Annotated in this window: 223 protein-coding genes, 4 tRNA genes, 1 other RNA gene and 1 pseudogene (2 of these 229 running past the window's edge); 104 read left to right on the top strand and 125 right to left on the bottom strand. The window is 58.1% G+C overall.

The genetic code is table 11. The annotated features are described in order from the left end of the window. Together ACR0DL_RS01685 and ACR0DL_RS01680 are read right to left on the bottom strand one after the other, a co-directional pair. Positions 1-324 carry the 5' portion of a GlcG/HbpS family heme-binding protein gene (locus ACR0DL_RS01685; protein ID WP_170348089.1) on the bottom strand. It extends 102 nt beyond the left edge of the window, so only the first 324 of its 426 coding nucleotides appear in the window; it begins with the start codon at positions 322-324; its stop codon lies beyond the left edge, outside the window. Between the two features lie 25 nt (positions 325-349). Beyond that, on the bottom strand, positions 350-2,482 hold the full coding sequence (locus ACR0DL_RS01680) for a malate synthase G (protein ID WP_480687293.1): 2,133 nt from the start codon (positions 2,480-2,482) through the stop codon (positions 350-352). A 206-nt stretch (positions 2,483-2,688) separates the two neighbouring features. On the opposite strand from ACR0DL_RS01680, the gene pepN reads away from it, so the two are divergent. The 5 genes from pepN (at position 2,689) to ACR0DL_RS01655 (ending at position 9,190) form a co-directional block, all read left to right on the top strand. Then, entirely contained in the window at positions 2,689-5,241 is a 2,553-nt protein-coding gene (pepN, locus tag ACR0DL_RS01675) for an aminopeptidase N (RefSeq protein WP_480687291.1), read from the top strand. Further along, positions 5,238-5,666: a hypothetical protein gene (locus ACR0DL_RS01670; RefSeq protein WP_170374568.1), complete on the top strand. Its 429-nt coding sequence runs from the start codon at positions 5,238-5,240 to the stop codon at positions 5,664-5,666. Before pepN ends, ACR0DL_RS01670 begins: the two co-directional genes overlap by 4 nt. 131 nt (positions 5,667-5,797) lie before the next feature. Next, positions 5,798-7,057, top strand: coding sequence for a hypothetical protein (locus ACR0DL_RS01665; RefSeq protein WP_480687289.1), 1,260 nt, complete (start codon positions 5,798-5,800; stop codon positions 7,055-7,057). Positions 7,058-7,127: 70 nt separating this feature from the next. Beyond that, positions 7,128-8,639 carry an Asp-tRNA(Asn)/Glu-tRNA(Gln) amidotransferase subunit GatB gene (gene gatB / locus ACR0DL_RS01660; RefSeq protein ID WP_170348081.1) on the top strand — a complete coding sequence of 504 codons (1,512 nt, stop codon included), beginning with the start codon at positions 7,128-7,130 and terminating at the stop codon, positions 8,637-8,639. Positions 8,640-8,779: 140 nt separating this feature from the next. Next, positions 8,780-9,190 carry a DUF4177 domain-containing protein gene (locus ACR0DL_RS01655; protein ID WP_170348079.1) on the top strand — a complete coding sequence of 137 codons (411 nt, stop codon included), beginning with the start codon at positions 8,780-8,782 and terminating at the stop codon, positions 9,188-9,190. A gap of 17 nt (positions 9,191-9,207) precedes the next feature. Here the strand turns inward: ACR0DL_RS01655 and ACR0DL_RS01650 are convergent, their stop codons facing one another. Together ACR0DL_RS01650 and ACR0DL_RS01645 are read right to left on the bottom strand one after the other, a co-directional pair. Further along, entirely contained in the window at positions 9,208-9,432 is a 225-nt protein-coding gene (locus ACR0DL_RS01650) for a GDCCVxC domain-containing (seleno)protein (RefSeq protein WP_254440166.1), read from the bottom strand. Between the two features lie 32 nt (positions 9,433-9,464). Next, on the bottom strand, positions 9,465-9,719 hold the full coding sequence (locus tag ACR0DL_RS01645) for a BolA family protein (protein WP_170348076.1): 255 nt from the start codon (positions 9,717-9,719) through the stop codon (positions 9,465-9,467). Positions 9,720-9,827: 108 nt separating this feature from the next. Between ACR0DL_RS01645 and ACR0DL_RS01640 the strand changes: the two genes are divergently transcribed. Then, positions 9,828-10,451 carry a J domain-containing protein gene (locus ACR0DL_RS01640; RefSeq protein WP_170348074.1) on the top strand — a complete coding sequence of 208 codons (624 nt, stop codon included), beginning with the start codon at positions 9,828-9,830 and terminating at the stop codon, positions 10,449-10,451. 6 nt (positions 10,452-10,457) lie between these two features. On the opposite strand, the gene ACR0DL_RS01635 is transcribed toward ACR0DL_RS01640, so the two are convergent. Beyond that, positions 10,458-11,300 (bottom strand): Hint domain-containing protein, encoded by an 843-nt coding sequence (locus ACR0DL_RS01635; RefSeq protein WP_170360234.1) that lies wholly within the window; start codon positions 11,298-11,300, stop codon positions 10,458-10,460. Between the two features lie 520 nt (positions 11,301-11,820). Between ACR0DL_RS01635 and cobS the strand changes: the two genes are divergently transcribed. From cobS to ACR0DL_RS01610, 5 genes are all read left to right on the top strand, one after another. Continuing rightward, entirely contained in the window at positions 11,821-12,807 is a 987-nt protein-coding gene (gene cobS / locus ACR0DL_RS01630; protein ID WP_170360236.1) for a cobaltochelatase subunit CobS, read from the top strand. Positions 12,808-12,811: 4 nt separating this feature from the next. Then, a complete protein-coding gene (locus ACR0DL_RS01625; protein ID WP_170548067.1) occupies positions 12,812-13,531 on the top strand; it encodes a sulfotransferase family 2 domain-containing protein in 720 nt (239 codons plus the stop codon). Positions 13,532-13,741: 210 nt separating this feature from the next. Continuing rightward, positions 13,742-15,619, top strand: a complete 1,878-nt coding sequence (cobT, locus tag ACR0DL_RS01620; RefSeq protein WP_480687287.1) for a cobaltochelatase subunit CobT — start codon at positions 13,742-13,744, stop codon at positions 15,617-15,619. Between the two features lie 73 nt (positions 15,620-15,692). Then, a complete protein-coding gene (locus ACR0DL_RS01615) occupies positions 15,693-17,474 on the top strand; it encodes an aminopeptidase P family protein (protein ID WP_480687285.1) in 1,782 nt (593 codons plus the stop codon). 60 nt (positions 17,475-17,534) lie between these two features. After that, on the top strand, positions 17,535-17,876 hold the full coding sequence (locus ACR0DL_RS01610; RefSeq protein ID WP_480662351.1) for a DUF427 domain-containing protein: 342 nt from the start codon (positions 17,535-17,537) through the stop codon (positions 17,874-17,876). Positions 17,877-17,932: 56 nt separating this feature from the next. Here ACR0DL_RS01610 and ACR0DL_RS01605 read toward each other — a convergent pair whose 3' ends face one another. Beyond that, a complete protein-coding gene (locus ACR0DL_RS01605) occupies positions 17,933-18,553 on the bottom strand; it encodes a hypothetical protein (RefSeq protein WP_480687283.1) in 621 nt (206 codons plus the stop codon). A 219-nt stretch (positions 18,554-18,772) separates the two neighbouring features. On the opposite strand from ACR0DL_RS01605, the gene ACR0DL_RS01600 reads away from it, so the two are divergent. Then, on the top strand, positions 18,773-20,137 hold the full coding sequence (locus ACR0DL_RS01600; protein ID WP_480687281.1) for a DUF3179 domain-containing protein: 1,365 nt from the start codon (positions 18,773-18,775) through the stop codon (positions 20,135-20,137). On the opposite strand, the gene ACR0DL_RS01595 is transcribed toward ACR0DL_RS01600, so the two are convergent. The 16 genes from ACR0DL_RS01595 to ACR0DL_RS01520 all read right to left on the bottom strand — a co-directional run bounded on the left by ACR0DL_RS01595 (position 20,134) and on the right by ACR0DL_RS01520 (position 37,936). Further along, positions 20,134-21,819 carry a chloride channel protein gene (locus ACR0DL_RS01595; protein ID WP_170360248.1) on the bottom strand — a complete coding sequence of 562 codons (1,686 nt, stop codon included), beginning with the start codon at positions 21,817-21,819 and terminating at the stop codon, positions 20,134-20,136. The genes ACR0DL_RS01600 and ACR0DL_RS01595 overlap by 4 nt on opposite strands. 100 nt (positions 21,820-21,919) lie before the next feature. Beyond that, positions 21,920-23,569 (bottom strand): DNA repair protein RecN, encoded by a 1,650-nt coding sequence (gene recN, locus ACR0DL_RS01590; RefSeq protein ID WP_480687279.1) that lies wholly within the window; start codon positions 23,567-23,569, stop codon positions 21,920-21,922. A 35-nt stretch (positions 23,570-23,604) separates the two neighbouring features. Continuing rightward, a complete protein-coding gene (locus ACR0DL_RS01585) occupies positions 23,605-24,447 on the bottom strand; it encodes an outer membrane protein assembly factor BamD (RefSeq protein ID WP_170360251.1) in 843 nt (280 codons plus the stop codon). Between the two features lie 127 nt (positions 24,448-24,574). After that, entirely contained in the window at positions 24,575-25,495 is a 921-nt protein-coding gene (gene lpxC, locus ACR0DL_RS01580) for a UDP-3-O-acyl-N-acetylglucosamine deacetylase (protein ID WP_170348052.1), read from the bottom strand. A 213-nt stretch (positions 25,496-25,708) separates the two neighbouring features. Further along, positions 25,709-27,319 carry a cell division protein FtsZ gene (gene ftsZ, locus ACR0DL_RS01575; RefSeq protein ID WP_170395664.1) on the bottom strand — a complete coding sequence of 537 codons (1,611 nt, stop codon included), beginning with the start codon at positions 27,317-27,319 and terminating at the stop codon, positions 25,709-25,711. A gap of 349 nt (positions 27,320-27,668) precedes the next feature. Beyond that, positions 27,669-28,085, bottom strand: coding sequence for a hypothetical protein (locus ACR0DL_RS01570; protein WP_480687277.1), 417 nt, complete (start codon positions 28,083-28,085; stop codon positions 27,669-27,671). Next, the gene (gene ftsA / locus ACR0DL_RS01565; protein ID WP_170360645.1) at positions 28,072-29,406 is read right to left on the bottom strand and encodes a cell division protein FtsA; all 1,335 of its coding nucleotides are present in this window, start codon (positions 29,404-29,406) and stop codon (positions 28,072-28,074) included. Before ftsA ends, ACR0DL_RS01570 begins: the two co-directional genes overlap by 14 nt. An 8-nt stretch (positions 29,407-29,414) precedes the next feature. Continuing rightward, positions 29,415-30,416 (bottom strand): cell division protein FtsQ/DivIB, encoded by a 1,002-nt coding sequence (locus tag ACR0DL_RS01560; RefSeq protein WP_480687275.1) that lies wholly within the window; start codon positions 30,414-30,416, stop codon positions 29,415-29,417. Next, positions 30,404-31,327, bottom strand: a complete 924-nt coding sequence (locus ACR0DL_RS01555; RefSeq protein WP_480687273.1) for a D-alanine--D-alanine ligase — start codon at positions 31,325-31,327, stop codon at positions 30,404-30,406. Before ACR0DL_RS01555 ends, ACR0DL_RS01560 begins: the two co-directional genes overlap by 13 nt. A 101-nt stretch (positions 31,328-31,428) precedes the next feature. Then, a complete protein-coding gene (gene murB, locus ACR0DL_RS01550) occupies positions 31,429-32,358 on the bottom strand; it encodes a UDP-N-acetylmuramate dehydrogenase (RefSeq protein WP_480687271.1) in 930 nt (309 codons plus the stop codon). A gap of 792 nt (positions 32,359-33,150) precedes the next feature. Then, positions 33,151-33,399, bottom strand: coding sequence for a DUF2484 family protein (locus ACR0DL_RS01545; RefSeq protein ID WP_170348045.1), 249 nt, complete (start codon positions 33,397-33,399; stop codon positions 33,151-33,153). Continuing rightward, positions 33,396-33,644 carry a DUF2484 family protein gene (locus ACR0DL_RS01540; protein WP_170548058.1) on the bottom strand — a complete coding sequence of 83 codons (249 nt, stop codon included), beginning with the start codon at positions 33,642-33,644 and terminating at the stop codon, positions 33,396-33,398. The genes ACR0DL_RS01545 and ACR0DL_RS01540 overlap by 4 nt, the downstream gene beginning before the upstream one ends. Before the next feature lie 75 nt (positions 33,645-33,719). After that, complete coding sequence (gene murC, locus ACR0DL_RS01535; protein ID WP_170548057.1) at positions 33,720-35,129, bottom strand: UDP-N-acetylmuramate--L-alanine ligase; 1,410 nt, start codon at positions 35,127-35,129, stop codon at positions 33,720-33,722. Further along, positions 35,126-36,223, bottom strand: coding sequence for a UDP-N-acetylglucosamine--N-acetylmuramyl-(pentapeptide) pyrophosphoryl-undecaprenol N-acetylglucosamine transferase (locus ACR0DL_RS01530; RefSeq protein ID WP_480687269.1), 1,098 nt, complete (start codon positions 36,221-36,223; stop codon positions 35,126-35,128). The genes murC and ACR0DL_RS01530 overlap by 4 nt, the downstream gene beginning before the upstream one ends. After that, positions 36,223-37,386: a putative lipid II flippase FtsW gene (gene ftsW / locus ACR0DL_RS01525; protein ID WP_170348041.1), complete on the bottom strand. Its 1,164-nt coding sequence runs from the start codon at positions 37,384-37,386 to the stop codon at positions 36,223-36,225. Before ftsW ends, ACR0DL_RS01530 begins: the two co-directional genes overlap by 1 nt. Positions 37,387-37,600: 214 nt before the next feature. Beyond that, positions 37,601-37,936 (bottom strand): cupin domain-containing protein, encoded by a 336-nt coding sequence (locus ACR0DL_RS01520; RefSeq protein WP_480687267.1) that lies wholly within the window; start codon positions 37,934-37,936, stop codon positions 37,601-37,603. Between the two features lie 181 nt (positions 37,937-38,117). Between ACR0DL_RS01520 and ACR0DL_RS01515 the strand changes: the two genes are divergently transcribed. After that, positions 38,118-39,296, top strand: a complete 1,179-nt coding sequence (locus ACR0DL_RS01515; RefSeq protein ID WP_480687265.1) for a BaiN/RdsA family NAD(P)/FAD-dependent oxidoreductase — start codon at positions 38,118-38,120, stop codon at positions 39,294-39,296. Here the strand turns inward: ACR0DL_RS01515 and ACR0DL_RS01510 are convergent. From ACR0DL_RS01510 to mraZ, 9 genes are all read right to left on the bottom strand, one after another. Further along, positions 39,293-39,667: a glycine zipper family protein gene (locus ACR0DL_RS01510; RefSeq protein ID WP_254428516.1), complete on the bottom strand. Its 375-nt coding sequence runs from the start codon at positions 39,665-39,667 to the stop codon at positions 39,293-39,295. The two genes, ACR0DL_RS01515 and ACR0DL_RS01510, sit on opposite strands and share 4 nt — an antisense overlap. A gap of 108 nt (positions 39,668-39,775) precedes the next feature. Further along, a complete protein-coding gene (gene murD / locus ACR0DL_RS01505; protein WP_480687263.1) occupies positions 39,776-41,173 on the bottom strand; it encodes a UDP-N-acetylmuramoyl-L-alanine--D-glutamate ligase in 1,398 nt (465 codons plus the stop codon). Between the two features lie 150 nt (positions 41,174-41,323). Next, positions 41,324-42,406 carry a phospho-N-acetylmuramoyl-pentapeptide-transferase gene (gene mraY, locus ACR0DL_RS01500; protein WP_170348033.1) on the bottom strand — a complete coding sequence of 361 codons (1,083 nt, stop codon included), beginning with the start codon at positions 42,404-42,406 and terminating at the stop codon, positions 41,324-41,326. A gap of 24 nt (positions 42,407-42,430) precedes the next feature. Then, a complete protein-coding gene (locus tag ACR0DL_RS01495; RefSeq protein WP_480687262.1) occupies positions 42,431-43,825 on the bottom strand; it encodes a UDP-N-acetylmuramoyl-tripeptide--D-alanyl-D-alanine ligase in 1,395 nt (464 codons plus the stop codon). Then, a complete protein-coding gene (locus tag ACR0DL_RS01490; protein ID WP_226688708.1) occupies positions 43,822-45,303 on the bottom strand; it encodes a UDP-N-acetylmuramoyl-L-alanyl-D-glutamate--2,6-diaminopimelate ligase in 1,482 nt (493 codons plus the stop codon). The genes ACR0DL_RS01495 and ACR0DL_RS01490 overlap by 4 nt, the downstream gene beginning before the upstream one ends. Before the next feature lie 21 nt (positions 45,304-45,324). Beyond that, positions 45,325-47,112: a peptidoglycan D,D-transpeptidase FtsI family protein gene (locus ACR0DL_RS01485; protein ID WP_170348030.1), complete on the bottom strand. Its 1,788-nt coding sequence runs from the start codon at positions 47,110-47,112 to the stop codon at positions 45,325-45,327. After that, positions 47,109-47,477: a cell division protein FtsL gene (gene ftsL / locus ACR0DL_RS01480; RefSeq protein ID WP_170348029.1), complete on the bottom strand. Its 369-nt coding sequence runs from the start codon at positions 47,475-47,477 to the stop codon at positions 47,109-47,111. The genes ACR0DL_RS01485 and ftsL overlap by 4 nt, the downstream gene beginning before the upstream one ends. Further along, positions 47,474-48,466, bottom strand: coding sequence for a 16S rRNA (cytosine(1402)-N(4))-methyltransferase RsmH (gene rsmH, locus ACR0DL_RS01475; protein ID WP_480688456.1), 993 nt, complete (start codon positions 48,464-48,466; stop codon positions 47,474-47,476). Before rsmH ends, ftsL begins: the two co-directional genes overlap by 4 nt. A gap of 4 nt (positions 48,467-48,470) precedes the next feature. Continuing rightward, the gene (mraZ, locus tag ACR0DL_RS01470; RefSeq protein WP_170348028.1) at positions 48,471-48,974 is read right to left on the bottom strand and encodes a division/cell wall cluster transcriptional repressor MraZ; all 504 of its coding nucleotides are present in this window, start codon (positions 48,972-48,974) and stop codon (positions 48,471-48,473) included. A 909-nt stretch (positions 48,975-49,883) separates the two neighbouring features. Here mraZ and ACR0DL_RS01465 point away from each other — a divergent pair. Then, complete coding sequence (locus ACR0DL_RS01465; protein ID WP_170374516.1) at positions 49,884-50,108, top strand: DUF1127 domain-containing protein; 225 nt, start codon at positions 49,884-49,886, stop codon at positions 50,106-50,108. 519 nt (positions 50,109-50,627) lie between these two features. On the opposite strand, the gene ACR0DL_RS01460 is transcribed toward ACR0DL_RS01465, so the two are convergent. Beyond that, a complete protein-coding gene (locus tag ACR0DL_RS01460) occupies positions 50,628-53,024 on the bottom strand; it encodes an ATP-dependent helicase (RefSeq protein ID WP_480687259.1) in 2,397 nt (798 codons plus the stop codon). Positions 53,025-53,214: 190 nt separating this feature from the next. Here ACR0DL_RS01460 and ACR0DL_RS01455 point away from each other — a divergent pair, with 190 nt between their 5' ends. From ACR0DL_RS01455 to ACR0DL_RS01440, 4 genes are all read left to right on the top strand, one after another. Next, complete coding sequence (locus ACR0DL_RS01455) at positions 53,215-55,002, top strand: sensor domain-containing diguanylate cyclase (RefSeq protein ID WP_480687257.1); 1,788 nt, start codon at positions 53,215-53,217, stop codon at positions 55,000-55,002. Positions 55,003-55,041: 39 nt separating this feature from the next. Then, on the top strand, positions 55,042-56,178 hold the full coding sequence (locus ACR0DL_RS01450; protein WP_480687255.1) for an alpha-hydroxy acid oxidase: 1,137 nt from the start codon (positions 55,042-55,044) through the stop codon (positions 56,176-56,178). A gap of 146 nt (positions 56,179-56,324) precedes the next feature. Continuing rightward, the gene (locus tag ACR0DL_RS01445) at positions 56,325-59,762 is read left to right on the top strand and encodes a pyruvate carboxylase (protein WP_480687253.1); all 3,438 of its coding nucleotides are present in this window, start codon (positions 56,325-56,327) and stop codon (positions 59,760-59,762) included. 74 nt (positions 59,763-59,836) lie between these two features. Next, a complete protein-coding gene (locus tag ACR0DL_RS01440; protein WP_170374503.1) occupies positions 59,837-60,220 on the top strand; it encodes an MAPEG family protein in 384 nt (127 codons plus the stop codon). Between the two features lie 16 nt (positions 60,221-60,236). Here the strand turns inward: ACR0DL_RS01440 and ACR0DL_RS01435 are convergent, their stop codons facing one another. Next, positions 60,237-60,389, bottom strand: a complete 153-nt coding sequence (locus tag ACR0DL_RS01435) for a hypothetical protein (RefSeq protein WP_170374500.1) — start codon at positions 60,387-60,389, stop codon at positions 60,237-60,239. A gap of 147 nt (positions 60,390-60,536) precedes the next feature. On the opposite strand from ACR0DL_RS01435, the gene ACR0DL_RS01430 reads away from it, so the two are divergent. From ACR0DL_RS01430 to ACR0DL_RS01420, 3 genes are all read left to right on the top strand, one after another. Continuing rightward, positions 60,537-60,611, top strand: a tRNA-Gly gene (locus tag ACR0DL_RS01430). A gap of 34 nt (positions 60,612-60,645) precedes the next feature. After that, a tRNA-Gly gene (locus ACR0DL_RS01425) sits at positions 60,646-60,720 on the top strand. Positions 60,721-60,805: 85 nt separating this feature from the next. Next, positions 60,806-61,672, top strand: a complete 867-nt coding sequence (locus ACR0DL_RS01420) for a GNAT family N-acetyltransferase (RefSeq protein WP_170374497.1) — start codon at positions 60,806-60,808, stop codon at positions 61,670-61,672. Here the strand turns inward: ACR0DL_RS01420 and ACR0DL_RS01415 are convergent. Beyond that, complete coding sequence (locus tag ACR0DL_RS01415) at positions 61,669-61,908, bottom strand: Lrp/AsnC ligand binding domain-containing protein (protein ID WP_058280212.1); 240 nt, start codon at positions 61,906-61,908, stop codon at positions 61,669-61,671. The genes ACR0DL_RS01420 and ACR0DL_RS01415 overlap by 4 nt on opposite strands. 154 nt (positions 61,909-62,062) lie before the next feature. Here ACR0DL_RS01415 and hisB point away from each other — a divergent pair, with 154 nt between their 5' ends. Together hisB and hisH are read left to right on the top strand one after the other, a co-directional pair. After that, positions 62,063-62,650, top strand: coding sequence for an imidazoleglycerol-phosphate dehydratase HisB (hisB, locus tag ACR0DL_RS01410; protein ID WP_480687251.1), 588 nt, complete (start codon positions 62,063-62,065; stop codon positions 62,648-62,650). Further along, positions 62,651-63,289 (top strand): imidazole glycerol phosphate synthase subunit HisH, encoded by a 639-nt coding sequence (hisH, locus tag ACR0DL_RS01405; RefSeq protein ID WP_480635967.1) that lies wholly within the window; start codon positions 62,651-62,653, stop codon positions 63,287-63,289. A gap of 4 nt (positions 63,290-63,293) precedes the next feature. Here the strand turns inward: hisH and ACR0DL_RS01400 are convergent, their stop codons facing one another. After that, the gene (locus ACR0DL_RS01400; RefSeq protein WP_170348016.1) at positions 63,294-63,695 is read right to left on the bottom strand and encodes a DUF2147 domain-containing protein; all 402 of its coding nucleotides are present in this window, start codon (positions 63,693-63,695) and stop codon (positions 63,294-63,296) included. Between the two features lie 134 nt (positions 63,696-63,829). Between ACR0DL_RS01400 and hisA the strand changes: the two genes are divergently transcribed. Then, positions 63,830-64,552 carry a 1-(5-phosphoribosyl)-5-[(5-phosphoribosylamino)methylideneamino]imidazole-4-carboxamide isomerase gene (hisA, locus tag ACR0DL_RS01395; protein WP_480687249.1) on the top strand — a complete coding sequence of 241 codons (723 nt, stop codon included), beginning with the start codon at positions 63,830-63,832 and terminating at the stop codon, positions 64,550-64,552. Between the two features lie 49 nt (positions 64,553-64,601). Here the strand turns inward: hisA and ACR0DL_RS01390 are convergent, their stop codons facing one another. Next, positions 64,602-65,048 carry a DUF302 domain-containing protein gene (locus ACR0DL_RS01390; protein WP_480687247.1) on the bottom strand — a complete coding sequence of 149 codons (447 nt, stop codon included), beginning with the start codon at positions 65,046-65,048 and terminating at the stop codon, positions 64,602-64,604. A gap of 416 nt (positions 65,049-65,464) precedes the next feature. Between ACR0DL_RS01390 and ACR0DL_RS01385 the strand changes: the two genes are divergently transcribed. From ACR0DL_RS01385 to ACR0DL_RS01370, 4 genes are all read left to right on the top strand, one after another. Next, positions 65,465-67,507: a fused MFS/spermidine synthase gene (locus ACR0DL_RS01385; protein ID WP_480687245.1), complete on the top strand. Its 2,043-nt coding sequence runs from the start codon at positions 65,465-65,467 to the stop codon at positions 67,505-67,507. 99 nt (positions 67,508-67,606) lie between these two features. Beyond that, the gene (hisF, locus tag ACR0DL_RS01380; RefSeq protein WP_170374487.1) at positions 67,607-68,368 is read left to right on the top strand and encodes an imidazole glycerol phosphate synthase subunit HisF; all 762 of its coding nucleotides are present in this window, start codon (positions 67,607-67,609) and stop codon (positions 68,366-68,368) included. Continuing rightward, complete coding sequence (locus ACR0DL_RS01375; protein ID WP_480687243.1) at positions 68,365-68,682, top strand: phosphoribosyl-ATP diphosphatase; 318 nt, start codon at positions 68,365-68,367, stop codon at positions 68,680-68,682. The genes hisF and ACR0DL_RS01375 overlap by 4 nt, the downstream gene beginning before the upstream one ends. A 73-nt stretch (positions 68,683-68,755) precedes the next feature. Further along, positions 68,756-69,322, top strand: a complete 567-nt coding sequence (locus ACR0DL_RS01370) for a hypothetical protein (protein ID WP_170348011.1) — start codon at positions 68,756-68,758, stop codon at positions 69,320-69,322. Here the strand turns inward: ACR0DL_RS01370 and ACR0DL_RS01365 are convergent. The 4 genes from ACR0DL_RS01365 to rlmB form a co-directional block, all read right to left on the bottom strand. Beyond that, positions 69,319-69,789, bottom strand: a complete 471-nt coding sequence (locus ACR0DL_RS01365; RefSeq protein WP_170409102.1) for a CoA-binding protein — start codon at positions 69,787-69,789, stop codon at positions 69,319-69,321. The two genes, ACR0DL_RS01370 and ACR0DL_RS01365, sit on opposite strands and share 4 nt — an antisense overlap. Before the next feature lie 198 nt (positions 69,790-69,987). Further along, the gene (locus ACR0DL_RS01360) at positions 69,988-70,440 is read right to left on the bottom strand and encodes a YHS domain-containing (seleno)protein (protein WP_170360318.1); all 453 of its coding nucleotides are present in this window, start codon (positions 70,438-70,440) and stop codon (positions 69,988-69,990) included. A gap of 106 nt (positions 70,441-70,546) precedes the next feature. Beyond that, complete coding sequence (locus tag ACR0DL_RS01355) at positions 70,547-70,861, bottom strand: hypothetical protein (RefSeq protein WP_217357177.1); 315 nt, start codon at positions 70,859-70,861, stop codon at positions 70,547-70,549. Further along, positions 70,842-71,615, bottom strand: coding sequence for a 23S rRNA (guanosine(2251)-2'-O)-methyltransferase RlmB (gene rlmB, locus ACR0DL_RS01350; RefSeq protein WP_170374477.1), 774 nt, complete (start codon positions 71,613-71,615; stop codon positions 70,842-70,844). The genes ACR0DL_RS01355 and rlmB overlap by 20 nt, the downstream gene beginning before the upstream one ends. A gap of 116 nt (positions 71,616-71,731) precedes the next feature. On the opposite strand from rlmB, the gene ACR0DL_RS01345 reads away from it, so the two are divergent. Next, positions 71,732-71,815 (top strand) — tRNA-Tyr (locus ACR0DL_RS01345). Between the two features lie 34 nt (positions 71,816-71,849). Here ACR0DL_RS01345 and ACR0DL_RS01340 read toward each other — a convergent pair. From ACR0DL_RS01340 to ACR0DL_RS01325, 4 genes are all read right to left on the bottom strand, one after another. After that, the gene (locus ACR0DL_RS01340; RefSeq protein WP_480687240.1) at positions 71,850-72,968 is read right to left on the bottom strand and encodes an alanine racemase; all 1,119 of its coding nucleotides are present in this window, start codon (positions 72,966-72,968) and stop codon (positions 71,850-71,852) included. Further along, positions 72,965-74,212 carry a D-arabinono-1,4-lactone oxidase gene (locus ACR0DL_RS01335; RefSeq protein ID WP_480687238.1) on the bottom strand — a complete coding sequence of 416 codons (1,248 nt, stop codon included), beginning with the start codon at positions 74,210-74,212 and terminating at the stop codon, positions 72,965-72,967. The genes ACR0DL_RS01340 and ACR0DL_RS01335 overlap by 4 nt, the downstream gene beginning before the upstream one ends. A gap of 87 nt (positions 74,213-74,299) precedes the next feature. Continuing rightward, complete coding sequence (locus ACR0DL_RS01330; RefSeq protein ID WP_170374471.1) at positions 74,300-74,821, bottom strand: DUF2478 domain-containing protein; 522 nt, start codon at positions 74,819-74,821, stop codon at positions 74,300-74,302. Positions 74,822-74,893: 72 nt separating this feature from the next. After that, complete coding sequence (locus ACR0DL_RS01325) at positions 74,894-75,559, bottom strand: NnrU family protein (protein WP_480687236.1); 666 nt, start codon at positions 75,557-75,559, stop codon at positions 74,894-74,896. A gap of 168 nt (positions 75,560-75,727) precedes the next feature. Here ACR0DL_RS01325 and ACR0DL_RS01320 point away from each other — a divergent pair, with 168 nt between their 5' ends. Both ACR0DL_RS01320 and ACR0DL_RS01315 read left to right on the top strand, forming a co-directional pair. Next, on the top strand, positions 75,728-76,390 hold the full coding sequence (locus ACR0DL_RS01320; protein WP_480687234.1) for a DNA-3-methyladenine glycosylase I: 663 nt from the start codon (positions 75,728-75,730) through the stop codon (positions 76,388-76,390). Positions 76,391-76,430: 40 nt separating this feature from the next. Beyond that, complete coding sequence (locus tag ACR0DL_RS01315; protein ID WP_170548032.1) at positions 76,431-77,117, top strand: hypothetical protein; 687 nt, start codon at positions 76,431-76,433, stop codon at positions 77,115-77,117. Positions 77,118-77,120: 3 nt separating this feature from the next. Here ACR0DL_RS01315 and ACR0DL_RS01310 read toward each other — a convergent pair whose 3' ends face one another. Next, positions 77,121-77,525, bottom strand: a complete 405-nt coding sequence (locus ACR0DL_RS01310) for a c-type cytochrome (protein WP_170348001.1) — start codon at positions 77,523-77,525, stop codon at positions 77,121-77,123. A 92-nt stretch (positions 77,526-77,617) separates the two neighbouring features. Here ACR0DL_RS01310 and ACR0DL_RS01305 point away from each other — a divergent pair, with 92 nt between their 5' ends. Beyond that, positions 77,618-78,055, top strand: a complete 438-nt coding sequence (locus ACR0DL_RS01305) for a DMT family transporter (protein ID WP_170360332.1) — start codon at positions 77,618-77,620, stop codon at positions 78,053-78,055. Here ACR0DL_RS01305 and ACR0DL_RS01300 read toward each other — a convergent pair. Both ACR0DL_RS01300 and ACR0DL_RS01295 read right to left on the bottom strand, forming a co-directional pair. Continuing rightward, on the bottom strand, positions 78,039-78,725 hold the full coding sequence (locus ACR0DL_RS01300) for an ABC transporter ATP-binding protein (protein ID WP_170374457.1): 687 nt from the start codon (positions 78,723-78,725) through the stop codon (positions 78,039-78,041). The genes ACR0DL_RS01305 and ACR0DL_RS01300 overlap by 17 nt on opposite strands. Continuing rightward, positions 78,718-80,013 carry a lipoprotein-releasing ABC transporter permease subunit gene (locus tag ACR0DL_RS01295; protein ID WP_480687232.1) on the bottom strand — a complete coding sequence of 432 codons (1,296 nt, stop codon included), beginning with the start codon at positions 80,011-80,013 and terminating at the stop codon, positions 78,718-78,720. Before ACR0DL_RS01295 ends, ACR0DL_RS01300 begins: the two co-directional genes overlap by 8 nt. A 377-nt stretch (positions 80,014-80,390) precedes the next feature. Here ACR0DL_RS01295 and ACR0DL_RS01290 point away from each other — a divergent pair, with 377 nt between their 5' ends. After that, the gene (locus ACR0DL_RS01290) at positions 80,391-80,744 is read left to right on the top strand and encodes a hypothetical protein (RefSeq protein ID WP_480687230.1); all 354 of its coding nucleotides are present in this window, start codon (positions 80,391-80,393) and stop codon (positions 80,742-80,744) included. 2 nt (positions 80,745-80,746) lie between these two features. On the opposite strand, the gene ACR0DL_RS01285 is transcribed toward ACR0DL_RS01290, so the two are convergent. Both ACR0DL_RS01285 and proS read right to left on the bottom strand, forming a co-directional pair. After that, entirely contained in the window at positions 80,747-81,658 is a 912-nt protein-coding gene (locus ACR0DL_RS01285; RefSeq protein ID WP_480687228.1) for a glycosyltransferase family 2 protein, read from the bottom strand. Then, positions 81,642-82,982, bottom strand: a complete 1,341-nt coding sequence (gene proS / locus ACR0DL_RS01280; RefSeq protein ID WP_170374449.1) for a proline--tRNA ligase — start codon at positions 82,980-82,982, stop codon at positions 81,642-81,644. Before proS ends, ACR0DL_RS01285 begins: the two co-directional genes overlap by 17 nt. 168 nt (positions 82,983-83,150) lie before the next feature. Here proS and ACR0DL_RS01275 point away from each other — a divergent pair, with 168 nt between their 5' ends. From ACR0DL_RS01275 to ACR0DL_RS01255, 5 genes are all read left to right on the top strand, one after another. After that, positions 83,151-84,515 carry an FAD-dependent oxidoreductase gene (locus ACR0DL_RS01275; RefSeq protein ID WP_170376077.1) on the top strand — a complete coding sequence of 455 codons (1,365 nt, stop codon included), beginning with the start codon at positions 83,151-83,153 and terminating at the stop codon, positions 84,513-84,515. After that, entirely contained in the window at positions 84,515-85,489 is a 975-nt protein-coding gene (locus ACR0DL_RS01270) for an isopenicillin N synthase family dioxygenase (RefSeq protein WP_480687226.1), read from the top strand. Before ACR0DL_RS01275 ends, ACR0DL_RS01270 begins: the two co-directional genes overlap by 1 nt. Before the next feature lie 91 nt (positions 85,490-85,580). After that, positions 85,581-86,654, top strand: a complete 1,074-nt coding sequence (locus ACR0DL_RS01265) for an AI-2E family transporter (protein ID WP_480687224.1) — start codon at positions 85,581-85,583, stop codon at positions 86,652-86,654. Then, positions 86,655-87,344, top strand: coding sequence for an HdaA/DnaA family protein (locus tag ACR0DL_RS01260; RefSeq protein WP_170374440.1), 690 nt, complete (start codon positions 86,655-86,657; stop codon positions 87,342-87,344). It begins immediately after the preceding gene. Between the two features lie 49 nt (positions 87,345-87,393). Further along, entirely contained in the window at positions 87,394-88,938 is a 1,545-nt protein-coding gene (locus tag ACR0DL_RS01255; protein ID WP_480687222.1) for a Ppx/GppA family phosphatase, read from the top strand. On the opposite strand, the gene ACR0DL_RS01250 is transcribed toward ACR0DL_RS01255, so the two are convergent. The 6 genes from ACR0DL_RS01250 to scpA all read right to left on the bottom strand — a co-directional run bounded on the left by ACR0DL_RS01250 (position 88,935) and on the right by scpA (position 94,375). Beyond that, a complete protein-coding gene (locus ACR0DL_RS01250; protein WP_480687220.1) occupies positions 88,935-89,306 on the bottom strand; it encodes a hypothetical protein in 372 nt (123 codons plus the stop codon). The two genes, ACR0DL_RS01255 and ACR0DL_RS01250, sit on opposite strands and share 4 nt — an antisense overlap. 38 nt (positions 89,307-89,344) lie before the next feature. After that, positions 89,345-90,322: an endonuclease/exonuclease/phosphatase family protein gene (locus tag ACR0DL_RS01245; protein ID WP_170360350.1), complete on the bottom strand. Its 978-nt coding sequence runs from the start codon at positions 90,320-90,322 to the stop codon at positions 89,345-89,347. Between the two features lie 4 nt (positions 90,323-90,326). After that, entirely contained in the window at positions 90,327-91,007 is a 681-nt protein-coding gene (locus tag ACR0DL_RS01240; protein WP_170347988.1) for a molecular chaperone DjiA, read from the bottom strand. A gap of 9 nt (positions 91,008-91,016) precedes the next feature. After that, entirely contained in the window at positions 91,017-91,541 is a 525-nt protein-coding gene (locus ACR0DL_RS01235; protein WP_480687218.1) for an N-acetyltransferase family protein, read from the bottom strand. Next, positions 91,538-92,140 carry a VOC family protein gene (locus ACR0DL_RS01230; protein WP_480687216.1) on the bottom strand — a complete coding sequence of 201 codons (603 nt, stop codon included), beginning with the start codon at positions 92,138-92,140 and terminating at the stop codon, positions 91,538-91,540. The genes ACR0DL_RS01235 and ACR0DL_RS01230 overlap by 4 nt, the downstream gene beginning before the upstream one ends. Before the next feature lie 108 nt (positions 92,141-92,248). Then, positions 92,249-94,375, bottom strand: coding sequence for a methylmalonyl-CoA mutase (gene scpA, locus ACR0DL_RS01225; protein ID WP_170360355.1), 2,127 nt, complete (start codon positions 94,373-94,375; stop codon positions 92,249-92,251). Positions 94,376-94,543: 168 nt separating this feature from the next. Between scpA and ACR0DL_RS01220 the strand changes: the two genes are divergently transcribed. Further along, positions 94,544-94,990, top strand: coding sequence for a DUF4174 domain-containing protein (locus ACR0DL_RS01220; protein ID WP_480687214.1), 447 nt, complete (start codon positions 94,544-94,546; stop codon positions 94,988-94,990). A gap of 76 nt (positions 94,991-95,066) precedes the next feature. Here ACR0DL_RS01220 and ACR0DL_RS01215 read toward each other — a convergent pair whose 3' ends face one another. Together ACR0DL_RS01215 and ACR0DL_RS01210 are read right to left on the bottom strand one after the other, a co-directional pair. Continuing rightward, entirely contained in the window at positions 95,067-97,112 is a 2,046-nt protein-coding gene (locus tag ACR0DL_RS01215) for an acetyl-CoA carboxylase biotin carboxylase subunit (protein ID WP_480687212.1), read from the bottom strand. Positions 97,113-97,226: 114 nt separating this feature from the next. After that, on the bottom strand, positions 97,227-97,430 hold the full coding sequence (locus tag ACR0DL_RS01210) for a hypothetical protein (RefSeq protein ID WP_170347982.1): 204 nt from the start codon (positions 97,428-97,430) through the stop codon (positions 97,227-97,229). A 650-nt stretch (positions 97,431-98,080) separates the two neighbouring features. On the opposite strand from ACR0DL_RS01210, the gene ACR0DL_RS01205 reads away from it, so the two are divergent. Continuing rightward, entirely contained in the window at positions 98,081-99,244 is a 1,164-nt protein-coding gene (locus ACR0DL_RS01205) for a DcaP family trimeric outer membrane transporter (protein ID WP_170577349.1), read from the top strand. Positions 99,245-99,331: 87 nt separating this feature from the next. Here ACR0DL_RS01205 and ACR0DL_RS01200 read toward each other — a convergent pair whose 3' ends face one another. The 3 genes from ACR0DL_RS01200 to ACR0DL_RS01190 form a co-directional block, all read right to left on the bottom strand. Next, the gene (locus ACR0DL_RS01200; RefSeq protein ID WP_170347980.1) at positions 99,332-99,685 is read right to left on the bottom strand and encodes an alpha-amylase family protein; all 354 of its coding nucleotides are present in this window, start codon (positions 99,683-99,685) and stop codon (positions 99,332-99,334) included. A 133-nt stretch (positions 99,686-99,818) separates the two neighbouring features. Beyond that, entirely contained in the window at positions 99,819-100,301 is a 483-nt protein-coding gene (locus ACR0DL_RS01195) for a DUF6497 family protein (RefSeq protein ID WP_480687210.1), read from the bottom strand. Positions 100,302-100,401: 100 nt separating this feature from the next. Beyond that, positions 100,402-101,934: an acyl-CoA carboxylase subunit beta gene (locus ACR0DL_RS01190; protein WP_366551476.1), complete on the bottom strand. Its 1,533-nt coding sequence runs from the start codon at positions 101,932-101,934 to the stop codon at positions 100,402-100,404. A gap of 183 nt (positions 101,935-102,117) precedes the next feature. Here ACR0DL_RS01190 and ACR0DL_RS01185 point away from each other — a divergent pair, with 183 nt between their 5' ends. Together ACR0DL_RS01185 and ACR0DL_RS01180 are read left to right on the top strand one after the other, a co-directional pair. Then, the gene (locus tag ACR0DL_RS01185) at positions 102,118-103,323 is read left to right on the top strand and encodes a multidrug effflux MFS transporter (RefSeq protein ID WP_170516496.1); all 1,206 of its coding nucleotides are present in this window, start codon (positions 102,118-102,120) and stop codon (positions 103,321-103,323) included. Positions 103,324-103,388: 65 nt separating this feature from the next. Further along, positions 103,389-104,789 carry a helix-turn-helix domain-containing protein gene (locus ACR0DL_RS01180; RefSeq protein ID WP_170347977.1) on the top strand — a complete coding sequence of 467 codons (1,401 nt, stop codon included), beginning with the start codon at positions 103,389-103,391 and terminating at the stop codon, positions 104,787-104,789. A 74-nt stretch (positions 104,790-104,863) separates the two neighbouring features. Here the strand turns inward: ACR0DL_RS01180 and ACR0DL_RS01175 are convergent, their stop codons facing one another. From ACR0DL_RS01175 to ACR0DL_RS01150, 6 genes are all read right to left on the bottom strand, one after another. After that, positions 104,864-105,103, bottom strand: a complete 240-nt coding sequence (locus ACR0DL_RS01175) for an HP1242/YdcH family protein (protein ID WP_170347976.1) — start codon at positions 105,101-105,103, stop codon at positions 104,864-104,866. 79 nt (positions 105,104-105,182) lie between these two features. Then, positions 105,183-106,841, bottom strand: coding sequence for a choline dehydrogenase (gene betA / locus ACR0DL_RS01170; protein ID WP_170347975.1), 1,659 nt, complete (start codon positions 106,839-106,841; stop codon positions 105,183-105,185). 72 nt (positions 106,842-106,913) lie between these two features. Next, positions 106,914-108,422: a choline-sulfatase gene (gene betC, locus ACR0DL_RS01165; protein ID WP_480687207.1), complete on the bottom strand. Its 1,509-nt coding sequence runs from the start codon at positions 108,420-108,422 to the stop codon at positions 106,914-106,916. Continuing rightward, positions 108,419-108,991: a choline-binding transcriptional repressor BetI gene (betI, locus tag ACR0DL_RS01160; protein ID WP_170347973.1), complete on the bottom strand. Its 573-nt coding sequence runs from the start codon at positions 108,989-108,991 to the stop codon at positions 108,419-108,421. Before betI ends, betC begins: the two co-directional genes overlap by 4 nt. 89 nt (positions 108,992-109,080) lie before the next feature. Continuing rightward, complete coding sequence (locus tag ACR0DL_RS01155; RefSeq protein ID WP_480687205.1) at positions 109,081-109,989, bottom strand: DMT family transporter; 909 nt, start codon at positions 109,987-109,989, stop codon at positions 109,081-109,083. A 40-nt stretch (positions 109,990-110,029) separates the two neighbouring features. Further along, positions 110,030-110,629: a LysE/ArgO family amino acid transporter gene (locus ACR0DL_RS01150; protein ID WP_170347971.1), complete on the bottom strand. Its 600-nt coding sequence runs from the start codon at positions 110,627-110,629 to the stop codon at positions 110,030-110,032. 88 nt (positions 110,630-110,717) lie between these two features. On the opposite strand from ACR0DL_RS01150, the gene ACR0DL_RS01145 reads away from it, so the two are divergent. After that, complete coding sequence (locus ACR0DL_RS01145) at positions 110,718-111,608, top strand: LysR family transcriptional regulator ArgP (RefSeq protein ID WP_170409070.1); 891 nt, start codon at positions 110,718-110,720, stop codon at positions 111,606-111,608. On the opposite strand, the gene ACR0DL_RS01140 is transcribed toward ACR0DL_RS01145, so the two are convergent. Continuing rightward, the gene (locus tag ACR0DL_RS01140) at positions 111,603-112,892 is read right to left on the bottom strand and encodes a permease (protein ID WP_480687203.1); all 1,290 of its coding nucleotides are present in this window, start codon (positions 112,890-112,892) and stop codon (positions 111,603-111,605) included. The genes ACR0DL_RS01145 and ACR0DL_RS01140 overlap by 6 nt on opposite strands. Before the next feature lie 135 nt (positions 112,893-113,027). After that, positions 113,028-113,768, bottom strand: coding sequence for a YebC/PmpR family DNA-binding transcriptional regulator (locus ACR0DL_RS01135; protein ID WP_170347968.1), 741 nt, complete (start codon positions 113,766-113,768; stop codon positions 113,028-113,030). Between the two features lie 110 nt (positions 113,769-113,878). Between ACR0DL_RS01135 and ACR0DL_RS01130 the strand changes: the two genes are divergently transcribed. From ACR0DL_RS01130 to ACR0DL_RS01115, 4 genes are all read left to right on the top strand, one after another. Next, the gene (locus ACR0DL_RS01130) at positions 113,879-115,651 is read left to right on the top strand and encodes an SLC13 family permease (protein WP_170347967.1); all 1,773 of its coding nucleotides are present in this window, start codon (positions 113,879-113,881) and stop codon (positions 115,649-115,651) included. A gap of 16 nt (positions 115,652-115,667) precedes the next feature. Continuing rightward, entirely contained in the window at positions 115,668-116,402 is a 735-nt protein-coding gene (locus tag ACR0DL_RS01125) for a glutamine amidotransferase (protein ID WP_480687201.1), read from the top strand. A gap of 72 nt (positions 116,403-116,474) precedes the next feature. Further along, complete coding sequence (locus tag ACR0DL_RS01120; protein ID WP_170374406.1) at positions 116,475-117,332, top strand: bile acid:sodium symporter family protein; 858 nt, start codon at positions 116,475-116,477, stop codon at positions 117,330-117,332. A gap of 11 nt (positions 117,333-117,343) precedes the next feature. Next, positions 117,344-119,005, top strand: a complete 1,662-nt coding sequence (locus ACR0DL_RS01115) for an FAD-binding dehydrogenase (RefSeq protein WP_480687199.1) — start codon at positions 117,344-117,346, stop codon at positions 119,003-119,005. Positions 119,006-119,014: 9 nt separating this feature from the next. Here ACR0DL_RS01115 and ACR0DL_RS01110 read toward each other — a convergent pair whose 3' ends face one another. The 3 genes from ACR0DL_RS01110 to ACR0DL_RS01100 all read right to left on the bottom strand — a co-directional run bounded on the left by ACR0DL_RS01110 (position 119,015) and on the right by ACR0DL_RS01100 (position 122,535). Continuing rightward, the gene (locus tag ACR0DL_RS01110) at positions 119,015-119,755 is read right to left on the bottom strand and encodes a YbaY family lipoprotein (RefSeq protein WP_170347963.1); all 741 of its coding nucleotides are present in this window, start codon (positions 119,753-119,755) and stop codon (positions 119,015-119,017) included. 95 nt (positions 119,756-119,850) lie between these two features. Further along, entirely contained in the window at positions 119,851-121,629 is a 1,779-nt protein-coding gene (locus ACR0DL_RS01105) for an SLC13 family permease (protein WP_480687197.1), read from the bottom strand. Between the two features lie 90 nt (positions 121,630-121,719). Beyond that, on the bottom strand, positions 121,720-122,535 hold the full coding sequence (locus tag ACR0DL_RS01100; protein ID WP_226688733.1) for a TIGR00282 family metallophosphoesterase: 816 nt from the start codon (positions 122,533-122,535) through the stop codon (positions 121,720-121,722). 89 nt (positions 122,536-122,624) lie between these two features. Here ACR0DL_RS01100 and ACR0DL_RS01095 point away from each other — a divergent pair, with 89 nt between their 5' ends. Continuing rightward, on the top strand, positions 122,625-122,858 hold the full coding sequence (locus tag ACR0DL_RS01095; RefSeq protein ID WP_170347960.1) for a putative hemolysin: 234 nt from the start codon (positions 122,625-122,627) through the stop codon (positions 122,856-122,858). 5 nt (positions 122,859-122,863) lie between these two features. On the opposite strand, the gene ACR0DL_RS01090 is transcribed toward ACR0DL_RS01095, so the two are convergent. Further along, positions 122,864-123,427: a 5-formyltetrahydrofolate cyclo-ligase gene (locus ACR0DL_RS01090; RefSeq protein ID WP_480687195.1), complete on the bottom strand. Its 564-nt coding sequence runs from the start codon at positions 123,425-123,427 to the stop codon at positions 122,864-122,866. After that, positions 123,424-124,818, bottom strand: coding sequence for a magnesium transporter (mgtE, locus tag ACR0DL_RS01085; protein ID WP_170360390.1), 1,395 nt, complete (start codon positions 124,816-124,818; stop codon positions 123,424-123,426). Before mgtE ends, ACR0DL_RS01090 begins: the two co-directional genes overlap by 4 nt. A gap of 140 nt (positions 124,819-124,958) precedes the next feature. Between mgtE and guaD the strand changes: the two genes are divergently transcribed. Continuing rightward, positions 124,959-126,248: a guanine deaminase gene (guaD, locus tag ACR0DL_RS01080; protein ID WP_480687192.1), complete on the top strand. Its 1,290-nt coding sequence runs from the start codon at positions 124,959-124,961 to the stop codon at positions 126,246-126,248. On the opposite strand, the gene ACR0DL_RS01075 is transcribed toward guaD, so the two are convergent. The 3 genes from ACR0DL_RS01075 to ACR0DL_RS01065 all read right to left on the bottom strand — a co-directional run bounded on the left by ACR0DL_RS01075 (position 126,245) and on the right by ACR0DL_RS01065 (position 128,903). Then, positions 126,245-127,579, bottom strand: a complete 1,335-nt coding sequence (locus ACR0DL_RS01075) for an 8-oxoguanine deaminase (protein WP_480687190.1) — start codon at positions 127,577-127,579, stop codon at positions 126,245-126,247. The genes guaD and ACR0DL_RS01075 overlap by 4 nt on opposite strands. Positions 127,580-127,693: 114 nt before the next feature. Then, complete coding sequence (hisN, locus tag ACR0DL_RS01070) at positions 127,694-128,485, bottom strand: histidinol-phosphatase (protein WP_480687188.1); 792 nt, start codon at positions 128,483-128,485, stop codon at positions 127,694-127,696. Positions 128,486-128,531: 46 nt separating this feature from the next. Continuing rightward, the gene (locus ACR0DL_RS01065; RefSeq protein ID WP_170347955.1) at positions 128,532-128,903 is read right to left on the bottom strand and encodes a helix-turn-helix domain-containing protein; all 372 of its coding nucleotides are present in this window, start codon (positions 128,901-128,903) and stop codon (positions 128,532-128,534) included. A gap of 338 nt (positions 128,904-129,241) precedes the next feature. On the opposite strand from ACR0DL_RS01065, the gene ACR0DL_RS01060 reads away from it, so the two are divergent. After that, positions 129,242-130,198 carry an NADPH:quinone oxidoreductase family protein gene (locus ACR0DL_RS01060; RefSeq protein WP_480687186.1) on the top strand — a complete coding sequence of 319 codons (957 nt, stop codon included), beginning with the start codon at positions 129,242-129,244 and terminating at the stop codon, positions 130,196-130,198. Here the strand turns inward: ACR0DL_RS01060 and ACR0DL_RS01055 are convergent. Then, positions 130,195-131,076, bottom strand: coding sequence for a LysR family transcriptional regulator (locus tag ACR0DL_RS01055; protein WP_170347953.1), 882 nt, complete (start codon positions 131,074-131,076; stop codon positions 130,195-130,197). The two genes, ACR0DL_RS01060 and ACR0DL_RS01055, sit on opposite strands and share 4 nt — an antisense overlap. 127 nt (positions 131,077-131,203) lie before the next feature. On the opposite strand from ACR0DL_RS01055, the gene ACR0DL_RS01050 reads away from it, so the two are divergent. After that, complete coding sequence (locus ACR0DL_RS01050) at positions 131,204-131,413, top strand: DUF1127 domain-containing protein (RefSeq protein WP_170347952.1); 210 nt, start codon at positions 131,204-131,206, stop codon at positions 131,411-131,413. Between the two features lie 182 nt (positions 131,414-131,595). Beyond that, the gene (locus ACR0DL_RS01045) at positions 131,596-132,375 is read left to right on the top strand and encodes a Bax inhibitor-1/YccA family protein (RefSeq protein WP_170347951.1); all 780 of its coding nucleotides are present in this window, start codon (positions 131,596-131,598) and stop codon (positions 132,373-132,375) included. Positions 132,376-132,553: 178 nt separating this feature from the next. On the opposite strand, the gene ACR0DL_RS01040 is transcribed toward ACR0DL_RS01045, so the two are convergent. Together ACR0DL_RS01040 and rpmG are read right to left on the bottom strand one after the other, a co-directional pair. Further along, entirely contained in the window at positions 132,554-133,189 is a 636-nt protein-coding gene (locus ACR0DL_RS01040) for a hypothetical protein (RefSeq protein ID WP_480687184.1), read from the bottom strand. A gap of 73 nt (positions 133,190-133,262) precedes the next feature. Beyond that, the gene (gene rpmG / locus ACR0DL_RS01035) at positions 133,263-133,430 is read right to left on the bottom strand and encodes a 50S ribosomal protein L33 (RefSeq protein ID WP_037309480.1); all 168 of its coding nucleotides are present in this window, start codon (positions 133,428-133,430) and stop codon (positions 133,263-133,265) included. A 280-nt stretch (positions 133,431-133,710) separates the two neighbouring features. On the opposite strand from rpmG, the gene ACR0DL_RS01030 reads away from it, so the two are divergent. The 3 genes from ACR0DL_RS01030 to ACR0DL_RS01020 all read left to right on the top strand — a co-directional run bounded on the left by ACR0DL_RS01030 (position 133,711) and on the right by ACR0DL_RS01020 (position 135,597). Further along, the gene (locus tag ACR0DL_RS01030) at positions 133,711-134,346 is read left to right on the top strand and encodes a DUF1326 domain-containing protein (RefSeq protein WP_170395555.1); all 636 of its coding nucleotides are present in this window, start codon (positions 133,711-133,713) and stop codon (positions 134,344-134,346) included. Between the two features lie 11 nt (positions 134,347-134,357). Continuing rightward, positions 134,358-135,179, top strand: coding sequence for a DUF2182 domain-containing protein (locus ACR0DL_RS01025; protein ID WP_170395553.1), 822 nt, complete (start codon positions 134,358-134,360; stop codon positions 135,177-135,179). 85 nt (positions 135,180-135,264) lie between these two features. Then, the gene (locus ACR0DL_RS01020) at positions 135,265-135,597 is read left to right on the top strand and encodes a GYD domain-containing protein (protein WP_480687182.1); all 333 of its coding nucleotides are present in this window, start codon (positions 135,265-135,267) and stop codon (positions 135,595-135,597) included. Between the two features lie 9 nt (positions 135,598-135,606). On the opposite strand, the gene rnpB is transcribed toward ACR0DL_RS01020, so the two are convergent. The 5 genes from rnpB to gatC all read right to left on the bottom strand — a co-directional run bounded on the left by rnpB (position 135,607) and on the right by gatC (position 139,257). Further along, an RNA gene (gene rnpB, locus ACR0DL_RS01015) (RNase P RNA component class A) lies at positions 135,607-136,022 on the bottom strand. A gap of 44 nt (positions 136,023-136,066) precedes the next feature. Then, positions 136,067-136,780, bottom strand: a complete 714-nt coding sequence (locus ACR0DL_RS01010; RefSeq protein WP_480688454.1) for an N-acetylmuramoyl-L-alanine amidase — start codon at positions 136,778-136,780, stop codon at positions 136,067-136,069. After that, positions 136,725-137,438 carry a hypothetical protein gene (locus ACR0DL_RS01005; protein WP_170395549.1) on the bottom strand — a complete coding sequence of 238 codons (714 nt, stop codon included), beginning with the start codon at positions 137,436-137,438 and terminating at the stop codon, positions 136,725-136,727. Before ACR0DL_RS01005 ends, ACR0DL_RS01010 begins: the two co-directional genes overlap by 56 nt. 40 nt (positions 137,439-137,478) lie before the next feature. Then, positions 137,479-138,966: an Asp-tRNA(Asn)/Glu-tRNA(Gln) amidotransferase subunit GatA gene (gatA, locus tag ACR0DL_RS01000; RefSeq protein ID WP_480687180.1), complete on the bottom strand. Its 1,488-nt coding sequence runs from the start codon at positions 138,964-138,966 to the stop codon at positions 137,479-137,481. Positions 138,967-138,969: 3 nt separating this feature from the next. Next, the gene (gene gatC / locus ACR0DL_RS00995) at positions 138,970-139,257 is read right to left on the bottom strand and encodes an Asp-tRNA(Asn)/Glu-tRNA(Gln) amidotransferase subunit GatC (RefSeq protein WP_058280141.1); all 288 of its coding nucleotides are present in this window, start codon (positions 139,255-139,257) and stop codon (positions 138,970-138,972) included. A 228-nt stretch (positions 139,258-139,485) separates the two neighbouring features. Between gatC and ACR0DL_RS00990 the strand changes: the two genes are divergently transcribed. After that, positions 139,486-139,644 carry a hypothetical protein gene (locus ACR0DL_RS00990; RefSeq protein ID WP_170360410.1) on the top strand — a complete coding sequence of 53 codons (159 nt, stop codon included), beginning with the start codon at positions 139,486-139,488 and terminating at the stop codon, positions 139,642-139,644. A gap of 148 nt (positions 139,645-139,792) precedes the next feature. Next, positions 139,793-140,356, top strand: coding sequence for a DUF4202 domain-containing protein (locus ACR0DL_RS00985; RefSeq protein WP_480687178.1), 564 nt, complete (start codon positions 139,793-139,795; stop codon positions 140,354-140,356). On the opposite strand, the gene ACR0DL_RS00980 is transcribed toward ACR0DL_RS00985, so the two are convergent. Beyond that, complete coding sequence (locus ACR0DL_RS00980; RefSeq protein ID WP_480687176.1) at positions 140,347-141,003, bottom strand: ceramidase domain-containing protein; 657 nt, start codon at positions 141,001-141,003, stop codon at positions 140,347-140,349. The two genes, ACR0DL_RS00985 and ACR0DL_RS00980, sit on opposite strands and share 10 nt — an antisense overlap. Positions 141,004-141,063: 60 nt before the next feature. On the opposite strand from ACR0DL_RS00980, the gene ACR0DL_RS00975 reads away from it, so the two are divergent. Continuing rightward, positions 141,064-141,756: a metal-dependent hydrolase gene (locus ACR0DL_RS00975; RefSeq protein WP_480687174.1), complete on the top strand. Its 693-nt coding sequence runs from the start codon at positions 141,064-141,066 to the stop codon at positions 141,754-141,756. Here ACR0DL_RS00975 and ACR0DL_RS00970 read toward each other — a convergent pair. Beyond that, positions 141,746-142,207: a nucleoside deaminase gene (locus ACR0DL_RS00970; protein ID WP_170347939.1), complete on the bottom strand. Its 462-nt coding sequence runs from the start codon at positions 142,205-142,207 to the stop codon at positions 141,746-141,748. The genes ACR0DL_RS00975 and ACR0DL_RS00970 overlap by 11 nt on opposite strands. A 61-nt stretch (positions 142,208-142,268) precedes the next feature. Between ACR0DL_RS00970 and ACR0DL_RS00965 the strand changes: the two are divergent. The 15 genes and pseudogenes from ACR0DL_RS00965 to ACR0DL_RS00895 all read left to right on the top strand — a co-directional run. Then, a pseudogene (locus ACR0DL_RS00965) lies at positions 142,269-143,075 on the top strand (pseudouridine synthase); the annotation flags it as partial. 177 nt (positions 143,076-143,252) lie between these two features. Next, entirely contained in the window at positions 143,253-144,167 is a 915-nt protein-coding gene (locus tag ACR0DL_RS00960; protein ID WP_480687172.1) for a 5-bromo-4-chloroindolyl phosphate hydrolysis family protein, read from the top strand. A 30-nt stretch (positions 144,168-144,197) separates the two neighbouring features. After that, positions 144,198-145,388 carry a toxic anion resistance protein gene (locus ACR0DL_RS00955; RefSeq protein WP_170409038.1) on the top strand — a complete coding sequence of 397 codons (1,191 nt, stop codon included), beginning with the start codon at positions 144,198-144,200 and terminating at the stop codon, positions 145,386-145,388. A gap of 43 nt (positions 145,389-145,431) precedes the next feature. After that, the gene (locus tag ACR0DL_RS00950; protein WP_480687170.1) at positions 145,432-146,358 is read left to right on the top strand and encodes a DUF2927 domain-containing protein; all 927 of its coding nucleotides are present in this window, start codon (positions 145,432-145,434) and stop codon (positions 146,356-146,358) included. 22 nt (positions 146,359-146,380) lie between these two features. Next, positions 146,381-147,529, top strand: coding sequence for an SPFH domain-containing protein (locus ACR0DL_RS00945; protein ID WP_480687168.1), 1,149 nt, complete (start codon positions 146,381-146,383; stop codon positions 147,527-147,529). Between the two features lie 35 nt (positions 147,530-147,564). Then, positions 147,565-148,653 (top strand): TFIIB-type zinc finger domain-containing protein, encoded by a 1,089-nt coding sequence (locus tag ACR0DL_RS00940; protein WP_170395536.1) that lies wholly within the window; start codon positions 147,565-147,567, stop codon positions 148,651-148,653. 103 nt (positions 148,654-148,756) lie between these two features. Further along, the gene (locus ACR0DL_RS00935) at positions 148,757-149,425 is read left to right on the top strand and encodes a nitroreductase (protein ID WP_480687166.1); all 669 of its coding nucleotides are present in this window, start codon (positions 148,757-148,759) and stop codon (positions 149,423-149,425) included. 25 nt (positions 149,426-149,450) lie between these two features. Next, positions 149,451-149,888, top strand: a complete 438-nt coding sequence (dtd, locus tag ACR0DL_RS00930; protein WP_480687164.1) for a D-aminoacyl-tRNA deacylase — start codon at positions 149,451-149,453, stop codon at positions 149,886-149,888. Further along, entirely contained in the window at positions 149,888-150,991 is a 1,104-nt protein-coding gene (locus ACR0DL_RS00925) for a glycerate kinase type-2 family protein (protein ID WP_480687163.1), read from the top strand. The genes dtd and ACR0DL_RS00925 overlap by 1 nt, the downstream gene beginning before the upstream one ends. Positions 150,992-151,042: 51 nt before the next feature. Next, on the top strand, positions 151,043-151,444 hold the full coding sequence (locus ACR0DL_RS00920) for a hypothetical protein (RefSeq protein ID WP_480687161.1): 402 nt from the start codon (positions 151,043-151,045) through the stop codon (positions 151,442-151,444). A gap of 259 nt (positions 151,445-151,703) precedes the next feature. After that, on the top strand, positions 151,704-153,290 hold the full coding sequence (locus tag ACR0DL_RS00915) for an ABC transporter substrate-binding protein (RefSeq protein WP_170360434.1): 1,587 nt from the start codon (positions 151,704-151,706) through the stop codon (positions 153,288-153,290). A 15-nt stretch (positions 153,291-153,305) separates the two neighbouring features. Beyond that, complete coding sequence (locus tag ACR0DL_RS00910) at positions 153,306-154,262, top strand: ABC transporter permease (RefSeq protein WP_170347928.1); 957 nt, start codon at positions 153,306-153,308, stop codon at positions 154,260-154,262. Then, complete coding sequence (locus ACR0DL_RS00905; RefSeq protein WP_170347927.1) at positions 154,259-155,074, top strand: ABC transporter permease; 816 nt, start codon at positions 154,259-154,261, stop codon at positions 155,072-155,074. The genes ACR0DL_RS00910 and ACR0DL_RS00905 overlap by 4 nt, the downstream gene beginning before the upstream one ends. Further along, positions 155,071-156,708: an ABC transporter ATP-binding protein gene (locus tag ACR0DL_RS00900; protein ID WP_170395522.1), complete on the top strand. Its 1,638-nt coding sequence runs from the start codon at positions 155,071-155,073 to the stop codon at positions 156,706-156,708. The genes ACR0DL_RS00905 and ACR0DL_RS00900 overlap by 4 nt, the downstream gene beginning before the upstream one ends. Positions 156,709-156,858: 150 nt before the next feature. Further along, positions 156,859-157,695: an alkaline phosphatase family protein gene (locus tag ACR0DL_RS00895; RefSeq protein WP_425081062.1), complete on the top strand. Its 837-nt coding sequence runs from the start codon at positions 156,859-156,861 to the stop codon at positions 157,693-157,695. Positions 157,696-157,699: 4 nt separating this feature from the next. Here ACR0DL_RS00895 and ACR0DL_RS00890 read toward each other — a convergent pair whose 3' ends face one another. From ACR0DL_RS00890 to ACR0DL_RS00855, 8 genes are all read right to left on the bottom strand, one after another. Next, entirely contained in the window at positions 157,700-158,623 is a 924-nt protein-coding gene (locus ACR0DL_RS00890) for an alpha/beta hydrolase (RefSeq protein ID WP_480687158.1), read from the bottom strand. 12 nt (positions 158,624-158,635) lie between these two features. Beyond that, positions 158,636-160,525: an acyl-CoA synthetase gene (locus tag ACR0DL_RS00885; protein WP_480687156.1), complete on the bottom strand. Its 1,890-nt coding sequence runs from the start codon at positions 160,523-160,525 to the stop codon at positions 158,636-158,638. A 157-nt stretch (positions 160,526-160,682) separates the two neighbouring features. Continuing rightward, positions 160,683-162,503, bottom strand: a complete 1,821-nt coding sequence (locus ACR0DL_RS00880) for an ABC transporter transmembrane domain-containing protein (RefSeq protein ID WP_480687154.1) — start codon at positions 162,501-162,503, stop codon at positions 160,683-160,685. Positions 162,504-162,631: 128 nt separating this feature from the next. Next, positions 162,632-162,706, bottom strand: a tRNA-Gly gene (locus ACR0DL_RS00875). A gap of 108 nt (positions 162,707-162,814) precedes the next feature. Further along, positions 162,815-163,951 (bottom strand): N-acetylglucosamine-6-phosphate deacetylase, encoded by a 1,137-nt coding sequence (gene nagA, locus ACR0DL_RS00870; protein WP_480687152.1) that lies wholly within the window; start codon positions 163,949-163,951, stop codon positions 162,815-162,817. Then, positions 163,948-164,976 (bottom strand): SIS domain-containing protein, encoded by a 1,029-nt coding sequence (locus ACR0DL_RS00865; protein ID WP_480687150.1) that lies wholly within the window; start codon positions 164,974-164,976, stop codon positions 163,948-163,950. The genes nagA and ACR0DL_RS00865 overlap by 4 nt, the downstream gene beginning before the upstream one ends. An 18-nt stretch (positions 164,977-164,994) precedes the next feature. Beyond that, positions 164,995-165,744: a GntR family transcriptional regulator gene (locus ACR0DL_RS00860; RefSeq protein ID WP_480687148.1), complete on the bottom strand. Its 750-nt coding sequence runs from the start codon at positions 165,742-165,744 to the stop codon at positions 164,995-164,997. Next, entirely contained in the window at positions 165,731-166,606 is an 876-nt protein-coding gene (locus tag ACR0DL_RS00855; protein ID WP_480687146.1) for a glucosamine kinase nucleotide-binding domain-containing protein, read from the bottom strand. Before ACR0DL_RS00855 ends, ACR0DL_RS00860 begins: the two co-directional genes overlap by 14 nt. Positions 166,607-166,776: 170 nt before the next feature. On the opposite strand from ACR0DL_RS00855, the gene ACR0DL_RS00850 reads away from it, so the two are divergent. From ACR0DL_RS00850 to ACR0DL_RS00820, 7 genes are all read left to right on the top strand, one after another. After that, on the top strand, positions 166,777-167,661 hold the full coding sequence (locus ACR0DL_RS00850) for an N-acetylmuramic acid 6-phosphate etherase (RefSeq protein ID WP_480687144.1): 885 nt from the start codon (positions 166,777-166,779) through the stop codon (positions 167,659-167,661). A gap of 23 nt (positions 167,662-167,684) precedes the next feature. Further along, a complete protein-coding gene (locus ACR0DL_RS00845; protein WP_480687142.1) occupies positions 167,685-168,938 on the top strand; it encodes an ABC transporter substrate-binding protein in 1,254 nt (417 codons plus the stop codon). A gap of 65 nt (positions 168,939-169,003) precedes the next feature. Then, entirely contained in the window at positions 169,004-169,918 is a 915-nt protein-coding gene (locus ACR0DL_RS00840; RefSeq protein WP_170347915.1) for a carbohydrate ABC transporter permease, read from the top strand. A 10-nt stretch (positions 169,919-169,928) separates the two neighbouring features. Further along, positions 169,929-170,768, top strand: coding sequence for a carbohydrate ABC transporter permease (locus ACR0DL_RS00835; RefSeq protein WP_170347914.1), 840 nt, complete (start codon positions 169,929-169,931; stop codon positions 170,766-170,768). Then, positions 170,765-171,799: a Gfo/Idh/MocA family protein gene (locus ACR0DL_RS00830; RefSeq protein WP_480687140.1), complete on the top strand. Its 1,035-nt coding sequence runs from the start codon at positions 170,765-170,767 to the stop codon at positions 171,797-171,799. Before ACR0DL_RS00835 ends, ACR0DL_RS00830 begins: the two co-directional genes overlap by 4 nt. Next, positions 171,796-172,791 (top strand): ABC transporter ATP-binding protein, encoded by a 996-nt coding sequence (locus ACR0DL_RS00825; protein WP_170347912.1) that lies wholly within the window; start codon positions 171,796-171,798, stop codon positions 172,789-172,791. Before ACR0DL_RS00830 ends, ACR0DL_RS00825 begins: the two co-directional genes overlap by 4 nt. 202 nt (positions 172,792-172,993) lie before the next feature. Continuing rightward, entirely contained in the window at positions 172,994-174,883 is a 1,890-nt protein-coding gene (locus tag ACR0DL_RS00820; protein WP_480687138.1) for a PhoX family protein, read from the top strand. A 39-nt stretch (positions 174,884-174,922) separates the two neighbouring features. On the opposite strand, the gene ACR0DL_RS00815 is transcribed toward ACR0DL_RS00820, so the two are convergent. Continuing rightward, the gene (locus ACR0DL_RS00815) at positions 174,923-175,486 is read right to left on the bottom strand and encodes a tetratricopeptide repeat protein (RefSeq protein ID WP_480687136.1); all 564 of its coding nucleotides are present in this window, start codon (positions 175,484-175,486) and stop codon (positions 174,923-174,925) included. A 30-nt stretch (positions 175,487-175,516) separates the two neighbouring features. Then, on the bottom strand, positions 175,517-176,005 hold the full coding sequence (locus tag ACR0DL_RS00810; protein ID WP_170347909.1) for an Lrp/AsnC family transcriptional regulator: 489 nt from the start codon (positions 176,003-176,005) through the stop codon (positions 175,517-175,519). A gap of 102 nt (positions 176,006-176,107) precedes the next feature. Between ACR0DL_RS00810 and putA the strand changes: the two genes are divergently transcribed. Together putA and ACR0DL_RS00800 are read left to right on the top strand one after the other, a co-directional pair. Next, positions 176,108-179,509, top strand: coding sequence for a bifunctional proline dehydrogenase/L-glutamate gamma-semialdehyde dehydrogenase PutA (gene putA / locus ACR0DL_RS00805; RefSeq protein WP_480687134.1), 3,402 nt, complete (start codon positions 176,108-176,110; stop codon positions 179,507-179,509). A 42-nt stretch (positions 179,510-179,551) separates the two neighbouring features. Further along, positions 179,552-180,295 carry a rhomboid family intramembrane serine protease gene (locus ACR0DL_RS00800; protein WP_480687132.1) on the top strand — a complete coding sequence of 248 codons (744 nt, stop codon included), beginning with the start codon at positions 179,552-179,554 and terminating at the stop codon, positions 180,293-180,295. A gap of 3 nt (positions 180,296-180,298) precedes the next feature. Here the strand turns inward: ACR0DL_RS00800 and ACR0DL_RS00795 are convergent, their stop codons facing one another. Then, complete coding sequence (locus tag ACR0DL_RS00795) at positions 180,299-181,129, bottom strand: IclR family transcriptional regulator (protein ID WP_480687130.1); 831 nt, start codon at positions 181,127-181,129, stop codon at positions 180,299-180,301. Positions 181,130-181,315: 186 nt separating this feature from the next. On the opposite strand from ACR0DL_RS00795, the gene bhcA reads away from it, so the two are divergent. The 4 genes from bhcA (at position 181,316) to bhcD (ending at position 185,735) form a co-directional block, all read left to right on the top strand. Continuing rightward, complete coding sequence (gene bhcA / locus ACR0DL_RS00790) at positions 181,316-182,506, top strand: L-aspartate--glyoxylate aminotransferase BhcA (protein WP_170547984.1); 1,191 nt, start codon at positions 181,316-181,318, stop codon at positions 182,504-182,506. 11 nt (positions 182,507-182,517) lie between these two features. After that, positions 182,518-183,492 (top strand): beta-hydroxyaspartate dehydratase BhcB, encoded by a 975-nt coding sequence (gene bhcB / locus ACR0DL_RS00785; protein WP_170547983.1) that lies wholly within the window; start codon positions 182,518-182,520, stop codon positions 183,490-183,492. Between the two features lie 12 nt (positions 183,493-183,504). Further along, positions 183,505-184,668: a 3-hydroxy-D-aspartate aldolase BhcC gene (gene bhcC / locus ACR0DL_RS00780; RefSeq protein ID WP_480687128.1), complete on the top strand. Its 1,164-nt coding sequence runs from the start codon at positions 183,505-183,507 to the stop codon at positions 184,666-184,668. Between the two features lie 77 nt (positions 184,669-184,745). Then, positions 184,746-185,735 carry an iminosuccinate reductase BhcD gene (bhcD, locus tag ACR0DL_RS00775; protein ID WP_226688753.1) on the top strand — a complete coding sequence of 330 codons (990 nt, stop codon included), beginning with the start codon at positions 184,746-184,748 and terminating at the stop codon, positions 185,733-185,735. 71 nt (positions 185,736-185,806) lie between these two features. Here bhcD and ACR0DL_RS00770 read toward each other — a convergent pair whose 3' ends face one another. Together ACR0DL_RS00770 and ACR0DL_RS00765 are read right to left on the bottom strand one after the other, a co-directional pair. Next, positions 185,807-186,592 (bottom strand): inositol monophosphatase family protein, encoded by a 786-nt coding sequence (locus ACR0DL_RS00770; protein WP_480687126.1) that lies wholly within the window; start codon positions 186,590-186,592, stop codon positions 185,807-185,809. 96 nt (positions 186,593-186,688) lie between these two features. Further along, complete coding sequence (locus ACR0DL_RS00765; protein ID WP_170395905.1) at positions 186,689-187,594, bottom strand: LysR family transcriptional regulator; 906 nt, start codon at positions 187,592-187,594, stop codon at positions 186,689-186,691. 94 nt (positions 187,595-187,688) lie between these two features. Between ACR0DL_RS00765 and metF the strand changes: the two genes are divergently transcribed. Then, positions 187,689-188,555, top strand: coding sequence for a methylenetetrahydrofolate reductase [NAD(P)H] (metF, locus tag ACR0DL_RS00760; RefSeq protein WP_170547980.1), 867 nt, complete (start codon positions 187,689-187,691; stop codon positions 188,553-188,555). Positions 188,556-188,744: 189 nt separating this feature from the next. Further along, positions 188,745-189,407, top strand: coding sequence for a DnaJ domain-containing protein (locus ACR0DL_RS00755; protein ID WP_226688754.1), 663 nt, complete (start codon positions 188,745-188,747; stop codon positions 189,405-189,407). A 52-nt stretch (positions 189,408-189,459) separates the two neighbouring features. Here ACR0DL_RS00755 and ACR0DL_RS00750 read toward each other — a convergent pair whose 3' ends face one another. After that, positions 189,460-189,978, bottom strand: coding sequence for a YHS domain-containing (seleno)protein (locus tag ACR0DL_RS00750; RefSeq protein WP_170504590.1), 519 nt, complete (start codon positions 189,976-189,978; stop codon positions 189,460-189,462). 231 nt (positions 189,979-190,209) lie between these two features. Between ACR0DL_RS00750 and yghU the strand changes: the two genes are divergently transcribed. Next, positions 190,210-191,088, top strand: a complete 879-nt coding sequence (gene yghU / locus ACR0DL_RS00745) for a glutathione-dependent disulfide-bond oxidoreductase (protein WP_170347897.1) — start codon at positions 190,210-190,212, stop codon at positions 191,086-191,088. A 46-nt stretch (positions 191,089-191,134) separates the two neighbouring features. Here the strand turns inward: yghU and ACR0DL_RS00740 are convergent, their stop codons facing one another. Further along, complete coding sequence (locus ACR0DL_RS00740; protein ID WP_480687123.1) at positions 191,135-191,923, bottom strand: SseB family protein; 789 nt, start codon at positions 191,921-191,923, stop codon at positions 191,135-191,137. Next, positions 191,916-192,503, bottom strand: a complete 588-nt coding sequence (locus ACR0DL_RS00735; protein WP_480687121.1) for a uracil-DNA glycosylase family protein — start codon at positions 192,501-192,503, stop codon at positions 191,916-191,918. Before ACR0DL_RS00735 ends, ACR0DL_RS00740 begins: the two co-directional genes overlap by 8 nt. A 233-nt stretch (positions 192,504-192,736) precedes the next feature. Here ACR0DL_RS00735 and ACR0DL_RS00730 point away from each other — a divergent pair, with 233 nt between their 5' ends. Genes ACR0DL_RS00730 through ACR0DL_RS00715 form a run of 4 tightly spaced genes read left to right on the top strand, consistent with a single transcriptional unit; the run spans position 192,737 to position 197,298 of the window. Next, a complete protein-coding gene (locus tag ACR0DL_RS00730) occupies positions 192,737-193,396 on the top strand; it encodes an ABC transporter ATP-binding protein (protein WP_170347894.1) in 660 nt (219 codons plus the stop codon). After that, complete coding sequence (locus ACR0DL_RS00725) at positions 193,374-194,948, top strand: KpsE/RkpR family capsule polysaccharide export protein (protein ID WP_480687119.1); 1,575 nt, start codon at positions 193,374-193,376, stop codon at positions 194,946-194,948. Before ACR0DL_RS00730 ends, ACR0DL_RS00725 begins: the two co-directional genes overlap by 23 nt. A gap of 5 nt (positions 194,949-194,953) precedes the next feature. Then, positions 194,954-195,787, top strand: coding sequence for a 3-deoxy-8-phosphooctulonate synthase (gene kdsA / locus ACR0DL_RS00720; protein ID WP_170360482.1), 834 nt, complete (start codon positions 194,954-194,956; stop codon positions 195,785-195,787). A 14-nt stretch (positions 195,788-195,801) separates the two neighbouring features. Further along, positions 195,802-197,298, top strand: coding sequence for a phosphomannomutase/phosphoglucomutase (locus ACR0DL_RS00715; RefSeq protein ID WP_480687117.1), 1,497 nt, complete (start codon positions 195,802-195,804; stop codon positions 197,296-197,298). A gap of 33 nt (positions 197,299-197,331) precedes the next feature. On the opposite strand, the gene ACR0DL_RS00710 is transcribed toward ACR0DL_RS00715, so the two are convergent. After that, positions 197,332-199,290 carry an AsmA family protein gene (locus ACR0DL_RS00710; RefSeq protein ID WP_480687115.1) on the bottom strand — a complete coding sequence of 653 codons (1,959 nt, stop codon included), beginning with the start codon at positions 199,288-199,290 and terminating at the stop codon, positions 197,332-197,334. A 96-nt stretch (positions 199,291-199,386) separates the two neighbouring features. Here ACR0DL_RS00710 and rimO point away from each other — a divergent pair, with 96 nt between their 5' ends. Beyond that, positions 199,387-200,775 (top strand): 30S ribosomal protein S12 methylthiotransferase RimO, encoded by a 1,389-nt coding sequence (gene rimO / locus ACR0DL_RS00705; protein ID WP_480687113.1) that lies wholly within the window; start codon positions 199,387-199,389, stop codon positions 200,773-200,775. A 508-nt stretch (positions 200,776-201,283) separates the two neighbouring features. On the opposite strand, the gene ACR0DL_RS00700 is transcribed toward rimO, so the two are convergent. Together ACR0DL_RS00700 and ACR0DL_RS00695 are read right to left on the bottom strand one after the other, a co-directional pair. Beyond that, positions 201,284-201,640, bottom strand: a complete 357-nt coding sequence (locus ACR0DL_RS00700; protein ID WP_170360490.1) for a diacylglycerol kinase — start codon at positions 201,638-201,640, stop codon at positions 201,284-201,286. 133 nt (positions 201,641-201,773) lie between these two features. Further along, on the bottom strand, positions 201,774-201,962 hold the full coding sequence (locus ACR0DL_RS00695) for a hypothetical protein (protein ID WP_170347886.1): 189 nt from the start codon (positions 201,960-201,962) through the stop codon (positions 201,774-201,776). Positions 201,963-202,191: 229 nt separating this feature from the next. Here ACR0DL_RS00695 and ACR0DL_RS00690 point away from each other — a divergent pair, with 229 nt between their 5' ends. Next, complete coding sequence (locus ACR0DL_RS00690; RefSeq protein WP_480687111.1) at positions 202,192-202,434, top strand: CDGSH iron-sulfur domain-containing protein; 243 nt, start codon at positions 202,192-202,194, stop codon at positions 202,432-202,434. Here ACR0DL_RS00690 and ACR0DL_RS00685 read toward each other — a convergent pair whose 3' ends face one another. The 4 genes from ACR0DL_RS00685 to ACR0DL_RS00670 all read right to left on the bottom strand — a co-directional run bounded on the left by ACR0DL_RS00685 (position 202,435) and on the right by ACR0DL_RS00670 (position 204,207). After that, complete coding sequence (locus ACR0DL_RS00685) at positions 202,435-202,695, bottom strand: DUF6455 family protein (RefSeq protein WP_170347884.1); 261 nt, start codon at positions 202,693-202,695, stop codon at positions 202,435-202,437. 118 nt (positions 202,696-202,813) lie between these two features. Then, positions 202,814-203,065 carry a DUF6455 family protein gene (locus ACR0DL_RS00680; protein ID WP_170347883.1) on the bottom strand — a complete coding sequence of 84 codons (252 nt, stop codon included), beginning with the start codon at positions 203,063-203,065 and terminating at the stop codon, positions 202,814-202,816. Positions 203,066-203,134: 69 nt separating this feature from the next. Next, the gene (locus ACR0DL_RS00675) at positions 203,135-203,503 is read right to left on the bottom strand and encodes a YigZ family protein (RefSeq protein WP_170360492.1); all 369 of its coding nucleotides are present in this window, start codon (positions 203,501-203,503) and stop codon (positions 203,135-203,137) included. Further along, complete coding sequence (locus ACR0DL_RS00670) at positions 203,500-204,207, bottom strand: M48 family metallopeptidase (protein ID WP_170360494.1); 708 nt, start codon at positions 204,205-204,207, stop codon at positions 203,500-203,502. The genes ACR0DL_RS00675 and ACR0DL_RS00670 overlap by 4 nt, the downstream gene beginning before the upstream one ends. Positions 204,208-204,329: 122 nt before the next feature. Between ACR0DL_RS00670 and ACR0DL_RS00665 the strand changes: the two genes are divergently transcribed. Beyond that, on the top strand, positions 204,330-204,578 hold the full coding sequence (locus ACR0DL_RS00665; RefSeq protein WP_170347880.1) for a hypothetical protein: 249 nt from the start codon (positions 204,330-204,332) through the stop codon (positions 204,576-204,578). Here the strand turns inward: ACR0DL_RS00665 and ACR0DL_RS00660 are convergent. Next, a complete protein-coding gene (locus ACR0DL_RS00660; RefSeq protein ID WP_480687108.1) occupies positions 204,566-204,841 on the bottom strand; it encodes a DUF167 domain-containing protein in 276 nt (91 codons plus the stop codon). The genes ACR0DL_RS00665 and ACR0DL_RS00660 overlap by 13 nt on opposite strands. A gap of 138 nt (positions 204,842-204,979) precedes the next feature. Between ACR0DL_RS00660 and ACR0DL_RS00655 the strand changes: the two genes are divergently transcribed. Beyond that, positions 204,980-205,558, top strand: coding sequence for a nitroreductase family protein (locus tag ACR0DL_RS00655; protein WP_170347878.1), 579 nt, complete (start codon positions 204,980-204,982; stop codon positions 205,556-205,558). Next, a complete protein-coding gene (locus tag ACR0DL_RS00650) occupies positions 205,558-206,253 on the top strand; it encodes an EI24 domain-containing protein (protein ID WP_480688452.1) in 696 nt (231 codons plus the stop codon). Before ACR0DL_RS00655 ends, ACR0DL_RS00650 begins: the two co-directional genes overlap by 1 nt. Positions 206,254-206,256: 3 nt before the next feature. Here the strand turns inward: ACR0DL_RS00650 and ACR0DL_RS00645 are convergent, their stop codons facing one another. Further along, the gene (locus ACR0DL_RS00645; protein WP_170347877.1) at positions 206,257-206,532 is read right to left on the bottom strand and encodes a DUF1467 family protein; all 276 of its coding nucleotides are present in this window, start codon (positions 206,530-206,532) and stop codon (positions 206,257-206,259) included. Between the two features lie 15 nt (positions 206,533-206,547). Beyond that, positions 206,548-206,952 (bottom strand): methylmalonyl-CoA epimerase, encoded by a 405-nt coding sequence (mce, locus tag ACR0DL_RS00640; RefSeq protein ID WP_170347876.1) that lies wholly within the window; start codon positions 206,950-206,952, stop codon positions 206,548-206,550. 135 nt (positions 206,953-207,087) lie between these two features. On the opposite strand from mce, the gene ACR0DL_RS00635 reads away from it, so the two are divergent. Both ACR0DL_RS00635 and ACR0DL_RS00630 read left to right on the top strand, forming a co-directional pair. After that, the gene (locus tag ACR0DL_RS00635; protein WP_480662458.1) at positions 207,088-207,804 is read left to right on the top strand and encodes a response regulator; all 717 of its coding nucleotides are present in this window, start codon (positions 207,088-207,090) and stop codon (positions 207,802-207,804) included. Between the two features lies 1 nt (position 207,805). Further along, positions 207,806-208,024, top strand: a complete 219-nt coding sequence (locus ACR0DL_RS00630; RefSeq protein ID WP_170532725.1) for a hypothetical protein — start codon at positions 207,806-207,808, stop codon at positions 208,022-208,024. Here ACR0DL_RS00630 and aspS read toward each other — a convergent pair whose 3' ends face one another. From aspS to ACR0DL_RS00610, 4 genes are all read right to left on the bottom strand, one after another. After that, on the bottom strand, positions 208,025-209,800 hold the full coding sequence (gene aspS, locus ACR0DL_RS00625; RefSeq protein WP_170547969.1) for an aspartate--tRNA ligase: 1,776 nt from the start codon (positions 209,798-209,800) through the stop codon (positions 208,025-208,027). 78 nt (positions 209,801-209,878) lie between these two features. After that, complete coding sequence (locus tag ACR0DL_RS00620; RefSeq protein ID WP_480646026.1) at positions 209,879-210,550, bottom strand: CPBP family intramembrane glutamic endopeptidase; 672 nt, start codon at positions 210,548-210,550, stop codon at positions 209,879-209,881. Beyond that, the gene (locus ACR0DL_RS00615; RefSeq protein ID WP_425081089.1) at positions 210,547-211,194 is read right to left on the bottom strand and encodes an aminotransferase class IV family protein; all 648 of its coding nucleotides are present in this window, start codon (positions 211,192-211,194) and stop codon (positions 210,547-210,549) included. The genes ACR0DL_RS00620 and ACR0DL_RS00615 overlap by 4 nt, the downstream gene beginning before the upstream one ends. Further along, a complete protein-coding gene (locus ACR0DL_RS00610; protein ID WP_425081090.1) occupies positions 211,149-212,276 on the bottom strand; it encodes an aminodeoxychorismate synthase component I in 1,128 nt (375 codons plus the stop codon). The genes ACR0DL_RS00615 and ACR0DL_RS00610 overlap by 46 nt, the downstream gene beginning before the upstream one ends. Before the next feature lie 176 nt (positions 212,277-212,452). On the opposite strand from ACR0DL_RS00610, the gene carB reads away from it, so the two are divergent. After that, positions 212,453-215,797 (top strand): carbamoyl-phosphate synthase large subunit, encoded by a 3,345-nt coding sequence (gene carB, locus ACR0DL_RS00605; protein WP_480662466.1) that lies wholly within the window; start codon positions 212,453-212,455, stop codon positions 215,795-215,797. 258 nt (positions 215,798-216,055) lie between these two features. Beyond that, positions 216,056-216,466, top strand: coding sequence for a VOC family protein (locus ACR0DL_RS00600; protein ID WP_170360501.1), 411 nt, complete (start codon positions 216,056-216,058; stop codon positions 216,464-216,466). 18 nt (positions 216,467-216,484) lie between these two features. On the opposite strand, the gene ACR0DL_RS00595 is transcribed toward ACR0DL_RS00600, so the two are convergent. From ACR0DL_RS00595 to ACR0DL_RS00585, 3 genes are read right to left on the bottom strand one after another with little or no spacing between them, the layout of a single operon-like run. Beyond that, positions 216,485-219,526, bottom strand: a complete 3,042-nt coding sequence (locus ACR0DL_RS00595; RefSeq protein WP_480687105.1) for an efflux RND transporter permease subunit — start codon at positions 219,524-219,526, stop codon at positions 216,485-216,487. A gap of 10 nt (positions 219,527-219,536) precedes the next feature. Next, positions 219,537-220,574, bottom strand: coding sequence for an efflux RND transporter periplasmic adaptor subunit (locus ACR0DL_RS00590; protein ID WP_170347867.1), 1,038 nt, complete (start codon positions 220,572-220,574; stop codon positions 219,537-219,539). Further along, complete coding sequence (locus ACR0DL_RS00585) at positions 220,571-221,038, bottom strand: MarR family winged helix-turn-helix transcriptional regulator (protein ID WP_480687103.1); 468 nt, start codon at positions 221,036-221,038, stop codon at positions 220,571-220,573. The genes ACR0DL_RS00590 and ACR0DL_RS00585 overlap by 4 nt, the downstream gene beginning before the upstream one ends. A gap of 165 nt (positions 221,039-221,203) precedes the next feature. On the opposite strand from ACR0DL_RS00585, the gene ACR0DL_RS00580 reads away from it, so the two are divergent. Next, positions 221,204-222,328, top strand: a complete 1,125-nt coding sequence (locus ACR0DL_RS00580) for a beta-ketoacyl-ACP synthase III (RefSeq protein ID WP_480687100.1) — start codon at positions 221,204-221,206, stop codon at positions 222,326-222,328. 92 nt (positions 222,329-222,420) lie between these two features. On the opposite strand, the gene ACR0DL_RS00575 is transcribed toward ACR0DL_RS00580, so the two are convergent. Together ACR0DL_RS00575 and ACR0DL_RS00570 are read right to left on the bottom strand one after the other, a co-directional pair. Continuing rightward, complete coding sequence (locus ACR0DL_RS00575) at positions 222,421-223,542, bottom strand: aminotransferase class V-fold PLP-dependent enzyme (protein WP_480687098.1); 1,122 nt, start codon at positions 223,540-223,542, stop codon at positions 222,421-222,423. Positions 223,543-223,684: 142 nt separating this feature from the next. Next, a complete protein-coding gene (locus ACR0DL_RS00570; protein WP_170347863.1) occupies positions 223,685-224,146 on the bottom strand; it encodes a hypothetical protein in 462 nt (153 codons plus the stop codon). Positions 224,147-224,502: 356 nt separating this feature from the next. Here ACR0DL_RS00570 and ACR0DL_RS00565 point away from each other — a divergent pair, with 356 nt between their 5' ends. Then, positions 224,503-225,081, top strand: a complete 579-nt coding sequence (locus ACR0DL_RS00565) for a thymidine kinase (protein ID WP_170360506.1) — start codon at positions 224,503-224,505, stop codon at positions 225,079-225,081. On the opposite strand, the gene ACR0DL_RS00560 is transcribed toward ACR0DL_RS00565, so the two are convergent. The 4 genes in view from ACR0DL_RS00560 to ACR0DL_RS00545 are tightly spaced (at most 36 nt apart) and all read right to left on the bottom strand, a layout consistent with a single transcriptional unit that may run on beyond the window. Beyond that, positions 225,078-226,028, bottom strand: a complete 951-nt coding sequence (locus ACR0DL_RS00560) for a 2-hydroxyacid dehydrogenase (RefSeq protein WP_170408993.1) — start codon at positions 226,026-226,028, stop codon at positions 225,078-225,080. The two genes, ACR0DL_RS00565 and ACR0DL_RS00560, sit on opposite strands and share 4 nt — an antisense overlap. After that, positions 226,028-226,366 carry a tRNA-binding protein gene (locus ACR0DL_RS00555; protein WP_170408992.1) on the bottom strand — a complete coding sequence of 113 codons (339 nt, stop codon included), beginning with the start codon at positions 226,364-226,366 and terminating at the stop codon, positions 226,028-226,030. The genes ACR0DL_RS00560 and ACR0DL_RS00555 overlap by 1 nt, the downstream gene beginning before the upstream one ends. Next, the gene (gene proC / locus ACR0DL_RS00550; protein WP_170408991.1) at positions 226,359-227,174 is read right to left on the bottom strand and encodes a pyrroline-5-carboxylate reductase; all 816 of its coding nucleotides are present in this window, start codon (positions 227,172-227,174) and stop codon (positions 226,359-226,361) included. The genes ACR0DL_RS00555 and proC overlap by 8 nt, the downstream gene beginning before the upstream one ends. 36 nt (positions 227,175-227,210) lie before the next feature. Further along, a protein-coding gene (locus ACR0DL_RS00545) for a type III secretion system chaperone family protein (RefSeq protein WP_170347858.1) crosses the window boundary here: on the bottom strand, positions 227,211-227,651 show its 3' portion. The gene runs 60 nt beyond the window's last position; the window shows 441 of its 501 coding nt (coding positions 61-501); its start codon lies off the right edge, out of view — the gene reads right to left on this strand; its stop codon occupies positions 227,211-227,213.

Here is a 227,651-nt window from a genome sequence, read left to right as displayed (position 1 = left end):
GCCCTTGCGATCACGCAGCAAAATTCCCCCCGGAACCGGCACAACCTGACCACCATAAACGCCGTTCACCGCATTCATGAAATAAGCCTGAGCTTCGGCACGTTGCATTTGCGCAGTGCCCGCCATGCCCAGCATGACCGACCCGTAAGCCTTACCATGCGCGATAGCGAAACGGCCGGGCGCTGCGCCATCTTCACGTTCAAACGCGATGACGTGCCCGCCCGCATCCAAGACCACGACCGAGAGCGGCTTCAGCTCCATCTCGCGGCCTTTCTCAAGAGTTTTGCGAATGATCGTGCGGGCTTTGCGCAGAGAAATGGTCATGGTGTGTCCTAACGTTTTTGCGAAGTTAAAGGCTGGCTTTCAGTTCAAGACGGCGCGCATGCAGAACCGGCTCGGTATACCCCGAAGGTTGAATACGTCCCTTGAATACCAGATCACACGCGGCCTGGAAGGCGATCCCGTCGAACCCCGGCGCCATCGGCGAGTATTCAGGATCATTTTCGTTCTGACGGTCCACCACGGCAGCCATTTTTTGCATCGCAGCCATCAATTGTTCTTTACTGACGACACCATGATGCAGCCAGTTGGCTAGTGCCTGCGAGGAAATCCGGCAGGTTGCCCGATCCTCCATCAGACCCACATCGTTGATATCCGGCACTTTCGAGCAGCCCACGCCCTGATCAATCCAGCGCACGACATATCCCAAAATGCCCTGCGCGCTGTTTTCGATCTCACGCGTGATCTCATCTTCGCTGAGGTTGCGGCCATCCAGCAGCGGTATCGTCAGCAAATCCCGCAACGTGCCACGGGCGCCACCAGCGGCCAGTTCGTCCTGACGGGCCAGAACGTCGACCTTGTGGTAATGCGTGGCGTGCAGGGTCGCAGCGGTCGGTGACGGCACCCAGGCGCAGGTCGCGCCGGATTGCGGATGGCCGATCTTGACCTCAAGCATCTCACCCATACGGTCGGGCATCGCCCACATGCCTTTACCGATCTGGGCTTTGCTCTTCAGGCCGCAAGCCAGACCGATATCGACGTTACGGTCTTCGTAAGACGCAATCCAGGGCGTGTTCTTGATGTCGCCTTTGGGCAGCACCGGACCTGCTTCCATCGAGGTATGAATCTCGTCCCCCGTCCGGTCCAAAAAGCCGGTATTGATGAAAGCCACGCGCGATTTCGCAGCTCGGATACATTCCTTGAGGTTGGCCGAAGTGCGGCGTTCCTCATCCATGATGCCCAGTTTTACGGTGTTGCGCGGCAGACCGAGAATGTCTTCGACCAAGTCAAAAATCTCGACCGAGAATGCCACCTCTTCCGGTCCGTGCATCTTGGGTTTCACCACGTAAACCGACCCGTTGACCGAATTGCCGCCTTCGCGCTGCAGATCGTGCATTGCGATCACAGTGGTGCAGAGCGCATCCATTAGACCTTCACCGGTCTCATTGCCGTCGGCATCCAGTACGGCGGGGTTGGTCATCAGGTGACCCACGTTACGCACCAGCATCAGCGAGCGGCCTTTCAGCGTTGCCTGCTCTCCATCTGCGGTGGTGTAATCGACATCCTCTGCCAGCTTGCGGGTGAAGGTATTTCCGCCTTTGGAAACCTCTTGCGTCAAGTCACCTTTCATCAGGCCCAGCCAGTTGCCATAGGCCACAACCTTGTCTTCGGCATCAACACAAGCAACCGAGTCTTCGCAGTCCATGATCGTTGACAAGGCCGCTTCGACGACCACATCGGCGATGCCTGCCGGGTCGGATGCGCCGATCGTGCTGGACGGATCGATCACGATTTTGACGTGCAGACCGTTGTTCTTCAGCAGTACGAATTCGGGGTTTTCAGCGGCGCCGCCATATCCAACAAAACGCGAGGAGTCCGCCAGCGCGGGCACCAGTGCTCCGTTTTCCACACGCAGTCCCGAGACATCCGCCCACGAACCGCTGGCCAGCGGTGCAGCGTCATCCAGAAAATCTTTGGCCCAGGCGATCACCCGTGCGCCGCGTTCAGTGTCATATCCTTTGCCAGTGGGAAGATCACCCATCGCATCAGTGCCATACAGCCCATCATACAAACTGCCCCAACGGGCGTTCGCAGCGTTCAGGGCAAAACGGGCATTGGTAATCGGAACAACTAACTGCGGCCCGGGGATTGCTGCGATTTCGGGATCGACATTTGCCGTTTCAATCTGGAAATCGGGGCCTTCTTCTACCAGATACCCGATTTCTCGCAGGAATGCCTCGTATGCGGCGGCATCATGGGCCTGCCCCTTGCGTTCCAGATGCCAACCATCAAGACGGCTTTGAATTTCCGACCGCTTAGCAAGCAGTTCCCGATTTTTTGGGCCAAGCTCATCAACCAAGCGGGCGAATCCGGACCAGAACACCTCGGGCGTGACACCTGTTCCAGGCAATGCCTGATTTTCGATGAAATCCGCCAGCTCCCAGGCAATCTGCAGCCCTTTCCGGGTTTCTCTGCCGCTCATAAGTCAATTCTCCCGCATTGTGTACGTTGGCATGCAGGCGTCAATTAGTGCGAAAGTTTCCGATAGGCAACAGACCCCTCAAGTTTCCGGTGGAATTTGAAGACCAAATTGACCTGCCTGGCGGCTCGGAATACCCAGCATCGGCTTGCGGCTGACAAGTGATCCCCATAACGTCACGCCAGAACTCAACCGATACGAGGCCCCCGATGCGTGACGCTGCCCCCACCACGATCTATCTGAAAGATTACACGCCTTTTGGCTATCTTGTGGACAGCGTGCATCTGACCTTTGATCTGGCAGATCATGCCACACGCGTTACGTCTCGTATTGCGTTCCGCCCCAACCCCGAGGCAACGGATCGTACGTTTTTTCTGCATGGCGAAGACCTGACCCTGATCCGGGCGGTTGTTGACGGGGTCGAAGTCACCCCCAATGTCACCGACAAGGGCCTGACTGTTGAAGTCCCCAATGCGCCCTTCATCTGGGAGGCCGTCGTCGAGATCGACCCCGGTAACAACACCGCGCTTGAGGGCCTGTATATGTCGAACGGCATGTATTGCACCCAGTGCGAGGCTGAAGGTTTCCGCAAGATCACCTATTACCCCGACCGGCCCGACGTGATGTCCGAGTTCACCGTACGCATCAACGGTGACTTGCCGATCTTGCTGTCCAACGGTAACCCCTCGGGCAAGGGAGAAGGCTGGGCTGAATGGACCGACCCGTGGCCCAAACCCGCCTATCTGTTCGCATTGGTCGCAGGCGACCTGATCGCCTATCCCGGTCAGTTCACCACCATGTCGGGCCGTGACGTGGAACTGAACCTCTGGGTGCGCCCCGGAGACGAAGGCAAATGCGCCTTTGGGATGGAGGCACTGAAAAAGTCGATGAAATGGGACGAAGACGTCTATGGCCGCGAATACGATCTGGACGTGTTCAACATCGTGGCCGTCGATGACTTCAACATGGGCGCGATGGAAAACAAGGGGCTGAACATCTTCAACTCCTCCGCCGTTCTGGCCAGCCCCGAAACCTCGACCGATGCCAATTTCGAGCGGATCGAGGCAATCATTGCCCATGAGTATTTTCATAACTGGACCGGCAACCGCATTACCTGCCGCGATTGGTTCCAGCTGTGTCTGAAAGAGGGCCTGACGGTGTTTCGCGATGCGCAGTTTACGTCCGATATGCGCTCGGCCCCGGTGAAACGCATCCATGATGCGATCGACCTGCGCGCACGGCAGTTCCCCGAGGATAACGGTCCGTTGTCACACCCGGTTCGCCCTGAAAGCTTTCAGGAAATCAACAACTTCTACACCGCGACTGTTTACGAAAAAGGCGCCGAAGTCATCGCCATGCTCAAGCGGTTGGTGGGGGATGAGGCCTATGCGCAGGCGCTGAACCTCTATTTCGACCGTCATGACGGGCAGGCCTGCACCATCGAAGACTGGATCAAGGTGTTCGAGGATACGACCGGTCGCGATCTGACCCAGTTCAAGCGTTGGTACAGCCAATCCGGCACGCCGCGCATCTCAGTTGCCGAAGACTGGCAGGATGGCACCTATACTCTGACCCTGTCACAAAGCACCAAGCCAACACCCGGCCAGCCCAAGAAACTGCCGCAGGTGATCCCCGTCGCCGTGGGCCTGCTGGGCCAGAACGGGGACGAAGTGCGGGCCACCGAAGTGTTGGAGCTGACCGAAGCCGAGCAAAGCTTTACTTTCACTGGACTGGCAGCAAAACCTGTGGCCTCGATCCTGCGCGATTTCTCGGCCCCGGTCATTCTGGAACATGACCATACGGATGCCGAACGCGCATTTTTGCTGGCCCACGACACCGATCCATTCAACCGTTGGCAGGCAGGGCGGTCGCTTGCGCAAGATACGCTGCTGCGCATGATCCGCGAAGATGCAGCGCCGGGAACGAACTATCTGGATGGTATGTTGGCCGTGCTGCGTGACGGCGATCTGGACCCAGCCTATCGCTCATTGATGTTGGGTCTGCCAACGCAATCCGAACTGGCTGCGGCCTTGTTTGAAAGTGGTAACACCCCTGATCCGATGGCAATATGGACCGCCGTCGAAACCCTGCGCCAAGCGACCGCACAGCATGTGCAGGACCTGCTGCCAAGGCTGCACAGCGAAACACTGATCGACGCGCCGTTCAGCCCCGATGCTGATCAGGCCGGCAAGCGGGCGCTTGGTGGCGCAGTACTGTACTTGACTTCGCGGCTGGATGGCGGTGCCAAAGCGGCCGAGGAATACGCAGCAGCCGACAACATGACCCGCCAACTGACCGCCCTGTCTTGCCTGTTGCGGGCGGGCGCGGGCCAAACCGAACTGGCGGACTTTTACAGGCAGTGGCAGCATGACCGGCTGGTGGTCGATAAGTGGTTCGGCCTGCAGGTGACAACGGCCTCTCCTGAAACTACGCCGGATGTTACGCGCACATTGACCGAGCACCCTGATTTCAATTGGAAGAACCCCAACAGGTTTCGGGCAGTCATGGGGGCGTTGGCGATGAACCACGCCGGGTTCCATCGTGCGGACGGGGCAGGATATGCGTTGTTGGCAGACTGGCTGATCAGGCTGGACCCGGTTAACCCCCAGACCACCGCCAGGATGTGTTCTGCCTTCCAGACCTGGAAACGCTATGACACCGACCGTCAGGACCTAATGAAAGCTCAGCTGACGCGTATCGCCGACACACCGAACCTGTCGCGGGATACAACGGAAATGGTGTCTCGCATCCTCGGCGTATGACCCCGTTTACTTTCCAACGCCACAACAGGACCCCACGCGCCGTCGTGATCCTGATGTGCGTCTACGCGGGGCTGATCGCGTTGGTTATTCTGTTCGATGCGGCGTGGTGGCTGGTTGGGTTGCTGAGCTTGCCCACCCTGCCCGCCCTTTGGGACATTGCGCATGGCACAAGTGCCGGACTAACCCTGGATCACCGCGCAATACGATGGTTTTCAGGCAATCGCGAGGCTGAGGTTGCCTTGGCCGATATCGACCATGTCCGGCTCGACACGCGCTGGGACTTTTCCGTGCGCACGTCACTGGTTCTGGCCTCGGGCAAGCGGATTCGGCTGCCGGATGAAGCCACACCACCCCACAAGACCCTTGAAACTGTCCTGCAAGACGCCGGATTACGGGTTGAACGGCACCATTTCACTGTTTTCTGAAACAATCAGTCGGAAAGGGACCTATTCTCCCGGCCTGTCACGCAACACCCCCCAAAAAGCTTGAATTTGAGGCGATTTTCGGTCAAAGTTTCAAGCTAACTTACCAGTTTGTTTCGGTTTCGAGTTTTACCATGTTTCGGTTTTTCAGGGCACGTGAGGCCCTTTCTTCTTTATCCAAGGGTCAATCCACGCAAAACGTGCGGGCAACCGACTGCGCGGTGACGGCATCACTGCCGGATAAAGGGCAATTGAACATTCCAGTGGCCGATATCAGGGCCGAAGACCTGACAGCCCGTAACACCATTGAAGAAGGGCGCACACTGGCCAGACAGGACCGCTGGGCCAAGCTGTCCAAAATGATGCATGCCGCCGACAAGGACCGCGCTATCGCATCGGACGCAACACCGATTGCCGATCTGTTGGCCTTTGGCGCGCGTTCCGACGTTGTATTGGCAGTGGAACATGCCCTGTCGGATGGCAGCGCGCTGTGCGAATATGACTTGCTGGGCGGTATCTCAGAGCTTGAAGACGAAATGCGTGAGCATCCGGGTGATCCGATGATTACGCTGGTGGTCGCCTTAGCACACATTGACCTGGCCTGGGCATGGCGCGGAACCGCAACGGATGCCACGTTGCCGCCCCTTCACCGGTCGCGTTGCGCGGCCCATTTCGACCGGGCCGCAGACCTTTTGCCGACATGCCGCGCTGCGTTGCCAGACAGCCCCATTGTCGCAGCCGCAAGCTGTGCCCTGTTGGCAGGTCAACGGAAGACCAACCAGCGTGTAGCCGAAGAATACGAACGCCTGATCTCCCTGGACCCACACAATCAGCGGCCTATGCGGGCGATGGGCACGCATCTGCTGCCGCGTTGGTTTGGCAGCTATGAAAAGCTTGAAGTTCAGGCACTGCGGAACGCCGCGCGGACTGGCGACATCTGGGGCGCTGGCGGCTATACTTGGGTCCAGTTTGACGCCATCGCATTGGACGAAGAGGCCTGCGCTCGTCTGGATGTCGAGTACTTCCTGGAAGGGTTGGATGACATTCTGCATCGCCGCCCCGATCAGCAGACCGTCAACATGCTTTCGGCCTATTGCGCCATCACGATACAGAACGGTCAGGGCCTGAACGAAAAGGCCGATCTTGTGCGCTCGCAAATTCACGAAGCTGCAAACAGGCTGATCCGCGACCACATGACTGAACTGCACCCGCTGATCTGGGCGCATGCCGCGAATGGGTTCAACAACTCGGTTCGCATCAATTCTGCCGAACGGTTTGCAGCCCGCGGCAAGCGCGATGCGTTGCGTGCCATCCGAGATCTGTTCCGCGAGGAACTGCGCAGCGGCACGGACGTGACCTTTACACCGTCTGGTCTGCGCCTGTCTCAACACTGATTCCCCCTTGCCCCTCGCCCCTGCCGGGCCTAATACGCAGGCTTAGACTTCTGCGGAAATGAGGCGCGCCATGCTCGACCTGACATATGAAATGCCCAAACCCAAAACCATTGCCGGGGCCAAGCACGATTGGGAACTGGTGATCGGGATGGAGGTGCATGCGCAGGTCTCGTCCAATGCCAAACTGTTCTCGGGAGCGTCGACCCAATTTGGGGCCGAACCGAACGCGAACGTGGCCTTTGTGGACGCGGCGATGCCGGGCATGCTGCCAGTGATCAACGAATACTGCGTCGAACAGGCCGTCCGCACCGGGCTGGGCCTGAAGGCGGATATCAACTTGAAATCGGCGTTTGACCGCAAGAACTATTTCTATCCTGACCTGCCGCAGGGATACCAGATTTCCCAACTTTATCACCCGATTGTGGGTGAAGGTGAAGTGCTGGTTGAAATGGGTGATGGAACCGCGCGCAACGTGCGGATCGAACGCATCCATATGGAGCAGGATGCGGGCAAATCGATCCACGACATGGACCCGCATATGTCCTTTGTCGATTTGAACCGGACCGGTGTCTGCCTGATGGAGATCGTCAGCCGGCCCGACATTCGCGGACCCGAAGAAGCGGCGGCCTATATCGTCAAGCTGCGTCAGATTCTGCGCTATCTGGGCACCTGTGATGGCAACATGCAAAACGGCAACCTGCGGGCTGATGTGAACGTCTCAATCTGTTTGCCGGGCGCATATGAGAAATACCAGGAAACGCAGGATTTCTCGCATCTGGGCACCCGCTGCGAAATCAAGAACATGAACTCGATGCGCTTTATCCAGCAAGCGATCGAGGTCGAAGCCCGCCGCCAGATTGCCATTGTCGAAGCTGGCGGCAAGGTCGATCAGGAAACCCGCTTGTACGACCCGGACAAGGGTGAGACCCGCTCGATGCGGTCCAAGGAAGAGGCGCATGACTATCGCTACTTCCCCGACCCCGACCTGCTACCGCTTGAGATCGAGCAGGCATGGGTGGACGACATCGCCGCCAAACTGCCAGAACTGCCCGACGACAAGAAAGCGCGCTTTATAAGCGAATTCGGCCTGACCGATTATGACGCGTCCGTGCTGACCGCCGAGGTGGAATCGGCCGCCTATTTCGAAGAAGTTGCCAAGGGCCGCAACGGTAAGCTGGCCGCAAACTGGGTCATCAACGAACTGTTCGGTCGTCTGAAGAAAGAAGACCACGACATAACGGAATCGCCCGTGTCTCCGACACAATTGGGTGGGATCATCGACCTTATCGCATCGGACGCGATCTCGGGCAAGATCGCCAAGGACTTGTTCGAGATCGTCTATACCGAAGGCGGCGATCCGGCGCAGATCGTCGAAGAGCGCGGCATGAAACAGGTGACCGACACCGGCGCGATTGAATCCGCACTGGATGAGATCATCGCAGCCAACCCGGCGCAGGTTGAAAAGGCCAAGGTGAACCCGAAACTGGCGGGCTGGTTCGTCGGCCAGGTGATGAAAGCCACGGGTGGCAAGGCCAACCCCAAGGCGGTGAACGAACTGGTCAGCAAGAAGCTGGGCTCGTAAAGCCTTCGAGATATCGAACAGTCGCGGCGGGGTTTGAACAAAACCCTGCCGTTTTTCTTTCCGCCACGTCCATGCGATGATGACTTTCCCAAAATCGCCAACATGTTAGATTGCCGGAACCCGGTAACCAGGAAAATCCGATGCAGCGCTACGAATACAAAGTTGTCCCAGCCCCGCAAAAAGGCACCAAGGCCAAGGGCGTCAAAACCGCCGAAGGACGGTTTGCAGCATCCGTGGAACAGCTGCTGAACGAGATGGGGCAAGACGGCTGGGAATATCAGCGGGCCGAATTGCTGCCCAGCGAGGAACGCACTGGCCTGACCGGTTCAGCCGTGAACTGGCGCAATGTGTTGGTCTTTCGGCGCGAGATCGAGGCGCCTTTTGTCTCGACCCGCAACCCAACCGAAACGCCGGACAGCGTGCCGCTGGCGCAACCCGTACCTGGACCCGAAACAGTTGTTGCCCCGGCTCCGATTGCCGAAGAGGTGAATGACCCGCCCCTGTCGCTGAAAGGGTCCGAGGCGAAATCCGAACCTCCGGAAAAGCCCTGATCGCGGCGAGCCTCAAGTCAAGCGCAGCACGTTTTTCCCTGTTGTATCGGAGGGCAAGGCACCGTTGCGTATGAGCAATAGACGCAGCAATCGCCCTCCAGAGGCTTCAGCACTTGGTGGCAGGATTTGCATTCATAGAACCACTGACACGCGTCCGTGGGCATGGTTTCCGTTTCGACGTGCCCACAGGATGGGCAGGTCAGGGTGGACTTGAGCGTAAAGGCCGTCTCCGTTCTGGACATCTGATCCCTCCCCTCAAAGCACTTTGGGCCAGCTACCCCCCAATATCCAGCGCCAGAGCATGGATGCGCGGCACGATATCGCCCAGCGCCTTGTGTACAGCGCGGTGGCTGGCGACGCGGGACTGGCCCTCGAACGCGCTGGCGCGGATGCGGACATTGAAATGGCTCTCGCCTCCGTCCTGATACCCGGCATGGCCGCGGTGGCTTTCGCTGTCGTCGATGACCTCCAGCTCACGCGGATTGAACGCGGCTTCAAGGCGCTGATAGATTTCGTCACTCACGCTCATTTTTTCGCTCAGCGGCAAAAAATTTACCGCTCCCCCTCTTCTACTTTCGGCTGCTTAGACTAAACTGCTGCCTCCGAGTCGAAAAGATGCCTTGTCGAGGATCAGAGCATGGTAAAATCAGACCCCTTCGGATTCGATATGTCCGTTTCCAGCGCAAAGAAAAAGAACCCGCGCGGGCGCCGGGGGATGTCGGGCGCATCTGAGACCTCGACGCGAATCTGCGATCACGAGGGTTGTGAGGAAGCCGGTAAGTTCCGTGCCCCCAAGGCGCCGGACGTGCTGGACGACTTCTACTGGTTTTGCCAGCAGCACGTCCGCGAATATAACAACAAGTGGAACTTCTTCGACGGCACCACCGAGGCCGAGTTGAACGCTCAGCGCTCAAAAGACAAAGTGTGGGAGCGTGAGACCAAGCCGATGGGCGACCCCGAAGCGCGTGCCTGGGCCCGTCTGGGCATCGAAGACCCGCATCAGGTTCTGGGCGAGAACGCTACTAAGAACCCCGGCCGCGCCAATTCCGGAGGACGCCGCCTGCCCCCCACCGAACGCCGCGCAATCGAGATTCTTGAAGCGCAGGACAGCTGGTCCAAGGCTGAGGTGCGCAAGGCCTACAAAAAGCTGATCAAGGTATTGCACCCGGACATGAACGGCGGCGACCGTTCCCAAGAGGAACAGCTGCAAGAGGTCGTCTGGGCCTGGGATCAGATCAAGGACAGTCGGAATTTTAAGTAAGCTCTACTACGCTGAAAACGTACCCCGCAGCGCCTGCGCTTCGGGGCGTTTCAAGCAACGAAGTTTGGTTTTTGGCACCTGCGCGCTGTCACTGAGTTCGGGAAATAGCGCGCGCAGTTCGTCAACATCTTCGCGGCTGAAAGAATTCAAAGACTGACCGCCGACATACAGGCTTTCACTTTGCAGGCCATGCGAGGACAGGATGGCATGCTGCTCGCAGGCAATGTGAAAGTAGGTGACGGGCTCATCCGTTCCTATCTGACGGATCGTATCATCGTTTACCAGATGAATCGCGGCCGAGAAGACCATCGGTTCCCCAAATAGCAACTCAGCCCGCCAGCCTTCAATCACAATCCGGTGTTGCGGGGATACGTACAGATCGCGGTTGGGCAGACCTGTGCCTAGCGCGTTGCGCTGAATTCTCACTGGGCGAAATCTTGGCTGGAGACGCAAGGTCTGAGCGCTGAGTGTTCGTTTCCCGATCCAAATAATAGGAAGGGTTTGACCATCAGATACGCAAACCCTGTCGCCAACCGACAGTTCTTCGACGGGGCAAGGGCCATTTTTAGTTTCTATCAGCGTCCCCTTCACAAAACACGGTACTGTTCCGGCAGGCAGGTCAACTGTCACACTGAGAGAGGCATTGTTACCATTTCCCGGATTCCCCGTCGTCGCCCGTATTAGAACCGTAAGTTGTGTATTCGGGGGAATGTCAGCGCCCGGCGTAAGTTCAACGGTCAAAACTCCGCTGGATGAAATCGATACAGTGTAGTCGGAAGGATTCAAGCCACCTGAGCCAGTTACGGTCACGCTCCAAGACACAGCTTTGGTCGTGGTATACTGCTGCATAACCGAGGTCGACCCGCTGGGGATCGCGATAGAAGAGGGACCTGAAATAACAAGCGACATCGCAAAACTTACTGTTTAACGCACAACGGAAACGATATCCGGAGCTTATCACGCGTCGATTAACCCAACATTAACTTCTGAATATTCTAATTCATTAGTTTGTTTTTTGGGACCCCGATTCATGAGCTTACCCTTTTGGTTACCGTTAATTTGGTCTTGTCCCCTAGCGCCTATCTCAAGCTGAACCTGCACTCTGCCTAATTAGCACTATCAGCCAGAGCGCCAAAAGTTGGAGGAAGAACGCGACCCTCGGCCTGTTTCGAATGGCACTTATTTGTGTCGCCCAAGGTTCGAATGAGCGACCACGATCGCTTGTCGCGCACTTCTATAAGGCCAGTTTCGAAGAAACATCCTCTCAGCTTCCGCGCGGCGCCTCTTTCCCTTGCCCTTCCCGGCAATATGTTGCACCACACACGGGTTCAAACCCGGCAAAACGGGCCAAAGGATAAGGACAAGGCGAATGGCTGACGGATCGATTGATATCAACGCAAAACCCACCGAGGAAATCTCGGTTCGGGACGTATTCGGCATTGATACCGACATGGCGGTCAAAGGCTTTGCAGAGCGCAGTGATCGGGTTCCAGCCATTGACCCGACCTATAAGTTTGATCCCGAAACCACACTGGCGATTCTGGCAGGGTTTTCACATAACCGCCGGGTTATGATTCAAGGCTATCACGGCACCGGTAAATCGACCCATATCGAACAGGTTGCCGCCCGTCTGAACTGGCCCGCTGTACGTGTGAACCTGGACAGCCACATCAGCCGGATCGACCTGATCGGTAAAGACGCGATTAAACTGCGCGACGGCAAGCAGGTCACAGAATTCCACGAGGGCATCCTGCCGTGGGCGCTGCGCAACCCCGTAGCCATCGTATTCGACGAATACGACGCAGGCCGCGCCGACGTGATGTTCGTGATCCAGCGCGTGCTGGAACATGACGGCAAACTGACTTTGCTGGACCAGAACGAAATCATCACGCCGAACCCGAATTTCCGCCTTTTCGCCACTGCAAACACCGTGGGTCTGGGTGACACAACTGGCCTCTATCACGGCACGCAGCAGATCAACCAGGCGCAGATGGACCGCTGGTCGCTGGTCTCAACCCTGAACTACCTGAGCCACGACGCCGAGACGATGATCGTCCTGTCGAAAGCGCCGCATTACAATACCGAGAAAGGCCGCAAAACCGTCAGCCAGATGGTGACCGTTGCTGATCTGACCCGGACCGCCTTTATGAATGGCGACCTGTCCACCGTGATGAGCCCGCGAACCGTGATCAACTGGGCCCAGAACGCCGAGATTTTCCGTGACGTAGGATACGCCTTCCGCCTGTCTTTCCTGAACAAATGTGACGAACTGGAACGCCAGACCGTTGCCGAGTTCTATCAGCGTTGCTTTGACGAGGAACTGCCGGAAAGCGCTGCCAGCACAAGCCTGGGATAAGTAGGTGCAATTTGCCGCGCAAAAATGCGTGTTCATCCACGTACCAAAAACCGGAGGAAACTTCTTTACGCGCTGTTTCCTTCGGTTCTCAGACGATGCCATCGTCACCAGCGGCCATCAAGACGGCACAGACCGGTTCGAATTAAGCGGTGACGCTACCAAATCCAAGCATCAGACACTTGCGGAATACAGCCAACTGATTGGCCCGGCCTTTGCCGAATATACCGCTTATGCCTTTGCCCGCCCCCCGGTCGAGCGGATGATCTCGCTATACTATTCGCCCCACCGCTGGATGCGCGCGCAAGAAGGGGGTGGTTTCGGCCTTGATCCCCGCAGCGAACCAATAAACCTTGAGGAATTTGAGACACTTGTGTCGGCTAACAAATCCATCTCGGACTTGTTGGATATCAAAAATGTTTCAGGTAGGTTAACCGTCAACAAAAGCGCCCGGCATGCGTCAGGGGCGCGCGTGTCGCTGTTGGATTTTGCCGATTTACGGCACGGGCTTGAGACATTTGGCCGGGAAAACGGCTTTGACCTAACCGACATGCCCGGCAAGAAAGTGAACTCCAGTGCTGTAAACGATCCCATGAAGCTCAACACCGGACAGATGCGTGACTTGACGAATATCGTTATGCGCTCGCACCACGGCAAAGATCAGAAATTGTTCCGGGAAAATGGGCTTAAGGGAGTGTTTGAGGGTTTTATAGGATGGTTCAGGTAGGAACCGCCAAGTCGTTCTGGGGCGCACAAGGCTGGGCAATCTCCTAGGCCTGTAGTTTATAGTTAGTTTGACACACGCCACCCTTCGAGACACCCCATGATTTTACCATAGGTCCCGCTCTGGTTTCATGCGAATTCAGGGTTGGCCCTATGGTCAAGGCTCTGAATTGGCACTAGGTTGCCGGGACAGAACAAGACCGGACTGCCGCCGATGAGCAAACCCAACGACAACCCCGCTGATCCGTTCAAGAAGGCTTTGGCCGAAGCCACCAAGGTTATGGCCGACGACCCTGAATTGAACGTGACCTACACAGTCGACCCTTCTGGTATATCGGGCGAGTCGATGCGTCTGCCGCAAGTCAGCCGCCGGATGACGCGCGAAGAGGTTTTGCTGGCACGCGGTACGGCGGATGCTCTGGCGCTGCAGCGGAAATACCATGACGACGCCACCCATGCGCGCTACGCGCCTCCGGGTGATATGGCGCGGGATTTGTACGAGGCGATGGAAGTCGCGCGATGCGAGGCGATGGGTGCGCGGGATATGCCCGGCACTGCCAGCAATATCGACGTCAAGATTGGGCATGAGGCCCTGCGGCGCGGATACGACCAGTGCAAGCAGCCAGCGGATGCACCGTTAGCGGTTGCTGCGGGCTATCTGATCCGGCACCTGGCCACGGGGCGGGACCTGCCCCCGGCGGCCTCTAACATCATGAACCTGTGGCGTGGATTTATCGAAGAACAGGCCGGTGGCACGCTGGAAAACCTAGACGAACTGCTCTCGGACCAGGCGGAATTCGCCAAGTTTGCCCGCCAGATGATCAAGGATCTGGGTTACGGCGACCAGCTGGGCGATGACCCTGATGAGTTGGACGACGAACAGGAAGATCAGGCTGAAGACGACGCCGAGGAACAGCCCGATCCCGACAGCACCGGCCAGGATGACCAAGAGGAGCAGGACGCCGACGCCACGCCCGAGCAAACGCAGGAAGAACAGCAGGACCAGTCTCAGGCGCAGGTCTCGATGGATGAGATGGCCGAAGAAGAGATGGGCGATGAGGCAGAGATGCCCGAAGGTGAGGCTCCTCTGGAACCCCCTGCCCCTCCGCCGGCATCCGAAGCTGATCCCGATTACAAGGTCTATCTGAACACCTACGACGAAGAGATCGCAGCCGAAGATCTGGCAGAACCGGCCGAACTGGAACGGCTGCGAGCCTATTTGGATCAGCAGTTGGAGCCCCTGAAGGGCGCTGTTAGCCGATTGGCCAACAAGTTGCAGCGTCGCCTGCAGGCACAACAGAACCGCAGCTGGGAATTCGACCGCGAAGAAGGCATTTTGGATGCGGGTCGTCTGGCGCGAGTTGTGGCAAACCCAACTACGCCGCTCAGCTTCAAGGTCGAGAAAGACACTGAATTCCGCGACACGGTGGTAACGCTGTTGCTGGACAACTCGGGCTCGATGCGCGGGCGTCCGATTTCCATTGCAGCGATCTGCGCGGATGTTCTGGCGCGCACGCTGGAACGCTGTAATGTGAAGGTTGAGATTTTGGGCTTTACCACCCGCGCGTGGAAAGGCGGATTGGCGCGCGAGGCGTGGCTGAACGATGGTCGCCCGCAACAGCCGGGGCGTCTGAATGATTTGCGCCACATCATCTACAAGGGCGCGGATGCCCCTTGGCGGCGCGCACGGCCCAATCTGGGCCTGATGATGAAAGAGGGGCTGCTGAAAGAGAATATCGACGGCGAGGCGTTAGAATGGGCGCATCGCCGAATGCTGGCCCGGCGCGAAGCACGCAAAATCCTGATGGTGATTTCGGATGGTGCGCCGGTCGACGATTCAACGCTCAGCGTCAACCCCGCGAATTATTTGGAAAAACACCTGCGCGACGTGATCGCCATGGTGGAAAAGCGCAAAATGGTGGAACTGCTGGCTATCGGCATCGGTCACGACGTCACCCGCTATTACGACCGCGCGGTGACGATCACTGACGTCGAACAACTGGCAGGCGCAATGACCGAGCAACTGGCAGCCCTGTTCGATAGTGATCCTCGCGCACGTGCGCGGGTGATGGGGATGAAAAGGGCCAGCTGAGGCTGGCCTTGCCCCGGGCCAAAGAATTTTCCAAAAGAATAAGGGGTGAACCCCCGCTTGGGAGAGGTATGTGATGTTTCAGTCCTTTGAGGTGACGGCGCGCCCGGAACAGGGGCCACCCCGGTTGGCGGCTCTGCGGGGTGAAATTGCGAACGAAGGGTTGGACGGATTTCTGATCCCGCGCGCAGACGCGCATCAGGGCGAATACGTGGCCGCTCGGGATGAAAGGTTGGCGTGGCTGACAGGATTCACGGGATCAGCAGGGTTTTGCGCCGTGTTGCCGGAAATAGCGGGCGTGTTTGTCGATGGCCGGTATCGAACCCAGGTCAAGGCGCAGGTCGCCGCCGAATTCACTCCGGTTCCGTGGCCCGAGGTCAACCTGAGCACCTGGTTGAAGGAACACCTTCCCGATGGCGGCAAGGTAGGTTTTGATCCGTGGCTGCACGCAGCAGGTCAGATCACAAGCGCAAAGAAAGAGCTGACCGACAGCGGCATCGAACTGGTGCGCTGTGACAATCTGGTGGACCGCGTGTGGTCCGACCAACCCACCGCCCCAATGAACCCGGTCAAGACCCATCCGATTGAGTTTGCAGGTGAAACCGCGGACAGCAAAATCACCCTTCTGGCCGAAGCCCTGCGCGAGGCAAATTGCACAGCTGCAGTAATCACGTTGCCGGATTCGATCATGTGGCTTCTGAACATTCGCGGCTCGGATATCGGGTACAACCCGGTGGCGCATGGCTTTGCTATTCTGCATGCCGGTGGCCGGGTGGATCTGTTCATGGATCAGGAAAAACTGTCCGAGCCGTTGACGGATCAGGTTTCCGTCCACGCGCCGGGGGCATTTCTGGACGCCGTTACAGCGCTTGAGGGGAAGATACAGGTCGATTTGGGAACGCTGCCTCAGGCTGTAGCCGATGTGTTGCAGGATCGGATGGTGGATGGCGGAGATCCCTGCGCCTTGCCCAAGGCCTGCAAGAATGCGGCCGAGATCGCGGGCAGCGCCGAAGCGCATCTGCGCGATGCAGCGGCGGTTATTGAAACCCTTTGCTGGTTGGATGCGCAGGCTCCGGGTACCCTGACCGAGACGCAGGTGGTGACCCGACTTGAAGAGAACCGGCGCAAGGACAATGCGCTGCAGGATATCTCGTTCGACACGATTGCCGGCACTGGTCCGAACGGCGCGATCATGCATTACCGCGTGACCGAAGAAACCGACAGCCGCCTTGAAGATGGTCATATTCTGGTTCTGGACAGTGGCGGGCAATATCTGGACGGCACCACTGACATCACGCGAACTATCGCCATCGGCAATGTCGGAGATGAGGAAAAGTCCTGCTTTACCCGCGTGTTGAAGGGCATGATTAACCTATCCATGCTGCGCTGGCCTGTCGGGCTGGCCGGGCGTGACATCGAATGTATCGCACGGGCCCCGCTTTGGGCCGCGGGTCAGGATTTCAATCACGGTGTCGGACACGGTGTCGGTGCCTACCTCAGCGTTCACGAAGGCCCCCAGCGCCTGTCCAAAGTCAGCCATGTGCCCTTGCAACCCGGCATGATCCTTTCCAATGAACCGGGCTATTACCGCGAGGGCGCCTTTGGTATCCGCATCGAAAACCTCGTAGTTGTTCAAGAAGCCCCACCCCTGCCCGGTGGTGACGCGGAACGCGCGATGCTGAACTGGCGGACCCTGACATACGTCCCAATTGACAGAAGGCTGATTGTGACGGACATGTTGACGTCGGCAGAGCGTGACTGGCTGAATACCTATCACTACGACGTTGCGGAAAAACTGCGCTCAAGGCTGGGCGACGACGCGCAACTGTGGTTGGATGCCGCAACTGCGCCGATCTGACACTGACCTGTTACATACACAGAGCAGAAGAGAGGCCGAAAATAAGACGAGGGAAGAAAAATGGTTGAGATCACAATCCGCAAAGCTCCGGGCAAATGGAGCGTTCGTTCCGGTGGTGCCGTACTGGGTGAAAGCACTGGCGCGCTGGAACTGATCGAAGGTGATCTGACTCCGGTGATCTATTTCCCCCGTACCGATATCGCGATGGCCTTTCTGGATTGCACAGACAAGGTCACCCACTGCCCACACAAGGGGGATGCCTCGCATTTCTCGATCGTCAACAAATCCTCGGTGACCGAAAACGCCGCGTGGAGCTATGAAACCCCCGTTCCCGCCATGGCCGAGATCAAAGGTTATGTGGCCTTTTACCCGGTTGAATCGGTGAAGGTAGAGCAGATCTAGCGAAAGACCTTTCAGAAGCTCTACCTACTGTTCAATCAGGTACTCTTCCCAAAAATTTATGGTCGGGCCTCATGAATAACTCGACAGGTTGTTTGCGATTTTGGAGTTTTGTCACGTACTTGTTTCTTTATGCTCACCAACCACTTGGCCACATCGGATTCGCACGCTAATATTGCGTTTTCCTGTGCTTCAATCGGGTCTGGAAACCCCCATGAATACCCAACGGAGCCGTTTTCTGCGATTACGAATGCACCCGACGAAGATGCAGAGTTTTTCTTTTGGTATTCCCGGAAACTGGAATTTCCGTACTGGCTAAGTGTTGTTCCTCCAAAATTCGGGTCATAGTCTTTTGGCACTGTCACAGCATAAACCGCGCACGTATCCGGGTATTCAGAAAGCAAACGGCAATCTCTTAGGCTTTGCTCTTTCGCGACAGCAAGCGAGTGACGGTTGGCAACCCAACCACTGCTGTTTTGTCCAGAAACAACAAATGCCGCAAAATACTCTTTGGTTTTAAATTCTCTGAACCTGGATTTTTGTCGTTTCGACAGTTTTAGATCCATCAAAACTGAAGTTTTCTTGGAAGATTTGTTAACCTTTATCTCAGCAGAAACAGCCGGGACTGTGACCGCATTAACCGCACCCAGCAAAGCAGCCAACCTAAAGTAAAATTTCACGCACAGGCCTTTCCGATTCTCACGTAGGAAATTCTACTATTGATGGTTTCGAAGCTTCTTTCCAGAAAGAATGCTTTGTTGCTCGCAAGGTAAGATGAAACGAGATTTTTCTTAAAACGTTGGCACCAATTTAGGTATGCTTCTTTCCCTCACGCACCTGTTGCATGCATGTGAACAGCGGCCGATGCACACTGGACATGGACACTATCGGAGGATGCCATGTCGATCACGCGCCGCAGTTTCACTGGTATGCTGGCCGCAGCCGCATTGCCCAACGCACTTTCAGCACAGCAAGACCCCGTGCTTGAGGCCGTGAGGTCCACCTTGTACGGCAGCAGTTCTGAATTCAAACAGGGCATGGCTTTTCTGGTGCAGCGTGGCAACCCGGATGTAGTCCCAGCCCTGCTGACCGGAATGCGTTACGGAGGGCGACGTACCGACGAAATCGCCGAAGTGATGCAGACCCTGACCGGTCAGAACCTTGGCACTGACTGGTTCGATTGGATGTTGTGGCAGGAAAAGAACCCGCAGGTGGTTCCGCACCCTTCGTTGATCCCGTTCAAGCGTGAGGTTCTTCTGGGGATTGACCCGAATTTTGACGACTTCTTGCGCCCAAAATACCTGCAGCGCGACAAAATGATGATCCGGCTAGAGGAAATCACCTGGGGCGGCGTCAGCAAGGACGGCATCCCGTCGCTCGACAATCCGACACTGATCTCGGCCTCAAAAGCCAGCTACATGAAAGACGACGATCTGGTCTTTGGCGTCTCGATCAATGGGGATGAACGCGCCTATCCGCTGCGGATCATGGGATGGCACGAGATGTTCAACGAGGTGATCGGTGGCGTCCCCGTAGCGCTGGCTTATTGCACGCTGTGCGGGTCGGGTATCTTGTTCGAAACACAAGTGGCGGGACGGCGGAAACCGTTTGTCTTTGGATCATCTGGTTTCCTGTACCGGTCCAACAAACTGATGTTTGACCGCGAGACACATTCGCTGTGGAACCAATACACGGGGAAGCCGGTTGTGGGCCCGCTGGTCGGCAGTGGAATCACGCTCCAGCAGCGACCGGTGGTGATCACCACATGGGAAAGCTGGAAGTCCTCACACCCTGGCACGCGCGTCCTGTCTCAGAATACCGGCCATCGACGCAACTATGGCTCCGGCGTGGTCTATCGTGAGTATTTCGCCTCGCCCGAACTGATGTTTCCAGCACTGGTTGACCAATCCGAACATCGGCAGAAAGACTATATCTTCGCTATCCGCCAGTTCGGTGCGGCGCGGGCCTGGCCTTTGGATGCGTTTAGCAAGACGCGCGTGATCAATGACGCGATTGCCAACCGGCCGTTGGTTCTGATCGGCAATCCCGACAAGCGCGCGGTACGGGCGTTTGAACGCGCCTCGCACCGGTTCACCGCGTCCAACGGCGGCCTGGTGGATCAGACCGGACAGAAATGGACCATGACCGAAGAGGCGTTGATCGGACCAGACGGAACTCGCTTGCCGCGTGTGGCTGGACATATCTCTTACTGGTTTGCATGGGACAATTACCTGGGCGACGCGGCAACGGTCTACGACGGTTAGGAATGTTCCTCGGCCGCCGTGGCGGCCAGCGCCCGGTTATAGGCCTTGAGCGCGTCGATATGAAAGAGCGCACCAACCGGGGATTCGTTACCCTCGTCGTCAATCACCACAACCGGGATGCAGGGGATGTCGTCGTGGTCGAAATAGGGCATCGCCGCCTCAAGCGTGGCACTGGCCTGTACGCATAGCCCCTGCTCTATCAACTCCTGTGCCTTTTCTTTGGTGATCGAGCGCGGATCCCCAATCGGGCGCATCACCGCCCCGGTGCGCAACATCGCCAACAAATAGGCCTGTGGTCCTGCGGCCAGATGAACATCGCGGCGCTCCAGCTGTGTCAGGAAGAACGACCGGTCCACAAGACGCGAGGCCAAGGCTGTCGACATCGAAACCGAGACCATCACCGCAATTCCGATCTGCCAATCTCCGGTCAGCTCAAAAACGATCATCGTGGTGGAAATCGGCGCACCCAGCACTGCGGCGGCCACGGCACCCATGCCTGCAAAGGCATAGAGCGTATGGGTCCCGGACACATCCGGCAGCAGCCCGGTGGCGATTAACCCAAAGGCCAATCCGGTCAGAGCGCCAACCATCAGCGAAGGAGAAAACACACCACCGCCCATACGCCCCCCCATAGTGATCGCCAAAGCAACTGTTTTTATCACGGCGAACAAGATCGCGACGGTCAGGGTCAGATCGCCAGTCAGGGCACGGATCGTCGTTTCATATCCGACCCCGATGATATGCGGAAACCAGATCGCCAGCAGTCCCAGCATCGCACCGGACACGGCGGGGCGCAGCCAACGTGGCAGCGACAGGCGATTTTGAACGTGAGTGCCGATGTCCTCGGCAAAGAAGATCGAGCGCATCAACAGCAACGACACCAGCCCGCAGATCAGCCCAAGGATCAAAAAGGCTGGCAGCTCCACATAGAATTGCAGCGAGCCCGGGGTTTCCAGAACGAACTCGGTCACATCTCCGTATTCCAGCCGGTTGATCACCGTACCCGCGACCGAGGCGATAACGATGGGCGCAAATGCATGCACGGCAAAGTGGCGCAGCACCACCTCAAGCGCGAATAGCGCCCCAGCGATGGGTGAGTTAAAACTGGCTGAAACCGCTGCCGCCACAGCGCAGCCCAACAGATCGCGGCCGGTGATGCCATCCGCGTGGATACGGTCACTGACCCAGGTCGAGATCACCCCGGCCATATGCACCACCGGGCCTTCCCGCCCGGTTGACCCGCCAGTGCTGAGCGTGATCAGCGAGGCAAAGAACGAGGCGATTCCCGCCTTGCCCTCGACCCGGCCATTGGTCAGCGCCGAACCCTCGATCACGTCCGCGACCGAGCGCACTCGCCCGTCATCGGTGAATCTGTGCAGGATGACACCAACAATCAGACCGCCGATGATCGGCGTAATCAGGATCAGGAACCACGGCAATTTCTCAGCATGGCTGTGCAGCAACAGGATATCGTCTGTGTCGTAGACATAGGCCTGCAGCGACCGGATCGCCTTGCGGAACCCAAGGGCCATAAACCCTGCCGCAATCCCAATTGCCAACGCAATGAACCAGAACTGAATCTGGCTAGGCCCACGTCGCAACATAACCCGCCATGCATCCTTCATCGCGGCCAGAGCCTGATTGAGCTGGTTGCGCAGAACGGTGCGGGTCGTTTGGGTCATTGGCACTCGGGGATCAAGGTATATTCCTTAGTAAGCCACGGAGCCCCCTTATAAAAGTAGGATCGCGACGGTTTGAAAACCGGAAAGCGGCAAATTTAACTCAGGCGTCCAACAATGCGCGGGCGGCGGCGCGCGCCTCGTCCGTGATGGTGTCCCCTGCGACCATCCGGGCGATTTCATCCACACGGTCTGGTTCGGCCAGCGGGATAACGGTGGACAATGTCTGCCCGCCAGTTACCTGTTTTTGAACCCGCCAATGATGCGCCGCGCGGGCGGCAACCTGCGGCGAGTGGGTCACGACCAGAACCTGCCCCCCCTGTGCCAAAGACGCCAGACGGCGACCCACCGCATCAGCAGTCGCCCCACCGACACCCCGGTCAATTTCATCAAAGATCATAGTGCGGGCGCTATCGTCGCCGGTCAGACACACCTTGAGCGCTAGCAAAAACCGGCTGAGTTCACCGCCCGAGGCAATCTTGTTCAACGGGCCAGACGGCGCGCCGGGATTGGTGGCAACGGTAAAGGCCACCGCATCCACCCCCTCAGGTCCGGGATCGGCGCCCGTGATTTCGGTTTGAAATACCGCACGCTCCATCTTCAACGGTGCAAGCTCGGTCATCACGGCCGCATCCAATTGCCCGGCCGCCTGTTGGCGCGCGGCGCTAAGTGCGGCGGCGGCGTTGTCGTAGGTTTCCTGTGCAGCCGCAACCGCAGCACGCCGATCCGCCAAGTCGGCGTCACCCGCATCCAAACGGGTCAGTCGATCACGCAGCGTTTCGGCAAAAACTACCAATTCGTCAGGCACCACATCATGCTTACGGGCCAACGCTCGGATGCCGAAAAGACGTTCTTCTGCGGCTTCAAGCTCAGCCGGGTTAAAATCCAAAGCTTGAAGGCAGGCGCTCACCCCGTCCTGCGCTTCACCCAATTCGATCAAGGCGCGCCCCAATGCGGCTATCGGGGCCTCAAGCTGCCCGCCCGCATTGTCGGACACGCCTTCCAACCAACGCACCGCGTCAGACATCGCCACCTCGGCCCCATCTGCGCCCAACAGGTCAAAAGCACGGGCAACGTCATCGCGAATGCGTTCAGCCCCTTGCATCATGCGCCGACGGGCATCCAATTCAGCATCCTCACCGGGCTGAGGGTCCAGCTTGTCCAACTCGGCAACGGCGTGGCGCAGAAACTCCTCCTCGGCGCGCATGGCGGCCAGCGTCGCCTCGGTCTCGGCCAAATCCTTACGCGCGCGGGACATATCCATCCACGCCGCACGCACAGCTGCCAGAAGGTCCTCTGCCCCCGCATAGTCATCCAGCATTGCCCTATGCCCGCGCGGGTTCAGCAACCCGCGATCATCATGCTGGCCGTGCAGTTCGATCAGCGTCTCGGACAGGGCGCGCAGTACCTCACCGGAACAGCGCCGGTCATTGACCCAAGCGGTCTTGCGCCCCTCGGCTGTATTAACCCGGCGCAGGATCAGTTCCTCACCACCAGGCAAGCCTGCCTCGGCCAGAATCGCATGGACGGGGTGGCCATCTGGCAGCTCAAACTCGGCTACAACCTCCCCCTGCGCAGCGCCTTGCCGAACCAATTCAGCCCGCCCTCGCCAGCCCAGCACGAAACCCAGCGAATCCAGCAAGATCGACTTGCCCGCCCCGGTTTCACCGGTCAATGCGTTCAAACCCGGCTGAAACGTCAATTCCAGCCGGTCAATGATCAGCATGTCGCGGATATCAAGGGCGCGCAGCATCGGGTCTTAGCGTCCCACGCCTTTAGCCATGACGATTACAACCACTCACCTTTGATGGTCTGACGGTAGATGGTGCTTAGCCAGTTGTTTCCACGGCTCTTCAATTCCAACCCACGCGAGGTCAGCAATGCATAGCCCGCATCGTACCATTCCGACGATTGATAGTTGTAACCCAAGATAGCACCGGCTGACTGCGCCTCATCCACCAAGCCCAGCGACAGATAGGCTTCGATCAGACGATACAGCGCCTCAGCTGTGTGGGTTGTGGTCTGGAAATCTTCGACCACGACACGGAATCGGTTGATTGCAGCGGTATAGTGATCCTGACGCAGATAATAGCGCCCGATCTCCATTTCCTTACCAGCAAGATGGTCGAAGGCCAGATCGAATTTCAGAACCGCCGACGTGGCATATTCGCTATCAGGATAAACCTCGATCACTGTACGCAATGACTGCAGCGCCTGAAAAGTCAGCCCTTGGTCGCGGCCAACCTCGTCAATCTGGTCATAGTAGCTCAGCGCCAAAAGATACTGCGCATAGGCCGCATCTTCGTCTGTCGGATAAAAGTCGATATAGCGCTGCGCCGCTGCCCGGCTTTCTTCATAGTTCTTGTCCGTGTGGAACGAGAACGCCTGCATGATCAGCGCGCGCTTGGCCCAATCCGAATAGGGATACAAACGCTCAACTTCCGAGAAGTACCACGCCGCATCATCCGAGCGATTCTGCGACAGCTCAAACTCGCCGCGTGTGTAAATCTGTTCTGGCGTAAAGCCTTCCAGGTTCTGATTGCGGTCTGCGCCTTTTCCGCCGCATGCCGTCAAAACTGCTGTCAGAAGAATCGCGCCTGCGAATCTGACTGCCGCTTTGGTGCCAACCATTCCGCCTATCCTCGTCGTATTGCTTATCGGGGCACGCCCCGGATTGGCCTTTGGTCTAGCATAGATAATTCCGGGGCAAAACGCCTTAGTACACTCACTAGCGGAATTGTCGGCAGAGTTGATCCAATCAGGCGACTTCGGGGATTTCGTCCCAAACAAGGCCCTGACCCGGCAGACGCGCGGCCTGTTCGGGGGTACACAGTACCGGACGCACCGCACCAGGCGTTTCAAACAGCTTGCGCAGCAGCGTGTTGGTCATCGCGTGGCCGGATTTGTCGCCAGTGAAGTGACCCAGAATCGGGCCTCCCGCCAGGTAAAGGTCGCCCAGAGCATCCAGCATCTTGTGGCGAACAGCCTCATCCGCATGGCGGAAACCGCCAGGGGTCAGAACTTCGTCACCCTGTACAACGACAGCGTTTTCCAGCGTCCCGCCCAAGGCCAGGCCGTTTTCGCGCATCGCTTCAACGTCTGTGCGGCGGCAGAATGTGCGGCAATCGCTAAGCTCACGCGCGAACGAGCCGTTACGCATGTCCAGCGTTTTGGTCTGATTGCCAATTGCGCCGTCTTCGAAATCAATGTGGAAATCGATGATCAACCCATCCGCAGGCGCGATTGAAGCGCTGGCGCCTTCGCGCGTAGCTGTGACGGGCTTGAGAACTTCGAACGCAAGAACGGGGCTGGCCTGACGACGTACACCCTTGGCCATGATACCGCGCACGAAATCAATCGACGACCCATCCATGATCGGAACTTCGGGTCCGTCAATCTCGATCAGCGCGTTATGCACGCCGCATCCGGCGAGCGCGGCCATGATATGTTCGACGGTCGACACCGAAACATTTGCATCGTTCACCAGACGGGTGCAAAGCGGCGTCCGCTCGACCACGTCATAGATCGCGGGGATCAGCGCATTGCCCAGCTCGATATCCGTCCGTTTGAACCAGATGCCGTGACCGGCGGCTGCCGGTTTCAGGACCATCGTCGCAGGCTTGCCGCTGTGCAGCCCGACGCCTGTAAACGTGATCGGAGATTTGAGCGTATGTTGCAAGGTGAACCTCGGTGAGTGGTGTCCGGCCTTTTCGGTCCGTGTTGGACACTCACCTAAGGAAGCAAGCGTCAAGGCTCAACTCACTCTTTGTAACTGAATGAAACATGAATGTAACAGATCGGCAAAAGCCTGCTTACATACAGTTAAAGCCGTGTATTTCAAAAGAAAAGGGTCGCCAAAAGGCGACCCTAAGTCGTTAATTTGTTACCGTGATCAGTTGGCCTGACGACGCAAGAAGGCGGGAATTTCGATCCGATCCTGATCGGGGTCGGCCTCATCATGCGCAGGTGCCGTAGCGTCAGCTTGGCGCATCGGGGGCTGCTGGCGCACCGGCTGTGCCGGCGTATCGGCGGCGTGGCCGGTCATCCGGTCGATCAGGCGGTTAAAGCCGAACCGGGAACGATCCTGCCCTTCAGCCTGCGGTGCGGGGGCCGGTTGCGGTGCCTGTGGGCGCGGCGCCGCATACCCACGTTCAGAGGCCGGGACATTTTGTACAGCGGCCTGCAAACGCTGCAGCGCTTCGGGCGACGGTGTGCCTGCGGAGTGCTGTGGCTGCGGTGCTACAAAGCTTTCCGCCGCGGGTTCAACCGGTTCAGGTGTCGGCTCGAACTCAGCCACACGGGGCTGATAGGCCGGGGGTGGCAGACCGTCATCGTCACGCTCCACCTGCGGCTGCGCCGGTTCCTCGGCGGTTTCGAACAGCGAAGGTTCACGGTTCACTTCTGGCTGGGGCGCGGGCTCCGCCACTTCGGCCACAGCAGCGGGGGTCTCATCCTGCTGCGCCTCTTCTGCGGAAACGGTGCGAGTCAGCGGCTCGGACATCGAGCGACGCGCAACCGGAACGTCGACGGGCTTTTCGCTGGCGTCGATACCAGTGGCCACAACTGACACACGCATACCGCCTTCCATCACGGTATCCAGGGTCGAACCGACGATGATGTTGGCCTCGGGGTCCACTTCCTCGCGGATGCGGTTGGCCGCTTCGTCCAACTCGAACAGGGTCAGGTCGTGCGAGCCGGTGATGTTGATCAGCACGCCCTTGGCACCCTTGAGGCTAATTTCGTCCAGCAGCGGGTTGGCAATCGCCTTCTCAGCCGCCTGAACCGCGCGATCTTCACCGGTGGCCTCGCCAGTGCCCATCATCGCCTTGCCCATCTCGTCCATCACGGCACGAACATCCGCAAAGTCGAGGTTGATCAGACCCGGACGGACCATCAGGTCAGTCACACCTTTAACGCCCTGATACAGAACGTCATCCGCCATCGAGAATGCCTCGGTGAACGTGGTCTTTTCGTTGGCCAGGCGGAACAGGTTCTGGTTCGGAATGATAATCAGCGTGTCGACAACCTTTTGCAGCGCCTCAACGCCGTCTTCGGCCTGACGCATCCGCTTGGCACCTTCAAACTGGAAGGGTTTTGTGACAACGCCAACAGTGAGAACGCCAAGCTCCCGCGCGGCCTGCGCGATGATCGGCGCCGCACCCGTACCGGTGCCACCGCCCATACCAGCTGTAATAAAGCACATATGTGCGCCAGCCAGATGGTCGACGATCTGCTCGATGCTTTCTTCGGCCGCCGCAGCGCCCACGGTCGGACGGGCCCCTGCCCCCAGACCTTCGGTCACTTTCACGCCCAATTGCACCCGCGCCGAAGACTGGCTTTGCTGCAGCGCCTGCGCATCAGTGTTGGCGACGACAAAATCAACGCCGTCCAGCTGTTTCTCAATCATGTTGTTGACAGCGTTGCCGCCCGCGCCACCAACGCCAAATACTGTAATCCGAGGCTTCAGTTCGTCGTGCCCGGGCATCGAAAGATTCAATGTCATGCTCTGTCCGCCTGTTTTATTGACCCGCCAAAGCGGTGTTTTTCTTACCTATCCGCTTACAATCCTACCGGTCCAAACGGCAAAGGTCACGCCAAAAATCGCCGAATCCCACAAAATATGGAGGAAATAAGGCAGTCGTCAGCGGTATTTTGCATTCATTGCCAGATGTTGCGGATTGAACTCAATCCACCACAAAGCAAGCGACACACGCGCCGCAGTCAACATGCACGCCACTCGAGGGATTCACTGATTTTTAAGATGCGGAAAACTGCTCAGGTCCTGCCGCAGGGCCTCTGACGGGCCTTGTGGATATCTTGCGGGATAAGGCCGCTGGCTGCAACCCATTTCTTTAGCCAATTGGGGTACTTGGGCAATTCAAACCGTCTTCGGTAATGCTGCGCACCTCTTGAATTTCGCGTCGGTTGAAGTTGGCAAGTCGCACCATAAGGCGGCCTTCGTGCTGAAAGGTCCACCAGCACACCGGCATGTCATCCGGGTCATCATCGTACAAAAAGCAGATCTGACCATTGGGTGTAGTGATCTGCCCATAGACACAACCCCGCCCCTCCATCCGCCAGACAGACAGTTTGGGGCTGAGAAATTCCTCGGTCCCCACCAGAAGGCCGCTGGGATAGTCGTGAAACGTAACGGTTTTACCCTGGACAGCAGCCAGAAATGCCTCAGGCGGTATCCGTGTCTGGGCGTGTGCGGCAAGCGGGGTTGCAACGACCAGCGCCGCAACGCCGACCGCTTTACCAATTGTCACGGAACCAGCGCATGGCGCGCTTGAAAGGTCGCGCGGCATAGGTATCGACCGGAATTTCGAAATCCCACCATTCGTCCTGCGGATGCGCAGCGAACAGGCTAAGCCCCACCGCTGACGAAAATCCCGGGCCTGTCGCCGATTGCGGCAGACCGTGAACACGCAAGGGTCGACCCAAACGCACTCGCTGGCCCAGAATGCGGGTCGCGAGGCCATCCAACCCCATGATCTGACTGCCGCCGCCTGTCAAAACGATCTGCTGGCTGGGCATATGTTCGAACCCGGCTGCATCCAGACGCACGCGCACTTCTTCCAGAATCTCTTCGACGCGCGGGCGCATGATACCGATCAACTCGGCCCGACTGACGGTGCGGCGGTCGTGTTCCCAATCACCGGTATCACCACCAATATCGATCAGGTCGCGGTCGTCAGCGCCAGTCGCGTGGACACCTCCGTTAAAGGTCTTGATCCGTTCGGCCACAGCCGCCGGAACACCCAGTCCCATCGAGATATCGGCAGTCACGTGGTCGCCGCCCATACGCACGCAATCGGCATAGATCATGTGTTTTTTCATGAAAATCGACACGCTGGTTGTACCGCCACCCATATCGATACAGGCGGCACCCAACTCTTGTTCGTCCTCGACCAGGGCCGAGACGCCAGACACGTAGGCCGAGTTCGCGATCCCCGCCAGTTCCAGATCGCAGCGTTTGATGCAGCGCACGATGTTCTGGATCGCGACGGCATCGACGGTCAACATGTGCATGTCGACCGCAAGGCTTTGGCCCATCTGCCCGCGCGGATCGATCAGCCCCGAGCGGTTATCTAAGGCAAAATTCACCGGCTGGGCATGCAACACTTCGCGCCCTGCCCCGTAATCGGGCACGTCGCAAGCGTTCAAAACACGGCCAACCTCGGCCTCGGACACAACCTGACCTTCCAGATCAACTTGAGCGTCCAGACCATAAGAACGCGGGTTCGCGCCCGAGAAACAGGCGATTACGTGATCCACCCGGATATCAGCCATCTTCTGCGCCGCCTGCAACGCGGTACGGATGGCGCGTTCGGTTTCCTGCATGGCAGTGACTTCACCAAACTGCACACCACGCGACCGCGTGGTCGCAGCGCCAATCACCCGAAATCCGGTCTGACCGGCCAGGGACCCGATGCTGTTATCTTCGCTCAAGCGGTTTGCGCCATCGAAGCGCAGCACAAGGCAGGCAATCTTGGAACTGCCGACATCCAGAATGGCGACAACACCGCGTTGCATCGCCTGCCTGCGCATCTGCCGCATGGCCCGTTGGGACTGATAAAGATCGGTCATCATATTCGTTACTGCCCGTTACCCACTGTCACTTTTGTATTCCACCAGTCTTCGCTGGCAGCTTTGGTCATTCTTATTGTCGGGCGCTGCCCAAGCCGCATGTCCACCACGGCCACGTCACGCTCCAACAGGTCCTGCACTTCGTTCACGGCAAGCACACGTTCCAACGCGCGCACCGGGCGTTCGGTTGGCAACATGATGCGTTGGCCGCGATCCAGAACCAGATCCCAACGTCGCTCGCCAATCCGCACCAGACCGCGAACCCGGCCACCCAAGCTGCGGGCAGTGGTCACCAGTTGCAACGCCTCGGCCACATGGGCATCCGCACCCTTGCCTGCGATCAGCGGCAGGTTGGTGTGTTCCTTACGCGAAGCGATGCGTTCCACATGCGCGCCGGTTTCATCCAACAGTTCGATCCCGCGGCGCGTGCGCCAGACGATGACGGGCTGACGCTCTTCAACATCCACTTGCAAGATACCACCAGGGCGCACCCGGACCGAGGCGGATTTGACCGGGTCCAGCCCGATGATCGTGTCGCGGATCTGTTCGACATCCAGATCCCAGGAGCTTATCGGGAAATCCAACGGCACCACTTCGCGGATGTCTTCAGACAGATTGGTACCCGCGCCATCAATCGCCATCAGATTGACCATGAATTCAGGCCGCTGCTGGATCGAGGTCTTGATGTCGGCCACATAGGCCACCACAGCCTCGCGCCGCTCGGCCGAGCCGAAATAGATCCCGGCCGCAGCGCAAAGCGCGAATATGGGCAAGCCAACCCGCAAACCCCGGCGCACACCCGGCGTCAGCATCCAACGCTGCAATCGGTAATTCAGCCGCGACGGAGCCGGATCAAACCGTTGCGATTTGCGACCGAAAAGCTTGACCCCACTCAACCGCAACTTTGGCTCCGACTCGGACCGCGCGCCCGAGCCAAAATCCGCATCCGGTCCGGCCAGCGGCTTTGATCGGTGGATCACCGGCGCACGAGTGGCCCTTAGCGGTCGCATGAGGCGTCCTCCACCATCCACGCGCAAAGCTGGCCAAAGCTCATGCCGAAATGCTCGGCCTGTTCTGGCACAAGCGACGTTGGCGTCATCCCGGGTTGCGTGTTGGTTTCCAGCAGGAACAGCCCATCAGCCCCCATGCCGTCATCCCAACGAAAATCAGTGCGGCTTACCCCCTTGCACCCCAACGCATCATGGGCGCGCAATGCGTAATTCAGACAACGGTCAAAGATGTCTTGCGGGATTTCGGCTGGCAGCACATGCCAGGACCCGCCTGGCTTGTATTTGGCGTCATAGTCGTACCAACCACCATCGGTCATGATCTCGGTCACGGTCAGCGCGCGGTCACCCATCACGGTCACTGTTAATTCACGACCTGCGATGTATTTCTCGACCATCACGAATTCAGGCATATCCTCGGACAGTTGCGGCGGGCCGTTTGACCCTTCATGCACGATATAGATGCCGACGCTGGAGCCTTCGTTATTGGGCTTGGCGACGTAAGGGGGTTCCATCACGTGAACCTCGGTCACCTCGACCTTGGGCACGATCACGCTGGGCACTACGGGCAGACCTACGGCCTGATACACCTCTTTGCTGCGTTGCTTGTCCATCGCCAGCGCCGAAGCCAGCACGCCGGAATGCGTGTACGGAATGCGCATCCACTCCAGCAGACCCTGCACGCAACCATCCTCACCCCAGCGGCCATGCAGGGCGTTGAAAACCACATCTGGTTTGATGTCTAAAAGGCGCGCGTAAAGGTCGGGACCTGCGTCCAGCTCTACTACTTCAAAGCCTTCTCCCCGCAGGGCGGCTGCGCATTCGCGCCCAGAGCTGAGAGACACCTCGCGTTCCGCCGAGGGGCCACCCATCAATACCGCCACTTTGGGGCTTGTCCTGCTCGACTTACCCACTTAGCGCCTCAATGTCCCAGGACCTTATGTAGTGGTCCGTACTGCGTTATGCCTTTGATCCGTCGCCTGAATTTGCCTGTTATGGTCTGACGGTTGGGGCTTTATTCTTTCAGCGGATCACCGACCCGCATGATTTCCCACTCTAGCGTGATGCCGCTTGTTTCGTAAACCTTTTTTCGCACCTCTTCGCCCAGACCTTCAAGGTCAGCAGCCGTGGCAGAGCCGGTATTGATCAGGAAATTCGAATGCTTTGGGCTCATTTGCGCCCCGCCCCGCGATGCCCCGCGCATACCGGCATCGTCGATGACTTTCCAAGCCTTGAGGTCATGCACGTCATCAGCGCGACCCGTGGACGAAAAGCCCGCCGGGTTGCGAAAGGTCGAACCGGCACTGCGGTCTTTGGTGGGTTGGGTCTCGTCGCGCTTTTGCAATTGTGCCGCCATGCGGGTGTGCAATTCCTCGGGATCACCAGCCGGACCTACGAAGGTAGCGGAAACCAATACCGCCCCGTCGGGCAGATCGGACTGACGGTAGCGAAAGTTCAGATCCTCTGGGCTCAGGTCCAGAACCTCACCCTGTCGCGTGACGATGGTGGCCTTGCGCAGCACATCCGCTGTGTAGCAGCCATAGCATCCCGCATTCATCCGTACCGCCCCCCCGATCGAGCCGGGAATGGTGCGCAGAAACGTCAGGTCCACACCCGTATCCGCCGCCTTGCGCGCCACATGCGCATCCAGCGCTGCCGCGCCAGCGGTGACGGTGTTGCCATCGACCGAAATACCGTTGAACCCGCGCCCAAGCCGGATCACAACCGCGCGCAACCCGCCATCCCGAACAATCAGGTTCGAACCAACACCCATTGGGAAGACGGGAACCTCAGCAGGCAAGTCGCGCAGGAAGTGTTGAAGGTCTTCGATATCTGCAGGCTGGAATAAATAATCCGCAGGCCCACCGACCCGAAGCCAGGTTAAATCATTCAACGGTCGGTTTTCAGTGAGTTTGCCACGAGGCGCAGGAAGTGTTTGAACCATGGAGCTCTGGTAGTTCGATTCTATTCGCTTGTCATCTATCTGGACTAAGTTTTGCATACGCTTTGACCGCTGTCGGCTACGCAAACCTGTACTGAATCCCAAAACCAAACCGGTTCCCAAAGGAAAGGCTGTGAACATAACGAAAAGATTATAGAAGTCTTCGGCCCGCCACCACATCGGCTCTAGCAATCCTACGTTGTCCGAAGTCAGAAACCCATAGGCACTGGACAAAACAAGAAACAACAAAAGATAGACGGGCCCACGAAAACGACCCCGTTTAACAAGATTGTGGGATGCCAGCCCGGACAAAAATACCGGAAGCGCCATCGCCAACACGACAGCGGCTACTACTTCAATTATCTCCAATCCGTGTCCTCATCTGAATGTTTGGTCAAAATGGTTCAGCTGTCCTCAACCAAGCGTTTCTTTGAAGCACAGCATTTTACCCTCTTGGGTTATTACACGGGCGCAATACTGGCATCAGACTTCAACTTCCTGAGCAAAATCCGGTGCAATCCACCAGTCAAAATTCCAAGGGTAAGACCTGGCACGAATTGGACGATCACGCTTGAGGTATAAGCGACTGTAAATAGCACAACGAACCCCTCGGCGCTCTGACTGGCGTACGCGCTAACAGGGGTCCAATACCACACGGCAAACGAAACAAACAAAAATAAAAGAAGATAGATCGGTCCTCTGAACTTCCCTTTAATAATAAGAATGTGTGAGGCTATCCAAATCAAAAACAGGGGCAGAAAGAATGCGAGAGTGTAAAATACGTATTCGACCATGTCAGTGTCCAACAAGCCGTCGCACCCAACGCCCCAGATAAATCACCGGCCAGCGCAGCACCGACATGCCTGCTGCCATTACAATCAACCCGATCCACGGTCCGTTCTGAAGCGTCACGTATCCCAAAATCGGAATCCCCACCGCAATCAGGATATAGGCGCGGGTCCAGTGATTGTCTTTGCTGGGGATCATCGCCAGCACATTTGCGGCAATTCCCCAAAGCGCGGCAAGGGCGATGGACAAGTTCATTTCTGAACCTCCGCACCGGTCCAACGGCGCCAGTAAAACCGGATGGGATTGCGGAACATGGATACAAAGGCAGCGCTAGCCAACAGCCCAAACACCCAGCCATAGTCATGGCCCAGCCAGACAATCAGAGCAGGCGCAGAGATGAATAACACAACTCCAGGCGGGAACTGCAGACGCATCGGCAACATGGCCACAATTGTCGAGGCCACGACCCACAAGGCTGCAAACATTACCGAATATGCCATATGCCCCTCCGAGGACATCCCGTCTGCGATTGCGACGTCACACTTTATAGTTGCAATAGGCGAGAGTCCATTGCCTCAGACCGCCTGTTTTTGCTGCAATCGAGCGGGCAATCCGTTGGCCCAAGCACTGATCGTACCTGCCCCCAGGCAGACGACCATATCTCCGGGACGCGCCTGTTCGCGAACCAGACGTTCAAGATCGCCTTCGTCCAGCAATGCGCGGGCGTGTCGATGGCCGTGGCGGATCAGGCCCTGCACAAGATCATCGCGGGATGCACCCTTGATCGGGTCCTCTCCGGCGGCAAATATGTCAGCGATGGCAACGACATCGGCGTCGTTGAAACACGTGCAGAAATCATCAAACAGGTTGGACAGGCGGGAATACCGGTGCGGCTGATGCACGGCGATGACCCGTCCCTCAGTGGCCTGACGGGCAGCTTTCAGCACAGCAGCAATTTCCACAGGGTGATGGCCGTAATCGTCAATGATGGTGACCCCATCAACCTCACCCACCTTGGTAAAGCGGCGGTTCACGCCACCGAAATTGGCCAGCGCATCACGAATTTCCGAGGTCTTCATGCCTAGGTGCCGGGCCACTGCCGCCGCAGACAAGGCGTTTGAGACGTTGTGATCACCGGGCATCGGCAAGGTACAGCCTTCGATCACCGTGTCTTCGTATTGCAGGTGGATGTCGAAATGCGCGATGCCGCCTTTGTAAGTCAGGTTAACTGCACGTACATCGGCCTGCGCATTGAAACCATAGGTCCGCACGCGCCGGTCAGTGATGCGGCCAACCAGCGTCTGCACCTCGGCATGATCGGTGCAGCACACGGCCAGACCGTAGAAAGGCAAGTTCGACACGAACTCGTAGAAACCGTCGCGCAATTTGTCGAAGTCGCCCCAGTGTTCCATATGCTCAGGGTCGATATTGGTAACAATGGCAATGGTCGCAGGTAGACGATTGAACGAGCCGTCGGATTCGTCGGCCTCGACCACCATCCATTCGCCCTGTCCCATCCGCGCGTTGGAGCCATAGGCGTGGATGATCCCGCCATTGATCACGGTCGGGTCGAAATCGCCCGCCACCATCAACTCGGCCATCATGGTGGTGGTGGTTGTTTTACCGTGGGTACCGGCGATCGCGATGTTGGACTTCAGGCGCATCAATTCGGCCAGCATGTCGGCCCGGCGTACAACCGGCAGTCCGCGCGCGCGGGCGCCGTCCAATTCCGGGTTGCCCGGTTTGATCGCGGTCGACACCACTACTACGGCGGCGTTTTCCAGGTTCTCGGCGCGTTGGCCGACAAAAATCTCGCCCCCCAAGCTGGCCAGACGGTCAGTGATTTTCGAGGCCTTCAGGTCCGACCCCTGCACCCGGTAGCCAAGGTTCAGCAGCACCTCGGCAATGCCCGACATCCCGATCCCGCCGATCCCTACGAAATGGATCGGCCCTACATCTTGCGGCAGTTTGGTTGCAGGATTCATGCGGTCTCCTTCTGCGCCAGTTGCTCGACAAGGGCCGTCAGACGCTCGGTTGCGTCCGGAGCTCCGGTCGAAAGGGCGGCATGGGCCATTTTTTGCGCGGCTTCAGGGTTAGTCAGAACTGCGGTGATTTGCTCGGTCATCGAGGAAACGTCAAGGGCGTTTTCAGGAATCATGATCGCCCCACCCGCCTGTACCAGCCCGCGTGCATTGGCGGTCTGGTGGTCGCCAGCGGCAGCCGCAAACGGGATCAGGATCGAGGGTCGCCCGATGACCGAAATATCGGCAACGCTTGAAGCCCCCGAGCGCGAGATAACCAACTGTGCATCCGACATGCGGCGGGGAACGTCGTAAAAAAAAGGTTTGACCTCGGCACGGATGCCATGGTCGGCGTAGAACGCCGCGACCCGTTCGCCATCTTCGTCACGTGCCTGATGGGCAACGCGAATATGGCCGCGCAGCAATTCGGGCAAAGCTGCAATCGCGCCGGGCACCACATCGCTGAGGATGCGCGCGCCCTGCGATCCCCCCATCACCAGGATCGACATCGGGTAATCTCCGGGCGGAATGTAACCCGCCGCCGCGCGTTCAAGAACGGCGGCCCGAACCGGATTGCCAGTATGGATGCCCTTTGCCCCCTCGGGCAGGTCCGTGGGCCAAATTCCGCAAGCTACCTGAGACACGCGGGTCGCAAACAGCTGGTTTACCCGTCCCAGAATACCGTTCTGTTCATGGATCATGCGCGGGATTTTCAACATCGTCGCCGCGCCGAGCGCCGGGATCGAAGGGTAACCGCCAAATCCCACAACCACATCCGGCCGGTCGCGCATCATCTGCAATGACATGCTGGTCACGCCACCCGCAATCTTGGGTCCGACCAGCGCCTTTGCGGCCAAACCACCACGCGCGAAAGTGGCCGAGGACGCCTCGACTATTTCGGTCGAGTGCGGGAAGCCACTGGTATACCGTGCGCCGCGCGTATCGGTAGACAGGCGCACGCGCCAACCTTTTTGCAGCATCGCCTCGGCCAGCGCTTGTGCCGGGAACATGTGCCCCCCGGTGCCGCCAGCTGCAATCAGAAGGTAGGGTTTGTTCATTAACCTCGTCCGCGCAGAATATCGCCAAGCTCGCCCTGTGGGCGGGTGCGGGTGAAGGCTAACAACATGCCAACTGCGATACCGCCCGCAATCAGGGATGAACCACCATAACTGACAAACGGCAGCGTCATGCCCTTGGCGGGCAACAGCCGCACCGCAACGCCCATATTGATCATCGCCTGCACGCCGAACATGCAGGCCAGACCGGTGCCTGCCAGACGGATGAACATGTCCCGCTCGCGCATCAACCGCAGCAGCGAGCGTACAACTATGATCGAATAGAGCGCGATGATGATCAGCACCAGGATCAGGCCGTATTCCTCAGCCGCGACAGCGATGATAAAATCGGTATGCGCATCGGGCAGCGACCATTTCACCTGCCCCTCGCCCACGCCAACACCGAACAATCCACCTTCGCGAATGGCGTTGGTGGCATAGCCCAGCTGCGTGGTCGGATCGACCTCTTGGTTCAGGAACCCGTCGATGCGGCGGGCAAAGTGTTCCGAGTTCGAATAGGCCAGCATACCGCCCAGCACGACCGCCCCGGCCATACCCAGCAGAAGCAGCATAGGTGCCCCTGCCACAAAATACATCACGCCCCAGCCAAACAGGATCAGACAGGCTTGACCGAAATCAGGTTGCAACACCAGCATTCCAACGATGGCCATGCACAGCGCAAACGACCACAACCGCCCCGGAGGACCGTTGATTTCCTGCGACGCGGCCAGCAACCATGCGGCCACGACAATAAAGCCGGGCTTTAGAAATTCGGATGGCTGCATCGAGGCAAAGCCCAGCGAATACCAACGCACCGCCCCCTTGCCGAAATCGGTGCCAAAGACCGGCAGAAACGCCAGCGCCACAAACGACGCAAGAAAGCCCAGCACTGCCAGACGCCGCACCAGTGTCGGGGACATCATCGAGGTCAGCAGCATCGCAACTAGGGCCAGCCCGCCAAAGATCGCCTGCCGTTCGACATAGTGGAACGGGTCAAACCCGTTGCGCCCGGCCAACGGCGGCGACGAGGCCAGCCCCAGCAGCAGCCCAATGACAAACAGGATCAGCACACAGGACATGGTCCAGCGATCAATCGTCCGCCACCACTTTGGTAGAATCGGTTCTCCGCGCTGGTCCTGGACCGCGCCATACACCATCTCAGTCATGAGATACCGCCACTTACTGCCTCGTTCATGTCCCTTTTTCGGGATCTGATTGAGAGTCTACAGACATTTTTGCGTTTGGGCTAGCGGAATGAGCGGATATGCGGAAAACGGCCCGTCAGTGGCGGTGACCTCAGCAATTGGACAAACAGCCCCAATCCCATCGCGGTGTCAAATGGGCTGAATAATGCCCGCGCAGGACAGCGCAGAATTTACTTCACTCTTTGATTGGATACCGATCCGGCTCTTCAAACACGTCGATCACACGGGTCCCGGCCTTGATCTGCCCGCCGTGTTCCACCCCGGCCGGAATCGAATAGCTGTCACCGGGACGATAGGTTTTGGCAACTCCTCCGATAGTCAGCTCGACCTCACCTTCGATGACCGTTCCCCATTGGGCCCCATGTGAATGCAATGGAAGCTCCATATCCTGAAGAAACGTAAAAAACGCTGCGAGGCCGGCGTCAGATCTTATGACCGCCGTCTGCACGACATCCTCGGGGAAAGGCACATCCAACTTTGGAAACGCAGTTATAAAGTCCGGAAATCGCATCCATTCATCCTTTTTCGAAAACGCGCGTCAAAAGGGCAGCATGTCAGCGCGTTGGGTAGCTGGCAATCTGTATTTCTACTGAACAAAGCGCCTCACGTGCAGTGACGCATGAAGGCTTTAGCAACGTGCCGAAACCGCGCTGGCTCTTGCCTTCCTTTCAATTCCACGCCATGCGCAGCCCATGACATATGACACGATCATCCTCGGTGCCGGTGCAGCCGGTATGATGTGCGCGATCCATTGCGGTGGGCGCGTTCTGGTGATCGATCATGCCAAAGCGGCCGGAGAGAAAATTCGCATCTCAGGTGGCGGGCGTTGCAATTTCACCAACATGTACGCCGGGCCGGGCAACTTCCTGTCGCAAAACCCGCATTTCTGCAAGTCGGCCTTGGCGCGATATACGCAGTGGGATTTCGTTGACCTGGTCGGGCGCCACGATATCGCGTGGCATGAAAAAACCCTTGGCCAATTGTTCTGCGACGGTTCCTCGAAACAGATCATTCAGATGCTGTTGACCGAGATGGAGCGCGCCGGGGCCGATCTGTGGGTGCGTACCGAGTTGAAAGACTTGCGCAAGACCGAGGCCGGTTTCGCGCTGGAAGTCGACCGCGAAGGGCAGCGCCTCAGCCTGACTTGCACCAATCTGGTTCTGGCAACGGGCGGTAAGTCGATCCCCAAGATGGGTGCAACCGGCTTGGCCTATGATATCGCCCGCCAGTTCGGTCTGCGGATCACCGACACACGCGCAGCATTGGTGCCGTTCACCTTCTCGGACGGGAAATTCAAGGACCTTTCCGGCGTGTCCTTGCCCGCACGCCTGTCAAACGAGCGCACCAGCTTTGACGAGGCGCTGCTGTTCACCCATCGCGGCCTCAGCGGGCCATCGGTGCTGCAATTGTCTTCTTATTGGCGCGAGGGTGAGGCGATCCGGGTCAACCTGATACCCGATCTTCCCCTTTTCGACCTGCTGCGCGATCAGCGGCAGAGCGGGGGCCGCAAGGCCCTGACCACCGAACTTGCCCGCCACTTGCCAACACGGCTGGTGGAGTACCTAAGCCAGCATATTCCGATGCAGGGCAACCTGGCCGACCAATCCGACGCGGCACTGACCGATTTGATTACGGCCCTGTCCAATTGGCCACTGACCCCTTCTGGCACCGAAGGTTATCGCACCGCCGAGGTCACCCTGGGCGGGATCGACACTGATGATCTGTTGTCAAAAACGATGGAGGCCAGGGATGTCCCCGGCCTCTATGCGATTGGCGAAGCGGTGGATGTCACCGGTTGGCTGGGCGGTTACAATTTCCAATGGGCGTGGTCCTCGGGCCACGCTGCTGGAGTTGCAATCGCAACCCGTTAGCCGACGACGTTATAGCCACGTCCGCGCATACAGTTGCGCACGATGACTTCTTTATTCTGGTTCTTGTTGATCACGTCCGCACCGGCACCGACCAGAGCGCCAGCGACCGCTGCACGACCCAGATTGTCGCTGCTGTCCTGAACGATCCCGGTAACCGCAGCCGCGCCTGCCGCGCCGATTGCGGCGTTCCCGGCGGTGGAGCCATCAACGCTGGCTTGCGATGCAGCCAGCTGTTGGCATTGCTGCAGATCCACGTTGTAGTTCGGGCCAATCGGACCATCGACAATAGGCTGATAATTGGCACCAACATTCGTGCAGGCACCAGCCACCAAAACGGCGGGCAAGATCAAAGAAAACTTACGGTATGGCATAGTCATTACCTCGTGTTGAATTTGCAGGCAGGCAAAACCAATAACAATGGCGCGTCAAGCTGATAGCACTGTAGCTTGGCCCAACCGGCGGTCTATTGCAAATGACTATCACGCCAGCCGTTGCCTAACCTGTTCGGCGAAGTCCTCTCCGCGCTGTTCAAAATTGTCATACTGATCGAAACTTGCCGCTGCAGGGGCCAGCAGCACCGTCTCTCCCGGTTGCGCATCTGACATAGCCTGCGCCACGGCTTCCGCCATTGTGGTGCAGACCTGCGCCTCGGCTTCAAGTTGAAGCGCGAAATTGGCAGCTTCGCGCCCGATCACATAAGCCTTGAGCACCTGATCCGCAGCGCCGTTCAACGCTGAAAGACCACCCTCTTTTTCCAGCCCCCCACAAATCCACCGGATCTTTTTAAACGCGCTCAACGCCTTCAGCGCGCTGTCTACATTGGTGGCCTTGGAATCGTTCACATAGGTCACGCCGTCCACTTCGGCGATAATCTGGCTGCGATGCGGCAAGCCGGGATAGCTGTGCAGCGCATCCTCAATCACCCGTGGCGCCAGCCCTAACGCGCGGCAGGCAGCATAGGCGGCACAAGCGTTCTGATGGTTATGAACGCCGGGCAGGCCCTTGATCTGACGCAGGTCGATTGACCCAGCCTGCCGCCCCTTGCGGTACTCCGACAAGAACCCCTTGCGTGCAAAGACCTGCCACCCCGGCCCGGTCAGTTTGCGCGCCACCGAGACACGGATGACCCGGTCGTCAGTCGGCCCTTCGGACAGCTGGCCCGCCAGAAACGCGCCTTCGTTTTCATCCACACCGATCACTGCGCGATCCGGTCCGCCCTCGGCAAATAACCGGCGTTTGGCTGCGAAATAGCCCCCCATCCCGCCATGCCGATCCAGATGATCAGGCGAGAGGTTGGTGAACACCGCCACATCCGGCGTCAATGCGCGGGCCAGATCGGTCTGATAGCTGGACAACTCCAACACAACCACCGACCCGTCTCCACCCGGATCAATATCCAGCACCCCGCGCCCAATATTCCCTGCCAGCTGTGCCTCGCGCCCGGCTTCGGTCAGGACGTGATGAATCAATGCTGCAGTGGTTGACTTCCCGTTTGACCCGGTCACCGCAATAACGCGAGGCGGGGTGTCATAGTTGTTCCATTCCGACCCGGCAAAGGATCGGAAGAACAGCCCAATATCGTTGTCCACCGGCACTCCGGCGTCCAGCGCAGCAGCCACAATCGGGTTCGGTTCGGGATAGAGATGCGGAATTCCCGGCGACACGATCAGCGACGCGATGTCGTCAAACGCCCCGTGGCGGTGCAAATCGGCGCAAGTGAAACCTTCTGCCTCGGCTGTTTCGCGAGCGGCGGGATTGTCATCCCAACAGACAGGCTCAGCCTTACCTGCCCGCAATGCACGGGCCGTGGCCAGACCCGATCGGCCAAGCCCCAGAACCGCAACCTTTTGCCCTGAAAACCCTTTGACCGGGATCATGCCGCCCACCTTCTTCTGACGTCCAATTGGCCGTCACACTGCACAGAAGAAAACTCTATTGGCAAGGGCAACAAAAGGCTCGCGCGTCAGCGCGAGCCGGGCTCAACAGGTGGCAGGTGGACCGCAGGTCCGCCGAACCTGGCGGGAGCGTTACCGGACTTTCAAAGTCGCCAGACCAATCATCGCCAGGATCAGCGAGATGATCCAGAACCGGATCACAATGGTCGGCTCGGCCCACCCCTTTTTCTCATAGTGGTGATGGATTGGTGCCATCAGAAACACGCGGCGACCGGTGCGTTTGAAGTACAAAACCTGTATAATCACACTCAGCGCTTCCACAACGAAAAGCCCACCGACAACGGCCAGTACCAGCTCGTGCTTAGTGGCCACCGCAATCGCGCCAAGCGCGCCGCCCAAAGCCAGCGATCCGGTATCGCCCATGAATACGGCCGCAGGCGGAGCGTTATACCACAGAAACCCAAGCCCCGCGCCAAACAGTGCCGAGGTAAAGATGAAAATCTCCCCCGTACCCGGCACATAATGCACGTCCAGATATTCGGTAAAGTCGACCCGCCCGACCGCATAAGCAATTACACCCAAGGTCGAGGCTGCAATCATCGCAGGCATGATTGCCAAGCCATCCAAGCCATCAGTCAGGTTCACAGCGTTGGCCGCCCCCACAATCACAACAATTGCAAAGGGGATGTAAAAAACTCCCAAATTGACCAGCGTATCCTTGAAGACCGGCACGGCCAGCTGGTTCTGCAGCGCCTCGGGATGATGCAGGGTGGCCCAAAGCGAAGCCAGAACCGCGATGATCACCCCCAGCGCCATTCTCATCTTTCCGGACACACCCTTAGTGTTCTGCTTGGACACCTTGGCATAGTCATCTGCAAAACCGATTGCCGCATAAGCCAGCGTCACAAACAACACCATCCAGACATAAGGATTGTCCCACCGCGCCCAGACCAGCGTTGAGGTCACCAGCGCACCAACGATCAGCAACCCGCCCATGGTTGGCGTGCCAGCCTTGGAAAAATGCCCCTCAGGACCGTCGTCTCGGATTGGCTGACCTTTACCCTGTTTCCTGCGCAATACGTTGATCAGCGGCTTGCCGAAGATAAAGCCAAAGATCAACGCGGTCAGAAAGGCTCCGCCCGCACGGAAGGTGATATAGCGGAAGAGGTTAAAGAAATCCCCCCCATCCGACAGGGCGGTCAACCAATAGAGCATGTCAAAACCTTTCTCATGCGGAGGTCATGGGTCAAGCGCGCTCCCTTGCCCCATTTTCCGCAAACCGTCAACAATCTGAGCCAGCGCCATGCTCAGCGACCCTTTGGCCAGAACCGTATCGCCTGCCCGGATCAAATCCGGCAGATGCGCGGCCATTTCGGTGCTTGTTTCACTCCACAACCCGCGCTTGCCCTCGGGCAGCGCTGCATGCAGAGCCTTCATCAACGGACCGATACAGTGAACCTGATCGACCTGCGCCATTGCCGCGACATCCGCCATTCCGGAATGCATGGCGATTTCCTGCGTGCCCAACTCTTTCATATCACCCAAAAAAGCGACCCGGCGTGTGCCCTCGGCCGCAGCCAGCACATCCAACGCTGCCTCCATCGAAGTAGGATTGGCATTATAACTGTCATCCAACAGCTCAATCTGCCCGCCCGCCGCCAGCGGCAGCACCTCGCGCACGCCCCGCCCTTTGACCGGAGACCATTGGCGCAGACCTGCGATGGCTTCATCAAGATCAACACCCATTTCAACACAGGCCGCCAATGCACCCAGCGCATTCATGGCAAAATGCGTACCCGCCGATTGCACGTCATAGGCGATGGTGGCATCCCCAACCGCAGCTTCCGCACGCACCGAGTCGCCTCCTTGCGAGACATCAGTCAAAGCGTAATCTGCAGCCTTACGGCCAAAATCAACGATACCGGCCCCGTAGTCCTGCGCGATCTGACGCAAAATTTCTGCGTGTTCGATATCAGCATTCACGATGGCCGCTCCACCTGGCTCGAGCCCTTCGAAGATCGCGGCTTTTTCCTGAGCGATACCCGCAACCGAATCGAACGCCTCAAGATGGACCGCCGCAACTGTCGTCACCAACGCCACATGCGGGCGTGCCTGACGCGCCAACGGGGCAATCTCTCCGGGGTGGTTCATGCCGATCTCGATCACGGCGAATTCAATGTCGCGCGGCATTCGAGCCAGCGTCAGAGGAACGCCCCAATGGTTGTTATAGCTGGCCACGCTGGCGTGGGTTTTTCCCTGCTTTTCCAATATGGTCGCCAGCATTTCCTTGGTCGAGGTCTTTCCGACGCTGCCGGTAACACCCACTACGCGCGCGTCAGTTCGGGCGCGGCCTGCTTGCCCCAATGCCTCTAACCCGGTCTGAACATCATCGACTATCAACAGCGGGGCGTCTTTCGGAACACCTTCGGGAATACGCGACACCAATGCAGCACCCGCACCTTTTTCCAACGCCTGCGCCACAAAATCATGCCCGTCACGCTCGGCTTTGAGAGCAACGAACAAGTCGCCCGGCTGAATGGTCCTGGTGTCGATTGATACGCCATTTACCATCCAATCGGTCGTGGCGCGCCCTCCGGTGGCCTCGGCCGCCTCGGCTGCTGTCCAAAGCGTCATGCCACCCTCCCGTCCAGCGCGGCCACACTGATACTGGCCTGTTCCACATCATCAAACGGCAACACCTGATCACCGACGATTTGCCCAGTCTCATGGCCTTTCCCGGCGATCAACAGCGCGTCACCGGGTTGCAGAGCGTCAATGCCGCGCAGGATGGCTTCGGCCCTATCGCCCACTTCGGTGGCCTCCGGCGCACCCAGCAGAACAGCGGCGCGGATCGTGGCCGGGTCCTCGCTGCGTGGGTTGTCGTCGGTGACAAAGACAAGATCCGCATGATCGGCGGCTGCCTTACCCATCAGCGGGCGCTTCGTGGCATCCCGATCCCCACCCGCGCCGACAATGGCGATCAGGCGCCCCATGACATGCGGCCGCATCGCCTTGAGCGCCGTTGCCACCGCGTCCGGCGTATGGGCGTAATCGACAAATACCGCCGCGCCGTTGTCACGTGTCGCAGCCAGCTGCATTCGGCCCCGAACGGTTGTCAGGTGCGGCAAGGTTTCGAACACACGCTCGGGCTCTTCTCCGGCGGCGATGACCAGCCCGCAGGCAAGCAGGATATTCTCGGCCTGAAACCCTCCAATCAGGTTCAGACGGGTTTGCAGCACCTTGCCCTGCCAGGAAAACCGCAAGTCTTGCCCGGTTGCGTCAAAACGCTGACCGATTAGGCACAGATCGGCATCGCCCAGCCCGACGGTCAATACACTTTGACCCCGCGCTTCGGCTATTTTGCGAACCTCGACACCCTTGGGGTCGCTCATGTTGATTACCACGGTGCCGTCCTGTGGCAACACACGATCGAACAATCCCGCCTTGGCGGCGAAGTAGGCCTCGAAGGTTTCGTGATAGTCCAGGTGATCCTGCGTGAAATTCGAAAAGCCCGCAGCGGCCAGATGCACGCCATCCAGACGCCGTTGTTCGAGCCCGTGCGAAGACGCCTCCATCGCGGCATGGGTCACGCCGTTTTCCGCAGCTTCGGCCAAACAGCGGTGCAAGGTAATCGGCTCGGGCGTGGTATGCGCCAGCGGTGCGGTCCACGCACCCTCAACCCCTGTTGTTCCAAGATTGACGGCGGCCAGTCCAAGCTCCATCCAAATCTGGCGTACAAAGGTGGCCACGGACGTTTTTCCGTTTGTCCCGGTGACAGCCACGATGTGCTGCGGCTGGGCCCCAAACCAAAGCGCGGCACATCCGGCCAGCGCTTGACGGGGGTCTTCAACCACGATCAAAGCAGCGTCCGATGCGGCCAGTTCCTCCGCCGCTATTTCAGCGCCTTCAGCATCCGTCAGGATCGCAGCGGCCCCCATACGCAGGGCGAATTGTATGAACTCTCCACCATGTACGCGGGTGCCGGGAAGCGCGGCGAACAGATAGCCATCCCTCACGTCACGGCTGTCAACGGCCAGTCCAGTGACGTCGGGATTCGCCCCGCCCCGCGCAGTCAGGGCCAGTTGGCTAAGTGTTTTCGTCCTTGTGCCCATGACCCACCTCTGCTGGACAGCCTAATTTGAGGTCAGGGTTATAGCAGCGCGCGCCTCAGGCTCAAGCCGGGGACGCAACCCAAGCAGCGGGGCTATCCGTCCGATCAGCTCGGCAGCCACGGGAACTGCCGTCCAACCCGCCGTCCGGCGCTTTTCGCCGTAGGCCACGATGGACGGTTCATCCAGAGTGACGATCAACACATATTTAGGATCATAGGCCGGGAAGATCGTCGCGAACGTCGCGATTACCTTTTCATCATAATACCCACCGCGCGGCTTGGGCTTATCCGCCGTGCCGGTCTTACCCGCCACGTCATAGCCTGCAACATCGCCAAAGCTGGCAGTGCCATCTGTCACCACACGGCGCAGCATGTTCTGCGCCTGTTTCGCGGCGCTTTCGGACATGACTCGCGGCCCGTATTGAGCACCATTTTTGCGCAGAATGGTCGGGCTGACATAATGCCCGCCATTGGCTATCGCTGCATATCCGGCTGCGAGATGCATCGGGCTGGTCGATAGGCCATGACCGTAAGAAATGGTCACCGTACTCAGCTCGCCCCATTTCTTGGGCTTGAGCGGTTCACCGCCTGCGGCCTCGACAATTTCAAAGGGGGTGGGTTCGAACATGCCCAGCGCCTCAAGGAAATCCTGCTGACGGCGCGACCCGATCTGCAAGGCCAATCGGCCCGTGCCACGGTTCGAGCTGTGGACGATCACATCCGCAACGCTGATCTTACCATAGTTCTTGCCGTTGAACTCACCAATCGGGAACCGCCCGATCCGCATCGGACCAGAGGTGTCGATGATTGTCTCAGAATTCACTAACCCCAACTGAACAGCCTGCGCGGCAGTAAAGATTTTGAATACCGAGCCCAGCTCATAAACGCCCTGCACATAGCGATTGAACAATGGGCTGTCCGACGGATCAAATCCCGAGGTTGGCGGGCGCGGACGGTCGTTCGGATCGAAGGACGGCAGCGACGCGGCCGAGATGACCTCGCCCGTGTGTGCGTTCATCAGCACCGCCGAGGCCCCTTTGGCGTTCATGATCTTCATGCCGCCATACAAAACCTGCTCAACCGCTGCTTGAATGGTCAGGTCCAGCGAAAGTTGCAGCGGCTTGTTGCCGTTGGCCGGGTCACGCAGATAATCGTCGAATTGCTTCTCGACCCCCGCCACGCCGATAACTTCGGCGGCGCTGACGCCTTCGCGGCCAAAGCCCGAACCACCCAGAATATGCGCGGCCAGACGCCCGTTCGGATATAACCGCATCTCGCGCGGGCCAAATAAGATGCCGGGATCGCCGATATCATGCACCGCCTGTTTCTGTTCCGGTGAGATACGTTTCTTGATCCACAGGAACTTGCGATTACCGGTGAAATCCTTGACCAGACGCTCTTTTTCCAGATCAGGGAAGATCGCCACCAGCTGATCTGCAGCGGCGACTGGGTCGATCATTGCAGGTGGCTGTGCATAGACAGAATAGGTGTCCAGATTGGTTGCCAGAATGCGCCCTTCGCGGTCAACGATATTGGCGCGCTGCATCGCAATCGCAGCACCGGGGGCGCTTGCCAGCGGCTCTTGTGCCTCGGACGTCGCAAGCATGCCCATTCGGACCCCTACCACCGAGAAAGCGCAGAAGAAGAACAGGCCCAGCACCAGCAAACGCCCTTCGGCGCGGGCGCGGGCGCGATCTTTCATGTCTTCGTGACGCTGACGGATATTTTCCCGCTCGATCGCCTTTGGGTTTTCCCCGCGAGCGCGGGCATCAAGAACGCGGGCCAGTGGGCGCAGAGGGGTACGGGTCATGGGATCTGCACCTCGCCCAGCGCCTGAGTACTGGTGATCGCCTGCAACTCGACCGGGTCGACGATAGGCAGGTCCGGGTCCTCGGCGTAAGAAATCTGATCAGCGCGTCCGAATTGTTCGGCGCGCAGCGGCAACAGGCCCAGACGTTCAAAGTTAAGGTCGGCCAATTCGCGCAGTCGGTCGGGACGGTTCAGGTAAGCCCATTCGGCGTTCAAAACGGCCAGCCGCACCTGCGCCATGCCAATCTCGCGCTGTAGCTTCTGTGTTTCCTTCACCACTTGCTGGGTGCGGTAATTCTCTTGATACGCCCAAAGCGCCAGTCCGAACACGGCCAGAGCAGTCAACACATACAAAACACTCTTCATTTTGCCCTTCCCCCCAGTTGCGGCATCCCAATGGCGCGGGCATCAATTTCCCCAGCCGGAGCCTCAGTTCGTACCGCCACACGCAGCTTGGCCGAGCGCGCACGCGGATTTTCCTGCAATTCCTGTTCATCCGGACCCACAGCTTTGCGGGTCTTAAGTGTGAACTGTGGCAGTTCTTGTTCCATTTCAGGTGCATAGCGATTGGCACGCCCGGTCTTGCCTGCGCGGGACTGAAAGAACCTTTTGACCATCCGATCCTCGATGGAATGGAAAGTCACAACAGCCAGTTGCCCGCCTGGCTTCAACGCGCGTTCGGCAGCCATAAGCCCATGAAACAGCTCTTCATATTCCGCGTTCACTGCAATCCGCAGCCCCTGAAAGCTGCGCGTTGCCGGGTGCGACTGCCCCGGTTTGGGGCGCGGCAAGCAAGATTCGATGATCTGAACCAGACGCAGGGTCGTCGTAATCGCCTCATCCGCCCGCGCTTTCACAATCGCCTTGGCGATCCGTCGGCTGGCGCGTTCTTCACCATAGTGGAACAGAATATCGGCCAGTTGGGCCTCGGTCGCCGTGTTCACCAGATCGGCGGCGCTCTCACCCTCCTGGCTCATTCGCATGTCCAGCGGGCCGTCCTTCATGAAGGAAAAGCCACGCTCGGCCTGATCCAACTGCATGGACGAGACGCCGAGGTCCAGCACCACGCCATCCAGATCTTGCGCGTATTCATCCATGCGGGAAAACACCCCGGGCTGCATAACCAGCCGGTCGCCATAGCCACCCGCCCAGTCTGCCGCCATCTCAAAGGCCAACGGATCACGGTCCACGCCAATGACTTTGTCAGCCCCGGCCTCCAGTAGGCCACGCGTATAACCACCCGCCCCAAACGTCCCATCAAGCCAAGCACCGGAAACCGGCGCCACAGCCGCCAGCAATGGGCGCAGCAGAACAGGGATATGAGGTTTGTCGGAAGGGGTGTCAGCGCCGGCCATGCCGTCACGCGTCCCCGACGCCATCTAGGAACTCCAGAGGATCGAAATCCTCGGGCTGTTCGTCCAGCCAATCTTCGGCGGCTGCCAGCTCTTCAGACTCATATGTCTCAGGCTTCCAGATCTGGAACGTATCACCCGCGGCAATAAAGAACGCCTCGTTTTCAAGGCCGATCTTGGTGCGCAACTTGGCCGGCAGCACAAGGCGACCCGTCTCATCCACGGTGGTTGGGAAGGACTGACCGTGGAACATGCGCTGCAACATCTTCCGCTGCATCGAACCACGCGGAAGCGCGTCAATCTTGTGATCGACCTCGTCAATCGCCTGCATGGTATAGCATTCAAGGAATTTGCGGCGGTGATCTCCATAGACGATCACCAGTTCGGGGGTATCACCGGGCTGCCAGTTCGGGTCCGAAGCCTCAAGCACACGGCGAAACGAGGCCGGGATCGACACCCTGCCCTTCGTATCCACCTTGTGGTGGCTTTCACCTCTAAACCTGCGCGCCAAGACGACTGTCCCTTTCGCTTGCGCCCCACCCAAAATTCACGTTCCCCCCGGATGAAAAACGGCGGGTTGATCTGCTGCCACTGATCAACCCGCCGCATTGACCCGCTTTGCGGGATGTCCAGCTGCGCGCGCCACCTGGGGGGATGTCTGCTCGCCCGCGCGCCGGATCTCTTGATTGATGAAAGCGAGATGCCTGTATGAAACCTGTTTTTATTGGTTCGGGGTCGTTTGGCGCCCCATGTGCCTCGTCCTCATCGGATAAACAAGGGATGCCATGGGAATTCATGGAAATCAATAGGAAACTTCAATGTACTTAAGCAAGAATCGCAATATAGACGCATGGCAATCAATTGAAAACCACCCGCATTACACCATAATTAGAATTGATATCGAGACCAAATACCATATATAGCTAAAAACTTGCACTGAACATTATGTCCCATGAATTCCCAAAAATTTTCCAAATTCTTGAAAATTCAATCACCCAGAGGTCAATCTCACAGCTTCCACCGTACGAATCACCTTCCATTTGCGGCTCCCCATGCAAATCGCGAAGGCATTCCCAGGCGTTGCCCATGATTTCCCATGCACACCGGAACACTCTTTTAGTGAGGCAAGAGGCGCACCTTAATTTAAAGATGCTCAACTTAGAAACATCGCGCTTAAAGAAGCGGCAATTTTTACTAACCAGTAAAATTCGGAAGATTGCCACCGTGGGCAAGGCACTCATAAAACTCCTGTTTTTAAGGCCCAAATGACAACAGCACACCAACACGTTGATATCTATGCATTTGCTGCATAGCAGCATTGACAAGTTCACCTATTGTGCATGTGCAGCATTTCCTTATCTTCATCCTCAAGCAAACGCCGAGACACAGCGGCAAAGACAAAACATATCGGGTAACACAGATGGCTGTAGCAACACATCAGACCGCGCTCAAAGGCGCACCGGCAACCGGCCTGGCATCACTGATTGAGGCTGCAAAAACCAGGTTCGTTCGGTACCGGGTCTACCGCCGGACCGTGAATGAACTGTCCGAACTGTCGAACCGAGAGCTGGCCGATCTGGGCCTGCACCGTTCGATGATCCGCCGCGTGGCAATGCAGGCGGCCGAAGAATACGTCGCGCACTAAGCGCGCACTGACATAACCGAGATCAGGTCCTTCCTCCTCCCTTTAGGATCTGTATTTCAGCGGCGATATCTCTCCTCCTCCCTGATATCGCCGCACCTTATACCGGCCCTGAAAGCCGGAAACTGACACACCGGGTACTTCTCCTCCCTTTCCCGGTGTTGAAAGCGCGCGGCGACGTCTTCCTCCTCCCTGACGTCGCCGCGACTTACACATACCGGGATCAAACCCGGATTCGGATACATCGGGGCTCTTCTCCTCCCTGCCTTGATGTTGAAAGCGCGCGGCGACACCTCTCCTCCTCCCTGGTGTCGCCGCGACTTACACATACCGGGATCAAACCCGGGTCGGATACATCGGGGCTCTTCTCCTCCCTGCCCTGGTGTTGAAAAGAACGGCGGTTCCCCTCCTCCTCCCTGGGAACCGCCGTTTTTCTTTTTTCACAAATGAAACAGGGCGCCGCAGCCATGGCCGGGCGCCCCAAAAAAACCGAGCATGTGCCGTCAGGAACATTCCTTTTGATTAAAAGGGTATGTCGTCCTTGGCCGACAGGAACCGCGAGACCACCTTTTTGGTGCCCGCCTTTTCGAAATCCACCTCGACCTTGTCGCCTTCGATGCCGACCACCGCGCCATAGCCGAATTTCTGGTGAAACACGCGCTCGCCCAGGGTGAAGCTGGCCACGGCGGTTGCATCGATCACCGTGTTGCGGGTTTCGCGCGGCTGAAACATCCCATACTGCCCCTGCCGCGCTTGCATCCGCTTCCAACCGGGCGAGTTATAGACATTTGCCTCAGCCGCGCGGGTTTCAATTCCCGCCGCAGGCTGACCGCCGCCATACAGGCCCGGAGGTGTCAGTACCTCGACATGATCCTCGGGCAGTTCGTCGATAAACCGGGACGGCATCGAATTTTGCCACTGGCCGAACACGCGTCGATTGGCTGCGAAGGATATCGTACAAACTTCTTCCGCGCGGGTGATGCCCACATAGGCCAGCCGCCGTTCTTCCTCGAGACCCTTAAGGCCGGATTCGTCCATCGACCTTTGCGACGGGAACAACCCGTCTTCCCACCCGGGCAGGAACACGGCGGGAAACTCCAGCCCCTTGGCCGCGTGTAGGGTCATGATCGAAACCTTGGCTCCGTCCCCTTCCTGCTCATTATCCATGACCAGGCTGACATGCTCCAAAAACCCCTGCAAATTCTCGAAATTGTCGAGTTGGTTGACCAGTTCCTTGAGGTTTTCCAGCCGCCCCGGCGCTTCGGGCGTCTTTTCGTTCTGCCAATGCGCGGTATAGCCGGATTCGTCCAGAATGATCTGTGCCAGTTCGATATGCGACACCTCCGGCTCGCCGAACCGCGCGGGCGTAGTACCGTCATCAATAACCGAATCGTCGTCGACCTCGATCCGCGGCCCGCGGGTCATCGCATTCCACCGTGCCAGCCCGTCGATCAACTCGCGCAGCGCCTTGCCGCCCTTGCCCTTGATCAACCCATGGTCGACTGCAATCCGCGCGCCATCGACCAGTGACACACCACGCTCGCGCGCTTTCATCTGAATCGTCTGCTGTGCCTTGTCCCCAAGGCCGCGTTTCGGAGTGTTCACAATCCGCTCAAACGCCAGATCATCGCCGGGGCTGACCACCAGCCGGAAATAAGCCATGGCATCGCGGATCTCCATCCGCTCATAGAAACGCGGGCCGCCAATCACCTTGTAGGGTAAACCGATGGTCAGGAACCGGTCTTCAAACGCGCGCATCTGATGCGAAGCACGGACCAGAATGGCAATCTCATCCAAATTGAAGGGCCGCGCACCCCGAGTTCCACCTTGCATCGCGTCGATCTCTTCGCCGATCCAACGGGCCTCCTCCTCGCCATCCCAGTGGCCGATCAGACGAACTTTTTCGCCCTCTTGCGCGTCGGTCCAAAGTTCCTTGCCCAGACGGTTTTCGTTTCCGCGGATGACATTCGACGCAGCGGCCAGAATATGCGGGGTCGAGCGATAGTTCTGTTCTAACCGTACCACGTAAGCGCCGGGAAAGTCTTTTTCGAACCGCAGGATGTTGCCTACTTCGGCCCCGCGCCAGCCATAGATCGACTGGTCATCATCGCCTACGCAGCAAATATTCTTATGCGCCCCGGCCAGCAGGCGCAGCCATAAATACTGGGCCACGTTGGTATCCTGATACTCGTCCACCAGAATATAGCGGAACCAACGCTGGTATTGCTCCAACACATCCTGATGGGTTTGAAAGATCGTGACCATATGCAACAGCAGGTCGCCGAAATCCACCGCGTTCAGCTCGCGCAGGCGGACTTGATACTGAGCGTAAAGCTCAATGCCCTTATTGTTATAGGCCCCGGCATCCGCTGCGGGCACCTTGTCTGGCGTCAGAGCGCGGTTTTTCCAATCGTCGATGATTCCGGCCAGCATTCGTGCGGGCCAGCGTTTGTCGTCGATATTGGCGGCCTGAATCAACTGCTTAAGCAAACGCAACTGATCGTCCGTATCCAGGATGGTGAAATTCGACTTCAACCCTGCAAGCTCAGCATGGCGCCGCAGTAGCTTGACGCAGATAGAATGAAAGGTGCCAAGCCAAGGCATCCCTTCGGCCGGTTGACCCAACAGGCGACCCACCCGGTCTTTCATTTCACGTGCGGCCTTGTTGGTGAAGGTCACCGACAGAATCTCATTCGGTCGCGCCCGCGCCGTGCTAAGCAAGTGGGCAATACGCGCGGTCAGGGCCTTGGTTTTACCCGTCCCCGCCCCGGCCAGCATCAGAACCGGACCGTCCAACCGCTCAACCGCGTCACGTTGCGCCGGGTTCAACTCATCCAGATAAGGTGCGGGCCGCGCTGCCATAGCGCGTGCCGAAAGCGATGCGCCCTCAAAGGCGTCCATTTCGTCGAAACTGCTCATGCCTCCAAACTACGCTGGTTCCGCGACAAGGGAAAGGGTTTGTTCACGGCTTGTTCGCCTAAAAAGCAACAAATCCTTAGCTACAGCTCTGAGCAATTCGAGCTTTTTTTGTCTGCTCCTATGCCGGTCTCGTTAACTCTCTCTCAAACTCTGGCCTCAATGCTGATGTCAGATTGCGGGAGGACAGGATATGAAACTCACGGCTCGGGGACGGCTTGCCCATCGGGTAAAATGGGCGGGGATCACCGTTATGTTGATAGCGCTGGCGGCGGTTGCAGGTTGGGGAGTCTATTCTCTTCCGGCACCGGTTGTGGACCGAATGCTGAAAACTGACATATTAAAACAGTCCGAACTGTGGAAACGCCGCGTTGTTCTGCATCTAATAGATCCCGAAACGGCGCTGCAAACCGGCAAGATCGACCCGCATGATGCCGAATTTCTTTCTTCGATGCCCGAAGCGTCGGATTTGTATCGGTTCAAAATGTTCGACACGGCCGGGCGCGTTGTCTGGTCAACACGTCCCGAGGAAATCGGATCCTACGAAACGCGTGCCTTTTTCCGCAGTGATGTTGCACGCGGAATGACACATTATATTCAGGAAGCGCTCCCACTGTCTGAGATCGACGGACTCGACCTGCATTCCGAAAGCACGCGTACCGCCCTGCAACATCAGGTGGCTGAGGTGTTCGTTCCGATCACAAAAAACGGACGCTTCATCGGCGCGATTGAGTTTTTCACCGATTTCACCGATCTGCGCACAACATTTATTACCCGACTGAGGGTTTCACTTTCGATCCTTTGCGGCATTGCTCTGGTTGCTTTGGCCAGCGTCTCATTGGTGACATATCGTACCAACCGTCTGCAGGTACGCGCGCTGCAACGGCAATCAGCCAAAGAACGCAACCTGATGGATGAACAACTTAGGTTGGCGCGTGAGGTACGCCTGTTGGGCGAATTGAATGAATGGCTACAGTCGAGCCGATCTCTGGATGAACTGTTCGACATGGTTTCACGGTTTATGACCCACATCCTGCCTGAGGCAGAGGGCAGCGTGTATGTCTACTCCAACTCGCGCGATGTTCTGGATTGCTGCGCAAGCTGGAACGGCGGCACTCACAAGGCGCATATCCACCCTGAAGGATGCTGGGGTCTGCGTCGCGGTCGCACATACCAATACGGCGCGTCTGAGATTGATTTTGTCTGCGAACATGCCGAACCCCATGATGGCCGCCCCTATTTCTGTTTTCCCATTCTGGCGCATGGCGAAACAGTTGGCCTGCTCCATCTGCGGGCGCATGAAGGCAGCCAAAAAGTGTTTCATTCCAATAGAAAACTGGCCCAACTGTGTGCAGAACAAATCAGCATGGCGATTGCAAACGTGCGGATGCGGGACCAATTGCATGACCAATCGGTCCGTGATCCGCTGACCGGCTTGTTCAATCGTCGGCATATGACCGACACGTTGCGCAAATCCATTAGCCGCAGCCAACAGACAGGCGCACCGCTTAGCTTGATCGCTGTGGATGTGGATCACTTCAAGAAATTCAACGACACCCATGGTCATGATGCGGGCGACATGGTGCTGCGCGCGGTGGGCTCGGCCTTGGAACAGGGCTGTGACCGGGACGAGGTTGCCTGCCGCATCGGAGGTGAGGAATTCATGCTGATCCTGCCCGACAACACCCCCGAAGACGCCATGACCCGGGCCGAACAATTGCGGCAGGCGGTCGAAGCTGTTTCGGTCCGCTATGGTGAGAAATCACTGCCGCGCATCACGATTTCCGTTGGCGTTGCCCATTATCCTGCGCACGGTTCTATGCCCCAGGATTTGATGCATGCATCGGATGACGCCCTGTATGTGGCCAAAGACAAGGGTCGAAATCAGGTGCATGTCGCCAATGGCGCTGATCCGGCACAGGGTAATAAAAGCAAGCCCGTGCAACCGACCAAATCCACAACTCAAGCATCAGCGGCCTGAAAACCTTGCAGAATCACTGTGTAGGTCGGATCAATTCGTATGGACCTGCACAGCTCATTCCCCAGCATTGGCGATCTGAAACGCCACGCACGGCGCAAGGTTCCGCATTTCGTCTGGGAATATCTGGATAGCGGTACAGGGTCCGAGGTCACGCTGCACAAAAACAGGGCCGCACTGGATGATGTGGAGTTTTTACCCTCAATCCTGCACGGTCCTATCGAATGTGACACCAGAACACAGTTTTTGGGCCAAGACTTTCCCTTGCCCTTCGGTATTGCGCCGATTGGAATGTCGGGGCTGATCTGGCCGGATGCTGAGAAACTGCTGGCCCTCGCCGGTGCCAAGGCAGGGTTGCCGTATACTTTGTCGACCGTCGCCAGCCAAAGCCCAGAAGATCTGGCTCCTCATCTTGGTCAAAACGCCTGGTTTCAACTTTACCCTCCAAAGGACCCGGATATTCGCGCGGACATGTTAGGTCGCATCAAATCCGCCGGGTTTTCAACGCTTGTGCTGACAGTTGACGTCCCGGTTGCATCGCGGCGCGAACGGCAGGTGCGATCTGGCCTGACCCATCCACCCAGACTGACGCCACGTTTGCTGGCGCAGATCGCCCAACGCCCGACTTGGGCCTTGGGCATGGCGCGAAATGGTATGCCGCGAATGAGGACGCTCGACAAATACATCGATGGCGATAGCGCGCTGTCCCCCACGGCACATATCGGATACCTGCTACGCACATCGCCGGATATGGACTATGTCAAATGGTTGCGCGATGCATGGGATGGTCCGTTCGTTGTGAAAGGAGTGATGCGCGCCGAAGACGCGGCTCGCCTGAAACAAGCCGGTATTGATGCGCTCTGGGTCTCGAATCACGGTGGGCGGCAGTTCGATGGCGCCCCGGCTAGCATTTGCGCGCTTCCCGCCATACGAGCGGCCACAGACTTGCCGCTGATCTTTGACAGTGGCGTTGAAGGCGGGCTTGATGTTCTGCGAGCTTTGGCGCTTGGGGCGGATTTCGTCATGCTGGGGCGGGGTTTTCTTTATGGGTTGGCTGCCCTTGGGTCACGCGGCCCGGCCCATGTCATCGACATTCTGCGACAGGACATGCTGGCGAATATGGGCCAGATGGGTTTGGCAAAGTTGGATCAACTTACGCCACGTCAATACAGCAATTGATGCTGCAGCGCAGAATTGCTAGTAAGTTTGCGCCACCAAGCGGCGTTTGCGAGCGTTAACATGCCGGTTCTACCCAGAACGACTGATATACGAGCGCGTATTGTCCGCCTATGAATACGGCCAAACCACCAAGACCGGGACCTGATATGACCAACTTCAACAAGATCCTGATCGCCAATCGCGGCGAGATAGCCATTCGCGTGATGCGCGCAGCAAACGAGATGGGCAAACGCACCGTCGCTGTCTTCGCCGAAGAAGATAAGCTGGGCCTGCACCGGTTCAAGGCGGATGAGGCCTATCGCATCGGCGAGGGGATGGGACCGGTTGCCGCCTATCTGAGCATCGACGAGATCATCCGCGTGGCCAAGGAATGCGGCGCGGACGCGATCCACCCGGGCTATGGCCTGCTGTCCGAGAACCCTGATTTCGTGGATGCCTGCGTTCAGAATGGCATCACCTTCATCGGTCCCAAAGCTGAAACCATGCGTGCGCTTGGTGACAAGGCCAGCGCACGACGTGTGGCTATCGCGGCGGGCGTACCCGTCATCCCGGCGACCGAGGTTCTGGGCGATGACATGGACGCGATCCGCAAGGAAGCTGCCGAGATCGGTTATCCGCTGATGCTCAAGGCCAGTTGGGGTGGCGGTGGACGCGGGATGCGCCCGATCGAATCCGAGGACGAGCTGGAAGAAAAAGTTCTGGAAGGCCGCCGTGAGGCCGAGGCTGCGTTCGGCAACGGCGAGGGGTATCTGGAAAAGATGATCACCCGCGCCCGCCATGTCGAGGTGCAAATTCTCGGCGACAAACATGGCGAGATCTATCACCTCTATGAACGCGACTGTTCGGTCCAGCGCCGGAACCAGAAGGTCGTGGAACGCGCCCCTGCCCCGTATCTGTCCGAAGAACAGCGCACGGAAATCTGCGAACTGGGCCGTAAAATCTGCGCCCATGTGAACTATGAATGCGCGGGCACTGTCGAATTCCTGATGGATATGGAAACCGGCAAGTTCTACTTCATCGAAGTGAACCCGCGCGTGCAGGTGGAACACACCGTCACCGAAGAAGTCACCGGCATCGACATCGTGCAGGCGCAGATCCTGATCGCCGAGGGCAAAACCCTGGCCGAGGCCACAGGTGCCGCCAGCCAGGCCGATGTGCATCTGAACGGTCACGCGCTGCAGACCCGGATCACCACCGAAGACCCGCAGAACAACTTCATCCCCGATTACGGCCGCATCACCGCCTATCGCTCGGCCACGGGCATGGGTATCCGTCTGGATGGCGGCACGGCTTATGCGGGTGGCGTGATTACGCGGTATTATGACTCGTTGCTGACCAAGGTAACCGCCAAGGCCCCAACGCCCGACGCGGCGATTGCCCGGATGGACCGGGCCCTGCGCGAGTTCCGTATTCGCGGCGTCAGCACCAATATCGACTTTGTCATCAACCTGCTGAAACACCCGACCTTCCTGTCGAATGAATACACCACCAAATTCATCGACACGACGCCGGACCTGTTCACCTTCAAGCGTCGTCGCGACCGCGGCACCAAGGTTCTGACCTATATCGCGGATATCACCGTGAACGGGCATCCCGAGACCGCAGATCGTCCCGCCCCGCGCGCTGATCTAAAGGAAGCCAAAGCCCCCGCGCCCAAGGCCGAGCCGCAAATGGGCACCCGCAATCTGCTGGAGCAAAAGGGCCCGCAGGCTGTGGCCGACTGGATGAAGGCGCAGCGTCAGCTGCTGATCACCGACACCACTATGCGTGATGGCCACCAGTCGCTGCTGGCCACCCGGATGCGCTCAATCGACATGATCAAGGTGGCACCGACCTATGCGGCCAACCTGCCACAACTGTTCAGCGTCGAATGCTGGGGCGGCGCAACTTTCGATGTGGCCTATCGCTTCTTGCAGGAATGCCCGTGGCAGCGCCTGCGTGACCTGCGCGAAACGATGCCGAACCTGATGACCCAAATGCTGCTGCGCGGGGCGAACGGGGTTGGCTACACCAACTATCCCGACAATGTGGTACAGGAATTCGTACGTCAGGCGTCCAAGAATATCGACGTGTTCCGCGTGTTCGACTCGCTAAACTGGGTCGAGAACATGCGCGTTGCGATGGATGCAGTGGTCGAGAATGGCAAAATCTGCGAAGGCACCGTCTGCTATACCGGTGACATTCTGGACCCGGATCGCTCCAAGTACGACCTGAAATACTATGTCGGCATGGCGAAAGAGTTGCGCGATGCAGGGGCACACGTTCTGGGCCTGAAGGACATGGCAGGTTTGCTGAAACCGGCCTCGGCCAAGATTCTGATCCGGGCGCTGAAAGAAGAGGTCGGGCTACCGATCCACTTCCACACGCACGACACCGCCGGCATCGCCAGCGCCACCATTCTGGCCGCATCCGAGGCCGGCGTGGACGCGGTGGATTGCGCGATGGACAGCTTCAGCGGCAACACCTCGCAGGCAACGCTGGGCACTGTGGTCGAAGCGCTGCGCCATACCGAGCGCGACACCGGGCTGGATATCAAGGCAATCCGGGAGATCAGCGATTACTTCGAGGCAGTGCGCGGCCAGTACGCGGCTTTTGAGTCCAGCCTTCAAGCCCCCGCGTCTGAGGTGTATCTGCACGAAATGCCAGGTGGTCAGTTCACCAATCTCAAGGCACAGGCGCGCAGCCTCGGCCTTGAAGAGCGTTGGCACGAAGTGGCGCAGATGTATGCGGACGTGAACCAGATGTTCGGTGATATCGTGAAAGTAACACCGTCATCCAAGGTCGTCGGTGACATGGCGCTGATGATGGTCAGTCAGAACATGACACGTGACGATGTGGAAAGCCCAGATTCTGACGTGGCCTTCCCCGACTCGGTCGTCGACATGATGCGTGGCAATCTGGGTCAGCCTCCTGGAGGGTTCCCGGACACCATCATCAAGAAGGTGCTAAAAGACGAGGCCCCGAACACCGACCGCCCGGGCAAGGACGTGCCGGCGGTTGATCTGGAAGCCACCCGCGCCGAGCTATCCAAGCAATTGGAAGGCAAAGAGGTCGATGACGAGGATCTGAACGGCTACCTGATGTATCCCAAGGTCTTCCTGGACTACATGGGCCGTCACCGCGTCTATGGTCCGGTCCGCACCCTACCCACGCGCACGTTCTTCTATGGCATGGAGCCAGGCGAAGAGATCACCGCCGAGATCGACCCGGGCAAGACACTGGAAATCCGCTGTCAGGCCATTGGTGAGACCGACGAAAAAGGCGAAGTCAAAGTCTTCTTCGAACTCAACGGCCAGCCCCGCGTGATCCGGGTGCCGAACCGAATGGTCACCTCGACCACGCAGGCGCGGCCCAAGGCCGAAGCAGGCAACCACGACCATGTCGGCGCGCCAATGCCTGGCGTGGTCGCCACTGTCACTGTGGCTGCCGGTCAACAGGTCAAAGAAGGCGACATGCTGCTGACCATCGAAGCGATGAAAATGGAAACCGGCATCCACGCCGAACGCGACGCGACGGTCAAGGCCGTTCACGTGCAGCCCGGAGGCCAGATTGACGCTAAGGACCTGCTGGTCGAACTGGAATAACCGGTTTAGCTTTCTAAATTAACAAGGGCCGCGCGGGGAACCGGGCGGCCTTTTTTACGCCGAGGAGGATCAAGATGCTGTCCGTCACCCCAATCTATGCCGCACTGCTGGCGATTTTGTACGTCGTGCTGAGTGCCAAGGTCATCAGCCAACGTCGCAGCGACAAGATTTCCTACGGCGACGGCGGGAATACGGCGATGCTCAAAGTGATGCGGACGCATTCCAACTTTGTCGAATACACACCCTTTGCCCTGCTGCTGATCGCGATGGTCGAACTGCAAGGCGCGGGTGGGCTGCTGCTGAACCTGCTGGGACTGGCGCTGCTGAGTGGGCGGGTGATGCATGCCTATGGCTTCGGTCGCAGTCCGCAGATCGTGATTCTGCGCCAGATCGGGATGCTGCTGACCTTCACGGCCATTCTGGTGGCCGCAATTGCAAATCTCGTGCTGGCGCTCTGATCCGGCTGGCGGGGGCTTATCCCGCCAATATCTGCGTCTCAATCAGTGGTGCTTTCATTAGGACCGGCTCAACCTCGACCAGTTTGTCCTCATCTTCCGCACAGAACACGGCCGTCAACACGATCAGTGCGGCCAGCAGTGCCATTTTCATATCTGCAACCCGTATCATTTCCTCTCCTCGAACCCTCTTGTTTTATAATGCTCTTTGGTTTGAACGTGCGGCGGCGGGGTTTCCGTCGAAAGATTTTTCCGCTTTTTGTCTTTTTCTGCTTGCAGGCCCGCGTGGGAATTTATACATCCCTCCTCACTCAACGGCGCGGGCGTAGCTCAGGGGTAGAGCATAACCTTGCCAAGGTTAGGGTCGGGCGTTCGAATCGCCTCGCCCGCTCCATTGAGAGGTCTTCGGACCAACATATGTATCTGATGCGGGCGTAGCTCAGGGGTAGAGCATAACCTTGCCAAGGTTAGGGTCGGGCGTTCGAATCGCCTCGCCCGCTCCAGATACAATCCCTTTCAAACACACTGGTTTCTTCGTAAGCGTTGCGCCATTCTGGCCGTGATTTCAATCATGCACGGAATTCGCCCATGTCGGACTATGTCATTCGCCCCCTTACTGCCGCCGAAGTCGAACACGCCGTGGATTGGGCCGGTCGCGAAGGGTGGAATCCGGGCAAACATGATGCCGAGTGCTTTCGCACGACAGACCCGGATGGGTTTCTGGGTGGGTTTCTGAATGGCGAGATGATCGCGTCGGTATCAGCGGTAAATTACGACGAAACCTTCGCATTCCTGGGGTTCTATATCGTCAAACCCGAGTTTCGCCACCATGGCCACGGGCTTGAGATCGCTCAGCATGCGTTGGCCCATTGTACCGGGCGCAATATGGGGCTGGATGGCGTGGTCGAGCAACAGGACAATTACCGCAAGTCCGGCTTTACCTTTGCCTATAACAACTATCGTTTTGCCGGCACGAAAAGTCGGATGTTGGCTAAGCTGGGAACCAGACAGAACGATCAAATCACCGATCTGACCCAAGCATCCGACGCCTTGAAAGACTATGATCGCGAACTGTTTCCCGCGCCACGCGACTTGTTTCTGGGCAACTGGCTGAGTGCCTATAGCCACGTATCGAAAGTCTTTACCGAGAACGGCAGAATCAGAGGGTACGCAACACTTCGCCCCTGCCTCACTGGGTATAAGGTTGGCCCCTTGTTTGCGGATAACTCCGACATCGCAAGGGCTTTGCTGGCCGCAATTCTGACTGCAATCCCTGAGGATCACAATGAGCATGAGGTCTTCGTGGACATGCCTCAACCCAACCCATCAGCGTTCGCGCTGGCCGATGAACTTGGGTTGGACAAGGTGTTCGAAACAGCCCGGATGTATTCAGACTACGAACCAGACATCGATCTGAGCCGCATCTTTGGCGTCACGACCTTTGAGCTTGGTTAAAACGCCTTGAACGTCATCGTGGTCAGCGACCGTTCGATATTGGGAATCACCAGCAGATTTTCATTGATGAAATGGCCTACATCTTCGGTCTCGGGGATGTAAAGCTTTAGCAGCAGGTCAAACTCACCGCTGGTCGAATACAGCTCAGAATGGATTTCGCGCAGGGCGATTTCCTCGGCCACCTTGTAGGTAGAGCCGGGTTTGCAGCGAATCTGGATGAAAACGCAAGTGGACATGGGCCGTGCCTTGTTGGTTCAGTTTCCCGCAGGCTGGCATGGGCCGCGACCGGGCGCAATCCCCTGCAACAGTTTGCGGTGAATGCCACGCTTGGTCTGGATAAGGCGGGCCATCCCCGTCTATAAGCGCGCCTGTAGCAAAAGGAATTCGCCCATGCGCAGCGCAAAGATCAGCCGTCAAACCGCCGAGACCGAAATATCGGTCGAGGTCAATCTGGACGGCACCGGCACCTATGACAACCAGACCGGCGTCGGTTTCTTCGATCATATGCTGGACCAGCTGGCGCGCCATTCGCTGATCGACATGACGATCCGTGCCAAGGGTGATTATCACATCGACGACCACCACACCGTCGAGGATACCGGCATCGCGCTGGGTCAGGCGTTGACCCAGGCCCTAGGCGACAAAAAAGGTATTCGCCGCTATGGCGAATGCCACCTGCCCATGGATGACGCCCAGGTGCGGTGTGCGCTGGATCTGTCGGGCCGTCCGTTCCTGATCTGGAACGTGGACCTGCCGACGCCCAAGATCGGCGCGTTCGCCACCGAACTGGTACGCGAGTTCTTTCAGGCGCTCAGCACCCATGGCGGCATCACGTTGCACATCGACCAGTTGCACGGCTTTAACAGCCACCACATTGCCGAGGCCGCGTTCAAAGCCGTCGCCCGCGCCCTGCGTCTGGCGGTTGAGACTGACCCGCGCAAGGCCGATGCGATTCCGTCGACAAAGGGCGCGCTGTAAATGCTCACGGCCATTATCGACTACGAAAGCGGCAACCTGCACTCGGCCGAAAAGGCGTTTCAGCGCATGGCGCGCGAAATGGATGCCGGTCAGGTCGTTGTGACCTCGGACGCGGATGTTGTGGCGCGGGCCGACCGTCTGGTTCTGCCCGGTGACGGCGCCTTTCCAGCCTGCGCGTCCGAACTGCGCGGCCACAAGGGCATCTATGACGCGATGGTCGAGGCGGTGGAACAAAAAGGCCGCCCGTTTCTTGGCATCTGCGTCGGGATGCAGCTGATGGCCTCAAAAGGTCATGAATACACCGAGACCGACGGCCTGGATTGGGTGGCCGGTGATGTGCTGCGGATCGAACCCTCGGACGATGCGCTGAAGGTGCCCCATATGGGTTGGAACGATCTGGTGCTGGAAAGCGATCACCCAGTGTTCAGTGGCGTCAAAACAGGTGATCATGTCTATTTCGTCCACTCCTACCATTTTCGGGTAACAGACCCGGCAGAGCGGTTGGCTTTTGTGGACTATGGCCAAGAGGTCACGGCCGTGATTGGCCGCGACACAATGGTTGGCATGCAGTTCCACCCCGAGAAAAGCCAGGACGTGGGCCTACGCATGATCGGAAACTTCCTGACCTGGATGCCCTGAACGGTTACTGAACCCGCGTCCAGGTCTGGCCACGGCAGACCAGACCACCAGCAACACAGCCTTTGACAGTCAGCTCATTCTGACTGTCCAGTGTCATTTTCGAGTTGTAGGTCTTGTCGCGGTCTGGCGCCCAGATTTTTCCGCTGTCGTACTGACCATCTCCCTCGGGCACCATATCCCAGATGATCTGTTTGCCTAGGTTTTCATATTCCAACTGCTGGTTGCCATCACCGTCGAAGGCGCTGTCAATTGTGCCGCAAATCGCACTGCCACATTCCGCAATGGTTACATGCAGATAGCCGCCCGTATCCCCCGGCTGGGTCTTCCACAGCCCATCAACCGGGTCAGCCGCAAAAGCGGTGGTCGCCATGGTGGCAAAACCTGCTGTAAGTAGAAATTTCTTCATAATGCTCTCCCTGTGTTGCGATCACTCTGGCCCGGTGACCGGCTTCGGGCAAGAATGACTTTGCGTCGCGTTGCATCCCCTGCCCTGACTGTGCGATATCCCGCGCGACTGACCAAGATATAGGGCCGCCCGACATGATCCTCTACCCCGCCATCGACCTCAAAGACGGCCAGGCCGTGCGCCTGCTGCGCGGTGAAATGGACAAGGCCACCGTGTTCAACGACGATCCGGCCGCGCAAGCCCGCGCCTTTGTCGAGGCCGGGTGCGAGTGGCTGCATCTTGTCGATCTGAACGGCGCTTTTGCGGGTGAGCCGATCAATGCCGCGCCGGTCGAGGCCATTCTGAAAGCCTGCAACGTACCCGCGCAGTTGGGTGGCGGCATTCGCGACATGACCACAATCGAAACCTGGATCGAAAAAGGCCTCGCTCGCGTAATTCTGGGTACGGTTGCAGTGGAAGACCCCGATCTGGTGCGTGAGGCAGCAAAGGCATTCCCCGGCAAGGTCGCTGTGGGCATTGACGCGCGGAACGGTATGGTCGCCACCAAGGGCTGGGCCGAAGAGACCGACGTTCAGGTCACCGATCTGGCCCGCAGTTTCGAGGATGCAGGCGTCGCAGCCATCATCTACACAGACATCAACCGCGATGGCGCGATGCAGGGCCCGAATATTGAAGCAACCGCTGATCTGGCCCGCGCCGTCTCAATCCCGGTCATTGCCTCGGGAGGTGTCAGTTCGCTGGATGATCTCATCGCCCTGCGCGATTGCGGCGTCGAATTGAACGGGGCGATTTCTGGTCGGGCGCTCTATGACGGAGCCCTCGATCTGAAAGAGGCCTTGGCCACCCTGAGCAACTAGAGCGGGCCCAAATGCGCCAGCAAGAAGTGCAGCTGGCGCATTCCCGATGTTATTGAGCCGCGACCGAAGTCAGTTTGGCCAACGCACCGCGCATCTTTTCGATGATCGGAGATTTCTCGACGTCGTCAAGCTCATCCATGGTCTCTTTCGGGTCTTCATAAGCCAGCCAAACCTGACCGTTTTCATCCTCATAGGCTTGAACTTTCAGTGGCAGGAACAATCCCGCCCTCGGGTCGATCTGCATCGCGGGCGTTCCCAGCGCCGGGTTGCCGAAGATCAGCACCTGATTGGCTGGGATACTCAGCCCGACCTTTTCCGCACCAGCCGCGTGATCGACGCGCGCAAATACGGTCGCGCCTGCATTGCCAACGGCGGCTTCAAGTGCATCCATTACCTCGGGCACGGATTTAGCTGTGTTTACCTTGATGATATCGTCTGCCATCGCTGCGACGGTCCCCCCAAATACAAAAGCGGCTGTCAAAAAAAGTTTAAGCATCTCTTTGATCTCCTGATGAATTTGGGCGCAGTGTTCACAGTTTTGAACCGGGTGGCAATCACATCTCCGGCATCGGCGAGGCTTTGCCGGTTGCGAATTAAATGGGTTTCAATGGGTCCGCCGCGACCGATGACAAATCGTGAACAATTCCACGTTTCCGGTAAGAGTTTGCACATATCAGCCGCAAAATAGTCTTATTCCGTCGCTAGGGCTGAACCGCAATCTAATGCCGGAGTTTCATTGTGTCCGTTTCAAACGTATCTCAACCGACTGAAAATTGGCGCTATTATGCTCCGGTCATCAGTTTTTGCGCGACAATTTTTGTCAGCGCCAGCCTTCTGTTTTTTGTTCAACCGCTTTTCGCAAAACTCGTCTTGCCCAAAATCGGCGGTGCACCGGCGGTTTGGACAACAGCTATGCTGTTTTTCCAACTTATGTTGATCATGGGATATCTGTACGCCCACATCCTGACCCGGTGGTTTAGTCTGCGTTGGCAACTTGTTACACATCTGGCCCTTTGGCTGATCGCCCTCAGCTTTTTGCCCTTGGCCACGCAAGAAGGCTGGAGATTCGATTCTTCGCAATCTATTGCCCTTCAAACGCTGATTCTGTTTGCGGCAGGGGTCGGTGTTCCATTTGCAGTGCTGTCCGCAAATGCCCCGCTTCTTCAGGCATGGTATTCGCGCTCTGGCGGTCCATCAGCCAACGATCCATATTTTCTGTACGCAGCCAGCAATGTTGGATCGCTGCTGGCCCTGTTGGCGTTCCCACTGATGGCCGATCCATTCTTTGGTGCGCAAGACATCAGCCTGTTCTGGTCCGTCGGATTTGTCGTGTTTGGTATTCTTATGGCCGTCAGTGGTGTGTTTGCCCTTCGTGGTGGAACCGAACCTATCGCCGTACATGAACCGCAAACGACAGGCAGCGCCCTGAGCATCAAGACAATTTCCACTTGGGTGTTCATTGCATTCATTCCGTCATCCCTGATGTTGGCCACAACAACCAAGCTCAGCATCGATCTTGGAGCCATCCCGCTAATCTGGGTTCTGCCACTGGCGACATATATCCTGACCTTCATTCTCGCTTTTACCAAATGGCGACGCGTCACCCTGGATAGTCTGAAAGTTCCGGTTTTGATTGCGCTGGCAATCGCCGTGGTCCTGCTGTCCAAGGTTGCACCGACGCACAAGGCCTTGGCGTTGATGATGCTGTATGTTCCGATCCTCTTTCTGGTCGCCCTGTTTGCGCATAGGCTTCTGTATGAACTTCGGCCACCAGCCGAGCATCTGACCATCTTCTATCTGGCGCTTTCGGTTGGAGGGGCTTTTGGAGGTCTGTTCAACTCGATCATTGCGCCGGTCTTCTTTGACCGCGAGATCGAATTCGCCCTGACACTCATTACGACCGGTGGACTGTTTCTGCTGCACGCAGGTACTTTCAGTATCCGTCACGTTGCCATGGGAATCATTGCGTCGATTCCGCTGTTGTTCGTGACAGGCGCACTGCGCTTCAGCCTCGTGTTCGACTCTCGCACACTTGGTATCTTGGTGGCGTCCTCACTTGTTGCCGCAGTGCTACTGGCCTTTAGAAATGCCCCGACCCGATTGGCGACAGTTCTGCTGATCGTTTTGGCACCGAACCTGATCTCGAAGACTCAGGTCTATTTCCGCGATCGCAGCTTTTTCGGAACCCACGCCGTCTATGATTTCAAAGAGTTCCGGGTCTACAAGAACGGAACCACCGTACACGGCTGGCAAAGGCAAACACCGCCTGGTACGCGGCCGGTCGGGTCCTCGTATTATCATCCGAACGGGCCAATGGCCGAAATCCTGACATCGGAATACGGCCAGAACTCGGACAATATCGCAATTGTCGGCCTTGGGACCGGTGCGTTGGCTTGCTATGGGCAACCGCATCAGACGTGGGATTTCTTTGAGATCGACCAAACCGTTGATCGCATTGCACGCGACCCTGAACTGTTCACGTATATGTCCACATGTGCACCGGACACGACCACCCATCTGGGCGACGCCCGGATCGTTCTGGAATATCAAAATTTCGACTTTGATATCATGGTGCTGGACGCCTACAGTTCAGACGCGATACCGCTCCACCTGATCACGCAGGAGGCAATCGAGGTCTATCTGAACCATCTGGATCAGGATGGCACGTTGGTCTTCCATATCTCGAACCAGTATTACGATCTTTCACCGCAACTGGCGCGAGCCGCAGCAACGCTGAACCTGCACGCGGCACTTCAAATGGACGATGCCACCGAGGAAGAAGAAAAAACCGGCGCGTCTGACACGCATGTCGTCATCCTGAGCCGAGACAAAAATCGCATCGAATCGTTCATCGATACCGCCAAGTGGGAGCCTTTGGTCACCGACGGTCAGGTTCCGTGGACGGATGACAAGGCGAACCTTCTGTCTGCCCTCAAGATACTGCACACAAACTGATTGCACATAACGCAACCTGTGCCCCGCCACAGTCAGGCTGTTCAGCACTGGCATCGGCGGGGCTTTGTAGGTAGAGGTGCGGCAACAAAGGATGCCGACATGCTGAAAACCCGCATCATTCCCTGTCTGGATGTCGCTGATGGCCGTGTGGTCAAGGGCGTGAATTTCGTTGGCCTGCGTGATGCCGGTGACCCGGTTGAATCGGCCAAGGCCTACGACGCCGCCGGCGCAGATGAGATCTGCTTTCTGGACATCCACGCCACCCATGAAAACCGCGGTACAATGTTTGACGTGGTACAACGTACCGCCGAGCAGTGCTTTGTGCCCCTGACCGTGGGTGGCGGCGTGCGTACTAAAGATGACGTGCGCGCTCTGTTGCTGGCTGGTGCGGACAAGGTCAGTTTCAACTCGGCCGCCGTGGCAAACCCCGATGTGATTGCGGAATCGGCTGATCAGTTCGGCAGCCAGTGCATTGTCTGTGCCATCGACGCCAAGACCGTCAGCCCCGGCAAGTGGGAGATTTTCACCCACGGCGGCCGCAAACCCACCGGCATTGACGCGGTGGAATTCGCCAAAACCGTCGTCGCCAAAGGTGCTGGGGAAATCCTGCTGACGTCAATGGACCGCGACGGCACCAAAGCCGGGTTCAATCTGCCCCTGACCCGCGCGATTTCCGACGCGGTGGACGTACCAGTGATCGCTTCGGGCGGGGTTGGCAACCTTGACCACCTGGTCGAAGGCGTCACTGAGGGCGGGGCAAGCGCGGTTCTTGCCGCCTCGATCTTTCATTTCGGCGAATACACCATCCGCGAAGCCAAGGAACACATGACCGCCGCAGGTATCCCGATGAGGCTGACATGAGTATTCTACACGATCTGGCCGCCACAATTGAGGCCCGCAAATACGCTGATCCTGACTCCAGTTGGACCGCCAAGCTTCTGGCAAAAGGGCCCGAGAAATGCGCCGAAAAATTCGGCGAAGAGGCTGTCGAAGCCATTATCGAGGCCGTCAAGGACAACAAGGCCGCGCTTACGGCAGAGGCGGCGGATGTGCTCTATCATCTGCTTGTCATGCTGGCTGCGCGGGAGGTGGCACTGGATGATGTGCTGGCGGAATTGGAACGTCGTCAGGGCACCAGCGGCATCGCCGAAAAAGCCGCGCGCCCCAAGGGGTAATCGGCAGGGTTTCGTCATACCGCTCAACCCTTTATCATCGTGTTTCATGCTTTGCAGATCGAAGGGCACGCAGATGATCAAAGCTTTGGCCTTGGTGCTGGCCCTTCTGACGTTGGGGGCATGCGCGTCCCCTCCCCCTTCGACCGGAGATGAAGTTCAACGGCTGGCCAGCGAAATACGCAGCCTCGGCCCCGATATCGACCCCGAAGAAGCCGACCGCGCCGCGCGCATTGCCTATTCCTATACGGCGCAATTGGTGCAGGAATACGAAATCACCGACCCTCCGTTGATCCACAACGCCAAGGTCAACAAGGGTCTGCGCCCGCGCGGGCTGTGCTGGCACTGGGCCGAAGATATCGAGCGCCGCCTGAAGCAGGAAAACTTCCAGACGCTTGACCTGCACCGCGCCATCGCCAACGCCGACAACCCGTTCAGAATCGATCACAGCACGGCCATCATCAGCCGCAGAGGGGAAACGATGTATGACGGTGTGGTGTTGGATCCGTGGCGCTATGGCGGCGTGCTGTTTTGGTCGCCGCTGATCGAAGACACAAAATACGAATGGGTGCCACGCGACGTCGTTTTGGAGAAGCGCCGCGTGGAACAATACGGCGATCTCTTGCCCTATACCGGCGGCTAGATTTTAGACGAGATGACACCAGTGGCAAATCCGCCCATGCGCAACTCACCAAACAGGCGCTGATATTCGATCTTGGGGCAACGGTTCATCACCACATCCACCCCGCGCGCCTGTGCCTTGGCGGCAGCATCAGCGTTTTCGACACCGATCTGCATCCAAATGGTGCGCAGGTTCGGGAATGCGTCCAATGCCTCATCCACAATCGGCGGCACGGATTCGGAGCGGCGGAAGATATCGACCATATCTACGGGTTCAGAAATCTCGGACAACGACGCCCTGACGGTCTGACCAAACAGCTCTTTGCCTGCGTGGCCCGGGTTGACCGGAATGACCGTAAAACCCTTCAACGACAGATATCGCGCCACATAATAACTGGGGCGTACCGGGTTCATTGACACACCCACAACAGCGACAACTTTGGTGCGCTGCAGAATCTCTCTAAGGTGCTTATCGGAATAGTCGGCCATCTGCGCACCCTATGCCGTCCTTAACAAAGAAAAAAGCGCCCAGGTCGAACCTGAGCGCCAGTTGTTGGAACGAGGGACAGTGAAATGACCCGCGGCAGTTCCGTTCCGCGGTCACTGTGACATTTAGGCATAAATTGAGAGAAAAAAAGAGGGGATGCGCATTTTTGTGATGACAGATCACGAAAAGCGAAAACCCGCCTATTGCTCGTAAAGAATTACAGGCCAATGCGCTTCGGCCATACGGATATATTCCGTCCTGGCTTCACGCCACATCGCTTCGATTTCGGGTGAGTGGGTCAGATACAGCCGACCGTCCACGACCTGCCATGCCTTGGGATCGGTGCTAACAAGCGATCCATGCGCCATGGCATAGGCGCAATATCCACCGAATTGAGGGGCAAAGGCACGTGGATCACGTTCAAACGCGTCACGGTTCTCAGCGGTTGCAAAGTGCCACTGGGCCCCTTTCCAGACAACGGCGTATTTCGGCTGACCATGAACCGGAGCATCGCCATTGAAATACGACACCACGTCATACCCGGACATCGCGGTGCCATCGGTCACGTAGAAGACAGGTATCTCCTGCGCTGTCGCGGCAGGAGTGATCAAAGCGGCGGCAATCGCGCCCAGAAGAAAACGTCGGGTCAACATCACAGAAATCGGAACAAGGTCATCAGGGTCTCAAGATGCAAGTTTTATGACCAAGTGACACCCCACTTAACGGGCTTGTGATCACCTGTGTCGCCCAGGCGCCACATCAATCAAAGATGTCTTCGATGACATCCCATGCCTCATCCAACACGTGTGAGAAGACACTCTTTTTCTTTTTCTGCTTCTTTTTCTTGTGGCTTGCAGTCGGCTTTGCCGCACCACGCTTTGATTGGCTTTCGGACAATTTACGCTTGGGCATCATCTTGAGGTTATGCAATGGCGCCCCGCAGCTGGAACAGCTCAGCTCATGACGGTCCTGCCCTTTCAGAACCAGCGCAGCGCGGGTCCCGCAATAACAACAGGTGGCGATTTTAGACGGGCTGGGAATGGCACTCTCCTGTCTATCTGTGCCTTGAGGCATATAGGGCAATTGCGGCAGCATTTGAGACGTTAAGTGACCCAAACCCGCCCGCTGCGTCGATTTTCACCAGTTGATCAACTGTTTCTTTGGTTTTTTGCCGCAAGCCCGGTCCCTCGGCCCCCAATACCAACGCAACCGGCTGATCAAGTTTGCCACCCAACGCTGTCTCGATGGTTTCTTCGGCCTCACCATCCAGACCAAGAACCAGAAATCCCATGTTCTGAAGCTCGACGATGGCGTCGGCCAGATTGCGAACCCGCAAATACGGCTGACGTTCCAACGCGCCGCTAGCGGTTTTGGCCAGCGCCCCGGTTTCCGGCGCCGAATGGTGCCGCGTGCCGATCACCGCACTGGCCCCCAAAACCTCGGCTGAGCGCAGAATCGCCCCGACGTTATGCGGGTCGGTCACCCGGTCCAGCAGAATCACGCGAGGATGCTCGCGCCCGATGCAATTCTCGGCCAGCCCACCCCAATCCAGCGGTTTAACCTCAAGCGCTGCGCCTTGATGGACAGACCCCGGATCAATCGGCGCGGTGAATTTGCGCGGATCGACCATTTCGGCCTCAATCCCTGCAAAATCAATGGCCTCTGTCAGCTTGTCCTGCGCATTTCGCGTCACGATCAAACGCAGTTTTTGCCGCTTCGGATTCATCAACGCATCGCGTACAGCGTGAAGGCCAAACAGCCAGACAGTTTCGGACGCAGCCGCTTTACGGGCTTGTTCTTTCTCAACGACCCACTTGGGTTTCTTCATTTCTTGGGCCTCCGGGCCGGGAAATCGGTTTCCTGCGTCAAAGCGGTATTTTCCTGTTGACGCTCCTTTAAGGCGCTAGTAATCACGCCTCCACGTCAGGTGCAACGCCTGACAGTGGGCGACAGGCCGCAAGGTGTGGCAGGGGACTGTAACTCCCTCGCGGAGACGCACGCCTGGTTCGATTCCAGGGTCGCCCACCATCTTCTTCTGATGGTGACAAAGTGCAAGGGGCCGTTAATTCGGCAGACATTCCCATTCGTCTACCACCTGACCACCCCTAACCGCCAATACGATCCCGAACTGATTCAGCACAGCTTCGCTCTGACTTGGGTGTAGCAGGGCGATGTCGCCGGGTTTGACGGGCGCATCTGGTGGGCCTGTCCAGACCTCCTGATTGGTTGAACGTCCGAAAATGGAGGAATAGCCAAAGCCGTTGGGAAACACCGGTTTAGCGCGGAAATACCCCCCGAAAATCGCAAGATCGGTTTTGCGCCGGGCCAGAAAATCCAATCCCGGCAGCGAATTACCGGGCAAGGTTTTCAAAACCGGAGTCGCGATGAACGCTGCGGGTTGAAATCCCTGTGTCGTTTTGTGGTCGAAATCTGTGGGTTTCACGAGGACCGACCCAAAAGCGATCTCGGTGGTCTTACCTGTTGTGCGGTAGGACTGAAAAGTCAGACTGCCACCCGTGTTCAGGCACAGCCCCTTGGCCTCATTCGGCAGGCTGGAAACGGCGTGATCGAACGCATTCGCGCTGGCCCGAAAGGCACGTTTGCGCAAGAAATGCGGCAGTTTGGCCAGATGCGCCTCGTACCCCATAACACCGGACAACCGCGCATTAGGGTTTGTCTCAATTTCTTGCGCAATGCGCGCAACTTGATCTGGTTGAAAGCCACCGCGATGCAGGCCGATATCAACCTCAAGCGACAGGCGCAGGGCAAGCTGACGATCCGCTGCAAGGGTCAGATAGGATTGCAGCCGTTCCGACGAGTCGATCAGCCATTGAACCCGCGCAGCAGCGTCTGGACATTCGCTCAGAACGCGCGCAGCTGACCGGACCGGCAACGGTTTGCCGATCAAATGGTCGGCTTTCGGCTCGGCCTTCAAAAGCGCCAGCAGCATGGGCTCGGAAAACGTCATCAGGCCCGAGGTCTGGATCAGGCCCCGAATATGATCCAGCAGCGGCAAACAAGGCAGGGATTTGGCGACCAATCGACGGCCCAACCCATCATCCGACCTGTCCACCGCCAAGGCACAATTTGCATCGAGCCTGTCCAGATCAACCACCGCGACCGGCTTGTCCACGCCATACGCACGCAGCGTCTCAGAGAGGGATTGCAGATAGTTCGTCATGGTCGAAACAGCCTGGCAAGCGCGGGCGTAAGGAGCTTGCCCGACGGGTCCAATTGTTCCCGCAGCCCGCAGAAACGGTCGAAATCAGGATACATGGTGGATAGTTCTGCGTAGGCGAGGCTGTGCATTTTGCCCCAATGCGGTCGTCCGCCCGCTTCGACAAATAATGGCTCAATCGCGTCAAAGTATCGCCGGTGATCCTCGTCCGCATCTGTGTGGATTGCTATTGAAATGCGCGGCCCGCCCTGAAATGGGGATAGGCAGGCCGAGTCGCCCGCAGTTTGGCGGACTTCAATTGGGAAATAGATATCCTTGTGGTCGCGATGCAGCCGGGTAATGACCTCTTGCAGAACATCTTGGGCGACGTCGGGCGGCAGGTGGTATTCCATTTCTTTGAACCGAATATGCCTGTCACTGCACAGCACCCGCCAGCTTTCGCCCACATAGTCTTCGTCCGATTGCGCCATGGTCAGTAGTCGCAACAGCAAATCGCGTAGCCCACTGCTGAGCCGACCAACATTGCGCGCCAGCTTCAACACTTTGACGGCAATCATGTCTAGATCACGTGGTGCCCTGCTTTCGGCTGCGTCTGAAATTTCATGGCGCAGCTCGACGGCCTTACCGGTGAAAGGGATATAGAAGAACTCGAAATTTCGGTTCCGGACCCAGTTCTGGTGCATGTTGGCGATGCAGTCCTGCAGATCAGCCAATCGTACCCTTCGACGCAGGTTGTATTTCGGCACGACCGAGATCTGGGCCTCGGTCAAAATGCCCAACATGCCCAAAGTGACTTGCGCCATCTCAAGCGGAATGTCGTCGGTTGTCAGAATATCCCCACCCGCGCTGACCAGTTTTGCGGCGGTGATTTCCGCTGCCAGACAGGGCAGCGAGCGTCCGGTGCCGTGTGTGGCGGTTGATACTGCACCGGCCAAAGACTGTGTGTTGATGTCACCGAGATTGCGAAAGGCCATTCCCTGCCCTGCCAAGGCCGGAGACAAGTCGCGCAGCCGGGCATTTGCGTTCACCCAAACCTTGTCTTCCCCGACTTCTCCGACCACTGGCAAGTCGATATCCGACAAGTCCAGTATCCGATCCCCACCGGCAACAATGGGTGTGAACGAATGACCCGCGCCTACAACCCGCAGCGTGCCTGACTGCGCCACGGCTTGCTGCAACTCGGAAATCGAGGTTGGACGTTTGATCGGCGTCTGCGTACGCTGGTTTCCGGCCCAGTTGGTCCACATGTGCAATCTCCTCCGAAATCGAAGATTGCAGCACAGGTGGAACGAAACAAGTCAGGATTACAGAGGTTTACCCAACGAGAGGTTAACTCAGGCCGCAGCCGCGCGTTGCGCGTTGACCCGGTCGAACCAAGCAGAGATGGCTTCGAGGTTCGGCTCCAGCTGCTCGGCCGCGCCACCGGTGAACTCTTGAAACTTTTCCTTGTTCAAACCGTTCACGCCAACCAGCACGGGGATATCCAGTGTCAACGCTTCGGCGATCACCGGGCGAAAACCGCGCCCGTCAGCCTCATGCTTGCCGAACTTGTTGATGATCAGCAACTGCGGCGCATCCTCAAGCGAGTTGGTGACATACCCCACAGCCCGCTCCAACGCAGCCGGGTCCAGCCGACAACCGCGCGAATGCTCGCCCAGAGATTGCGAGATGCGGATGGTCTCGCCATCTGGCAGCACACGGACATCCATGTCGCATTTGCTGCTGTCGGCACATTCGGTGTTAGTTTGAACCACGCCGACCAGACGGGCATCGTTGGCCAGAAGATGTTCGGCAACGGCGCTCAGCAGGCGGTCGGTCGCGCCGCGATCGGTGGTGGTAACATAGGCCAGATACATTGAAAGACCCTCATAGTCCTAAAGTGTGACTTTCCAGATAGCACGCATGACCCGGTCCGGCCACTCCTTGCGTTATGGCAGGGGCGAAAGGCCGATCACAGGCGCGTGCAGGTGAAGCAGAACCACAAATGCGGCCAAGGAAATCAGCGCGATCCCCAAGCCAAGCCAGGGTTGCGGCGCGCGCAGGGAAAACCGCGCCGTATTGCGGGATAGGCGTACCCATTCGATCCCCATATCGCGCGCCTTGCGCTGATCGATCAGCGCCATGCCCCACGCCGCAAAACCTGCAAAAAGACCGAATAAGATGACATGCGATAGGCTGCCATTCGCCAGAAGATGCGCCAAGGCCCACAGCATCATGGCTGCAAGAAGCGGGTGACGCGTGGTGCGCAGGATACCGGGGTTTTCGGGGTCGAACCGACGGTGGCCCAGGCCGCCAAAAGAAAACGGATTTTGGATTGTCAAACCTGCCACGGCCAACCAGCACACCACTGGCATGGTCAACAGCGGCACCCAACGCAGGATGGGAAGCGGTGGAATTACTTCAACATAGGGCGCTTGCGCTGCGGCGACAATCAGCCAGCCCAAAACTAGCAGGGACAACGCGGAATAGGCTGTAAAATACCCCCTGCGTCCCATCACGTCGATCAACCGCCCGCGCACGACGGGTCGGGCGGGGATGGCGTGGGTCAGCAGAAAGGTGATCAGTGCGGCAAGGAAAAGAGCCCAACCCAGCATGGTATTCTCCGTCAATGTTGGCCCCTATTTAGGTCCGTGACGCGGCATGATCCTTGTCCGAAATCAAGTCGGGTGCGGCGCATGGGCTTTCCGCGCATGTTCTGGGCATATTGTTTCAACGCTTGCAACCCGACAATGAACAGGCAACCCTGCCTGCGGAGGACACCGATGCACCATTTCGATGAGATCTACACCATGGCTGCCAACCGCCACGGTGGGCCCGACGCTTTGCGGGCCAAGCTGAGCAAACCTAAAAGCGTGGCTGAGTTGACCGCCCTGCCCGATGATCGCTGGCTGTCGATCATCACGAAATGCGTCTTTCAGGCCGGGTTCAACTGGAAGGTTATCGAAAACAAATGGGTTGGGTTTGAAGCTGCCTTTGATGGTTTTGACGTCGGTCGCTGTGCCTTTATGGATGATGAGAAGTTGGACGCCCTGCTGCAAGACACCCGCATTGTCCGCAACGGCACCAAGATCGCCACGGTCCGCGACAACGCCGCGTTTCTGTTGGAACTGCGTCAGGAAGGTGGCGTGGGAAAGGTGCTGGGCGGCTGGCCCTCGTCTGATTACGTCGGTTTGCTGGCGATGCTAGGCAAGCGCGGGTCGCGTCTGGGTGGGGCCTCGGCGCAATACGCCATGCGATTTGCCGGGCGCGACAGTTTCATCCTGTCGCGGGATGTCACCGCCCGATTGATTGCTGAAGGCGTGATCGACAAAGCGCCAAGCTCCAAGAAGGCGATGGCTGCCGTTCAAGACGCATTCAACACCTGGATGGACCAATCCGGGCGGTCGTTGACGGAAATCAGCCGGGTTTTGGCGATGAGCCTGTAAAACCGGTTGCAGTGCGGGTGCTTCACACTAGGCTCACTTCATGACCTGCCGCATTTTGATGATGGTTCTCCTTCTGCTTGCATCCTGCGGTCGCCCGCTGACCGAGCAGGAACGTGCTTTTGCCACCGCTGTTCAGGGCGAGTCGCTGAATCTGGATCGGGTGCGCCTGGTCGAGGGGGCTCCGGTCGCGCCAATCACGTTTTACCGCAAGGAACGGCCCCGTCTGGCCTGCCGTGAACGCATATTGCCAGCCCCGACCGAAGGGGTCGTCACAGCAAAGCCCGCCGCCGTAGCCCTGTTCAACAAGGTCTATTTCACGCGTGAGTGGTATCTTGAGGACTATATGTCCGACTTCCCCGAGCAGATGAACCTAATCGCCGGAATGCTGCTGGCGCATGAGCTGACACATGTGTGGCAATGGCAGAACCGGAAAACCACAGGCTATCACCCTTTGCGTGCAGCGGCCGAGCATGGTGGCAACAAGGACCCCTATCTGTTTGATATCGAAACCTCGTCCGACTTCCTATCCTACGGGTTTGAACAACAAGGCGCGATTGTCGAGGAATATGTCTGCTGCCGGGCGCTGGACCCTCAAGCCCCCCGCACCCAACGCTTGCACGACATGCTGGGCGCGCATTTCGACATTTCACCCCTGCCGAACCAACCGCGTGAGCGCGATATCGTCATCCCCTGGAGCGGCGCAAAGACCGAAGGCATTTGCCGCTAGACGTTACCCGCCTTGCAATGTTTCAAGATAGGCGATCAGATCCACGATCGGCTGGCTGGTCAGAATCGGCTGCCCCTCGGGTGTTTTCATCGAGGTGTCCTGCCCGTCGAAATAAGGACCATAGACTGGCATCGGGCTGCCGTGGCTGACCAACGGATCGCGCCCGTCAATCCGCGCAACGACGCGCGCAGTTGGGAAAACACCGTCTTCTCCGGCCAGCTTGGTCAGATCAACCGGCTGAATGACCAATATCCCCGCCATCGGCCCATGCCCGGTCGCATCGATTCCGTGGCAGGTTGCACAATAGTGCTGATACAGCTCGGCCCCGGTATCCACATCCTGTGCCGCGACCTGCGCAGCGGTCACAAGCACTCCGAACGAAACGGCAGTCATTAGGGGTCTGGGCATCGCATCCTCCTGTCACGATTGACATATACAGGCTTGCCCGAGGGCCGGCTTGGCGCAATGATCCAGATCAACGAAGCAGATGGGTACGGGCAATGACACAATATGCAGTTATCATGCTGGCCGCCGGGATTGGCGTTCCAATCCTTGCCGCTCTGAACGCGGCGCTTGGAAAGCTGATCGGATCACCGACCACCGCCGCCGTCATCCTGTTCGCCATCGCGTTCGCAGCATCCGCGCTGGTGATGGTTTTATTTACCGGCACGGGCGCGCTGCCCAAAGTCACGCAGGCCCCGAAACACCTGCTATTGGCCGGTGTCCTGATCGCCTTTTACGTCCTATCCATCACCCATGTCGCACCGCATTTCGGTGTCGGTAATGCGGTGTTCTTCGTTTTACTCGGGCAACTGATCAGCACGGCAGCCATCGACCACTTCGGGCTTTTCGGCGCGCAAGTCACGCCGCTGACATGGATACGCGCAGGTGGGATCGCCGTGATGGCCGCGGGCGTTGCGATCACTCAACTGGCCTGAGTATACCGCCCTCAAGCCGCAACTTGCGGTCCATCCGCGCCGCAAGTTCCATGTTATGCGTGGCGATCAGCGCTGACAGCCCCTCGTCCCGCACCAGCGCCATTAATGCATCAAACACCTGATCCGAGGTTTCGGGGTCCAGATTGCCTGTCGGCTCATCCGCCAGCAACACGCGCGGCTTGTTGGCCAGCGCCCGGCAAAACGCGACCCGCTGTTGTTCTCCACCTGACAGCGCCGCCGGACGGTGATCAGCGCGAGGCGCAACACCGACGCGTTCCAGCAACGACATCGCCCGCGCCTGTGCTGCCGTCTCGGACACCCCGTTGGCCAGTTGCGGCAAGGTGATATTCTCCAGCGCCGTGAATTCGGGCAGCAGATGGTGGAACTGATAGACGAACCCCACGTCCTGACGCCGTAATGCGGTGCGGGTCCGGTCGCCCTTACCTTTGACATTCTGACCCGCAATCTCGACCGAGCCGTCATCCGGCGTGTCCAGCAAACCGGCAATGTGCAAAAGGGTCGACTTGCCCGCACCGGATGGTGCAACCAGCGCCACCGCTTCGCCCGCGCGCAGTTCCAGATCGGCCCCACGCAGCACCTGAACCTCGCCCGGTGTGCCCTTCAGATAGGTCTTGGTCAGACCGCTCAATCGCAATGTCACATCATTCATAGCGCAGCGCCTCAACCGGATTCAGCCGCGCCGCGCGGCGGGCGGGGAAATAGGTGACGAAAAAGGACAGGCCCAGCGACAAGCCGATTGCCTTCAACACGTCCGACAGGTGCAGTTCGGCGGGCAGGGCATAGATGCCGCGAATGGAAGGGTCCCATACACCGCCACCCATGACGTAGTTCGCGAACGAAAAGATCGGGTCGATATAAATCGCGAATAAGCAACCCAGAACAACACCCATCACGGTGCCTATGATGCCGGTGAATGCACCGCAGATGAAGAACACCCGCAGTACGGACCCCTCGCTCAGACCGATGGTGCGCAGGATGCCGATATCGCGCCCCTTGTTCTTCACCAGCATGATTAACCCCGAGACGATATTCATCGCCGCAATCAACACGAGGATCGACAGGATGATAAACATCACGTTGTCCTCGACCTCTAACGCGCGCAGGAACCCGCCCGAGGCGTCCTGCCAGGTCCAGATCTGACTTCGTTCGCCGGCGGCCTCAAGAATAGGGATCAGGATCGGTGTCAGTTCTTCAGGGCGGTCAACCATCACCTCGATCTCATCCGCAACGCCCTCGCGGTTGAAGAAGCCCTGCGCCTGTTCGAACGGCATATAAACGCGGGTGCGGTCGATATCATAGCGCCCGGCCGAGAAGACATAGACCACCCGATAGGCATTCACACGAGGTGAGGTACCAAAGGCCGTCTTCACCCCGTTAGGGGACGTCAGTTTGACCGTATCCCCCACAGTTGCCCCAATACTGCGCGCCACGCCCGAACCGATGGCGATAACGTCCTCTCCATTCTGGAACTCGGAGAGATCCCCCACCGCCTGTTCGCTTTCGGCGACGCCGGGCAGGTCCAGCAGGTCGTCAGGCTGAATGCCAAAGACCTCAACCCCACTGCTGCGCTCGCGATTGGTAATCAGCACCTGCCCTTTGACCAAGGGCGCGGCGCGTTCAACGCCGGGCACCTGCGCAACGCGCTCAGCCACTCCGTCATAATCCGCGATGGTGCGGTCCAGGTTACCCTGCGCATCAAAATTACCCGCTGAGTAGACAGTAACATGCGCATTGGCCCCCAGAATGGTACCCACGAACTCGGATCGGAAGCCGGACCGAACGGCCAGCGTCGCGATCAGGGCAAACACCGCTAGTGTAATTCCGATCAGTGAAATCCAGGTCATCACGCTGACACCGCCCTCGGCACGGCGTGCGCGCAGGTATCGCCAGGCGATCTTCCATTCGAATGGGGCAAAGGGCGGGGGCGTCTTGGCCATGTCTGCTCCGGGGCTTTTTGGTTTGCGCGACCCTTTCGGCATTTGCCGGGATGGTCAAGGTGGTTATGCGCGTCCCGCCCGGTGATAGGCAATCCTGCGACTCTTATTGGCATGGCCCAATACGAATCACCCTAGGTGTCGGGAAGTTCGCTCTGGCAAAAGGAGAGAGAAAAGATCCAGATTATACCCTTGGTTGTGACCCCCTTCACAGACAACCCCCAATTGTTTCAGCTATGAAGTTAATAGGGCCGTTGTGTGAGTTACTGAACTCAAAATGCAACATTGTTTAAGCAATATTCTTTCGCCTTTTGCTTATTTTTTAAAACTTTGTCACCCTAGATGTAAGGGGGATACCATTTTAAGAGCGGGGGTCGCTCATGTTTGTAAAGAGTAATAAGGAATTGTTGGACCCGATTTTGGTCCGAAACGCATCTTCAGAACTGGATTGTGAAACAGCAGCATTGTTGCGCGCAGTCATTCGCCCTGTTTTCGATACAGCGGCAAGCTGGGCAAGTTTGACCGATATCCTGAAAGACAAAGGATACCGATTGGCGTTCCGTCAGGGTCGGCTGTGCATTACGGACCGCACGACCGATCAACGGGTTTGTGGGATACGCTTTCTAGGGTTCGAATACAAAGATCTGGTCAGACGTCTGGGCCGTCCGATTGTCGTTGCACGCGGAAACGGTGCGGATGGTGAAATTCTGACGGAACGACCGGAACCGCAGTGAACCTAGAAAGACCGCCAGAACTGAGCCTTGCGACGTAACGTCTTTGTCAGGCTGTAAAGCGCGGCACGCGCGATAGCGGGCTGCGATAGCGATTTCAGCAAAATGGCGCCTGAAACCCGAACTGGCAAATGGCCTTGCTTGTACCAACCAAAGCGCTGCGCGTCCGAGTACCCGGACAGATCGCAGAACTGACTGTAGTTTTTCAGCCAACATGCGGCCATTTCGGCCCCGGCAGCGTCTGTGTCTGCTGATACTCCACCGATCCGAAACAGTGATATTGGGGCCTGCAACCGCTGGCCGGAATGGCCAGACAGGATCATTCGCAAAACCATGTCATAGTCCGCGGCGATACGGAATTGCAGGTCGTGACCGCCCAATTCCTGAAACAGCGCCCGTTTCAGGACCATCGCATTGTGACCGAATGGTAAGCGCTGCAAGATGGATTTCGGGGTTAGCCGACGGGCATGACGGCGGTTGCCCTCATCATCGAAAAAGACGGTTTCACCATACACAAAATCGGGCTTATCGGGCTCGATAGCTTTTTGCACCCTCAACAGGCTGTCAGGGTCAGCAATCAGATCGTCCGAGTTGAGAAACAAAACATACTCGCCGCGACACCGATCAACCGCCTGGTTCATCGCGTCATACAGGCTTTTGTCTGCCTCACAGAAATACCGCACCGGAATGGGGTCGCCCGACTCCGAGAATTTCTGAATCGTGTCTTTCAGCAGGTCTTGTGTTCCGTCATCGGATTGGCCGTCCCAGATCACATGCTCGATGTCACGGAGCTTTTGCGACTGCACGCTGTCCAGGGCGGTGAGGACTTGCGCCTCGCGCCCTGCTTCGATCAGGTTCCGCGTAACGGTGACGACCGAGATCAGCGGCCGATGATCCTGTTCAGGCGATTTGCTCATAGATTTCGGCAACTTTCGTGACGGCAGCTTCGGGGCTCAACTCCTCGCTTTCACCGGTACGGCGGCAGGTCAGCTCAACGACGCCGTTTTTCAGACCCCGCGGCCCGACGGTGATACGCCACGGCAAGCCGATCAGGTCCATGGTGGCAAACTTGCCCCCTGCCCGTTCGTTGCGGTCATCATACAGCGGCTCAAGACCCAGTGCGGTCAGCGCGCCATAGAGTTTGTCGCAGGCGGCGTCAGCCTCATCATCACCCTGCTTGAGGTTTACGATACCGCAATGGAACGGTGTTACGCCCTCGGGCCAGATGATGCCCTTATCGTCATGGCTGGCTTCGATGATCGCACCGATCAGACGACTGACACCGATGCCATGGCTGCCCATATGGACCGGCGTTGGTTTGCCATCGGGGCCCTGAACGGTAGCGCCCATCGCCTCGGAATACTTGGTACCGAAATAGAAAATCTGCCCCACTTCGATCCCGCGCGCCACACGGCGGCGATCTTCGGGCACCTGATTGAACAGCGCCTCGTCATGGGTTTCATCGGTACGGGCGTATTTCGAGGTGAACTCTTCCAGAATGGCCTGACACTGCTCTCGGCTGTCATAGTCGATCTGACGGTCGCCAAACGTCAGGTCGGTGACGGCGCTGTCATAGAACACTTCGGATTCACCGGTTTCGGCCAGTACGAGGAATTCATGGGTGTTGTCTCCCCCGATCGGGCCGCTGTCCGCACGCATCGGGATCGCCTGCAGGCCCATGCGTTCATAGGTGCGCAGGTAGGTAACCAGATGACGGTTATATGCGTGCAGCGCGTCTTCCTTGGTCAGGTCGAAATTATACCCGTCCTTCATGTAGAACTCGCGCCCCCGCATCACGCCAAAGCGCGGGCGGATCTCGTCACGGAACTTCCACTGGATTTGGTACAACGTCAGCGGCAGGTCCTTGTAGCTGCTGACGTGGCCGCGGAAGATATCGGTGACCAGCTCTTCGGCCGTGGGCGTGAACAGCATATCCCGGTCATGCCGGTCCTTCATACGCAGCATTTCCTGACCGTAGTCATCATAGCGCCCGGATTCACGCCACAGGTCTGCCGATTGGATAATCGGCATCTGGATCGCGATATGGCCTGCGCGCGCCTGCTCTTCATGGATGATGTTTTCCAACTTACGCAGAACTTTGAAACCCAGCGGCAGCCAGGAATAAATCCCGGCCGATGCTTGCTTGATCATCCCGGCGCGCAGCATCAGCCGGTGGCTGACGATCTGGGCCTCGGACGGGTTTTCCTTGAGAACGGGCAGAAAGTAACGGCTGAGGCGCATTGTATGACCTTCACGGGTGAGAATTCGACTTCAAAGGTCCATATTCCAAAGCCCCGCCGGGGGCAATCGGCCATTGGTTATTTTGCGACCTCGGGACGGTCGGAATTTTGATTGACCCGCCAGCCAAGGTTTTCAATGGTGGCTAAAATGCAAACCCATGAGGCGCCGATGCAAACCATTCAGGAACCCGCCCGTCAAATTCCCGTCGTTCACAAAACCGACGTTCTAGTCGTGGGCTCCGGCCCCGCGGGGCTGGCCGCTGCCTTGGCGGCAGCGCGCGCAGGGGCCGAAGTGTCTCTGGTCGACCGCTTTGGCTGCATGGGTGGCAATATCACCGCCGTGGGAGTCGAAGGATTTGCTTGGTACCGCCATGAACAAACCGTCGAAGCAGGCGGCATTGGTCTGGAATTTGAAACCCGCGCCCGGGACATGGGGGCAGCGGTGCCAGAGAGCCAGTCGCTCAGCTATGAGTTGGACAGCGAAGGGTTCAAACTGGTTGCTGACAAGCTGGTCGAAGAGGCCGGGGTGCATCCGATGTTGCACCGTCAATTCGTTGCCCCAATCATGGATGGTGACCGGATCACCGGCGTCATCACCGAATCCAAAGCCGGACGTGAGGCGATTTTGGCCAAGGTAGTGATCGACGCCACCGGGGACGCGGATGTAGCCCATCGCGCAGGCGCGCCCACCTACAAGACCGCGCGCGAGGATATGATGGCCGCTTCGGTCATGTTCCATCTGGCAGGCGTCGACAAGCGCGCCTTCATGGAGGGCGTCAAGGCCGACCCGCAGACCTATAAGGACTGGGGCGGCGGTGGCGAGTGGAACATTGAAACCAGTGGCAAAGAGGACGACATGTTCTCACCCTTCGTCAAGAAACCGTTCCAGCAAGCCATCGAACAGGGTCTGATCCCGCCGCATCTGAACACCATCGCCGGCACTTGGGGCGCGGTCCACGATACGGGTGAGCTGACTTATATGAACCTGATCCATATGGACGGGATAGACGGCACCGATCCCGATAGCCTGACCCGTGGTGAGATCGAGGGCCGTCGACAGTCAATGCTAGCCATCGAGGCACTGCGCCGTTTCATGCCCGGCTGCGAAAACGCGCGTCTGCGGAATTTCGGCATGACCATCGGCATTCGCGACACCCGCAAGATCGATGCGATCTACAATATGACCGAGGACGACGCCCGGCATCAGGGTCGGTTCGAGGATACGATCGGCATCTATCCCGAATTCATCGACGGCTATGGCATCCTGATCCTGCCGACCACGGGCCGGTATATGCATGTGCCCTACCGTTCAATGTTGCCGAAAGGCGTTAAGGGTCTGCTGGTTGCAGGCCGGTCGCACGGGGCGGACAAGGTGGCCCATGCCGCCACCCGCAATATGTCCTGCTGTGCGGTCATGGGTCAGGGGGCCGGGATTGCAGCCGCCCTGTCGCTGAAAAGCAATCAGGACTTGCATGGGCTGAACCTAGCCCCGGTTCATGCTGAACTTGACCGCCAAGGCGTCAGGGTTCACTGATGGGTCGCATTCCCACTATAGACATCACCCCGCTGTTTAATGCGTCCCATGCGGATTATGAGCAGACCGTTCAGCAGGTCATCAGCGCCTGCACTGATATCGGTTTTTTGTCGATCACCGGAACCGACATACCCACTGACACGGTTCAAAACATGCGCGCCTGTGTGCAGGCCATCTTTGACGTTGAAGAAGGTGCCAAGTGGGATCAGGCCATCACTCGCGACAATTATCGCGGGTTCATCCCGCTGGGGTTCTTCACCCCAAATGACGGGTCTGGCAAGGCGGACAAATACGAAGGCTACAAGTTGCACCATGAGGTCGCCAGCGATGCGCCGATCCGCAACGATTGTGCCTTGTACGGCCCGAATGTCTGGCCGTCGCAGGTGCCAGACGCTCGCGGAATGATCCTTGACTACTGGTCCCAACTCGACCGCGTTGCAGATGCCTTGCTGGGTGCGTTGGAAACAGGTCTGGGCCTGCCCGCGCGCCGATTGCGGGACGCTTTCCGCGATCCCATGACCAACATGACTCTGCTGCACTATCCGCCTCAAGCCCCCGATGAGGGCGGCTATGGTATTCATCCCCACAAGGACACCGACGCCTTGACCATCATCGCCCCTGACCCCGTTGGTGGGCTTGAAGTGCAAACCATGGACGATAGTTGGGTCAGCCCTGACTGCCCGCCGGGCGGGTTTGTCGTCAATATCGGGGATATGCTGGAGCTGTGGTCCGGCGGGCGGCTGAAATCTACGCCGCATCGGGTGGTGAATCGCTCGGGACAGGAACGCTACTCGTTTCCTTATTTTGCCGTGCCCCGCCATGACGTGGTGGTTTTACCTCTGGTCGACCCCCTGCCCGGCTTTGATCGGCCCGCGGTACATTGCGGCCATTGGTCTGCGGAAATCTGGCGCACCAACTGGCCGGACGAGGCCGCCCATGACGCCACGCCTGAACTGGGCACGCTCAGCGATTAGCGCCCGGGAAATGTACGGGCGATGAAGCGCTTGCATCATGGGGCTGCATGCGCCAAGAACACTGGCAAGAGCCGAAAACAAGGGGACAGCCATGGCTTTGCCGGTGAAGGATCAGCTCAGGTACTGGGGCATAGCCGCTGTAGTTTTTGTGCTTCTATTGTGGGCACTTGGCGACGTTCTTTTGCCCTTTGTGATTGGCGGAGCAATCGCTTACTTCCTTGATCCAATTGCAGACCGGTTGGAAAACTTGGGGCTGTCGCGAATGGCCGCGACAGGGATCATCACCATTGTCGGCGTTCTGGGATTTGTGCTCATGGTGCTGATGGTGGTGCCCGCGCTGATTACCCAGTTGATCGATCTGGTCGAAGTTATGCCCAGTCTGCTTAAAGAACTGCGCGGCTTCATCGAAAAACAATTCCCATCCCTGCTGGATACCGAATCCAGCTCTCACCAATTCCTTGTGTCGCTGAGCGAGACGTTGCAATCCAAAACTGGAGACGTTCTGCAATCCGTCGCCGCTTCGCTGGGGTCAGCCATCAACGTGGTGGTTCTGCTTGTCATCGTGCCGGTGGTCGCCGTGTATCTGTTATTAGATTGGGATCGTATGATAGCCCGCATAGGAGAGCTGCTACCTCGTGACCACGCCCCAACGATCAAGCGGCTGGCGGGTGAGATTGACGATGTTCTTGCCTCATTCGTCCGCGGCATGGGAACCGTCTGTCTGATCCTGGGCACTTATTACGCCGTTGCGCTGATGATTGTTGGTCTGCAATTCGGCCTGATCGTGGGCTTCATCGCGGGGCTCGTGACATTCATCCCCTATCTGGGTGCCCTGATTGGCGGCACGTTGGCTATCGGTCTTGCGCTGTTTCAGTTCTGGGGCGATTGGCTTCATATCGGCCTGGTGGCAGGCATCTTCGCGCTGGGACAGGTGACCGAGGGCAATTTCCTGACGCCCAAGCTGGTTGGCAGCTCGGTCGGGTTGCACCCTGTCTGGCTGCTGCTGGCCCTGTCCGTCTTTGGCGCGCTGTTCGGCTTTGTGGGTATGCTGGTTGCTGTTCCGGTTGCCGCAGCGCTGGGCGTGGTCGCCCGGTTCCTGACCTCAATCTATCTGGACAGCCGCCTGTATACCGGCCTCGACGGGTTGAAGCAGGAAGACGAATAAATGGCCCAACAACTCAGCTTTGATCTACCGGCCAAAACCGCACTGGGCCGCGAAGATTTTTTTGTCTCGCCCGCCAATGCGCTGGCCGTTGCGATGATCTCGGCGACGTCGTGGCCCGGTAACAAGCTGGTCCTCAGCGGCCCTGCCGGGTCTGGCAAAACGCATCTGGCCCATGTCTGGGCTGCCGAAACCGGCGGGCGGATCATTCAGGCCCGTGATGTGCGGTACGAAGACGTGCCCGCCTTGGCCAGCACTCCGATAGCGGTCGAAGATATTCCGATGGTCGCAGGCGACCTCGATCAGCAAAAAACCCTGTTTCACCTGCACAATCTGGTGTTGGCAGAAGGCCATGCGCTGTTAATGACCGGGCGGTTGGCGCCAAAGCTGTGGGAACTGCCACTGCCCGATCTGCAAAGCCGGATCGAAGGGGCGCATCACGTGGCGCTGGACCCACCGGACGATGCCCTTTTGGGGGCCGTTCTGGCCAAGCTGTTTGTCGACCGCCAACTGAATCCCGGACCAGACGTGATTGCCTATCTCGTCAAGCACATGGATCGGCGGTTCAAGACCGCAGCCGAGGTCGTAGCCCGGTTGGATCATCTGGCCTTGTCGGAAAAGCGGGAAATCACCCGCGCTCTTGCGATCCGGGTGCTAAACGCGGACATGACAGATGTCGCATCCGACAATTGACCCGCACACTGCGATTTCGCATTCTGCCACCGGAATATCTGGAAAAGACATGGATCAGATCGCAGAAGCCAAAATCCCGGACTGGGGATCGTTCGGCAAGCCCTTGTTCGACAACCCCGAGGCCCGCGCCCTGTCGCGGGTGGGCGTGGTCGACGTTGGATCGAACTCGGTCCGGATGGTAATCTTTGACGGGGCCGCGCGATCCCCGGCTTATTTCTACAATGAAAAGATAATGTGCGAGCTGGGTGCGGGCCTGTCGGAATCCGGGTGCCTTAACCCGCGCGGGCGCAAGCGTGCGCTGTCCGCATTGCGCCGGTTTCAGCAATTGGCCAATGATCTGGACCTACCGGGCCTGCATGTTGTTGCCACTGCGGCGGTGCGCGAAGCCAAGGATGGGCCGGATTTTTGCAATCAAGTTCATTCAGAAACCGGTCTGACCGTTCAGGTCATAGACGGCGGCGAAGAGGCGCGCTTGTCCGCGCAGGGTGTGTTGCTGGGCTGGCCCGGGGCTTATGGCCTGATCTGCGACATTGGCGGTTCATCCATGGAACTGGCCGAGATTGGCGACGGTCAGGTCGGGCGCCGTCTGACCTCGGCCCTGGGGCCATTGAAACTACGCGATATCAAGGGCGGGCGGCGCGCGCGCAAGGCCCATATCAAGGCCACCATGGAAGAGTTACGGGATCAGCTGGGGCCGCAGCGGGATCGCCTGTTTCTGGTGGGCGGCAGCTGGCGCGCCTTTGCACGTCTGGACATGCTGCGCCGGGGCTATCCGCTGAACGTGCTGCATGAATACCGGATGACCACAAAACAGGTCCGTGAGACCATAAAGTTCATCGAAAAAGGTGATCCGGATCAGCTGCGCAGTCAGGCGGGCGTGTCTAGTTCCCGTATGGCGCTAATCCCCTACGCGATGGACGTTCTGGCGCGGCTGATCCGCACTTTCAAACCAAAGGACATCGCGATCTCAAGCTATGGCATCCGCGAAGGATTGCTGTACGAACAAATGCCGCAGATTCTGCGCGACCGTGACCCGTTGATCGAAGCCAGCTACTTCTCCGAAGCCAAAGATGCCCGTCTGCCCGGATTTGGCAAACACCTGTTTGATTTCGTCATGCCGTTGTTCAAATCCGCTCCAGAGGCACGCGTGCGCCTGATCAAGGCTGCCTGCCTGCTGCACGACGTCAGCTGGCGCGCTCATCCTGATTACCGGGCCGAGATCTGTTTCGACAATGTCACCCGCGCCAATCTGGGCGGGCTGAAACATTCTGAACGGGTTTTTATCGGCCTCGCCCTGCAACACCGTTATCGCAACAAGCGCGAGGGCAACCGGTTCGAGCCGCTTTACAAACTGCTGGACGAGAAAGGTCAGAAACAGGCTGAAATTCTGGGCAAGGCCATGCGCTTTGGCGCCATGCTGTGGATGCACCACGATGTCAAAATGGGCACGCTGCGATTCTATCCCAAAAAGCGTCAGCTTGAACTGCGGCTGCCCAAAGCCGCAGAACCACTGTTCAGTGAGGTGGCCGAAGCGCGCCTGAATTCCTTGGCGAATGCCCTAAAGTCAGAGGTTCACGTCACTATCCGAGGTTAGATTTCCGTCGCTCCGTCGGCTTCTTCTTCGATTTGCTCGGGCTCTTCTGGTTGATCCTCAGGCTTTTTGCGGATGATGATATCCCCATTAGGCAATATCTCAGGCGCTTCATAGGCGCTCCAGTCCTCGATCTCACCCGCCAGTTCGGCCAGGGCTGGGCCCATCTCTTCAAAGAATGACTGCATAGCCGGGCCAAATTGGCTGACCAGCCCCTGCAAGTCTTCCAGCGCGGGTTCCATTTCCTTGCGCAAACCTTCAAAGAACAGCTCGGCCCCCTGCTCCATCAAGGATTTGCCAGTATCTTCCTCGGCCTGTGAGGGCAAGGCCAGCGCGACCGATAACGCGCAGATCGCAATGAGATGTTTCATGTCAAAGAATATAAGCAGAGCCTTCCGTCGAAAAAAGGTCACAACGCGATATCCAGAGTAACGGGGAAGTGGTCGGACGCGGTCAACAAGGCCTGATGCAAGTCCTCTGACGCACGAAGGCCTGCGTCTTTGAAAGGGTGCCAGATACGCCACGCCGGACGTTTGGCGCGCAGGTTTTCACTGACCATGATGTAGTCCAGCAGCGCCTCAAGATACCGCCCACCCTCGCGGGCAAACCGGGCGGTTGACGGCTCTGCGTCCGTCCCTGCGGCATGCGGGTCAAACAATCCGGCCTGCAGCAGAATTTCGACCGAGGACCGGCCAAACAGGTGTTCAAACTCATCCAGCCCCGGCCCATCGTTCAAATCGCCTAGCAGGATGACCTGTTCCTCGGCCTCGACATGCGCTTTGACACGCCGAGACAGCCACACGGCCTGCGCCAGTTGCTTGCGGCGATTCGCGATCGAGATGCGGATCGCCTCATCCCGCGATCCCGCCCCGTGCGGGGCCTTGGATTTCAGATGCGCCCCGATCAGGCGAAGCTGCGCGCCGGATCGGATCTGCACCGCCAGTTCCATCGGGGGTTTGGAAAAACGCACAAGATCCTCGGTCGCATCGATATCGAGGTCGATATGGAACACGTCGTCGAACCTGGGGGCCGCATCGTTGCCCGCAACCGGGTCGTGCCGCGCTTGCAGCACATTCGGATCGTAAAGCAGCGCCAGCTCTTGATGGGTATCGTTGGGAAACCCCATCACTGCGTGTGAGGTGCGCAAATCAAACGCCTCGGCAAAATTCTGCAAAGCACGGATGGTGTCCTGCGACTTCCCGGAATTGGGGGCTTCGACAATCAAAACTGCATCCGCGTCAATTGCCGTCAGAACCTTGGCGATGGCCTCGACCTGCTGCGCTTTGGTGACGTTGTGACGACCGGACCAGCGATCATTGACGACCAAATTATCATTGCGGTCAAACAGGTTGGCGAACCATTCAATATTGTAGGTCGCTAACCGCATTCGCCTACGCCTGTGCGCCGTTGATCTCGTCCCAGGCGCGGTTGATGTCGATCATCTTTTTCTCGGCCAGACGGATGGCTTCCTCGGGCACACCGCGGGCCATCATCGCGTCGGGATGGGTATCACGAACAAGTTGCCGCCAAATCTTGCGGATTTCAGGCAGCGGCATGTCGTGCGGCACTCCCAACACGGTATAAGGGTCATTGGGTGCGTCAGGCACAAACCGCGCGCGCAAGGCCATGAACTGCGCGTCGGTCTGACCGAAAATGCGGCTGACCTGTTCCAGAAATTCGTTCTCGTTTGGGTGATAGAACCCGTCGGCCATGGCGATGTGAAACAGCCCCTCCATCAGGTCGCACAGCGTGGTGCTGTCATCGGCAAACATGCGGGCAATCTTGCGGGCATAGTCCTGATAACCGGCAACGTCCGTCCGGGCCATGTCGAAAACACGTGCGGCACCGGCCTCATCATCGCGGGCAATCTGGAAGACATCGCGAAAGGCGGTGACCTCATCCCGCGTCACCTGCCCGTCAGCCTTTGCCATCTTCGCACCCAGCGCGATCACGGCAATTGCAAACGCAACCGAGCGTTCCGGCGGCGTGCGCAGTTTTTCAAATACGTCCGTAAGGCTTTCACCCTGGGCAAGCGCACTTAGCGCATCGGATATGCGGGTCCAGATCGACATGGGCGCACCCTAGCGTCCGAAATCGCGACTGTCAGGTACGACAGGTGGGTCAGAGGAAATAATTTTCTGCATCAGCACAAGATCCAACCGTTTGCCCCATTTGAATCCAACCTCTGGCATGTGCCCCACTTGCTTAAACCCCAGCGCCGCGTGGAATGCGACCGCCCCAGGATTCGCCGAGGAGATCGCGGCCACCAGCACATGCACACCTTCCACCCGGGCGGCGGTCTCAAGCGCCGCCATCAATGCCCTCCCAACCCCCTGCCCCCGCGCATCAGGGTCCAATTGGATCGTGAGCTCGCGGCACTGCGCGTAACCTGGCCCAAAGCGGTATGGGCCGTAGGTGGCAAAACCCACAACTTGCTTGCCTTTTCCCGCAACCCAATAGCCGTCCCCACGAGAAACGATATCCTTGGCGATGCTTTCGACGCTGCGCTCATCCGTGGTGAAGGTCACAAGCGTATCGCGGATGATCGTGTTGGTGATTTCCGCGATTGCGGCGGCGTCCGCGACCTTTGCGCGTCGTATTTTCATTCCAGCACGCGGGGGCCATGCGGCGTTTCGAACTCGGCCCGCAAAGCGGCCGGGCCGGTATCGAACACCACGGTTTCCAAATTACCCAGCAACCGCGCCAGATCCAAAGCGTCAGGATGAAAGACCACCAAACGTCTCAGGCGGCATCCACTGTCTTGCAACATCCGCGCCGGGCGCAGATCGCCGTGCCATTGAATGAGTGCAGGAAACAGATTGTCGAAGGGCAACCGCCCGTTGGGCGGGACCGCCATTTGCCACCTCAGCGCGCCTCGGGTCAGGTCAATTGGTTGGCCTACGCCATCTGGGAATATGGACAGTGCGGCCTGCATGTCTGAGACCCGGCATATCCAGTTTGTTAGGCGCGGCTGGCCAGAAAATCGATCCAGATCGAACCACCGTGTGCGCTCTAGTTTTGGTGCCTGCGGATCAATCGCGATGGCCTCGAGATAAAGCTCATCCCGCAAACCCAGTAACCGGTTGTGCGTGCCGAAAGCATCATGTTTACCGCCCGCCTGCAGTGACACTCCCAATGCCTGTTCGATATGGGCCGAGGCTTCTTCCAATGTCTCGCCCGCAACGGCCAAATGATCCAGTAACACGTGCGCTGCCTCCAACAAAAAACCGACCAGATCCCGATGGATCTGGTCGCATGTTTTCGCCAACGGCGGTGATTCACAAGATTTTTCAGCGAAAAATCTTGGCTGGCCTCAACCTTTTGCTTCTCGGATCAGACGCAGGATATCCTGCGCGGCCTCGGGGATATTGGTTCCCGGACCAAAGATCGCCTTCACGCCATGGTCATAAAGGAACTGATAATCCTGCTGCGGGATCACGCCGCCACAGATCACAATGATGTCCTCTGCCCCGGCTTTCTTGAGTTCCTCAACCAGTTGCGGTGCCAGTGTCTTGTGCCCCGCGGCTTGCGAGGAAATGCCAACCACATGCACATCGTTATCAACTGCGTCTTGCGCAGCTTCTGCAGGTGTTTGGAACAACGGGCCAACGTCCACGTCAAACCCGATATCGGCAAAGGCTGTGGCGATGACTTTGGCACCCCTGTCATGCCCGTCCTGCCCCATCTTGACCACCAGCAAACGAGGGCGACGGCCTTCGGCTTCGGCGAACTCCTCAATGGATTTCTGGATCGCAGCAAAGCCCTCATCACCTTCGTAAGCCGCGCCGTAAACACCGGCCAAAGTCTTCACCTCGGCGCGGTGGCGGCCGAATTCTTTCTCCATTGCCATGCTGATCTCTCCTACGGATGCGCGGGCGCGGGCGGCCTCGACCGCAGCAGCCAGCAGGTTGCCACCCTCGCGGGCAGTCTTGGTCAGTGCGTCCAGCGCTTGTTGGCACGCAGCTTCGTCGCGGGTGGCGCGAATGCGTTCCAGACGTGCCACCTGAGCCTCACGCACGGCGACATTGTCGACGTCCAGGATGTCGATCGGATCTTCCTGTTCCTTGCGGTATTTGTTGACCCCGACGATAACCTCGTCACCCCGGTCGATCATCGCCTGACGACGGGCGGCGCTTTCTTCGATCCGCAGTTTCGGCATGCCCGAGGCCACGGCCTTTGTCATGCCGCCCATCTCTTCGACTTCTTCCATCAACGCCCAGGCCTTTTCGACCAGTTCATTGGTCAGGCTTTCGATGTAGTACGACCCGGCAAGCGGATCGACCACATCGGTCACGCCGGTTTCTTCCTGCAGTACCAACTGAGTATTCCGCGCGATACGTGCCGAGAAATCGGTGGGCAGCGCAATCGCCTCGTCCAGCGCGTTGGTATGCAGCGATTGGGTACCGCCCAGAACCGCACTCATCGCCTCATAGGCGGTGCGGATCACGTTGTTGTAAGGGTCCTGCTCTTGAAGCGACACACCAGAAGTCTGGCAGTGGGTGCGCAGCATCTTCGACCGCTCGGATTTTGCTCCGAACTCGGTCATAACCCGGTGCCACAAGGTGCGTGCGGCACGCAGTTTGGCAATCTCCATGAAGAAGTTCATGCCTATGGCAAAGAAAAATGACAGGCGTCCTGCGAATTTGTCCACGTCCATCCCGGCCTGCGTTGCGGCGCGTACGTATTCACGCCCGTCCGCCAAAGTATAGGCCAGCTCCTGCACCAAGTTCGCTCCGGCTTCCTGCATGTGATAGCCGGAGATCGAGATCGAATTGAATTTGGGCATTTCATTCGACGTGAATTCAATAATATCCGAGATGATCTTCATCGAAGGATCGGGCGGATAAATATATGTGTTGCGCACCATGAACTCTTTCAGAATGTCGTTCTGAATGGTGCCCGACAGGACGGATTTGTCGTGCCCCTGCTCTTCGCCCGCCACGATAAAACTGGCAAGGATGGGGATCACCGCACCGTTCATCGTCATCGATACCGAGACCTTGTCCAACGGGATGCCATCGAACAGGATTTTCATATCTTCAACGCTGTCGATGGCCACACCAGCCTTGCCGACATCGCCAACCACGCGCGGGTGGTCACTGTCATAGCCCCGGTGCGTCGCCAGATCGAAAGCAACCGAGACGCCCTGTTGGCCCGCAGCCAGATTGCGGCGGTAAAAAGCGTTCGATTCCTCGGCCGTCGAGAACCCGGCATACTGGCGAATTGTCCACGGCCGCCCCGCATACATCGTCGCCTTCACTCCGCGCGTAAACGGACCGAAACCGGGCAACGATCCCATATGCGGAAGATTGGCAGTGTCCTCCTGCGTATAGAGCGGTTTGACGTCGATGCCTTCCAACGTCTCTTTCGTCAGATCCTCCAACGGACGCCCGCGCAGCTCTTTTTCGGCTAGCGCGCGCCAGTCTTTCGTATCGGTCATAGCGATATCCTTTTTTCAATTCGGGTCGCGCTGGGGCCTGGCCTGCGCGTTGTGGTGTTCGGACGGGTTGGTTCAGACAGCGCTTTACGCAAAATTTTGAACCTTTGATGCAATTCGCCGGTCGCATTCACCGACGCAGGGGCTATATTCAATTCAACAGGAGGCCCCATGATACGAACGCTTGCCCTTGTTTTCTCGGCACTATTCCCGCTGGCCGCCTTGGCTGCCGACGGGTCCGCACCGGTGGAAGACGAATTTGTTCGCCCTACTGGTGACAGCGATCTCAGTGAATTTCTCTGGGTCAACCGGCCCATTGTTGTCTTTGCCGACACGCCAGCCGACCCGCGGTTCCAGCAACAGATCGATATGCTGATCGAAGGCGAGGCAGCGATGCGCGACCGTGATGTGGTCGTGCTGACCGACACCGATCCTTCGGCGCGGTCTCCAATCCGGTCGCAGTTGCGGCCTCGCGGGTTCCAAATGGTATTCGTCGACAAGGACGGCGTGGTCAAACTGCGCAAACCGTCCCCATGGAGCGTGCGTGAAATCGGCCGGTCCATCGACAAAACCCCCCTGCGCGAACGCGAGATTCGCGAGCGGCGCCAGGGCGGCTGAACGCATTCGCCACGCCCAAAGCACCCGGCGAAAAACGCCGGGACTGTTTGGATATATGACGATCGCGCGGACATGATCACTCGAACTCGATGATCACGTCGTCCACGGCCAGACTGTCGCCGGGGCCTGCGTTGATCTTGGCCACCACGCCTTTCTTCTCGGCGCGCAGGATGTTTTCCATCTTCATCGCCTCGACCGTACAAAGCGCCTGACCTTCCTGAACCTCCTGACCTATTTCGACGTCGATCTTCACGATCAGGCCGGGCATCGGGCACAGCAACATTTTCGAGGTATCAGGTGGCAACTTCTCGGGCATCAGCTTGGCCAGTTCTGCCTGACGCGGTGTACGGACATGAACTTTCAGGTCAGCACCTCGATTGCGAATACGGAAGCCGCCAGAGATTTTGCCGACCTTCAGAACAAGCGGAGCGCCGTCTACATCTAGCAACGCAAGCTGATCGCCCGGTGTCCAATCTGATGCAACACGCATCACCGGACCGTCAGTGAACGTAACCGTTGACCCGTCATGATCCGCCTCGATGGCAAGTTCGAAATCCTGACCTTGCAGGGTGACGGTCCAATCGGTTCCGACCTTACGCTCGTGATTATCCATGCGGCCCGAAACACGGGTGCGGCGAATCTCAGCAACACGATGCATCGCCGCGCATGAGGCCGCGATGCGACGCAAGTCGGCCTCGGGCAAGGTTACACCTTCAAACCCGTCGGGATATTCTTCGGCGATGAAGGCCGTTGTCATATCGCCGCTGACGAATTTCGGGTGATCCATCACTGCGGACAGGAACGGCAGGTTGTGACCGATGCCTTCGACCTCGAAACTATCCAGCGCGACACGCATCGCCTCAATCGCGGCTTCACGGGTCGGGGCCCAGGTACACAGCTTGGCGATCATGGGGTCGTAATACATGCTGATCTCGCCGCCCTCATAGACGCCGGTATCATTGCGCACGGCGGCCTCACCATTGGGCGCGTCACCCTGCCACTTGCCGTTGTCCAACATCGGGCCAGCTGCGGTTTCCTGTGGCGGGCGATAGCGGGTCAGACGGCCAATCGACGGCAGGAAGTTGCGATACGGGTCTTCAGCATACAGACGGTTTTCGATGGCCCAGCCGGTCAGGGTCACGTCGTCCTGCGTGATGGATAACGGCTCACCCGCAGCAACGCGGATCATCTGTTCAACCAGATCGACACCGGTGATCAACTCGGTCACTGGGTGTTCCACCTGCAGGCGTGTGTTCATTTCAAGGAAGTAGAAGTTCTTGTCGCCATCCACGATGAATTCCACCGTACCCGCGCTGGCGTAGTTCACAGCCTTGGCCAGAGCGACAGCTTGTTCGCCCATCGCCTTGCGGGTTTCGGGGTCAAGGAAGGGCGACGGGGCTTCTTCCACCACTTTCTGGTTCCGGCGCTGGATCGAACATTCACGCTCGCCCAGATAAATCCCGTTACCGTGGCTGTCGCACAGCACCTGAATTTCGATATGGCGCGGCTGGGTCACGAATTTCTCGATGAAAATCCGGTCATCGCCAAACGAATTCGCGGCCTCGTTCTTGGAGGACTGGAACCCTTCGCGCGCTTCTTCGTCGTTCCACGCGATCCGCATGCCTTTGCCGCCGCCACCGGCGCTGGCCTTGATCATGACCGGATAACCGATTTCGTTCGAAATCTTCACCGCCTCATCGGCGTCTTCGATCAGGCCCATATAACCGGGAACAGTCGAAACACCCGCATCCTGCGCGATTTTCTTCGAGGTGATCTTGTCACCCATGCTTTCAATCGCACCAACCGGGGGACCCACAAAAGCCACGCCTTCGGCATCCAATGCCTCGGCGAATTTGGCGTTTTCAGACAGAAAACCGTAACCCGGATGCACCGCCTGCGCACCGCTTTGGCGGATTGCATCCATCACCTTGTCGATCACAATATAGGACTGGTTCGCGGGCGGCGGGCCAATGTGTACGGCCTCATCCGCCATCGATACATGCAACGCTTGTCTGTCCGCGTCCGAGTATATGGCAACTGTGCCGATACCCATCTTGCGTGCAGTCTTGATGACCCGGCAGGCGATCTCACCCCGGTTGGCGATCAGGATCTTGTTGAACATGGAACGTCCTTTGTCTTGATGTTCTGGAAACGCAAAACGCCGCCGCAGGGCGTAAACCCTGCGACGGCGTGATGCGCAATGGCAACCGGAGCGGCGGGCGCCCCGAATTCTTGGTTAGTAACAGTTCTTCTGTGTTTTGCAGTACAGCACGTTGCCCGCAGCCCCGACTGCTGCGCCGACAAACGGATCCGCTCCGATGACCGCCGAACCCAGTGCCCCTGCGCCGCCGCCAAGCAACGCCTGTTCACCGAATGAGTCGCCGCAGGCAGCAAGGCCCGCGCAGGTCGCAACGGCCAGGAAGAATTTTGAGATTCGCATGTGTTCTGCCCCTTTAGCTTTCTTGATGCATTGGGGCGCAGATGCCGGAACCAAGCGCTGTTATTCAATAACAAGCGCTGGAAATGGATGTTTTGCGCAGATTTATGCCGCATTAAGCCTGCATTGTGCGCAAAGAAAAACGCGGGCAGGATTTTGTGGGTTTCACAAACCTGCCCGCGGAAGGAAGGGGTACGGAATAGTAGGTGCTTGTGCGGCGCAGGCAAAGTAGAGCCGCACGGCCCGATCACATTGCACGGCACAAATGAGGCCGCAAACAAAGTATTGTTTCCACCCAAATTTCCGGCCAGAATTCGCCCATAAGGCGAATTCCCGCGCAAAATCGTGCCGACACCGGGTCGTCCCGACTGGAAAACGCCATCCTCTGAATCAGTCACACTTCCGTTACAATTCGCGCTTCCGAGGCAGTTTTCTGCATGTGCAACATCACGTCTCAGTTCGCTGATCCCATTTGAAAAAGTCTTTGCGAACGTATGGTTGACAGATCTGTTCACTTTGCTGTGAAAAATATCGACTCTTTGCACAATTTTGCTTGAGGAAAACGGCGCTTTCTTTGCCGTTCTCGTGATTTCCCCCACTGACGTTTGCGTGAAACTTTGCGTGGGCACACTCGCACACAAGGAATCAACTGCATGATTACAAATAGAAAAAAGGCACTCTTGCTTGCTGCCTCTGCGCTTAGCGTCACGGGCACGCTCGCGCTCGCTCAAGATGCCGGAACCCAGGCTGAACTGGATGCGCTGCGCGCCCGCGTCGAGGCGCTGGAGACCGCAAATACCGGCTCTGGGGGCGGAGACGGAGACCTGAGGATCGGAAACACCACCTTGGATCTCTATGGCTACGTCAAGGCCGACTTTTTCTACGATACGGATTTTGAACTTGGCGACTTGGCCGATACGTCGCGGATTGGTGAGCCCCAATTTGCCACGGATGGAACCTTTGGCGCCACGGTTCGCCAATCTCGGGTCGGATTGCGCACGACGACGCCAAGTGCGTTGGGCGATATCGGTGGTCAACTGGAACTGGATCTTTTCTCCGGCGGTACGGACGGTCCGGCCGAATTGCGTCTGAGACACGCCAACATCACAATCGGTGACCACTGGTTGATCGGTCAGTACTGGACCAACTTCCAGCCGCTGGATACCTACCCGACCTCTGTGGAATTCAACGGCCCCGTTGGTATCCCCTTCGCGCGTGTCCCTCAGGTGCGCTTTACGAATAAGATTGGCGGCAACGCAACCTTTGCCCTTTCGGTTGAAGAAAATGTCGGCGCTTCGAATTCCGATGATCCGGTTCTGACGGCGTCGGCGGAATATAATGACGGGAAATACATCGCCCGAGCCTCGGCCTTGTACGGCAGGGCACAATCCGGTGATGTCGAAGTTGATCAAACCGGCTTTACTCTGTCGGCTGGTATCCGTCCCTGGGAAGGTGGTCTGTTTCAGGTCAACTACGTCGACGGCGAAGCGCTTGGCCCATATCTGATCGGCTTCGGGGACGCCATCGTCGGTGGCGAGGCCAACGACGTTGACGGCTTTACCGTCGAACTCCGGCAGCAAATTAGCGAAAAGTGGAATGTCGGCATTGCCTATGGCGAAGAAGATTACGACCTGCCCACCTCGACCGGAACTCTGGCTTTTACCGAGCTTGAGACAATCCACGTCAATGCCTTTTACAAGGCAACCGACGATCTGACGTTCAGCGCCGAATATTTCTTTGGCGAGCGCAACGACGCGTCTACAGGCCGGACATTTGACTCGGACCGTGTTCAATTCGCGGCCCAGCTGAATTTCTAGGCACACAAATCCACCCTGCCCGATCCTGGGCAGGGTTTTTTCCGAAGTTTCCCCCGAATGGATATGCGCGACAGCGGGTTGCACGGATCAGCGTATCCCGTCGAAGATATCGGGGAACGACATGCGCGCCGCGTCCACATCAATCACCAGCAGCGCATCATAGCTGGCCGGATCGAACGGATCTTCGGCCGCGATCACCTCACGCTCGAACAACCAACTTAGGCGACCGGCGTCCAGGTTGCCGCGCTCGAACGGCTGGTCTCCGAAATTCTGCCACAGCGCTTCCATAAACGCCGCATCCGCACGGCGATCGGCGGGTTTGCGGTCACGGAACCGCTCGCGCCGGGCGATCGGGGTTACGCCCTTGGGATTGGCGCGGCGAATGGTGAACTGAAAATCAGTTCCGGCCAGACGTCCGGGGAATCCGCGGTGCTTCAGCATGCCAGCACCTCGTTGTTCGATATATTCCGGGAAACAAACTTGTACCCGAGTGCAGACGGGATCATTTCGCGCACCTCCAAAGCCGCTATGGTGATCAGGAACGCTCGGACGTGGTGAAAACGGGGTTTCATGGTCAGAGCCCCTCCCAGATACATTGGGATTGCTCCAGCCGGTAGGCTTCAAAGTACTGAGTTGCATCAGGTGAAGATCGCCCGAATTCAAGGGGTCGATCAGAAAGCGATATCACGACCCGCGCCGGATCAAGCTCGTATTTCGCGACATAGGCGACCGCAAGGGTTTGGCACAGATGCTCCATGTCCACCGAGGCCACATCATACCCGATCCGTCCAACGTCCGATCCGATCTTGGGCGCGATAAAACGGAACCTGACCCACAGCTCGCCCGGGTTGTTGTCCAGCAGCACATCACTCAGATGCACCGGCTGACCAGAGGGGACAGGCAACAGGTTTTCGGATTGAGCGATTGCAGGGGAAGTCCATGCCAGAAACGCCATTACAAAAGCGCGATCCCAGACCCACAAGTGGGCTCCTCTCTCCGGGATCGCGCGCGCATGGCTTTCGGCCCGCGCGTGTTTGTATCTGGTAAGACGTCTCATCTAACAGCTTTGGCCTCAAAGTCAAACGTACCGACAGTTACCCTTGCCACGACCCGCCCAAGGAGCATTCTGCAAAGGGCAGGTCATTCAGCGCAGTCCGTTACAGCGGAATGTTGTCGTGCTTTTTCCACGGGTTTTTCAGCTGCTTGTTGCGCAAGCTTGCAAACGCGCGCGACACTCGACGGCGGGTGGATTGCGGCATGATCACCTCGTCGATGAAACCGCGCTCAGCCGCAACAAAGGGGTTGGCAAAGCGATCTTCGTAGTCCTGCGTGTGCTGCGCGATCTTCTCGGCATCGCCCAGATCGGCACGGTGGATGATCTCAGTCGCGCCCTTGGCACCCATCACCGCGATTTCAGCTGTGGGCCAAGCATAGTTGAAATCGCCGCGCAGGTGCTTGGAGGCCATAACGTCATAGGCGCCACCATAGGCTTTGCGAGTAATCACGGTGACCTTTGGAACCGTCGCCTCACCATAGGCAAACAGCAGTTTGGCGCCGTGCTTGATCACCCCGCCATATTCCTGCGACGTCCCCGGCAGAAATCCGGGCACGTCCACCAGCGTCAGGATCGGGATTTCGAAACAGTCGCAGAACCGCACGAACCGTGCTGCCTTGCGCGAGCTGTCGATATCCAGACATCCGGCCAGAACCATCGGCTGGTTCGCCACGACACCCACAGTCTGTCCTTCCAACCGGATGAAACCAGTGATGATGTTCTTGGCGTAATCTTCCTGAATTTCGTAGAAGTCGCCCTCATCCGCCACCTTGGTGATCAGCTCTTTCATGTCGTAGGGCGTGTTGGGATTGTCTGGGATCAGAGTATCCAGCGAGCTTTCAACCCGTTCGGGGCTGTCAAAGAACGGACGAACGGGGGGTTTCTCTTGGTTGTTCAGCGGCAGGAAATCGACCAGACGGCGCACCTCGGCCAGTGCTTCGACGTCGTTTTCAAACGCGCCATCAGCGACCGAGGACTTCTTGGTGTGGGTCGACGCACCACCCAGTTCCTCTGCCGTGACAACTTCGTTTGTCACGGTTTTCACCACATCGGGGCCGGTCACAAACATGTACGACGTGTCTTTGACCATAAAGATAAAGTCGGTCATCGCCGGGCTGTAAACCGCACCGCCCGCACATGGCCCCATGATCACGCTGATCTGAGGAACGACGCCCGAAGCCATGATGTTGCGCTGAAACACTTCGGCATAACCGGCCAGCGAAGCCACGCCTTCTTGGATTCGCGCACCCCCCGAGTCGTTGATTCCAATTACAGGCGCGCCGTTTTGGATCGCCATATCCATGATCTTGCAAATCTTCTGCGCATGGGTTTCCGACAGCGAACCACCAAACACGGTGAAGTCCTGACTAAACACATAGACCATGCGGCCATTGACTGTGCCCCAGCCGGTGACCACACCATCACCAGCAGGCTTTTGATTTTCCATCCCAAAGTCAGTGCAACGATGGTTGACGAACATGTCGAACTCTTCGAAACTGCCCTCATCCAACAACAGTTCGATCCGCTCGCGTGCTGTCAACTTACCGCGGCCGTGCTGCGCGTCGATACGCTTTTGCCCACCCCCAAGACGGGCGTCGTTGCGGCGGTCTTCAAGCTCAGTCAGGATGTCTTTCATGGCGCTAATTCCCTGTGAAATTTGGGCGGACACTATACGCACAGGCGCCGCAGCCAAAGCATATTTCGGCAAATTTGCAAACTACTGGAAACAAAGTTACGGAAAACTGTAAAATTGCTAAGTTTCATACTGAAACACGGTCTTGGATAGCATTCCCTGAAACGGTCACTATACATGTGAACCATGCAGTTTAGTTCCCCTATGGCGCGTCGGTCGCCACCCACCATTTTTACGCTGGTTTTGCTGTCGGGGCTGTCCGCCCTCAGCCTGAACCTGTTCTTGCCCAGCCTCCCAAATATGGCGCTGCATTTTCAGACCGACTATAAGGTCATGCAACTGTCCATCGCGCTGTACTTGCTCGTCAATGCGGTGCTTCAGATACTGATCGGCCCGATTGCGGATAAAGCGGGGCGTCGCCCGGTTTTGCTGTGGGGGTTGGCGCTGTTTCTGATCGCCACACTGGGCTGCATCTATGCGCCCACGGCCGAGGTTTTTCTAGCCTTTCGAATGTGCCAGGCCGTTGTAGTGGTCGGCATGGTGCTGAGCCGCGCAGCCGTCCGGGACCTGTATGATCAGGATCAGGCGGCCTCGATGATCGGCTACGTGACGATGGGCATGGCCATCGTGCCAATGATCGGCCCTGCCATCGGCGGCCTGCTTGAGGAAAGCTTTGGGTGGAAAGCCAATTTCTGGCTGCCTTTCGGCCTGGGCGCTTTGACGCTGGCCTTGACCTTTGTCGACTTTGGGGAAACCTCCGCCAAAAGCGGTAAAACGCTGGTACAGCAATTCCGGGAATATCCAGAGCTGCTGCGCTCACCTCGGTTCTGGGGCTATTCCTTGTCCTCTGCCCTGTCTTCGGGTGCGTTTTTTGCCTATCTGGGCGGCGCGCCCTTCATCGGTACGGAATTGTTCGGCCTCAGTGCCGCGCAGGTCGGCATCTATTTCGGCGCTCCTGCTGTCGGGTATTTTGTCGGCAATTTTCTCAGCGGTCGATACTCGGTCAGATTTGGCGTGAACCGAATGGTATACTGGGGATGTTGGCTGAACGCGATGGGTGTTGCCTTGTCGGCCATCCTGTTTCTGGCAGGTTTTGGCACCGCGCTCAGCTTCTTTGGCCTCATGACCTTTGTGGGCCTTGGCAACGGCATGACGATCCCCAACGCCACCTCGGGCGCCCTGTCGGTTCGTCCGCATCTGGCCGCCACCGCCTCGGGCCTCAGCGGCGCGATCATGCTGGGCGGTGGTGCGGGCCTCAGCGCACTGGCCGGGACGTTGCTGACCCATGAAACCGGCGCCATGCCCCTGCTTTGGCTGATGCTGGCAACATCGGCGCTGGCGATCTGCGCGATTGCGTCCGTCATCCGACGCGAGAGGCAACTGGGCTTGTAACACAGCTTGCACCGCATGGTTTGCAAAGTTAGCTTGCCACAACCGAAAAGTTGCAAAGAAACGCCATGGCCACTCAAAAGCTATATGCCGGTGCGAAACTGCGCGAAATGCGCACGCGCCTGACCCTGACACAAAAGGAATTCGCCACCAAATTGGGCGTCTCTTTGCCCTACTTAAACCAAATGGAGAATAATAACCGGCCGATCTCGACCACAGTTGTTCTGGCTCTGGCACAGGAATTCGGTATGGATGTGACCGAGCTGAGCACCGGCGACAGCGAGCGTCTGGTCTCGGACATGCGCGAGGCTTTGGCCGACCCGGTTTTCGATGACGCCATACCACCACTGGCCGATCTGCGCCTGACGGCCTCGAACGCCCCTGCGCTGGCGCGCGCGTTCATCGCACTGCACCGCACCTATCGCCAAACCCATGAACGGCTCGCTTCGCTGGACGAAGCTTTGGGTCGCGAGGACGCGCAGATTCAGGCCAGCCCCTGGGAAGAGGTGCGTGACTTTTTCCATTATTGCGACAACTACATCGACGCGGTCGACCGCGCGGCCGAACATTTTTCGACCCGCGCTGGTAAGGCCGATGGCATAAGGGCGGAAGCGATCAACAGTCTTAATGAGCGCGACATTCGGGTGCAATTTGTCGATATCCCCGAAACACGGAAATACGACGCTGACAGCAAGACACTGCAACTCTCGTCCCGTATCGCTCCGCAAACACAAGTGTTTCAACTGCTGCTGCAGTTGGCGCTTATCAGCCAGGACAAACTGCTCGAAGCCACCCTGGACTTCGCAAAGTTCCAAAGCGAGGAAGCCCGCGCCATCGCCAAGATCGGTTTGGCCAACTATTTCGCCGGGGCGTCCTTGATGCCTTACGACGCCTTTCTGACCGCAGCGCAGGATTATCGCCACGATCTGGAACTGCTCAGCAACCGGTTCGGCGCGTCAATCGAACAAGTGGCACACCGGCTTTCCACACTGCAACGCCCCGGTGCCAAAGGCATCCCGTTCTTCTTTGTCCGCGTTGATCAGGCTGGTACGATTACCAAACGCCATTCGGCCACTCGCCTGCAATTTGCACGTTTCGGCGGTGCCTGCCCCCTGTGGAACGTCCACCGTGCTTTTGAAACGCCCGGCCATTTCCTGCGGCAACTGGCGGAAACACCCGACGGCGTGCGCTATATCTCTCTGGCTCGGGATGTTTCGAAATCGGGCGGTTCCTATGGCGCGCCGGTGCGTCGCTATGCCATCGCGCTTGGTTGCGAAATCCGCCACGCCGAAGCGCTGGTCTATGCCGATAATCTCGACATCAATAACGCCAGCGCCTATGAGCCCATCGGCATCTCGTGCCGTATCTGCGAACGGCAAACCTGCCACCAACGCTCGGTCCCGCCGCTGGAACGCCGCCTGTCGATCGACGCCCACACCCGTGGAACCCTGCCATATAAGGTCACCTGATCTTCACCTGGCCTGAAAATACTTCGGGGGAGTCGCGGCCTGCGGCGACGGGGGCATCGCCCCCGCCTTAAGGTTTAGGCTTTCGACAAGATCGCCCAGATCTCATCCTTGAGCGCCGCGCGCTTCTTGCGCATTTCACCCTCGGTCAGATCTTCGACTGGTTCGATGTTGGTCTCGGCCCGATGCACGATGCGGTTGATCTCGTGATACTCATCCGCCAGCCGGGCAAAATGTGCATCCGATTGCTTGAGCTGGCTCATCAGCTCGACCTTGTCCGGAAACTCTTCGGCCAGTTCATGCGGGGTGTGGGACATTCCTGTTCGCTCCTCAAAATATGTCGTTGCGATTCAGGTCTATACGTCTTTTCCACACCCTGCTTTGACGCGGATCAAATCACCGCTGCGCTGTTGCCCATGCCGGATGAATCCACGGACGGTCATTGGCTTTCGGCAGGGCTTCTTTACCCAACAGATGATCCGACATTTTCTCACCCACCATGATCGACGGCGCGTTGAGGTTGCCGTTGGTGATCTGCGGAAAGATCGAGCTGTCGGCGACGCGCAGGCCGTCCACACCAATTACACGACCCTCAGGATCGACCACCGCATTCTTGTCATCGGCCCGACCCATGCGACAGGTGCCGCAGGGGTGATAGGCGCTTTCGGCATGTTCGGCGATGAAGCCATTCAGCTCTTCGTCTGTCTGCACGTCGGCACCCGGCTGGATTTCCTTGCCCGCATAGGGTTTGAACGCATCTTGCCCGAAAATCTCGCGGGTCAGGCGGATACATTTGCGGAAGTCCTCCCAATCCGTTTCGTGGCTCATGTAGTTGAACCGGATCACCGGCGCGTCCTCGGGCTTGTTCGAACGCAGCGTGACAGCCCCGCGCGAAGGCGAACGCATCGGCCCTACATGCGCCTGAAAGCCATGCCCCTCGGCCGCCGCCTGCCCGTCATACCGGACAGCAATCGGCAGGAAGTGATACTGGATGTCCGGGTATTCGACACCGGGGTTCGACCGGATGAAGGCCGCGCTTTCGAACTGGTTCGACGCGCCAAGGCCGGTTTTGGTAAACAGCCACTGCGCCCCGATCAAGCCCTTGCTGATCAGGTTCCAGTGCTTATACAGCGTGATCGGCTGCAGCGAAGCCTGTTGGATATAAAGCTCCAGATGGTCCTGCAAATTCGCCCCCACACCGGGGCGATCAGCGACAACTTCGATCCCATGTTCGGCCAGATGTGCCGCCGGACCAATGCCCGACAACATCAGCAGCTTGGGCGAGTTGATCGAGGATGCGGCCAACACCACCTCGCGCCGCGCACGGATAATTTCCTTTTTACCACCACGCACCAGCTCAACACCCGTCGCACGGCCGTTCTCTATCACCACGCGCGCGGCCAGCCCGCGCACGATATCGCAGTTTTCACGATTGAGCGAAGGCTTCAGGTAAGCATTCGCAGCCGACCAGCGCCGCCCTTTCCAGACGGTCTGCTCCATCGGGCCAAAGCCTTCCTGTTTTTCGCCGTTATAATCTCCAGTAACTTCATAGCCAGCTTGCTGACCAGCATCGACAAAGGCCTGAAACAGCGGATTTTCACGGGGACCGCGCGAAACATGCAGCGGCCCATCAGTGCCGCGCCATTCAGGATCACCACCATGGCCACCATCATGCCAGGTCTCCATACGCTTGTAGTAGGGCAGCACATCCGAATAGGACCAGCCATCAGCCCCCATCTCGGCCCAGGTATCAAAGTCACGCGCATGACCTCGCACATAAACCATGCCGTTGATCGAGGATGACCCACCGATCACCTTGCCACGCGGACAGGCCAGACGGCGGTTATTCAGGTGCGGCTCGGGTTCAGAATGATAGCCCCAGTCATAGCGCGACATATTCATCGGATAGCTCAGCGCCGCGGGCATCTGGATGAACGGACCGGCATCGGTGCCACCATGTTCGATCACCAGAACCGAGGCCCCAGCCTCGCTGAGGCGATAAGCCATCGCGCATCCTGCGGATCCTGCGCCAACGATGACGAAATCTGCTTCCATTATTTGGTCTCCATGCCCCGCCGAACCAAGTTGCGAATTTTCGGCGAGGAATCTTCGATTAGGTTGATAAGTCTATTCGCCACGCGGAAAACGAGCGTTTTCCTCGACGACATTCAGATCCATGTGATTGCGCATGTAGCGTTCCGATGCCTTCTGCAGCGGCTGGTAATCCCACGGGTAATACCCACCCTGCCGCAGCGCCTCGTACACCACCCAGCGGCGGGCCTGGCTGGCGCGGACATCCGCGTCGAACTGATCCAGATCCCAACGGGCCTCGGACTTGGCGCGCAGCGTTTCCAGCGTTCCGGCATGCGACGGGTCTTCGGCCAGGTTGGCCTGTTCGTGCGGGTCGGTCTCAAGATCGAACAACTGATCCGGGTCCAGCGCGCAGCGGTTGTATTTCCACTTGCCATAGCGCAGCGAAACCAGCGGGGCATAAGATGCCTCGGCCGCATATTCCATTGCTACGGGCGCGGTGCGCTCAACTCCCTTTGCCAGCGGCACGAGGTCTTCCCCATCGGTCCAAGGTTCGATCTCGGCCATGTCGACACCTGCCAACGCACCCAATGTCGGTGTCACGTCGATTGTCGAAACTGGCGTGCCGATCCGACCGGCAGGCAAGTCAGGGGCCGAAATCATCAGCGGAACACGGGACGAGCCCTCGAAGAAGGTCATCTTGAACCACAATCCACGCTCACCCAGCATATCGCCGTGATCCGAGACAAAGAGGATGATCGCCTCTTGCCGTGTACTTTCCAGCACTTCAAGAATCTCGCCTATCTTGTCGTCCAGATACGAAATATTGGCAAAATATGCGCGGCGGGATTTGCGGATATCTTCTTCGGTGATGTCGAAGCTGCGCCAGTCATTGGCGTCAAAAATCCGCTTGGAGTGCGGGTCTTGGTTGTCATAGCCAAGGTCTGCGACCTCGGGCAGCAGATGTTCGCAATCCTCGTACAGGTCCCAATACTTGCGGCGCGCCACATAGGGATCATGCGGATGGGTAAAGCTGACGGTTACGCACCAGGGTCGATCATCCTTACCGCGTGCCAGATCATACAGCTTGGTTTTGGCGTTATAGGCGACCTCGTCGTCGTATTCCATCTGGTTGGAAATCTCGGCCACGCCTGCGCCCGTCACCGAGCCCATGTTGTGATACCACCAATCAATCCGTTCACCCGGTTTGCGGTAGTCGGGCGTCCAGCCGAAATCGGCCGGATAGATATCGGTGGTCAGGCGATCCTCGAACCCGTGCAACTGATCGGGGCCGACGAAATGCATCTTGCCGGACAGGCAAGTGTAATACCCCGCACGGCGCAGATGGTGCGCATAGGTGGGGATGTCGCTGCGGAACTCAGCGGCGTTGTCGTAGACGCCGGTCCGCGACGGCAACTGGCCGGACATAAAGCTGGCCCGCCCCGGCGCGCATAGCGGCGAGGCCGTATATGCATTGGCGAACCGTGTCGACCTTTCCGCCAATTTCTTCAGATTGGGTGCATGCAGCCAGTCTGCGGGACCATCTGGAAAGAGTGTCCCGTTGAGCTGATCCACCATCAGGATCAGAATGTTCGGTTTTGTCATTTTTCAGCCTCGAGCAGAGTGTTGAGGACACGCAATGCGTGATTAACCGCCAGTTGCGGCTTTTTCGGCGCGCTCAGCGCGGCGCGGATATACAGCCCGTCAATCAGAGCAATCATATTCTCGGCCGCTTCGACCGGGTCGCTCATCAACGGGCGCAAGGCATCAATCAGATTGGAACGGATACGCGCCTGATAGATCTGCCACAGGCGCAGCGCGTCATCGTTGGTTTGGGCCAGAACGTAAAACGTCATCCATGCGGCAATGACATCGGGCGTAAAGCACGAGGGCGCAAAACAGGCCCGGATGATGGCCTGCGCCCGCTCCTGCGGTGCGGCTGCCTTAAGCTCGCTGCGCGCCTCGGCACCGAAATCGGACAGGATGCGTTGCATCGCCGCCAGAAAAATCTGGTCTTTGCCACCGAAATAGTGATGCGCAAGGGCGCTGGACATGCCGGCCCGCTTGGCGATTTGGCTGACGGTCACATCTAGGGACTTCTTCGACCCAAGCTCGGCAATCGTCGCCCGGACGATTGCGTCACGACGGATCGGCTCCATTCCGAGTTTCGGCATAGCTGTCCCCTCCCTATGACTGGTAGGAAAACGCTACGGTGTTTTTATTGACTCGTCAATCAATAACCATTTCCGCACGCTGAAACCTGCTAGAGTTTTGAAGCTATACTGGGCGTGGTTAGGTTGCTGCGGTTCAGAACCGCTTCGCGCCAGGCGATGAAGCTGACGGCAGACAGGATCAACGTACCCCCAGCAACAACCCAGATGTCAACACTTTCGTGAAAAACCAACGCACCCAGCAGCGTGGCCCAGATCAATTGCAGGAAGGTCACCGGCTGCGTGACCGCCACCGGAGCCGCCTGCAAGGCCAGCGTCATGAAATAGTGCCCCGCGGTGGCAAAGCAGGCGACCAGAAACAAAACCCAGATGTCACGCAAGCTGGGCGGCTGCCAAACGGCGATGGCAAAGGGGATCAACGCCAGTGTCACCCAAATCGACAAATGCGCCACGACCACCGATGGTGGAATATCGCGCACCAGCAGTTTGGCCAGCAGGTAGGACCCTCCAAGCAGCAGAGCAGTTCCTAACATGGCCAGGTGACCGGTCGAAACCTCTCTGAACCCCGGGCGCAGGATGATCACCACACCGACCAACGCCACCATTATCGCCGCAATCCGGCGAAAGGCCAGCGGCTCACCCAAGAACAGCGCCGCACCCAACGTGACATATACCGGCGTCATATAGTTCATCGCCGTGACCTCGGCCAAGGGGATCTGGGTCATTGCATAGAACCACAGCATCACAGCAAAGGCGTGAATGATCCCACGCAGCCCGAACAGGGTCAGATGACGCTTTGTGAGATGGGTCGACAGGATCAAACGCAGGGCCGGCAACAGAAATACCAACCCCAGAGCATAGCGTATGAATGCCGCCTGGATCGGACTCATTGTTGTGCCCAGCGATTTGACCAAGGCCGTCATCACCACAAAGGACAGCCCGGCGGCAAACATCCAGAACATGCCCGCAAGGGGCCGGTATGAGGTGGCAGACTTTTTCATGCCGAAACCTGAACACTGAAAGCTGCGCAGGTACAACCCTTCACATGGCAACAAGTTTCAGTGCGATCCCCAGCATGACAATACCGATGACCACATCCAGAATCTGCCAGGCACGCGGTCTTACAAAGACCGGGGACAGCACCCTGGCCCCATAACCGAGGGAAAAGAAGAACACGAAGCTGGACAGCATCGCACCGCTCGCAAAGGCCAGACGGTCATCATACTGGGCCGAGATCGATCCGATCAACACTACCGTATCCAGATAGACATGCGGGTTGAGCCAGGTAAAAGCCAGCACCGTCAGCAGCACCGACCGAAGGCTGGCGCGTTGGCCTTTGGTCACGTCCATCGCCGCCCCGCCCTGCCACGCAGATTGCAGGCTGCGCAGCCCGTACCACGTCAGAAAGATCGCCCCTCCGTATCGCATGACTGTCTCAAACCAAGGTGCCGCTTCGGCCAGCGCACCAAACCCCGCGACACCTGCGGCAATCAGGATGGCATCCGACACTGCGCAGGTCAGACACAGGGGAAAAACGTGTTCGCGCCGCAATCCCTGACGCAACACAAAGGCGTTTTGTGCTCCGATGGCTAGGATGAGACTGAAGCCCAGTAAAAAACCGGCGAAAAGGGATGCGGACATGATGCCTCCTGTGCGTTCAGGGGCATTGACTATGTGCATTTTTGCATCCTATCAAATTAAAGATGTTGATCCTAATTAAGCTTGGCTAATGATACTCGACCCCAACCACTTGTCCGCTTTGTCGTCGATTTTGCGGCACGGCAGTTTTGAGGCAGCTGCGACGGAACTTACTGTGACGCCTTCAGCCATATCCCAACGGATCAAGGCACTGGAAGATCGCGTGGGGGCAGCATTGATCAATCGCGGACCGCCTTGCACCGGAACACCGGCTGGGCTGCGTATTGCCCAGCATGCTGAGGATATCGGTTTGCTCGAAGCGAAGCTGGCCCGCGAACTGACATTGGATCAAGGCACCGGCCCGGCCCGTGTCCGCGTGGCAGTGCCTGCCGACGTTCTGGCCACGTGGTTCATTGATGCCATGGCACAGGTGGATGGGTTGTTGTTTGATCTGGTGGTGGATGATCAGGATCACTCGGCCGAGTGGTTGCGGCGCGGCGAGGTCAGCGCTGCAATCACGGTAGGCGGTCAGCCGGTTTCGGGGTGCGACTCCTATGCCTTGGGCGCGCTGCGCTACATCGCGACCGCCAGCCCGGCCTATATGCAACAATGGTTTGCCGAGGGTGTAAACGAACGCTCGCTGGCCCTTGCCCCTTGCTTGACCTTCAACCGCAAGGACAACCTTCAACGAACGTGGATCATCGAACAGATGGGGTGCCGGATTTCCCCACCCTCGCATTTTCTGCCGTCTCCGCAAGGGTTTGTGGATGCGGCCATAGCTGGGTTGGGTTGGGGCATGAACCCTGTCGGGCTGGCGAAGAGCGCACTAAATGATGGACGACTACGTCCGCTGCTGCCTGAGGCCCCTCTTGACGTGGGTCTGACTTGGCAGGTGGGGCGCGTTCTGTCCTCTGCGCTGATTCCGCTGACCCGTGCGGTCAGACAAACCGCGGCAAAGGAGCTTCTTCCGTCGCAATCATGACTGTCCTGGTTGCGCGCCCTTGGCCTGTTCCGCGTTGGGAAGGACCACGCGGTAACAGGTGAGGGCAGCAAACAGACTGACCATAGTGATGAACACAATGGCCCACGCAACCTCATGCATATGGGCGACCCCGGCCAAGGCCGCCGACAGGATCACCGCCGTGATCCGGCAAATACTTTTGATCGCCGCCGCGCCTTTGACACGTTGATCCTTTGGGGCCACGTCCAAATAATACAACTGCCGCGCACCGCTTATGCCAGTTACGGCCACGGTCACAACGAACAGCGCGATAGCATGCAGATGGACTGCGTGATCAATACCCAGAAAGTGGACAGTGACCAACGTGGCACCTGTCGCGGCAACCATCAGGTTTCCGGCCACCATGACGGCGCGGTGGGATTTCATGTTCACCAGCTGCCACAGCGGTGCCGAGACCAAATATCCCGACGCGGATGAGATGATCATGGCCGTCAGTCCCTTGGCTGAGGCATGATGTGCCTCGGCCGCGATCAGGGCAAAAAATGGCACCGACAGGGAGACCACGACCAAGGGCAGCCGCATGACCAGATACCGACGGAACCAAGCCTGGTCGAACATGGCGGCAATATCGGTAAAGTTCTCTGAAAATTTCCGTTTCCGCACCCTTTGCGGTGTCTCCTTGACCTCATCCCCTCGTGCGATTTCCGAGATCGCAAGAATGGACAGGCCAGACAGAACGAAAAAGGCCACCGAAACCGCAATCACGGTGGAATGGCGGGAAAACGGTGGGTTTTCCTTTGTGATCTCATGCACCAGCAGCGCCAATCCGATGGCTCCCAACCCGCCTATACCTAATTGAAGATAGTGCATGATCATCCGCGATTTGGATTGCACTTGATCCCCTATCAGATCCGTTAACATCAACGATTGAATTTCTTCGATCAGGCCGATCACGAAGAACGCCGCGACAAAGGCCAGTGCAATTGCAGGAACAAACCCTGTCGCGGCCACCAAAACAGCCATGACAAGGCAGGCGCCTATACAAACCTCGGTCAGGGCAATCCCGCGTTTCTTCTGCTGTCGCGCCGAAATCGGCTGTGCCAGAAAGATATCCGAAATCATGCTGCCGACCATCCGAATGGACACCAATGCGCCTGCGATGAACATGGGCAATTCAAAAGAAACGGCCAGAAACGGCAGCACGATAGAAGGGCTGCCAAGCGTCCACGCGACCTGAGACAGGATGCTCTGACCGGTCAGAACAGGAATGTTGCGTTTGGGTTGGCTGGCTGGGCTGTCCGTCATTCGCTCAATCAGATTATGTGCCGTTTGGGCACAGATATTCTGGTCAAGCCTATCGGGTTCTGTCCAACCGGCCAAGAACCCGCAATGCAAAAAACCCGACCAGAGGCCGGGTTTTCCAACAGAAATTCACAACGCTTAAAGCTGCGCCATGACCTCGTCTGTGGCCTCGAAGTTCGTGGTCACGCGCTGTACGTCATCGTCATCTTCCAGCGCATCGACCAGCTTCATCAGCTTTTGCATGTCTTCCAGCCCCAGCTCGGTTGTGGTGGTGGGTTTCCAGATCAGCTTGGTAGATTCGGATTCGCCCAGCGCGCCCTCCAGTGCGTTCGACACATCATTCAGGTCGGTGTCAGCACACCAGATGATGTGACCGTCTTCCGAGCTTTCGACGTCTTCGGCGCCGGCATCGATGGCGGCCTCAAAAACGGTGTCCGCATCGCCTGCAGTGGCCGGATACACCACCTCGCCCTTGCGGTCGAACATGAACCCGACCGAGCCGGTTTCACCCAGATTGCCGCCATTCTTGGAAAAGGTTGAACGCACGGTCGAGGCGGTGCGATTGCGGTTGTCAGTCATCGTCTCGACGATCACAGCCACACCGTTCGGGCCGTAACCCTCATACCGGATTTCTTCGTAATCATCGCCTTCACCCGCAACCGACTTTTTGATCGCCCGGTCGATCACGTCCTTGGGGACTGAGTTCGACTTGGCCTCTTTAACTGCCAAACGCAGGCGTGGGTTCTTTTCGGGATCGGGGTCGCCCATCTTGGCGGCGACGGTGATTTCTTTCGACAGTTTGGAAAACAGCTTGGACCGCGCGGCGTCCTGACGTCCCTTGCGGTGCTGGATGTTGGCCCATTTGGAGTGGCCTGCCATGGTGCGTCCTCGTGATAGTGATTGCGTATTCGGCGCTCATATAGACGTTTGCAGGGCATGGGATCAAGAGAGCGGCTTGCGAGACGCCTCCTTGCGGGTATGTTGGCGGGATGACGACAGATCAGATTATTCTTTTCACCCTTTTTGCCACTGTATTCGGAATGCTTTTGTGGGGGCGGTTTCGCTATGATCTTGTGGCGTTTTCTGCGCTGTTAATCGGGGTCGTTCTTGGCGTCGTGCCGGTGGACAACGCCTTTGCCGGGTTTGGACATCCGGCAACCATTATTGTGGCGTTAGTTCTGGTTGTCTCAGCAGGGCTGGTTCGGTCGGGGGCGGTGTTTCTGATCACGCGCACGCTGGTTGATGCCTCGCGCGGGCTTGGCGCGCATATCGCACTGATGGGCGGGATCGGAGCTGTTCTGTCGGCTTTCATGAACAACGTGGCCGCACTGGCCTTGTTGATGCCGGTCGACATTCAAACCGCGCGCAAGGCGGGGCGGTCGGTAGGCCTGACCCTGATGCCGCTGAGCTTTGCCACCATTCTGGGCGGTATGGCCACCCTGATCGGGACGCCGCCAAATATCATAATCGCCTCGATCCGTGCCGAAACATTGGGCGAGCCGTTCCGGATGTTCGATTTCGCCCCTGTCGGCGGGTTAGCGGCCATTGCCGGGCTGGCCTTTGTGTCTTTGATCGGATGGCGCCTGATCCCGAACCGCGGCCCGCAAGAGGAAACGTCCGAGGCGCTGGCGGAATACATCGCCGAACTGACCATCCCTCCGGAATCAGCGCATATCGGCAAGCGGGTCAGCGAATTGTATGAGGCCGCCGAGAAATCCGACGTCGCCATCATCGGTTTGATCCGCGATGGCAAGCGGCGCTATGGACGATCGGCCCATGCTACCTTGAAACCGGGTGACGCGCTGGTGCTTGAGGCGCGGCCCGAGGCACTGGATGAATTCCGTGCGGCGCTGAACCTCGATTTTTCGGATACGCGGCGGCAGGAGTTGCTGACGGCCGAGGGCGACGGGCTGGAAGTGATCGAGGTTGTTGCCACCGAAAGCGCCCGCATTACCGGACGCACCGCGCAAGGGTTAGGGCTTGCCTGGCGGCAAAGCACTGTGCTGATGGGCATCTCGCGCCAGGGTCGCCGTATCACTGAACAGGTCCGCAAGACCGAAGTCGAGGCAGGCGATATTCTGCTGCTGCTCTGCCCTCGTGACCGCAGTGCCGACGTGACCGAATGGCTGGGCTGCCTGCCGCTGGCCACGCGTGGCCTGAACGTCACCGCCAATGACAAGGCCTGGCTGGCCATCGGGCTGTTTGTCGCTGCGGTATTGGCCGCAAGTGTCGGGCTGATCTACCTACCGATTGCTCTGGGGTTTGTCGTAGTCGCCTATGTGCTGACCAAAATCTTGCCGATTGCCGATCTCTATAACCATATCGAATGGCCGGTCGTTGTGCTGCTGGGATCGATGATCCCGCTGGGCAGTGCTCTGGAGACATCAGGCGGCACCGAATTGATCGCCAATGCGCTAGTGCAACTGACGGATGGCCTGCCCGCATGGGCGATCCTGACAGTATTGATGGTTGTTACAATGACCCTGTCGGATGTGCTGAACAACACCGCCACGGCCATCGTCGCCGCCCCCGTTGGCATCCAAATGGCGCGCACGCTTGAAGTCTCTCCCGATCCGTTTCTGATGACGGTTGCTGTGGCAGCCTCGGCCGCGTTCCTTACCCCGATCGGGCACAAGAACAACACGCTGGTGCTGGGGCCTGGCGGATATCGGTTCGGTGACTACTGGCGCATGGGGCTGCCGCTGGAAATCCTCATCGTTGCAGTTTCCGTTCCTGCCATCCTTGTCTTCTGGCCGCTTTGACGGGTAAGGGCACTGCATGAAACGATTTCTGATCCTGCAACTGCGTCCCGAGACCGAAGCTTCGGACGCCGAATACGCCTCGATACTGGACAAGACTGGCCTGTCGCCGGACCAGACCCATCGTATCCGTCTGGATTGTCAGGACCTGCCTGCGGGTCTGGATGTGACAGATTATGCCGGCGTTATCGTAGGTGGAGGCCCCGGTTGCGTCAGTGATGATCCGGCGACGAAATCTGAGATGGATGCAGGTATCGAAGCGGCCATCATGGGTTTGATGCCGCAGATCACCGCGAATGATCACCCTTTCATGGGCTGCTGTTACGGATTGGGCATTCTCGCGGCGCATCTGGGCGGCGATGTCAGCAAGAAACAGTTCGGAGAACCCGTCGGCCCCTCGACCTGCCAACTGACAGATGAAGGCGCGCTTGACCCGCTGACCGCCGGGCTGGGCGACAGTTTCGAGGCTTTCGTCGGCCACAAAGAGGCTGTGCAGTCCCTGCCCGACGGATGTGTCCACTTGCTGGCCTCGGACCCCTGTCCGTTTCAGATGATCCGCTGGGGTCAAAATGTGTATGCCACGCAGTTCCACCCCGAGGCCAACGCGCAAGATTTCGAACAGCGCATCAATATCTACAAGGATTTCGGCTACTTCCCGCCCGAAGACGCCCAGCGCCTGATCGATATCTGTCACGCCGCCGAGGTCACCAAGCCCGGCGAAATCCTGCACCGTTTCGCCCAACGCTACATGTGACCTAACGGCGCGGTTGCCTGCGCCTTGAACACTCGCTTAGGCTGATCCGAACGGCTGAGGGAGGAGTTGTTCTTGGATTTGCTAATAAATGTCGGGCTGCCGTTGTCGCTGGCCATTATCATGCTGTCCCTTGGTGTTGGGCTTCAGGTATCTGACTTCCAACGGGTGCTGCGCCGGGGTTATCCTTTTGCCATAGGCGCGCTAAGCCAAGTTGTTTTGCTGCCCGTCGCCGCCTTCATCATAGTCAAACTCTTCGCTTTGCCGCCCGAGATCGCGGTGGGGTTCATGCTGCTTAGCTTTTGCCCCGGAGGGGTCACCAGCAACATCCTGTCCAAACTGGCCAAGGCCGATGTCGCGCTGTCGGTTAGCCTGACTGCCGTGATCAGCCTGTTGTCCATGATTACCGTTCCCGTTTTGGCGGCTTGGACCATCGCTCACTTCATGGGCGAAGACGCGCCCGACGTGTCGATCACCGGGCTGGCAATTGCAATGTTCCTGATCACCACACTGCCCGTCGCCATCGGTGTCAGCCTGCGCCATTTCGCAGCCGGATTTGCCGAACGGATCGACGCGCCGCTGTCCAAGACGGCCACCGTTCTTTTCGTTCTGATCGTGATCGCCGCGCTTGCCGGGAACTGGCAGTTGTTCGTCGACAACCTTGGGATCATGGGCGCGAGTCTGATCACGCTGAACGTTGCGCTGTTGGCGATTGGATTGGGAATTGCCCGTGCCGCGAAGCTGTCGTGGACGGAAAGCAAAACGGTCTCAATTGAAACCGGCATTCAGAATTCGACACTGGGGATCACGTTGGCGGCGCTGATCACCGGGACAGACAGCGGGTTCAGCCCGCTGGCTCTGCCCTCAGCCGTCTACGGGATCATGATGTATGTCGTGGCCCTGCCCTATATCGCCTGGCTCCGCAGCCGCTGAAAGGACAAGACATGACCAACACTACTGCTGACGCCATTGTCGTGGGCGCCGGACTGGCCGGGCTGGCCGCTGCGGCTGAGTTGGGGGATCGTGGCAAGAAGGTGATCGTGCTGGATCAGGAGCCTGAGCATTTTCTGGGCGGGCAAGCGCATTGGAGTTTGGGCGGTCTTTTCATGGTCGACACGCCAGAACAGCGCCGGATGGGCATCAAAGACAGTCAGGACCTTGCGCTGCGCGACTGGATGGGCAGCGCGCAGTTTGACCGCGAAGAAGACGCATGGCCCCGCAAATGGGCCGAGGCCTATGTGGAATTCGCCGCAGGTGAAATGCGTCCGTGGCTGTATGAGATGGGCCTGCGCTGGTTCCCCATCGTTGGTTGGGCTGAACGCGGTGGGTCCTATGCGGATGGTCATGGAAATTCAGTGCCGCGGTTTCACATCACATGGGGCACCGGACCGGGCGTTCTGAAGAACTTTGTCCGACGCGTGCGCGAACATGTCAGCGCCGGTCTGATCGAGTTAAAATTCCGCCATCAGGTCAGCCACATCATTATGCAGAACGGTTGCGCCAAAGGGGTCTCGGGCGAGGTTCTAGCCGATGACACGGCACCCCACGGTGCCAAAACCAACCGCGATGAAGTGGGTGAGTTCGAGGTCTATGCGCCCTCGGTCATCGTTACCTCGGGTGGGATCGGCGGCAATTTTGAAATGGTACGCAAAAGCTGGCCCCGCGATCGGCTGGGTGAGCCGCCCAAAGATATGGTGGCGGGCGTTCCGTTTCACGTGGATGGTCGTATGATTCCCATAAGCGAAAAGGCCGGCGGGCACGTCATCAACGGCGACCGGATGTGGCACTATACTGAGGGTGTGCGGAACTGGAATCCGATCTGGCCCGCGCATGGCATCCGTATCCTGCCCGGCCCCAGCTCATTGTGGTTTGACGCGCGTGGCAATCGGTTGAAACCGCCCTTCATGCCGGGGTTCGACACGCTGGGCACGCTGCAGGAGATCCTTAAAACAGGATATGAATACAGCTGGTTTGTGCTGACCCAAAAGGTGATCAAAAAGGAATTCGCCCTGTCGGGTTCGGAACAGAACCCAGACATGACAGATGGCGGCTGGCGCGAGGTGCTGTTCCAGCGCGTCCTGACCGGCTCAAAAGCCACCGCGCCTGTCGAGGCATTCAAGGAACATGGTGAAGATTTCATTGTTGCCAACACTCTGACCGAACTGGTCAGCGGTATGAACCAGATGGGCGGTGGTCTGATCGACGAGACCCATTTGCGGGCGCAGATCGAGGCGCGGGATTCACAGGTCGACAACCCCTTTACCAAAGACGCGCAGATGGCCGCCATTCTGGCTGCTCGCAACTATCGTGGCGACAAGCTGATCCGCACCGCCAAGCCGCACAAGTTTCTTGATCCCGCAAACGGCCCGCTGATCGCCGTGAAACTGCACGTGCTGACACGCAAAACGCTGGGTGGATTGCAGACCAATCTCGACAGCCAGATGATCGGCGCGGATGGTCAGGTTGTGCCCGGCCTGTTTGCCGCAGGCGAAGTCGCCGGGTTTGGCGGCGGCGGTTATCACGGCTACAACGCGCTGGAAGGCTCGTTTCTGGGCGGCTGCATATTTTCGGGCCGCAATGCCGGGCGATCAAGGGCCGTCGCCTGACGGCCCCGCCTACCGGGTGCGCACGAATTTGATAACCGGTTCGCCTGCGGCATCCAGAAAGGCCAGCGCATCGCCTTCAACCGCGTAAGTGGTGACGCTTTGCAAGGCTTGAAAGAATTGCCGCTCAACCTCTTCCAAGGCCGGAGGACACGCCATCAGCGTGGCAGCCATATTGTCAGGGAATGTGATAGTCGCACCGGAAATGTCGGCCTGCCCGTTGAATCGGTTGCAGCCACCGCTGCCTGAAAAGGCACCATCTTGGGCAAAGTTAATCTCTGGGCGGCGCTCTGCTTCAATCGGTGCACCGTTCAGGGCGGCGGCCGTCCACTGCGTGTTGTCCAGCATGTTTCCCCCCTGCACTTGCACCAGCATAAGGTCTGCGGAATTTCCTGCCCCATCGGTCAGAACCGGATAGGCCGTATCGGTGGTGAACAGCAGGTCTTGCCCCTGGCTGATCGAGGCCCGCACCACATAGCGGTGCCCGTCCTTGATCAGCGCGTCATCGAATGTCAGCTCGAACTGCGCGGGAACGCTGTCCATTGCATAGCGTTTTGCAGCAAGGGACACTGCCGGTGCATCGGCCAGAGAGACATCCTGAAGCTCGACATATAGCGTCGCATCGGGCGGCACGGCAATCCGCTCGCGATAGGCAGCGGTTCCCGTTACGGTTCCAGCATGGCTTTGGCTGCCCAAAATAGTCAGGACAAGAGCGCAGACAACGATGGCCTGGCCGAGCTTTGGAAATGGCATGACACAATCCTTTCACTTCCACTTTGGAGAAAAGATCGTGGCCAGATCAGTATTTACAAGACCTAGTGATCCAAATCGGCGATTCCACGCCTGATTTACAGGGGCCAGATCAGCGGGATCAACAACGACGCCAGCAGCCCAACAGTCAGGTTCAGCGGAATGCCGACCTTCATGAAATCGACAAACCTGTACCCGCCCGGACCATAAACCATCATGTTGGTCTGATACCCGATCGGCGTCGCGAACGAGGCTGAGGCCGCCACCATCACCGCCACCACCAGCGGGCGCGGGTCAATCCCGACCGCCTGAGCCAACCCGATGGCAATCGGTGTCACCACCACGGCCACCGCGTTGTTTGATACCAGTTCGGTCAGCACCGAGGTCAGCAGGTATACGGCCCAGATGATCAGGAAGGGCGGCAATGAGCTGAGGCCCGGAGCAATCGCCTCGACAATCAGCGATACAGCACCGGATTTATCCAGCGCGGCCCCTATGGCCAGCATCGAGAAGATCAACGCCAGCAAGCGGCCCTCGACAAAAGAAAATGCCTCATCCGCGTCGATGCAGCGCGTGATCAGGACCACCGCAACTGCCAGAACCGACAGCAACAGGATCGGCGCGACACCCAACGCGGCCAAGGCGACGATACCGACCAGCGCGCCAATCGCAATGGGGGCATGGCTTCGCCGGAACGCACGTGCCGACGGTTGCGAAACGTCGACCATGTCCATGTCGGCGGCGAGTTTCTGAATGTCAGCGGGCGATCCTTCCAGCAGCAGCGTGTCGCCGACCCGCACCACAAGATCATCCAGTTGACGCCCGATATTCTGGTTCCGTCGGTGTACAGCCAGCACATAGACACCATACCGACGCCGCAAACGCAGCGTACCCAGCGTCCGACCCACCATGCGGCAACCTGGGGTGATCAGAACCTCGACCGTCTTGGTCTCAACGGCCGAGACCTGATCGACGCGCTTTAGTTCCTTGTTGCTTTGCAAGCTCAGCAATTCGGTCATTTCAGTTCGCAGAACGACACGGTCGCCAAGTTTCAGCTCAACACCTTTCAGATTACGCCGCAGCGACTCATCCCCGCGGATTACGTCGATCAGCCGCACACCGGGGCGCTTGAACAGCTGAACCCCTGTGACCTCTCGACCGATCAGGTTGCTTTCAGGCGGAATGACAGCCTCGGTGAAAAACTTCATTTTGGATCGGTCAGACAACAACGTCGCCATGCTGTCCCGATCCGGCAGCAGGCGCGGCGCGATGAAGCGCAGGTAGACCATACCGTAGATCACCAGAGCGATGCCCAACGGGGTCACCTCGAAAATGGTGAAGGCGGGCATCCCCTGCGCACGGGCCACACCATCCACCAACAGGTTGGTCGAGGTTCCGATCAACGTCAGCGTGCCGCCTAAAATCGCTGCATAGCTCAGCGGGATCAGCAGTTTCGAGGCCGGAACATTCAGCGTGCGCGCGATCTGTACAAATACCGGGATCATCACGACAACCACCGGCGTATTCGACACCACGGCCGACGCCAGCACAACAAACGCCATCAGCAGCCCGATGGCGAAACGCGGGTTTACCTGTGCCTGCTTTTGCGCGGTCGAGGTAAATGCGTCCAGCGCACCAGTGCGCACCAGAGCCCCCATGATGATGAACATCGCCGCAATCGTCCACGGCGCCGGGTTGGATAGAACCGCCAGCGCGCTTTGATACGGCAAGATACCCGTCACCAGCATGATGGCGACACCGCCGATGGCAACGACCTCGGTCGGGTAGACCTCACGCAGGAACATGACGAACATGCCCGCGACGACCAAAAGCGCCAGTATTGCGCTGCCTGTTTCTGTCAGTTGAAGGAATTGCATTCTTGGTATTCTGTCCGAACCCTAGCCTGGCTTGCGCGCCCGGCAGCCAGTTTCACGCATTGCGCGCGGCAGAGCAAGCCTGACATCGCCTTATTGCGGCCCGGCCTGCTGCAAACGCCCACCGACGCGCACCATTTGCACAGATTTTGCCCGTCCGTCGCGGTCATCGGTTTCAACGAACACACCGCTCAGCGTTGCTTCGCCATTGGCCGGGGTGAACCGCGCCTTGGGCATGCCGGTGATAAAGCGGCGCATCGGCTCGACCTTGTCCATCCCGATCACTGAGTCATAGTCGCCACACATCCCCGCATCGGTCAGATACGCCGTGCCACCCGGCAGGATCTGTGCATCCGCAGTTGGAACATGCGTATGAGTGCCGACCACAAGGCTTGCACGTTTGTCACAATAATGGCCCATCGCCATCTTCTCAGACGTGGCCTCGCAATGCATATCGACGATGATCGCCTGGGCCTGCCCGCCACGCGGGTGGGACTTCAGAATGGGCTCAACCGCCGAGAACGGATCGTCAAAGGGCCGTTTCATAAAGACCTGCCCCAGAACCTGCACCACCAGAACCTTGCGCCCACCCGGCGCGGTGTACAGCCGATGCCCCCGCCCCGGCGCACCCTTCGCAAAATTCACCGGGCGCACGATACGCGGTTCGCTCTCGATGAATTGCAGCATATCTTTCTGATCGAACGCGTGATCGCCCAGCGTTAGACAGTCCGCGCCCGCGTCCAGCAGCAGCTTGGCATGATCGCCGGTCAGACCCATCCCGTTCGAGGCATTCTCGCCATTGACCACAACGAAATCCAGCCGCCATTCGTCGCGCAAACGCGGCAAATGTTGCTGAATGGCCGTGCGTCCCGCACGGCCCATGACGTCACCCAGAAAAAGTATCCTCATCCAACCTGTCCTAAGTGTGGCAATGACCAAGCACAAGTGATTAAGCTGCCTGCATAATCTGCCAAAGCCTTTAAAACAGGAGAATCTTGATGACTCGCATCCTTTTGGCCGTTGCTGGCCTGTTCGCACTTGCCGCCTGCGACGAAACTCCAGCAACCGATTCCACCACGCAACTGGCGAACCCCGCGGCGACCTATTGCATCGACAGCGGCGCACAGTACGAGATACGCGACGGTGACAACGGCCAAACTGGCGTTTGCATTCTGCCGGATGGGCGCGAGGTGGATGCCTGGGAGTTCTTCCGTGAGAACCACCCGAGCTAAGGCGATCAGCCCGAGAACGTCAGAACCCGGCTCTCGGTAATCACCATATCCAGCGGCTGATCCGTGGGCTCTAACGGCAGCTCTTTGGCCTCTTGCGCGTCAAAGGCAAAGCCAATGGCCAGTGTCGGGCGCTTGGCGCGCAGACCCTGCAACGTGCGGTCGTAAAAACCGCCGCCATAGCCCAGCCGCCCGCCCAGCGCATCGAAAGCAACCAATGGGACGATCAGAATTTCGGGGTCGAAGTAATCGTCGACCTCGGGCACCTTGGCCCCAAACGGGCCCTCCTTCAGCGTGCCTTCAGGCGTCCAGCGCGAAAACTTTAGTGGCTGACCGGCAGCCTGAATGACCGGCACACCAACCGGACCATAGGCCGAGGCTTCTGCCATCGCCGCCACTGGATCAATCTCGGTACGGATCGGCATATAACCGGACAGAGGCACGCCACGGTGTCCGGCCAGAACCTCGGACAAGCGCCCCGCAGCACCGGGCAGGCGGGTGTCAAAAGCAACCTTGCGGCGTGCAAAAGCCACCTTGCGCGCAGCGGCTTTGATTTCGGTCAGATCGGTCACAGTAGCACCACGCTGGCAAGCCCCAGGAACAGGAAGAACCCCATGACATCCGTTGTAGTCGTCACGAAGGTGCCGGAGGCAAGCGCCGGGTCAGCGCCCAATCGGTCCAGCACCACAGGTACTACCGTACCGACGAACCCAGCGATGATCATGTTTACGACCAAGGCAGCGCCGATCACGACACCCAGCATTGCAGAATCGAACCACATCATCCCCACGGTTCCCAAAACGATGGCGAAACACAGGCCGTTCAGCATCCCCACCAGCAGTTCCCGCCGGATCACGCGCAATACGTTCGAACCCGTAAGGTCGCGCGTCGCCAAAGCCCGCACTGCAACTGTCAGCGATTGAGTGCCCGCATTGCCGCCCATCGACGCCACGATCGGCATCAGAATGGCCAGCGCCACCAACTGATCAATCGCCGCCTCGAACTGGGAAATCACCAGCGAGGCGCAAATCGCCGTACACAGGTTCACCGCCAGCCAAGGCAGACGCCGCTTACTGGTCGCGGCAACGCTGTCGGACAGCGAACTTTCGTTGCTGACACCCGCAAGGTGCAGCATGTCCTCTTCGTATTCCTCATCCAGAACAACCATCGCGTCGTCGATGGTGATCACACCGACCAGCCGCCCGTCTGCATCGACCACGGGCGACGAGATCAGGTGATACTGGTTGAACGCATATGCCACGTCCTCTTCGTCCTGATCGACAGGAATAGTGTGGAACTCTTCTTCGGCGATGTCGTGCAGCGGCACCTCACGCCGAGCGGCCATCAGCTTGCCTAGCATGACCTGCGCTACCGGCTTCAACCGGGGATCGACCAAAACAACGTGATAGAACTGTTCCGGCAAGTCGTCATTGGCCCGCATAAAGTCGATGGCCTGCCCAACGGTCCAATGTTCGGGGGCCATGACAACCTCGCGCTGCATAAGGCGGCCGGCCGAGTTTTCGGGGTAGGACAGCGCCTGCTCGGCCGCGATCCGTTCGGAATCCTCCAGTGCGTCAAGGATGGCCTCTTGCTGCGGTTCTTCGAGGTCTTCCAGAAGGTCGACAACATCGTCGCTTTCCATGTCCCGTACAGCGTCGGCCAGAACGTCCGGGCGCAGAACCTCGATAACCTCTTCACGAACGGCCTCATCCAGTTCCGACAAGATATCGCCGTCGAATTCCTTGTCGTACAGACGGATCAGTTGGGCGCGTTCCTGAGGGCTGATCTGTTCCAGAAGGTCGGCGATGTCCGCAGCGTGCAGCGGATCCATCAGCTCGATCAGTTTGTCGCGATCATCCACTTCGACCGCATACAGGATATCCGCCACAGTCTTGCGATCCAGCGCATAGACGTCTTCGTCACTTGTGGACTCGGTTACGGGTTCATCAAAGCCTGTTGTCATGTCTGCCCCCGTTTCGCGCGCTCATTGCCCCCTAATTAGAAGAAGCAGCTACCGGAAAACAATGACAATGCGCCGATTTACCGGCAAGTTTCGCCCGCCTATGCTGTTTCACAGTCCTAATCAGGCGGAGATGGATGAAAATGGCGCAAAAAACGCTGCTGAAAGGTCGTGTTCTGAGCTTTACGGGTTCCCCTTTTGAAGGAGAACCGACCGAGGCCGTGAAAATCAGCGGGGCCGTTCTGGTTGAAGACGACCGAATATCCGCTGTTGGGGATGCCGAAAGCCTGCGCGCCAACAACCCCGAGGCCAACGTGGTGGATCACGGCCAGAACGTGATCATGGCAGGTTTCGTCGATGCGCATGTCCACTATCCCCAAACCGCGATGATCGCCAGCTGGGGCAAACGTCTGATCGACTGGTTGAACACCTATACCTTCCCCGAAGAGATGAAGTTCGGCGATCCGGCCTATGCCGGTGAAATCGCCAACCGGTATCTGGACCTGACAGCTGCGCATGGAACGACGACCATGTGCAGTTTCTGCACCATTCACCCCGAAAGCGTTGATGCATTTTTTACCGCCGCGCAAAAGCGCAACCAACGGGTTGTGGCGGGCAAAACCTGCATGGACCGCAATGCGCCCGAGGGGCTGCGGGACACGGCGCAAACGGGTTTTGATCAGTCCCAGAAGCTGCTTGAGAATTGGCACGGCATAGATCGCCTGTCTTATGCCATCACCCCACGTTTTTCGCCCACGTCCACACCGGAACAACTGGAAGCCATGGGCGCGCTCTGGGCCGATTACCCGCATTGCCTGATGCAAACCCACCTGAGCGAACAAACCGATGAGATCGCCTGGGTCCGCGAGCTATTCCCCGAGGCACGCGATTATTTGGATACCTATGAAAAATTTGGCCTATTAGGGTCGAACGGCCTGTATGGCCACGTTATCCATCTTGAAGCACGCGAACGCGATCGCCTGCGCGAGGTCGACGCGGCGCTAATCCACTGCCCGACCTCGAACACATTCATCGGCTCTGGCTTGTTCGATATGGCGGGGTTGATGCGTGACGGCCATCGCGTCGGGTTGGCGACGGACACCGGCGGCGGGTCCAGTTTTTCGATGCTGCGAACGATGGCAGCAGCTTATGAAATCGGACAACTGCGCGGGGCGCCGCTGCACGCCGCGCAACTTTTGTGGCTAAGCACGGTTGGCTCAGCACGCACGCTGCGGATGGACGATTGCATCGGCAACGTTGCACCGGGGATGGAGGCTGATCTGATCGTGCTCGACCTCGCCTCGACCCCCGCCATTGCCCAGCGCGAAGCCTGCGCCGAGAACCTGTGGGAGGCTATCTTTCCCACCATCATGATGGGCGATGACCGGGCGATCGCAGAGGTCTGGATCGCCGGTCAACGCGTTTCCAACTAGACTTGCAGGGCGCGGGCCAGCTGGTTCTGCCGCTCGATCACGCGGGGCATGTCCAAACTGGTGACATGCCCGTCACACACGATCTGGCGGCCCTCGACGAACAGGTGCTTGACCTTCACTGGCCCGGCCAACAACAGAGCCGCCGGGTCCCAACTGCCGGCGCTTTCGATACAGCTTGTGTCCCAAATCGCGATGTCAGCGCGTTTTCCGGGTTCCAGACGTCCGCAATCAGGACGGTTCAGCACATCTGCACCACCGCGTGTCGCAATCTCTAGCACTTCGCGCGACGACATGGCATCCGCGCCGTTGGCTACCCGTTGCAACAGCATGGCCTGACGCGCCTCGAGGATCAGGTTGCCGCTGTCATTGCTGGCTGAACCATCCACGCCCAGACCAACAGGCACGCCGTGATCCCGCATCTCGCGCACCGGCGCGATTCCCGAACCCAGCCGACAATTGGAACAGGGGCAATGCGCGACGCCGGTTTGTGTTTTGGCGAACAGGTCTATTTCCACCCCATCCAGTTTGACGCAATGGGCGTGCCAGACGTCCGTGCCGGTCCAGCCCAAATCCTCGGCATATTGGCCCGGACGGCAGCCAAACTGGGCCTGCGAATAGGCGATGTCCTCGTCATTTTCCGCTAGATGAGTATGCAGCATAACGCCCTTGTTCCTAGCGAGAAGCGCAGCATCGCGCATCAGGTCACGGCTGACGGAAAATGGCGAACACGGTGCAAGCCCTACACGGCACATTGCGCCTTCGGACGGGTCATGAAACGCGTCGACCACACGGATCATGTCGTCCAGAATCGCTTGCTCTTTTTCGACCAAGGCGTCGGGCGGCAGACCTCCGTCGCTTTCTCCGATACTCATCGCACCGCGCGTCGGATGGAATCGCATTCCGATGTCGGCGGCGGCAGCAATCGTGTCATCCAGCCGGGCACCGTTGGGGTACAGGTAAAGGTGGTCGGAACTGAGTGTACACCCTGACAGCGCCAGCTCGGCCAACCCGATCTGGGCCGAGACAAACATTTCTTCGGGCCCAAAGCGGGACCAGATGGGATAAAGCGTCTTAAGCCAACCAAACAACAGCGCATCCTGCCCACCGGGCACCGCACGGGTAAGGCTTTGGTAAAGGTGGTGATGGGTATTCACCAGACCCGGCGTGACGACACATCCTGTGGCGTCATGCACCTCTCCGGTTGTTTGCAGTCCGTGGCCGATCTGGTCGATCTGTCCACCGCGGATCAGGATATCCGCGCCGGAAAGCTCGCGGCGTGTGTCATCCATCGTCAGGATGGTGTCTGCGTTCTTGATCAGGATTTCGGTCATGTCGCCCTCCTTGCATCCGCCCGTTTCGTGCAAGAAGGTATGGGCTGGCGGAAAACGGGCATAAGAACCAGCCGGGCAGAGATTACCTGACCAGCCTTAACCCGACAAGCTGTTTCAGTAGTTGCGCAGAAGCTTTAGCGCCGCCGCATGTAATTCGGCATTTGCCGCAGCCAACACCCGTCCGCCCTCATGGGCTGGACCACCTTGCCAATCTGTCACGATACCACTTGCGGCCTCGATCACCGCAATGGGGGCTTGAACATCATAAGCATTCAGGCCCGCTTCGATCACCAGATCGACCTGCCCCGCCGCCAGCAAAGCGTAAGCGTAGCAATCCATGCCATACCGGGTCAGTTGCACCTGTTGGGCCACAGCCTCGAACCCGGCGCGTTCTTCAGGGGTGCCGACCTCGGGGAAGGTCGTGAACAGAATGGCCTGATCCAGGCTGGAGGTTTTGCGAGTTTTCAGCGGCATAGTTCCGGTCGGCCCAGTCGCCTGTGCAACATCCACTGATCCAAGGAAACGTTCGCCGATATAGGGCTGATCAATGACGCCCAAGAACGGCCCGTTCTGGTTGCTCAGCGCGATCAGCACGCCCCATGTCGGTGTGCCGCTGATAAAACCGCGGGTGCCATCGATCGGGTCCAACACCCACGTCCGGCCGGAACTGCCCTGAGTCTGGCCGAACTCCTCGCCGAAAATGCTGTCATCGGGGCGGTGCTTGGCCAGAACCTCGCGCATGGCCTTTTCCGCGTTCCGATCCGCGGCCGTGACCGGATCAAAGCCGTCGACCAGCTTGTTCGAAGTCTCAATATTTGATTGTCTAAAAAACGGAAGAATGGCCGCACGCGCCGCGTCGGCCATTTCTTCGGCTACATCCAGATCACTTAAAGTTGTCTCTTGCATGCGCTACCCGTGCGGATCACACGTGCCAGAGTCAACCCCGGTTCTCTCAGGCGACGTCGCTCAGGACGCGGGCAAGTTCGAACAAGCGGCGGCGCTGGTTTTCCGGAATCGCATAGTAAGAGCGCACCAGATCCAGAGCTTCCTTGTCCCCCATCAGATCGGCCGGAACCGATTTTTTGCCGGCTGTTTCCTTTTCAGATTCTTCCAGACCCTCAAAGAAAAAGCTGACGGGAACATCCAATGCCTCGGCAATGTCCCAAAGGCGCGACGCGCTGATCCGGTTGGCCCCGGTCTCGTATTTCTGAATCTGTTGAAACTTAATACCAACCTGCTGCGCCAACTGCTGTTGGGTCATGCCAATCAGCCAGCGGCGATGCCTGACGCGTTTGCCCACATGGACATCGACGTGATGGGTCATTGGTATTCTCCTCTTAACTACACACACAACTAATTCGGGTGTGCGACATGCATGTACTACCGCAACACTAGCGAGCCGCCCTTAACCACTCCCTAATCAGGAACATGCCCCCCAAATCAGCACCTGGGACAATATTGCTCTTTTTGGGCTTTTTTTCAAGAAGGTTGAATCTGTTTCGCCATGCACAGGACTAAGGTTGTGCCCTTTCGATCCCGCACACGCAGTTACCGTAGGGAAGCCTGAGACGTCATCCACACAGTCCTTTCCGCCGCGCCGGGTAAGCGATTGACATTCCCCGGTCAGCACGAACCTATGCGCCAAACCACAGGAGCCCGACCATGCTGGCCTATAGAATTTCATCTACGGACGCCGCCGCCCAGCTTTGCGACATTGACGTGCCGACCCCACAAGAAGGCCAGGTCCGTGTCGCGATCAAGGCATGCGGTCTGAACTTTGCCGATCTGCTGATGCAGAAGGGAACGTACCAGGACACGCCGCCCGCGCCGTTCACTCAAGGAATGGAAATCGCCGGCGTGGTCGAAACAACAGGTCCCGGCGTTTCGCATCTGAGCGCCGGTGATCGCATTGCGTTCTATTCAGGTCAGGGCGGCCTGGCAGAATTCGGTGTGTTTGACGCTGAACGCGCAATTCCCCTGCCCGATTCGGTCAGCTTTGAGGACGCCGCCGCGATTCAGATCGCTTATGGCACCAGTCACATCGCCCTGGATCACCGCGCCCAATTACAACCCGGAGAAACCCTGCTGGTCACTGGCGCGGCTGGCGGTGTTGGGCTGACCGCCGTCGAGATCGGCAAGCTGATGGGGGCAACCGTAATTGCGCAGGCGCGCGGCGCAGACAAACTGGCGGTCGCTCAGGCAGCGGGGGCGGATCACCTGATTGATGCGTCCGAGGATTTACGCGCGCGTGTCAAGGAACTGGGCGGAGCGGACGTGGTGTATGACGCCGTTGGCGGCGACGTGTTCAAAGCCGCCTTTCGCGCCACCAACCCCGAAGGCCGCCTGCTGCCTATCGGTTTTGCAGGCGGAGATGTGCCGCAGATTCCGGCCAATCATCTGCTGGTTAAGAACCTGACGGTGATCGGCTTTTACATCGGTGGTTATCTGACCTTTCGGCCGCAGATCGTTCAGGACAGTTTTGACACGTTGTTTCGGTGGTGTGCCGAAGGGCGGATCAAGCCGCATATCAGCCACGTGCTGCCCCTGTCGGATATCGAGAAAGGCTTGCAATTGTTGCGCGACCGTGCGGCAACCGGCAAGGTCGTGATTACGCCCTAACCGACCACAGCCTTCAGGGGCGCACTGCCGAGCATGCGGAAATTCTGTCGAACCAAAGCTGCAAGTGCCTCAACCAACGGCCCGCGTCCGGTATCGCCTCCGTACAGGTTGATCATATGTTCGGGCAGCTCAGGCAATACACCGCCATCATCGATTTGAACCAAATGCGCAGCCTCGGTTCCGTCGAGCATGGCGTGGACGGCCAAGTCAGCGGCAACGGTCGCCTCGATGGTGCGATCATTTTCGGTTTCAACCGACAGCTCCCACGGGATGCCAGCCTCATCCAATGCCGCGATGACCTGTGGCCGGAACATGCAGCGACGGCCAAGCGCTATTGGGATCGGCCGCTTGCGCCACGCCGACCCACCCGGCGCCCCGATCCAGCGCAACGGCAATTCGGCGATGATTTCGCCCCCCTCGCCGGCACTTGCCTCAGTTGTGAGGATCAAATCGCATTCGCCGCGTTTGAACATTTCCTTCAACTGCATCGTGTACGAAGAAATCAACTGCACCCGCACCCGCGGGAAATCCACGTTGAAACGCTGCAGGACACGCGGAATAGCCGGGTAAACGATGTCATGCGGCACACCCAGAACGACTTCGCCCTCAAAGGCTTGGTCAGTGAGTTTCGAGATCACCTCATCGTTCAACGCAATCATCCGGCGGGCATAAGCCAACAGTTGTTCTCCGGAAGCTGTCAGCGCGATGGTTCGGCCACTGCGATCCAGCAGTTCCAGTCCCAGCAGCTCTTCCAGACGCTTCAACTGCATTGAAACGGCTGATTGCGTCAGGTGCAGGAACCCGGCGGCACGTGTCACTCCACCCTGATCCGCCACCGCCACAAACGATCGCAATGTCGTAATGTCCAAATTCCGCATGTTCACGAATCCTTATGCATCACTTCAAAAACATTCATTTTTAAAATGTCTCATAGTGCGCCATATAAATCAAGGAACTTGATGAGAAAGCAAAAACTCATCGAGGATCAATGAAAGGACATATATTATGACCCAAATTGCAATTCACAGACCTTGCCCGCCCCGTCGTCGTTTTGGCCTGACCATGTTGTTGGATGCGTTCTCGCTGCGTCGCCAGCGTTGCACGCTGGCCAGATTGGATGCACGAGCACTAGAAGATATCGGAATCACCCGCGAACAGGCCGATGCCGAAGCCGCTCGCCCCTTCTGGGATGCACCGGAATTCTGGCAAAAATGACCCTGACACTCATGTTTTCCGACTGAATGGCGGCCCGCTGACGCAGGTCGCCATTTTGTTGCATGTTTTAACCGGTTTCCCACTCTAAACTCTTGAAACACGGGCCGCAGTTGCCGATATTTGCTGGGAACGGGGTCCGGGTTTCGGACCGCGAAAAGAATTATGTGAAGGGAGACCCTTTAATGGCACAATTTGACACGATCCGGACGGCTGCCGGTACGCGCGCTGCCCAGATTGACGAGGGCCTGCGCGCCCATATGAACAAAGTCTACGGCACGATGTCTGTGGGCATGCTGATCACGGCGCTCGCCGCATGGGCGATTGCCGGTCTTGCTGTGACGTCTGATCCGACCAACGCAGTGGCCCAGATCGGCGCTGACCGTTACCTGACCAGCCTGGGTGGGGCACTATTCATGTCGCCGCTGAAATGGGTTGTGATCTTCTCGCCTCTGGCCTTCCTAATCTTCGGATGGGGCGCACTTATGCGGCGCGGGTCGGCTGCAGCCGTACAGCTGGGCTTTTTCGTCTTCGCCGCCGTAATGGGCGTGTCGATGAGCTCGGTGTTCATGATCTACACCCCCTACTCGATCGCACAGACGTTCATCGTGACCTCGATTGCCTTTGCTGGCCTGAGCCTCTTTGGCTACACCACCAAGCGCAACCTGAGCGGCATGGGCACGTTCCTGATGATGGGCTTGATCGGCCTGCTGGTGGCGATGGTCATCAACATCTTCCTGCAATCGCCTGCAATGATGTTCGCAATCTCGGCAATCGGTGTGCTGATCTTTGCTGGTCTGACCGCGTTCTACACGCAGGACATCAAGAACACCTACATTGCGCACGCGACCCATGGTGATCAGGAGTGGTTGAACAAAGCCGCAATTGACGGAGCGCTGAGCCTGTACATCTCGTTCCTGAACATGTTCCAGTTCCTGCTGATGTTCATGGGGCAGCAAGAATAACGCGCTTCAACACTGCACCAATCAATCAGGGCGGGTCCAAAACGACCCGCCTTTTCATTTGGCCGCCACTTGGCCGCTTGTGCGACCCCAGAAGTAGGGTGGCTCTCGAGTTGGCGACCGAACAAGAAAAAGCCCCGTCCTGATGGCGGGGCTTCAAAAACTGAATTGTGCAGGTGTCTTAGCTGCAGTTCAAAGGAACGGCAAAGCCCGAACTGCGCTTGGAATTGCCCTTGCGATACACATTACCCGCCGGCAGACAACCAGTGAACTGCTCGACGTTCTGTCCAAAGCCTCCACCGTAGGTGTTGTTCACCTTACCGCTGGAAGTGCGCAATACACCAAACAGGGTGCCATTCACGTCAACTGTGCTCAGATACAGATTGGCTCCGCTCGCGCTCAGATGAACGGCATCGTCGGTGTTCTGCCCGGCATTGTCGATCGCGACCCGAGCCACTTTATCGATTTCAGTTGCGTCCGTTGTCACATTGATTGTGGGCAACAATGCCAGTTCAGCCGGGACGTTCGTCGCGGGCGGCAGGAAGGCTGCCGTGCCCGGCACATCCGAAAGGGTACGCGGTTCGCCGTCGATTCCCGTGAATCCGACGCCTTGACGGTTGAATGGATCCTCACAGGCTGCAAGGGCCAGAACGGTTATTGTGGATAACAAGATTTTTTTCATGGCGGCCAACATTTTGGAACGAGTTGTTGAAGCGTATGAGTAAGACGTCAAAAAAAGCAACCCGTCGACGATCCGATTGCCCCAATCGCTGATGCTTCGTTGCAACGGCGCGAAACGCCACAAGCGCGATCCCATCGGGATATGCGCAAAGAAAAAGGGTCCTGCCGCGGCAGAACCCTTTAAAAAACTGTCCAAGCTGGACGGCAGATTACTTAATCTTGCCTTCCTTATACTCGACATGCTTCCGAACGACCGGATCGTATTTACGAATGGTCATTTTCTCGGTCATGGTGCGCGCGTTTTTCTTGGTCACGTAGAAGTGGCCCGTGCCCGCGGTCGAGTTCAGACGGATCTTGATTGTCGTCGGCTTCGCCATGGTTATCTCCTGCGTCCGGAAAGGCAGGGGCCTTTCGGTTGAATTCCTATGAGCGTGCGCTTTTACTCGGTCGCGCAGCCGAGTCAACCAGATTCCGCGCACAACGCGCACAATTCCTGCAGTCGCACCCTGCCCCGGTTTGGCGCGATCACGGTTCTGTGATAAGGTCCCGCCGTTCTATCCCACAAAGAAGCCGACGACAGGCTCGTATTTCGAAACGGCAGCAACAGGCGAAACCCTCTGCGAGCAGAGGTTTTAAGCATGTTTTTGGGGGGCTATCATGACGGAATGGAAACTTCAGGGTGAAGAATTGGCCAATTGCAACTGCAACTTTGGTTGCCCGTGTCAGTTCAGCGTCCTTCCAAGCCATGGCAATTGCGAGGCTGTTGTCGTGTTCGATATCGAGTCCGGGAACTATGGCGACACCGATCTTGCTGGAGTACGCGCGGCTGGCGTGTACCACTGGCCTGGCCCCATTCACGAAGGCAACGGCCAGATGCAGCTGATCATTGACGAAGCCGCCAGCGCCGACCAGCGCGCCGCTATTGAGGCCATCATGAAAGGTGAAGACACCGACGAAATGGCGACCATGTGGTACGTCTATAGCGCCATGGCCCCGACAAAACATGAAACACTGTACGCCCCGATCGAACTGAAATGGGATCGGAATGAGCGTGCTGGATACGCCAAAGTTTCGGGTATCTTCGATGTAGAGGTCAGCCCGATCCCGCATATCGTCTCGGGCATGCCGCATCGTGCCTCGATACAATTGCCCAACGGGTTCGAGTATCGCCACGCCGAGGCGGCCTCGGGGACCGCCAAGACAACAGGCGGCGCGATCAGCCTAACCTTTGACGCAACACACGCGCATTTGGCGCATCTCAACATCTCAGGCCACGGAGTCCTCGGCGCATAGCGGAGGCTAACATGAGCACGTCCCCTCCCCGTCCCGGAGTCGTAGATCGGGTGCTGCGGCGCGACAGCGGCATCGTTGTGTTCTGCGTTCTGCTGATCATTCTGGGCGCGTCCTGGTACACGGTTGCGGGCATCGGTATGAACATGTCCGCCATCGACATGACCCGAATGGCTGGCCCGATTGGCGAGCCGATGAGTATGGCGACTGAAACACGCTGGACACCGATCTACGCCGTTCTGGTTTTCCTAATGTGGTGGGTCATGATGATTGCCATGATGACCCCCAGCGCTGCCCCCACCGTTCTGTTGTATACGGCGATCAAACGAATGGGGCCTGACAAGTTGCGGGCGTCGCGTCTCAGCCTGCTTTTTTTGACGGGCTATCTGGTTGCCTGGGCGGTGTTCAGCATCATTGCAACCGGGGCGCAATGGGCGATGGAAAGCGTCGGACTGTCCGATGGGCCGATGATGACGATCCATTCAAAATTTTTTGCAGGATGCGTGCTGACCGCTGCCGGTTTGTACCAGTTGTCCAGCCTGAAAAACGCCTGTCTGCGCCACTGCCGCAGCCCCGCCCAATTCCTGGCCGACCATAACAGGCCCGGTGCCTATGGCGCGTTTCGTACCGGCGCGCTGCATGGTGCGTTTTGCCTGGGATGTTGCTGGGCGTTGATGTTGCTGCTGTTCGTGGGCGGAGTGATGAACCTTTATTGGATTGTGGGCATTGCCGTTTATGTCGCGTTGGAAAAGCTGATGCCGCGGGTGCGGTGGTTCGTTCCGCTCACTGGTGTTGCGTTGATCGTCGTGGGCGTTTGGCTGATCGCAATCTCATAGATCGCGACAGGCTGAAACGTTCATAAGGGCTGAAGGACCGGCCAAATTTCGGGTTCTGCATTAACTTTTTTGACAGGAGGTAGTCATGCCTATTTTTATCACCTACGCGTCCTATTCGCCGGAAGGCGTTAAGGGAATGCTTAAGAAACCCGTGGACCGTTCGGGCGCAATCAGGGCATTGCTGAAAAAAGCCGGCGGTAAGCTGGTGGCGTTTTACATGACCTCTGGCGACAATGACGTGGTGGTTGTCAGCGAATTGCCGGAAAGCACGGATGCAGTTGCTATAGGCATGGCCGTTGCAGCATCAGGCGCGGTGTCAAAAGTTGAAACCGTGCGCGCATGGAAGGCAAAGGACTTTGTCGCTGTGACCAAAAAAGCCGCAAAACTGACCGGAGCCTACAAGGCGCCGGGCCGTTAATCGGGATCTAAGCGCGGAGGGCCTGTAAGCCGGATCTTGTTCCAGGGTTACCCCCTTCGATGACCATTCCTCTAGGCCGTGCATTGCTGCGCGGCTCAAGCTGCCAACCCGGTCCCTCTCGGCCAAGACGCGCTTAGCGGCGGTATCGGCTGACGCCGACCGGCCCGCGCGAGGACCCTATTTGGCATTGCTCCCGGTGGGGCTTGCCGTGCCGCCGCTGTTGCCAGCGGCGCGGTGGGCTCTTACCCCACCGTTTCACCCTTACCGCGTTTTGCCAAAGGCGAACCTCTGCAATGGTGCGGCGGTCTGATTTCTGTGGCGCTTTCCGTCGGGTTGCCCCGCCCGGGCGTTACCCGGCACCGTTGTCTTGTGGAGTCCGGACTTTCCTCTCGGGCATACGCCCCAGCGGCCATCCGGCCCTCCGCGCGGGGTGTGGGTATGCTTTGGGTACGGCGGCGTCAAGGGTGGATCAGGTTTTCTTGATCAAGGGTATAAGGTCAGCCGGTTCCAACGGGCCGTCACCCCATGGACGATATCTGAGGCGCACCGCGGCCAGAAGCGTGTCATGGTCCGTCTCCGCCGAGTAGCCTGCGGCGCGCGCCAACGCATTGAACGTATTTAAAGGAGTTTTGCCGGGGGCGTGTTGAGAGCGCTTTCCGGCAAGGGCCATGTGTTCCAGCCGCTGCCAAGGGAAGCGCGGACCGGGATCGGACTTACGGCCCGGTGCCATGTCGGAATGGCCAATTACATGTTCAGGGGGGATAGCCCACCGGTTCATGATCTGGTGTAACAGGGTTTCCAAAACGTCCAACTGCAGCTCGGAAAAAGGGTGCGCGCCGGTGTTGTCCAGTTCAATTCCGATCGAACGGGAATTGATATCGCTCTGGCCATGCCACTCACCCGCCCCAGCATGCCAGGCCCGATCCTCCTCGCGCACCATCTGCCAGAGTGTACCATCCCCACCGATCAGGTAATGCGCGGATACTTCATGGGCAGGGTCGCACAGCCGGTCCAGCGCCTCGGTTGCGCTGTCCATCGCGGTATAGTGCAGCACGATCAGCGACGGGGTCAGCCCATCCCTGCGTTCACCAAAGTTAGGGGACGGGTGCCAGATAGGCTTCAGCGGCTCAGTTGTTGACGGCACTGCGGAACGGGCTGGGGTCCCAGCCACAGGCATAGCCATCGCCATCCGGGTCAAGTCCCTTGCGGTCGCGTTGCGGGCCACCGTTGGACAGGAACTCAATCTGAGCTTGATCCGGGGATGGAAAGCGGGCGCAATTGCGCTGCGCCTTGGCCTGAAGGTTCAGACCTGCACGGCTGTATAGTTGGGTCCCGACCGGGTTCGATGTGTTCAGCGCGTATTGCACGATATTGGGCTGACCATCCGTTCCACGTTCCGGAACGGCGGTGGGCGCGACCACCTCATAGGTCTGGCGGTTCTGTTCGATCAATGCGGCGTCGGATTCGATGGTGCGACGGTCAGAGACCGCTCCAAAATCCTGCTCATCGGAAATCGCGTTGTTGATGGGGTCTTCGACGGGCGACGGTGCCGGAGTGATCGCGCCTTGCCCTGAGGTGCCAGCCAGCGCAGCCGCGGTCGCCGAAGCGATGTCGGCATTTTCGCCGGTTGGCAACGGGGCTACTGTGCCCGGCGCGCCCAGCTGCTGTTCTGACACGTCGGGCGGGCCAAGCAGCGGGTTACCAGTATATCCCTGCCCCGCCAACTGGGCCTCACGCTGTGCCTGATAGGTGGGGGTGTTGAAATCCGTGCCACCTATCGGGGCCACCGAATTACAGGCGGCCACGAACCCGATTGCGGGGATCAGAAGCGTAAAGCGCATCCAGCTGCTCCGTCTTGCGTTGTCTTGCCTGACTTGAGGATTACCACCATTTGCCAGGCTTGGCCACAAACCCGGCGGCGTTTTCCAGCGCATAGGCCGTGTTGAGCAGATCGCCCTCTTCCCACGGGCGACCAATCAGCTGCAGACCCAGCGGCAGGCCCTGTTTGTCCAGACCGGCAGGCACAGAGATGCCCGGCAGACCGGCCAGGTTCACTGTCACCGTAAAGACGTCGTTCAGATACATCTGAACCGGGTCCGCCTCGGTCATTTCACCCAGGCCGAAAGCGGCCGACGGCGTTGCCGGGGTCAGGATCGCGTCGACACCTGCGGCGAAGACATCTTCGAAGTCTTTCTTGATCAGGGTGCGGACGCGACGCGCGCGATTATAGTAAGCGTCGTAGAAACCTGCGGACAGCACATATGTACCGACCATGACGCGGCGCTGCACTTCGTGACCAAAACCTTCGGCGCGGGTCTTTTCGTACATCTCGGTGATGCCGTCGCCCTGTGCCAACTGCGCGCGGCGGCCATAGCGGACACCGTCATAGCGCGCGAGGTTCGACGAGGCCTCAGCCGGTGCGATCACGTAGTACGCAGGCAGCGCGTATTTGGTGTGCGGCAGCGAGATATCGACGATCTCGGCCCCTGCCGCTTTCAGCATTTCGGCCCCTTCAGACCACAGCTTTTCGATCTCGGCGGGCATGCCATCCATGCGGTACTCTTTTGGGATACCGATTTTCTTGCCTTTGATGTCACCCGTCAGCATCGCCTCGAAATTCGGAACGGCCAATTCGGCGCTTGTCGAATCCTTGGCGTCGTGACCGCACATGGTTTCCAACATGATCGCCGCATCACGTACGTTCTTGGTCATCGGACCGGCCTGATCCAGCGAGGATGCAAAGGCCACGATACCCCAGCGCGAACAACGACCATAAGTCGGCTTGATACCGGTGATGCCAACAAAGGCAGCAGGCTGACGAATCGAACCGCCGGTATCGGTGCCGGTTGCGGCCAGACACAGGTCGGCAGCAACGGCCGAAGCGGAGCCGCCCGACGAGCCACCTGGTGTCAGCTGCGCGTCATCATTACCACGGCGCCAGGGGCTTACCGCGTTGCCATAGACGGATGTCTCGTTGGACGAGCCCATGGCGAATTCGTCCATGTTCAGCTTGCCCAGCATCACGGCACCCGCATCGGCCAGTTGCTGCGACACGGTGGATTCGTATTCAGGCTTGAAGCCATCCAGAATCTTTGACGCGGCCTGCGAAGGCACGCCCTTGGTGCAGAACAGGTCCTTGATACCAATCGGCAGACCACACATTGACGGCGCGTCGCCACCCTTGATCCGCTCATCCGCCGCTTTGGCGCGTTCCAACGCAATCTCGGGCGTTTTATGGACAAAAGCGTTCAGCGCGTCCGCGTCATCAATAGCCTTAAGGCAGGTTTCGGTCAGCTCGACCGAGGTCACATCACCCTTACGCAGCGCGTCGCGGGCCTCGGCCAGGCCAAGTTTGTTCAGATCGCTCATGTCTTACTCCACCACTTTGGGGACTGCAAAAAAGCCTTCGCGTGCGTCGGGGGCATTGGCCAGAACCTTGGCCTGCTGATTGCCGTCGGTGACCACATCCTCGCGACGTTTAAGGCGCATCGGCTCGACCGAGACCATCGGCTCGACGCCTTCGACATCGACCTCATTCAGTTGCTCGATGAACCCAAGAATGGTGTTGAACTCGGATGCCAGCGCGGGCAGCGCGTCATCCTCGACCTTGATCCGGGCCAGTTTGGCCACCTTGGCGGCGGTGCTTTGGTCAATCGACATCGGAAAACCTCATATGCGTTAGGGGGCATTTACCCGTCTGATGCCCGGGTCGCAAGTCCGCCGAAGAGTGGATGTGACGCTGTTTCCGTCGTCGGCGCGTCCAGCCATTCAAAACTGAATAACCAGTATACGCAAAAGTAAACCAATTAGTTCAGTTTTCGCCTTGAAAAAGTGAACCAAACTGTTCACCTCATGATCCATGGCACAGCCAGAAACCGGAGAAAGAAAATGAAAACCTTCATTACCGCAGCCCTTTTGACCGCAACCATTCTGAGCACCCCCGCCATGGCCTTCGGCCCTACGACGCAAACCCTGATCCCCGACGTCTCGTTCCCGACCCCCTCGCCCGAGACGGTGACACAGGATAGCGCCAAAGTCGGCAAATAAGGTGCCTTTTGCCGCCGGGCCAGAATCCCCCGACTGGCCCGGCCAGGATGCAATTGACTGCTGCATCCGATGAAACCAACCGCTACGATGGTGCGAACTAACCGGTCGGATTGCATCGTAAATCCGGCGAAACCCAACGGAGCGGAAGATGAGCGCACGCAAGCAAGCGGTTCTGGACGCAATAGATGCGGCCAACAGGCAAGACCCCACAATCGAAGATGGCCAACCCGCTGCCCTGCTATACGGCCAGAGGATGAGCACCGAGTTGGACCGGCTGTTTCCAGACGCGTCGGACCCATTGCAGATCGCGGCACGCGGTCAGCATGTGGAACGCTGGAAGCTGGCTCGCAGCGAATACCCCGAAGGCCGAACCGGATACTTGACCTGGCGCAAGGCACAGGCTGAACATCACGCCGAGATTGTCATGGGGCTGATGGAGCAAGCTGGATACAGCAAAGACGAGGCCGAATCCGCCGGTCGCATGCTGCGCAAACAGGGCATCAAGCGCGATGACGAGGTTCAGGCGCTAGAAGATGTCATCTGTTTCGTTTTCCTCAAGTGGTATTTCGCGCCTTTCGCGGAAAAACACTCGGCCGAGAAAATTCAACGCATTGTGGAGAAAACCGCGCGCAAGATGTCAGGCGACGGACGGGCGCGGGTGCTGTCCGAATTTAACCTCCCGGAACATCTGGCCGCCGCGTTTCAGGTCTGAGACACGCGCGCCAGATGCCTACGATAGACCTCGATCATCCATCCCAGCATGGTGGCGTTCAGGATGTGCCACATGAAATGCGTGCCCAGCGGCACCTGCGCACAAATGGGGTCATCGAGCGCACGAAATGCAATCGAGACGATAAGGATCACCGCCCCGATGGCCAGTCCCTGCGCTGTATCCGGCGCCCGATTGCGCAGCAGGAATGCATAAATCAGGATCAGCAGCGGAACCGGAGCGTAAGCCGCTGATCCGCCCAGCCCCGGAACAAGCTGAAACACGGGCACGGTCAGCGCCGCGTAAGGTATGAACAGGGCCGTCAAGATTGCCGCGATCATCGGTCTAAACCGCCAGACATCCCGGTTGATGGCAAAGATATAGACCAGAATGTACAGAAGGATCGGCATGACATCCGCCATGGCCGCCCAGATCTGCGCATGGGTATGGAACAGAAAACTGCCAACACCGATGGTGGCCAGAACTACCACAAGCGCCATTGCCAGCGGCATCCCCCGCCCCCGAACGCGCCGCCACATAACAAACGCCGCGATCAGAAACGCCGCGTTTGTTACAGCGTTGATCGGCTCGGCCCAATAGGCGGGCGACAGACGCTCACAATAGCCGTCAATTTCCTGAAACCAGTCCATGCACTTTTACATAGCCGATGCTAGGTTGATGCCAACAGTATGATCAGGAGGATTTTTTCAATGAATATCATCTGGCTGGGCCACGGCAGTTTCCGTATTGAAACCGGCGGGCAGGTGCTGTTGATCGACCCGTGGCTGACCGGTAACCCGGTGTTGTCCGAGGACCACCATGACAATGCGCTGGATGGTGCGACGCACATTCTGCTGACGCACACACATTTCGATCACGTCGCTGACGTGGTGTCGCTGGCCAAGCATCTGAAGGTTCCCGTGGTCGGCCAATACGACCTGATGGGGTATTGGAGCGAGACCGAAGGGCTGGAAACCGTCGGCTTCAACAAAGGCGGTGCAGTGGATTTGAACGGGGTCAAGGTATCCATGGTGCCTGCCTCGCACAGCTCGACCTTTTCAACGCCGGACGGCCTGCGGACCGGAGGCAGCGAGGTCGGCTTCATGATAGCCTCGGAAGATCACATGCTTTACGTGTCAGGGGACACCGACATCATGGCGGATATGGAGTGGATGGGCGATTACTACAAGCCCGACATCGGCATCCTGTCAGCAGGCGGACATTTCACCATGGACATGAAGGGCACGGCCTATGCGGCCAGACGGTATTTCAACTTCAAGACGGTGATTCCCTGTCACTACAAAACTTTCCCAATTCTGGAACAGTCTGCTCAGGCGCTGATTGATGGGTTGCCGGGGGTGGACGTGATCGAACCTGAGTTGATGAAACCTATCACTCTTTAATATCACGGCGTGCAGCGAAGAAGGCTCTCAGAAGATCGGCGGCTTCTTGAGCTGCGATGCCGTCGTAAATCTCGGGGACATGGTGCGCCTGTGTGTGGGTGAAAACCCGCGCGCCATGTGCCACACCGCCAGATTTCGGATCGGCAGCCCCATAATAAATGCGCCGGATACGCGCCGCGGCCAAAGCTGCCGCGCACATGGCGCAGGGTTCCAGCGTGACGTAAAGGTCATGATCCGGCAGCCGTTCGGACCCGGCCTCGGCGCAGGCTGTGCGCAGGGCCAGAATCTCGGCATGGGCAGTGGGGTCGTTCATTTCGCGTGTTCGGTTGCCCGCCGCAGCCACGATCCGGCCGTCAGGCGCGACAATTACAGCCCCAACCGGAACCTCTCCGCGATCTGCCGCAGCGCGCGCCTCGACCAACGCCTTATCCATATGTGATTTGAACGTCATGCCTCTGACTGCATCAGAAACCTGTCTTTCGCAAGCGGGCGGGATGCGCTATGGGCTGCGGATGACAAAAACCCCTCCTCCCGGCGACCGGATCGCCAAAGTGCTGGCCCGCGCGGGCGTTGCCTCGCGCCGTGAAGCGGAACGCATGATCGAAGCTGGCCGCGTGGCAGTGAATGGCAAGCTTATTGATAGCCCAGCCCTAAACGTGACCGCCAAAGACAAGATCGTCGTCGACGGCAAACCTGTGTCGGAACCTGAACCCTCGCGTCTGTGGCTGTATCACAAGCCGTCCGGTCTGGTGACAACGACCCGCGACGAAAAAGGCCGCGCCACCATTTTCGACAACCTGCCCGAGGACATGCCCCGCGTCATGAGCGTGGGGCGGCTGGACCTGAATTCCGAAGGGTTGCTGCTGCTGACCAATGACGGCGGCATCAAACGCAAGCTTGAGCTGCCTTCGACCGGTTGGCTGCGCAAATACCGCGTTCGTGTGAATGGCCGCCCCAAGGACGAAGACTTTGCACCGCTGCGCAGGGGGCTTGTGATCGACGGAGAACGCTTTCTGCCGATGGACGTGTCTCTGGACCGCCAGCAAGGCGCAAACGCATGGCTGACCATCGGCCTGCGCGAAGGCAAGAACCGTGAGATTCGCCGCGCAATGGAGGATATCGGCTATGCCGTGAACCGCCTGCTACGGGTATCTTACGGACCGTTCCAGCTGGGCAGTCTGAAACCCGGCGAGGTTGAAGAGATCCGCCGCCGCGTTATGCGCGACCAACTGGGGCTGGACGCTGAGCCCGAAACCAAACCCAAACGCCCTGCTCGTCCGCAACGAAAACGACCGCCGGTCGGCAAGAAATCTCGCAAGTGACGCGGGTTTAGCAACCTTCCCCCTAGCGCCAAGCCCACGTATCGCCTAAATTTTCCGTAAGTTATTCCACGGGGGAACGCCATGTCAGGGACCGGAGTGCAAAAACTGGCCTATGCGGCCCTTCTTGTGCTGATGTTTGGTGTTTGCACCGGCGTGCTGGGGGGCCTGTAGCGCATGGCTAAGCGGTATGGCGGAAAATTCAGCCCCGAAGGCGGCAGCTCTGACGACGACCAACCGCAGCGCGGGCAATTTCATGGCGCGCGTGTCGAACCGGCGGGCGCACGGGCCAATATCCTGTTTCTGCCTGCCATTCCTCTGGTGTTTCTGTCGCTAAACGACGGTGCAGTCGGGATGACGATCGGGCTGATCGCCGCTGGCCTGCTGACCGCCGCTGCCTTTCTGTTGCGCGAAGGGTTGCGCGCCGAGGCCGAATTTAACACACGTCGCACCGCGCGACGCCCGGCCTTTCCACGCAAGATTTTCGCTAGCGTGTTGACCGGTATTGGTGTCGCTGTGGCCGCGTACCGGACGGAATACCTGGATGCCGAAACTGCTGCTCAGGTCGGCCTGCTGGCCCCGATCCTGTTCGGGGTGGTAGCAACGGTCCTGCATTCCGTGTCCTTCGGTCTGGACCCGATGAAAGACAAGGGCATGGAAGGGATCGATACCTTTCAGCAAGACCGCGTGGCCCGTGTGGTTGAAGATGCCGAAACCCATCTGACAGAGATGACCGATGCCATCAAACGTGCGGGCGACCGCCGGATCGAGGCGCGTGTCGAACGGTTTCAGGACACCGCCCGCGATCTGTTTCGCACGGTCGAAGAAGACCCACGCGATCTGGCCGGTGCCCGCAAATACCTGACCGTCTACCTACAGGGTGCCCGTGATGCGACGGTGAAATTTGCCGATGTTTATGCCCGCACGCGGGATGCTCAGGCATTGGCTGATTATTCGTCCCTGCTGGACGATCTGGAACAGAATTTCGCGGCCCGCACCCGCAAGATGTTGTTGGATGACCGTAGTGATCTGACGGTCGAAATTGACGTGTTGCGCGAACGGCTGCAGCGCGAAGGCGTCCGGTTGGACTAACCGGCCCATTTTTTGAGAAAGGATTACCCCATGTCCGATGAGATCAAGAACAAGGCGGTCGAAGCGGAAACGCTGGTACAGGAAGTAACCGCCGTTGCGTTGCCTGAACCCACGACCGAAGTCATCTCGCTGGAAGATGCAGACGACCCTGTCGGCGCTGAAATCCGCAAACGCATGGACGAGCTGGATATGAGCAACACGAATTCGATCGTATCATTCGGTTCGTCCGCTCAGGCAGAATTGCAGGAAATCAGCCAGGCCATGCTGGCAGATGTGCGCAACAAGGATGTGGGGCCCGCTGGTGACAGCCTGCGCGATATCGTCACCTCGATCCGGGGCTTTTCGGTCAGTGAACTGGATGTGCGCCGTGAACGCAGCTGGTGGGAAAAGCTGATCGGCAAAGCTGCGCCCTTCGCCAAGTTTACCGCACAATACGAAGAAGTTCAGAGCCAGATCGACAGGATCACTGACGACTTGCTGGGTCATGAACACACGCTGTTGAAAGATATCAAGTCACTGGACTTGCTGTATGAAAAGACCCTTGGTTTCTACGATGAGCTGGCGCTTTATATCGCGGCGGGCGAGGAAAAGCTGACTGAACTGGACAGCCAGGATATCCCTGAAAAAGAGGCTGAGGTTCAGGCTGCACCCGAGGATCAACAAGTGATGAAAGCGCAGGAGTTGCGCGACATGCGCGCCGCGCGGGACGATCTGGAACGCCGCGTGCATGACTTGAAACTGACGCGGCAGGTGACAATGCAATCGTTGCCCTCGATCCGGTTGGTTCAGGAGAACGACAAGTCGTTGGTGACCAAGATCAACTCGACGCTGGTTAATACTGTACCACTGTGGGAAACCCAGCTGGCCCAAGCCGTGACCATCCAACGCAGCGCCGAGGCCGCCTCGGCCGTGCGCGATGCAAATGACCTGACCAACGAATTGCTGACTTCGAATGCTGCGAACCTGCGTGAATCGAACAAGATGATCCGCGAGGAAATGGAACGCGGCGTGTTCGATATCGAAGCGGTCAAACAAGCCAATGCCGACCTGATCGGCACCATCAATGAAAGTCTGGCCATTGCCGACGAGGGCAAGGCCAAGCGTGCCGCCGCCGAGCAAGAGCTTCAGAAGATGGAGGCCGAACTGCGCGATACGCTGGCCGCGGCCAAAGCCCGCAAGGATGGTATTGGCGACAATGCCGGTACGGCAGTACCGGGTTGACGGCGGGCGAAGGGTGCGGTTTTCGGGATATCTGAAGCCGGTCATGGGCTTTCTATTGCTATTGGCTCTGGCCAATTGCGATGAAACGCTGACATCCTCTGTCGTTCCGCAACCGCGCCCAGAGGCACTGGCGCCTGCCGCCAATGCCTATGTCCCCCCATCCGCTGCCAGTCAGGACCTGGCCCGGTTCTATCAGCGGGTCGAGAGGGATCTGCTAACCCGCGGTTTGCTGCGAACGGACGGAGGAGGCCCTGACACACCGTATGACGCTGATGATTTAGCCCGCAATTTTGGCAAAATTGCTTTCATCAACGAACACTCCGGCAAATCCGCCGCATTTGTCAGCGGCCCGAGCGAGATTAAGTTAAATCGCTGGAAGAGCCCGATCCGCATCAGGACTGAGTTTGGTCCGAGCGTTTCTATGGAAAGCCGCGAAGCTGATCGGCAAACCATTCAAAACTATGCCAAACGGCTGCAAAAAGCGACCGGGCACAACGTTCGAAGTGTAAATGGTGACGGGAACTTTCTTGTTTTCATAGCAGGTCAGGACGACGTGGCTTACGCTCAGGATAGATTAAAATCACTTGTTCCGGGTATCCCTGACGACAGGTTGAATTTGCTGAGGACGCTGGACCAGCCGTTTTATTGTTTTGTCTTTACGTTTTCCGGCCAAGAGGACACCAATACCGTAATCCGTGCCGTAGCTTACATACGTGCAGAACTACCCAATCTGCTGCGGTTGAGTTGCATCCACGAAGAAATTGCGCAGGGACTTGGCCTTCCAAACGACAGCCCCGCAGCGCGGCCTTCGATTTTCAACGACGATGATGAGTTTGCGCTGCTGACCAGCCATGACGAAAAACTACTGACCATGCTTTACGACCCGCGCCTTCAGCCCGGGGTGACGGCGGATGACGCCCGCCCCGTGGTGCGGATCATTGCACGCGAATTGATGGGCCAGCAGCTCTGAGCCCAAGGAAAGGAGACCCCAAATGGGTATTTTCGATTTTCTGACCGGAGAATTTATTGATGTCATTCACTGGGTCGACGACACCCGAGATACGATGGTCTGGCGGTTCGAGCGTGAGGGCCATGAAATCAAGTACGGCGCTAAGCTGACGGTGCGCGAAGGTCAAGCCGCCGTGTTCGTGCATGAAGGGCAGTTGGCGGATGTGTTCACGCCGGGTCTCTATATGCTTGAGACCAACAATATGCCGATCATGACGACCTTGCAGCACTGGGATCATGGCTTTCAGTCGCCCTTCAAGTCCGAGATCTATTTCGTCAATACGACCCGGTTCAATGACCTGAAATGGGGCACCAAGAACCCGATCATGCTGCGGGATCCCGAATTCGGCCCGACGCGCATCCGGGCTTTTGGTACTTATACAGTACGGGTAAAGGATGCCGCGAAGTTCCTGATCGAGATCGTTGGCACCGACGGTGAATTCACGATGGATGAGATCAGCTTTCAGATCCGCAACATCATCGTGCAGGAATTCAGCCGAGTGATCGCCGGATCAGGCATTCCGGTTCTGGACATGGCCGCAAACACTGCCGATCTGGGCAAGCTGATTGCAGCCGAGGTTTCCCCAGTGCTGGATGGCTACGGTCTGGAGATGCCGGAATTCTACATCGAAAACATCTCACTTCCGCCTGCAGTTGAGGCGGCCCTGGACAAACGGACCTCAATGGGGTTGGCGGGCGATCTTGGCAAATTCACTCAGTATTCCGCCGCCGAGGCGATGACAGCCGCGGCCAACAACCCCGGTCAAGGCGGCGGCATGGGCGCCGGGCTTGGCATGGGTATGGGAATGGCGATGGCCCAACAAATGTCGAACATGGCAGCGGGTCAACCCAGCGGCCCGTGGGGCAGTTCCGCCCCCGCTGCACCGCAACCGGCAGCACATGCCGCGCCGCCGCCTCCGCCCCCGGTCGAACATGTGTGGCACATCGCGGTGGACGGGCAGACCAGTGGGCCGTTCTCGAAAGCCAAGATGGGACGTATGGCAACGGACGGAGAGATCACCCGCGACACCCATGTCTGGACCGCCGGTCAGGACGGTTGGAAAACGGCCGGAGACGTGCAGGAACTGGCGCAGCTGTTCACCATCCTGCCGCCGCCACCGCCTGGAGCCTAATGCGCCAGTCACCGGCGTAAGAATAAGGCTACACGATGAACGAAGAACACAGATTTCCCTGCGAGCAATGCGGCTCAGACTACCGATTCAACCCCGGCGATGGCAGCCTGACCTGTGACCATTGCGGGCATTCCGAAGCGATTGGCGCAGGCCCCTGGGGCGGTGCCAGTTTGAAAGAACTGGATTTCAACGCCGCCATCGCGGAACAGCTTCCGGACAGCGAGATCGAGGAAACGCGTGTTCTGTCCTGCCCCAATTGCGCGGCTCAGGTCGAGTTCGACCCCGCCACCCATGCCGCCGAATGCCCGTTCTGCGCGACGCCCGTAGTAACGGATACCGGCGTCAACCGGCATATCAAACCGCGCGGTGTGCTGCCCTTTGCGCTGGATGAACGCACGGCGCACAAGGCGATGGGGGATTGGCTGGGACGGCTCTGGTTCGCGCCCAACGGGTTGAAAGAATATGCCCGCAAAGGTCGCAAAATGCAGGGCATCTATGTGCCGTATTGGACTTTTGATGCGGACACTACGTCCAATTATCGCGGTGAGCGGGGCGTTGTTTATTACGAGACCCGCACCGTCATGCGCGACGGCAAGCGCGTGCAACAGCAAGTGCCCAAGGTGCGGTGGTCTCCGAAATCCGGGCGGGTCGCGCGATTCTTTGACGACGTGTTGGTGTTGGCATCACAGTCTTTGCCCAAAAGCTATACCGACGCATTGGAGCCCTGGGACCTGCCGGCGTTGGAACCTTATCAGCCAGAATATCTGGCCGGCTTCCGGGCCGAGGCCTACACCGTGGAACTGCAGGAGGGTTACACCGAGGCCCGCGGATACATGGCGCGGGTGATCGAACGCGACGTGCGCTTTGATATCGGTGGCGACCGTCAGCGGATACACGCAATTGACACCGATGTGCGAAACGTGACCTTCAAGCATATTCTGCTGCCGGTCTGGATGGCGGCCTACAAATACCGTGGGCAGACCTATCGGTTCGTCGTGAACGGACGCACGGGCCGCGTTCAGGGAGAGCGCCCCTGGTCCGCCATCAAGATCACCCTTGCCGTTATTCTGGGTCTGCTTGTGGCGGCAGGCGTCGGGTATCTGATGGCAACCGGCCAACAATGATAGAACTGTCGGCAAGCCAAGAAATCAGTCGATGTTAGCGCTTGAACTTCCCGCTGCGTGACGCCATCCTCCACGGCGTCGACGCCTAAGGGGAGAGGCCAGAGTGACACTATCCAATCTGAACCGGTTGCTGGCCTCCCGGTATTCCTGCCGGGCCTTTCGCCCCGATCCGGTGCCCAAGGATCAGATCAAACAAATCCTGAACAGCGCCGCGCGTGTGCCTAGCTGGTGCAACGCTCAACCCTGGCACGTCACTATCACCAGCGGCGCAGAAACAGACCGGTTTCGCACGGCAATACAGGCCGAGGCCGCAACGGGCACCCCCTGCCCCGACATTCCCTTTCCAACCTCTTATTCCGGTGTATACCAAGATCGCCGTCGAACCTGTGGTTGGACTTTGTACGAGGCTGTCGGGGTTGAGCGCGGTGACCGCGATGCTTCGGCCCGGCAGATGATGCAGAATTTCTCTCTGTTCGGGGCACCCCATTGCGCCATCGTCACAAGCCCGGCTGAGCTTGGTACCTATGGCGCGCTGGATTGCGGCGGGTTCATCACCGCATTTTCACTGGCCGCGCAGGCGCTTGGCATCGCCACAATCCCGCAGGCCGCACTTGCCACCTACAGCCCGTTCCTGCGCAGGTATTTCGATATCCCGGAAGACCGGTTGATTTTATGCGCGATTTCCTTTGGCTATGCGGATACAGATCATCCCGCCAACGGCTTTCGCACCGACCGCGCCGATCTGAGTGAGATCGTAAACTGGGTCGGATGACAAGCACACCAAGCGGAGAACGATTTTGCGCGCTGTTCTACAACGAGTTTCACGTGCCAACGTCTCGGTCGACGGTCAGGTGATCGGTCAGACCGGACCGGGGTTGATGATTTTGATCTGTGCCATGCAGGACGATGACGAAGCCAAGGCAGATCAGTTTGCCGCCAAGGTCTCCAAGCTGCGTATCTTCAAAGATGATGCCGGTAAAATGAACCGATCGGTGAAAGATATCGAAGGGTCCGCGCTGGTGATCAGCCAGTTCACACTTGCAGCCGATACGTCTCGCGGCAACAGGCCCGGTTTTTCCGAAGCCGCCGCACCGGATGTCGGCAAACATTTGTATGAGGTCTTTGCCCAGCGGTTGCAGGCCCATGGTGTGCCGGTAGAGACCGGACAATTCGGTGCCGATATGGCCGTGGAACTGGTCAATGACGGGCCCGTCACGATTTGGATGGAAAGCTGATGGACAGGAAAGAACAGGCAATTCGCGTCTGGCAAGCCGGGGTCGACGCTGTGGGCGGCCACGTAGCAACCAGCAAGGTTTTGCAGGACATCCCCGAACCCGATCAGATACTGGCTGTCGGCAAACCCGCCGCGTCCATGGCGCGCGCGGCGCTGGAACATTTCGGCCCGCGCCCGACGCTGGTTGTCACCAAGGACGACCACGGACTTGATCTGCCGGATTATGTGACTGTGATCGAAGCCTCGCACCCCGTTCCGGACGCGCGCAGCCTTCAGGGAGGTCAGGCATTGCGCGAGGCGGTTGAGGTAATGAAGCCGGGCTCGCATTTGTTGTTGCTGGTTTCGGGCGGGGCATCCTCGCTGGCCGAGGATTTGCTGCCGGGTAAGACACTGGATGATCTGGAACAGCTGAACAAAAAGCTGTTGTCCGAAGGGCTGGACATCACCACGATGAATGCGGAACGGCGCAAACTGTCGCGGATCAAGGGGGGCGGATTGCTGTCCCATTTCCAGGGCGACAGGGCGACCGTTCTGGCGATTTCGGATGTACCGGGCGATGATCTGAATGTTGTCGGGTCGGGCATCGGAGCGCTGCCGGGTAAGGTTGATTTTGCGGCGATGACTCAAATCGTGGCTTCAAACGCCCACGCCCGCGCAGCCGCTGCTGAATTGGCAAAAGACGACGGCATCCCGGTACACGCCAACGAAGAATGCCTGCACGATGATTTCCTGAAAATTGCCGAAGCGCTTGGCGAACGTATCCGCACCATGCCTAAAGGGGCATTGATCTTCGGCGGTGAACCAACCGTCGTACTACCTGACAATCCGGGGCGCGGCGGGCGCAATCAGGCGCTGGCACTGGCACTCGCGCGCGAGATTGCAGGGTGCGACGGATTCACGGTGGTAGTCGGCGGCACCGACGGCACAGACGGGCCGACGCAAGCCGCCGGAGCTGTCGTCGACGGCACCACTTGGGGCGACAGCGCCGAGTTGGCGTTACAACAGGCAGACAGCGGCAGCTATCTGGATCGCGTGGGCGCCTTGCTGGTGACGGGTCCGACCGGAACAAACGTGATGGACTTGCTTGTCGCGATCCGCACATGATTTGACGGTTTTCGAACTGCCCGGGTTATAAAACACCCGGACAATATCTGAATGACGCCGCCCTCAAACGCGCTACACATCATGCAAGACCTTTCCAACGTAGGCACTAGTATGCGCGATGATTGTCGCCGGTCGGCCCGCGTGTCCCGCCCCTCGGATGCTCTGAAAACCTCTGCCCCCGCCATTTTTGGCATTCTGCTTTTTGAGAAACGCGACGGCGTCTCGATATGGGATACGCTGGCCCCTTTGCGGTTCGCGGAACACGGCTGTGGTCGCATTCGTTTGGATATGCGCGGCAATTACAGCAGCGAAGACCTGATAAGAGAAGTTTACACCCGCCAAGCGCTAGACAACAATTGGTGGCGCTGCTCGGTCTGGGAAATGTTCGGGGCAATCAAAGCCATGAATAATGCCGCCGCAGGCAGGAAATCAGTCGGATTGGTATCGATTTGAGAACAGGGACGTCATGCGAAATGCAGGAAGAAGAACCGACATTCTACCCCTTGGCAGAAATGAATGCCTTTGATGGTGAATGCTTGCTATCAACAAAGCAGGTGGAAGATACCATTTCACGCGATCAAATATAAATCATTCGCCGGATTGAGTCAGACATTTACCCTTGCTCGGCTGACCGAAATGCGCCTACTTTGACTCATGCGTCAATAAAAAGCCCGCAAAGGGCTAATAATCCAATCAACTGGGAGATCTTTGAATGAACGAACAACTCACTCACATGACCAAGCAGGTCACAGCGGGCAAGCTGACCCGCCGCGAATTCATGGGGAAAGCGGCGGCTCTGGGTGTCACCGCAGCGATGGCAAGCACCATGTTTGCAGATGCCGCGCGTGCGGCAGGCCCGAAAAAAGGCGGTGATCTGAAGTTCGGTCTTCAGGGCGGTGAATCCACCAACTCGCTTGACCCAGCAACCTATGCAAGCTCGGTGCCATTCCAGAACGGCAAGCAATTTGGTGACCAGCTGGTAGAGGTTGCACCCGACGGTTCGATCGAACCTCGTCTGGCAGAAAGCGTAGAAGGCAGCGCGGATGCCAAAGTCTGGACCTTCAAACTGCGTCAGGGCGTCGAATTCCACAACGGCAAGACCATGACCAGTGAAGACGTACTGAAGACCATGGAGCGCCACTCAAACGAAGATTCGAAGTCCGGTGCTCTGGGCATCATGAAAGGCATCGAGTCGATGAAGGCCGATGGCGATAACTTCCAAGTCACCCTGACAGAACCAAACGCCGACCTTCCCTATCTAATGGCCGACTATCACCTGATCATTCAGCCAGACGGCGGTATGGAGAACCCAGGTGCGGGTATCGGCACTGGACCATACAAGGTAGAAGTGGATGAGCCCGGTGTACGTCACCTGTACACGAAGTTTGAAAACCACTGGAATCCCGACTTCGGAAATTTCGACAGCGTCGAAGTAATTGTCATCAACGATGCGACTGCCAGAACGGCGGCTCTTCAGGGTGGGCAGGTTCACGCGATCAACCGCGTTGAGCCGAAGGTTGCTGACTTGCTGGGTCGCGCACCGAATTTGACCGTGCATTCGACGGCGGGACGCGGGCACTATGTGTTCATCATGCACTGCGACACCGCGCCGTTCGACAACAACGAACTACGTCTGGCACTGAAACACGCCATTGACCGTCAGGACTTGGTCGACAAGGTTCTGCGCGGGTACGGCACAGTTGGCAACGATATGCCTGTTAACGCAGCATACCCGCTGTTTGATGGGTCAATTCCTCAGCGCGAGTTCAGCCTTGAGAAAGCGGCTGAGCATTACAAGAAGTCGGGCCATGACGGTTCGCCGATCGTCCTGCGCGTTGCAGATGGCGCCTTCCCAGGTGCCGTGGATGCTGCGGCCCTGTTCCAGCAAACAGCAGCACAGGCCGGTATCCCACTGGAAATCAAGCGCGAGCCCAACGATGGCTACTGGTCCGAAGTCTGGAACGTGCAGCCCTTCTGTGCTTCCTACTGGGGCGGTCGTCCGGTGCAGGATCAGATGTACTCAACCGCTTATCTGTCTAGTGCTGATTGGAACGATACCCGTTTCAAGGTTCCAGAATTCGACGAGATGTTGTTTGCAGCGCGCGCTGAGTTGGACAACGACAAACGCAAGGACATCTACAGCAAGATGGGCATGATGGTCCGTGACCAAGGCGGCCTGATCTGCCCAATGTTCAATGACTTTGTCGAAGGCGTCACTAATCAGCTGGAAGGTTGGGAAAACGATCCGACCCAAGAGATGATGAATGGCAACATGTCGCGCAAGATGTGGTTCTCCTGATAGGGCCCACGGATAATGCATCCTATCATTAAATTGGTTTCCCAGCGCCTTGCGCTGGGATTCCTGCTTCTCTTCGGTGCATCGGCTCTGATATTCGGCCTCACCGAAGCCCTTCCTGGGGACGCTGCGCAAGCGGTCCTAGGCCAAGCTGCAACCCCCGAGGCGCTGGCAAACCTGCGCGAGGAAATGGGCCTCAACCGGCCCGCCCTGACCCGTTATTTCGAATGGCTGGGCGGCATTGTTCAGGGTGATCTTGGTCAATCCCTGACCAATAAACTGGATATTGCTGACTCTATTGGCAGTCGTCTGGGCAACACGCTGTTTCTGGCCTTCTGGGCCGCCGTTGTATCGGTTCCGCTGGCCATCTTTCTGGGCCTGCTGGCCGTGCGTTACCGCAACCGCTGGCCGGACAAGCTGATTTCAGCGGTTACACTCACAACCATCTCGATCCCCGAGTTTCTGATCGGTTACGTGCTGGTCTATTTCGTTGCCGTTAAGCTGGGCATGTTCTCGCCGCTGGCGATGATCAATGACAGCATGTCCTTTTGGCAAAAGCTGAATTCGATCGCTCTGCCCGTTATCGTTCTGACGCTCGTTGTTCTGGCGCATATGATGCGCATGACCCGCGCCGCGATCCTGAACGTGATGCAGTCTGCATACGTCGAAACCGCAGAGCTGAAGGGTCTGAGCAATTTTCAAGTTATCTATCGCCACGCCTTCCCGAACGCCGTCGCGCCCATCGTCAACGTGGTGATGCTGAACCTGGCCTATCTGGTCGTCGGCGTCGTCGTGGTTGAGGTGGTGTTCGTCTATCCCGGAATGGGGCAGTACCTTGTGGACCACGTGACCAAGCGTGACGTTCCGGTGGTTCTGGCCTGCGGCGTCATCTTTGCCGCGATCTATATCGGACTGAACATGATTGCAGACATTGTTGCCATTCTGGCCAACCCAAGGCTGAGGCATCCGAAATGAAGAACATCCCTATCTCTGCAATGATCGGGCTGGCCTTTACAGCCCTGTACTTCATCATCGCCCTCCTCGCCCCTCTGCTGGCCCCTTATGGCATGGCTGAGGTCGTGGGAGATGTATGGGAGCCGTCCAGCTCGCAATTCTGGCTGGGTACCGACAACATTGGCCGCGATCTTCTTAGCCGGATGATCTATGGCGGGCGCACGACGATCTTTATCGCCACGGCGGCCACGATCCTTAGCTTCGTGACCGGGTCCATCCTTGGCTTCCTGGCCGCGGTGCTGGGTGGTTGGGCCGATCAGGTCATGTCGCGCGCGGTGGATTTGATCATGTCGATCCCGACACTGATCTTTGCGCTGGTTGTTCTGGCCATGGTGCCGGTGACAATCCCGGTTCTGATCCTTGTCATGGGCCTGTTGGACGCCACCCGTGTCTATCGTCTGGCCCGCGCCGTTGCCGTGGATATTGCGGTCATGGACTATGTCGAGGCCGCGCGCCTACGTGGTGAGGGCCAGGTCTGGGTCATCTTCCGTGAAATCCTGCCCAACGCCCTGTCGCCGCTGGTTGCGGAACTGGGCCTGCGGTTCATCTTCATGGTTCTGTTTGTCTCGACCCTGTCGTTCCTGGGTCTGGGCGTTCAGCCGCCGCTGGCGGACTGGGGCGGCATCGTGAAGGAAAACAAGGATGGCATCGTCTATGGCATCGGCGCAGCGCTTTATCCAGCTGTCGCTATCGCAACGCTGGCGATCTCGGTCAATCTTGTGGCTGACTGGGTCCTGAACCGTACCACATCGCTGAAAGGAGGCCGGGGATGACAGAAGCCCTTCTCAAGGTCCGCGACCTCAAAATCGGCGCGACCGTCTACCCGCCGGGTGAAAAACCCCATGACATCGAAATCGTGCACGGGGTCAGCTTTGACCTCGCGCCTGGCAAGGTGCTGGGGCTAATTGGCGAATCCGGTGCCGGTAAATCGACCATCGGCCTGGCCTCGATGGCTTATGGCCGGGGTGGCGTGGAAATCACCGGTGGTGAAGTTTGGGTCAACGGGCGCGATATCCTCAAGACATCGCATGGCGATATCCGCAAGCTGCGCGGGGGTGAAGTCACATATGTGTCCCAATCCGCGGCAGCCTCCTTCAATCCCGCTAAAAAGATCATGGATCAGGTGGTTGAGGCCGCGGTCGAACAGAAAAAGTTCAGCCGTAAAGAGGCCGAAGGCCGTGCCCGGGAGCTGTTTGCCAAGCTGGGCCTGCCCGATCCTGACAATATCGGTGAGCGCTATCCGCACCAGGTTTCAGGCGGTCAGCTACAGCGATGCATGACGGCGTTGGCGCTATGCCCCGAACCCGATCTGGTGGTTTTCGACGAACCCACCACCGCGCTGGACGTGACGACTCAGATCGACGTTCTGATGGCCATTAAAGAGGCCATTGCAGACACCGGCGTTGCCGCGCTTTACATCACCCATGACCTTGCGGTCGTGGCGCAGGTAAGTGACGACATCATGGTGCTGCGGATGGGCAATACGGTCGAGTATGGCAATACCGACCAGATCATCAACAACCCGCAGGAAGAGTATACGCAGGCTCTGGTCTCGGTCCGCTCGATCGAGCACGAAGAAAAGAAACCCACACCAGATCCCGTGCTGAGCGTTGACGGTATCACCGCGCGCTACAAAGGGTTGAATTTCGATGTGCTGCACAACGTAAATGTCGAGCTTCATCCGGGGCAAACGCTGGCTGTTGTGGGCGAATCCGGTTCGGGCAAGTCCACGCTGGCGCGAGTAATCACCGGCCTGCTGCCGCCGCGCGATGGTGAGATCACCTTTGCCGGTCGCAAGCTTAGTGGCGATCTGAAAGGCCGCACCCGCGAAGACCTGCGCGAGTTGCAGATGATCTATCAGATGGCTGACGTGGCGATGAACCCGCGCCAGACCGTCGGCACGATCATCGGGCGTCCGTTGGAGTTCTACTTCAACATGCGCGGCGCGGAAAAGCGCAAGCGGATCATCGAACTGCTGGATGAGATCGAGCTGGGCGAAAAGTTCATGGATCGCTATCCGGCCGAGCTGTCCGGTGGTCAGAAACAGCGTGTCTGTATCGCGCGGTCGCTGGCGGCCAAGCCTAAGATGATCATCTGTGATGAGGTCACCTCGGCGCTTGATCCACTTGTGGCGGACGGCATCCTCAAGCTGTTGCTTGACCTGCAAAAGATCGAGGACGTGGCCTATCTGTTCATCACCCACGATCTGGCGACGGTTCGAGCGATCAGCGACAGCATCGCGGTGATGTATCAGGGCCGCGTGGTCCGCTATGGTCCCAAAAGCCAGGTGCTGAGCCCACCGTTCGACGATTATACCGACCTGCTGCTCAGTTCGGTGCCCGAGATGCATCTGGGTTGGCTGGAAGAGGTTGTCGCCCATCGCAAGATGGAGAGTGCCGGGAACTGACCCGGTTCGCGACAGGTTGAAAAAACTGAAAATCCCGGCGCTTTGTCTGATGACAGGTGTCGGGATTTTGCTATTGGGGGCGGGAACAGGCAGCCCATATGCAACGAATCCCCTAGGGTCGCCTGAGGGACTTTAAGAAAGGGTCAGGGAATGGACCGAAAACTCCTCCTCATCATTCTAGACGGTGTTCCGTGGCGCAATTTTCGCCGCCTGTTCGGCAATCTGGAAGGGTGGGTCGACAGTGGCGAGGCGCAGGTTTGGAAGCATCGCGCGGTGCTGCCATCGATCTCGGCCAGTTGCTATGCCTCGATCCACACCGGCGTCACGCCGCAGGAACATGGCTGTACCGGCAACGGCAACGTCTTCCGCCTAAGCCACAAGGACGTCTTCAGCCAAGTCCGCGAAGCGAGCGGCGTGACCGGGGCGGTGACCCACAGCTTTTGGTCGCAATTCTTCAACCGTCACCCGTTCGATTATGTCCGTGACGTCGAATATGACGAGCCCGAGAGCAAAACGATCAACCATGGCCGGTTCCACTCGATGACCGGCTACAGCAAAGTGAACCAGATGACGCCGTCGGACGTTGATCTGTTTGGCACTCTGACCAATCTGTGCCTGCGCTTTGGGCTGGATTACGGCGTCCTGCACACTTGCACGCTGGACAGTATGGGCCACCGGTTTCATCACGACTGCGAGGAAATGGACCACGCCTGTTTTGTCATGGACGAAATGCTGGCCCCTTTCATCCCGCGCTGGCGGCAACTGGGGTATGAGGTCATCGTGACCGCCGATCACGGTCAGGACGAACGTGGCCATCATGGCGGGCGCAGCCCGCTTCAGCAGGAAACTGCATTGTATTATTTCGGCGATGCCGAAGGCCCCAAGGCTGATGCGGTGATCGACCAGCTGCAACTGGCACCCACGATCCTGAACCGCATGGGCGCACCGATCGCCGAGACGATGAAAGCCAAGCCTTTCCTGAAGTAACGGATCAATCGTAGGGCCAGATCTGCTGGCCCAGCGCCTCGATCGCAACTGATATCCGTTCAAAACTGTCTGCAGCGCGTTTCACTGAGGTGCGCGCCCGCAGGTACCCGTGCACAAGGCCGGGCTCATTCACCCAATGCGCCCTCCCGCCCGCTTCGGTGATCTTAGTGCAATAGGCCAGGCCATCGTCGCGCAACGGATCGCAATCGGCGGTGACCACCACAGTAGGCGGCAGGCCCGAGAAATCTTTATCCTGCAGCGGCGCAAACGTGGGATCGTTCTGCGGCGCAGGTCCGCCACAGCGCACTTTCTCGTAGAACCGAATTTCTTCCAGCGTCAAAAGCGGTGCCTGGGCGTGCTCGATATATGACCCTGTGGATGTGTCCCCGCCCAGACCGGGATAAATTAGGACCTGCCCCAGCACTCCATCAAGCCGCCCCCGTGCATGCTGCGCCACCGCGGCGGCCAGATTGCCACCCGCGCTGTCACCGGCCAAAATCAACGGGTCGCCGTATTCCTGCACCACCCAATTCGTTGCGGTCCAGCTGTCCTGAAACTGTGCCGGGTGCACATGTTCGGGGCACAGGCGATAGTCTACGGCAACAACCCGATACCCGGTCTGAACGCAAATCTCAGCACAAACGTCATCATGGCTATCCAGCCCACCAACGACGAAACCGCCGCCATGAAAATAGACGACGGTTCGGGTCGGATCTCCGGCGGTGTAAACCCGGACAGGCACGCCATTGGCGGACCTGTCCTGCACATCCAGACCTACAGGCCGGGGTTGGCGAAAGTCCTGACACATCCGGTTGTAGACGCGGCGCTGATCTTCGATCGAAAGGTCGACAGCGTCATCAGGATAGCTTTCAGCCGTTCGTCTAATGAACGCCCAAGTCTCTTCATCAATCAGACGTTCATAATCCATTGTCCCTCCCGGTCAGGCAGCCCATTCCCATGGCCGGGTAAACGTTCCCAGCACCTTACCGACATCGTCGTCCGAGCAGCCGTTCGCGTCAAGCTGCGCGACAAGCCCGCGCTTTTTGTCGTCAAGCACGGATACGACGCGCGCGTCCAGCCCGGCCTCTTCCAGCGCGCCATTATAGATGCGGGTGATTGCCTGCTTGCGTAGTTCGGGTTTAAAGACCTTACCCACGGCGGTTTTCGGCAATTCGTCCAGAATGGTCATGTGCTTGGGTCTTGCCGCACGTTCGTGAACATGCACGCCGCAATACTCCATCAATTCCTTCTCGGTCACACTGGCCCCGTCGACCAGTTCGACAAAGGCGCAGGGCACCTCGCCCGAGTGCGCGTCGGGCTGACCAATAGCGCCGGCAAAGGCAACGGCATCGTGGCCCAGCAAAGCCTCTTCGATTTCGGCTGGGTCGATATTGTGGCCGCCGCGAATAATCAGGTCCTTGGCGCGGCCCGTGATCCACAGATACCCATCGTCGTCAAACCGACCCAGATCGCCTGTGCGCAGGTACTTGTCGAAATGGTACAGATCAACGTTCTTGTCCGCCTCGGTATAGGTGTTGCCCGCATAGACGCCGGGATTCGAGATACAGATTTCACCGATCTCATCCGCGCCGCATTCCTTGGGGCCGTCCGGCCCGTCCTGCAGGATTTTCACATCCGTATAGGGGAATGGAATCCCGATCGATCCGATTTTCTTTTCGCCATCCACCGGGTTGCACGACACCAGACAGGTTGCCTCGGTCAGTCCATAGCCTTCGACGATGGTCACACCCGTCGCTTCTTCGAACCGGCGGAACAGTTCGACCGGCAGCGGGGCCGAACCCGAGAAGGCTGTTTTCACGCTTGAGATATCGGCATCCACCGGGCGTTGCATCTTGGCGGCAATCGCGGTGGGGACGGTGATGATGAAACTGACCTTCCAGCGCTCGATCAACTTCCAGAAGTTATCAAACACGCCATCGCCCCGATACCCGGCAGGGGTTGGGAAGACCACATGCGCGCCCGACGACACCGCGGCCATCACGATCACATGCACAGCGAAAACGTGGAACATCGGCAACGGGCACATGATCACGTCTTCGTCCGAGAACAACAGCGTGTTTCCAAGCCAGCCGTTGTAGATCAGGCCCGAGTATTTATGCTGCGCCACCTTGGGCATACCGGTGGTTCCGCCGGTGTGGAAATAGCAGGCGACACGATCTTCGGTGCTGTCCTCGAAGGTCAGCGTAGTAGGCTGTTTGGCCAGTTCCTTGTTGAAGCTCTTATAATCCGCATGCGCAAGATGTTCCTTGTCGCCCATCTTGGGACGCAGGAGCGGAACCAGCCAGGATTTCGGTGGCGTCAAATAGCGGTTGAGGTCGATCTCAAGAATGGTTTTGACGTTGGGCGCATGGCGCACGGCCTCTTCGACCTTTTGCGCCACATCGGCCTTGGGGAAGGATTTCAGCGTAACCACGACCTTGGCGCCGGTTTCGCGCAGGATCGCGGCTATCTGCTCGGGCTCCAGCAACGGGTTTATAGGGTTCACGATCCCTGCAACCGCGCCACCCATCATGGTGATCAGCGTCTCGTTACTGTTGGGCAGCACGTAGGCCACCACATCCTTTTCACCGATCCCGAGCGAGCGGAACAGGTTAGCGGCCTGGTTGACCTTACCCAGCAGCTCGGACCAGGTCAGCGTTTCGGCCTTGTCGGTCGGCCCGGACAAAAGCTGAAAACTGATCGCATTGCTGTTGGGGAACTTGCTTGCCGTGCGCGACAACAACTGATGGAAGGTGACCGGAACATCGCGGTCCTCCCACGGCATTTCCTGCTCCATCCTTGCCTTGTCTTCCAAACCCACAAAGGCCATATGACTCCTCCCTTATCTCTCCCGTGTCCGGCACGGGTTTTGTATCCACCGCCAAGATGGAAGCAAAACCGTGCATGATCAAGAAAGGGCTTAGCTGTGAAGCCCGGAAAGAGGTAGAATTACGCTGCGGAGCGAATTGCCCTGCCCCCGCGTCACTTTATTCTGCCGCCATGCCGTCGGTGAACTGCAGACGCGCCAATCTGGCATACAGGCCGTCCTGTGCCACCAGATCGTCATGGGTGCCCTGCGCCACGATACGGCCGGCCTCCATCACCACGATCCGGTCAGCCTTTTTCACCGTCGCCAGCCGGTGCGCCACGATCAACGTGGTGCGCCCGGCGCGCATCTGATCGACAGCGCCTTGAACCGCACGCTCGCTTTCGGCATCCAGCGCCGAGGTCGCCTCGTCCAACAGCAGTACCGGCGCGTCCCGCAGGATCGCACGAGCGATGGCGATACGTTGCTTTTGCCCGCCAGACAGCATCACACCCCGTTCACCAACGAAACTGTCGTAACCTTCGGGCAAGGCCGAAATGAAATCGTGTGCGGCGGCGGCCCGGGCGGCGGCCTCAACCTCGGCATTGGTGGCGTCCAGACGACCAAACCGGATGTTTTCACGCGCTGAAGAGGCAAAGATGATCGGGTCCTGAGGCACCAGCGCCATGTGGCGGCGGAACTCGGCCCGGTCGATGTCACGTAGATCGACGCCATCAAGACTGACCTGCCCCGAGACCGGATCATAAAACCGCTGGATCATCTGGATGACGGTTGTCTTCCCCGCTCCCGAGGGGCCGACAAATGCAACCGTCTCGCCGGGGTTAACCTGCAATGACAGATGTTCCAGCGTGACAACATCGGGGCGTGACGGATAGCGGAAGGTCACATCGTCAAAGCGGATCTCACCCCGAACCGGTAATGGCAGCGTCTTGGGATTGGACGGATCGGTGACGGTGTCCTGTGCATTCAGCAATTCCACCAGTCGTTCAGTTGCGCCTGCGGCGCGCTGCAATTCACTCCAGATTTCAGACAAGGCCGCCACAGAACCCGCCATGATAATCGAATAGATCACGAACTGGATCAGTACGCCTTCGGTCATCACGCCGTTGCGGACATCATTTGCGCCCATCCACAACACACCGACAATGCCCGAAAAAACCAAAAAGATGACGATAACGGTCAGAACCGCGCGCGTCTGAATACGCCGCAGCGAAACGACATAGGACGTTTCCGTCATATCCGCGAATTGCTTGCGGCTGGCCTGTTCATGAGTAAAGGCTTGCACGGTTTGCACCGCGCTCAGTGCCTCACCTGCATTACCGGACGAGGCTGCGATCCAGTCCTGATTTTCGCGGCTGATCACCCGCAGGCGGCGCCCCAGCACCAAAATCGGCACCACCACCACCGGGATCAACAACAAAACCAAACCTGTCAGCTTGGCCGATGTCAGCAGCATCAACACCAGCCCGCCGAAGAACAACAACATGTTGCGCAGCGCGATGGACACAGACGAGCCAAGCACTGACTGGATCAGCGTCGTGTCGGTGGTTATCCGGCTCAGGACCTCGCCGGTCATGATACGTTCGTAGAATTCGGGGCTCATTCCGATGACGCGGTCGAACACGGCCTCGCGGATATCGGCGACCACCCGTTCGCCCAGCCGGGTCACCAGCGCATAGCGCAGGCCGGTGCCCACGGCCAGAACCCCGGCGATGCCCAGCGCGGCCAGAAAGTACCACTCTAACAACTCGCCATCTTCGATGCGGAAATTGTCAACCACACGGCGCACGGCCAGTGGCAGCGCAAGGGTCATGCTTGCCGTCAGCACCAACGCCAGTGTCGCCCCGGCCATCAACATCCGATAGGGGCGCATGAAGGGCCACAACGACGCCAGAACGCCAATTTTCTTGGACCGGGCGCGCTCTTCACTGGCGCCGGGTGCGGGTTGTTGTGCTGGACTGGCTGGGGCGGTTCTTGCCATGCGTGGCCCTTAGTTCAAATTCGCAATCAGGTGGTCGCTTCTTGGCGGCAGCAGACGGCGGGGTCAAGCAGCGCGTCACCAATTCACGGCCTGTAAGGGCCATTTGACGCAGAATTTCGGGGCTGATTTGGAGCGGGCGGCGGGAATCGAACCCGCTTCATCAGCTTGGAAGGCTGAGGTAATAGCCAGTATACGACGCCCGCTCAGCGCAGGTCGGTTTAAGGGATGCGTCTGGTGTCGTCAAGCGCCGTTCGGCGCAGGAAATCAATTTCTGTAATCGCGTTCTAATGCAGGAGACAGACGCCCTTCCCTCAACCCTGTGAACATATCCAAGAACAGGATTCGAGGTCCGAGGAAATCCGGATCATCGACTCGGCACGCAGCGGTTGCGTAACCGGCTGGCCGATCAGAGACGCCGGATAGGTCGTGGCTGCAGCCAGCGCCTCCTTAAGCGGCACGTCAGCATGTATGACCAGAATGCGGATCGCAGTGGTCAAGTCCAAATCGGCCCCGGCCAGCGTTCCATCCTCAAGTGTCAGGCGTCCGTCCGTCCGCGTGATCCGGCGACCCTCCAGCTCGAACGCGGCCTGATCCGTACCCGCAACAGCCATTGCATCGCTGACGAGAAATATCTGGCCGGGCGCTTTCTTGGCAGCCCAGGCCGAGCGGATAACCTCGGGGTGGACATGGATACCGTCGGCGATCAACCCCGCCGACAGCCCTCCCGTCGCCAGTGCCGCACCCACCAGACCAGGTTCGCGGCTGCCCAGTTGGCTCATGGCGTTGAAAAGGTGTGTGACGCAGCGCGCGCCCACCGCGGCATAACGCTGACACGTCTCGAAATCTGCATTGCTATGCCCTAGCGACACCAGAATCCCGGCGTCCGACAAAGCTTGCACTTGCTGCAGGGACACGGATTCGGGCGCAAGGGTCACCTTCAGGCACGGCAATTGCTCTGCTGCCGCAATCAGCATGGTCAGGTCCGCGCCCTCCATCGGGCGAATTAGCGCCCCGTCATGCGCCCCCTTTCGCGCCACCGACAGGTGTGGCCCTTCAAGATGCAGCCCAGCCACACCCGGAACCCCCGCGCGAACCGCCTCTATCGCGGCTGCAACGGCGGCTTCGGTTTTTTCGGGCGTGTCGGTGATTAGTGTCGGCAGCAAGGACGCCACACCTAGACGGCGATGCGCTTCGGCGATCTGCCGGATCGAATCAACCGAGGGGTCGTCGTTGAACATCGCGCCGCCACCGCCGTTCACCTGCAGGTCGACGAAGCCGGGGCACAAGATATCCCCGTTCAGGTCGATGACTTGCCCTTCGATCTGTGCGGTCTCCTCAGCCGCAAGCGCGGCAAGGACGCCGTTGCGAAAGGTCATGACCTGATCAAAATGCAGGCGCTCTCCATCGAACAGGGCACCATTGCGAAATGTCATGGAGTCTGAGGTCATACCGTCTCTGTCACCTTTCTCAGATGGCGCGGAGTGTCTGGGTCGATCCCGCGCGCCTGCGCCACGGCTTCGACCATGCTGTAAAAAGACGTGATCGTGGCAATGGGATCAGTCAACCAGTGATCGGTTCGGGTTGCCGGTAGGCTATGCGCTTTGGTGACCTTATCAGTGGCCGCGAAAACAGCCGCACCTTTGCCTGCCAACGCATCAGCCGCCTCGGCTGTCGTTTGCTCGGCGGCATCTGCGGCGGCAAAAACGATGGCGGGAAACCCCTGTTCAACGATTGAGACCGGACCATGCAGAACCTCGGCCGCCGAATAGCTTTCGGCGTGAATCTGGCAGGTTTCCTTGATTTTCAGAGCAGCTTCATTGGACATCGCAAAGGACGGACCGCGGCCCAGCGTAAACAGTGACCGGCCGGTGATTGCATCAGCCGCCGCCGACCAATCGCATTGCGCGGCCTGCCCCAAATGACCGGGCAAGGATCGGATCGCGGCCGTCAAATCACCATCCCCCTTGATTTCAGCCAACAACCACAACCCCGCCACAAGCGAGGTGACAAAAGTTTTGGTCGCAGCGACACTCAGTTCCGGCCCTGCGTGCAGGGGCAAGACCGCATCCGTCACTTCAGCAAGGCGCGAGGCCGTGTTGTTGGTGATCGCAACCGTCACCCCGCCCGAAGATTTCAGCGTTCGGGTCATCCCTACAATGTCTGGACTTTGGCCCGATTGCGACACCGAAAGGCACACCGCCCCAGCCGCACGCAGATCAGACCCATAGATCGAACTGACCGACGGCCCGACCGAGGCCACTGGCAGGTTCAGCAACAATTCGGCAGCGTATTTCAAATACGCGCAAGCGTGGTCCGACGACCCCCGCGCCACTGTGATCAGAAACCGGGGATCGGCCTCTTTCACCCGCCTTGCCGCATCCTGAATATTGGCGGCACCCTGGCTTAGCAATCGGTCAACGGCGTCGGGGATTTCCAAAACCTCCTGACGCATTTTCGAACTGTGTTCTGACATGCTCACTTGCCTTTCCGGCTACAGCCGCAATTCGGCGACAAAGTCATAGGTGTCGCCTCGATAGAGGGATCGGGTCAATTCCGCGACCCGCCCGTTTTTAAGAAATGAAACGCGTTCGATGTTCAGTCCGGCGGCCCCTTCGGGCACCTCCAGCAACTCAGCCTCTCGCGCTGCGAGGTTAAGGGCCGATATCTTCTGCACCGCGCGCACTGGTCGTCGCCCCAGACCGTCTAGCACCTCATAGAGCGAGGTCGTCACCTCGATCGGGTTTGGCAGGATATCCAGCGGCAGCGCAGCACGTTCCAGCGCCAGCGGGCGGCCATTTGCCTCGCGCAGGCGATAGATTCGGGAAATTTGCTCGCCCTCTTTCAGGCTCAGGGCTTGGACCTCCTCGGGGGTAGGTGCAAAGACGCCGCGTTCCAACCATTTTGAGGTGGTCTGCATACCGCGACTCGACATGTCCTCGGTGAACGAGGTCAAATGAGTCAGCGATTGTTCGACCCGCGCCACACGTTCGCGAATGAACGAGCCTGACCCCTGACGTTGTTCGATCACACCTTCCTGCACCAGTTCCTGAATCGCTTTACGAACGGTAACGCGCGAAAGATCGGTGATTTCAACCAGCTCACGTTCCGACGGCAGCGAGGAATTCGGAGGCAACACGCCGGTGTCGATCCCCTCTTGCAGCCTGTGCCTTAGCTGAACATAGCGCGGCCCTTTGTCCGGGCTCAGCCACAAATCGGCACGCAGGAAGTCAGAGATGTTCATGTCGGATCTCCTTCGCAAGGGCCAAGGCCCCGGTCAGCGGCTCACCCAGCGAGGGGCGAATGGCCGATTGCATGTCATCAGGTAAATAGTGCGCATATTGCCCCGCAATCCCACCGGTCAGGCAGATCGTCTGACCCGCCTGCCAGCCCAACTGTTTGGCGGTATCCGCGATATAGCCAGCCCCCGCTCGTAGAATATGTACGGCAACCGCATCGCCCTTTTTCGCAGCGGACGTCACTGTAGGTGCGAGCACTCCGAATTGTGCGGGCGTGGCCGTTCTAGCAAAGCGCACAATACCAGCCGGGCCCTGAAGGTCAGCCAACAGCATTTGCGTCAGATCGGTTTCGGCTTGCGTGCCATCATATGCACGCAGCGTCTCAGCCAAGGCACTGCGCCCAACCCACTGGGCCGAGGCCTCATCCCCCAGAATCGAACCCCAACCTCCGGCAAAACGCATCGCGCCATCCGCCTGCACCGCAAGAAAAGACCCGGTGCCGCAATGCGCGATCAAACCGTCCTGCGCGCCCAATGCCCCCCGCACGGCGGCGGGCCGGTCATCTTCGACCCGCGCGCAGGTCAGACCCAGCGCATCCCGCAACCGCCCTGCGATCGCGGCATCAGTAACGCCCGCCAGTCCCACAAAAGCAGGCAGAGCGATTAAATCCCCTATGGTCACCTCGATCTGACGCGACAATTGATCCAACCCAGCCCGAATCTGCGCCAGCGCGCTGTCAAAATCGGTCGAAACATTGGCCGCTCCGGTCTCGACGCTATGGACCACACCCCCGATTTCACAGGCGACGCGGCATCGCGTCCCCCCGCCATCAACGGCCAACACAGCATTATCTCGAGACTCATTCATAGCAATACCATTATAATACCTTTCAGCGATAGAAAAGGCCAAATTCAGCGCTGAATGGCCACATCGCCAACTAAGCGGATGAATTACCTCGATAAGTCTCAGTCAGAAATAAAATTCTAGACAAGTGGTATTAGATAGGTATTGTATTAGGGAAACGTGGGAGGATTCTCTTGGCGCTGCCGTCAACCGAACAATTACACCCTGATGCCGCGCGCCTGTCACCAGGCGATCTGGCCACTTCGGCTCGCGCGTTGGCCGAAGGTCAAATCAAAGCTGCCGCAGCCGTTCGCGACGCCGAGGACAACATCGTCCGGGGCGCCAAGGCCATGGCAGAAACCATTCGCGCAGAGGGGATATTGCACTTTGTGGCCGCCGGGTCATCTGGCCTGATGGCAGCTGCTGACGCGCAAGAGCTGGGCGGCACATTCTCGATCCCCCCTGCCCGTCTGCGCATACATATGGCAGGTGGCCTGCCCACCGGGGTTGAAATGCCGGGCGGGGCCGAGGATGCGACCGAAGGGTTGGAACAAGCCTTGGACAGCTTACAAGCCAAAGACACGGTGATTGCGGTTTCAGCAAGCGGCTCTACGCCGTACACCGTGGCTGCCATGAACATCGCCCGCACCAAGGGCGCAACTGTGATCAGTATCGCCAATAACGGCGGCAGCCCCTTGCTGCTGGGCGCTGACATTCCCATCCTGTTGGCGACGCCGCCCGAGCTGATCTCAGGCTCCACACGCATGGGCGCTGGAACAGCGCAGAAGATTGCGCTGAACATGCTGTCTTCGCTTATGGCGGTTGAGCTTGGCCATGTGCATGGCGGCATGATGGTCAATCTACGTGCCGACAACGACAAACTGCGGGGCCGCGCCGCCGGGATCGTCGCCCGCATCGCCGAAGTGGATACAGAAACGGCGCAAAACGCACTGAACGTTGCGCATGGCGACGTAAAACCCGCCATTCTGATTGCCGCACAAGACCTGTCGTTGGCGCAAGCGGATGCTCGCCTGCGAACCACGAACGGAGTTCTGACCGCAGCATTGGCTAAGGATTAACAACTAAATAACGGGAGAGAGAGATGAAACATAAAAGCCTTAAGCTGGCCTTATTGGGGACAACCCTGATAGCCACAACTGCCTATGCCGAAGACGTAACCCTGACCATCGAAAGCTGGCGCAATGATGACCTGACCCTGTGGCAGGACCAGATCATTCCCGCGTTCGAAGCGCAGCACCCCGGAATCAAGATCGATTTCACCCCGTCAGCACCGGCAGAGTATAACGCCGTTTTGAACTCGAAACTGGATGCGGGTTCAGCCGGTGATCTGATCACCTGCCGCCCCTTTGACGCCTCTTTGGCGCTGTATGATGCAGGACACCTTACCGATCTGTCCGGAGTCGATGCGATGAGTAACTTCTCGGACGTGGCAAAATCGGCCTGGCAGACGGATGATGGCGCGGTCACATTCTGCGTTCCGATGGCTTCGGTAATTCATGGGTTCATATATAACAAAGACGCATTTGCTGAACTTGGGATCGAAGTTCCAACGACCGAGGATGAGTTCTTTGCCGCGCTCGACAAGATTCGGGAAGATGGCACCTATATTCCGATGGCAATGGGTACCAACGACCAGTGGGAAGCCGCCACTATGGGTTACAACAACATCGGCCCGAACTACTGGAAGGGCGAGGAAGGCCGTCAGGCCCTGATCGCGGGTGAGCAAAAGCTTACCGATGAGGCATGGACAGCCCCTTATGCCACATTGGCACGCTGGGGTGAGTATCTGGGCGACGGGTATGAGGCACAGACCTATCCCGATAGTCAGAACATCTTCACACTAGGTCGCGCGGCGATCTATCCCGCAGGCTCATGGGAAATCTCGGGCTTCAACACACAGGCCGATTTTGAGATGGGTGCATTCAAGCCGCCAGTCCGTAACGCTGGCGACACCTGTTATATTTCGGACCACACCGATATCGGCATCGGCATGAACGCCGCGACTGAACATCCCGAGGCCGCCGAGACATTCTTGACCTGGGTCGCAAGCCCGGAATTTGCAGAAATTTTCGGCAATGCCCTCCCCGGCTTCTTCCCACTTTCCAACACGCCTGTCGAATTGCAAGATCCATTGGCCAAGGAAATCGTGGGCTGGCGCGACGAGTGTGAATCGACCATCCGCTCGACCTATCAAATCCTGTCGCGCGGTACACCGAACCTTGAAAATGAAACCTGGGGCGCATCGGTTGCCGCCATCAAAGGCGCCAAATCCCCCGAGGATCTGGGTGCAGAATTGCAGGAAGGTCTCGCCTCCTGGTACGCACCACACCAGTAAACCCAATCATACCCGGGCGGCGGTGATCGCCCGGGTAAACCCGACACCCCATTGAAAGCAGTCCAATGAACCGCCCCCGCTTCCGCTGGCATATCGTCGTGTTTCTGGCACCGGCCGTGCTGGTCTATACCGCGGTTATGATCTTTCCGCTGTTCAACACGCTGCGTCTGGCGCTGTTTACCGAGGTCGATCAGACCCGTGTGTTCGTAGGCCTACAGAATTTTCGAACGCTGTTCTTTGACCCGATCTGGTCCGAACAGTTCTGGAATGCACTGGGGAATAACTTCTGGTTTTTCCTGATCCATATGCTGGTGCAAAACCCCATTGGCATCGCACTGGCCGCGCTTCTCAGCCACCCACGGCTTCGATTTGCGGCCTTGTACCGGTCGGCGATCTTCATCCCTACGATCCTCAGCTTTGTGATTGTCGGCTTCGCCTGGAAATTGATCCTGTCGCCGATCTGGGGCATCGCTCCGTCGATGCTGGACGCGATTGGGCTGAAATCCCTGTTCGCTCCGTGGCTGGGAAAAGAGGAATACGCCCTGACCACGCTGGCGCTGATCTCGGTTTGGCAGTTCGTGGGCATACCGATGATGCTGATCTATGCCGCCTTGTTGACCATACCCGAAGAAATCCTTGAGGCAGGTGAGATTGACGGCATCACCGGGGCCTCGGCCTTTTGGAAAATCAAGCTGCCGCTGATCCTACCGTCGATTGGGATCATCTCGATCCTAACCTTCGTAGGCAATTTCAACGCGTTCGATCTGATCTATGCGTCTCAAGGCGCGCTGGCCGGGCCGGATTTCTCGACAGATATTCTGGGTACATTCATGTATCGCACTTTCTTTGGCTTCCAATTGCAACTGGGCGATCCCCATATGGGATCAGCCATCGCCGGGGCCATGTTTGCCATCATCCTGGTGGGTGTCTGCATCTATCTGTTTGGCATCCAGACCCGGATGCGCCGGTATCAACTGTGAGGGTGAACGGATGAACAAAGCACGCCAAAATCCCTTCAACACCACCGCGATGCACGGTGCGTTGATCCTGTATACGCTGATCGCCCTGTTCCCGGTCTTTGTCATTCTGATCAACAGCTTCAAAACCCGCCGCGCGATCTTTCGCGAACCCCTGGCCCTACCCAGCGCAGACAGCTTTTCACTGATCGGGTACGAGACGGTGATGAAGCAGGGGGATTTCTTCCTCTACTTCCAGAACTCGATGATCGTCACGGTCGCATCGCTGTTCTTCATCCTACTGCTTGGCGCCATGGCGGCCTATGCGCTGTCTGAATACCAGTTCAAAGGCAACCTGCTCATGGGGCTTTATCTGGCGCTGGGGATCATGATCCCTATCCGCATCGGCACTGTGGCGATCCTTGAGATGATGGTGGCGACCGGGCTGGTGAACACGCTGTGGGCGCTGATCCTTGTCTACACAGCGCAGGGGTTACCGCTGGCCGTATTCATACTGTCTGAATTCATGCGGCAGGTCAGTGATGACCTGAAAAACGCAGGTCGCATTGACGGTCTGTCGGAATACACGATCTTTTTCCGACTGGTCCTGCCACTGGTTCGTCCGGCAATGGCAACTGTAGCCGTGTTCAACATGATCCCTATCTGGAATGACCTGTGGTTCCCGCTGATCCTTGCCCCGGCTGAGGAAACCAAAACGCTGACATTGGGCAGTCAGGTCTTTATCGGCCAGTTCGTGACCGACTGGAACGCGGTTTTGTCCGCCCTGTCGATGGCAATCCTGCCGGTTCTGGTTCTCTACGTCATCTTCTCGCGCCAACTGATCCGTGGCATCACATCCGGAGCTGTCAAATGACCCGTGTACTGATCACAGGTCTGGGCAATATGGGGCTAAGCCATGCGCTGGCCCATCACCACCACCCCGATGCGCAAATCGTCGGGCTGGTGAACCGATCCGGGCGCGTAGATCACACCGAACTTTCGGATTATCCAGCGTATTCGGATTTCGAAACTGCTCTGAATGAGACCCGCCCCGATCTGGCTGTGATCGCGACCTATTCCGACAGCCACGCCGATTACGCCTGTGCGGCGATGCAGGCAGGCGCGCATGTCTTCGTCGAAAAGCCGCTAGCCACCAACGTCGCTGACGCGCGGCGGGTGGTGGAAACCGCCACGCGGCTGAACCGCAAGCTGGTCGTGGGCTATATCCTGCGCCACCACCCGTCTTGGATGCGCTTGATCACCGAGGCGCGCAATCTCGGCGGGCCATATGTGTTCCGTCTGAACCTGAACCAGCAATCCTCGGGCGCGGAGTGGGAAACGCATAAGGCGCTGATGCAAACGACCTCACCTATTGTCGATTGCGGCGTGCATTATGTGGACGTGATGTGCCAGATCACCGACGCGCAGCCTGTCCGGGTTCATGGGATGGGTCTGCGCCTATCCGATGAGATCGCCGAGGACATGTACAATTACGGTCAGTTTCAGGTGGTTTTCGATGACGGCTCGGTCGGCTGGTACGAGGCCGGATGGGGCCCAATGATGTCTGAAACAGCCTTTTTCGTGAAAGATATCGTGTCGCCCAACGGATCGGTTTCGATCACCGATGGCAATAAAGGCGCATCTTCCGATATTGATGGGCATACAAAGGTCGGCGGCCTTCTGGTCCATACGCCACAAGGTGACCGAACCATCGATATGCCCGATGAACCCGGCCATCAGGAACTCTGCGATGCCGAACAAGCCTATATGCTGCGCGCAATCGCCGAAGACATCGACCTGACCCGTCATATGAATGACGCCGTTCAATCCCTCGCCATTTGTCTGGCCGCGGATGAAAGCATCCGCACCGGCCAGCCCGTTTCCCTTGAGGAGCCCGCAAAATGACCGCCCTGACGCTGAGCAATGTGAACAAATCCTTCGGCAATGTGCATGTCCTCAAGGACATCACGCTTGAGGTTGAAGAAGGCGAGTTTGTTGTCTTCGTCGGCCCCTCGGGTTGCGGCAAGTCCACCCTGCTACGTGTGATTGCGGGGCTCGAAGATGCCTCCTCGGGCGAAATCAATATCGGTGGTCAACAGGTCAATCTGGTGCCGCCATCCAAGCGTGGCATAGCTATGGTGTTTCAAAGCTATGCACTTTACCCGCACCTCAGCGTGCGCGGGAACATGACGCTGGCGCTGAAGCAGGAAAAGCAGTCCAAAGCGGTGATAGAGGAACGCGTTGCCAATGCCAGCCGGATGCTGAACCTCGAGCCCTATCTGGATCGCTATCCGTCTGAATTGTCGGGTGGTCAACGCCAGCGGGTCGCTATCGGCCGCGCCATTGTTCGGGAACCCAAGCTGTTCCTGTTTGACGAACCGCTGTCAAATCTGGACGCCGCCTTGCGGATGAACACACGGATCGAGATTGCGAACCTGCACCGGGCACTGGACGCCTCGATGATCTATGTCACTCATGACCAGACCGAGGCGATGACACTGGCCGACAAGATCGTCGTTCTGCGTGACGGGCGGGTGGAACAGATCGGTAGCCCGATGGAGCTGTACAACAACCCTGCAAACCAGTTCGTTGCCGGATTTCTAGGCTCACCGTCTATGAATTTCCTACCCGAAAGCCTGTTGGGGGATAGCGGCCAGAACATCATTGGAATCCGCCCCGAAGACCTGTTTCTGTCCGACGACGGCCCGCTGACAGCTCAGGTCAGCCACGTTGAAAAACTGGGTGGCGACACAAACGTCATCGCCAAAATACACGACCAATCCGTGACCGCGCGGCTATTCGGTCAGCACGCCATTTCCGAAGGTCAGGAATTGCGGCTCGCCTATACTGCTGACAAAGCCTATCGGTTCGACGCAGCTGGTCAGCGTTTGCGCTAAATGTCGCAGGCACGCGTGTTTTCTGCGGAACAATCGCGCACCAGAACGCGCGGATTCCCGCAGAGAAAAGGCCTCTTCCCTTTTCATTGAACGCAAAATTCTGAAAGATCAGGCCTCTCCCTTAATGGGGTTGTTATCAAGCTGTCACAAAGAAATTCTAATTGCCTTTCATCTGCTATTTTCTGACAGCCAGGAGCTATCCATGAAAGACATTGATCCCACCATCCTGTCCGCCGACGATTGGGACGAGCTGCATTTCCCCCGCCCCGAAGAAAACGACTTTGACCGTGTTGTAGAAAGCGCCATTTCGCGCCGAGGTTTTCTGGGTGGTGTGCTAGCATTTGGATCAGGCGCTGCCGCTATGGGCGCGGGTCTGATGGGGTCGACTGCCGCTCATGCCGTCACCACGTCGCGCTTTGCATTCACGCCGATTGCTGCGCAGACCGATGGCACCGTGCATGTGCCCGAAGGGTATGAGTGGAAAATTCTGATGCGTTGGGGCGATCCACTGTTTTCCGATGCCGATGGCTATGACCTGACGGATGGCGGCCCATTGGACAAATCAGACCGTATCTTCGGTGAAAACACTGATGGGATGGAGACATTTTCGTTCCGGGGTCACGAGCTGATCGCCATCAACCACGAATACCCGAACCGCAAGATCAACATGCCAGCTGCGCAGGAAGGCGTGCCCGCCAACGCGGACGATGTTTTGAAGCTGCAAAACATTCAGGGTGTGACCGTGATGGAGATCGCCGAAGGCCCCAATGGCTGGTCGGTTGTCAAAGACAGCCCATTCAATCGCCGTATCCACCACAATACGCCGATGAAGATCGTAGGCCCCGCTGCAGGTCACGATCTGCTGAAGACGCAGGCCGACCCAACCGGCACCGCATCTCTGGGCACCATGAACAACTGTGGCGCGGGTAAAACGCCATGGGGCACATACCTGACCTGCGAAGAGAACTTTAACGGCTATTTCGGATCGTCCGATGAAAACGCCAGCTACGACCAGAAGGTGGCAGACGGCTTCAAGCGTTACGGTGTCAAAGCCGAAAGCTGGAACGGGTATGAGCTTTTCGATCCGCGTTTCGACACGTCAAAAAACCCAAACGAACCGCACCGCGCGGGTTGGATCGTGGAAATCGACCCAACTAAGCCGAACAGCACGCCGGTCAAACACACCGGCCTGGGCCGCTTCAAACACGAAAACGCCGAGGTGACACTTGCCGCAGATGGCCGTGTGGTTGTCTATATGGGCGATGACGAGCGCGGCGAGTACTTGTACAAGTTCGTCTCGAACGACACCTATCAGCCGGGTGGCGAAACCGAGAGCTTGCTGAATGACGGAACGCTGTACGTTGCCAAGTTCAACGACGATGCGACCGGCGAATGGCTGCCACTGACGCCGGAAACGACTGGCATGGATGATGCTGAAATCCGGATCTTTACCCGCATGGCAGCGTCTGCCGTAGGTGGCACCACTATGGACCGCCCAGAATGGGTGGCGTCGAGCCCGGTAGCGGTCGAGGCCTATTGCTGCCTGACCAACAACAAGAACCGTGGTGTCAAACCGAATGCCGGTGGTGACGACACGTCGGTCAATGCCGCCAACCCACGTGAGGCCAACAAGTACGGTCAGATCGTGCGCTGGCGACCCTCGAATGACGATCACGCCGCAAACACGTTTGACTGGGATCTCTATGTCATGGCGGGCAACCCGACGGTGCATTCCGACGACCGCGCTGGCTCGCCGAATGTGAATGAGGGTAACCTGTTCAACTCGCCCGATGGCATGGTCATCGACTCGACTGGCCTGATCTGGATTCAGACCGACGGTAAGGACAACAATGAGGGTGACTTTGCTGGCAATGGCAATAACCAGATGCTGGTCGGCGACCCGGTGACCGGCGAAATCGTACGGTTTATGACGGGCCCCAATGGTTGCGAGGTCACCGGCTTGGCCTGGTCCAACGACCTGCGCACCATGTTTGTGGGCATTCAGCATCCGGGCAGCAACTGGCCCGATGGCGGTACACCTCGATCATCGGTCATCGCCATCAAGCGCTCCGACAACGGTTTGATCGGCTAAACGTCAAAAAAGCCCCCACTCTATAGTTCGGGCGTTTTGTCAGATATCCTCACCCGGAGGCGCCAGTGGCCCTCCGGGTGCCAGAAGATGACGCTCCGAAAGCCACGGGTTCAGTTTCAGTGCTTGGTTCAAAGCTTCGCGCGCCTCGTCAATCCTTTGCAATCCCAACAAGGTCAGGGCGCGCCCGCTAATGGCCGCCACATGGTTAGGCGACAGTTCGATCGCCTTGTCCAGATCTGGTAACGCGGCCTGAAAATCCTGCCGCAAATAATGCGCAAAGGCGCGCTGGTTGTACCCTTCGGCATATGACGGGCAATAGGCGACCAGCTTGTTGAAATCCTCGATAGCGCCCAGCAGATCCCATGCGTTTCGGCGCGTCATGCCTCGGTCCAGAACCGCCTGCGCGCTTTCATCAGGTGCGTCCGTCCAAAACTCCCACAATTGGTTCGACAAGAGACGGGCGGCCTGTTCGTTTTCGGCCTGTTGTATCTGGGCGATTACGCCACTGACATCGGCGCTGTGATCCGGCGCAACAGGGCATTCATCGGCATGCGCTGTTGTGGATGTTATTAACAGGATGGTGGCATAGGTGATCTGTTTCATGACCCAATGGTGATGCGTGCGGGGTTTTCGTCAACCCATCCCGTCAATGGCACCGGACACGCCCGTCTCTTTCACCGCTTCCATAGCGACGAAGGTCGATGTGTTGGCCACATGCGGCAGGGATGAGATTTTCTCGGCCAGCACCGCGCGGTATTCCGACATCGAGCCGGTACGAATTTTCAACAAATAGTCAAAATTTGACGCAATCATATGGGCTTGCTCGATCTCGGCCACCCTACGCACTGCCGCGTTGAACTCGGCCAGGGCCTTTTCGCGCGTGTCGGTCAGGCGCACCTCGACAAAGGCGACGTGATCCAGACCAAGACGGATCGGGTCCAGCAGGGCACGGTATCCGGTGATGATACCCTCGGCCTCAAGTCTTTTCACACGTGCTTGAGTTGGAGATTTCGACAACCCGATCCGCCGCGCAAGGTCGGCAACCGAAATGCGCCCGTCCTCGGCCAGAATCGCCAGGATCGACCGGTCGAACCGATCCAGATCGGGATTACCTTTTTGCATCGCTGAACCTCGAAATTTCAGATCATTCGCCTACCATTTTCTGAACTTAAGGCGATTGTCCTGAAAAATCGACTGTATACTCCCCAAAAGCCCGGAGGATACATGACACACAGCCTGCGCACCCATATCGACGGCCAGACCTATGCTGACCAGTCTGCAGTATTGGATCAGTTGGTCGAACATGCCAACCTGCCCCAAGCCGACCGCACGGCGATCTGCGCAGCAGCGGCTCAGTTGGTGCGTGACATCCGGTCCAGTACTTCGCCCGGCATGATGGAGGTGTTTCTGGCCGAATACGGCCTGTCCACCGACGAGGGCATCGCGCTGATGTGTCTGGCCGAGGCGCTGCTGCGCGTCCCTGATGCCGACACCATCGACGCGCTGATCGAGGATAAGATCGCACCGTCGGATTGGGGCAAACATCTGGGGCAGTCATCGTCTTCGCTGGTGAACGCGTCAACTTGGGCGCTGATGCTGACCGGAAAGGTTCTGGACGAGGGCAAAGCGTCGCCCGTCGGCGCCCTGCGTGGGGCCATCAAACGATTGGGCGAACCGGTGATCCGTACGGCCGTTGGCCGCGCGATGAAAGAAATGGGCCGTCAATTCGTACTGGGTGAGACTATCCAGTCCGCCATGGACCGGGCCGCCGGGATGGAGGCAAAGGGTTACACCTATTCCTACGACATGCTGGGCGAGGCGGCGCGCACCGAAGCTGACGCCGCCCGTTATCACCTGTCTTATTCCCGCGCCATCGCGGCCATTGCCGATGCCTGCACCCATGACGATATCCGGGCCAATCCGGGGATATCGGTAAAGCTGTCAGCCCTGCATCCGCGCTATGAACTGGCGCAGGAACAACGGGTGATGGAAGAGCTTGTCCCTCGCCTGCGCGCCCTGTGTCTGTTGGCCAAAGCCGCCGGTATGGGCCTGAATGTAGACGCCGAGGAAGCCGACCGACTGTCGCTTTCCCTGCAAGTGATCGAAGCCGTGATGGGTGAACCCGCATTGGCCGGTTGGGATGGTTTCGGCATCGTGGTTCAGGCATATGGACCGCGCGCCGGGATCGTGTTGGATACGCTCTATGACATGGCAGAACGTCATGACCGCAAACTGATGGTCCGGCTGGTCAAAGGGGCCTATTGGGATACCGAGGTCAAGCGCGCGCAGGTCGAGGGTGTCGACGGTTTCCCGGTTTTCACGCGTAAGGCGGCGACCGATATCTCGTACATCGCCAATGCCCGCAAGCTGTTGGGGATGACCGACCGGATTTACCCGCAATTCGCCACCCATAACGCCCATACGGTCAGCGCAATCCTGCATATGGCCGACGCGCAACCGTTCGAGTTTCAGCGTTTGCATGGCATGGGCGAAACTTTGCATCAGATCGTTCGTGATCAAAGCAACACTCGCTGTCGAATTTACGCTCCGGTCGGAGCACATCGCGATCTTTTGGCCTATCTGGTGCGGCGTTTGCTTGAAAACGGTGCGAACTCATCCTTCGTGAACCAGATCGTCGATGAAAATGTGCCACCCGAGGAGGTCGCCTCGGACCCGTTCGACAGCATTCAAGAGCCCAAGCCAGCACTGCCAACCGGCCCTGAACTGTTTCAACCCGAGCGACCCAATTCTAAAGGGTTTGATCTGCAACACACTCCGACGCTCGATCGGATTGACGCCGCCCGCGATGCATTTCGCGCACATCACTGGTACGCGCAGCCGCTTCTGTCACAAGACGCGCATCCCGACGCTGACGAACCCGTCACCAATCCGGCGCATTCGCAGGACCGACCGGGCGCGGTCGCCCCGGCCAGCGCTCAGGATGTCGAACTTGCGTTGGCCACGGCGGCTCCGTGGAATGCTCCGGCTGAACAACGGGCGCAGGTATTGAATGCAGCAGCTGATCTGTACGAAGCACATTATGGTGAGCTTTTCGCTCTGCTGGCGCGAGAGGCCGGAAAATCGGTTCCCGATGCGGTCGCTGAACTGCGCGAGGCGGTCGATTTCCTTCGTTATTATGCTGCTAACATCCCCGCGGCTGAACCAGCGGGCACGTTTACTTGCATCAGCCCCTGGAACTTTCCGCTGGCAATCTTTACCGGGCAGATTTCGGCAGCTTTGGCCACCGGCAACGCCGTTCTAGCCAAGCCTGCGCCGCAAACGCCTTTGGTCGCGCACCGGGCTGTCCAACTGCTGCACGAGGCCGGAGTACCGCGCGACGTTCTGCAACTGCTGCCCGGTGGGCCGTCAGTCGGGGCGGCGTTGACGTCAGACCCGCGCGTGTCTGGGGTCGCCTTTACAGGCTCGACCGCCACCGCATTGAAAATTCGTTCAGCAATGGCAGAGAACCTGAAACCTGGCACGCCTTTGATCGCGGAAACCGGCGGATTGAACGCCATGATTGTGGACAGTACCGCACTGCCTGAACAAGCCGTGCAATCCATCATCGAAAGCGCATTTCAATCTGCGGGTCAGAGATGCTCGGCCCTGCGCTGCCTCTATGTGCAGGAAGATATCGCCGACGACTTGCTGACTATGCTGACCGGCGCGATGGAGGCTTTGCAGGTCGGTGACCCATGGCTTTTGTCGACCGACTGCGGCCCGGTCATTGATCAGGACGCGCTGCAAGGCATTGCGGACCACATCGCACAAGCGCGCGCAGAAGGCCGGGTGGTGAAGGAACTGAACACGCCCCCCGAAGGGACATTCATCGCCCCTACCCTGATCGAAATACCCGGTATCAGCGCACTGGAGCGTGAAGTGTTTGGCCCGGTCCTGCATGTCGTCCGCTTCAAGGCTGCTGAGATTGATCAGGTCATCGCCGACATCAATGCCACGGGTTTTGGGCTGACTTTCGGCCTGCACACCCGCATCGATGACCGGGTGCAACACATCACCGAGGCCGTTCACGCGGGCAACATTTATGTCAACCGCAACCAGATTGGTGCGATCGTGGGATCTCAGCCCTTTGGCGGCGAAGGTCTGTCGGGCACCGGACCCAAGGCGGGTGGGCCGAACTACATGGCACGCTTCTGTGCTCCGGATCGTCAACACAGCACGGCGAATTGGAACAACACGATGGGCGATCTACCCGATCCGCAAGGCCAGCCTGCTGCCGTACGCACGCAATCCCTGCCCGGCCCGACCGGCGAATCCAACCGACTGAGTGAATTCCCCCGCGCGCCATTGTTGTGCATGGGGCCAGGACCCGAGGCCGCACAAGCGCAGGCCGAAGCAGTCGCAGCCCTGGGCGGCACCGCCATTCTAGCGACCGGCATGGTGGACCTGCACAGGCTAGAGAACATCACCAATATCTCAGGAGTTCTGTGGTGGGGAGATGACGAAACCGCCCGCGAGATCGAACGCCACCTGGCCCGCCGCGACGGCCCGATCCTGCCGCTGATCCCCGGTCAGCCTGACCGGGCGCGGGTTCTGGGCGAGCGTCACGTCTGCGTCGACACCACCGCCGCCGGAGGCAATGCGGCCTTGTTGGGAGGTGCGGCGTAACCGTACCTTGACGCTGGGCCGGGAAAAGCCCAGCGTCCCCCCATGTTTCCGATCCGTGACCACAATCCGTCGGGGCGCACGCCCTATGTCGTTTACCTACTGATGGCAGCCAATATCCTGATTTTTTTCAGCTATGTGGGGATTATGGATAATGCGCCGCTGATCAACAGGCTGTATTTCGACTATGCTATCATCCCAGCGCGGATCACCGATGGATTTGCGTTCGAAACCCTTGTGACGTCGATGTTTCTGCATGGTGGATGGATGCATCTGGCCGGGAACATGCTGTTTCTCTGGATTTTCGGGGACAATCTTGAGGATGAGATGGGCCACCTGCCCTTCCTGCTGTTCTATTTGCTGGCTGGTGTCGGCGCAGGCCTGATCCACGTTGCCACCGCGCCGGATTCGGTGGTGCCGACCATTGGAGCCTCGGGTGCGATTGCCGGGGTGATGGGCGGCTATCTTTTGCTGTTCCCCAAAGCGCGCGTGGACGTTCTGCTGATTCTGATCGTCTATTTTCGGATTTTCACCATCCCGGCTTTCATCATGCTGGGCATCTGGTTGGGCCTTCAATTCATGGGCAGCCTTGCAAGCAACCCAGACGAAGGTGGAGTTGCCTATTGGGCGCACACGGGGGGCTTTTTGGTCGGCCTGGTCCTGTGCCTCCCGCTTTGGCTGAAACGAGGTGGCCCCGCGTATTGGGGCCGCACCCACGGCCACCCGCCCCACCCCGAACACAAATACAAATTATCGCAATCCCGCATTCCACGGGTCCCGCGTAAATAGGCGCTAGTCCTCAGGCGGCTTCGGTAATCGACCGCCGCTGAGCTGCGTGATCTCTTCTGCGGCGTCCCGAACCAACGCACCCAGTTCTGTTGCCCGGTCGGCAATGAACCGGACAGACGGCCCAGACACGGAAATCCCGGCACAGGGTTCGCCCCGGTCATTGTAGATGGCGGCACCAATACAGGACATGCCTTCGTACCGTTCCTCATGATCATACGACCAGCCGCGGGCATGGGTTTTAGCCAAATCCGCCTCTAACCCTTCGTTCGGCAGCAACGTATGTGAGGTGAAACGAACAGCGTCAGCCGCCAATGCTTTGCTGGCCGCAGACTCGCTCATCGCGGCCAATATCGCTTTGCCTGTGCCGGACGCGTACATCGGCGTCCTAGCACCCGGTGGGAAAAACGCCCGGATCGGGTTCTGCGTTTCAACCTGTCCGACAAAAACCACTTCGGACCCGTCTGGCACGGCCAAATTCGCGGTTTCGCCACTTTCTTGCATCAAACGCCGCAAGATCGGTCGCCCGATTTCAATCACGCTGTTTCGACGCAGGAACGAAGCGCCGGTGCGATACGCTTCAATCCCGATCATCCATTCCTGCCGTTCGTCATCGAAGGCGACAAACCCATGTTTCTGCAACGTCGCCAGAATGCGGTGCGTAGTGGCAGTAGGTACATCCACTTCGCGCGCAAGATCGCTTAGCGCAGCGCGTTCCATTCGTGCCACTGCGGTCAGAACAACCAGCGCCCGATCCAGTGATTGCATGGTTCCGGCCGAGCTTTCCTTGAACAGCGATTTGGGCCTGCCGCGCGGCCTTTTGGGGGTGTCCGTCACTGATTTCTCCTTTCAGACCGGCAAAGTTTTTTTCATCCCGCTTTCTGAAACTCAAAAATGAAAAACGGAAAATCACATCTATTCAATGGATTATTTATTTAATTGCAAAAATGAAAATATTTTTCAAGAAAATTGCACCAAGGAGCGATTTCTACAACACTCTTCTTCAAATCGGAGGATCTAGAAATGTCCAATCAAAACCCGGTATTCATTCCCGGCCCCACCAATATCCCGGATCGGTTGCGCCTAGCGATGCAGGTCCAGACACAGGACCACCGCGCGCCTGATTTTGTCGAAACCTTTGCCCCTGTGCTGGAAGACACCAAAAAGGTGTTTGGAACCAAAGAAGGGAAGATCATCACCTTCCCGGCCAGCGGAACAGGCGGCTGGGAGGCATCGGTGACCAATACTCTCAGCCCCGGCGACAGCGTACTGGTTGCGCGCTATGGCATGTTCAGCCATCGCTGGATCGACCTGTGCCAACGGCACGGCCTGGATGTCCGCATCATCGAATGCCCCTGGGGCAGCGGCGCGCCCGCCGATAAGTTTGCCGAAGCTCTTGCCGCAGACAAAGAGCATAAGATCAAAGCAGTTCTGGTAACGCATAACGAAACGGCGACCGGCGTACGCTCGGATATCGGAGCGGTGCGCAAGGCAATGGATGCCAGCGACCACCCGGCGATGCTGTTTGTGGATTGCGTCAGTTCACTGGCCTCGATGCCGTTCGAGTTTGATGGCTGGGGCGTCGATATCGCGGTGTCGGGTTCGCAAAAGGGCTTCATGCTGGCAACCGGTATGGCGATCCTGTGTGTCAGCCCCAAGGCGCTGGCTGCGATGGAAACGGCCCAACTGCCGCGCACCTTCTTTGATTTCCGCGACATGATGAACGCAAATGCGTCGGGCGGGTTTCCCTATACCCCACCGCTGCAGCTGATCTATGGTATGCGCGAAAGCCTGAAGATGCTGTTCGAGGAAGGTCTGGACAACGTATATGCCCGCCATTTCCGTCTGGCCGAAGGGGTCCGCAAGGCAACTGCCGCCTGGGGGCTGGAGTTGGTGGCGCAATCGCCCGACCTGTATTCCGATACCGTCAGTGCGATTTACGTACCTGAAAGCTTTGACAGCAATGCGCTGACCGATCACGCCTTTAATGCCTATGGCGTAAGCTTTGGCATCGGGTTGGGCGAAATGAACGGCAAAGCCTTCCGTATCGGCCATCTGGGCAGCCTGACGGATGTAATGGTTCTGTCCGGTCTGGCCACGATCGAAATGGCGATGGCTGATCTGGACTATCCGATCACGTTGGGCAGCGGTGTTGCAGCAGCGCAGGAGTACTTCCGCAGCGGCAGCGCCACACCGATGCAATCCGCAGCTTAAGGAGGAGCTTGATGTTGGACGCACTCACCACAGCTGAAAGCCTGACGCTGGCCGACATGCGCGAAGCGCACGAACGGATTCGGCCACATATCAACCGCACCCCAGTGATGCGTTCGGACTATCTGGACGAACTGACCGGCGCACAGCTGTTCTTTAAATGTGAAAACTTCCAAGAAGCCGGGGCCTTCAAAGTGCGCGGGGCCTGCAATGCGGTCTTTGGGCTGGATGACGACGCTGCAAAGCGCGGCGTGGCCACCCACTCTTCGGGTAACCATGCGCTCAGTTTGTCATATGCAGCCGGACGGCGGGGTATTCCCTGTAACGTCGTGATGCCGCGCACGGCACCGCAAGCCAAGAAAGACGCGGTGCGCCGTTATGGCGGGATCATCACCGAGTGTGAACCTTCGACCACCTCGCGTGAGGCCGTGTTTGCCGAAGTGCAAGGCCGGACGGGCGGTGAGTTCGTTCACCCCTACAACGACCCGCGTGTAATTGCAGGGCAAGCCACCTGTTCGGCCGAACTGCTTGAGCAAACCGACGGTGTGGACGCTGTAGTCGCACCCATTGGTGGCGGCGGCATGATCTCGGGCACGTGCCTGACCCTGTCGAACGCGGCCCCCCAGGTAAAGATATACGCCGCCGAACCGGAACAAGCCGACGACGCCTATCGCAGCTTCAAGGCCGGGCACATCATCGCGGATGACGCGCCGATCACTGTCGCCGACGGTCTGAAAGTGCCGCTGAAGGAAAACACCTGGCACTTCGTGTCCCGCTTTGTCACCGACATTCAAACCGCCAGTGAAGACGAAATCGTCGAGGCGATGAAGATCACCTGGAAATACCTGCGTGTCGTGATGGAGCCCAGCAGCGCCGTGCCATTGGCCACCATCCTGAAACACCCCGAAGTGTTCAAGGGCAAACGCGTCGGCGTGATCATCACTGGTGGCAACGTGGATTTGGATAAATTGCCCTGGATCAAGGGCTGAGGAGGAAGAAATATGAACAAGCCTGTGAATATTGATCAGCTTGAAGTTGGCTTTGACATTCCTGCCGCGATTGGCACGGACGAGGCCGATATTCAGACGCCAAGCCTGGTGCTGGATCTGGACGCGCTGGAGCGCAACATCAAAAAGATGGGTGACTATGCCAAGGCCCATGGGATGCGTCACCGGGTGCATGGCAAGATGCATAAATCCGTCGATGTGGCAAAGCTGCAGGTCGAGCTGGGCGGGGCCTGTGGGGTATGTTGCCAGAAAGTCTCTGAGGCCGAGGTTTTTGCCCGCGGCGGTATCAAAGACGTTCTGGTCTCGAACCAAGTGCGCGACCCGGCCAAGATCGACCGCCTTGCGCGCATGCCCAAGCTGGGCGCACGGACGATCTGCTGTGTCGACGACATCGACAATGTCGCCGATCTGTCCGAGGCGGCACAACGCCATGGCACCCAGATCGAATGTCTGGTCGAGATTGACTGCGGCGCAGGTCGCTGCGGCGTGACGACGACACCCGAGGTAATCGCCATCGCCAAAGCCATCGACGCGGCTCCGGGGCTGAAGTTCTCTGGCATTCAGGCTTACCAGGGCGCGATGCAGCACATGGACCTTTATGAGGACCGCAAGGCCAAGATCGACGTTGCCGTGGCACAGGTCAAAGACGCAGTGGACGGGTTGGCCGCAGAAGGTCTGGAGTGTGACATTGTCGGCGGTGGCGGCACCGGGTCCTACTATTTTGAAAGCACTTCGGGCGTATACAACGAACTGCAGTGCGGTTCCTACGCCTTCATGGACGCCGATTATGGTCGTATCCTTGATCAGGACGGCAACCGCATCGACCGTGGAGAATGGGAGAACGCGTTCTTCATCCTCACCAGCGTCATGAGCCACGCCAAGGCCGACAAGGCCATTGTCGATGCAGGCCTCAAGGCGCAGTCGGTGGACAGTGGCTTGCCGGTGATTTTTGGGCGCACCGATGTGGAATACATCAAGTGTTCGGACGAACACGGTGTTGTCGCTGATCCCGACGGTGCGTTGAAGGTGAACGACAAACTGCGTCTGGTGCCGGGTCACTGCGATCCCACCGCCAACGTCCATGATTGGTATGTTGGGGTGCGCAACGGCAAGGTCGAAACCCTCTGGCCAGTATCCGCTCGCGGTAAGGCGTATTAAGCCGAACCGCATTGATCCGGGCGGCGGTTCTTCCCTTCCCTGCCGCCCGGACCTGTCCTCAAGCTAAGGAAAAGGTCATGAAAGATATGTCGGAAAAACCCTTGCTGATCGTCGGAGAAGATCTGTGCCAGCAACTGGTTGGCCGCAGCGACGCGTTTGACGCGGTGCAGGACGTGTTCGCCGCAATGGCGCGCGGAGATGCTTACAACTTTCCGGTCATCCGTGAAGCGATTGGCTATGCCGATGCGCTTTATGGATTCAAATCCGGCTTTGACCGGGCCGGTCAGGTGCTGGGTGTCAAATCTGGCGGCTACTGGCCGGGCAATCTGGACAAAGGGTTGACCAACCACCAATCCACTGTCTTCCTGTTCGACCCGGACACCGGGCGTCTATCCGCACTGGTCGGCGGCAACTACCTGACCGCCGTGCGCACGGCGGCATCGTCTGCCGTTTCCATCGCCCATCTGGCCCGAAAGGACTCCAAGGTTCTGGGCATGGTTGGCGCTGGCCATCAATCCGCCTTCCAACTGCGCGCCGCAGCCGAGCAACGCGACTTTGAAAAAGTCGTTGCCTGGAACCCCCACCCCGAGATGCTTCCGCGTCTGGGTGAGGTCGCGAAAGAAATCGGCCTCGACTTCGAAGCTGTTAGTCAAGAAGAGCTGGGCGCACAGGCGGATGTCATCATCACCATCACGTCGGCGTTTGAACCTTTGCTGATGAAAGACTGGATCAAACCGGGCACCCATCTGGCCTGCATGGGCACCGATACGGTAGGCAAACAAGAAGTCGATGCCGCTCTGGTTGCCAGTGCAACGGTTTACACTGACGAAGTAGCCCAATCGGTCACCCTTGGCGAAGCTCAGCATGCCATCGCAAACGGCTCGTTGACCGAAGATCAGATCACCCCAATCGGTGCCGTCATCAATGGCGACCATTCGGGGCGGGCAAGCGCGGATGAAATCACCTTGTTCGACGGAACCGGTGTTGGGCTACAGGACCTGGCGGTTGCATCTGTTGCTGCACGGCTGGCGGAGGAAGCCGGGCTGGCGCAGCGCGCAACCCTCTGAATCCAGTCTCTTTGAATCGACAAAGCGCGCCTGTAACAGGGCGCGCTTTTTTTAATGGATATGCAGTAAGCTTAGCCCCGGATCACCTTGGCGAACTGGTCAAAGATCGGCTCATTGGCGCAGATCACCTCGCCATCCTCAAGCACGTTGCCTTCGGGGTTCAGGGCTTGCATAAAGCCACCGGCCTCTTTCACGATGATGATCCCAGCGGCGACGTCCCAGGCGTTCAGGCGACGCTCCCAGAACCCTTCATAGCGGCCTGCGGCCACATAGGCCATGTCCAGCGCCGCAGCGCCCCAGCGGCGCACACCAGCGCAGGCAGGCATCAGCCGGGCCAGATCCTGCAACGTGGCAGGCAGGTCCGAGCGGCCCCCGAATGGCAAGCCGGTCGAAAAGATGGACTCGATCATGCGATGACGGCCCGAGACACGGATGCGGGTATCGTTCATCCATGCGCCTTCACCTTTTTCGGCAAAGAACATCTCATCCTTGGCGGCGTCATAGATCACTCCGGCCACGATCTTGCCCTTGTGTTCCAGCGCAATCGACACCGCCCAGTGCGGCAGGCCGTGCAGGAAGTTGGTTGTGCCGTCCAACGGGTCTACGATCCAACGGCGGGTTGGGTCCTCACCATCAATTGCGCCGCCCTCTTCGGCCAACCAGCCATAGGTTGGACGCGCACCCAGCAGTTCTTCTTTCAGGATTGCCTCGGCGGCAATATCGGCCTTGGAGACAAAGTCGCCCGCGCCTTTCATCGACACCTGAAGGTTCTCGACTTCACGAAAATCCTTGACCAAAGAACGCCCCGCCTTGCGCGCGGCTTTGATCATGATGTTGAGGTTTGCACTGCCAACCATTGTCCAAAGGCTCCTGTCCGGTCAAACCGCGCGTATACTGGTGCAACGCGTCCTTGCCAAGAGGAATGATGCGCATAGCAGACCCGCGTTTTTGACCTATTGCGCTTGCAGCTTGCGCGCCTCGGTTCCCGCCAGCTCGATCAGTTCCTGCACATAGGGTTTTTCCAGGTCTTCCGAGCGCACAGCCGCGTACAATGTGCGGGTAATTCCGTTTTCCGTCAGCGGGCGGGTGACATAGTCCGAGTTGTATTTTACCTCGCGCACGACCCAGTCAGGCAACGCAGCAACGCCCCGGTTCGAGGCCACAAGCAACAGGATCACTGCCGTCAATTCCACCTGCCGGATTGCGGCCGGTTCAACGCGTGCCGGGATCAGCAATTGGCTGAACACATCCAGACGTGTGCGTTCGACCGGGTATGTAATCAGGGTTTGCCCTCGGAAATCCTCGGCCTCGATGAACTCTTTCTGCGCCAAGGGGTGCGAGGACGACGCGACAAAGACCGCGTCATAGTCAAACAGTTCGATGAACTCTATACCCGGCAGCTCCTCAGGGTCGGACGACACCACCAGATCGACCTCTTCCTTCTGCAGGGCAGGCAAAGCGTCAAAGGCCAGACCCGGGCGGATATCGACATCTACATCGCCCCAGGATTTGCGGAAAGACTCCAGCACCGGGAACAGCCATTCGAAACAGGCGTGACATTCGATGGCGATATGCATCCGCCCCGTGCGCCCATCCCGCAGAGAGGAAAATTCCTGTTGCGTCGCCTCAAGTTGCGGCAGAATCTGCTCTGCCAGCCGTAACAGACGCAAGCCCGCCGCCGACAGTTTCATCGGCTTGGACCGGCGCAGGAACAATTCGACCCCCGCCTGATCCTCCAACCCCTTGATCTGATGGCTCAGCGCGGATTGCGTGATGTTCAGCTGATCCGCCGCACGGGCCAGGCCGCCGCATTCATGGATGGCCTTAATCGTACGCAGGTGTCGGAATTCGATGTGCATTGTAGTGTGGCTCATGTTGTTCTTGAGTAATATGAGTTTGTCTCACAATGCACAAACTGGCACAAGGGCCACAGATAGGACCAGTGAGGCAGCCATGACGAAACCAGAAATTTCATTCGAGTTTTTCCCGCCGCAAACGCTCGAGGCCTCATTCCGCCTGTGGGATACGGTTCAGACGCTGGCCCCGCTTGAGCCGCGCTTTGTCTCGGTCACCTATGGGGCGGGCGGTACAACCCGCGAACTGACCCGCGATGCCGTGGCCACCCTGCACAAATCATCCGGCCTTCCTGTGGCCGCGCACTTGACCTGCGTTGATGCTTCTCGCCAGGAAACTCTGGAAATCGCCGACGCCTTTGCGCGTGCCGGGGTTCAGGACATTGTCGCCCTGCGGGGTGATCCGCCGAAAGGTCAGGATCGGTTCGTGCCGCATCCCGATGGGTTCGCAAACTCGGTCGAGTTGATCGAAGCCCTGGCTGAAACCGAAATGTTCAGCATCCGCGTCGGCGCCTATCCCGACAAGCACCCCGAGGCACAGGACTTTTCCGCCGATATCGATTGGCTCAAGGCCAAGCTGGATGCCGGTGCGGACGAAGCCCTGACGCAGTTCTTCTTTGAGGCCGAGACCTTTTTCCGCTTCCGCGATGCCTGCGAAAAAGCCGGGATCGACAAGCCCATCGTGCCCGGCATTCTGCCCATCGAGAACTGGAAAGGTGCCCGCAATTTTGCCCGCCGCTGTGGTGCGCATATCCCTGACTGGGTCGAAAACGCCTTTGAAAAGGCGATTCGCGATAATCGAGAGGATCTGCTGGCCACAGCACTATGCACCGAACTGTGTTCGGACCTGATCGACGAAGGCGTGGACAAGCTACATTTCTATACCCTGAATCGGCCTGAACTGACGCGCGACGTGTGTTTTGCACTGGGTATTACTCCAAAGGCCGAATTGCAAAACGTCGCCTGATTTGATCCCTGTTAGTTACTTTGCCCGGACCCTACCAAGGCTCCGGGCTTTTTTGTGGGATCACAAGTGCAAGCGGGATGTGAACAATAGCGCGACCCCCTTCGAACTGTCCCCCAAATAGCGATAAATTTTTGATAAAGTTTGACAAATTCGTGAGCCTCCACACACTGAGTTCGTAGTGTTTGTTTAATGAGTGTTTTGGCTATGGAGCCTGTTGAAAAGATAAATGCACGCGTTGACGCGCTCGAAGCTTTGGGCTTGGACCAGAATGCAGGGTCCGACGATATCCGAGATGCTTGGCGCCACATCGCATTTCACGCACATCCAGACCACAGAAACGGCGATTGCACACATTTCGCGCGCGCCAAAGAGGCGTATGATTTTTTACGCCGCGAAGGGCTGACCGTCAAAGGACGTGCCACCGGCATGCCGCGCCGGCCGAAGCTACGCAAACGTGTCATTGAATTGGAAAGCGCTGATATCGACGCCTGTCGCGTGTTGCTGAACACAGCTCTGGCGCACAGCCCGGATGGCGCAAACCCGGATTCTCAGACCTCAATCGAAGCAGACCATGTCCCCGAAGCCGTTGGGTTCTATGGCCGTCATCTGACTTATTTTGTTCCAACACCGGTTTGTGAGGGGTCCAACCGGGTGGCGCTGCCAACCTCGGTTCTTGCCTCGGCCCGGCGGACAGAAACCGAAGTGCTGAGCTTTCAGTCGAACGATGCAGGGGCCGGTGAAGTCGTGGTTCCCGACACGATCACCGAACGAAAGTTTCCCGGCGCGAAAAGCGTTCGCATCAAGTTCGACGCGGATCAACAGATGCGCGACGACTTCTGGCTGGCTGGCTAACAGCAAAAACCCGGCCTAGTGTGGACCGGGTTTAGCTTCGGTGAGTAGCGTATTAGTTTGCGATCGGACCTTCCGAGGTGAATTTCGGAATAACGCTAGTCGATGCGTCATCACCTTCGATCCCCGGCCAGTTGCCTTCGGCCAGATTGATGTTGCCGGGGATATCCTCTTCAAAAAAGCCGACAACAACATCAGTGATGTTCAGGTACAGCTTGTCATCGACAATCCGCCACAGGTTCGGGTTCGCCGGAACCTTACCACCACGCGATACACCGTAAGCGCAATGCCCATCATAGGCCGGGGCGTAATAGGCGGGGTTTTCAAGAAACTTATCGCGGTTCTCTTCGGTCGAGAACGCCCAGGTGGCACCGTTATAGTCCGCTGTAATATCAGAACGGCCACGCACGGCCTCGGGCTGGGCTTGGCCAACCGACGCCTGATCCAGGCCACGATAGGCGACAACGTCGTAACCCGACACGGCAAAGCCGGTGCCGTCTACATACTGATCACCGGCGAAAGCCGGCACGGCAAAGGCCAAAGCTGTCACGAAAGTCAGGGCAAAGCGTTTCATGTGGTAAATCCTTTTGTCCTCGGGGTTGGGCACTTGCTGAGAGAATAGATATTTTCGCCCCAATGGGCAGTCCTGCTCGCGCCGCTGTGACATCGCATGAAGAAATGTGAGAGGTCCGATCCCGAATGTTACAAAACTGCCCCAACATCCGGGGTTGGACTCGGCGCTTTGCAACATTAGCTGTTGAGACGGACATAAACTTTACCAGAACGTAGCTGAGAAAGACGACAGATGAGCGAGCAATCCCCATACACGCCCCCCGCAGTCTGGACATGGGACAGCGAAAGCGGTGGTCGATTTGCCAATATCAACCGACCCATTGCCGGGGCGACCCACGACAAGGACCTGCCGGTCGGAAAGCATCCACTACAGCTTTATTCACTGGCCACCCCAAACGGCGTCAAAGTCACAGTGATGCTGGAAGAACTACTGGCGCTGGGTCACGAAGGTGCCGAATACAACGCATGGCTGGTTAATATCGGCGAGGGGGACCAGTTCAGCTCGGGCTTTGTCGACGCCAATCCGAACTCAAAAATCCCTGCGCTTTGGGACCGCTCGGGTGATGCGCCTGTGCGTGTTTTCGAAAGCGCCTCGATCCTGTTCCATCTGGCCGAAAAGTTCGATGCTTTCCTACCGAAATCGGGTCAGGAACGCACCGAGGTGATGAACTGGGTGTTTTGGCAGATGGGCAGTGCGCCTTATCTTGGCGGCGGCTTTGGCCATTTCTACGCCTATGCGCCTGAGAAATGGGAATACCCAATCAACCGCTTCGCGATGGAGGCCAAACGGCAGCTGGACGTGCTGGACCGGCAACTGGCTGAAAACGCTTATATTGCAGGCGAACACTATACCATTGCTGATATGGCCATCTGGCCCTGGTATGGCCAACTGGTATTGGGCCGCCTCTACAGCGCCGCCGAGTTCCTGGATGTCGAGTCCTATAAAAATGTGATGCGGTGGGCCAAGGCGATCGACGCGCGCCCCGCTGTTCAGCGTGGCCGCATGGTCAACCGTGCGTTTGGTGAGCCGCATACGCAGCTGCACGAACGCCATGACGCAAGCGATTTCGACACCCGCACACAAGACAAGCTGGAAGCAGCAGCAGAATAATCTCGACGCCCCGCGGTTCGTTGGATCGCGGGGCTTGCCTGACCACCTATTTCAGGATTGGTGGCTTATCCGGATCACTGCCCGGCGTGACCTGTTCGATGACCCGCGCCTCGGGCTGTGGCAAGTCGAACCGTAAGCCAACCCGTGCCAGTGCCGCTGATGCTGGATCATGCGGGCCAAAAAAACCAACATCCATCGCCCCAGCCTCGATCCCGGAAAAGGTCAGTGCCTCGGACGCGGCTTTGGCCAGTGCGGGCTCAGCCCCCTCAACCGCGCCGACAAAACCAAGAAGGTGGCCCATGCCGCCCTCTTCCGTCTTGGTCCCAACAAGAAACGCAGCTTCGGCCAAGCCGACGGCTGTGGCCAGCTTCGTGTCCAGCGCTGTCAACAGATCATCCGGCATGCCCTTTGGCGGCAGGAACTCTGCCAGACGTTGCTGTACCTCTTCTGGTGCATGTTCCAACGTGGTGGCCAGCCAGCCCAGCGCTTCGGCCGGGATCAGCATGGATGAAGGTGCGACCTCAAGGTTCAGACCCAGCCCGATCCCCTGCCCTGCCAGCATCGTCGACAGCACCCGACCCGACAGCGCGACGTAAGGCACGGGACGTTCCGCAAATCGGGCCAAACGGTCGTGGCGATCAAAGGCCAGTACAAAGCGGCCATCCGCAACATCGAACAGCTCGGGCGAGATATTCTCGTCCTGCGCTTCTTCGGCCAGCAACAGAAACAGCTCAGAGTCTGCCAGGCGCTCAAAAAACCGCAGACGCGCCGCGTCATCCTGCGGATTGGCCTCCATCGTGGCATGGGCGGCGTCAAGCGCCGTGGCGTTAGTCATTCAGAACCTCTTGCACCCGCGCACGCAGAACCGGCAGCAGTTCAGCTTCGAACCACAGGTTTTTCCTTAGCCATGCCGTATTCCGCCAAGACGGATGAGGCAAGGGAAAGACGCGCGGCGCATGGTCTCGCCAGTTGCGCACGGTTTCGGTCACGGCCGTACGTACACCTAGGTGATATTTGTGCGCGTGCCCCCCGACCAGAACCGTCAGGGGCACCTCCCCTAACTCATCCATCACCCTGTCATGCCATGTCTTTCCGCATATGGGCGGCGGTGGTAGGTCGGCTTTACGCTCGTTATATCCAGGAAAGCAAAAGGCCATCGGAACGATCGACACGCGGGCGCGGTCATAGAATACGGCCTCGTCAATCCCCAGCCAGTCCCGCAGACGGTCGCCAGAGGGATCGGTGAACGGACGCCCCGAGGCATGGACCCGCGCGCCAGGCGCCTGCCCTGCGATCAACAATGGCGTACCAGACCGAAACCAGACCACCGGACGCGGTTTATGCGCGGTAAACGTGGTCTGAAACCTGTCTGCGCAAATACGGCAGGCCTCAATTTCTTTCTGTAGCGAATTCATCAGATCGCAAGACTTCCTGCATCAAATTGGTTGACGGTCGAAAGGAAAGATAGTCAACGGACACCCCAAGGCCAACAGATGCAAAAGTCACAAAACCAACAGCACAGCGACGGTACGCATTGATCATTTGTTTCACAATTCGACATAATGTAGCCAACATGGACCAATAAATTTGTCGATGGTTTACCAACCTGGGCGGTGTACCAAACAAACGCCCGAGCAGCAGGCCGTGAATGCTTGAGTTTGAGAATGTCAGTAAGTCCTTTTGGACCGGGACCCGCCGCAAGGTGATCCTGGATCGGGTCTCGTTCCAGATCGAACTGGGCCGGTCGATTGGCATATTGGCCCCAAACGGCACCGGCAAGACGACATTGATCAACATGATGGCCGGGCTGGAAAAACCGGATGAGGGTGTGATCCGCAAATCCTGCCGCATCTCGTTCCCGATGGGGTTTTCCGGCGGTGTGGTCAAAAAGCTTTCGGCCCTGGAAAACGCCCGCTACATCGCCAAAATCTATGGAATGGATCCCGACTATGTCGAGGCGTATTGCAGCTGGCTGTGCAATCTGGGTGAGTATTTCAACCAGCCTATCGGGACCTATTCATCCGGCATGCGGGCTCGCTTTACCTTTGCCCTGATGCTGGCGCTGGATTTTGACATGTACCTGATTGATGAGGGCATGCCCTCATCCACGGATGTAGAATTCAACCGAAAAGCAGGTGACATCCTGCGAGAGCGTTTGCGGACAACCACACTGGTGATCGTCTCCCACAATCCCGACGTTCTTGAGAAATTTGCACAGCAGGCGGCCGTTCTATTGGACGGTCAGCTTTACATGTTCGACACCTTGGAAGAGGCACGACAGTTATATGACTACCAAACCCAAGGCTAAAAAATATCGCTGGCGCCGCAATCGTCAGAGCTCGGATTCCGCAGACGCACGGGCCGACGCGATTTCGCGCATCAGAAAAGCGACGCAACCGTCTGAGGCGGCAAATAACCCGTCTCCCTCGACCGATATTGAGGCGATCAAGCGCGAAGGGCTAACCGGTCGCCAACTGCGTGTGGCACGTCGTCTGGCCCAGAAAAACGGGCTTGCTGCAACGTCGGATTACGACGCGGTGCGGCTATTACGTAAAAAGGGCATCGATCCGTTCGAACGTGCCAACTTACTGGATTTGGCAGCCGAAAAAACAGGTTCGAATGATCAGGCAAAGGACAAGATCAAGATCCAGTTGCCGCAGACGATTTCGGACTCTTCCCAAGGCCTGACCGGTCCGGAGCTAACGCCAGCCGAGCGGCGAAATCTTGAAATCGGTGAAATTCAGAAGGACATCGCACGCCGCCGCAAACGCAAGCTGTTTGCGCTGTTTGCGCGTCTGGCAGCCTTTGTACTGCTGCCGACCCTGATTGTGGGCACCTATTTCTATCGGTACGCAACACCGATGTACGCCAGCGATTCCGCCTTTTCAATCTTGCAGGCAGACGGCGGCGGGGCGTCCTTTGGTGGGTTTCTTGCAGGCACTCAATTCGCCACTGCACAAGATTCCGTTGCCACGCAGGAATTTTTGGAATCCAAAGACGCGCTGGTGCGACTTGAGAACGACACCAATTTTTCCGAAATCTTCAAGCAGGATTGGATCGATCCGATTCAACGCCTGCCGCAGGATGCATCTCTTGAGGATACCTATAAGCTTTACAAGCGGATGATTACCATTGGGTACGATCCCAGCGACGGTATCATCCGGATGGAAGTTGCGGCACCAAGCCCCGAGATTTCAGTCGAACTTTCCAATCTTCTACTGTCCTATGCCGAGGAAACCATCAACGGTCTGACCGAATTGAAACGCGAAGACCAAATGCGCGATGCCCGGGCCGGTTTTGAATTGGCTCAGAACGAACGTCGGAAAGCTCAGGAGGAACTGATTGAACTGCAGCTTCAGGGGGCGGTTTTGGACCCAGAAAACGTCCTCCTTGGCCTGCGCGAACGGATCAACGTAATCGAAATCGAGTTGCAGGAAAAAGAACTGCAGCTGGCCGCACTTTTGGACAACTTGCGCCCGAACCAAGCCAAAGTGGATGGTGTCCGTGCGGACATTCAACGACTTGAAGTTGCCCTGGCAGAACTGAACGCCGAAATGCTGGACGCGTCAGCAGGCGAAAACTCGCTGGCGCGTTTGAGCGTGCGAATTCAGATGGCCCAGGCCGACCTTGTGGCTCGTGATTTGATGCTGCAAACCGCAATGGAACAGATGGAAACCACACGGACCGAAGCCAACCGCAAAGTGCGTTATCTGACGGTTTCAGTGAACCCGGTCGCCAGTGAGGAACCCAGCTATCCGCGCAAGTTTGAAAATACGATTTTGGCTTTCCTATTGTTTGCTGGTATCTACCTGATGATCTCGCTTACCGCGTCGGTCCTTCGTGAACAGGTATCCTCGTAAGACACATGAAACATGTAAAAATCTCCGATCTCACGGTCGGTAATGATCTGCCTCTGACGATCATTGCCGGCCCCTGCCAACTTGAAACCGCCGATCACGCCCAGATGATCGCAGGCAAAATGAAAGAGGCCTGCGACGCCGCCGGTGCTCAGTATGTGTTTAAAGGCTCGTTCGACAAGGCTAACCGCACCTCTGTAAACGCTGCTCCTGCACTGGGCCTCGACAAAGGTTTGGCAGTGCTGCAATCGGTAAAGGACAGCATTGGCGTGCCAGTCACCACGGATGTGCATGAGAAGGAACAATGCGCGTCCGTTGCCGAGGTGTGTGACATCCTGCAAATCCCCGCTTTCCTTTGCCGTCAAACCGCCCTTCTAAAATCCGCAGGCGCAACAGGCGCGGTGGTCAACGTCAAAAAAGGTCAGTTCCTGGCCCCTTGGGACATGCAGAACGTCGCGGCCAAGATCGAAAGCACCGACAATCACAACATCATGCTGACGGAACGTGGTGTCAGCTTTGGCTACAACCGCCTCGTGGTGGACATGCAATCTCTGCCGGAAATGGCTCGCACCGGGTACCCGGTGATAATGGACGCCACCCACACTGTGGCTCAGCCCGGTGGATTGGGTGGTGCATCCGGTGGTCAGCGCGAGTTTGCGCCCGTTATGGCACGCTCGGCTGTTGCCGTTGGTGTAGCCGGTGTATTCATGGAAACACACCAAGATCCGGACAACGCCCCCTGTGATGGCCCCAACATGATCTATCTGGATCAAATGCCTCAATTGATTGACACATTGATGCGCTTTGATGCATTGGCCAAAGCCAACCCGATTCAGATTTAAGCAAGAGCGATAGTATGACCAAACCCATCCCCGAGGTGATTCCGAACACCTGGAGTTTTCTGCGCGACCCGATGATCAAACCCACCGGGTTTCGCGAATATGACGCCCGTTGGAAATACCCCGAAGAGATCAATCTGCCGGGCATGACGGCGCTAGGGCTGGGTTTGGGCACTCAGATGCGCAAGCGTGAAATCGCGCCTGTGATCGCGGTCGGCAACGACTATCGCGACTACTCGCTGGCAATCAAGAATGCGTTGATCCTGGGCCTGATGCAGGCCGGGATTCAGGTCAAGGATATCGGCCCGGCACTGAGCCCTATGGCCTATTTCGCCCAGTTCCATCTGGATGTCCCTGCCGTGGCCATGGTCACCGCCAGCCACAACCCGAACGGCTGGACCGGCGTAAAGATGGGCTTTGAACGCCCGTTAACCCACGGCCCGGACGAGATGTCGGAATTGCGCGACATCGTTCTGAATGGACAAGGCGTCCCCCACGAGGGGGGTTCGTACGAATTCGTGGACGGTGTGAAAGAAGCTTATATCGACGATCTGGTTGGTGACTTCAAAATGTCCCGGCCCCTGAAAGTTGTCTGTGCGACGGGTAATGGTACAGCGTCAGCCTTTGCGCCCGAGATTTTCGAACGGATGGGGGTCGAGGTCGTGCCCAGCCACAACCGGCTAGACTACACCTTCCCCAACTACAACCCTAATCCCGAAGCCATGGAGATGTTGCACGACATGGCCAACACCGTGAAATCCAGCGGCGCCGACATGGCGCTGGGATTTGACGGTGACGGAGATCGCTGCGGTGTTGTCGATGACGAGGGTGAGGAGATTTTCGCAGACAAGGTCGGCGTGATCATGGCCCGCGATCTGGCCAAGCTGTACCCCAATGCGACCTTTGTGGCGGACGTCAAATCAACCGGGCTGTTTGCCAGCGACCCCGAGTTGCAGGCCCACGGCGTCAAAGCCGATTACTGGAAAACCGGCCATAGCCACATGAAGCGCCGGGTGAAAGAAATCAATGCTCTGGCAGGGTTCGAGAAATCGGGCCACTACTTCCTGGCAGAGCCGATCGGGCGCGGCTACGACTGCGGCATGCGGGTCGCGGTTGAGATCTGCAAACTGATGGATCGCAACCCGGACAAAAGCATGTCGGACCTGCGCAAGGCGTTGCCAAAAACCTGGTCGACGCCGACCATGTCGCCCTATGCCTCTGATACCGAGAAATACGACATTCTCAAACGGTTGGTGGACAAGCTGGTTGCCAAGGCCGATGCGGGTGAAACCCTGGCAGGCCGCGCGGTCAAAGAGGTCGTCACCGTCAATGGCGCCCGCGTTATTCTGGACAATGGCAGCTGGGGGCTGGTGCGGGCGTCCTCGAACACGCCAAACCTGGTTGTGGTCTGTGAAAGCAGCGAAAGCGAAGAAGAAATGCGCGCCATATTTGCCGATATCGACGCCGTCATCCGGACTGAGCCCGGCGTTGGCGATTACGACCAAACCATCTGATTTGGGATCGGGGCGCCTAAGGCGCCCCGCCCTTTAATTTCCGCCCAACAGTTTGAACAAGCCTTTCTTGGCCTCTTCTTCCAGCTTATTTTTCAAAGCATCCTCGACACTTTCACTGTCAGTCACTGCCGTACCCAGTTCATCACCGACTTTGTCCAGAACCTTTTGCTTGGCGTCGTCCTCAAGGTCTTTTAGCTGACCTTCGGCGGCGGCCTCGATCACTTTGGACAAATCGGGTTTGATCGAAGGGTCGCTCCACGGCCCGACAATCCGCACTGGAACCGAAAGACCCTGCCCCGAGTTGGCCCGCAGCGCGGTTGGGGTAAACAGATAGTCGATCCTGCGCGCGCCGATATTGACCTTGCCCGTCCCATCTGCACGGAAATTGTCCAGTGACATCAGCAGGTCGTTATTGGTCAGCACACCCTGATCAATGGTAAAACTGGCTGTCAGGCTGTTGAACACGGTTGTCCCACCCGAACCTTTGCCGCGCCCCATCAGGCGATCCAGATCAAAACCCGAAATCACGCCCTGCCCCACATTCAGATTGCCCGTGCCACTGAGGGATCGCATGATCTGGTCTTCGGTCTGCCCGACGCCTAGAAATTCAAACTCACCCGTTCCTGTACCCGTAAAACGCTCAATCCCCGCGAGGGTGGACAGGGCTTGTTGAACGTTCATGTTTTTCGCCTTCAGCTTACCGCCGACTGACAGGCCATTGCGATTGTTGGCCACCACCTGCCCGTTCACCTGACCCGAGAACAAAGTGGCCGGGTTCATCTGCAACACAGCACGGGACCGGTCGAGTATTAGCGTCAGGTCGCTGGCTCCCAGTTCTAGGTCGGGCAGGACAATGGACGAGGTCGTCAGGCGTATTTCTCCATTGGCCAGCGACAGGGCTGAGGCATCAATCGGGGCCTTGGACCACCCACTGTCAGGCGAGGACGCCGTTCCCGACCCACCCCCGCTCGATGCCGGCGCGTCATTGAAACGTGACAGGTCAATATCACCACTCTTGAGCCGCGCGGTGATTTGCGGCGGATCCGAAATCTCGATATCCGTTTCTCCGGTAAAGCGGTTGTGGTCCAACTGCGCCACCATGTTGCGCAGTGAGATACGGCCCTCGCTGGTATAGGTCATCTGCCCAGACACATCGGCCTTGCGGCCCAATCCCAGCGGCACCCCGACACCCGCCTGTCCAAAAGCGGCCAGCATTTCCTCGGTGTTCCTGGTTTTGACCGCAAGCGCGCCGTCCATTTCTCCAGCAAGGTTGACGCGGCCATCGAACCCAACCTCGCCGCCCGGCGCGGTCAGAGCCAATTTCAAAGGTGCGACAGCCCCGGATGCATAGGTCGGCAGGTCCGGTATTTCGAGGTCAACTTTCACGTGGCCGCCCGGCACTGCCATCCGCGCCTCCATGACCATGGGTGAGGTCGGCCCCGGCCAGCTGGCCGACAGATCAACGTTTGAGAAGTTGAATTTCGTTGCGCCATTTTCGATGTAAACCAACTGTGCATTGGTCAGTTCCAGACGGTCCAGCGTCACGGCACCTTGCGGCGATGCAGATGACGCGCTGGTATTGCTTCCGGTCGTCGCCTGCGAGGCAACCGGAGCGCTTAATTCCCAATTGCCGCGTCCATCGGATAACTCGAGCCTCAAAACCGGATTATCCGCGACAACCCGCCTTATCCGTAAATCTCCGTTCAGCAGCGCCGAAGCATCCACGCCGACGGCAAGGCTTTCGGCGCTGAGCATCGGTTCGGACCCGGCCCAGGGTGCGTTGCCAAACGTGACAGGGCCGGTCTCCATCCCCAGAACGGGCCAGAACGACAGGTTCACATCCCCTGACAATGTCAGGTCGCGCCCCGTTTCGCTTTTGACTTGTTCCGCCAGAATAGCCGCCAGCTTATCCCCCGGCATCAGCAATAAGGCGCCGATGACTAACCCGATTGCGGCCGCGAATAAGAAGAGTATGCGCACCAGCCACTTCATTTTTCTGCTCTCCGCTTATTTGGCATGCGTTGAAAAGATCATCCAAAGCCCAGCCCGTATTTGCAAGAGGAAGCGTTCCCCACTATATGCCGCGCCATGAGCACGAACCCACCAAACCTCCGCCCTGACCTGGCGCCCGCCGCCCGGATGCCTGATACGCCACGTACCAACCAACCAACCATTGGTATGGTGTCGCTGGGCTGCCCCAAGGCCTTGGTCGATAGCGAGCGGATTTTGACCCGTCTTCGTGCAGAAGGGTACGGCATTTCGCCAAATTATTCCGGGGCCGATGCCGTAATCGTGAACACTTGCGGGTTCCTTGACAGCGCCAAGGCTGAATCTCTGGACGCCATTGGCGAGGCTTTGGTAGAAAACGGCAAGGTCATTGTGACCGGCTGCCTGGGGGCCGAGCCCGACTATATCCGTGAACACCACCCGCGCATTATGGCCGTGACCGGGCCGCATCAATACGAACAGGTGCTGGATGCGGTGCATTCAGCAGTTCCCCCCGATCCTGATCCATTCGTTGATCTACTGCCCGCCGCCAGCGTGCAGTTGACCCCGCGCCACTACAGCTACCTCAAGATATCCGAGGGCTGTAACCACAAGTGCAAATTTTGCATCATCCCAGACATGCGCGGGAAACTGGCCAGTCGTCCCGCACACGCCATATTGCGTGAGGCCGAAAAGCTGGTCGACAATGGCGTGCGCGAATTGCTGGTGATCTCGCAGGATACCTCGGCCTATGGGCTGGACCGGAAATACGATGTGAACCCGTGGAAGGACCGTGAGGTGCGCAGCCACATTACCGATCTGGCACGTGAGCTGGGGCAGCTGAATGCCTGGGTTCGTCTACACTATGTCTACCCCTACCCGCATGTGCGCGAGCTGATCCCCCTGATGGCCGATGCCGGGTGCAACATCCTGCCCTATCTAGACATTCCGTTCCAACATGCCCACCCGGACGTTCTGAAACGCATGGCCCGCCCGGCGGCAGCGGCGAAAACACTGGACGAGATCGCAGCATGGCGCGCGACCTGCCCCGATATTACCCTGCGCTCGACCTTTATCGTCGGCTATCCCGGCGAGACCGAGGCTGAATTCCAGACGCTTTTGGACTGGATGGATGAGGCGCAATTGGATCGCGTGGGATGCTTCCAATACGAAAACGTGGATGGCGCACGCTCGAACGATCTGCCCGACCATGTTCCGGCCGAGATCAAACAAGAGCGCTGGGAACGGTTCATGGAGAAGGCACAGGCGATCTCCGAGGCAAAGCTGGCCGCAAAGGTCGGCCAGACCATCGAGGTGATCGTGGACGAGGTCGATGGCGAAGCCGCCACTTGCCGCACCAAATCCGACGCGCCCGAGATCGATGGGAATCTGTTTATCGACGAAGGGTTTGAAACCCTCAACCCTGGCGACATCGTCTCGGTCGAGGTCGATGAGGCTGGCGAATATGACCTTTGGGGCAAGCTGACCTGATCCGGTCACCCCAGTTGGGCAAAGCGTGAGCCAAGTTTATTGGTGTTTTGCGCCAGACTCGTGGATTATGACGGGACATACCGCCTTATAGGAAGGAAGTTCCAATGTCCTGCCTACGCCCCTTTGGCCTGAAATGCATAACGGTTATACTTGCTGCCCAACTTTATGCCGTTCCCGCTGTTGCGGACAAAGTCCGCGCGGGCGGTTTCATAATTATTGGGTCCGAACCGCTGAGCCTGCACCTGCGCAGCAAACACCATGTGCAGCGATACTATGGCGCACCTAAAGTCTATCATCGGTCCAGCAAACACAAACATCAAACCAAGCCGAAAGTGTACCACCACAAGAGCAAACCCAAGGTTCATTACGTCAAACCGGTCAAACGACACCACCGGTCAAGGCAAGCGTTCAGCAACAAACATGCCTCGCCTTATTACCTTCCACGGAGTTACGGAATTCAAAACCGGGGATATCGCTATGGTATAAAACGGCGGAGGTATTGATGGCTTCAAAACAGGCTTAGAAGCCCGATGACCCAAGCCAATCCCGCCGCCAAAGCCGTTAACGCAACAGCAGCACTGGCGGCGTCCTTGGCCTGCCCCGCCAGTTTATTGTGATCAGTCGAGGTGTGATCGACAGCGCGCTCAATCGCGGTATTGAACAGCTCGGCCACCAAAACAAGCAGGCCAAATATCAGGATCAGGGCGCGTACCCCTTCACCGAGCGGCAACCAAACGGCCAAAGCAGCCGAGACCAGATTTGCCCAAACCCAGGCGCGGAACGAATACTCTTCTTGCCAGGTCGCGACCAGCCCTTGCCAGCTCCAACGCGTTCGATCCTTGAGATGTGTAAGAAGGTTTCTCATCAGCCTTCAACTTTTCGGTGTACGGAACTGAAGCCGTATTGATTTATGGAGGGCAAGAAAAAACCGCCCAGAGGGCGGTTTTTTTTGTCGAGAATGTGCGGGCAGCCTTAAAAACGGGCCGCCCGCGGAATAGTTATTGTGCGACCGGATTACAGACGGTCTGGCCTGCTTCTGTCGTGGCCAGCTCAGTTCCTGCCGGGCAGCTAGGTGTGCCGAATTTGTCGTACTCAGGCGTGATATAAACCGGCGCCGGTTCTTCCTGCTGCGAGCAAGCAGCCAAAACAAGGGCAAATGCACCAACGGCAGCAAATTTGAGTTTCATGTCCGTCATTCCTCTATTAATTTCCTGATATTGCCCAAGAATCCGGGGCCGGTCTCACAATACGACTTGAATGGCATATTTGCAACGAATTCGATCACGCGATCGTGAGGAAAGGCGAAACAACGCCGGTAACCCCCTCAGAAACAGCGGATTTATGAGCATAGGCTACCGATTTTCGCGTATCGCTCTACACTGGTAGAGTGACATCAGCAAAAGACGGAGTAGCCACATGTCTGACAGCCCCACCATCGCGCAAAAAGGTCCCTTCCCGGTCGAGGTGATCGAAGGGAAAAGCTATTTCTGGTGTACATGCGGCCGATCCAAGCGGCAGCCGTTTTGCGATGGATCGCACAAAGACACCGGGTTCGAACCGGTAAAGTACACGGCGGACAGCAGCAAAAAAGTCTTTTTCTGTGGCTGCAAACACAGCGGGAATCCTCCGCTGTGTGACGGGTCGCATTCCAAACTGTAATCAGGTCTTCAACGCGTTCAACAGATCAGCGTTGGCACAGAATTCGGGTGCGGTGTGGGCCTCGGATTGTTGTTCAGACAACCAGATGGCACATTGGTTACTGCACTGCGATGCCCGGCAGCGTGTTACCAGTTCGGCATAGCGATCCGGTGTCAGCCGTTTCTCTGCCATGGCTTCGGTCAACGAGATTTTCATACATCGCGCCACCGAACGGGTTAGCCAAAAGTGTTTTTCGACATCCCCCAAAGAATTTCGCGCCATCAGTTTTCCTGCTTTGATCATGTTTTCAACACAGCAAACCGGTGTTGGTTTCTGCTAGTCTGTAGGTCACCTATCGCGTCCGGTGACCACTCTAATGCGGCATGAAACCTTCCTGTCGTTAAGGCTGCAGTTTTCGGAGCATTTCCTGATTGCGGCAGTATTCCGGCGTTTGGCCCGCCTGCGCGGGCTGCTGTAGGAAGCTCTGGCAATGATTGGGATTTGCACAGCCCGTACACCTCAGAACAGCATCGGAAAGCTGATCGATCGAAACATCACCTTCAATCGCGGATTCCTGCAGATCCACACCAAGTTTCGTAGCCATCTGATCCACAAGACCTGCATGGAATTTCAAGACTTCTTGATCGGGCATGAGAGGTCCTTTCCTGCCATCTGTCCGCAGCAGGATATCTCAGCCCGGTGCTTGGGCCTTTGACTCACATCAAGGCCCGACGCCGATATGATCCAGATAGGCTCGGGTTGCGTCCTGCACGCGCCTAAATCGATCCCCACGCAGCTTTTTTCCGCCGTACCAGCGGGTGACGATGACCACATGACTGTCCAGCCCGGCCCGTTCAAGCATCCTTAGAATCACCATGCCCGCACCGCTTTCCCCGTCATCGGCCTTCAACGCCCCGGTCGGCAAAATGGCCGCCCAGGTGTTGTGCGTGGCTTTGGCATAAGCCTTGTCTGACTTGAGCTCCTGCAAGACTGCATCAACATCTGCCCGCGTGCCAACGGCTGCGCCTGTTACCGCGTATTTCGACCTCCGGTCCGTCAGGATCACGCCCAGCCGTGTCAAAGCGGTCATTGCGTCAAACCCAATTGTCTTGCGGTTTCAAGAACGATCTGAACTCGGTCGGTATTTGGGGGGTGCGTTCCCAGAAACTGATCCCCCGGATCGGGAAGGCGATCAAAATATTTGGCGCCAATTAAAGGGTTGTATCCCGCGTTATGGGTGATGATCGTGCCCAGTTGATCCGCCTCAAGCTCGAACGCTTTCACGTTCACCTGCACACCCAATTCGGCCCCCAATTTCTGCGTGCGTTCAAGGTCTTTGCCTTCCTCGCCATGCAGCTTGCCCAATTCGCTGAAGATCGCGGCACTTTCCTGGGCGTTTTTCGACTGCCGGGCGATGTGTCCCAAAACATGATGCGCTGCCTCGTGCCCCATGACAAACGCCAGTTCATCAGGATTCTTCGCAGATTGGATCATCGAACGCGTGAATATGATTACCGGCTGATTGTCATCATCCAGAGTCTGAAAGGCATTTGCCGGTGCGCGCGGGTTCAGGTCGACCAATATCGTGAAATCGCAATTTTTGACCTTGGCCTGGCGCAGACATTCGGCGCGGGCTTCGTCGCCGACCTGACGGCTGATTTTCCGAAACGCGGCGGCGTCGACCTGAAATTCACTCGAATCCAGCGACCATTCATTTGCCGGTTGCACACGCAGAACGCCAGCACTGCAGGCCGTCAGCACCAGAGGAAACAGCAAATAGATCAGACGGCGCATTTATATTCCTTTGAAACGGTGATCCCGTTTGAAAAACCATAGCGCGACACCTGGGGGACCGCCACCGTCGGATTGCACGGGAACGGGTTGCATTGCCGCCTTGCTCCCTGCACTCTGCCCATATGTTTTCGATTGAGCATGAATTCGACTCGACAGTCATTACTCTGGTGGACGAAGGCCCCAAACCTTTGCAAGAGGATGTCGTCATCAACAGCTTCGCCGAATGTGTGACGCTTGAGCAGCTGGACCCACGCACAGACAAGATACAGAAAATAACTCTGTCTCCTGAGCAAGTCCGAGATCTGGCCGCTGCGCTGGATTTGCCGGAAGGGGTGTATCAAATTCACGAACGACCCAGTCAAGGCGCATAGACAAACAGCTTGTCCCGCGCAGTCTGCCCTTGTTTTAGGGTCAGCGTCGAAGGGGCCACCTGCATGGCCGTGGCCAGTATCCGGCGCACAACTTCGTTGGCCTTGCCGTTTTCGGGCGGCACAGTGACCGTAATGCGGATTACGCCCTTATCCATCGTGATGCTGTCCTTTGCGGCTTTCGGCGTGACCCGAACCGGAACCGCCGTACCAGGGACGGCATGGGCGCATAGGTCGGGTATGTCGCGCAGTTTTGGCCTGGCCATCTTTTCACCTCTTGCCTGTAAACACCCTTGCATGGGGCACCGGGGAATGAAAATGATCCGGCCTATCCAGCTGATTGCACTTGAAACGCGCCAGATACTCAACCAGATACAGACTGCTCATGTAAAGGAAGTTAACATATGTCCTTGAAAAACCCGGCTGCCCTGGAATTTCTGCAATCGCGCCGGTCCCGCCCTGCCAAAACGCTGATTGCTCCGGCCCCGACGCGGGATGAGCTGTTGCCGCTTTTGACCGCCGCCGCCCGCAGCCCCGATCACGGCAAGCTGGAGCCGTGGCGCTTTATCGTTCTTGAGAAAGGCGCAATGCCGCGCCTGTCCGGGTTGACGCACGAGCGGGGCGTTGCCCTGGGCAAGACGCCCGAGGACATCGCAAAAGCGCAAAGCCAGTTTGACATGGGCCATCTGGCCGTTGCCGTGGTCGAGGTGCAGAAACCATCCGAAAAAATCCCGGCGATTGAACAGACCTATTCGGCTGGTGCTGTCTGTCTGGCCTTACTGAACGCGGCGCTTGCAGCGGGTTGGGGGGCGAACTGGTTGTCCGGCTGGCAAACCCATGATCCAGAATTCTGCCGTCAAGCCTTTGGCTTGCAAGACAACGAGCGCATCGTTGGCCTGATCCACATTGCTACCGAAGGCACGGCCCCGCCAGAACGCCCTCGCCCGGATGTGGCAGCGCTGACCGAATGGGTCGAGGAATGATGATCCTCAACGCGTTTTTTGCGGCGCTTGGTCAGATCGGAGACCCCAAGTTCCGCGCAGTCATACTACGTGGCATAGGTCTGACGGTCGCGCTGTTGATCGCGGCCTGCGCTGGTGCAATCTGGCTGATCAACAGGCTGTCAGGGGATGAAATTTCACTACCTTGGATTGGCGCCGTGCCGTGGCTGAACGATGTGCTGAACTACTCCGGCATTTTTGTGGTGCTGATTCTGCCGGTGTTTCTGATGATGCCAGTCGCCTCGGCGATTACGTCTTTGTTTCTGGAAGAGGTCGCGCAGGCGGTCGAGGAAAAACACTATCCCACCTTGCCCGCCGTTCCAGGCATCCCGTTCAACGAAGGGTTAAGGGATGCGGTTAGCTTCATGGGCGTGCTGGTTGTTGCCAACCTGCTGGCGCTGATCCTCTATGCGATGTTCCCACCACTGGCGCCGTTTATTTTCTGGGCAATGAACGGGTTTCTGCTGGGTCGGGAGTATTTCACGCTGGCCGCGATGCGACGTATCGGGCGGGACGGCGCGCGCAAGCTGCGCGCCAAGCATTCCGCCACCATCTGGCTGGCCGGCACCTTGATGGCCATTCCCCTCTCGGTGCCGCTGGTGAATCTGGTGATCCCAATCCTGGGGGTTGCCACTTTCACCCATATCTATCACAAGCTGTCAGGTCTCTCGACCTGACGCTCAGTTCCGCGGTTCCAGTTGGTTCAGCCAGTCGAAATCGCGCACCGAGATCACACCAGAGATGATAATCCCCGCAATAACAGCCCAGAGCACCACCGAAATCCCGGTGGTGATCCACATCTTTTTCTTCATGTGATGCACCTCCGGCGCGCCCGCATGGGTGCCCGGAACGATATCACCCAGATCGCCCTGCGTTTTGATACGGATGGGCAACACAACCAACAACGTCATGAACCAGATGACGGCAAACAATACCAGTGCAGCAGTGATCGTCATGACAGCCTCGCTTGATTAAACCTGTTCTAGTTCGACCAGACAGCCGTTAAAGTCCTTGGGGTGTAAGAACAGTACCGGTTTGCCATGCGCGCCGATCTTCGGCTCGCCCGATCCCAGAACACGGGCACCGGTTTCCTTTAAGTGATCACGGGCAGCGATGATGTCTTCGACCTCATAGCAAACATGGTGGATGCCGCCTGCCGGGTTCTTTTCCAGAAAGCCGTTGATCGGGCTGTTTTCACCCAGCGGGTACAGCAATTCGATCTTGGTGTTGGGCAGTTCGATGAACACAACGGTAACGCCATGATCGGGCTCATCCTGCGGCGCGCCGACCTTGGCGCCCAGTGCATTGCTATATTGCGCGGACGCGGCCTCAAGATCGGGTACGGCAATGGCGACGTGGTTCAGACGACCAATCATTGAACTCTCCTGTGTTTCGGCGTTGCCGCGGTTATGGGGGCAGTTTGGCCAAAGAACAAGTGCGCCAAATTGCCGTTAACCCTGTGTTAGCCAGAAGTTCCTAGCTTAGGGCATCTGCTGATTAGGAATTCTGCCATGGACGATTCGAGCCCCTTCGCCTCACCCGCGCAGCCGACGGCCACGCGGCCTCTGCTGGGTCAAACCATTCTGGTTGTCGAAGACAGCCGCTTTGCCTGTGACGCGATCCGGCTGATGTGCCTGCATAGCGGTGCGCGTATCCGGCGGGCGGATTGCCTGACTTCGGCCCGGCGCCACCTGCAGATCTATCGCCCTTCTGTCATTCTGGTGGATATCGGCTTGCCAGATGGGTCCGGTGCCGACCTGATTGCCGAATTGGCCGAAGCAACCCCACGTATCGGCGCCATTCTGGGCATGTCCGGTGACGATCACGGTCAGGAGGCTGCGTTGCAAGCAGGTGCCGATGGGTTTTTGAACAAACCCCTGAAATCACTTTCTCATTTTCAGCAGTTCATTCTGGAAAACCTGCCCCAGGATCGTCGACCCAACAACCTGCACGCCATTCGGGATGAGGTTATCCACCCGGACCCGATGGCCTATCAAGACGACATGGCCCATATCGCAGATGTACTGGCCGGGCCGAACGATCATCGCACTTTGGATTATGCGGCCCAATTCCTGATCGGCGTTGCCCGGGATGCCGAGGATACGGTTCTGGCGGATGCCGCGCAGAAACTGGCCGAAACGCGCGCAGGCGGAGGACCAGTTACGGCGCTGGCCGCAAAGGTCGCCGGCATCGTTCAGGCGCGACTGGAACAGCGCGAGGCGATCTGAATTGATAACGGCGTATTTTCTGACATCCACGATCCTGACGATCTGGGCCTATTCTCAGACCCGTGCAACAGCCCGGAACATCCGTGTTGCACGCGGATCAAAATCCTGTCCGTTGACCGACACTGAAGCAACACAGCAATTACCGCAGAATATTAACCACAGGCTTGTGGCACCTGATCCAAAGGAAAAACCCGCCGCAGGGGCTGCGGCGGGTGATTGATCAATCCTGTGGGATGATCCGCAATCCCAATTCCATCAACTGATCCGAGGTCGGATCGGATGGCGCGTCCATCATCAGGTCTTCGGCGCGCTGGTTCATCGGGAACATCATGACTTCGCGGATGTTGGCCTCATCAGCCAATAGCATCACGATACGGTCGATCCCCGCAGCACAACCACCGTGCGGCGGAGCGCCATAGTGGAAGGCGTTGAACAGCGCACCAAAGCGGCTTTTCACCTCATCCTCGCCATAGCCTGCCAGTTCAAAGGCTTTCAGCATGATCTCGGGCTTGTGGTTCCGGATCGCACCCGAGACCAGCTCATATCCGTTGCACGCCAGATCGTACTGATAGCCGCGCACGTCCAGAGGATTACCCTGCAGCGCCGCCATACCACCTTGCGGCATCGAGAATGGGTTGTGTTCAAAGTCGATGGTGCCGGTTTCTTCGTCCTGTTCGTAGATCGGGAAATCTACGATCCAGGCAAAGGCAAAGCGGTCTTTCTCGGTCAGACCCAACTCCTCACCGATCACATCGCGCGCCTTACCCGCCACCTTTTCAAAGGCCTTCGGCTTGCCGCCCAGGAAGAACGCGGCGTCACCAACACCCAGACCCAGCTGTTGACGGATTGCCTCGGTCCGCTCGGGGCCGATGTTCTTGGCCAACGGACCTGCGGCCTCCATGCCTTCGCCCTGATCGCGCCAGAAGATATAGCCCATTCCGGGCAGACCCTCTTTCTGGGCAAAAGCGTTCATGCGGTCACAGAACTTGCGGCTGCCACCCGTCGGCGCAGGAATGGCGCGGATTTCGGTGCCTTCCTGCTCCAACAGCTTCGCGAATATCGCGAAGCCAGAATCGCGGAAGTGGTCGGAGACCACTTGCATTTTAATAGGATTGCGCAGGTCCGGCTTGTCGCTGCCATACCAAAGTGCCGCGTCCTTGTAGGAGATTTGCGGCCACTCCTGATCAATCTTGCGACCACCGCCGAATTCCTCGAACACACCGGTCAGAACGGGCTGGATCGTGTCGAACACGTCCTGCTGTTCAACAAACGACATCTCAAGGTCAAGCTGATAGAAATCGGTGGGTGAGCGGTCGGCGCGTGGGTCTTCATCGCGGAAACACGGCGCGATCTGGAAGTATTTGTCAAAGCCCGACACCATGATCAGCTGCTTGAACTGCTGCGGCGCCTGCGGCAACGCATAGAACTTGCCCGGATGCAGACGCGAAGGCACCAAGAAGTCACGCGCGCCTTCCGGCGACGACGCAGTGATGATCGGCGTCTGATATTCGCGGAAGCCCTGATCCCACATGCGACGACGCATGGACGCCACAACGTCCGAACGCAGCGTCATGTTTTGCTGCATCGCCTCGCGGCGCAGGTCCAGATAACGATAGCGCAGGCGGGTTTCTTCGGGGTACTCCTGATCGCCGAACACCATCAACGGCAACTCATCAGCGGCGCCCAGCACTTCCAATTCGCGCACGTAAACTTCGATCTCGCCGGTGGGCAGTTTCGGGTTTACCAGCTCAGCGTCGCGCGCTTTGACAGTGCCGTCGATGCGAATACACCATTCGGACCGAACCTTTTCCAGCTCGGCAAAGGCGGCGCTGTCTCCGTCACACAGAACCTGTGTCACTCCGAAATGATCGCGCAGGTCGATGAACAGCACGCCACCGTGATCTCGGACACGATGCACCCAACCGGACAGGCGGACGGTTTCACCGACATTGGCGGCGGTCAGAGCGGCGCAGGTGTGGCTGCGATAGGCATGCATGAAAATATCCCTTCGGGCGCAGAATTCGTCGCGCCGATACACCCTGTCAGGCATGGAAAGTCAAGGCAGGTCGCGCTGTCAAAACGGCCTTTGCACGTTGCCCGAGTAGAAATAGATACCCAGACCGGCGGCAAAGATGATATTTCCCGCGATCGCGTGCAATAAGACCGCGTAGAAAAACGATCCGCGTTTGCGATAGGCCCAGGTGAACAGCAACCCTCCGGCAAAGGTCATAACGGCGACGATCCAGCTCCAATACATCAGATGTGCCAGTGAAAACAGCGCAGCGTTCAGCAGATAGGCCGCGCGTCCGTTTGGCAAGATTTCGTGATAGCGGCGGAAGAACAGGGACCGGAACAAAAGCTCTTGCGGCAGGGCCGACAGCAAAGGGTAACCAATCCAAATCACCAGAAGGAATTCGGGTCGATTTCGCAGTAGGAAAAACGCCGCCTCGGGTCGCATTGCCATCACAACCACGGCGCAAATGATCGTCATGGCTAAGGTAAACAAAGCAACCTCGCGCCAGGACCAGTTGCGCCAGTTGTACCGCAGTTCAGCCCAGGCAAAGTCGGGCGTAAAATGCAGCAACACAATCCCGATGGCCGTGAAGGTGAACAATGAGGGGAACATCCAGTCGGGTGGAAAGAACACCGCGATCAACACCGGCGCGGCAATGAAAAACAATCCAAATTCCAGCCGTAATCGCAGATACGGCACCCCGCTGTCCGCCCAATCGGTTTGTTTACTCACTGTATTGCCAACTCCGCCCGGATCAGACCACGCAACGAATTCCCCATATAGAGTTTTTCTGCGTTTTTCAGGTCGGTCAAGGTCAGGGCGGCTTCGGTAACCTCTTTATTACTCAGCAATTCTTCGCGGAGAATGCCGGGTAGAACGCCGCTGGACAACGCAGGCGTTAGGCGACGGCCATCCGGCATATGCAGAAACAGATTGGTGATGGTGCCTTCGCACAGCTCGTCGCGTTCGTTCAGAAACAGGACCTCGTCTATGCCTTGAGGCAAAGTCGCTCGAGTGGTGTCGTATATGGAACGTTGTGTTGTTTTGTGCTGCAACCAGATGTCAGACGCGGTCAGGCGCGGTTCGGCAATGGCGCACCGCCAGATCGTCGGATTATCGGCCAATGCTCCGGTCGTTATATCCAGCTGACCACCTGCGGTCAGCGTCAGTCGACACCTAAGCGGTGATGAGCCACCCACGCCGTTCAACAGATCAATGGCGCGGTCCGCGTCAAAGGAAATCCCAAAGGCTTGGGCGGATCGGGCCATCCGAGCCAAATGCCGATCACGTCGCACGAACCCCTGTTCTGGCCGAAAGGCCAGCGTTTCGATTATGCGGAAGTCAGGATCAGCTGGTGGGCAAAGCGGGCTTTCCATAACGCTTCCTCGTATTCCGACGGGGCTGTGCTGTCCCAGACCAGGCCACCGCCCACGTTCAGAGTGGCTCTGCCATCCTCAACCATTAGCGTGCGGATCGCTACGTTGAACTCGGACCGGCCGTCCGGGGCCGCCCAGCCTATGGCGCCGCAATAGATGTCGCGAGGCCAAGGCTCCAAATCGGCCAAAATCTCCATCGCACGGATCTTGGGCGCACCGGTGATTGAACCACAGGGGAACAGCGCCATCAGGATATCGGACAGCTCGGCCCCCAAATGCAGATGCGCCTGCACCAACGACACCATCTGATGCACAGTCGCATAGGTTTCGACTTTGAACAGCTCGGGCACTTTGACCGATCCGGGCAGCGCAACACGGCTAAGGTCATTTCGCAGAAGATCGACGATCATCAGGTTTTCGGCACGATTCTTTTCGTCAATCGACAGAAAGGCCCGGCGTCGCGCGTCCTCGGCCATATCATCGCTGCGAGGTTGCGTGCCTTTCATCGGGCGGGTTTCAATCCCTCGATCCGCATCGGTACGAAAGAACAACTCGGGCGAGCGACTGAGCAGATCGGGCAGACCGTCCTGCTGTACCAGCGCGCCGTGACCCACCGCTTGCCCGGAAGCCAGTGCGGCATATAGCGCGGTGCTGTCGCCCTGGATGGTCAGGTCGATAGGAAAGGTCAGGTTGGCCTGGTAGATATCCCCGGCCCCGATGGCGTCATGAACCTGTTGAAAGGCGCGCGTATACCGTGCCTCATCCCAGCGGGGCTCAAATCCGGTGACGCCACCAGCTGCCGAGGGAAGATCGCGTTGCACTGGGGCCTCATAAACGCCAAAGCACAGCAAAGGCAGACGGCGATCCGCGGGCAGTCGGTCAGCCAAGCGCGGCTCAAGCACATAGCCCAGCTCATAACTGGCATAACCGGCAAGCCACGCACCGTCGGCGCGCGCCTCATCCAGCGCCACCAGGGCTTGGGGCACGTCGTCCGGCTTGTCCGCACGGATCACACTGGCTGGCCGGTCGAAACTTGTTCCGGGTCCGGCTGGCCCCTGATCGAAACGAATACGCAATTGCATCCTCATTTGTCGTGCTGCGCGGTATAGAGAATACGACGGCAAGGGAAAGAGGGGAAAGCGGCAATTTCGTCACCGTTTCCGATACCCCTTGAACCTTTTCGCGCGGTCCCTATAACGCAGGACAATTTGGGCGCATGGGGGCGCCCTGACTCGCAGTTAACCGAAGGAACCAGGCCATGCCCAGAAGAACCGACATCCAGTCGATCATGATCATCGGAGCGGGGCCCATTGTCATCGGTCAGGCCTGCGAATTTGACTATTCCGGCGCACAGGCCTGTAAGGCGCTGCGCGAAGAAGGATACCGGGTCATCCTGGTGAACTCAAACCCGGCCACCATCATGACCGACCCCGGTCTGGCTGACGCCACTTATATCGAACCGATCACCCCCGAGGTTGTCGCCAAGATCATCGAGAAAGAACGCCCCGACGCCTTGCTGCCCACCATGGGCGGGCAGACCGGGCTTAACACCTCGCTGGCGCTGGAAGAGATGGGTGTGCTTGAAAAGTTCGGGGTCGAGATGATCGGCGCCAAACGCGACGCCATCGAAATGGCCGAAGACCGCGCCCTGTTCCGCGAGGCGATGGACCGGCTGGGGCTGGAAAACCCCAAGGCAACCATCGTGACCGCACCCAAGCGCGAAGACGGTTCCACCGATCTGGATGCCGGTGTGCAGATGGCGCTGGATGAGCTGGAAGAAATCGGCCTGCCCGCCATTATCCGCCCTGCCTTTACCCTGGGCGGCACCGGTGGCGGCGTGGCCTATAACCGTGAGGATTATATCCATTTTTGCCGCTCGGGCATGGATGCCTCGCCCGTCAACCAGATCCTCGTCGATGAAAGCCTGCTTGGTTGGAAAGAGTATGAGATGGAGGTGGTGCGCGACACCGCCGACAACGCCATCATCGTCTGCTCCATCGAAAACGTCGATCCGATGGGCGTGCATACCGGCGACTCGATCACCGTGGCCCCTGCCCTGACGCTGACCGACAAGGAATACCAGATCATGCGCAACGGTTCGATTGCCGTTCTGCGTGAGATCGGGGTCGAAACCGGCGGTTCGAACGTACAATGGGCGATCAACCCCGATGATGGCCGCATGGTTGTGATCGAGATGAACCCACGTGTGTCGCGCTCCTCGGCGCTGGCGTCCAAGGCGACCGGTTTCCCGATTGCGAAGATCGCGGCCAAGCTGGCCGTTGGCTATACGCTAGACGAGTTGGACAACGACATCACCAAGGTCACCCCGGCCTCGTTTGAGCCGACCATCGACTATGTCGTCACCAAGATCCCGAAATTCGCCTTTGAAAAGTTCCCAGGCTCCGAGCCTTACCTGACTACCGCCATGAAGTCGGTGGGAGAAGCCATGTCCATCGGCCGCACGATCCACGAATCGATGCAAAAGGCGCTGGCCTCGATGGAATCGGGCCTGACCGGGTTTGATGAGATCGAAATCCCCGGGCTGAACGTCGGTGTCTGGGAAGAAGCCAGCGACAAAGCTGCCGTCATCAAGGCGATCAGCAAACAAACCCCCGACCGTCTGCGCACCATCGCGCAGGCCATGCGTCACGGTCTGACCGATGACGAAATCTTTGGCGTCACCAAATTTGACCCATGGTTCCTGGCCCGTATCCGCGAGATCATCGAGGCTGAGCGCGTTGTCCGCAAAGATGGCCTGCCGGTGACCGAAGACGGCATCCGCAAGCTGAAAATGCTGGGCTTTACCGATGCTCGTCTGGGCAATCTGACCGGCCGGGATGAGGACAACGTTCGCCGCGCCCGCCGCAATCTGGGCGTCAACGCCGTGTTCAAGCGCATCGACACCTGCGCCGCCGAGTTCGAAGCACAGACGCCTTATATGTATTCAACCTACGAAGCGCCCATGATGGGCGAGGTCGAATGCGAAGCGCGCCCGTCTGACCGCAAAAAAGTTGTCATCCTTGGCGGTGGCCCGAACCGGATCGGTCAGGGCATCGAGTTCGATTATTGCTGCTGCCACGCCTGTTTCGCACTAACCGAAGCGGGATATGAAACCATCATGGTCAACTGCAACCCCGAGACGGTCTCGACCGACTATGACACCTCGGACCGGCTGTATTTTGAACCGCTGACATTCGAACACGTCATGGAAATCCTGACGAAAGAGCAGGAAAACGGCACGCTGCACGGTGTGATCGTTCAGTTCGGCGGCCAAACCCCGCTGAAACTGGCCAACGCGCTTGAGGCTGAAGGCATACCGATCCTCGGCACCACGCCGGATGCGATTGACCTTGCCGAAGACCGTGAACGCTTTCAGGCGCTGGTCAATGATCTGGGCCTGAAACAGCCCAAGAACGGCATCGCCTCGACCGATGAACAGGCGCTGGAGATTGCCGACGAGATTGGCTTCCCACTGGTCATCCGCCCCTCTTACGTTCTGGGTGGCCGCGCGATGGAAATCGTTCGCGATATGGAGCAGCTGAAACGCTATATCAACGAGGCTGTAGTGGTCTCGGGCGACAGCCCGGTTCTGCTGGACAGTTATTTGGCCGGTGCGGTTGAGCTGGATGTGGATGCCATTTGCGACGGTGAGGCCGTACATGTCGCTGGCATCATGCAGCATATCGAAGAGGCTGGCGTTCACTCGGGTGACTCGGCTTGTTCGCTGCCGCCCTATTCGCTGTCGAAAGAAATCCTGGATCAGATCAAGGATCAGGCGTTCAAGCTAGCCAAAGCTCTGAATGTCGTCGGCCTGATGAATGTGCAGTTCGCCATCAAGGATGGCGAGATTTATCTGATCGAGGTCAACCCGCGCGCCTCACGGACCGTACCGTTTGTCGCAAAGGCGACCGACAGTGCCATCGCATCGATTGCCGCGCGTGTCATGGCTGGTGAGAAGCTGGCGAACTTCCCGCAGCGCCCGCCTTATCAGGACGGTCAGGACACCAAGATCGCAGACCAGATGACACTGGCTGATCCGGACATGCCGTGGTTTTCGGTGAAAGAGGCGGTGCTGCCATTTGCTCGTTTCCCCGGCGTCGACACCATTTTGGGTCCGGAAATGCGCTCGACCGGTGAGGTCATGGGCTGGGACCGCGACTTCCACCGCGCTTTCCTCAAGGCACAGATGGGGGCTGGTATGGTGCTGCCGTCCTCGGGCCGTGCGTTTATCTCGATCAAGGATGCCGACAAGACCCCCGCGATGCTTGAGGCAGCGCAGGTTCTGACCGGGCAAGGTTTTTCTCTGGTGGCCACACGCGGCACCCAGTCCTGGTTGGCCGAACAGGGTGTAGCCTGTGATGTGGTCAACAAGGTCTATGAAGGCCGCCCTGACGTGGCTGACATGCTGAAAGACGGTCAGGTGCAATTGTTGATGAACACCACCGAAGGCGCACAGGCGGTCGAGGACAGCAAGTCCATCCGTTCAATCGCGCTCTATGACAAGATCCCCTATTTCACCACCGCGGCCGCCAGCCATGCTGCCGCGCTGGCGATCAAGGCACAGGCCGAAGGCGATGTTGAGGTGAAGTCGCTGCAGGGCTAACTCGCCTGGGGTGAAACCCGCGCATTTTGAACCAAACACACCGCGCCCGTTGACCCCGTGTCTTCGGGCGCGCATCTTTTTTGCAAACGAGCAGAAGGAAAACAAAATGCGCAGGTTTATGGTTCTCGCCGCTTTGATGACGCTTGCCGCGTGTGATGTGCCGCTGATCCCTCTGATCTGACGCGAACCGCAGCGCCGTTTTCGCTTTCCCTGTGTTGTCGTGGGCAGCATGATGCTGTTCTGACAACCGGTGAAACCATGCGCCTTTACATCACATACGGAACCAATAACTTGTCCCGGGCCATCCGGTTCTATGACGCGATCTTTTCTGTACTGGATCAGCCGCGCCTTCCGGGGTGGTCAAAGGATCGCGCGGGCTGGGGAAACCATCCCGATGCCGGGACAGGGTTTTGGGTCTGTACGCCATTTGATGGTGGGGCGGCCAGCGTGGGCAATGGAACGATGATTGCCTTTCCGGCCAGCAGCGCAGCTCAGGTCCGGCGATTTCACGCGGCAGGTCTGGAAAATGGGGGCACAGACGCAGGTGCGCCGGGCATTCGGGACTATTACGCGCCTGATTTCTATGTCGCCTATCTGCGCGACACGGACGGCAACAAGCTATCCTGTTTTTACTATCATTATGATCCGGAAAAGGACCCGGGCGACTGAAACGCCGCCCGGTACCAGTCAGGCCTGTGCAACCTCGCGTTTTTCATCGCGTGCAAAGAACACCATGTAAAAGACCGGAGCCGCGACCATGGTCAGGATCGTGGCAAAGGCCAAACCGCCCATAATCGTCACGGCCATCGAGCGGAAGAACGCGTCCGTCAGCAACGGTGCCATCCCTAGTATGGTGGTGATCGCCGCCAGCATCACAGGGCGCAAACGCGAGACAGAAGCTTCGACAATCGACTCGCGAAGGGGCTTGCCGGTGGCGCGAACCAGATCAATCTCTTCGACCAGAACGATCCCGTTCTTGATCAGCATCCCCGACAAGCTCAGCAGCCCCAGCAGCGCTGTGAAGGTGAACGGCAGACCCGTCCCCAACAGCCCGATCACGACGCCGTTCACCGACATCGGCACCAACAGCCAGATGATGATCGGCTGGCGGATCGCGTTAAAGATCAACACTGAGATCAGCACCATGATCAGCAGGCTCAGGGGCAACTGACGTCCTAGGCTTTCGTTGGCCTCGCCAGCGTTTTCGAACTCGCCCCCCCATTCCATGCGATAACCGGGTGGCAGGTCCATGTCTTCGATGGCCGCGCGTACCTCAGAATGGACCTGTGCCGCCGTCATGCCGGGCGGGATATCAGCCCCGACGGTGATCGTCAGCACGCGGTCACGACGATGCACCAGCGTGTTGAGCGGCTTGTATTCGAACCCATCGACCATTTGCTCGATTGGAACGAACTTTTGCGATTCTTCTGAAAACACCACCTGATCGACGATCGAATAATCCCCGTCCGCGGGACGGCGTATGATGATGGGGATCAGACGGTCCCGCTCGCGGAATTCTCCGGCGGTGATCCCGTCCGTGGAAAACTGCAAAGTCGCGGCAATATCTTCTCGGGACACACCTGCGGTCTGCGCCCGCTCGGTCGCATAGATCGGCTGCACTGCCAGCTCCTGCTCGCGCCAATCATGATAGACGTTCAGCGCATTAGGGGAAGCCTCGCGCATTTTCCACACCGCCTCATCGGCCAGCTGGCGCAATACCTTCGGATCACTGCCCGAGAACCGGGCTTGGATTGGGTCTCCGCCGCCCGGGCCGAAGATCAGGCGTTTGGTGCGGAATTTGCCCTCGGGGAATTGTGCCTGCCCAAACGCTTCCAAATCCGCCTGCAAAACCGGAATGTCATCCAGCGTTTCAGTGCGAATGATCATGTGCCCATAGCTGGGGTTTGGTTTTTCGGCCGAATAGGTCAACAGGAACCGAGTTGCGCCCTGCCCGACAAAGGTGGTGACAGACACGACATCGTCGCGCTCGGCCAGCCAGTCTTCGAAGACCGCCATATCCTCAGCCGTGCGTGCGATAGGCGTGCCTTGCGGCAGGTTGTAATGCACGAAGAACAGCGGTGTGTTCGAGTCAGGGAAAAACTGCTGTTTCACCAAACCAAAGCCTGCGAAACAGGCCACCGTCACCCCGACCAGCGCGGCAATCACCAGCCAGCGCATCCGCAAGGACCACCGCAGGATCGCACCGTAGACACGGAACATGATGCCGCCATAAGCGTCCACCTCGCCCTCTTTTCCCTGCTTGAAGAAGATGTGCCCCAGCATCGGCGTCACCGTCAGCGCCAGAACCCAACTAAGCAGCAGCGAGATACCAATTACCGCAAACAATGAGAACAGAAACTCACCCGTCGCATCCGGGCTGAGGCCAATACCGGCAAAAGCCATGATGCCGATGACCGTCGCCCCCAACAGCGGGATTTGCGTTTTCGACGCCGCCTCATCAGCCGCATCGCGGGAATTTTTACCGCGCAGCATGGCGATCTGCATTCCCTCGGCCACCACGATGGCGTTGTCCACCAGCATCCCCATCGCAATGATCAGGGCACCCAGCGATATCCGCTCCATCTCGATCGAGAAGATCGACATGAACAACAGTGTCCCCACTACGGTCAGCAGAAGGGTCGAGCCCACGACCACCGCCGCGCGCCAGCCCATGAAGATAGCCAAAACCGCCACAACGATGCTGACTGACATGGCCAGGTTCACCAGAAAGTCGTTCGAAGCCTGTTCGACCACCACATGCTGCTGATAGATCGGCAGGATTTCGACCCCAAAGGGAATCTGAGGGTCCAACTCGGCGAATTTGGCATCGGCACGCTGGCCGACTTCGACGATATTCTCGGTCGACAGACCCGCGATGCCCAGCGTGAACGCCTCAGTCCCGTTGAACCGGATCATGACCTCGGGGTCGGTCTGACGGCCACGAAAGACGTGCGCCATGTCGAATAGGTTGATCACCTGCCCCTGCGACCCCAACGACAAACCGGCAATGGCAGAAACTGTATCTGACCCTTCGGCCGTCAGGATCGTGGTGCGGTCATTCTCAGTTCGGACCGATCCAGACGCATTAACCGAGTCCGCGTTGGCAATGGCCTCGTTGATGGACGGGATAGGCACGTTCTGGTTGACGGAAATGGCCAGATCGGGTTCGACAAAGATCGCCTCGTCCGGCAGGCCCATCACCTCAACATCCGCGACACCGGGAACGGTCAGCAATTCGCGCCGCAAAAAAGTGGATAACTCATGCTTTTCAGCGTCCGAAAACCCTTCGGCCGTGACAGCGTAAAACAGGCCGAACACATCACCGAACCCGTCATTCACCATTGGTTGGCTTACGCCCGATGGCAATGCACGCGATGCGTCGCGCACCTTGGCGCGCAGCTTGGTCCAAATTTCAGGCAGTTCTGTACCGTCATAAGTCGATTTGATCTCGACCTCGATCAGCGAAAATCCCGGTTGGTTGACCGAGGTGATCGTATCAACCTCGCCCATCTGCTGGATGGCAGATTCCAATGGTTCCGAGACCTCGAGCGCCACTTCTTCGGCTGTGGCGCCTGGGTATTGCGTTGCTATGACGGCATTCTTGATGGTGAAGGCCGGGTCTTCCAGACGACCCAGCGACAGGAAGCCCCAAATTCCCCCAAACAGGGCAATCAGGATGATCAGCCACGTATAAATCGGCCGGTCGATCGAGGCGCGCGCGATGTTCATCTGTTTGCCCTCAGTTCGCAAAGCCAGCAAAGCGGCGTACGGCCTGACCGTCGGTCAGCGCACTGCCGCCAGCGACAACGATTTCGTCACCGTCCGACAGACCGGTCAGCACTCGGACCTCGCCGGTCTGGGTGGGCTCGATGGTGACAGGAACGTATTGAACGGCGCCTTCGTCGGCGCCAACTGGCGAAAACACCATGACGCCCAAAGCTCCATCAGCGCCTGCAACGATGGCCGCGGCCGGAATGACGATACCGGTTCGGCCATCCTCTACCTGAACAGTCACAGTCACGGACGAGCCCGGCAGGATTTGCAAACCCTCCGGCGGGGTTAGGCCGAACTGAATGCGGAATGTCTGCCCCACGGTTGAGCTTTCGGCATCAAACTCACGAATCTGAAGGGGGAATACCTCGTCACTGGTCGGGAATTTCGCGGTGATCGTATAGCTTTCTTCCTGACCCGAACGCTGAAACAGAATCTCGGGCACATCGACCTCGATCCGCAATTCCGACATGTCGTGAATGCGCACGATGGGGGCGCCAGCTGACACGGTGGTAAAGGCTTCGACCGCCCGGCTGGACACTAGCGCGTCGAATGGCGCGGTCAGAGTCGCATGTTCAAGATCGTATTCCGCATCCCGCACGGCGATATCAGCCAGTTGCGCCTCTGTCTCCGCATCGTCCACGGCCACTTGGCTGGCGGTGGTACCCCGCAATCGAGACAAGCGAGCCACGGTTCGGTCAGCCTGATCCTTTTGCAGGACCGCGCGGTCGTACCGGCGCTGGAAAGGTGCTTGATCCAGCTGCGCGATCAACTCACCCTTGGGGATCACAAAACCTTCGGTCACCGGCATCTCAACAATCTGACCCGAGACCTGAAAGGCCAGATCAACGGTTTGTCGGGCGGCCACGCGCCCAAAGAACTGGCGTGAAAAGCCCGGTGCGGTTTCGCGCACCTGCATCAGCTTGACCGGCTTGGCGGTTTCTTGAGCCAGAACCGGTGTCGTCAGCGCGATCAGGGTCGCACTCAGAACAGAGAGGAGTTTCATTTCGTCAATCCCTCGGGAATTCCTGTTTTCAGGATGTTGTCTCGGATTTTGCACGCCAATCGCGCGAATTCGGCAGTTTCTTTTGCATCCAATCCGGATGCGCGGTGGAAAAGGTCACCGGCTTCGGACACCAGCATATTCCGGGCCTCTTCGCCCTGCTCAGTCAGAACCAGCAACCAGGCACGGCGGTCTTCGGGGTCACGTTCACGCGTCAGATAGCCAGCTTTTTCCAAACCGTCCGCCGTGGCGGTTATGGTCGAAGGGACACTCAGCATGTCGGCCGCCAGAACGCCCATACGCTTGGGTTGATCCAGTTTGATCAACATGTGGCATTCCGGATGGCTAAGTTCCGTTTCAATGCAATCGAACGCCTCTTCCAGCTTCCAGTACAGGGCATACACACCCATGATTGACTGGATTTCAGGGCTTAGGCGGCCAAGCCTGTCGCTTATGTTGTCTGGCATTGGGAGCTCCGTGTGTCCGTGGCGTCATATACTTCAGATTATGAACCATTCAAGTTGTGAAGCAGTAATTTGACTGGCTTCGCTGCATTCCCTTGGGTCACCTTCTCTTGATCAAAACCCGCAGCGACTGCATTTTAAGCGGATTCGAAACATTCAGGACCCGCCATGTATACGCCCGCAATCACCGGCACCGGTGTTTTCACGCCCGAGAACGTCATCACCAACGCTGAGCTTGTCGCCGCATTCAACGCCTATGCCGACACGCAAAACGCCAAGAATGCCGACGCGATTGCAGCGGGTGAGATTGAACCGATACAGCATTCGTCCGTAGAATTCATCCTCAAGGCATCGGGTATCGAGAACCGATATGTGATGGATAAATCCGGTGTGCTGGACCCAAACGTGATGCATCCCCTGCTTCGCCAACGCGGCGATGACGAACCCGGCATCATGACCGAGATGGCCGTGGATGCCTGCAAAAAAGCGCTGGCTCAGGCGGGTCGCAGTGCCGAAGATGTCGATCTGGTGATCTGCGCCGCGTCAAACCATGAACGCGCCTATCCTGCGATCGCGATCGAGATTCAGCAGGCGTTGGGCACCAACGGCTTTGGCTTCGACATGAACGTCGCCTGCTCCTCGGCTACGTTCGGTATTCAGGCAGCGGCGGACATGGTGCGCTCGGGCTCGGTTCGCTCGGCGTTGGTGGTGAACCCCGAGATCTGTTCGGGTCACCTGGAATGGCGCGATCGCGATTGCCACTTTATCTTCGGCGATGTGGCCACGGCCACCTTGGTCGAGCGGATCGAAGACGCGACGGGCCCGCATTTCGAAATCCTCTCGACCCGCTGCGCCACATCCTTCTCGAACAACATCCGCAATAATAATGGCTTCCTGCGCCGCTCGCGCCCCGATGGGGTGATCGACCGGCGAGACATGCAGTTCATGCAAAACGGCCGGAAAGTGTTCAAGGAAGTGCTGCCGATGGTCAGCAAACACATCTCGGATCACATGGAATCCGAAAGGGTTGGCAGCAGCGACCTGAAACGCCTGTGGCTGCATCAGGCCAACAAGACGATGAATGATTTCATTGGCAAAAAGGTACTGGGGCGCGAACCCGAAGCGGGTGAACAGCCCAATATTCTGCAGGACTATGCCAACACATCCTCAGCCGGGTCGATCATCGCGTTTTCCAAGTATTCCGATGATCTGTCGGATGGAGATGTTGGTCTTATTTGTTCGTTCGGCGCTGGGTATTCGGTGGGATCGGTGATCGTGAAGCGGCACGGGTAACGGCCTGTATACAGAAGTCACATAAAAAAGAGTTCGCCTGTCCGCTTTGAGCCCAATTTGACCAATGCCGCAGGTTGCGTAGATGTCAGCTTTTAGGATTTTTGATATTGGGACACTACTTCTCTTATTCGATCCAGAACTGTGTCGATTTCTTCTTGCGTTAGTTGGACTAGCTCCAACACTATCTCCGACTGGTGGGTTAAATGGTCCATGATCCAGATCGAAGGTTCACCGGCTTTCAAAGCTGCTGCCATTTGTGCCGCATCAGGAAATTCTGACGATTTGGCAATGCAGAGATGCGCTCGATCAAATGGCAGATTTGTAGGATCAGGATTCGCTTTGGCCGTGATACCTTCAATCGTGTTCGCTACTGAGACAAATCGGGCAACCTTTTCCTTTTGTTCTGACGACCAAGCCTCTTTGTTAAGCTGTTGGCGAAGCTTTAAAGCAGTAAGGACACCGAGGAGAGCTTCCTTTGATGCCTTCATGCCGCGCCCTATTCCTTTTTCCTGTGCTCTGACTGCTGAAACCAGATCTGGCTTTCCAAGAACCAAACCTGATGTTGGGCCAGCTAAGTATTTTTGGCCGCTAATGAGAACCACGTCAGCTCCGGTATCCAGCAAGTCTTCAATTCGAAAATCCTGGGCCGCGCCATCAATCACCACTGACAGATCATGTTCATGGGCCGCAGAGACTGCTTTTCGAAAATCCAGCATTTCGCCTCCAGTAAGTCTGGAGGAAACAAGCACTAAACAACACGCATCCAGTTTTGAACAAGCGTGAGCAAGGTCCTCAATGCCGCAAGCCGAATTGTCGCCCACAAGCTCCGGTTTCGCACCTGCAAGTCGGATAGCTTGCTCAATGGGATGACCGTAATTTACTGCGTGGTTTGCTGGCAAAATGACTCGGCTCTTGAGACCGCTTGCATCGGGAAGCTGTTTAATCGCGCCTGGGGAACTACCGGTCATAGAGGCCGCTACAGCCAATGTAATCGCAGCCGCACTGCAATGTACGACAGTGGCCGCGCTCGCATTGGTCATTTCGGCAATTTCTTGACCCACTGCATCATGGAGATCATCCATAATGAAGTGACGCCCTAAAGCATCGGAAACAGCTTCACAGACTTCTTTTGAGGATCGAGAAACACCAAGAGGTGTAAAAACACCTCTAGCATTGATCACTTCTGAGAGCGTGTTTTGCGTTCCAATCAGCATATGGCAATTCTAGACTAAGTATCTGCCAATGCATAGGAAGCTGACCTTCAAATCGCCGGCAGTAAAGTCCGGATTGTCCGCAAAGCAGACCTTTGAAGCCCGACTCTGCAGGTATTATTCGCGGGAAGGTTAACGACCAGCCCTAGCTCACGCTTTCCTCTTCCAGATGCAGCTTCATCTCGATCAGCACCTGTTGCAGCAGGCTTGTTTCCTTCAGCAGGCGTTTGGCCTCGTTCACGGTGATGATGCCGTCTTCGATGGCGGCCTGATATTCAGTCATCAGCATGGCGAACCGCTGGCTCAACGCGATCACGTCCGAATTCACCCCACCGGTGCGCGGGCTTTCGGTGTTGCGACCGTCATACGACAGCGTGATGTTTTTCAGATCGGCCAGCGCCGAGGTCACATGCGGGTAGTTTGACACAGCCTCAAGCCGGGCCACGGCGTCCACGGGCATGAACCGGTCGGCGTGTTCGGCATTGTCTGAATAATACCGCCCCAGAGTCGCCTTGGATTTTCCGGTGATCTCACACGCGGATTCAATGCCGACGTCTTTGACCAACGCCTCTGTGTGCTTTTTCAGGTAGGCCCCGATATCTGCCATGTTTGTACCTTTGCTGCCTGTGCCCTCCACAACATCTGCCACTGTGGGGGAAAGGGACAGGAAATTTCCCATATTCGATTCATAGTTGAAATGTCATAAATTGGCTATCCCTCAGATATGCAGGGGTTTTGTGAGTGAGTGGCGGCCGTTCCGGCCGGTAAAGAGTGATTGCGGGGCGCAATTTAAGCCCCGTTTGGTATAGGCCGCATGTTGGCCGACGGCGTCGCTGTTGTAGGCGCGGGGGATCCATCCCCTTTGAGCGTACGCTCTGTCCCTGCAATGACAACGGCGACGTCGCTTCCTTAACGGGTTTTGATGCCTTGCCCAGGCAGGTCTTGCCAATTAGACCCGGGTGCATGGCAAAGCTCTACTTCAATTATTCCACCATGAACGCGGGTAAATCGACCGTGTTACTGCAAGCCTCGCATAACTATCGTGAGCGGGGCATGGACACCTATTTGATGACCGCTGCCCTGGATGGGCGCGCTGGTGTCGGGAAAATTGCGTCGCGGATCGGGATTTCCGCAGACGCCGATACGTTCACAACCGAAGATGACGTCTTTGCCATGATCCGAGCGCGGCTGGATCAGGGCAATATCGCCTGCGTTTTCATAGATGAGGCGCAATTCCTGACGGAAGATCAGGTCTGGCAACTTGCCCGTGCGGTAGATGACCTAAACGTGCCGGTATTGGCTTATGGGTTGCGAGTGGACTTTCAGGGGCGTCTATTTCCGGGCTCAGCAGCGCTGTTAGCTCTGGCTGATGAAATGCGTGAGGTGCGCACCATCTGCAAATGCGGGCGCAAGGCGACGATGGTGATTCGTCAGGATGAGAACGGCAACACCATCACCGAAGGTGCACAGGTGCAGATCGGCGGGAACGAGACCTATGTCTCGCTCTGCCGCAAACACTGGCGCGAGGCGGTCGGATCTTAGACCGGATTTGGCAACGGCCGTCCCTCGACAAAGGCCGCCACGTTGTCCAGTGCCATATGCCCCATGTCGCTGCGCACTTCCTCGGTGGCTGTGCCAAGATGTGGTAACAGGGTCACGTTATCCATATCACGCAGCGCCTGCGGAACGGCGGGTTCGAATTCATACACGTCCAGCCCGGCGCCCGCGATCTGGCCGGACTGTAGGGCGGCGATCAGGGCGGTCTCGTCAATGACCTCACCGCGGGCGATGTTTATCAGAATGGCTGATGGATTCATCGCATCTAGCACCTGCGCGTTGATCAGGTGACGGGTTTCAGCCCCGCCAGGCACGGCAATCACGAGGAAATCGACCGACGCCGCCAAAGACGAAAGGTCGGGGATATATTCAGCAGGAAACTCTACCTCCTTCGGGCTGCGTGACTGATACGCCACCTGCATCGCGAACCCGAAATGACAGCGCCGGGCAATGGCCTGACCGATCCGGCCCATACCAACGATTCCGACTCGCTTGCCGGTAACGTGGTGGCCCAGCATCTGCGTTGGATGCCATCCTTGCCAGTTGCCCGCGCGGACCAGCCGTTCGCCCTCGCCCGCGCGACGGGCCGTGGATAACAACAGGGTCATGGCGATATCGGCCGTCGCATCGGTGACTGCACCGGGCGTGTTGGTGACCGCGACACCAACGGTACGCGCGGCGTCGACGTCGATATGGTTGTAACCGACACCAAAATTGGCCAGGAGTTTGCACCGAGGGTTGGGGGCATCCGAGAAAATCTGGGCCGAAAACTGGTCACCCAATGTGGGCACGACCACATCGAAATCCCTTAGTGCGCGTAGCATTTCCTCGGACGTCATGGGCAAGGTGTTGCTACGAATTTCCACATCGAACGCGCGGCGAGCGCGGGCCTCGACGGCGGCGGTCATTGGGCGGGTGATCAGCAATTTCATCAGTGCATCCGCCCGCCGATAGGAACTTCGCCATCCGGGCCGATCAAGACCACTTCACCGTTTTCATCGGGCAAGCCTAGTACCAGAACTTCAGACATGAACCGACCGATCTGGCGCGGGGGGAAGTTCACTACGGCCATCACCTGCTTGCCCACCAGCGTCGAAGGATCGTAATGCGCGGTGACCTGGGCCGAGGTTTTCCGCTCACCAATCTCATCCCCAAAATCGATCCACATCTTGATCGCAGGTTTACGGGCCTCTGGGTAAGGTTCGGCCCGGATCACCTCGCCCACGCGGATGTCGACCTTGAGAAAATCGTCGAATGTAATCTCACTCACGGGACAGCTCCTTGGATCGATCTGTCGCAGCTTTGACTGCACGGTGCAGCAGGTTGGGGAAACCTTCTTCCTCGTGCATCAGCACCTCAAGCGCGGCTTGGGTTGTGCCGTTAGGCGATGTGACATTGACGCGCAGTTGCGAGGGGTCTTCCTCTGCCGCCATGGCCAATGCCCCTGCCCCGGCTACAGTGGATTTAGCCAGCTTCATCGCCAGCTCATGTGGCAAGCCCTGTGCCTGACCAGCGGCGGCGAGCGTTTCAATCAGGTGAAAGACATAGGCCGGGCCTGACCCGCTGAGCCCGGTGACGGCGTCCATCTGCGCCTCATCTTCCAGCCGAACGGTCTCGCCGATGGCAGACAGCAGGTTTTCAGCCAATGCCACATCCGCGTCCGAAGCCTTCGCATTGCCGATAAGCGCCGTGATTCCCTGCCGGATTGCGGCTGGCGTGTTTGGCATGGCGCGCACGATCGGGGTGTCTTTGCCCAGAACGGCCTCGAACGTGGCAATCGATGTCCCCGCTGCGATCGAGACAAACAGGCTGTTACCTCCGCCCAACGTTTTGATCGCAGGCAGCGCCTCGCCCATCATCTGCGGCTTGACGGCCACTAGTACCACGGCGGGGGCCTCGGGCAGCGGGGTGTTGATGTTGACGCCCTGCGCCTTAAGCCAGTCCGAGGGGTTAGGATCAATTACCCAGACCGCTGACGCAGGAAGGCCATGCTCTAACCATCCGGCGAGCATGGCCGATCCCATCTTGCCGCACCCCAGAAGAACCAGCCCCTGTTCGGCAACGCGTGACATGTCCATGATTGCCCCTCTCCTCATTCGGTTCGGGGCAAAGCTTTACGCGCGGCCGTAGGCCTCTGCAATGGCGACTTGTATCGCTTCTTCGGGGGTCCGATTGCCCCATGTGACCAACTGGATCGCCGGATAGTAGCGCTCGGCGCTCAGCACCGCGGCGCTGATCATCGTGTCGATCTGATCCGGGCTGGCCATCTGACCACCGGCCAGAACCAGACCATAGCGATAAACCATCAGCTTTTGATTGGCCCAGTACGTAAACGCCCCGGCCCAGCACTGATCATTCATCTTGTTCAGCAGTTCATACAGCTTGGCTTCGCGATCCGTCGGTGGCTCCATCTCGAACGAGCACACCATGCGCAGGGTTTCGTCATAGTTCGACCAGGCCAACGTGATCGAGTATGTGCGCCACTGCCCTTCGACGGCCATGGCAATCTGATCATCCCCGATCCGGTCAAAGTCCCAGTCGTGATGTTCAGCAAT

It is taken from the genome of Ruegeria sp. BB5, from assembly GCF_056539405.1.
This window is presented reverse-complemented; position numbering and strand designations above follow the sequence as displayed.

Coding starts and splice junctions, on each gene's coding strand:
- ACR0DL_RS01680 (WP_480687293.1), bottom strand. CDS start 2,482: ATGAGCGGCAGAGAAACCCGGAAAGGGCTGCAGATTGCCTGGGAGCTG.
- pepN (WP_480687291.1), top strand. CDS start 2,689: ATGCGTGACGCTGCCCCCACCACGATCTATCTGAAAGATTACACGCCT.
- ACR0DL_RS01670 (WP_170374568.1), top strand. CDS start 5,238: ATGACCCCGTTTACTTTCCAACGCCACAACAGGACCCCACGCGCCGTC.
- ACR0DL_RS01665 (WP_480687289.1), top strand. CDS start 5,798: ATGTTTCGGTTTTTCAGGGCACGTGAGGCCCTTTCTTCTTTATCCAAG.
- gatB (WP_170348081.1), top strand. CDS start 7,128: ATGCTCGACCTGACATATGAAATGCCCAAACCCAAAACCATTGCCGGG.
- ACR0DL_RS01655 (WP_170348079.1), top strand. CDS start 8,780: ATGCAGCGCTACGAATACAAAGTTGTCCCAGCCCCGCAAAAAGGCACC.
- ACR0DL_RS01650 (WP_254440166.1), bottom strand. CDS start 9,432: ATGTCCAGAACGGAGACGGCCTTTACGCTCAAGTCCACCCTGACCTGC.
- ACR0DL_RS01645 (WP_170348076.1), bottom strand. CDS start 9,719: ATGAGCGTGAGTGACGAAATCTATCAGCGCCTTGAAGCCGCGTTCAAT.
- ACR0DL_RS01640 (WP_170348074.1), top strand. CDS start 9,828: ATGGTAAAATCAGACCCCTTCGGATTCGATATGTCCGTTTCCAGCGCA.
- ACR0DL_RS01635 (WP_170360234.1), bottom strand. CDS start 11,300: ATGCAGCAGTATACCACGACCAAAGCTGTGTCTTGGAGCGTGACCGTA.
- cobS (WP_170360236.1), top strand. CDS start 11,821: ATGGCTGACGGATCGATTGATATCAACGCAAAACCCACCGAGGAAATC.
- cobT (WP_480687287.1), top strand. CDS start 13,742: ATGAGCAAACCCAACGACAACCCCGCTGATCCGTTCAAGAAGGCTTTG.
- ACR0DL_RS01615 (WP_480687285.1), top strand. CDS start 15,693: ATGTTTCAGTCCTTTGAGGTGACGGCGCGCCCGGAACAGGGGCCACCC.
- ACR0DL_RS01610 (WP_480662351.1), top strand. CDS start 17,535: ATGGTTGAGATCACAATCCGCAAAGCTCCGGGCAAATGGAGCGTTCGT.
- ACR0DL_RS01600 (WP_480687281.1), top strand. CDS start 18,773: ATGTCGATCACGCGCCGCAGTTTCACTGGTATGCTGGCCGCAGCCGCA.
- ACR0DL_RS01595 (WP_170360248.1), bottom strand. CDS start 21,819: ATGACCCAAACGACCCGCACCGTTCTGCGCAACCAGCTCAATCAGGCT.
- recN (WP_480687279.1), bottom strand. CDS start 23,569: ATGCTGCGCGCCCTTGATATCCGCGACATGCTGATCATTGACCGGCTG.
- ACR0DL_RS01585 (WP_170360251.1), bottom strand. CDS start 24,447: ATGGTTGGCACCAAAGCGGCAGTCAGATTCGCAGGCGCGATTCTTCTG.
- ftsZ (WP_170395664.1), bottom strand. CDS start 27,319: ATGACATTGAATCTTTCGATGCCCGGGCACGACGAACTGAAGCCTCGG.
- ftsA (WP_170360645.1), bottom strand. CDS start 29,406: ATGACCGATCTTTATCAGTCCCAACGGGCCATGCGGCAGATGCGCAGG.
- ACR0DL_RS01560 (WP_480687275.1), bottom strand. CDS start 30,416: ATGCGACCGCTAAGGGCCACTCGTGCGCCGGTGATCCACCGATCAAAG.
- murB (WP_480687271.1), bottom strand. CDS start 32,358: ATGGTTCAAACACTTCCTGCGCCTCGTGGCAAACTCACTGAAAACCGA.
- ACR0DL_RS01545 (WP_170348045.1), bottom strand. CDS start 33,399: ATGAACTTGTCCATCGCCCTTGCCGCGCTTTGGGGAATTGCCGCAAAT.
- ACR0DL_RS01540 (WP_170548058.1), bottom strand. CDS start 33,644: ATGGCATATTCGGTAATGTTTGCAGCCTTGTGGGTCGTGGCCTCGACA.
- murC (WP_170548057.1), bottom strand. CDS start 35,129: ATGAATCCTGCAACCAAACTGCCGCAAGATGTAGGGCCGATCCATTTC.
- ACR0DL_RS01530 (WP_480687269.1), bottom strand. CDS start 36,223: ATGAACAAACCCTACCTTCTGATTGCAGCTGGCGGCACCGGGGGGCAC.
- ftsW (WP_170348041.1), bottom strand. CDS start 37,386: ATGACTGAGATGGTGTATGGCGCGGTCCAGGACCAGCGCGGAGAACCG.
- ACR0DL_RS01520 (WP_480687267.1), bottom strand. CDS start 37,936: ATGCGATTTCCGGACTTTATAACTGCGTTTCCAAAGTTGGATGTGCCT.
- ACR0DL_RS01515 (WP_480687265.1), top strand. CDS start 38,118: ATGACATATGACACGATCATCCTCGGTGCCGGTGCAGCCGGTATGATG.
- ACR0DL_RS01510 (WP_254428516.1), bottom strand. CDS start 39,667: ATGCCATACCGTAAGTTTTCTTTGATCTTGCCCGCCGTTTTGGTGGCT.
- murD (WP_480687263.1), bottom strand. CDS start 41,173: ATGATCCCGGTCAAAGGGTTTTCAGGGCAAAAGGTTGCGGTTCTGGGG.
- mraY (WP_170348033.1), bottom strand. CDS start 42,406: ATGCTCTATTGGTTGACCGCCCTGTCGGATGGGGGGGATTTCTTTAAC.
- ACR0DL_RS01495 (WP_480687262.1), bottom strand. CDS start 43,825: ATGACGCTTTGGACAGCAGCCGAGGCGGCCGAGGCCACCGGAGGGCGC.
- ACR0DL_RS01490 (WP_226688708.1), bottom strand. CDS start 45,303: ATGGGCACAAGGACGAAAACACTTAGCCAACTGGCCCTGACTGCGCGG.
- ACR0DL_RS01485 (WP_170348030.1), bottom strand. CDS start 47,112: ATGACCCGTACCCCTCTGCGCCCACTGGCCCGCGTTCTTGATGCCCGC.
- ftsL (WP_170348029.1), bottom strand. CDS start 47,477: ATGAAGAGTGTTTTGTATGTGTTGACTGCTCTGGCCGTGTTCGGACTG.
- rsmH (WP_480688456.1), bottom strand. CDS start 48,466: ATGGCCGGCGCTGACACCCCTTCCGACAAACCTCATATCCCTGTTCTG.
- ACR0DL_RS01465 (WP_170374516.1), top strand. CDS start 49,884: ATGGCTGTAGCAACACATCAGACCGCGCTCAAAGGCGCACCGGCAACC.
- ACR0DL_RS01460 (WP_480687259.1), bottom strand. CDS start 53,024: ATGAGCAGTTTCGACGAAATGGACGCCTTTGAGGGCGCATCGCTTTCG.
- ACR0DL_RS01455 (WP_480687257.1), top strand. CDS start 53,215: ATGAAACTCACGGCTCGGGGACGGCTTGCCCATCGGGTAAAATGGGCG.
- ACR0DL_RS01450 (WP_480687255.1), top strand. CDS start 55,042: ATGGACCTGCACAGCTCATTCCCCAGCATTGGCGATCTGAAACGCCAC.
- ACR0DL_RS01445 (WP_480687253.1), top strand. CDS start 56,325: ATGACCAACTTCAACAAGATCCTGATCGCCAATCGCGGCGAGATAGCC.
- ACR0DL_RS01440 (WP_170374503.1), top strand. CDS start 59,837: ATGCTGTCCGTCACCCCAATCTATGCCGCACTGCTGGCGATTTTGTAC.
- ACR0DL_RS01435 (WP_170374500.1), bottom strand. CDS start 60,389: ATGATACGGGTTGCAGATATGAAAATGGCACTGCTGGCCGCACTGATC.
- ACR0DL_RS01420 (WP_170374497.1), top strand. CDS start 60,806: ATGTCGGACTATGTCATTCGCCCCCTTACTGCCGCCGAAGTCGAACAC.
- ACR0DL_RS01415 (WP_058280212.1), bottom strand. CDS start 61,908: ATGTCCACTTGCGTTTTCATCCAGATTCGCTGCAAACCCGGCTCTACC.
- hisB (WP_480687251.1), top strand. CDS start 62,063: ATGCGCAGCGCAAAGATCAGCCGTCAAACCGCCGAGACCGAAATATCG.
- hisH (WP_480635967.1), top strand. CDS start 62,651: ATGCTCACGGCCATTATCGACTACGAAAGCGGCAACCTGCACTCGGCC.
- ACR0DL_RS01400 (WP_170348016.1), bottom strand. CDS start 63,695: ATGAAGAAATTTCTACTTACAGCAGGTTTTGCCACCATGGCGACCACC.
- hisA (WP_480687249.1), top strand. CDS start 63,830: ATGATCCTCTACCCCGCCATCGACCTCAAAGACGGCCAGGCCGTGCGC.
- ACR0DL_RS01390 (WP_480687247.1), bottom strand. CDS start 65,048: ATGCTTAAACTTTTTTTGACAGCCGCTTTTGTATTTGGGGGGACCGTC.
- ACR0DL_RS01385 (WP_480687245.1), top strand. CDS start 65,465: ATGCTGTTTTTCCAACTTATGTTGATCATGGGATATCTGTACGCCCAC.
- hisF (WP_170374487.1), top strand. CDS start 67,607: ATGCTGAAAACCCGCATCATTCCCTGTCTGGATGTCGCTGATGGCCGT.
- ACR0DL_RS01375 (WP_480687243.1), top strand. CDS start 68,365: ATGAGTATTCTACACGATCTGGCCGCCACAATTGAGGCCCGCAAATAC.
- ACR0DL_RS01370 (WP_170348011.1), top strand. CDS start 68,756: ATGATCAAAGCTTTGGCCTTGGTGCTGGCCCTTCTGACGTTGGGGGCA.
- ACR0DL_RS01365 (WP_170409102.1), bottom strand. CDS start 69,789: ATGGCCGACTATTCCGATAAGCACCTTAGAGAGATTCTGCAGCGCACC.
- ACR0DL_RS01360 (WP_170360318.1), bottom strand. CDS start 70,440: ATGTTGACCCGACGTTTTCTTCTGGGCGCGATTGCCGCCGCTTTGATC.
- ACR0DL_RS01355 (WP_217357177.1), bottom strand. CDS start 70,861: ATGCCTCAAGGCACAGATAGACAGGAGAGTGCCATTCCCAGCCCGTCT.
- rlmB (WP_170374477.1), bottom strand. CDS start 71,615: ATGAAGAAACCCAAGTGGGTCGTTGAGAAAGAACAAGCCCGTAAAGCG.
- ACR0DL_RS01340 (WP_480687240.1), bottom strand. CDS start 72,968: ATGACGAACTATCTGCAATCCCTCTCTGAGACGCTGCGTGCGTATGGC.
- ACR0DL_RS01335 (WP_480687238.1), bottom strand. CDS start 74,212: ATGTGGACCAACTGGGCCGGAAACCAGCGTACGCAGACGCCGATCAAA.
- ACR0DL_RS01330 (WP_170374471.1), bottom strand. CDS start 74,821: ATGTATCTGGCCTATGTTACCACCACCGATCGCGGCGCGACCGACCGC.
- ACR0DL_RS01325 (WP_480687236.1), bottom strand. CDS start 75,559: ATGCTGGGTTGGGCTCTTTTCCTTGCCGCACTGATCACCTTTCTGCTG.
- ACR0DL_RS01320 (WP_480687234.1), top strand. CDS start 75,728: ATGCACCATTTCGATGAGATCTACACCATGGCTGCCAACCGCCACGGT.
- ACR0DL_RS01315 (WP_170548032.1), top strand. CDS start 76,431: ATGACCTGCCGCATTTTGATGATGGTTCTCCTTCTGCTTGCATCCTGC.
- ACR0DL_RS01310 (WP_170348001.1), bottom strand. CDS start 77,525: ATGCCCAGACCCCTAATGACTGCCGTTTCGTTCGGAGTGCTTGTGACC.
- ACR0DL_RS01305 (WP_170360332.1), top strand. CDS start 77,618: ATGACACAATATGCAGTTATCATGCTGGCCGCCGGGATTGGCGTTCCA.
- ACR0DL_RS01300 (WP_170374457.1), bottom strand. CDS start 78,725: ATGAATGATGTGACATTGCGATTGAGCGGTCTGACCAAGACCTATCTG.
- ACR0DL_RS01295 (WP_480687232.1), bottom strand. CDS start 80,013: ATGGCCAAGACGCCCCCGCCCTTTGCCCCATTCGAATGGAAGATCGCC.
- ACR0DL_RS01290 (WP_480687230.1), top strand. CDS start 80,391: ATGTTTGTAAAGAGTAATAAGGAATTGTTGGACCCGATTTTGGTCCGA.
- ACR0DL_RS01285 (WP_480687228.1), bottom strand. CDS start 81,658: ATGAGCAAATCGCCTGAACAGGATCATCGGCCGCTGATCTCGGTCGTC.
- proS (WP_170374449.1), bottom strand. CDS start 82,982: ATGCGCCTCAGCCGTTACTTTCTGCCCGTTCTCAAGGAAAACCCGTCC.
- ACR0DL_RS01275 (WP_170376077.1), top strand. CDS start 83,151: ATGCAAACCATTCAGGAACCCGCCCGTCAAATTCCCGTCGTTCACAAA.
- ACR0DL_RS01270 (WP_480687226.1), top strand. CDS start 84,515: ATGGGTCGCATTCCCACTATAGACATCACCCCGCTGTTTAATGCGTCC.
- ACR0DL_RS01265 (WP_480687224.1), top strand. CDS start 85,581: ATGGCTTTGCCGGTGAAGGATCAGCTCAGGTACTGGGGCATAGCCGCT.
- ACR0DL_RS01260 (WP_170374440.1), top strand. CDS start 86,655: ATGGCCCAACAACTCAGCTTTGATCTACCGGCCAAAACCGCACTGGGC.
- ACR0DL_RS01255 (WP_480687222.1), top strand. CDS start 87,394: ATGGATCAGATCGCAGAAGCCAAAATCCCGGACTGGGGATCGTTCGGC.
- ACR0DL_RS01250 (WP_480687220.1), bottom strand. CDS start 89,306: ATGAAACATCTCATTGCGATCTGCGCGTTATCGGTCGCGCTGGCCTTG.
- ACR0DL_RS01245 (WP_170360350.1), bottom strand. CDS start 90,322: ATGCGGTTAGCGACCTACAATATTGAATGGTTCGCCAACCTGTTTGAC.
- ACR0DL_RS01240 (WP_170347988.1), bottom strand. CDS start 91,007: ATGTCGATCTGGACCCGCATATCCGATGCGCTAAGTGCGCTTGCCCAG.
- ACR0DL_RS01235 (WP_480687218.1), bottom strand. CDS start 91,541: ATGAAAATACGACGCGCAAAGGTCGCGGACGCCGCCGCAATCGCGGAA.
- scpA (WP_170360355.1), bottom strand. CDS start 94,375: ATGACCGATACGAAAGACTGGCGCGCGCTAGCCGAAAAAGAGCTGCGC.
- ACR0DL_RS01220 (WP_480687214.1), top strand. CDS start 94,544: ATGATACGAACGCTTGCCCTTGTTTTCTCGGCACTATTCCCGCTGGCC.
- ACR0DL_RS01215 (WP_480687212.1), bottom strand. CDS start 97,112: ATGTTCAACAAGATCCTGATCGCCAACCGGGGTGAGATCGCCTGCCGG.
- ACR0DL_RS01210 (WP_170347982.1), bottom strand. CDS start 97,430: ATGCGAATCTCAAAATTCTTCCTGGCCGTTGCGACCTGCGCGGGCCTT.
- ACR0DL_RS01205 (WP_170577349.1), top strand. CDS start 98,081: ATGATTACAAATAGAAAAAAGGCACTCTTGCTTGCTGCCTCTGCGCTT.
- ACR0DL_RS01200 (WP_170347980.1), bottom strand. CDS start 99,685: ATGCTGAAGCACCGCGGATTCCCCGGACGTCTGGCCGGAACTGATTTT.
- ACR0DL_RS01195 (WP_480687210.1), bottom strand. CDS start 100,301: ATGAGACGTCTTACCAGATACAAACACGCGCGGGCCGAAAGCCATGCG.
- ACR0DL_RS01190 (WP_366551476.1), bottom strand. CDS start 101,934: ATGAAAGACATCCTGACTGAGCTTGAAGACCGCCGCAACGACGCCCGT.
- ACR0DL_RS01185 (WP_170516496.1), top strand. CDS start 102,118: ATGCAGTTTAGTTCCCCTATGGCGCGTCGGTCGCCACCCACCATTTTT.
- ACR0DL_RS01180 (WP_170347977.1), top strand. CDS start 103,389: ATGGCCACTCAAAAGCTATATGCCGGTGCGAAACTGCGCGAAATGCGC.
- ACR0DL_RS01175 (WP_170347976.1), bottom strand. CDS start 105,103: ATGTCCCACACCCCGCATGAACTGGCCGAAGAGTTTCCGGACAAGGTC.
- betA (WP_170347975.1), bottom strand. CDS start 106,841: ATGGAAGCAGATTTCGTCATCGTTGGCGCAGGATCCGCAGGATGCGCG.
- betC (WP_480687207.1), bottom strand. CDS start 108,422: ATGACAAAACCGAACATTCTGATCCTGATGGTGGATCAGCTCAACGGG.
- betI (WP_170347973.1), bottom strand. CDS start 108,991: ATGCCGAAACTCGGAATGGAGCCGATCCGTCGTGACGCAATCGTCCGG.
- ACR0DL_RS01155 (WP_480687205.1), bottom strand. CDS start 109,989: ATGAAAAAGTCTGCCACCTCATACCGGCCCCTTGCGGGCATGTTCTGG.
- ACR0DL_RS01150 (WP_170347971.1), bottom strand. CDS start 110,629: ATGTCCGCATCCCTTTTCGCCGGTTTTTTACTGGGCTTCAGTCTCATC.
- ACR0DL_RS01145 (WP_170409070.1), top strand. CDS start 110,718: ATGATACTCGACCCCAACCACTTGTCCGCTTTGTCGTCGATTTTGCGG.
- ACR0DL_RS01140 (WP_480687203.1), bottom strand. CDS start 112,892: ATGACGGACAGCCCAGCCAGCCAACCCAAACGCAACATTCCTGTTCTG.
- ACR0DL_RS01135 (WP_170347968.1), bottom strand. CDS start 113,768: ATGGCAGGCCACTCCAAATGGGCCAACATCCAGCACCGCAAGGGACGT.
- ACR0DL_RS01130 (WP_170347967.1), top strand. CDS start 113,879: ATGACGACAGATCAGATTATTCTTTTCACCCTTTTTGCCACTGTATTC.
- ACR0DL_RS01125 (WP_480687201.1), top strand. CDS start 115,668: ATGAAACGATTTCTGATCCTGCAACTGCGTCCCGAGACCGAAGCTTCG.
- ACR0DL_RS01115 (WP_480687199.1), top strand. CDS start 117,344: ATGACCAACACTACTGCTGACGCCATTGTCGTGGGCGCCGGACTGGCC.
- ACR0DL_RS01110 (WP_170347963.1), bottom strand. CDS start 119,755: ATGCCATTTCCAAAGCTCGGCCAGGCCATCGTTGTCTGCGCTCTTGTC.
- ACR0DL_RS01105 (WP_480687197.1), bottom strand. CDS start 121,629: ATGCAATTCCTTCAACTGACAGAAACAGGCAGCGCAATACTGGCGCTT.
- ACR0DL_RS01100 (WP_226688733.1), bottom strand. CDS start 122,535: ATGAGGATACTTTTTCTGGGTGACGTCATGGGCCGTGCGGGACGCACG.
- ACR0DL_RS01095 (WP_170347960.1), top strand. CDS start 122,625: ATGACTCGCATCCTTTTGGCCGTTGCTGGCCTGTTCGCACTTGCCGCC.
- mgtE (WP_170360390.1), bottom strand. CDS start 124,818: ATGACAACAGGCTTTGATGAACCCGTAACCGAGTCCACAAGTGACGAA.
- guaD (WP_480687192.1), top strand. CDS start 124,959: ATGGCGCAAAAAACGCTGCTGAAAGGTCGTGTTCTGAGCTTTACGGGT.
- ACR0DL_RS01075 (WP_480687190.1), bottom strand. CDS start 127,579: ATGACCGAAATCCTGATCAAGAACGCAGACACCATCCTGACGATGGAT.
- hisN (WP_480687188.1), bottom strand. CDS start 128,485: ATGCAAGAGACAACTTTAAGTGATCTGGATGTAGCCGAAGAAATGGCC.
- ACR0DL_RS01065 (WP_170347955.1), bottom strand. CDS start 128,903: ATGACCCATCACGTCGATGTCCATGTGGGCAAACGCGTCAGGCATCGC.
- ACR0DL_RS01060 (WP_480687186.1), top strand. CDS start 129,242: ATGCTGGCCTATAGAATTTCATCTACGGACGCCGCCGCCCAGCTTTGC.
- ACR0DL_RS01055 (WP_170347953.1), bottom strand. CDS start 131,076: ATGCGGAATTTGGACATTACGACATTGCGATCGTTTGTGGCGGTGGCG.
- ACR0DL_RS01050 (WP_170347952.1), top strand. CDS start 131,204: ATGACCCAAATTGCAATTCACAGACCTTGCCCGCCCCGTCGTCGTTTT.
- ACR0DL_RS01045 (WP_170347951.1), top strand. CDS start 131,596: ATGGCACAATTTGACACGATCCGGACGGCTGCCGGTACGCGCGCTGCC.
- ACR0DL_RS01040 (WP_480687184.1), bottom strand. CDS start 133,189: ATGGGATCGCGCTTGTGGCGTTTCGCGCCGTTGCAACGAAGCATCAGC.
- rpmG (WP_037309480.1), bottom strand. CDS start 133,430: ATGGCGAAGCCGACGACAATCAAGATCCGTCTGAACTCGACCGCGGGC.
- ACR0DL_RS01030 (WP_170395555.1), top strand. CDS start 133,711: ATGACGGAATGGAAACTTCAGGGTGAAGAATTGGCCAATTGCAACTGC.
- ACR0DL_RS01025 (WP_170395553.1), top strand. CDS start 134,358: ATGAGCACGTCCCCTCCCCGTCCCGGAGTCGTAGATCGGGTGCTGCGG.
- ACR0DL_RS01020 (WP_480687182.1), top strand. CDS start 135,265: ATGCCTATTTTTATCACCTACGCGTCCTATTCGCCGGAAGGCGTTAAG.
- ACR0DL_RS01010 (WP_480688454.1), bottom strand. CDS start 136,780: ATGGCTATGCCTGTGGCTGGGACCCCAGCCCGTTCCGCAGTGCCGTCA.
- ACR0DL_RS01005 (WP_170395549.1), bottom strand. CDS start 137,438: ATGCGCTTTACGCTTCTGATCCCCGCAATCGGGTTCGTGGCCGCCTGT.
- gatA (WP_480687180.1), bottom strand. CDS start 138,966: ATGAGCGATCTGAACAAACTTGGCCTGGCCGAGGCCCGCGACGCGCTG.
- gatC (WP_058280141.1), bottom strand. CDS start 139,257: ATGTCGATTGACCAAAGCACCGCCGCCAAGGTGGCCAAACTGGCCCGG.
- ACR0DL_RS00990 (WP_170360410.1), top strand. CDS start 139,486: ATGAAAACCTTCATTACCGCAGCCCTTTTGACCGCAACCATTCTGAGC.
- ACR0DL_RS00985 (WP_480687178.1), top strand. CDS start 139,793: ATGAGCGCACGCAAGCAAGCGGTTCTGGACGCAATAGATGCGGCCAAC.
- ACR0DL_RS00980 (WP_480687176.1), bottom strand. CDS start 141,003: ATGGACTGGTTTCAGGAAATTGACGGCTATTGTGAGCGTCTGTCGCCC.
- ACR0DL_RS00975 (WP_480687174.1), top strand. CDS start 141,064: ATGAATATCATCTGGCTGGGCCACGGCAGTTTCCGTATTGAAACCGGC.
- ACR0DL_RS00970 (WP_170347939.1), bottom strand. CDS start 142,207: ATGACGTTCAAATCACATATGGATAAGGCGTTGGTCGAGGCGCGCGCT.
- ACR0DL_RS00960 (WP_480687172.1), top strand. CDS start 143,253: ATGGCTAAGCGGTATGGCGGAAAATTCAGCCCCGAAGGCGGCAGCTCT.
- ACR0DL_RS00955 (WP_170409038.1), top strand. CDS start 144,198: ATGTCCGATGAGATCAAGAACAAGGCGGTCGAAGCGGAAACGCTGGTA.
- ACR0DL_RS00950 (WP_480687170.1), top strand. CDS start 145,432: ATGGGCTTTCTATTGCTATTGGCTCTGGCCAATTGCGATGAAACGCTG.
- ACR0DL_RS00945 (WP_480687168.1), top strand. CDS start 146,381: ATGGGTATTTTCGATTTTCTGACCGGAGAATTTATTGATGTCATTCAC.
- ACR0DL_RS00940 (WP_170395536.1), top strand. CDS start 147,565: ATGAACGAAGAACACAGATTTCCCTGCGAGCAATGCGGCTCAGACTAC.
- ACR0DL_RS00925 (WP_480687163.1), top strand. CDS start 149,888: ATGGACAGGAAAGAACAGGCAATTCGCGTCTGGCAAGCCGGGGTCGAC.
- ACR0DL_RS00920 (WP_480687161.1), top strand. CDS start 151,043: ATGACGCCGCCCTCAAACGCGCTACACATCATGCAAGACCTTTCCAAC.
- ACR0DL_RS00915 (WP_170360434.1), top strand. CDS start 151,704: ATGAACGAACAACTCACTCACATGACCAAGCAGGTCACAGCGGGCAAG.
- ACR0DL_RS00910 (WP_170347928.1), top strand. CDS start 153,306: ATGCATCCTATCATTAAATTGGTTTCCCAGCGCCTTGCGCTGGGATTC.
- ACR0DL_RS00905 (WP_170347927.1), top strand. CDS start 154,259: ATGAAGAACATCCCTATCTCTGCAATGATCGGGCTGGCCTTTACAGCC.
- ACR0DL_RS00900 (WP_170395522.1), top strand. CDS start 155,071: ATGACAGAAGCCCTTCTCAAGGTCCGCGACCTCAAAATCGGCGCGACC.
- ACR0DL_RS00895 (WP_425081062.1), top strand. CDS start 156,859: ATGGACCGAAAACTCCTCCTCATCATTCTAGACGGTGTTCCGTGGCGC.
- ACR0DL_RS00890 (WP_480687158.1), bottom strand. CDS start 158,623: ATGGATTATGAACGTCTGATTGATGAAGAGACTTGGGCGTTCATTAGA.
- ACR0DL_RS00885 (WP_480687156.1), bottom strand. CDS start 160,525: ATGGCCTTTGTGGGTTTGGAAGACAAGGCAAGGATGGAGCAGGAAATG.
- ACR0DL_RS00880 (WP_480687154.1), bottom strand. CDS start 162,503: ATGGCAAGAACCGCCCCAGCCAGTCCAGCACAACAACCCGCACCCGGC.
- nagA (WP_480687152.1), bottom strand. CDS start 163,951: ATGACCTCAGACTCCATGACATTTCGCAATGGTGCCCTGTTCGATGGA.
- ACR0DL_RS00865 (WP_480687150.1), bottom strand. CDS start 164,976: ATGTCAGAACACAGTTCGAAAATGCGTCAGGAGGTTTTGGAAATCCCC.
- ACR0DL_RS00860 (WP_480687148.1), bottom strand. CDS start 165,744: ATGAACATCTCTGACTTCCTGCGTGCCGATTTGTGGCTGAGCCCGGAC.
- ACR0DL_RS00855 (WP_480687146.1), bottom strand. CDS start 166,606: ATGAATGAGTCTCGAGATAATGCTGTGTTGGCCGTTGATGGCGGGGGG.
- ACR0DL_RS00845 (WP_480687142.1), top strand. CDS start 167,685: ATGAAACATAAAAGCCTTAAGCTGGCCTTATTGGGGACAACCCTGATA.
- ACR0DL_RS00840 (WP_170347915.1), top strand. CDS start 169,004: ATGAACCGCCCCCGCTTCCGCTGGCATATCGTCGTGTTTCTGGCACCG.
- ACR0DL_RS00835 (WP_170347914.1), top strand. CDS start 169,929: ATGAACAAAGCACGCCAAAATCCCTTCAACACCACCGCGATGCACGGT.
- ACR0DL_RS00830 (WP_480687140.1), top strand. CDS start 170,765: ATGACCCGTGTACTGATCACAGGTCTGGGCAATATGGGGCTAAGCCAT.
- ACR0DL_RS00825 (WP_170347912.1), top strand. CDS start 171,796: ATGACCGCCCTGACGCTGAGCAATGTGAACAAATCCTTCGGCAATGTG.
- ACR0DL_RS00820 (WP_480687138.1), top strand. CDS start 172,994: ATGAAAGACATTGATCCCACCATCCTGTCCGCCGACGATTGGGACGAG.
- ACR0DL_RS00815 (WP_480687136.1), bottom strand. CDS start 175,486: ATGAAACAGATCACCTATGCCACCATCCTGTTAATAACATCCACAACA.
- ACR0DL_RS00810 (WP_170347909.1), bottom strand. CDS start 176,005: ATGCAAAAAGGTAATCCCGATCTGGATCGGTTCGACCGGTCGATCCTG.
- putA (WP_480687134.1), top strand. CDS start 176,108: ATGACACACAGCCTGCGCACCCATATCGACGGCCAGACCTATGCTGAC.
- ACR0DL_RS00800 (WP_480687132.1), top strand. CDS start 179,552: ATGTTTCCGATCCGTGACCACAATCCGTCGGGGCGCACGCCCTATGTC.
- bhcA (WP_170547984.1), top strand. CDS start 181,316: ATGTCCAATCAAAACCCGGTATTCATTCCCGGCCCCACCAATATCCCG.
- bhcB (WP_170547983.1), top strand. CDS start 182,518: ATGTTGGACGCACTCACCACAGCTGAAAGCCTGACGCTGGCCGACATG.
- bhcC (WP_480687128.1), top strand. CDS start 183,505: ATGAACAAGCCTGTGAATATTGATCAGCTTGAAGTTGGCTTTGACATT.
- bhcD (WP_226688753.1), top strand. CDS start 184,746: ATGAAAGATATGTCGGAAAAACCCTTGCTGATCGTCGGAGAAGATCTG.
- ACR0DL_RS00770 (WP_480687126.1), bottom strand. CDS start 186,592: ATGGTTGGCAGTGCAAACCTCAACATCATGATCAAAGCCGCGCGCAAG.
- ACR0DL_RS00765 (WP_170395905.1), bottom strand. CDS start 187,594: ATGCACATCGAATTCCGACACCTGCGTACGATTAAGGCCATCCATGAA.
- metF (WP_170547980.1), top strand. CDS start 187,689: ATGACGAAACCAGAAATTTCATTCGAGTTTTTCCCGCCGCAAACGCTC.
- ACR0DL_RS00755 (WP_226688754.1), top strand. CDS start 188,745: ATGAGTGTTTTGGCTATGGAGCCTGTTGAAAAGATAAATGCACGCGTT.
- ACR0DL_RS00750 (WP_170504590.1), bottom strand. CDS start 189,978: ATGAAACGCTTTGCCCTGACTTTCGTGACAGCTTTGGCCTTTGCCGTG.
- yghU (WP_170347897.1), top strand. CDS start 190,210: ATGAGCGAGCAATCCCCATACACGCCCCCCGCAGTCTGGACATGGGAC.
- ACR0DL_RS00740 (WP_480687123.1), bottom strand. CDS start 191,923: ATGACTAACGCCACGGCGCTTGACGCCGCCCATGCCACGATGGAGGCC.
- ACR0DL_RS00735 (WP_480687121.1), bottom strand. CDS start 192,503: ATGAATTCGCTACAGAAAGAAATTGAGGCCTGCCGTATTTGCGCAGAC.
- ACR0DL_RS00730 (WP_170347894.1), top strand. CDS start 192,737: ATGCTTGAGTTTGAGAATGTCAGTAAGTCCTTTTGGACCGGGACCCGC.
- ACR0DL_RS00725 (WP_480687119.1), top strand. CDS start 193,374: ATGACTACCAAACCCAAGGCTAAAAAATATCGCTGGCGCCGCAATCGT.
- kdsA (WP_170360482.1), top strand. CDS start 194,954: ATGAAACATGTAAAAATCTCCGATCTCACGGTCGGTAATGATCTGCCT.
- ACR0DL_RS00715 (WP_480687117.1), top strand. CDS start 195,802: ATGACCAAACCCATCCCCGAGGTGATTCCGAACACCTGGAGTTTTCTG.
- ACR0DL_RS00710 (WP_480687115.1), bottom strand. CDS start 199,290: ATGAAGTGGCTGGTGCGCATACTCTTCTTATTCGCGGCCGCAATCGGG.
- rimO (WP_480687113.1), top strand. CDS start 199,387: ATGAGCACGAACCCACCAAACCTCCGCCCTGACCTGGCGCCCGCCGCC.
- ACR0DL_RS00700 (WP_170360490.1), bottom strand. CDS start 201,640: ATGAGAAACCTTCTTACACATCTCAAGGATCGAACGCGTTGGAGCTGG.
- ACR0DL_RS00695 (WP_170347886.1), bottom strand. CDS start 201,962: ATGAAACTCAAATTTGCTGCCGTTGGTGCATTTGCCCTTGTTTTGGCT.
- ACR0DL_RS00690 (WP_480687111.1), top strand. CDS start 202,192: ATGTCTGACAGCCCCACCATCGCGCAAAAAGGTCCCTTCCCGGTCGAG.
- ACR0DL_RS00685 (WP_170347884.1), bottom strand. CDS start 202,695: ATGGCGCGAAATTCTTTGGGGGATGTCGAAAAACACTTTTGGCTAACC.
- ACR0DL_RS00680 (WP_170347883.1), bottom strand. CDS start 203,065: ATGCCCGATCAAGAAGTCTTGAAATTCCATGCAGGTCTTGTGGATCAG.
- ACR0DL_RS00675 (WP_170360492.1), bottom strand. CDS start 203,503: ATGACCGCTTTGACACGGCTGGGCGTGATCCTGACGGACCGGAGGTCG.
- ACR0DL_RS00670 (WP_170360494.1), bottom strand. CDS start 204,207: ATGCGCCGTCTGATCTATTTGCTGTTTCCTCTGGTGCTGACGGCCTGC.
- ACR0DL_RS00665 (WP_170347880.1), top strand. CDS start 204,330: ATGTTTTCGATTGAGCATGAATTCGACTCGACAGTCATTACTCTGGTG.
- ACR0DL_RS00660 (WP_480687108.1), bottom strand. CDS start 204,841: ATGGCCAGGCCAAAACTGCGCGACATACCCGACCTATGCGCCCATGCC.
- ACR0DL_RS00655 (WP_170347878.1), top strand. CDS start 204,980: ATGTCCTTGAAAAACCCGGCTGCCCTGGAATTTCTGCAATCGCGCCGG.
- ACR0DL_RS00650 (WP_480688452.1), top strand. CDS start 205,558: ATGATCCTCAACGCGTTTTTTGCGGCGCTTGGTCAGATCGGAGACCCC.
- ACR0DL_RS00645 (WP_170347877.1), bottom strand. CDS start 206,532: ATGACGATCACTGCTGCACTGGTATTGTTTGCCGTCATCTGGTTCATG.
- mce (WP_170347876.1), bottom strand. CDS start 206,952: ATGATTGGTCGTCTGAACCACGTCGCCATTGCCGTACCCGATCTTGAG.
- ACR0DL_RS00635 (WP_480662458.1), top strand. CDS start 207,088: ATGGACGATTCGAGCCCCTTCGCCTCACCCGCGCAGCCGACGGCCACG.
- aspS (WP_170547969.1), bottom strand. CDS start 209,800: ATGCATGCCTATCGCAGCCACACCTGCGCCGCTCTGACCGCCGCCAAT.
- ACR0DL_RS00615 (WP_425081089.1), bottom strand. CDS start 211,194: ATGGAAAGCCCGCTTTGCCCACCAGCTGATCCTGACTTCCGCATAATC.
- ACR0DL_RS00610 (WP_425081090.1), bottom strand. CDS start 212,276: ATGCAATTGCGTATTCGTTTCGATCAGGGGCCAGCCGGACCCGGAACA.
- carB (WP_480662466.1), top strand. CDS start 212,453: ATGCCCAGAAGAACCGACATCCAGTCGATCATGATCATCGGAGCGGGG.
- ACR0DL_RS00600 (WP_170360501.1), top strand. CDS start 216,056: ATGCGCCTTTACATCACATACGGAACCAATAACTTGTCCCGGGCCATC.
- ACR0DL_RS00595 (WP_480687105.1), bottom strand. CDS start 219,526: ATGAACATCGCGCGCGCCTCGATCGACCGGCCGATTTATACGTGGCTG.
- ACR0DL_RS00590 (WP_170347867.1), bottom strand. CDS start 220,574: ATGAAACTCCTCTCTGTTCTGAGTGCGACCCTGATCGCGCTGACGACA.
- ACR0DL_RS00585 (WP_480687103.1), bottom strand. CDS start 221,038: ATGCCAGACAACATAAGCGACAGGCTTGGCCGCCTAAGCCCTGAAATC.
- ACR0DL_RS00580 (WP_480687100.1), top strand. CDS start 221,204: ATGTATACGCCCGCAATCACCGGCACCGGTGTTTTCACGCCCGAGAAC.
- ACR0DL_RS00575 (WP_480687098.1), bottom strand. CDS start 223,542: ATGCTGATTGGAACGCAAAACACGCTCTCAGAAGTGATCAATGCTAGA.
- ACR0DL_RS00570 (WP_170347863.1), bottom strand. CDS start 224,146: ATGGCAGATATCGGGGCCTACCTGAAAAAGCACACAGAGGCGTTGGTC.
- ACR0DL_RS00565 (WP_170360506.1), top strand. CDS start 224,503: ATGGCAAAGCTCTACTTCAATTATTCCACCATGAACGCGGGTAAATCG.
- ACR0DL_RS00560 (WP_170408993.1), bottom strand. CDS start 226,028: ATGAAATTGCTGATCACCCGCCCAATGACCGCCGCCGTCGAGGCCCGC.
- proC (WP_170408991.1), bottom strand. CDS start 227,174: ATGGACATGTCACGCGTTGCCGAACAGGGGCTGGTTCTTCTGGGGTGC.